Here is a 230,686-nt window from a genome sequence, read left to right on the forward strand (position 1 = left end):
AAGTGGTGGGTCGTGCAGGATTCGAACCTGCGACCAATTGATTAAAAGTCAACTGCTCTACCAACTGAGCTAACGACCCACTTTTACGCTGTTTTCACGTTGTTTGATATCCCGTGGCAACGGCGGCATATATTACTGATTTAAGAATTCTGCGCAACAAAAATTTCGATGAAGATCACTTAACTGCTTACGAATCATGCTGCACGACCAGAAATAACGCGATTTCTGGTCATGCGGTAATCATCCCATCGAATTCAGACGTTTTTGCGCCTGCTTAGCACCTTCGGTACCCGGGAATTTAGAGACCACCTGCTGATAAACCGCTTTGGCTTTCGCAGTGTCGCCTTTGTCCTGCATGATGACGCCCACTTTGTACATCGCATCAGGCGCTTTTGGCGATTTCGGGTAGTTTTTTACCACGGAGGCAAAATAAAACGCCGCATCGTCCTTTTTACCCTTGTTGTAATTCAGCTGACCGAGCCAGTAATTCGCATTTGGCTGATAAGTGGAATCGGGGTATTTCTTAACAAAGTTCTGAAACGCAGCAAGCGCGTCATCCTGACGAGATTGATCCTGCACCAGGGCAATGGCCGCGTTGTAGTCCGTATTCGCGTCACCGCTCTGTACAGGCGCACCTGTTGAAGCAGAAGCATCCGCAGCCGGAGCTGATGTCGCTGCACCGCTCTGATCGCCCGCGGCTGGCTGTGCTTGTGCTGCACTACCGCTGCTCAGGCTATCCATCTGCAGCAAAATCTGCTTCTGACGTTCCACAACCTGGTTAAGCTGATACTGGCTTTCCTGAATCTGCCCACGGAGAGCGTCAATATCATTCTGGTTATCGGAGAGCTGTTGCTGGAGTTGGGTTAAAAGCTGGCTGTGAGCGTTAGAAATACGCTCGAGTTGAGTGACCCGGTCTTCTACCGAGCCTGAGCCGACACTACTGATTGGTGCCTGAGCAAAAGCGGCCCAGGGGGCCGCTATTCCAACCAGTAACGACAGACTCAACAGATGATGTCTGAAGTTACTGCTCATGCAATTCTCTTAGTAAACCAGTACGGCACGACGGTTTTTGGAGTAAGCCGCTTCGTCGTGACCCAGTACTGCAGGTTTTTCTTTACCGTAAGAAACGATGGAGATCTGGTCAGCAGAAACGCCTTTACCCTGCAGGTACATTTTAACAGCGTTAGCACGACGTTCACCCAGGGAGATGTTGTACTCTGGAGTACCACGTTCGTCCGCGTGACCTTCTACGGTGACTTTGTAAGATGGGTTGCTACGCAGGAAGTTAGCGTGCGCATCCAGCATCGCAGCGAAGTCAGAACGGATGTCGTATTTATCCAGATCGAAGTAAACGATGTTGTTCTGCTGCAGCTGCTGCATCTGAAGACGCGCTTGCTCTTCAGAAGACATGTTGCCATTGCCGTTCGCGTCCATACCGGTGCCGGCACCCATCATGCCTTCGCCGCTCTGGTCATTGCTTGCGTTCTTGTTAGAAGAACACGCTGCGATTGCCATTACAGGCAGAGCGATCATCAGCCCCTTCAGCACTTTGTTCAGTTGCATTTCTATGATTCCTTTAGTAATCAATTAATTATTATTTACAGATACGGCGACCAGGCAGGAGATTTTACCTGTCCATCAGTTGCCGGAATACGCGCTTTGAAACGCCCATCTGTAGAAACCAGATTCAGCACAGATCCCATCCCCTGAGAAGAGCTGTAGATTACCATCGTGCCGTTAGGTGCCAGACTTGGCGTTTCATCCAGGAACGTTGACGACAGAACTTGAACGCCACCCGCTACCAGATCTTGTTTGGCAATGTGCTGCTGCCCACCGTTGGAGCTCACCATTACCATAAATTTACCGTCGCTGCTCACGTCTGAGTTCTGGTTCTGCGAACCTTCCCAGGTAATACGCTGCGGAGCACCGCCGTTGATGTTGACTTTGTAGATTTGTGGACGGCCAGCCTGATCAGAGGTAAACGCCAGGTTTTGACTGTCCGGGAACCATGAAGGTTCGGTGTTGTTGCTGCGACCGTCGGTCACCTGACGGATCTGGCCAGAGCCAATGTCCATCACGTACAGGTTCAGGCTACCAGTTTTTGACAGCGCAAACGCCAGTTTAGAACCGTCCGGAGAGAACGAAGGCGCACCGTTGTGACGTGGGAAAGATGCTACCTGACGAACAGTACCGTTTGCCAGCGTCTGGATAACCAGTGCTGAACGGCCACTTTCGAAGGTGACATAGGCCAGTTTAGAACCGTCCGGAGACCAGGCTGGAGACATCAGCGGCTGTGAAGAACGTTTCACCAGGAACTGGTTGTAGCCGTCGTAGTCAGATACGCGCAGCTCATATGGGAACTGACCACCGTTGGTCTGGACCACATAAGCAATACGGGTACGGAACGCACCTTTAATGCCGGTCAGTTTTTCGAATACCGCATCGCTGGCAGCGTGAGCCGCGTAGCGCAGGTACTGCTTAGTGACCTTGTAAGAGTTCTGAGCCAGAACGGTACCCGGTGCACCGCCGGTATCCACCAGCTGCCAGGCCACGTTGTAAGAGCCGTCCGGGTTAGGCGTAACCTGACCCACAACCACGGCATCAATACCCAGTGCAGACCATGCTGCAGGCTGTACTTCCTGCGCGCTACCCGGCTGCTGAGGCAGACGAGAACGATCTAACGGGTTGAATTTACCGCTGTTACGCAGGTCAGCCGCCACGATGCCACCGGCATCTTCAGGTGCAGCGCCAGGACCGGCCCACTGGAACGGAACAACACCGATTGGGCGTGCCGAGTCCACCCCCTGGGTGATCTCGATACGTACTTCTGCGTGCAGTACTGCTGCCCACAGCATTAAAAAACCAAATGCTACACGTAATGCCTGCTTCATCATATCTCCCTTATCCGGGTAACCTTACCCACGATAATTTAGCAGAATGTTAACAAACTCAAATAGACAAAACTACCCGAACCCTGTGACTAAACCTGGTCTATTTTTCCCCGTTTGCACGGGGAAAATGTAACTTAAGGTTTGAAGTCCAGCGGCGCATTTTTGAAGACTTCGTAAACTGCCTGAGACGGCGGTTTCGGCATCTTCGCCTGACGCGCTGCAGCCAGGGCCGCAGTACATAAAGCCGGGTCGCCACCTTCCGACTTGATATCCAGCAGCATGCCGTCCGGAGCCAGTTTTATACGCAACGTACACGTTTTACCGGTATAGGAAGACGCATCATAGAATCGGCTTTCAATAGCGGATTTAATCTGCGCGGCATAACCGTTGATTTCAGCCCCGGTCGCACCGTTACTCTTAGTGTTACCACTTCCGGTCGGCGCTGCGTTGTTTCCTTTCGCCCCACCGCCCGTTTTCGGTGCATTCTTACCGGAGCTCAAATCGCCCAGCAGATCGTCAACCCCTGCGGCAGCAGCAGCTTTTTCAGCGGCGGCAGCCTTTTTAGCAGCCGCTTTTTCAGCAGCGGCTTTCTTATCGGCAGCGGCCTTCTCAGCTGCAGCTTTTTTATCAGCAGCGGCTTTTTCCGCGGCAGCTGCTTTTTCTGCTGCCGCTTTCTCAGCAGCAGCCGCTTTCTTAGCGGCCTCGGCAGCAGCTTTCTTCTCTGCGTCCTGAGCGGCTTTCTTCGCGGCTTCCGCTTCAGCTTTCTTCTGAGCATCAGCAGCGGCTTTCTTCGCGGCTTCCGCTTCGGCTTTCTTCTGAGCATCAGCAGCCGCTTTCTTCGCGGCTTCCGCTTCAGCTTTCTTCTGAGCATCTGCAGCAGCTTTCTTCGCGGCTTCTGCTTCAGCTTTCTTCTGAGCATCAGCAGCGGCTTTCTTCGCCGCTTCTGCCGCTAATTTTGCCTGGGCATCAGCCTGTGCTTTCGCGTCCGCTGCGGCTTTTGCTGCCGCCTCTTCCGCCTGCTTTTGCTGTTCCTGTGCTTTCTTCGCGGCCTCTTCGGCTTGTTTCTGCTGTTCCGCCTGCTCTTTTGCGGCTTCCTGCGCCTGCAAACGTTCTTTCTCAAGCTGCTTCAGACGTTCCTGCTCTGCGGCCTGCTTTTCACGCAGCTCTTCCGCCTGCTGTTGCGACTGTTTTTCACGCTGCTCTTCAGCCCGTTTGGCACTCGCCTTCTGCTGTTGTTCGCGATTATAGTTCTGTACTACCGCACCGGGATCCACCATCACGGCGTCAATGGAAGAGCCTCCACCTCCGCCGGCTGATGCATCAATATGCTCGTCGAACGAACTCCAGATCAGCGCTGCAAAGAGAATAACGTGCAGCACTGCGGAGACGATTATCGCTCGCTTAAGCTTGTCGTTCTGTTCGGTTGCCTTTGACACTATCGGTTCCCAAAAACTACGCGGATGATCAAATAGGTTGGGTCATTAAGCCAACTGACTTAACACCCGCACTATGTAGCAAGTTCAGCGCTTTAATAATTTCATCGTAGGGTACGTCTTTCGCGCCACCGATTAAGAAGACCGTTTTCGGATTTGACTCCAGGCGACGCTGCGCTTCAGCAATCACCTGCTCAGGCGGCAGCTGATCCATACGATCTTTCTCTACCACGACGCTGTATTGCCCTACGCCGGAAACCTCAATGATAACCGGAGGATCGTCATTGGTGCTCACCGCCTGTGATTCTGTCGCATCCGGCAGATCCACTTCCACGCTCTGGGTAATGATTGGCGCTGTCGCCATGAAGATCAGCAGCAGTACCAACAGGACGTCCAGCAGTGGAACGATATTGATTTCGGACTTGAGCTCGCGACGACCTCGTCCACGCGATCTGGCCATGGTTTACCCCTTGTTGCTCTCGGTGCTGGTAAACGCCTGACGGTGCAGAATCGCAGTGAACTCTTCCATAAAGTTGTCGTAGTTCAGTTCCAGTTTGTTCACACGCTGGTTCAGACGGTTGTAAGCCATAACCGCCGGAATTGCCGCAAACAGACCGATAGCGGTCGCAATCAGTGCTTCAGCGATACCCGGTGCAACCATCTGCAACGTCGCCTGCTTCACCGCGCCCAGCGCGATAAAGGCGTGCATGATCCCCCACACGGTACCAAACAGGCCGATATACGGGCTGATGGAACCGACAGTGCCGAGGAATGGAATGTGCGTTTCAAGGTTTTCCAGCTCGCGGTTCATAGAGATGCGCATCGCACGCGAGGCACCTTCCACCACCGCTTCCGGCGCATGATTGTTTGCACGATGCAGACGGGCAAACTCTTTGAAACCGCTATAAAAAATTTGCTCGGAGCCTGTAAGGTTTTCACGGCGTCCCTGGCTTTCCTGATACAGACGAGAAAGCTCAATACCCGACCAGAACTTATCTTCAAACGCTTCAGCTTCACGGCCAGCGGCATTGAGAATACGCGTTCTCTGGATGATGATGGCCCAGGATGCGATTGAAAAACCAATCAAAATCAACATGATAAGTTTAACCAGAAGGCTTGCCTTCAGGAACAAATCAAGGATATTCATGTCAGTCACTGCTTAAACTCCGCGACAATAGACTTAGGAAGCGCACGAGGCTTCATTATGGTTGGATCAACACAAACAATCAGTACTTCAGCTGAGTTCAGTACGGTATTCTCTGCGTTGACTATCCGCTGCGTGAAAACCAGTGAGGTCCCGCGCATTGATGTAATTTCAGTTTGGACTTCGAGCATATCGTCGAGTCTGGCAGGCGCAAAATACTCAAGCGTCATCTTGCGAACCACGAAGGCAACTCGCTCAGCCAACAGTACCTGTTGACTAAAGTGATGATGGCGCAGCATCTCTGTGCGTGCCCGTTCATAAAAAGCAACGTAGCTGGCGTGGTAAACCACACCACCGGCATCGGTATCTTCGTAATAGACACGAACCGGCCATCGAAACAGCGTTGTATTCACTTTACATCCCGGTAATGCAACAAAAGTTAATGCTTTTAAACTTCGCTACTATACGCGCGGGAAAGAGGGTTGGGAATGGGGGAAAGTAAACGGAGAGTAAATTTTTATGGGCTCGGGTAAGCCCATAACGTTAACGGACATTTCTTATTCAGAAGAAGAAGAAAATCAAACCGGCGAGAAGCACCAGATCGGCAATCAGCGGGCAAAAAATTCCCTGCCAGTGAACGGCTTTCGGACGAAAGCCCACGCCGTGGATCACACCTGCACACACCGCCCACATAATGAGGAAGCCGTGCCAGATTTCAAGCTCGCTGGTTTTCGCTGCAAAGCGCGAAGGGTCCCAGAAGATACAACCTGCCAGCAGTAATGCCATCACTAAAGAAAGCGCCCGTAACGGGCGCTTGTCCATTACCGCGTAAAGTTTCGCGATAATATTCATCAGTGTTTTTCTTCACCCGCTTTGGTCGCTTCTACGTGCTCAAGCGCCAGGGCAGTGATGACACCAAATGCACAGGCAAGAAGCGTCCCTAAAATCCATGCGAAATACCACATATTCAGCTCCTTACTTAGTACATAGAGTGGGTGTTGCTTTCGATATGTTCTTTCGTGATGCGACCGAACATTTTCCAGTAACACCAGATGGTGTAGGCCAGAACAATCGGAACGAACACGCAAGCAACATATGTCATCAGGTTCAGCGTCATATGGCTGGACGTTGCATCCCACATGGTCAGGCTAGCATTCAGCATGGTGCTGGATGGCATGACGAATGGGAACATCGCAATACCCGATGTCAGGATGATGCACGCCAGGGTCAGTGATGAGAACACGAACGCCAGCGCGCCTTTCTCCAGACGAGACGTCAATACGGTCAGCAGCGGCAGCAATACGCCCAGAGCCGGAATAGCCCACAGCGCAGGGGTATTGTTAAAGTTCACCAGCCATGCACCTGCCTGACGCGCCACTTCTTTGGTCAGCGGATTAGACGGCGCAGTATGGTTAATCGCAGAAGTCACCACGTAGCCATCAATGCCGTACACCACCCACACACCAGCCAGTGCGAAGCAGACCAGCGTGACCAGCGCAGCGACCTGAGCCGTCGCGCGAGAACGCAGGTGCAGTTCACCAACCGTACGCATCTGCAGGTAGGTTGCGCCCTGAGTGATGATCATCGCCACGCTCACTACGCCGGCCAGCAGACCAAACGGATTCAGCAGCTGGAAGAAGTTACCGGTGTAGTAGAGACGCATGTACTCGTCCAGGTGGAACGGCACGCCCTGCAACAGGTTACCGAACGCCACGCCGATGACCAGCGGTGGAACGAAGCTACCGATGAAGATGCCCCAGTCCCACATGTTGCGCCAGCGGGTGTCTTCAATCTTGGAACGGTAGTCGAAACCGACCGGACGGAAGAATAAAGAAGCCAGCACCAGAATCATCGCCACGTAGAAGCCGGAGAACGCAGCCGCGTAGACCATCGGCCAGGCAGCGAACAGCGCGCCGCCTGCGGTGATCAGCCACACCTGGTTACCGTCCCAGTGAGGGGCGATGGAGTTGATCATGATTCGACGCTCGGTGTCATTACGACCGAGGAAACGGGTGAGCATCCCCACCCCCATGTCGAAACCATCCGTGACGGCGAAACCGATCAGCAGAACGCCGATCAACAGCCACCAGATAAAACGCAATACTTCATAATCGATCATTTGATGACTCCTGTCTTAGCGTGCCGGCTGAGTAGTCGCAGTGGACTGCTCGTAGTGATAGCGACCGGTTTTCAGGCTGCTTGGGCCAAGGCGCGCGAACTTGAACATCAGGAACAGTTCAGCCACCAGGAACAGGGTGTACAGACCACAAATCAGCAGCATGGAGAAGATCAGGTCGCCCGCTGTCAGGGAGGAGTTCGCTACCGCCGTTGGCAGTACCTCACCAATCGCCCATGGCTGACGGCCATACTCCGCGACAAACCAGCCGGATTCGATTGCGATCCACGGCAGTGGAATACCGTACAGCGCAGTGCGCAGCAGCCATTTTTTCTCGCCGATGCGGTTGCGAATCACGGACCAGAAGGACGCTGCAATGATCAGCAGCATGATGATGCCGCAGCCCACCATGATACGGAATGCGAAGTACAGAGGCGCAACGCGTGGAATCGAGTCTTTGGTTGCCATCTGGATCTGTGCTTCTGTCGCATCAGACACGTTCGGGGTATAGCGCTTCAGCAGCAGACCGTAACCCAGATCTTTCTTCACGTTATTGAACTGGTCGCGAACGGCCTGGTCGGTAGAACCGGCACGCAGCTGTTCCAGCAGCGAGTAGGCTTTCATACCGTTACGGATACGCTCTTCGTGCTGAACCATCAGCTCTTTCAGCCCCGTCACCTGCTTATCAACAGAACGGGTGGCGATGATACCCAACGCGTAAGGGATCTGAATCGCGAAGTGGTTTTGCTGCGCGTCCTGATCCGGAATACCGAACAGCGTAAAGGCCGCAGGCGCCGGTTGGGTTTCCCATTCGGCTTCGATAGCGGCCAGTTTGGTTTTCTGCACGTCACCCATTTCGTAACCGGATTCATCACCCAGAACGATAACAGAGAGGATTGCAGCCATACCGAAGCTTGCCGCGATAGCAAAGGAGCGCTTAGCAAACGCGAAGTCACGACCGCGCAGCATGTAGTAAGAACTGATACCCAGGATAAACATTGCGCCGCACACATAGCCAGAAGCGACGGTGTGAACGAATTTAACCTGCGCAACCGGGTTCAGGACCAGCTCGGCAAAGCTGACCATCTCCATACGCATGGTTTCGAAGTTGAAATCAGACGCGATCGGGTTCTGCATCCAGCCATTCGCCACCAGGATCCACAGCGCGGACAGGTTCGAACCTAATGCCACCAGCCAGGTCACCGCCATATGCTGGACTTTACCCAGACGGTCCCAACCGAAGAAGAACAGACCTACAAAGGTGGATTCGAGGAAGAATGCCATCAGACCTTCAATGGCCAGCGGCGCACCGAAGATATCCCCTACATAGTGGGAATAGTAAGACCAGTTAGTCCCGAACTGGAACTCCATAGTCAGACCGGTTGCCACGCCCAGTGCGAAGTTGATACCAAACAACTTGCCCCAGAACTTGGTCATATCTTTATAAATCTGTTTGCCGGAGAGAACGTATACCGTTTCCATGATGGCCAGCAGGAACGCCATACCGAGCGTCAGTGGCACAAACAGGAAGTGGTACATCGCGGTCAAGGCAAACTGTAAGCGCGACAGTTCGACTATATCTAACATCATGACTCCTTGCTCATCGCATGAAGACTCCGAGAGTGAACCCCGTCAGAAAGAGATCCACACGCATGCCCCAATACAAATTATTCGCATCCTTGTCGTCGTTATTACCCTGAAGGAGGATAAAAACGATGACGTGAGGTTACAAATACGTTAATAAAAAACTCAAATTGATCCCGCAAATATAATACGCTGCAAAACCCTTACAATAAACAGGTTTTTATTGAATCACATTTACGTTTTTCGACGGTGATCAATTTATAGCAAAATTACCACTTTTCGGCCATTTTGATCGCGGACAATTTAGCGCCTTTTGGTGTGTTTTTCCAAACATTAAACATTGATTTAAATCAAAAACAATCTGTTATGTTAATTGTGTTTTGATGCGGTGAACATAGTAAAGACCATGTTAAAGATATGTATATAAAATACAATTAAGGTTATCGAATCGACGGGTGAATATAAACAGAAGTGATTTTTATTAACTTAGTAGTCTGAATGCCGATTTATTCAGGACATAAATTTTAGTGGGTTTTTCGTTTTTTTCCATCTGCTCTCTTTAAGGCAAATAAATAACAATTATTTTACTTTTACATCCTCTCTAATTAACACCTGTTTGTGACTATTGCATGACGCCCGGCAGGCAATAAAAAAGGCCGCTTTACAGCGGCCAACCATGTCGAAACGGACATTTTTATACTTCAACGCTCCCCTTTCGGGGAGCAGAGAGGACTTACTTAATGATGGATTTCAGTGCTTCGCCGATATCCGCCAGGCTGCGAACGGTTTTCACGCCTGCGGCTTCCAGCGCTGCGAATTTCTCATCAGCCGTACCCTTACCACCGGCGATGATCGCGCCTGCGTGACCCATACGCTTGCCTTTCGGCGCAGTCACACCCGCGATGTAACCCACAACTGGCTTGGTCACGTGTTCTTTGATGTAAGCAGCCGCTTCTTCTTCCGCGCTACCACCGATCTCACCGATCATCACGATCGCTTCGGTCTGTGGATCTTCCTGGAACATCTTCAGGATGTCGATGAAGTTAGAGCCCGGGATCGGGTCACCGCCGATGCCCACGCAGGTGGACTGGCCGAAACCGTAGTCGGTGGTCTGCTTAACCGCTTCATAGGTCAGGGTACCGGAACGGGACACGATGCCCACTTTACCCGGCTTGTGAATGTGGCCCGGCATGATGCCGATTTTGCATTCGCCCGGGGTGATAACGCCTGGGCAGTTCGGGCCGATCATACGCACGCCAGCTTCGTCCAGCTTCACCTTCACGGTCAGCATATCCAGAGTCGGGATGCCTTCTGTGATGGTGATGATCAGTTTGATGCCTGCGTCGATCGCTTCCAGAATAGAGTCTTTGCAGAACGGAGCCGGAACGTAGATCACGGTCGCGGTTGCGCCCGTCGCTTCTACGGCTTCACGCACGGTGTTGAACACCGGCAGGCCCAGGTGGGTGGTGCCGCCTTTACCTGGCGTTACGCCGCCAACCATCTGCGTGCCGTAAGCAATCGCCTGTTCGGAGTGGAAAGTCCCCTGGCTACCGGTGAAGCCCTGGCAGATAACCTTGGTATCTTTATTAATTAAAACTGACATTATTTCCCCTCCACTGCGGCAACAACCTGCTGAGCTGCATCCGTCAGACTTTTCGCTGCAATAATATTCAGGCCGCTGTCAGCCAGTTTTTTCGCGCCGAGTTCAGCGTTGTTACCTTCCAGACGTACAACAACCGGAACGTTAACACCCACTTCTTCTACCGCACCGATGATACCGTCGGCGATCAGGTCGCAACGGACGATACCGCCGAAGATGTTAACCAGAACGGCCTTCACGTTGTCGTCGGAGAGAATGATCTTGAACGCTTCGGTTACGCGCTCTTTGGTTGCGCCACCGCCCACGTCGAGGAAGTTTGCTGGCTCACCGCCGTGCAGCTTAACGATGTCCATGGTGCCCATTGCCAGGCCCGCACCGTTAACCATGCAGCCGATATTGCCGTCCAGCGCCACGTAGTTCAGCTCCCACTGTGCAGCCTGCGCTTCACGCGGATCTTCCTGAGACTGATCGCGCATTTCGCGCAGATCCGGCTGGCGGAACAGCGCGTTGCCGTCAGCGCCCAGCTTGCCATCGAGGCAGATCAGGTCGCCCTGGGTGGTGATCACCAGCGGGTTAATCTCGATCAGCGCCAGATCGCGCTCCAGGAAGATGGTTGCCAGACCCATGAAGATCTTGGTGAACTGCTGAACCAGTTTACCTTCCAGACCCAGTTTGAACGCCAGCTCGCGACCCTGGTAAGGCATTGGGCCCGCCAGCGGATCGATAGCCACTTTGTGGATCAGGTGCGGGGTCTCTTCCGCCACTTTTTCGATTTCCACGCCGCCTTCGGTAGACGCCATGAACACCACGCGACGGGAGCTACGGTCAACAACCGCGCCCAGGTACAGTTCTTTCGCGATGTCGGTCGCCGCTTCAACCAGGATCTGGTTAACTGGCTGGCCGTTCGCGTCTGTCTGGTAGGTCACCAGACGCTTGCCGAGCCAATGTTCAGCAAACGCACGAATCTCTTCTTTACTCTTAACAACCTTCACACCGCCCGCTTTACCACGGCCACCAGCGTGAACCTGACACTTAACTACCCACGGGCCGGAACCGATTTTAGATGCAGCTTCTTCTGCTTCACGCGGGGTAGTACAGGCATAACCCACCGGAGCCGGTAAGCCATACCGGGCAAACAGCTGTTTGGCCTGATATTCATGTAAGTTCATGTGTTCTATCCATCCTTCAGGGTAATCGTTATCTTCAAACCTGTAGACCGGCGCAGTCTGTGTGCCGGATGGCGCTACGCTTATCCGGCCTACAGGGCAGGTGATGCTAAATAGTCACTAGACGTCCAGCAGCAGACGCGTTGGATCTTCCAGCAGCTCTTTAATCGCTACCAGGAAGCCCACGGACTCGCGGCCGTCGATCAGGCGGTGGTCGTAAGAGAGCGCCAGATACATCATTGGCAGGATCTCAACTTTACCGTCTACCGCCATCGGGCGATCTTTAATGGCATGCATACCCAGGATCGCGCTCTGCGGCGGGTTAATGATCGGGGTAGACATCAGCGAGCCGAATACGCCGCCGTTGGTAATGGTGAAGTTACCGCCGGTCAGATCGTCTACGGTCAGCTTGCCGTCGCGGCCTTTAACAGCCAGCTCTTTAATGTTTTTCTCGATGTCAGCCATCCCCAGGGTATCCACATCACGCAGAACCGGCGTTACCAGGCCGCGTGGGGTAGAAACCGCCATGCTGACGTCGAAATAGTTGTGGTAAACCACGTCATCGCCATCGATAGACGCGTTCACTTCCGGGTAGCGTTTCAGCGCTTCAACTACCGCTTTCACGTAGAAGGACATAAAGCCCAGACGGATACCGTGACGTTTTTCAAACGCGTCACCGTACTGCTTACGCAGGTCCATGATTGGCTTCATGTTCACTTCGTTGAAGGTGGTCAGCATCGCGGTGGAGTTTTTCGCTTCCAGCAGACGCTCGGCCACGCGCTTACGCAGGCGAGTCATCGGCACGCGTTTTTCGCTGCGTGCGCCCAGAGCAGGCTGAGCTGCTGGTGCTGCCGCAGGGGCTTTCGCTTCTGCCTGAGCAGGCGCTTTCGCCAGGTGTTTGTCGATGTCTTCGCGGGTCAGACGACCGCCCACACCGGTGCCTTTGATGGCTGCCGGGTCAAGGCTGTGTTCAGCCAGCAGGCGACGGATCGCCGGGCTGAGGGCGTCGTTAGACTGTTCTTCCAGAGAAGCCTGCTGGCGCTGAGCCGGCGTAGAGGCTTTCTCTTCAGACTTCGCGCTGGACTCTTTGCCCGCGCTGTTGCCTTCACGCAGGCGACCCAGGATCTGACGAGAGGTGACGGTGGTACCTTCATCTTCCAGCACCGCGTCCAGAACGCCATCCGCCGAAGCCGGTACTTCCAGTACCACTTTGTCAGTTTCGATTTCTACCAGCACTTCATCGCGCTTAACGGCATCGCCTGGTTTTTTGTGCCAGGTAGCGACGGTCGCATCTGCTACGGATTCAGGCAGGTCGGGAACAAGAATATCTACGCTACTCATTTTGTATCCTTTAATTAATCGACGTTCAGCGCGTCATTGACCAGATCTTGTTGCTGCTTCTGGTGAACGGACATATACCCTACCGCCGGAGAGGCGGAGGCCGGGCGACCTGCATAACGCAGGGCTGACCCAAATGGAATCACTTCACGGAAATGATGCTGGCTGCAGTACCATGCGCCCTGGTTGAGCGGCTCTTCCTGGCACCAGACAAAATCATGTACGTGAGCATATTGTTTCAGCACTTCCTGCATCGCCTGATGCGGGAACGGATAAAGCTGTTCGATACGCACGATGGCGACATCTTTCTGATCGTTCTTGCGGCGCTGTTCCAGCAGGTCGTAATAAACCTTACCAGAACACATCACCACGCGCTTCACGCCCTGCGGATCCAGCTCGTCAATTTCGCCAATGGCCGGCTGGAAGGTACCGTTCGCCAGTTCTTCCAGGCTGGACACCGCCAGCGGATGACGCAGCAGGGATTTCGGCGACATCACCACCAGCGGACGACGCATACCGCGCAGCGCCTGACGACGCAGCATGTGGTACACCTGAGCCGGGGTGGACGGCACGCAGACCTGCATGTTCTGCTCGGCGCAGAGCTGCAGATAACGTTCCAGACGCGCGGAGGAGTGCTCCGGACCCTGTCCTTCATAACCGTGCGGCAGCAGCATTACCAGGCCACACATACGGCCCCACTTCTGCTCGCCGGAGGAGATGAACTGGTCGATAACCACCTGCGCACCGTTGGCGAAGTCACCGAACTGCGCTTCCCAGATGGTCAGGGTGCGTGGTTCAGCGGTGGCGTAGCCATATTCGAAGGCCAGTACCGCTTCTTCAGACAGCACGGAGTCCCAGACCTTGAACTGGCCCTGACCGTTGTGCACGTGCTGCAGCGGGGTGTAGGTTGAACCGTTGGACTGGTTGTGAACAACCGCGTGACGGTGGAAGAAGGTCCCACGGCCCGCATCTTCACCGGACAGACGAACAGGAATGCCTTCGTCAACCAGCGTTGCGTAAGCCAGCGTTTCCGCGCCGCCCCAGTCGAACAGCTTCTCGCCTGCCGCCATGGACTGACGGTCAGCGTAGATTTTCTGCACGCGAGACTGCATCTCGATAGCGTCCGGTACGGTGCTGATGCGTTTAGCCAGCTCCTGCAGGCGCTTCATCTCAACCTTGTTCGGGTAGCTCTCATCCCACTCGTGGTTGAGGTACGGCGACCAGGTAAAGGAGTGCATGTTCATCGGACGCAGCTCTTTCACCACGCATTCACCCGCATCCAGCGCGTCGCGGTAGAGGTTGACCATTTCGGTCGCATCTTCCAGCGTCGCCACTTTGTCGCTCTCCAGCTTGTCAGCATAGATTTTGCGCGGGGTTGGGTGTTTTTTGATTTTCTGGTACATCAGCGGCTGGGTTGCACTTGGCTCATCCGCTTCATTGTGGCCGTGACGGCGGTAGCAGAAGAGGTCAATGAACACATCGCGTTTAAAGGTATTACGGAAGTCCAGCGCCAGACGGGTAACGAAAGCAACGGCTTCCGGGTCATCCGCGTTAACGTGGAAGATCGGCGCCTGCACCATCTTACCGATGTCGGTACAGTACGGGGTAGAACGCGCATCCAGCGGGTTAGAGGTGGTGAAGCCCACCTGGTTGTTGATCACGATGCGAACGGTACCGCCCACTTCGTAACCACGCGCTTTCGACATGTTCAGGGTTTCCTGAACCACGCCCTGCCCTGTTACCGCCGCATCACCGTGGATGGTGATTGGCAGCACTTTATTGCTGCTTGGCTCGTCCAGACGATCCAGACGCGCACGTACGGAACCGATAACCACCGGGCTGACGATTTCCAGGTGTGACGGGTTAAACGCCAGCGCCAGGTGAACCAGACCGCCTTCGGTTTCGATATCAGACGAGAAGCCCATGTGGTACTTCACGTCGCCGGTGCCGAGGTGTTCTTTATGTTTGCCCGCGAATTCGTCGAACAGGTCCTGTGGTTTTTTACCCAGCACGTTGACCAGTACGTTCAGACGACCGCGGTGCGCCATACCCAGTACCACTTCACGGGTACCGCTCTTGCCTGCGTGACGAATCAGCTCTTTCAGCATCGGCACCAGCGCGTCGCCGCCTTCCAGCGAGAAGCGTTTTGCGCCCGGGAATTTCGCGCCCAGATAGCGCTCAAGTCCTTCCGCTGCGGTCAGTTCGTTCAGGAAGCGTTTTTTCTCGTCAGCCGAGAAGGTCGCGTGGCCCGCTACGGATTCGATGCGCTGCTGGATCCAGCGTTTCTCTTCAGTAGAGGTAATGTGCATGTATTCCGCGCCGATGGAGCCGCAGTAGGTTTGCTTGAGCGCGTCAATCAGATCGCCCAGCTTCATCGTGTCTTTGCCGATGGCAAAGGAACCTACGTTAAAGCTTTCCTGGAAATCGGCCTCGGTCAGATCGTGATACGCCGGATCGAGATCGGCCACACGGTCTTGTTTCCACAGTCCCAGCGGATCGAGATTCGCATGCTGGTGACCGCGGAAGCGATAAGCGTTAATAAGCTGCAGGACTTTAACCTGCTTCGCATTGGTGTCAGGGTCGGAAATCGCAGAAGAGTAACGTGAGGCATCCTTCGCCAGACGACGGAAATAATCACGTGTTTTGGAATGGAATTGATCCGGTTTGACCCCTGTGCCAGGCAACTGCTGGAACATGGAACGCCAGTTTGCGTCCACTGAGTCAGGATCGGTTAAGAAGTCTTCATAGAGCTGTTCTATCCAGCTCTGGTTCGCACCAGAGAGGTAAGAAGAGTCCAGCCAGGCTTTCATTGCGCCGTTCTGCATCGTGATCCCTTAAGCATTTTTATGCTTACTTTCGCCGTAGAAACTACCACGCACACCGCGTGTACGTGCCGGGGTTCACCTGCGAGCTCTTTTCATTTGGCCCGCGAAGGAACCTTTAGAAACTGTCTGGACTTCAGGGTAGTACAGGGCAGTTTTTAAAGGTTTCTGCAATCTGTTCCCTCTCCCTTTGGGAGAGGGGCAGGGTGAGGGGAACAGCGCTCCCCTCTCACTACTTACGCACTGCGCTGCAGCAGCATCGACTTAATATGGCCGATGGCGCGCGTCGGGTTCAGCCCCTTCGGACACACACTGACGCAGTTCATGATGCTATGGCAGCGGAATACGCTGAAAGCGTCACTCAGTCCTTCCAGACGGCTGTCGGTTTCGGTGTCGCGGCTATCGATCAGGAAGCGATAGGCAGCCAGCAGACCGGCCGGGCCGATAAACTTGTCCGGGTTCCACCAGAACGACGGGCAGGACGTTGAACAGCATGCGCAGAGAATACACTCGTACAACCCATCGAGTTTTTCACGCTGCTCAGGAGACTGTAAGTGCTCGCGAGCGGGTGGATTTTGCCCATTATTCAATAAGTAAGGCTTAATCTTCTCATATTGTGCATAGAATTGCCCCATGTCTACCACCAAATCACGCACAACCGGCAGGCCTGGCAGAGGACGGATAACAATTTTCTGACCAGGACGCTGCAGCGCTGAAATTGGCGTGATGCAGGCCAGGCCATTTTTGCCGTTCATGTTCACCCCGTCAGAGCCACAAACCCCTTCACGGCAGGAGCGGCGGAACGACAGCGTTGGATCTTTTTCTTTCAGCTGGATTAACGCATCCAGCAGCATCATGTCGCGACCTTCTTCCGCTTCCAGGGTGTAGTCCTGCATGCGCGGAGCGTCATCAACATCCGGGTTATAACGATAAACTGAGAATTCGAGTTTCATTATCCTGTCTCCGCATTAGTAAGTACGAATCTTCGGCGGGAACGCCGGACGCAGTTTCGGTTCCATATTGACGCTACGACGCGTCATGGTTTCCGACTCTGGCAGATACAGGGAATGGCACAGCCAGTTTTCGTCATCACGCTCCGGGAAGTCGAAGCGGCTATGCGCGCCACGGCTTTCGGTACGGAAGTTTGCCGACATTGCCGTCGCGAACGCGGTTTCCATCAGGTTATCCAGCTCCAGGCACTCAACGCGCTGGGTGTTGAACTCGCTGGAGGTGTCGTCCAGACGGGCATTTTTGAGACGCTCGCGGATAGCTTTCAGCTGCTCAAGGCCTTTGGCCATCGCATCGCCTTCACGGAATACCGAGAAGTTGTGCTGCATGCATTCCTGCAGCGCTTTACGGATTTCCACCGGATCTTCGCCGTTACGGTTACCGTTCCAGCGGTTGAGACGCTCAAGAGAGGCATCAATTTCGTCGTCGGTTGCATCACGCAGCGCGCCCTGCTCGGCAATGGACTCCTGCAGATGCAGACCCACTGCGCGACCAAACACTACCAGGTCCAGCAGGGAGTTACCGCCCAGACGGTTTGCGCCGTGTACGGATACGCAGGCAATTTCGCCTACCGCGAACAGGCCAGGAATAACCACGTCTTCGCCCTGCTCGTTCACGGTCAGCGCCTGACCGGTCACTTTGGTCGGAATACCGCCCATCATGTAGTGGCAGGTTGGGATAACCGGAATCGGCTCTTTCACCGGGTCGACGTGTGCAAAGGTGCGGGAGAGTTCCAGGATGCCCGGCAGACGGGATTCCAGCACTTCTTTACCCAGATGGTCGAGTTTCAGCTTCGCGTGTGGACCCCATGGGCCATCACAGCCGCGGCCTTCACGGATTTCGATCATGATGGAACGCGCCACCACGTCACGACCCGCCAGGTCTTTCGCATTCGGGGCATAACGCTCCATGAAGCGCTCGCCGTGTTTGTTCAGCAGGTAACCACCTTCACCGCGGCAACCTTCTGTTACCAGAACGCCCGCACCGGCGATACCGGTTGGGTGGAACTGCCACATCTCCATATCCTGCACCGGCACGCCCGCGCGGATAGCCATACCGACACCGTCACCGGTGTTGATGTGGGCGTTAGTGGTGGACTGATAGATACGGCCTGCGCCGCCGGTCGCCAGCACGGTAGCGCGGGCTTTGAAGTAAACCACTTCACCGGTTTCGATGCACAGCGCGGTACAACCAACAATTGCGCCATCGGCGTTTTTCACCAGATCCAGCGCATACCACTCGGAGAAGATGGTGGTGTGGTTTTTCAGGTTCTGCTGATACAGGGTGTGCAGCAGTGCGTGACCGGTACGGTCAGCCGCCGCCGCGGTACGTGCCGCCTGCTCGCCGCCGAAGTTTTTCGACTGGCCGCCAAACGGACGCTGATAGATAGTGCCATTTTCCAGACGGGAGAACGGCAGACCCATATGGTCCAGCTCCAGAATCGCTTCCGGGCCGGTTTTACACATATATTCGATGGCATCCTGGTCGCCGATGTAGTCGGAACCTTTTACCGTGTCATACATGTGCCATTCCCAGTTGTCTTCATGGGAGTTACCCAGCGCAACGGTGATACCGCCCTGCGCAGACACGGTGTGGGAACGGGTCGGGAATACTTTAGAGAGCAGCGCACAGGTCTGGCCGCTCTGGGAAATTTGCAGTGCGGCACGCATACCTGCGCCACCGGCACCAATCACAACAGCATCAAATTCTCTGACTGGCAGTTTCATTACACACCCCACACCACAACGAATCCATAAATAACGTAAACCACCAGTGCAACCACAATGGCCAGCTGCAGCGGGAGGCGAATCGCCAGCGGTTTAACGTAATCGGTCAACACCTGCCACATACCAATCCAGGCATGAATAAGGATGGAGAACAGAGCCAGCAGGGTGAACACTTTGGTGAAGGCGGATCCGAAGAACCCACTCCAGATTTCCCACGTCAGCGTGCCGCTGGTCGCGAAGAAACCGATCATATAGATGATGTAAAGGGTGAGAACGATGGCGGTAGCACGGACTAGGATGAAGTCATGTACGCCGTTGCGTCCTAATGCGGAGGCGTTGCTTACCATACGAGAACTCCTGCGAGAAGTGAAAGCACGACTGTAATCACAAATGAAATGTTAGCGGAGCGTTTCCCGGCTTCGAAAGTCTCTTCCAGATAGCCAAAGTCCATCAGCATATGGCGAACACCCACGACGACGTGGTACGCCAGCGCGGTCAGAATGCCCCACATGATGAATTTCACGAAGAAGCTGTTCATGATGGCAGAGGCCTGGAGGAATCCTTCAGGGGAAGAGAGGCTGGTGCCCAGTAACCACAGCAAAATACCGACCGCCACAAACGTAATCACACCAGAAACACGGTGCAGAATGGACGCTATTGCTGTTACAGGGAACCGGATCGTTTTGAGATCCAGATTGACAGGTCTTTGTTTTTTCACATTTCTTATCATGAATAACGCCCACATGCTGTTCTTATTGTTTCCTTCCTCCGGACTGCGATGCGGGTCAAGCAGCGTTCCTTTTCTATAACTGCGCGTCATGCAAAACATTGCTTCCAGATGCTAAAACGACACGTTACAACGCTGGGTGGCTCGGGATTGCAGGGTGTTCCGGAGACCTGGCGGCAGTATAGGCCGTTCACAAAATCATTACAATTAACCTACATACAGTTTGTCGGGTTTTCTCTGGAACAGTGATCAGGGTCACGATAACAACATCTTTTTAATTTTTAATCATCTGATTTGACAAATGTTAAACAATATTGTTACAAACGTCATCAGAAAAGGCATATAATGCGCAAAAGTTATGAGGTCTCACTTTCACCTGACAAATAGTTATGTAACAGTGTGATGGTATTGACCGAAGTTATCAGGACAGTTATTAGTGATATACAGGTTTGAATAATTCGGACTGCAAAAACGCTGATTTGCTGTTGTTTCACTGATATTTCATTCGTTTACCTGCAAGGCGCCATAGCTCTGTACCCTGGTTTGTCCTCGTGAGCTGAGCGGTAAGCCAAATAACAATCTGGTAACGGTGATTTACAGCTGAAAGCAAATCCGGTGAAGCGCAGTCTTAAGCATAAGGCGCTAAGGAGACCGTAAATGGCTGATACAAAGGCAACGCTCACCCTAAATGGTGACACTGCTATTGAACTGGATGTGCTAAAAGGCACGCTCGGTCAGGATGTTATTGATATCCGTACGCTGGGTTCTAAAGGTGTGTTCACCTTTGACCCTGGATTTACCTCTACCGCATCTTGCGAATCCAAAATCACCTACATTGACGGTGACGAAGGTATCCTGCTCCATCGCGGCTTCCCCATCGATCAGTTAGCCACCGAATCCAACTATCTGGAAGTGTGCTACATCCTGCTGAACGGCGAAAAACCGACGCAGGCACAGTACGATGAATTCAAAACCACCGTGACCCGTCACACCATGATCCATGAGCAGATTACCCGTCTGTTCCATGCGTTCCGTCGTGACTCTCACCCTATGGCGGTGATGTGCGGGATTACCGGTGCGCTGGCGGCGTTCTACCACGACTCCCTTGACGTGAATAACCCGCGTCACCGTGATATCGCGGCGTTCCGCCTGCTGTCCAAAATGCCTACCATGGCGGCGATGTGCTACAAATACTCCATCGGCCAGCCGTTTGTGTATCCGCGCAACGACCTCTCCTACGCGGGTAACTTCCTGCGCATGATGTTCTCCACGCCGTGCGAAGAGTACGAAGTGAACCCGGTACTGGAACGTGCGATGGACCGTATTCTGATCCTGCACGCTGACCACGAACAGAACGCCTCTACCTCTACCGTCCGTACCGCGGGCTCTTCAGGCGCGAACCCATTCGCCTGTATCGCTGCGGGTATCGCCTCCCTGTGGGGACCGGCGCACGGCGGCGCGAACGAAGCGGCACTGAAGATGCTGGAAGAGATCAGCACCGTTGAGCACATTCCTGAGTTCGTGCGTCGTGCGAAAGACAAGAATGACTCCTTCCGCCTGATGGGCTTCGGTCACCGTGTTTACAAAAACTACGACCCGCGCGCCACCGTCATGCGTGAGACCTGCCACGAAGTGCTGAAAGAGCTGGGTACCAAAGATGACCTGCTGGAAGTGGCGATGGAGCTGGAACACATCGCGCTGAACGACCCGTACTTCATCGAGAAGAAACTCTACCCGAACGTCGATTTCTACTCTGGCATTATTCTGAAAGCGATGGGCATTCCGTCTTCCATGTTCACCGTCATCTTCGCCATGGCCCGTACCGTAGGCTGGATTGCGCACTGGAACGAAATGCACAGCGAAGGCATGAAAATCGCCCGTCCTCGTCAGCTGTATACCGGCTACGAGCAGCGTGATTTTAAGTCTGATATTAAGCGCTAAACGACGTTGGGTGCGGCCTGATGCCCTCACCCCGGCCCTCTCCCACAGGGAGAGGGAGAAAACATTAAAAACGGCAACTTTCGTTGCCGTTTTGCTTTTATTTCTGGCAGTGCGGGCACCAGTAAAAGGGTCTCGAAGAGAGCATAATCTTGTCGATAATCCCGCCGCATCGCTCGCACATTTTCCCCTCCCGATGAAACACCTTGAACCGGAACAGCGCCCCGTGATGCTTGTTCTCATCCACCACGCCGCGCGTGTTGTACGACAGCCGCGGAATATCCAGCAGCGCGTGGGATAACGCGTCCAGCTGTTCATCATTCAGCTGAGACGCTTTGTGCTGCGGCGCCAGCCCGACTTCCCAGAGGATCTCTACCCGCAGGTAGTTGCCCAGCCCGGCCAGAAAGGCCTGGTCGAGGAACAGGCCGGAAAACTGCCGGTTACGGAATGTGGGCGATAGCAGCCGGGCCTTCACATCGCTCGCCGTCAGGCGCTTGTCCAGCACGTCCGGCCCGACACGCTGCAGAAACGGGTGCGTCAGCAGCTGCTCCGGCGTTAACATTTCGATATCCGACGCGCTATAGAGCAGGATCGCCTTATCCGCCGTTTGCAGCCTGACGCGCAGCACGCGGGTGGTTTGCGGCTGCTCGTCCGCCTCCACCACGCGCCAGACGCCGTAAAGCTGGTTATGGCTATATAACGTCAGGTTATGGGAAAAATGCGTGAGCAACGCTTTGCCGCGCGTTTCAATATGGGTCACCGTCTGCCCCACCAGCTGTGATTCAAACGGTTTTAGCTGAGGAAAAGCAAACCAGACATGCGTCAACGGTTTGCCCTTTATCGCCGCCTCCAGGCTATCCGCCGCGCGGCGGATCTCCGGACCTTCTGGCATGTTATTGTCCTTTCATGATTATTCTGCGCTGACCAGAATGCCCTCTTCAGAGAACGCCGCCCGCAAGCGGCGCGCGAACTGGAGCGCATGCTCGCCGTCGCCGTGTAAACATACCGTATCAGCCTGAACGTTTGCCTGTGTGCCATCCACGGCGGTCACCCGCCCGGCGCGCACCATCTCCAGCGTCTGCGCCAGCGCTTTAGCTTCGTCGGTAATCAGCGCCCCGGCCTGTGTACGTGGAACCAGGCTGCCGTCCGGCAGGTATCCCCGGTCGGCAAACACTTCCTGACGGGTGGTCAGGCCCAGCCGCTGTCCGGCACGAATAAGCTCGCTACCCGCAAGGCCTACCAGAATCAGCTGCGGATTACAGTCCCGCACCGCGCGGGCAATCGCCTCCGCCAGCGCCGGATCTTTCGCCGCCTGGTTATAGAGCATGCCGTGCGGCTTCACGTGGCGCATGACACCGTTCTCAGCGCGTACCATCGCCTCCAGCGCGCCGATCTGGTAGAGCACCTGAGCGTAGACCGTATCCGGCGGCAGATCCATCGCCGTGCGGCCAAAGTTTTCCCGGTCAGGGAAGCTCGGATGAGCGCCAATCGCGACGCCGTTTTTGATGGCATTACGCACGCTCTCCAGCATGGTTTGCGCATCGCCCGCATGAAAGCCACAGGCGATGTTGACCGAGGTGACCAGCGTCATCAGCACCGCATCGGCGCTGCTGCCCTCGCCCAGATCGGCATTCAAATCAATCTTTACCATCAAGCCTCCACGCCAGCTGTTCGAGATAACGCTGCTGATCCTGCCGCGCCTTCAGCGCCTCTTCCAGTGAACACTGTACGAAGTGAATCGGCTGTCCGAGGGGAATTTGCGCCAGATGGTAGCGATCGGCTTCAATGATGCAGGCAATTCGCGGGTAACCGCCGGTCGTCTGCGCGTCGTTCATTAACACGATCGGCTGACCGTTGCCCGGCACCTGAATGACCCCCGGCAATAAACCGTGGGAGAGCAGTTCCCGGTCCGTCGTGCGGGTCAGCGGTTGCCCCTGAAGACGGTAGCCCATGCGGTTACTCTGCGGACTGAGCTTCCACGGCGAGCGCCAGAAGGACTCTTTGGAAGCCTCGTCAAACTCATGATATTCCGGCCCCGGTAAGGCGCGGATCTGGTTTCCCCAAAGCAGCTGTTTTACGCCCTGCGCGGTCGAGAAATGGCGTGCCGAGGGCTTGATTGCCAGCCGGTCGCCGTCGCGCAGCAAACGTCCTTCATGACCGCCGATCCCAGCTTTCTGATCGGTGCTGGATGAGCCCAGCACCTCAGGCACGTCGATGCCGCCCGCCACCGCGAGATAGCTACGCACACCGTGCAAAGGACGCTTTAAGGTCAGACGCTGTCCGGCTTTCGCCCGCAGCCGCCAGCCGGTCCAGACCGCTTTGCCATCCAGCGTCGCATCACACCCCGCGCCGGTTAAGGCAAACCAGGTCTCCTGACTAAACTCAATGACGCACTGGCCGAGCGTAATTTCGAGCGCGGCCGTATTGCCGGGGTTGCCCACCAGCACGTTAGCAATCTCCAGCGCAGGCCTGTCCAGCGCGCCACAATAGCTCACGCCAGACTGGCGCATACCAAAGCGGCCCGCATCCTGTACGGAGGTATAAAGCCCGGCGCGAATAAGCGTTAACATACCCCCTCCTTCTGCGGGATAAAGCGAAGGGTATCGCCGGGACGCAGGAGTATTGGCGTCTCCAGCCCCGGGTCAAATAACGGTGTGGCGGTATGCCCAATAAGCTGCCAGCCGCCGGGCGATGTCAGCGGATAAACGCCGGTCTGCTCGCCGCCGATAGCCACCGTCCCCGCCGGTACGCTCAGGCGCGGTTCGGCACGACGTGGCGTATGCAGCTGAGGGGCTAATCCCCCCAGATACGGGAATCCGGGCTGAAACCCCAGGAACCAGACCACGTAGTCAACCGAGCTGTGCAGCTCAACAACCTGCTTTGCTGTTAAACCACAGTGGTCTGCCACCACGTCGAGATCCGGTCCCCCCGTGCCGCCATACACGACCGGGATCTCGATGGCACGCGATTCCGGCTCCAGCGCCTCACTCTCTTCCCACCAGCGCTGCAAACGTTCGATGGCATCCAGCGCCAGCGTATGCGGGCTACGCAGCACCACTGTGATGTTATTCATCCCCGGAATGGCTTCAACCACTTCCGGCAGATCGACCAGACGCTGGGTTAGCCGCCAGATACGCTTTTGCGTGGCAAGGGTCACCGGCGGCTCGAGCTCCAGAACCACTGCCGTTTCTCCCAGAAGATAACAACGCGCTCGCTGCACTCAGGCACCTCTCATCAGGCCGGGTTAGGGATATCAATAAAGGTCACATCCAGATCGGTGTTTTCCGTCAGCCACTCGCTGAGGGCGCGAATGCCGCCGCGCTCGGTGGCATGATGGCCTGCCGCGTAAAAATGCAGCCCCTGCTCACGCGCCGAATGAATAGTCTGCTCGGACACCTCGCCGGTGATAAAAGCATCGACACCAAAACGCGCGGCGCTGTCGATAAAGCCCTGCCCGCCACCGGTACACCAGGCCACACGCTTCACCGTATCCGGGCCGGTATCACCGCTCCATAGCGGACGACGCCCCAGGCGCGCTTCAATCCACGAGGCCAGCTCCAGCCCCGGAACCGGCATCGCCAGTTCGCCCCACGGCACCAGCGGCTCAATCTCGCCCATAACGGTAATGCCCAGTAGCTGCGCCAGCTGGACGTTGTTGCCGAGCTCCGGGTGCGCATCCAGCGGCAGGTGGTAACCGTACAGGTTAATGTCATTTGCCAGCAGCGTTTTCAGGCGGTTGCGCTTCATGCCGCGAATAATCGGCGATTCGTTTTTCCAGAAGTAACCGTGATGGACAATCACCGCATCAGCGTTCTGACGGACCGCCTCGTCCAGCAGCGCCTGGCTTGCCGTGACGCCGGTGATAATTTTTTGCACCGTTTCACGTCCTTCGACCTGGAGCCCGTTCGGGCCGTAATCGCTGAAGGAGGCACTATTCAGTTTTTCGTTAATCAGGCGTTCCAGTTCGCTGTTTTTCATCATCACTCTCTTATGCTTTGCGGGCCGCTTCGTACGCAGCCAGCGTGGCGACACGCGCCTGTTTATGATCGACAATCGGACGGGGATAATTCAGTTTTACACGCTGTTTATCCGCCCATGCCCACGGTTCGTGGATCGCTTTAGCCGGTATCTCTTTAAGTTCAGGGACCCAGCGGCGGATAAACTCGCCGTCCTCATCAAATTTTTGTCCCTGAGTGGTTGGATTAAAAATCCGGAAATAGGGAGCCGCATCGGTGCCCGTTGAGGCTGCCCACTGCCAGCCGCCGTTATTCGCGGCAAGATCGCCATCGATCAGCTGAGAGATAAAATAGCGCTCTCCGATACGCCAGTCGATAAGCAGATCCTTCACCAGAAAGCTGGCGGTAATCATTCGCAGGCGGTTGTGCATCCACCCGGTCTCATTGAGCTGACGCATCGCGGCATCGACTATCGGATAGCCCGTCTGCCCTGTTTGCCAGGCCTGTAAAAGTGCCTCGTCGTGCTGCCATTTTACGTTGTCGGTCCAGGGAATGAACGGACGATGCTTACAGAGATCGGGATAATACGTCATCAGATGGCGGTAGAACTCACGCCAGATAAGTTCGTTAATCCAGACAGAACCGGCTCCCCCTTCCAGCGCCTGCGGCTGCTCCGCCAGCAGACGGTGTAAACACTGACGAGGAGAGATCGCGCCCAGCGCCAGACAGGCCGACAGGCGGCTGGTGCCCTCGATGGCGGGAAAATCCCGACGCGCGTCGTAGTTGGCCGCATCCTGTTTGCAGAACTGGCGCAGTTGGGCGATGGCCGCTTTCTCATCAGCGGGGAACAGCGCTTTATCAAACGGCTGCTGAGGATAATCGAACGTCATTTCAGGCAGGTCCTTTATGGCTTCGCCCCTCGCAGCAGGCGCAGCAACGCACTCCGGCAACGCCTCTTTCAGACGTTTGATAAAGGCATTTTTAAACGGTGTGAAAACTTTATACATCTCACGGTTGCCGGTCATCACGCTGCCCGGCGCCAGCATCACGCTGTCATCAAATCCTTCACAGACCACATCTTCCAGTATCTTCTCCAGCTGACGGTCGCGCTGCTGCTCGTTGAATTCGTACTGATAGTTGTAAAAAAGATGCGTGACGTTGTGCTGCTTACAGGTCTCCTGCACCGTCTGCAGCTGTGCGGCAAAATCACTTACCTCTTTATAAATCAGCGGTATGCCTTTTCCGGCAAGCGAATGCTGCAGATCGGTCAGATACGCCCGCAGCAAGGCCGCCTGGCGTGGCGCCATATCATGCTGCCGCCACTGCCCGGGCGTAGCCACAAACAGAGCCAGTACGTTAGCGTCTTTGGCGCGGCAGGCTGCCGCGAGGGCGATGTTGTCATGTACGCGCAGATCCGCGCGAAACCAAACCAGATGGGTGGGCATAAAACTCCAGGCAAATATCCATTATGTCCGTAAGGGCATGCCGTAAAAGGAAAAAGCATGCATTGAACTACTTTGCCATGAAGTGTAGACGGGATGAAATAAAAAAGGCCGCCCGAGGCGGCCTTAACGCTACTTGTCCTGCGAAATCGTGGTTAAAGCAACAAACCCGATCGGCTCATCACTTATTAGGATTTTATAAAGGCTTCGAGGGATTGCCATCTGCTTACAGGAGGGGATGATAAAAATCCCGGGTAGGGGCTGGAAGACCACCCAACGGACCGCGAATCCCGAGGGACAAAAAAACCGCCACATTACTGTTGGCGGTTTTTTTATTGCTGTGTGTAGTCTTAGTAGAAGTCGCAGGTCGCTTTCTCGGCCTGATCCATCCATACCGGCTTCTCGCTGGTTTTCGCCCAGACGCGGTGCAGATAGCTATAAAAACGTGCGCGATCTTTCCAGAACAGCATCACCGGCAGAGCCAGCACGCCAGCCACTACGGCGAAAGCGCGGCGCATGAACACGATATGAGCCGGAAACTCTTTATAAAGATCCATATTTTTCTCCCCTATAGTTGGCCGGAAACGTCATCCGGAAAATTCAAAATCTGTGACCTGGCTAAAATAATATCGCTTTGTTTGTAATTTTACTACTCATCTGACCACTTATTTTCGTCCGTTTAGCAAAAATTTACACTCACACCGTAATTAAGTTACAAAAAAGTTAACGATTTACTTATCAATAGTTAAATTGTGGGCTTTGCCATTTTTATACTTTTTTTACACCCGCCTTCTCCATTTTTGCGAAATCTTTGCGCCAGAAATCCTACCGTGAGTACAACAACGAAAGTCACCCGGAGGTGGATTGTGAGTGCAGGTCTTATTGCCGGCATCGTGCTGGTGTTCCTGTTATTGGGTTATCTGGTTTATGCCCTGATTAATGCGGAGGCATTCTGATGGCTGCTCAGGCGTTTTTGCTTATTGCCAGTTTCTTAGTGGTGTTGTTCGTCCTGGCAAGGCCGCTGGGCTCGGGGCTGGCACGGCTGATCAATAACGTTCCCCTGCCCGGCACGGGAAGCGTTGAAAAAGGGATCTGGCGCGTACTGGGAATAGACGATCGGGAGATGAACTGGCGTGACTATCTGATCGCCATTCTGCTGCTGAATATCGTTGGTCTCATTGCGCTTTTTGCCATGCTGATGTTGCAGGGCATTCTGCCGCTGAATCCGCAACAGTTACCGGGCTTGTCCTGGCATCTTGCGCTTAACACGGCGGTCAGTTTTGTCACCAACACCAACTGGCAGTCCTATTCCGGTGAAACCACGCTCAGCTACTTCAGCCAGATGGTCGGGTTAACCGTGCAGAACTTCCTCTCTGCCGCGAGCGGTATTGCGGTGATCTTCGCGCTGACGCGTGCGTTTGCGCGCCAGAAAGTGAGCACGCTGGGTAACGCGTGGGTGGATCTGACGCGCATTACGCTGTGGATCCTGCTGCCGATTGCGCTGCTGATCGCGCTGTTCTTCATTCAGCAGGGCACCCTGCAAAACCTGATGCCTTACACGCCTTATACCTCGCTGGAAGGCGCAAAACAGCTCCTGCCGATGGGGCCAGTGGCGTCGCAGGAAGCCATCAAAATGCTCGGGACGAACGGCGGGGGCTTCTTCAACGCCAACTCCTCGCATCCGTTTGAAAACCCTACCGCCCTGACCAATTTTGTGCAGATGCTGGCGATTTTTCTGATCCCCGCCGCGCTCTGCTTTGCCTTTGGCGACGTAGTCAACGATCGCCGTCAGGGGCGCACCCTGCTCTGGACCATGTCGCTTATCTTCGTGGTCTGTGTAGCGCTGGTGATGTGGGCCGAATGGCAGGGTAATCCGCACTTCCTGACACTGGGTGCCGACAGCGCAATCAACATGGAAGGTAAAGAGAGCCGCTTTGGCATTCTCGCCAGCAGCCTGTATGCGGTGGTCACCACGGCTGCCTCGTGCGGGGCCGTCAACGCCATGCACGATTCCTTTACGGCGCTGGGTGGCATGATCCCGATGTGGCTGATGCAGATTGGCGAGGTGGTGTTTGGCGGCGTAGGCTCTGGTCTTTACGGCATGCTGCTGTTCGTGCTGCTGGCGGTGTTTATTGCCGGTCTGATGATTGGCCGCACCCCGGAATATCTGGGTAAAAAAATCGACGTTCGCGAGATGAAATTAACCGCGCTGGCGATTCTGGTCACCCCGGCGCTTGTGCTGCTCGGCACCGCGCTGGCGCTGATGACCGAGGCCGGACGCAGCGGCATCTTTAACCCTGGCATTCACGGTTTCAGTGAAGTGCTGTATGCCGTCTCCTCTGCCGCCAACAACAACGGCAGCGCCTTTGCAGGCTTAAGCGCCAACTCACCGTTCTGGAACTGCCTGCTGGCGTTCTGCATGTTCGTGGGTCGCTTCGGGATCATTGTGCCGGTTATGGCGATTGCCGGATCGCTGGTGAACAAAAAAATCCAACCGACCACCACCGGGACGTTACCGACCCACGGCGCGCTGTTTATCGGCCTGCTGACGGGCACCGTGTTACTGGTCGGCGCCCTGACCTTTATCCCCGCCCTCGCGTTAGGCCCGGTCGCGGAATACCTCTCTTTACGCTGATTTTGCGGAGAAATTGTCATGAGTCGTAAACAACTGGCCCTGTTCGAACCGTCATTAGTTCGTCAGGCGCTCATGGATGCGGTGAAAAAGCTGAGCCCGCGCGTGCAGTGGCACAACCCGGTGATGTTTATTGTCTGGGCGGGAAGCGTCCTGACCACCGGCCTGGCGATTGCCATGGGAACGGGCCACATGCCGGGGAATGCGATGTTTACCGGCGCCATCAGCCTGTGGCTGTGGTTTACCGTGCTGTTCGCCAATTTTGCGGAAGCGCTGGCGGAAGGCCGGAGTAAAGCCCAGGCCAACAGCCTGAAAGGGGTGAAAAAAACCGCCTTCGCGCGCAAGCTACGTGAACCGAAATACGGCGCGCAGATGGACCACGTTCCGGCGGATGAACTGCGTAAAGGCGATGTGGTGCTGGTGGAAGCCGGTGACATCATCCCTTGCGACGGCGAAGTCATTGAAGGGGGAGCATCGGTGGATGAAAGCGCCATCACCGGCGAATCCGCGCCGGTGATCCGTGAGTCCGGCGGCGATTTCGCCTCCGTGACGGGCGGGACGCGCATTCTTTCCGACTGGCTGGTGATACAGTGCAGCGTTAACCCGGGTGAAACCTTCCTCGACCGGATGATCGCCATGGTGGAAGGCGCCCAGCGCCGTAAAACGCCAAACGAAATTGCCCTGACCATCCTGCTGGTGGCCCTGACCATTGTCTTCCTGCTGGCAACCGCGACGCTGTGGCCATTCTCTGCCTATGGCGGTACCGCGGTCACCGTCACGGTACTGGTGGCGCTGCTGGTTTGTCTGATCCCAACCACCATTGGCGGCCTGCTGTCGGCCATCGGCGTGGCCGGCATGAGCCGTATGCTCGGTGCCAACGTTATCGCCACCAGCGGGCGTGCGGTGGAAGCCGCCGGTGACGTGGACGTCTTGCTGCTGGATAAAACCGGGACCATCACCCTCGGTAACCGTCAGGCGTCAGATTTCTTACCCGCCCCGGGCGTGGATGAAAAAACGCTGGCAGATGCCGCACAGCTCTCTTCGCTTGCCGATGAAACCCCGGAAGGCCGCAGTATCGTGATCCTCGCCAAGCAACGCTTTAACCTGCGCCAGCGCGACGTTCAGAGCCTGCACGCCACGTTCGTGCCCTTCACGGCACAAACCCGCATGAGCGGCATTAACATTCAGGATCGCATGATCCGTAAAGGCTCGGTTGACGCCATCCGCCGCCACATCGAGGCTAACAACGGTCACTTCCCGCCGGAAGTGGACAGCCTGGTCGAAAGCGTGGCCCGTCAGGGGGCGACGCCGCTGGTGGTGGCCGAAGGGGCCCATGTGCTGGGGGTAATTGCGCTGAAGGATATCGTCAAAGGCGGCATCAAGGAGCGCTTTGCCCAGCTGCGTAAGATGGGGATCAAAACGGTAATGATCACCGGGGATAACCGTCTTACCGCCGCGGCGATTGCCGCCGAAGCGGGCGTGGATGATTTCCTTTCCGAAGCCACACCGGAAGCCAAGCTGGCACTGATTCGTCAGTATCAGGCGGAAGGCCGTCTGGTGGCGATGACGGGTGACGGTACCAACGATGCCCCTGCCCTGGCGCAGGCCGACGTGGCGGTGGCAATGAACTCCGGTACCCAGGCGGCAAAAGAGGCGGGCAATATGGTCGACCTCGACTCTAACCCGACCAAGCTGATCGAAGTGGTACACATCGGCAAGCAGATGCTGATGACGCGCGGGTCGCTGACCACGTTCAGCATCGCCAACGACGTGGCGAAGTATTTCGCCATCATTCCGGCCGCGTTTGCCGCGACCTATCCGCAGTTAAACGCCCTGAACGTGATGCACCTGCACTCTCCGGCCTCGGCCATTCTGAGCGCAGTCATCTTTAACGCCCTGATTATTGTCTTCCTGATCCCGCTGGCGCTGAAGGGCGTGAGCTACAAGCCGCTCACGGCGGCCGCCATGCTGCGCCGTAACCTGTGGATTTACGGCCTGGGCGGGCTGGTGGTGCCCTTCGTCGGTATCAAGGTTATCGACCTGCTGTTGACGCTGTTCGGCCTGGTTTAAAAGGTGAATCAAATGACCATGTTACGCCCCGCTATACTTCTGTTTATTCTGCTGTCTCTCATTACCGGCGGGCTGTACCCGCTGGTGACCACCGCGCTGGGCCAGTGGTGGTTTAAGGATCAGGCTAACGGCTCGCTGATACTGCAAAACGGTGAAAACCGCGGTTCTCGCCTGATTGGTCAGAACTTTACGGATGCCCGCTACTTCCAGGGACGCCCTTCCGCCACTGCCGAAAGCCCGTATAATCCGATGGCATCCGGCGGCAGCAACCTGGCGGGCAGCAACCCGGAGCTGGACAAAGCCGTCGCTGAGCGCGTGGCAACCCTTCGCGCCGCGAATCCACAGGCCAGCCGGGAAGTACCCGTGGAGCTGGTGACCGCCTCGGCCAGCGGGCTGGACTACAGCCTGACGCCGGCAGCCGTGGCATGGCAGATCCCGCGCGTCGTCGCCGCCCGCCAGCTAACCGTCGAACAGGTGAGCCAGCTGGTTGCAGAGCACACGCAAAAGCCGCTGGTCAGCTTCATCGGCATGCCCGTGGTAAATATTGTTGAGCTGAATCTGGCGCTGGACGCGCTAAGGAAAAACTAAATGACCGACGAGCCCATGCGCCCGGATCCGGACAGGCTGCTTGAACAGACGGCTGAAGCCCATCGTGGCAAACTGAAAATTTTCTTCGGCGCCTGCGCGGGCGTCGGGAAAACCTTCGCCATGCTGACGGAAGCCCAGCGGCTTCGGGCGCAGGGGCTCGATATTTTGATCGGCGTGGTTGAAACCCACGGACGTAAAGAGACGGCATCGCTGCTGAAGGGGCTGGCTACCCAGCCGCCCCGCCGCATCAGCCATCGCGGTCGGTTAGTCACCGAATTCGATCTCGATGCCGCCCTCGCCCGCCGTCCCGCCCTTATCCTGATGGACGAACTGGCGCACAGCAATGCGCCAGGCTCACGCCACCCAAAACGCTGGCAGGATGTTGAAGAGCTACTTGAAGCCGGTATCGATGTGTTCACCACGGTTAACGTTCAGCATCTTGAAAGCCTGAACGACGTGGTCAGCGGCGTGACCGGCATTCAGGTGCGCGAGACGGTGCCCGACCCCTTCTTTGATTCCGCGGACGAGGTGGTGCTGGTCGACCTGCCCCCCGATGATTTGCGCCAGCGCCTGCACGAAGGCAAAGTGTATATCGCCGGCCAGGCCGAGCGCGCCATCGAACATTTCTTCCGTAAAGGCAACCTGATAGCCCTGCGCGAGCTGGCCCTGCGCCGAACCGCCGACCGGGTGGACGATCAGATGCGCGCCTGGCGCGACCTGCAGGGCCAGGAACGCGTCTGGCACACGCGGGATGCCATCCTGCTGTGCGTCGGCCACGGCAGCGGTAATGAAAAGCTTGTCCGCACCGCCGCGCGCCTCGCTGCCAAATTTGGCAGCGTCTGGCATGCGGTATATGTCGAAACGCCGCAGCTCCACGCGCTGCCCGAAAACCAGCGTCGCGCGATCCTGAGTTCGCTGCGCCTGGCGCAGGAGCTGGGTGCCGAAACCGCGACGCTTTCCGATCCGCAGGAAGATAAAGCCATTCTGCGCTACGCGCGCGAGCACAACCTGGGGAAAATCGTCATTGGCCGTCGCCAGCATCGCCGCTGGTTTAGCCGCGAATCCTTTGCCGACAAGCTGGCTCGTCGTGCGCCGGATCTGGATCTGGTGATTGTGGCGCTGGATGACAAACCTACCCCCTTACCGAATCGCGCGCCGGACATCCGCACCTTCAGCGATAAATGGCGCATTCAGCTTCGCGGCTGTCTTGTCGCCGTCGTGCTCTGCGCCCTGATTACCGTCATTGCCAGCCAGTGGCTGATTGCGTTTGATGCCGCCAACCTGGTGATGATCTACCTTCTTGGCGTGGTGGTGGTGGCGCTCTTTTACGGGCGCTGGCCGTCGGTACTGGCGACGGTTGTCAACGTCATCAGCTTCGATCTGTTCTTTATTGCTCCCCGCGGGACGCTCGCCGTCTCGGACGTGCAGTACATCCTTACCTTTGCGGTGATGCTCACCGTCGGGCTGGTGATCGGGAATCTGACGGCGGGCGTACGCTACCAGGCACGCATCGCCCGCTACCGCGAACAGCGTACGCGCCATCTCTATGAGATGTCGAAATCGCTGGCGGTGGGCCGTACGCCGCTGGATATCGTGCAGACCAGCGAGCAGTTTATTCGCTCGACGTTTCATGCCAGCAACCTGATTTTACTCCCGGACGAACACGGTAAGCTGCGCCCGCTGACCTCGGCCACCGGCATGACGCCCTGGGACGAAGCCATTGCGCGCTGGAGCTTTGACAAAGGCTTACCGGCAGGCGCAGGGACCGACACCCTCCCCGGCGTGCCCTATCAAATTCTGCCGCTGCGCAGTGCCGATAAAAATCAGGGGCTGGTCATCGTAGAGCCTTCCAACCTGCGCCAACTGATGATCCCCGAACAGCAGCGTTTACTGGAGACGTTTACGCTGCTGGTTGCCAGCGCGCTGGAGCGGCTGGCTCTCACCGCCAGCGAGGAACAGGCCCGTCTGGCGAGCGAGCGTGAAAGCATTCGTAACTCGCTGCTGGCGGCGCTCTCGCACGATCTGCGTACCCCGCTCACCGTCCTGTTTGGTCAGTCAGAAATCCTGACGCTGGACCTGGCGGCGGAAGGCTCTAAACACGCCCTTCAGGCCAGCGAGATCCGCCAGCATGTGCTGAATACCACGCGCCTGGTGAATAACCTGCTCGATATGGCGCGTATCCAGTCAGGCGGTTTTAACCTCAAAAAAGAGTGGCTCACGCTGGAAGAGGTGGTGGGCAGCGCCCTGAAAATGCTCGAACCCGGCCTGGGTGGGAGACATATCGCGCTGAACATGCCCGAGCCTCTGACGTTAATTCACGTCGACGGTCCGCTGTTTGAGCGGGTGCTGATCAACCTGCTGGAGAACGCCGGCAAATATGCGGGCTCCAGCGCCCGGATTGGGGTGGATGCGACGGTGGACGATGGTACGCTTCGTCTTGACGTCTGGGATACCGGCCCCGGCATCCCTGCCGGGCAGGAGCTGGCTATTTTCGAAAAATTCGCACGCGGCAATAAGGAGTCGGCCATTCCAGGCGTCGGGCTGGGGCTGGCGATTTGCCAGGCGATCATTGACGTCCATGGCGGGACCATTTCCGCAGAGAATCGTCCGGAAGGCGGCGCGCGGTTTTGTGTTACACTTCCTCTGGAAACCCCGCCAGAACTTAATGAATTACCAGAGGATTTGTGATCAACGTTCTGATTGTTGAAGATGAGATCGCCATTAGCCGTTTTCTGCGCGCTGCGCTGGAAGGAGACGGTCTGCGCGTTCATGATGCGGGTACGCTTCAGCGGGGTTTAATTGAAGCCGCTACCCGCAAGCCGGACCTGGTGATCCTCGATCTTGGCCTACCGGACGGTGACGGCATCGATTTTATCCGGGAAGTCCGTCAGTGGAGCCAGATGCCGATCCTCGTGCTCTCCGCCCGTACTGAAGAGACGGATAAAATCGCGGCGCTGGATGCCGGGGCGGATGACTATCTGATTAAACCTTTTGGGATCGGCGAACTACAGGCCCGCCTTCGCGTGGCGCTGCGTCGCCACAGCGCAACCACGCCTGCTGACCCAACCTACACGTTTGGGGATATCCGGGTTGACCTGGCCGCGCGGCGCATTGTGCGCGGCGATGAGGAGATTCACCTCACGCCGATAGAATTTCGCCTGCTCGCCGTACTGCTCAACAACCACGGTAAGGTTCTCACCCAACGCCAGCTGTTAAGTCAGGTGTGGGGACCCAACGCTGTGGAACATAGTCATTATTTACGCATATATATGGGACATCTTCGTCAGAAACTCGAAGTCGACCCCGCTCGCCCTCGCCATCTATTAACTGAAACCGGTATCGGTTATCGGTTTATGCTTTGAATAACTATTCATTTTATTTCTAAATAAAACTCAATCCCTCAGAAAATATTTCACAAATAACCCATACGTTATTTTTACGGGTTATTTTTGCTCATTTAAAACATTGATAACACAACCCATTAACGCACCATCAACAAATCAGAATTTTGATCTGCGATATTCATCTAAAACGAATATTTATTTCTGATTTGATCGATTATCGGTGATCTACCTCACGGTTAATCGCCTTTTCCTGGATAAAATGACCATGCTTTCAATTACTGAAAGGAAAATGAATCATGGAAAACAACAATCGCTTAATGCCCCATATAAGGCGGACAACACATATCATGATGTTTGCCCACCGAAACTGCTTTGACTTTCATCTCTTTAATGCCCGGTAGTCCTTCGACTTCTGGCGCACTCGCTTACAGGCCATCCTGAAACATCTTATTTTACAGGCTTTTGCCTGTGAACCCGTGCGCTCATTCATCTTGATTCAGACTCATCCGCACCGGGCGGACTGAATTTCAATCATCAAAAAAGCAATTCACTGATTTAAATCAGCGGCCACCCTTTGCTTTTTTTTCCGGAAAATTATCGATTTCTTTCTTGCAAGAAATCGAGGGACGTTTATTACCTAAAATAAAGAGAGAAAGATGAAAAGTTTAAAAATCGCAGCCAGCCGTGCCTGTCCGGATTGCTTTACCACCCAGCGTGAACTGGTGGATGTCCGCGCTTCTGATTATATTGATGTTGCCGCCATTGTTCTGGCGGTAACGGATATTGCCAGCGGTATCCTGGACGAAATAGAAGCCACCGGTTTTGGCATTCCTGTTTTTGTCGCGACGCATAAAGAAGAGATCATTCCGGCAGACTATTTATCGCGCATTCATGGCGTATTTGAGTATTCAGACACCAGCAACGACTTTTATGGACGCCAGCTGGAAGCAGCGGCCCTGAAGTACGAAACCCAACTGCGCCCGCCGTTTTTCCGCGCACTGGTCGACTACGTGAAGCAGGGCAACAGCGCGTTTGACTGTCCTGGGCATCAGGGTGGTCAGTTCTTCCGCCGTCATCCTGCCGGTAATCAGTTTGTCGATTTCTTTGGCGAGACGCTTTTCCGCTCCGATCTGTGCAACGCCGACGTGGCAATGGGCGATCTGCTGATCCACGAAGGCGCACCGTGCATTGCCCAGCAGCATGCAGCAAAAGTCTTTAATGCCGATAAGACCTACTTCGTGCTGAACGGCACCTCGTCATCCAACAAAGTGGTACTTAACGCCCTGCTCACCCCGGGCGACCTGGTGCTGTTCGACCGTAACAACCACAAATCTAACCATCACGGTGCCCTCCTCCAGGCTGGCGCAACGCCGGTCTATCTCGAAACCGCGCGTAACCCGTACGGCTTCATTGGTGGCATTGACGCCCACTGCTTTGAAGAAAGCTATCTGCGCGAGCTGGTAGCAGAGGTGGCGCCGGGCCGTGCACGCGATGCGCGTCCGTTCCGTCTGGCGGTGATCCAGCTGGGTACCTACGATGGCACCATCTATAACGCCCGTCAGGTGGTGGATAAGATTGGGCACCTGTGTGATTACATCCTGTTTGACTCGGCCTGGGTGGGTTATGAGCAGTTTATTCCGATGATGGCCGACTGCTCGCCGCTGCTGCTGGAGCTGAACGAAAACGATCCAGGGATCCTGGTCACCCAGTCCGTGCATAAACAGCAGGCAGGCTTCTCCCAGACCTCGCAAATTCACAAGAAAGACAGCCATATCAAAGGGCAACAGCGCTATGTCCCGCATAAGCGGCTGAATAATGCCTTTATGATGCATGCCTCCACCAGCCCGTTTTATCCGCTGTTCGCTGCGCTGGACATTAACGCCCGTATGCATGAAGGCCAGAGCGGCCGCAACATGTGGATGGACTGCGTGGTGAACGGTATCGAAGCGCGCAAGCTGATCCTGGAGAACTGCCAGTATCTGCGTCCCTTCGTGCCGGAGACGGTGGATGGCCGTCCGTGGGAAAGCTGGGACACGGCGGAGATTGCAACCGATCTGCGCTTCTTCCACTTCGTGCCGGGTGAAAACTGGCACGCTTTTGAAGGCTACGCAGAGCATCAGTATTTTATCGACCCATGCAAGCTCCTGCTGACCACGCCTGGCATTAACGCCCGCACCGGGGAGTATGACGACTTCGGCGTGCCCGCCACTATCCTTGCCAACTTCCTGCGTGAAAACGGCATCGTGCCGGAAAAATGCGATCTCAACTCGATCCTGTTCCTGCTCACGCCTGCGGAAGATATGGGCAAACTGCAGCAGCTGGTGGCGCAGCTGGTGCGCTTCGAAAAACTGCTCGAGAGCGATGTTCCGCTGAAAGAGGTCCTGCCTTCTCTCTACAAACAGCATCCGGAACGTTACGCGGATTACACCCTGCGCCAGATCTGCCAGGAGATGCATGACCTGTACGCCCGCCACAACGTGAAACAGCTGCAGAAAGAGATGTTCCGCAAGTCTCACTTCCCACGCGTGATGATGAACCCGCAGGACGCGAACTACGCCTATCTGCGCGGTGAAGTTGAGCTGGTCTCCCTGCGCGACGCGGAAGGCCGCATCGCCGCCGAAGGCGCACTTCCTTATCCGCCGGGGGTACTGTGTGTTGTCCCAGGGGAAGTCTGGGGCGGTTCCGTGCTGCGCTACTTTGCCGCCCTGGAAGAAGGCATCAACCTTCTGCCAGGCTTCGCGCCGGAGCTGCAGGGTGTTTACGTCGAGGAGTGTGAGGGCCGCAAACAGGTTCGCTGCAATGTCATCAAACAACCCGTCGCTCAGCCCGCGCTGCTGAAAGGAGAGAAATTATGAGTAAGTCCAATAAGATGGGCGTGGTGCAGCTGACCATCCTCACCATGGTGAACATGATGGGCTCCGGGATTATCATGCTGCCCACCAAGCTTGCAGAGGTGGGTACCATCTCTATCATCTCCTGGCTGGTGACGGCAGTCGGTTCAATGGCGCTGGCGTGGGCGTTCGCCAAGTGCGGGATGTTCAGTCGTAAGTCAGGCGGGATGGGGGGCTATGCCGAATACGCCTTTGGCAAGTCGGGCAACTTTATGGCCAACTACACCTACGGCGTGTCGCTGCTGATCGCCAACGTGGCGATTGCCATCTCCGCCGTAGGCTACGGTACGGAGCTGTTTGGCGCGACGCTCAGCCCGGTACAAATTGGGCTGGCGACCATCGGGGTTCTGTGGATCTGCACCGTGGCTAACTTTGGCGGTGCGCGTATCACCGGACAGCTCTCCAGCGTCACCGTCTGGGGCGTGATTATCCCGGTTGTCGGCCTGTGCATCATCGGCTGGTTCTGGTTCAGCCCGACGCTGTACGCCAACTCCTGGAACCCGCACCATGTGCCGTTCTTTACCGCTGTGGGCTCTTCTATCGCTATGACGCTCTGGGCTTTCCTGGGGCTGGAATCCGCCTGCGCGAACGCGGAAGTGGTGGAGAATCCTGAAAAGAATGTGCCGATTGCGGTCCTTGGCGGAACGCTGGGCGCGGCGGTGATCTATATCGTCTCGACTAACGTGATTGCGGGTATCGTACCGAATATGGATCTGGCTAACTCCACGGCGCCGTTCGGGCTGGCCTTCGCGCAGATGTTCACGCCGGAAGTCGGGAAAGTGATCATGGGTCTGATGGTGATGTCCTGCTGCGGTTCACTCCTTGGGTGGCAGTTCACCATCGCACAGGTGTTTAAATCCTCCGCTGATGAAGGTTACTTCCCAAAAATCTTCTCCCGCGTGACCAAAGCGGATGCACCGGTGCAGGGCATGCTGGCGATTGTTATCTTCCAGAGCGGATTGTCGCTGATGACCATTAGCCCGTCGCTGAACAGCCAGTTCAACGTGCTGGTCAACCTGGCGGTCGTGACAAATATCATTCCGTATATTCTGTCGATGGCGGCGCTGGTGATTATTCAGAAAGTCGCGAAGGTGGATCCACGCAAGGCGCGTGCGGCGAATATCGTGGCGCTGATTGGCGCGATTTACAGCTTCTACGCGCTCTACTCATCCGGTGAGGAAGCGATGCTGTATGGCGCGATGGTGACCTTTATGGGCTGGACGCTGTACGGTCTGGTGTCACCTCGGTTTGAATTGAAGAACAAGCACAGTTAGGTAAAAGCAAAACGGCAACCCAAGGGTTGCCGTTTTTATTGTTTTCTCCCTCTCCCTGTGGGAGAGGGCCGGGGTGAGGGCATCAGCCCGCACCCAAACCGCACTTACGCGTTTTTCAGCACTTCGCTGACAATCTCTACCGCTTCTTTCTCAATCTGCTGACGGTGCTCAGCGCCGAGGAAGCTTTCGCAATAGATTTTATACGCATCTTCCGTACCGGATGGACGCGCGGCAAACCAGCCGTTTTCGGTCATCACTTTCAGCCCACCAATGGAGGCGCCGTTGCCCGGTGCCGCCGTCAGACGTGCGGTGATCGGATCGCCCGCCAGGGTGCTTGCGCTGACCATCTCCGGAGAGAGTTTGGACAGGGCCGCTTTCTGAGCTGACGTCGCGCTGGCCTGAATACGGTTATAGCTTGGTGCACCAAAGCGTGCCGCCAGATCATTGTAATGTTCCTGCGGGTTTTTACCGGTGACCGCGGTGATTTCCGCCGCCAGCAGGCACATGATGATGCCGTCTTTATCGGTTGACCATGGCGTGCCGTCGAAACGCAGGAAAGAGGCCCCCGCGCTCTCTTCACCACCGAAACCAAAGCTGCCGTCGTGCAGACCGTCAACGAACCATTTGAAGCCCACCGGCACTTCCACCAGCTTGCGGCCCAGCGCCTCGACCACGCGGTCGATCATCGCCGAGGAAACCAGCGTTTTACCGACGGCCACCTCTTTGCCCCACTGCGGACGGTGCTGGAACAGGTAGTTAATCGCAACCGCCAGATAGTGGTTCGGGTTCATCAGCCCGGCAGGGGTGACGATACCGTGGCGGTCGTAATCCGGGTCGTTAGCAAACGCCAGATCGAATTTATCACGCAGCGCCAGCAGGCCCGCCATTGCGCACTCGGAGGAGCAGTCCATGCGGATCGCGCCGTCTTTGTCCAGGTGCATAAAACGGAAGGTCTGATCGACGTGATCGTTCACGATGGTCAGATCCAGCTTGTAGTGCTCGGCAATACGTTTCCAGTATTCAATACCGGAGCCGCCCAGCGGATCCACGCCCAGCTTCAGGCCAGCTTTCTGAATGGCCGCCATATCGACGATATCCGCCAGCCCTTCCACGAACGGCTGAACCAGATCCTGCTCTTTCACGTGGCCGGACGCCATGGCCGCATCCAGAGAGATGCGCTTCACGCCTTTGAGACCATCGGCCAGCAAGGCGTTCGCACGATCTTCAACCACTTTGGTGACGTTGGTGTCTGCCGGGCCACCGTTAGGCGGGTTGTATTTGATGCCACCGTCTTCCGGCGGGTTGTGGGATGGCGTGATAACGATACCGTCAGCCAGCGCGCCACCTTTTTTGTTGTGTACCAGAATGGCGTTAGAGACCGCAGGCGTTGGAGTGAAGCCATTGTTCTCCTGAACAATGACATCGACGCCGTTTGCAGCCAGCACTTCCACAACAGAGATGAACGCCGGTTCAGACAGGGCATGGGTATCTTTCCCCACGTAGCACGGACCGGTAACGCCGTTTTTAGCGCGCTCTTCCGCAATGGCCTGAGCAATGGCCAGAATGTGCGGTTCGTTAAAGCTGTGGCGCGCCGCGCTGCCGCGGTGACCAGATGTACCAAACTTCACTGCGTGTTCTGCGTTGCCCACGACCGGCTTCAGCACGTAATACTGCGCGGTCAGCTGAGCGACGTTAATCAAATCGCTTTGTTGTGCAGGTTGGCCTGCACGGCTGTGATTTGCCATTACCGGGTCCTTCTGATGCAAGGGTTAAATTGTACCGCAAACCTTTTCAATCAATTCCGCCGGGAACTGCATGGACTGCATGATGTGTTCAATCATGCTGCACTTGCGGCCCGTATTGGTATTGGTGATCACCCAGTACGGGGTGCCAGGAACATGTTTGGGTTTGGTTTGATTGCCATTTTGCAGCAGCGTCTGCTCGTCGCCCGCGAAGTAGACGCGAGTACGACCGTGCAGCGACTCGGTCGCTTCAGCAAACGCTTTGTTATCCAGTGAATAAAGTGTAGACAGCACCAGCATAAAGCGGTTAACCGCCTTTTTCTGTTCCGCATATTCATCGGAGAGCAGCAGCTCGCGCATCGCGCGCACTTTATCTTTTGCCGGCGTCACGGCAGGTTTTGCTTGTGCAACAACGCTCGGCTGAGACACGACATCTTTGGTGACTGGGGTAGCAGGCTGTGAAGCGGCGGAAATTTTAAGCATGCGCCGTAAAATGTCGGACGCGCTCTCCCCGATATGCCGCGTCTGGCTGGCAATATACTGATAGAGTTCGTCATCAACTTCGATTGTTTTCATCTTAATCCAGTGCGATATCTTATCTGAATACAAGTCATTGGGATTATAAGGTCAAATCCCAACAGCGGATAGCGTCAAACCAGGTTGGCAGCAAAAGTCAGATTAAACTGGAACCTTGCAGCCGGGCGGCAGAATGGTCAACATGATACCCTAACCTGACATACGTAAAAAAAGAACTTTGCCATGAAATTGAATACCCGAGCGCAAACTGCACAATCGCCGAACAATAATTCTCCCATCGTACTGGTTCACGGGCTTTTTGGCAGCCTGGATAACCTGGGCGTGCTGGCACGCGATCTGGTTACCGACCACGATATCTTACAGGTCGATATGCGCAATCACGGTCTTTCCGGGCGTTCCGACGAGATGACCTACGCGGCGATGGCGCAGGATCTGCTGGATACGCTGGACGCACATAGCCTGCAGAAGGTAACGCTGATCGGGCATTCAATGGGTGGTAAAGCGGTGATGGCCCTGACGGCACTGGCCCCGGACCGTATTAGCGGCCTGGTGGTAATTGACGTCGCGCCCGTGGATTATGACGTCCGTCGTCACGACGAGATTTTTGCCGCCATTAATGCGGTCACAGAAGCGGGTGTCGCGACACGCCAACAGGCGGCTGCCGTCATGCGTGAGCATCTTGATGAAGAAGGCGTCGTGCAGTTCCTGCTGAAGTCGTTTGTTGACGGGCAATGGCGTTTTAACGTGCCGGTGCTCTGGGACCAGTACAACAACATCGTGGGCTGGAAAACCGTCCCCGCCTGGCCGCACCCTACCCTCTTTATTCGCGGCGGAAACTCGCCTTACGTAACCGACGCATACCGCGACACGCTGCTGGCCCAATTCCCGCAGGCTCGCGCCCACGTTATTGCCGGTGCCGGGCACTGGGTGCATGCGGAAAAACCTGACGCCGTGCTGCGCGCCATTCGCCGCTATCTTGCTGATACTGCAAATTGATTAAAAAGAAAGCGACTGGAAGGCTGCAGGCGTCCAGTCGTTGGCGTGCCGTTTTTGGTGATGTATGATGGCGCGCTTATCGCCCGGGCATTAGCAGGGCGGCGTGTTTCCCCCGAAGTCTCAGAATCATGGCCAAAGAACAAACGGACCGTACGACACTAGATCTGTTCGCGAATGAGCGTCGCCCGGGACGACCCAAGACGAATCCGCTTTCGCGCGATGAACAGCTGCGTATCAATAAACGCAACCAGCTTAAACGCGATAAAAATCGTGGACTTAAGCGTGTCGAACTGAAGCTTAACGCCGACGCCGTCGATGCGCTGAACGAGCTGGCCGACGCGCGAAATATCAGCCGCAGCGAACTCATTGAAGAGATGTTGATCGCGCAGCTTGAGACGTTACGCGGCCAGGCATAAGTCTGAAAATCCTCTTTATCACCCTTTTCATGTAGCACAGAGTGCAGTCCTGCGCGATAGCTGTTTCCGCAGGGTTGCCAGTTCTGCTATTATTGCCCTTATCCGTGGCCGAATTGCGCCACCATACTATTAAGTTTCAAGAGGTTATTTTACTCATGGCAATCATCGGCATTTTCTTTGGCAGTGATACCGGCAATACCGAAAATATCGCAAAAAACATTCAAAAACAGCTCGGTAAAGACGTTGCTGATGTGCATGACATCGCCAAGAGCAGCAAAGAAGATCTGGAAGGCTATGACATCCTGCTGCTGGGTATCCCAACCTGGTACTACGGTGAAGCCCAGTGCGACTGGGATGATTTCTTCCCGACGCTGGAAGAAGTCGACTTCAACGGTAAGCTGGTCGCCCTGTTTGGCTGTGGCGATCAGGAAGACTACGCCGAATACTTCTGTGACGCGCTGGGTACCATCCGCGACATCATTGAGCCGAATGGCGCGGTTATTGTAGGCCACTGGCCGACCGCCGGTTACCACTTCGAAGCGTCTAAAGGCCTGGCCGATGACGATCACTTCGTGGGTCTGGCCATCGACGAAGACCGTCAGCCAGAACTGACCGCCGAGCGTGTTGAGAAGTGGGTGAAGCAGATCCGTGAAGAACTGCACCTGGACGATATTCTGAACGCCTGATTTTTTCGCGGCGCAACTGCGGTTGCGCCCATGCCCCAGGTCAAACCGATTAAATTAATCGCTACAATCTTTTAACTTTTTCGCCCAGACCTGTACAATGTCTCCCTGATAAAATGTGGTTTTCCATTGAGCAAGTTTGTTGGTGATACCCCATTTTTATAAGCATATTTTGCCTGAGACTTGCAGTTTTCATTTAGCCATGGCAGTTCTATAATGAGACGCATTATCCCAGGTGCATTTTCTGTCACTTCCTACAGAAGTGAATCGTTTAGCAACAGGACAGATTCCGCATGACTGACAACAATACCGCATTAAAGAAGGCTGGCCTGAAAGTTACGCTTCCTCGGTTAAAAATCCTTGAAGTGCTTCAGGGTCCAGACAATCACCATGTCAGTGCGGAAGACCTTTATAAACGTCTTATCGACATGGGTGAAGAGATTGGGCTGGCTACCGTCTATCGCGTGCTGAACCAGTTTGATGACGCGGGCATTGTTACCCGTCATAATTTCGAAGGCGGTAAATCTGTTTTCGAACTGACCCAGCAGCAGCACCACGATCACCTGATCTGCCTCGATTGCGGCAAGGTCATTGAATTCAGCGATGATTCCATCGAATCACGCCAGCGTGAAATCGCCGCGCGTCATGGCATCCGCCTGACCAACCACAGCCTGTACCTTTACGGTCATTGTGCTGAAGGCGATTGCCGCGAAGACGACCACGCGCACGACGCGAAATAAACAAGTGTTCATACTCTGAGCCAGCCGTAAGGTTGGCTTTTTTTTGCCTAAAAAAATGCCCGGTGGCGCAGCGTCACCGGGCATGATAACAGCGAGTTACTTACTGTTATTGCTTCGAATTTCTTTCCAAATCTGGTCGCAACGCTTCGCCACTTCCTGATCGTTACCGGTTTTACGCGCCTGGATACAGGCCTGGTAATCCATTACGCGGACATTTTCCTGCGTCGCGAACTGCTCATGCGCTTTCTCTTTCTTCAGCACGTTTAGCACGCTCTGGCAGGCTTCAATTTTCTCCGGCGAACCTTCCGCAGTATTAATGCAGGCGCTATACGCCTCCTTCAGGCGGGAGTCCTCTTTTGGTGCCTGAGTCTGAGCACACCCCACCAGCCCTGTTGCCAGCAACGCGACGACTACAATTTTTTTCATCATATACAGTCTCCATACCGGCGGGACTCAGCCCGCCGGTGCGTTTATCAGAAGATGGTGAATGGGGCGATAACCATGAATTTCACGTCACGTTCATCCTGGAAGATGTTGCCGTAACCGCCCGCATAGCTCGGGATATCGGAGTGGTTGTCATACTGGGTGAAGTGCAGTTTGAACATCGTGCCTTTCGCGCGGCCATCCTGCAGGGTATAGATTGCATCCAGGCTGTAGGAAGACTCTTTCAGGCGATAGTTGGGATCGTAGTATGCGTCCGGTGTTGCCATATCGGCAGGTTTTGCGTCCCAGGCGTAAGCGTAAGAAGCGCCCACCGCCCAGCCAGGCAGGTTCCAGTTTTTCAGATCGTACATTGCACCGAAGAAGACCGCTTTCTCGCCGTCGGCGTTGAAGTCTGAGCGGTTATCCCACCAGATATCAAGACGGCCGTTGGAGGAGGCGTAGGTCGGAGTCATACGCTGCAGGAAGTAGCCCTGCTGCCCTTCCGCCTTCACCCATGTGCCTTCCAGACGCAAATCAACCTGACCAACCTTGTAGCCGAAGGTGAGTGCCTGCAGCCACGCGGTGCCGTCATAAATGTCATTGACCCCACCGTTACTGACTTTATCGCGCGTACCGTAGAACTGGTAGCTAGTACTCAGCGGGCTACCCGCGACATCAAACTTATAGCTGGCCTTAGCAAAGTACTGATCGATATAGCCTTGTGCCTGACCAAATGCCGCTTCAAGCACCAGATCGTTTTTGAAGTCGTATTTCGCGCCCAGCGAGTGCAGGTAATCGACTTTGGTTTTTTTATCGTTCTGGTAGAACTTGTCCATCTCGATGTGCCAAGGCGCTTTGTACTCGTTGGTCCACATATAGGAGAAGCTCAACGCACCCGCATCACCGTAGTCAAAGTTAGCTCCCGCTTCCGCACCCTGATAGGTACCCGGCATAAAGCTCCAGTGCGGCGCTAACAGAGTCTGGCCAGTTGGCTGAATATAACCGCCGCGCGCCCATACCGGACCGTATTTAAATTTCGCCGCGGCTTTGTAAAGGCTTATACCGCTCTTATCCCCGGACCAGTCTTCATCATAGGCTTTGTTGCTGGAGGAGAAGGCGATTTCGTTCGGGTGGCCGCTGTCGCCGTTTTCCGCCATTTCAATCGCGGTAAACGCAGCAATATCCAGACCGAACATATCCGCGGCATAGCCTGACTGGAAGTCCAGGTTGGCGTTCCAGGTGGAGTGAGAAAGGTTGGTTTTGTATTTATCTTCAGTGACGTCTTTACGGTCACGCTCACGCTGCCAGTAATAAATACCGCCCGTGAGGGTAGAATCTTCGATGAAACCCGCTGCTTTTGCCTCTGGCGCAATCACAAGTCCCGACATTGCTGTCACACCGGCAATAGCCAGCGCCAGCGCACTACGTTTGCCACTGAACGTACGCATAGATTATTCCTCTTTGACGAATTAAAACGCCTGAAACGGCGTAAATAAAAAAGACCAAATGGTCAGGGGTAGTTTTAAATACCCTCGAATTAACTACCGTCTTTAGGTTATTTTTCGCGACGCGAATTATCAATGCTTTTTAGCGGACAAAAGTCAGGATTATGACGAAGTGCACATAATTGGTAGTGCTTTGTAACATTTACGGGAAGGCGAGGAATGACGGGGAATTATCAGGTATTTCAGTGGGTAGACGTGGTATCTCTTTCCTTTTATGTAACATTTTTGATTTTCGCAATGGCACAAACTTTTTTTTAAAAAATAAGTAGCACCTCATTGACCTGATATTTTCATGACGCCTCTTTAGGCCCTGGCTTAATACCCTGATCGTTATATAAAAAAACGCCGCACAGTGCGGCGTTTGTCTCTCATTGACCAGAGCAGCAATATTATTCGCCGATCTTCGTCCAGGTATCACGCAGACCTACAGTACGGTTAAATACTGGTTTTTCCGCGGTGCTGTAACGGCTGTCCAGGCAGAAGTAACCTTCACGTTCGAACTGGAACGCTTTGCCCGCTTCAGCAGCTTTCAGAGAAGGTTCCGCATAACCCTGCTTGATCACCAGCGATTCCGGGTTGATGGTCGCCAGGAAGTCTTCCGCCGCACCCGGGTTAGGCACGCTGAACAGACGATCGTACAGACGAATTTCTACCGGCAGCGCGTGGGATGCGCTCACCCAGTGGATAACGCCCTTCACTTTACGGCCGTCAGCAGGATCTTTGCTCAGCGTTTCAGCGTCATAAGAACAGAAGATGGTGGTGATATTCCCTTCCGCATCTTTTTCAACGCGCTCGGCTTTGATGACGTAAGCATTACGCAGACGCACTTCTTTACCCAGCACCAGACGCTTGTACTGCTTGTTGGCTTCTTCGCGGAAGTCAGCGCGGTCAATCCAGATCTCGCCGCTGAACGGCACGTCACGGCTTCCCATTTCCGGTTTGTTCGGATGGTTAGGCATGGAGACCAGCTCGCTTTCACCCTGCGGATAGTTTTCGATGACCAGTTTCACCGGGTCGATAACCGCCATCGCGCGCGGGGCGTTTTCGTTGAGATCTTCACGAATGCAGGATTCCAGGGAAGCCATCTCAATGGTGTTATCCTGCTTGGTCACGCCGATACGTTTGCAGAACTCACGAATAGACGCGGCAGTGTAACCACGACGACGCAAACCAGAAATGGTAGGCATACGCGGGTCATCCCAGCCCTCAACGTGCTTGTCGGTCACCAGCAGGTTCAGCTTACGCTTGGACATCACGGTGTATTCCAGATTCAGACGAGAGAACTCGTACTGGCGCGGGTGCACAGGAATGGTGATGTTATCCAGCACCCAGTCGTACAGACGACGGTTATCCTGGAACTCCAGCGTACACAGCGAGTGAGTGATGCCTTCCAGCGCATCGCTGATGCAGTGGGTAAAGTCGTACATCGGGTAGATGCACCACTTGTTACCGGTCTGGTGGTGTTCTGCGAACTTGATGCGGTACAGCACCGGATCGCGCATCACGATGAACGGAGACGCCATGTCAATTTTGGCACGCAGGCACGCTTTGCCTTCTTCGAAGCCACCGGCACGCATTTTTTCAAACAGCGCCAGGTTCTCTTCCACGCTGCGATCGCGGAACGGGCTGTTTTTGCCCGGCGCGGTCAGCGTACCGCGGTATTCGCGGATTTCGTCAGCAGACAGCTCGTCGACATACGCCAGACCTTTGTTGATAAGCTCTACCGCATAGGCGTACAGCTGATCGAAATAGTCAGAGGAGTAGCAGATATCGCCAGACCAGTTGAAGCCCAGCCATTGGACATCGTTCTTAATGGACTCAACGTATTCGATGTCTTCTTTTACTGGGTTGGTGTCATCGAAACGCAGGTTGCACTGGCCCTGGTAGTCCTGGGCAATGCCAAAGTTCAGGCAGATAGATTTTGCATGCCCGATGTGCAGGTAGCCGTTCGGCTCCGGCGGGAAACGGGTATGGATTGTGGTGTGCTTACCACTGGCCAGATCTTCATCGATGATCTGACGAATAAAGTTACTCGGGCGGGCTTCTGCCTCACTCATCGTGGATTCCTCAAAGCGTAAACAACGTATAACGGCGTATGATCTTATAAGCCGGACGTAGTGACAACCCTTAAAACGTCTCTGAAGAAAATAATGGGGGCATTTGCTGCAAAAAAAAGCGGCGGAGGATATCCCCCGCCGCTTAAGGCATGACTCTACTCAGGAGCGATTACTTGCCTTTAATCTCATATAGCGGTGTTTGACCCGCAACAACCTGACCTTTCGCCTGGATAACCAGACCGCTGAAGTCGTCAATGTTGCTGCAAACCACCGGGCTTATCATGGAGCGTGCGTTGGCGTTCAGGAAGTCCAGATCCATTTCCAGAATCGGCTGCCCTGCCACCACTTCAGCGCCCTCTTCCACCAGGCGAGTAAAGCCCTGACCGTTCAGCGCAACGGTATCGATACCCATATGGACAACGATCTCCGCACCATTTTCGGTTTCGAGGCAGAACGCGTGGTTGGTGTTGAAGATTTTCACGATGGTGCCGGCCGCCGGAGACACAACGGTTTTTTCCGTTGGTTTCACCGCCACACCGTCACCGACCGCTTTGCTGGCGAAGGCTTCGTCAGGCACTTGCTCAATCGCAACGACTTCACCGGTTACCGGTGAAACCAGCGCGGCTACCGTTTTGGCGTTAGGTACTGCCTGCGGTTTTGCAGCCGCTGGCGCGGCGGCAGGTGCGGCAGAAGCTTCTGCTGCGGCTACCGGACCGGTGGTTTTCATGGCGTTAGCAATTTTCTCTGCCACGAAGCCAACGATAATCTGCACGCTGGTTTTGTTCAGGCGGATAACACCGGAAGCACCCAGACGTTTGGCCAGCGCTTCGTTCACCAGGGAAGAATCTTTCACGTTCAGACGCAGACGGGTGATACAGGCGTCGATACCGGTCAGGTTGTCAGAACCGCCGACAGCGGCGATGTACTGACGCGCCAGACCTGAAACGTCCTGGTCCTGAGCACCGCTCACGTTCACATCCTGACCATCCGCTTCGCTACCGGCCACGGCCAGCTCACGACCCGGGGTCATCAGGTTGAATTTGGTGATAGTGAAACGGAACACCATGTAGTAGATCGCGAAGAACACCAGACCTTGTGGAATCAGCATCCACCAGTGGGTCGCCAGCGGGTTACGGGAAGAAAGCACCATATCCACCAGACCCGCACTGAAGCCGAAACCGGCAATCCAGTGCATGCTGGCAGCGATAAACACGGAGATACCGGTCAGCACAGCGTGGATCACATACAGAACTGGCGCCACGAACATGAAGGAGAACTCCAGCGGCTCGGTGATACCGGTGAAGAAGGCCGCGAACGCCCCCGCCATCATGATACCCAGCACTTTCGCTTTGTTCTCTGGACGCGCGCAGTGGTAGATAGCCAGCGCAGCTCCCGGCAGACCAAACATCATGATCGGGAAGAAGCCAGCCTGGTAACGACCGGTGATACCGACAACCGCTTTACCTGCTTCGATGGACTGTGCGCCACCCAGGAAGTTAGGAATATCGTTAATACCGGCAACATCGAACCAGAATACAGAGTTCAGCGCGTGGTGCAGACCGACCGGGATCAGCAGACGGTTAAAGAACGCGTACACGCCCGCACCGACAGAACCCAGTTTCTGGATGTGCTCACCGAAGTTCACCAGACCGTCGAAGATCATCGGCCAGACGTACATCATGATGAACGCAACAACGATCATCACAAACGAGGTCAGGATGGGGACCAGACGGCGGCCGCTAAAGAAGGAGAGCGCTTTTGGCAGCTCTACGCTGCTGAAGCGGTTATACAGTTCAGCGGAGATGATACCCACAAGGATACCGACAAACTGGTTACTGATCTTACCAAATGCCGCCGGAACCTGGTCCGCCGGGATTTTTTGGATCATGGCCACCGCTGCCGGTGAGCAGAGAGTGGTTAACACAAGGAAACCGACAAAACCGGTCAGCGCAGCGGCGCCGTCTTTGTCTTTGGACATACCATAAGCCACACCAATAGCAAACAACACGGACATGTTGTCGATAATGGCAGAGCCCGACTTGATAAAGAACGCCGCCAGCGCGCTGGTATTACCCCAGCCGTTGGGGTCGATCCAGTAGCCGACACCCATCAGGATGGCTGCGGCAGGCAGCGTGGCGACCGGCACCATCAGTGCGCGACCAACCTTTTGTAAATAACCTAGAATACTCACTTTCTTCCCCCTATGAGACCCCGTTTAAGGCATGTTCTCAGCTCTGTTTTTTTATTGTGTCACGAACTATAGATACAGTTGATGATTCACTGGCATTGTGAGTGTGTGAAAAATTAATTCGTATCGCAAATTAAACGCGTACTTTTTGTGATTTTTGTCACCAAATATCGTTATTCACCCTCCCTTATACTGGCTAACAGCGAAAACTTATTTTATCATTCAAAAAATCAAGACGGATTGATCCGGCCTGAAAGTTTCCAGGTTACGCTTAAGTATCAGGTTCCGATAGCCATCCGCCCACTCTTCTACTTTAACTCTCGAGGTGAACAATGAGACTGATTCCCCTGGCAACTGCTGAACAAGTTGGTAAATGGGCCGCTCGCCATATCGTAAACCGCATTAACGCATTCAAGCCGACTGCCGATCGTCCTTTCGTTCTTGGACTTCCAACTGGCGGCACGCCGCTGACAGCCTATAAGGCGCTGGTTGAGATGCATAAAGCAGGCCAGGTTAGCTTCAAACATGTTGTCACCTTCAATATGGATGAATACGTTGGCTTACCGAAAGACCACCCGGAAAGCTACCATAGCTTTATGCACCGCAATTTCTTTGATCACGTTGATATTCCATCTGAAAATATTAACCTGCTGAATGGAAACGCGCCGGATATTGACGCAGAATGCCGTCAGTATGAAGAAAAAATCCGTTCTTACGGTAAGATCCACCTGTTCATGGGTGGTGTAGGTAATGATGGTCATATCGCGTTTAACGAACCGGCGTCATCTCTGGCTTCCCGCACCCGTATTAAAACGCTGACCCATGACACGCGCGTGGCAAACTCCCGCTTCTTTGACGGCGATGTTAACCAGGTTCCAAAATACGCCCTGACCGTAGGCGTAGGCACCCTGCTGGATGCCGAAGAAGTGATGATTCTGGTGCTGGGCGGCGTGAAAGCGCAGGCGCTCCAGGCTGCCGTTGAAGGCAACGTTAACCATATGTGGACCATTAGCTGCCTGCAGCTGCATCCGAAATCCGTCATCGTCTGTGACGAACCGTCCACGATGGAGCTGAAGGTAAAAACGCTGAAATACTTCAACGAGTTAGAAGCCGAGAATATCAAAGGTCTGTAATTGAATAACCGCCTCTTCATCAGGAGGCGGCCGCTTTTTTTTAACCGGGGGTCGTTATGTACGCTTTAACCCACGGTCGGATTTATACCGGCCATGAAATTCTGGATGACCATGCGATTGTTATCGCTGATGGCCTGATTGAACGTGTTTGCCCGCTGGCAGAACTGCCGCCGGAGATTGAACAGCGCTCACTCAATGGAGCAGTAATCTCCCCCGGTTTCATCGACGTTCAGCTCAACGGCTGCGGCGGTGTGCAATTCAATGATACCGCCGAGGCGGTAACGGTCGAAACGCTGGAGATCATGCAAAAAGCCAATGAGAAATCGGGCTGCACCAGCTATCTGCCAACGCTCATCACCAGCAGTGATGACCTCATGAAGCAGGGTATCCGTGTGATGCGTGAATATCTTGCCAAACATCCTAATCAGGCGCTGGGTCTGCACCTTGAAGGGCCATGGCTGAACATGGTCAAGAAAGGAACGCATAACCCGAATTACGTGCGTAAGCCTGATGCGGAGCTGGTTGACTACATGTGTGCCAACGCCGATGTGATCACCAAAGTGACGCTGGCACCTGAAATGACGGGTACGGATGTCATCAGCAAACTTGCTGCCGCCGGGATTATCGTTTCAGCCGGTCACTCAAACGCGACGCTGAAAGAAGCGAAAGCCGGTTTCCGCGCGGGCATTACCTTCGCGACGCACCTTTACAACGCCATGCCGTATATCACAGGCCGTGAACCGGGTCTGGTCGGGGCGATTCTGGATGAGCCAGACGTCTACTGCGGTATTATTGCTGACGGCTTACACGTTGATTACACCAACATTCGCAATGCTAAGCGGCTGAAAGGTGACAAGCTTTGTCTGGTGACGGATGCCACTGCACCGGCAGGTGCAAATATTGAGCAGTTCATTTTTGCCGGTAAAACAATATACTACCGCAATGGACTGTGTGTTGATGAAAACGGTACGCTGAGTGGTTCCTCTTTGACCATGATTGAAGGGGTGCGTAACCTGGTTGAGCATTGCGGGATTGCGCTTGAGGAAGTCCTGCGTATGGCAACCCTTTATCCGGCTCGCGCAATAGGCGTGGATAAACAGCTCGGCGGAATTGCACCAGGTATGGTTGCAAACCTGACGGCATTCACACACGATTATAAAATTATTAAGACCATCGTTAATGGTAACGAGGTCGTCACTGAGTAAGTAAAAGTATGACACCTGGCGGACAAGCTCAAATCGGTAATGTCGATCTCGTTAAACAACTTAACAGTGCGGCGGTATATCGCCTGATTGACCAACACGGACCCATCTCGCGAATTCAGATAGCCGAACAAAGCCAGCTTGCACCCGCCAGCGTGACAAAAATTACCCGCCAGCTTATTGAGCGCGGTCTGATCAAAGAAGTCGATCAGCAGGCCTCCACCGGAGGCCGTCGCGCCATCTCCATTATTACTGAAACCCGTAATTTTCAGGCAATTGGCGTCCGTCTGGGCCGTCATGACACCACGCTCACGCTATACGATCTGAGCAGTAAAGCCATCGCGGAAGAGCACTACCCTCTTCCGGAGCGCACCCAGGAGACGCTGGAGCATGCGCTGCTGAATACCATCGCGCAGTTTATTGAAAGCTGTCAGCGCAAGATCCGCGAACTCATCGCTATCTCCGTAATTCTGCCCGGCCTGGTCGACCCGGAAAGCGGCGTGATCCGCTATATGCCGCACATTCCGGTTGAAAACTGGGGGCTAGTCGATGCGCTGGAAAAGCGTTTTAAAGTGACCTGCTTTGTGGGCCACGATATTCGCTCGCTGGCGCTGGCGGAGCACTACTTTGGTGCGAGCCAGGACTGTGAAGACTCTATTCTGGTGCGCGTTCACCGCGGAACGGGCGCGGGCATTATCTCTAACGGCCGTATTTTTATTGGTCGCAACGGTAACGTCGGTGAGATTGGCCACATTCAGGTTGAGCCCCTTGGGGAGCGCTGCCACTGCGGCAATTTCGGCTGTCTTGAAACCATCGCCGCCAACACGGCCATCGAGCAGCGCGTCCGCCATCTGCTTGAACAGGGTTACCAAAGCCGCGTCACGCTGGAGGACTGCAAAATAGGCACCATCTGCAAAGCCGCTAATAAAGGCGACGCGCTGGCCTGTGAAGTAATCGAGCAGGTGGGGCGCCATCTGGGGAAAACTATCGCCATCGCCATTAACCTGTTTAACCCACAAAAAGTGGTAATCGCCGGTGAAATTGTGGAAGCGGAAAAGGTGCTGCTCCCCGCGATTGAAGGCTGTATTAACACCCAGGCGCTGAAAGCATTCCGCCAGAATCTTCCGGTGGTTCGTTCAAAGCTTGACCATCGCTCGGCGATTGGCGCGTTCGCGCTGGTCAAACGCGCCATGCTCAACGGAATTCTGCTGCAGCATTTGCTGGAAAGTTGATCGGACCTTATAGTAACGCCTTCTTTTTTTAATGTCGGACTGTCCATGACCATTAAGAATGTAATTTGTGATATCGACGGCGTGCTGATGCACGACAACGTTGCCGTGCCGGGTGCTGCGGAGTTTCTTCACCGCATCATCGACAAAGGAATGCCTCTGGTTCTTCTCACGAACTACCCTTCTCAGACCGGTCAGGATCTGGCAAACCGTTTTGCTACGGCAGGTGTCGATGTCCCGGACAGCGTGTTTTATACCTCGGCGATGGCCACGGCGGATTTTCTGAAGCGTCAGGAAGGGAAAAAAGCCTACGTGGTGGGTGAAGGTGCGCTGATCCATGAGCTATACAAAGCGGGCTTTACCATCACCGACGTCAACCCGGACTTTGTAATTGTTGGCGAAACGCGATCCTTTAACTGGGAGATGATGCATAAAGCTGCATACTTTGTCGCCAGCGGTGCGCGCTTTATCGCTACCAATCCGGATACCCACGGCCGCGGTTTTTATCCGGCCTGCGGCGCGCTGTGTGCCGGTATCGAAAAAATCTCTGGTCGTCAGCCGTTCGTTGTCGGGAAACCGAGCCCGTGGATCATTCGTGCCGCACTGAACAAAATGCAGGCCCACTCTGAAGAAACCGTTATTGTCGGCGACAACCTGCGCACCGATATTCTGGCCGGTTTCCAGGCGGGTCTGGAGACGATTCTGGTCCTCTCTGGCGTCTCTCAGCTTGATGACATTGATTCGATGCCGTTCCGGCCAAGCTGGATTTACCCCTCCGTCGACGAAATCGACATTATCTGATTCCGAACCACGCCTCAGGGCGTGGTTTTTTATTTTCTCGCCTGTAAAACACAACTGCATCTAACGGAAAAGCACTTTCATTGCATAATCATCAATAAAAGTGCTCACGACATACGCATTTTTCACAGATCGGCAACCGCCATTGCACTATTTCCGTTTTCACCCGTAAAACGCTTGCGCGCCCTGCCCCTTTGCGGCATTTTCATAAGCAAGCAACATTACAAAGCAACAGGGTTAACGGAGAAGGTTATGTGTTCAATTTTTGGCGTACTGGATATTAAAACTGACGCAGGCGAACTGCGTAAAAAGGCACTCGAACTGTCCCGCCTGATGCGCCATCGCGGACCGGACTGGTCAGGCGTTTACGCCAGTGACAAAGCGATTCTGGCTCACGAACGTCTGTCTATTGTTGACGTCAACGCCGGTGCACAGCCGCTGTATAACGAGAAAAAAACGCACGCGCTGGCTGTCAACGGTGAGATCTACAACCACCAGGCGCTGCGCGCCGAATACGGCGACCGCTACGCGTTCCAGACCGGTTCTGACTGTGAAGTGATCCTGGCGCTGTATCAGGAGAAAGGGCCTGAGTTCCTGGACGACCTGCAGGGTATGTTCGCCTTCGCGCTGTACGACAGCGAAAAAGACGCTTACCTGATTGGCCGCGACCATATCGGCATTATCCCGCTGTACATGGGCCACGATGAGCATGGCAACTTCTACGTTGCCTCTGAAATGAAAGCCCTGGTACCGGTCTGCCGCACTATCAAAGAGTTCCCGGCAGGCAGCTACCTGTGGAGTAAAGACGGCGAGATCCGTCAATATTATCAGCGTGACTGGTTCGATTTCGACGCGGTAAAAGACAACGTCACGGACAAAGCCGAGCTGCGTCAGGCGCTGGAAGATTCCGTGAAAAGCCACCTGATGTCAGACGTGCCTTACGGCGTGCTGCTCTCCGGCGGTCTGGACTCCTCCGTGATCTCCGCGATCACCAAGAAATTCGCGGCCCGTCGCGTGGAAGATCAGGAGCGCTCAGAAGCCTGGTGGCCACAGCTGCACTCCTTTGCCGTGGGCCTGGAAGGCGCACCTGACCTGAAAGCCGCGCAGGAAGTGGCAAACCACCTCGGCACCGTGCACCATGAAATTCACTTCACCGTGCAGGAAGGTCTGGATGCGATCCGCGATGTGATCTATCACATTGAAACCTATGACGTGACCACCATCCGCGCCTCGACCCCGATGTACCTGATGTCACGTAAGATCAAAGCGATGGGCATCAAGATGGTGCTCTCCGGTGAAGGTTCTGACGAAGTGTTTGGCGGCTACCTGTACTTCCACAAAGCGCCGAATGCCAAAGAGCTGCACGAAGAGACCGTGCGTAAACTGCAGGCGCTGCACATGTTCGACTGTGCGCGTGCCAACAAAGCGATGTCCGCCTGGGGCGTGGAAGCGCGCGTGCCGTTCCTGGATAAGAAATTCCTAGACGTGGCGATGCGCATCAACCCGCAGGACAAGATGTGCGGCAACGGCAAAATGGAAAAACATATCCTGCGTGAATGTTTTGAATCCTACCTGCCGGCGAGCGTGGCGTGGCGTCAGAAAGAGCAGTTCTCTGATGGCGTAGGTTATAGCTGGATCGACACCCTGAAAGAGGTCGCGGCGAAACAGGTTTCTGACCAACAGCTGGAAACCGCAAGCTTCCGCTTCCCGTACAACACGCCGGGTTCGAAAGAAGCATATCTCTACCGTGAAATTTTTGAAGAATTGTTCCCGGTACCGAGCGCTGCGGAGTGTGTGCCGGGTGGCCCGTCCGTCGCCTGCTCGTCTGCCAAAGCGATTGAATGGGATGAATCGTTCAAATCCATGAACGATCCGTCAGGACGTGCAGTAGGCGTTCACCAGTCAGCCTACAAATAATCGCGTATTTCATCATCAGGCCCTGCGGGGCCTGATTTTTTTTGCCCCGCTTTTGCACAGCTAAAAACGATTAATAACCAATAATTGCCGAATATTCGGTCACGCTGTTCGCAACCTAACCAAACAGTCACATTCCGGCTATTTTCGTTGAAAAAGGTGTTGACGCTGCAAGGGTCTATACGCATAATGCGCCCCGCAACGCCGATAAGGTAACGCGAAAAAAGATGGCTACGTAGCTCAGTTGGTTAGAGCACATCACTCATAATGATGGGGTCACAGGTTCGAATCCCGTCGTAGCCACCATCTTTTTTGCGGGAGTGGCGAAATTGGTAGACGCACCAGATTTAGGTTCTGGCGCCGCAAGGTGTGCGAGTTCAAGTCTCGCCTCCCGCACCATTCCCGGGTAAGCGTTGCACGGATGGGGTATCGCCAAGCGGTAAGGCACCGGTTTTTGATACCGGCATTCCCTGGTTCGAATCCAGGTACCCCAGCCATATTTCTTCGATTTTGCGGTTCTCCGCGGTATTGGGGTATCGCCAAGCGGTAAGGCACCGGTTTTTGATACCGGCATTCCCTGGTTCGAATCCAGGTACCCCAGCCATCGAAGATTGCAGTACTGGCTACGTAGCTCAGTTGGTTAGAGCACATCACTCATAATGATGGGGTCACAGGTTCGAATCCCGTCGTAGCCACCAAATTTAGATTATCGATGTTGTTCGGTAATGAAAAAAATTGTTGGGGTATCGCCAAGCGGTAAGGCACCGGATTCTGATTCCGGCATTCCGAGGTTCGAATCCTCGTACCCCAGCCAATTTAAAAAGTCGTTAAGCAGTTTGTTTAACGCAATTGGGGTGTCGCCAAGCGGTAAGGCTCTGGTTTCTGATACCAGCATTCCGGGGTTCGAATCCCTGCACCCCAGCCACTTAGTAACAAAAAAGCCCGCTCTGCGGGCTTTTTTGTTTTTGTACAGAATTGTGCGGCCTGATGCCCTCACCCTGGCCCTCTCCCACGGGGAGAGGGAAAAAAGTTTAGAGTCCGAGGGCGTACTTCAGGGCCTGACGCTTCAGACCACCGGCGCGTTCCGCTGCCATCAGGCCAATATTACGCAGAATGCGCACCGGGGCCAGGTCATTGCTGAACCCGGCATAGAACAGATCCATTCCCGACTGCATGATGAAATTGTCCGCCATACGCCGCGTCTGATAACGCTTTAGCACCTGATGGCTGGCCCAGTTTTCCGCGTGTCCGCGGGCGCTGCCCAGCACATCCAGTAAGGCATCGACGTCGCGATACCCCAGATTTACACCCTGCCCTGCCAGCGGATGAATGGTGTGAGCCGCATCGCCCACCAGCGCCAGCCCTTCACGGGCATACTGCAAAGCGTGACGGCGCGTGAGCGGGAACGCCCCTGCTGCGACCGGCGTAACGTTGCCCAGACGGCTCGGGAAGTGCAGGCGGATTTCCCGCTGCAATTGTTCCATTGAAAGCCCCTGCAGCTGGCGAATACGCGCCGGTTTGTCGTACCACACCAGTGACGCCCAGTTATCAAACAGCGGTAAAAAGGCGTGCGGGCCGTTCGGCGTAAAGTGCTGCCAGGTGCTCTCTCCCGGCGCATTCTCGCACTCGACGGTAATCAGCATGCAGGACTGCTCATACTGCCAGGCATGAACCCCGATACCCGCCATCTGTCTGACCTGCGAGTTAGCGCCGTCCGCCCCAACGACCAGCTTCACGGCCAGTTCATCGCCGCTGTCGAGCGTCAGTAGATAGCCGCTCTCGTGAGGATGCAGTGCCTTAATCGAGGCCGGAAAACGCAGCGTCACCTTCGGATGCGTCTCCAGCGCCTGCCAGAGCGCCAGCTGGAGCACGTTGTTTTCCACCATATAACCCAGGCGCGGCAGCTTCAGCTCAGCGGCATCAAACGCAACGTGGGCATTTTCCCACTCCCAGGTTTCAAGACGGCTGTAAGGATGGGCGCGCATTGCCAGCACCGCCTCCCAGACGCCCAGCCCGCGCAGCAGATCGACGGACGCCGCGCTGATCGCGGAAATGCGCACATCCGGTTTGCTGGCGGGATCGAAGGCCGGAGGTGCAGCCTGTTCAATTACCGTTACCTCAAATCCCTGCTGCGCCAGCCCCAGCGCCAGCGCGCCGCCGACCATACCGCCGCCGACAACGGCAACTTCGGTGTGTAGGAGTGTCATGGTCAATTTTCCTTATTGGAGAATCCCTTAAGTTTACCGGATTTTTGCGGTCCTGAGACACATAACCTTCATACTGGTCACAACCCCACCAAAGCATTACAATACGCGGCTTGCAATCCTGAGCTGAGCAAGTCGATGACTAAAAAACTCCATATAAAAACCTGGGGCTGTCAGATGAACGAATACGATTCATCCAAGATGGCCGATCTGCTGGATTCAACCCACGGATACCAGCTGACAGAAAATGTGAAAGAAGCGGACGTGCTGCTGCTGAACACCTGTTCGATTCGTGAAAAAGCGCAGGAAAAAGTCTTTCACGTGTTAGGCCGCTGGAAGCTTCTCAAGCGAAAAAATCCGGACCTGATCATCGGCGTGGGTGGCTGCGTTGCGTCGCAGGAAGGCAAGCTGATCCGCCAGAGAGCCCCGTATGTGGATATTGTCTTTGGTCCTCAGACTCTGCATCGCCTGCCCGAGATGATCAATCAGGTACGCGGCAACCGCAGCCCGGTCGTTGACGTCAGCTTCCCGGAAATCGAAAAGTTTGACCGTCTGCCTGAGCCGCGCGCCGATGGCCCGACCGCCTTCGTCTCCATCATGGAAGGCTGCAACAAATACTGTACTTATTGTGTGGTACCGTACACCCGTGGTGAAGAGGTCAGCCGCCCGGCAGATGACATTCTGTTTGAAATCGCACAGCTTGCCGCGCAGGGCGTTCGCGAAGTGAATCTGCTGGGCCAGAACGTTAACGCCTGGCGCGGGGAAAACTACGACGGCACCACCGGCAGCTTTGCCGAACTGCTGCGTCTGGTGGCCGCGATTGACGGTATCGACCGCATTCGCTTTACCACCAGCCATCCGATGGAATTTACCGACGACATTATTGACGTCTATCGCGATACGCCAGAGCTGGTGAGCTTCCTGCACCTGCCGATTCAGTGCGGCTCTGACCGCGTGCTGAACCTGATGGGCCGCCCGCATACGGTGCTGGAGTACAAGTCCACCATCCGCAAGCTGCGTGAAGCGCGTCCGGATATCCAGATTAGCTCCGACTTTATCGTCGGCTTCCCTGGCGAAACCGCTGATGACTTCGAGCGCACCATGAAGCTCATCGGTGAAGTGAATTTTGACGTCAGCTACAGCTTCATCTTCTCTGCGCGTCCGGGAACACCGGCGGCCGATATGGTTGACGATGTTCCGGAAGAAGAGAAGAAACAGCGTCTGTATATTCTGCAGGAGCGTATCCTTCAGCAGGCCAACGCCTGGAGCCGCCGCATGCTCGGCACCGTTCAGCGCATTCTGGTGGAAGGCACCTCACGCAAGAGCATTATGGAACTGTCCGGTCGTACCGAGAACAACCGCGTGGTGAACTTTGAAGGCACCCCGGATATGATCGGTAAATTCGTAGACGTCGAGATTGTTGAAGTGCTGACCAACTCGCTGCGCGCGAAGGTAGTCCGCACCGAGGACGAAATGGGCCTGCGCATTGCCGAGTCACCGGAATCCGTAATCTCGCGCACCCGAAAAGAAAACGATTCTGGCGTTGGGATTTACCAGCCTTAATCCTCATGGCCTGCCCTTCCGGCAGGCCTTGTATTTCCTCTCATCGTCCCCAATATCTTCCGCAACGCTTGCGCCTTTATTCTGTGGCGTGAATAATTTCGGTAATGACCGTTTTATTACGTCCTGTCGCAACGGACCGGTTAACCAATTAAAGAGGAACAGTTTGAACATAGATACGCGTGAAATTAGCCTTGAGCCAGCAGACAACGCTCGCCTGCTGAGCCTGTGCGGGCCGTTTGATGACAATATCAAACAACTGGAGCGACGTCTGGGTATCGAAATCAATCGTCGCGATAATCATTTCAAACTTACCGGACGCCCTATCTGCGTCAACGCCGCTGCGGACATTCTGCGTAGCCTGTATGTTGATACCGCCCCAATGCGCGGCGAAACGCAGGATATCGAGCCGGAACAGATCCACCTCGCCATTAAAGAGGCGCGCGTGCTTGAGCAGAGCGCGGAAAGCGTGCCGGACTACGGCAAGGCCATTAACATCAAGACCAAACGTGGCGTCATTAAGCCGCGTACGCCAAACCAGGCGCAGTACATCGCCAATATCCTCGACCACGACATCACCTTCGGGGTGGGTCCGGCGGGGACGGGTAAAACCTATCTCGCCGTTGCCGCGGCGGTCGATGCGCTGGAGCGTCAGGAAATCCGCCGTATCCTGCTGACCCGCCCTGCCGTTGAAGCGGGTGAAAAACTGGGCTTCCTGCCAGGCGATCTGAGCCAGAAGGTCGACCCGTATCTGCGTCCTTTATACGATGCGCTGTTCGAAATGCTGGGCTTTGAGAAGGTCGAGAAGCTCATTGAACGTAACGTTATCGAAGTTGCCCCGCTCGCCTACATGCGCGGCCGTACGCTAAACGATGCGTTCATCATTCTCGATGAGAGCCAGAACACCACCATTGAACAGATGAAGATGTTCCTGACGCGTATTGGCTTTAACTCGAAAGCGGTGATTACCGGCGACGTCACTCAGATTGACCTGCCGCGCAGCACTAAATCCGGTCTGCGCCACGCCATTGAGGTGCTGGCCGAGGTCGACGAAATCAGCTTCAACTTCTTCCACAGTGAAGACGTGGTACGCCACCCGGTGGTCGCGCGTATCGTTAATGCCTATGAAGCCTGGGAAGAGGCGGATCAGAAGCGTAAGGCCGAACTGGCCGCAGAACGTAAGCGCGAAGCGCAGGAGCAAGAACAGAAATGAGTCAGGTGATCCTCGATTTACAGCTGGCCTGTGAAGACAATTCCGGCATGCCAGATGAGGCACAGTTTCAGAAATGGCTGGATGCCGTTATTCCTCAGTTTCAGGAAGAATCAGAAGTTACGATTCGCCTGGTGGATGAAGCGGAAAGCCATGAGCTTAACCTGACCTATCGCGGGAAAGATAAGCCGACCAACGTGCTCTCTTTCCCGTTCGAAGCGCCGCCGGGCATCGAGATGCCGCTGCTGGGCGATCTGATCATCTGCCGTCAGGTGGTTGAGCAGGAAGCCAAAGAGCAGCAAAAGCCGCTTGAGGCCCACTGGGCGCATATGGTGGTACACGGCAGCCTGCATCTGCTCGGCTACGATCATATTGAAGACGACGAAGCGGAAGAGATGGAGTCCCTCGAGACAGAGATAATGCTTGCTCTGGGCTATGAGGATCCGTACATTGCCGAGAAAGAATAGTCCGTCACCTGACGGACTCCCCTGCCGCCACGAAAGGACATCGCGTGGCGGTAAACGTTGAACTAACAAGAGAACCCTTAACAAACGCCATGAGCGACGACAATTCACACAGTAGCGACACGACAACCAGTAAAAAGGGATTTTTCTCCCTCATTCTGAACCAGCTTTTCCACGGCGAACCGAAAAACCGTGATGAACTGCTGGAGCTGATTCGTGATTCCGGGCAGAACGACCTTATCGACGAAGATACGCGCGAAATGCTCGAAGGGGTTATGGACATCGCCGACCAGCGCGTTCGCGATATCATGATCCCCCGCTCGCAGATGATCACCCTGAAACGTAACCAGACGCTGGACGAGTGCCTCGATGTGATCATCGAATCCGCCCACTCGCGTTTCCCGGTCATCAGCGAAGACAAAGATCACATCGAAGGGATTTTGATGGCGAAAGATCTGCTGCCGTTTATGCGCAGCGATGCCGAAGCCTTCAGCATGGAAAAAGTGTTACGCCAGGCCGTGGTTGTGCCGGAAAGTAAACGTGTGGATCGGATGCTGAAAGAGTTTCGCTCTCAGCGTTACCACATGGCGATTGTTATTGATGAATTTGGTGGCGTTTCCGGTCTGGTCACGATCGAGGATATCCTTGAGCTGATCGTGGGCGAAATCGAAGACGAGTACGACGAAGAAGAAGATATCGACTTCCGTCAGCTTAGCCGCCACACCTGGACCGTGCGCGCGCTGGCCTCCATCGAAGACTTCAACGACGCCTTCGGAACCCACTTCAGCGATGAAGAGGTCGATACCATTGGCGGGCTGGTGATGCAGGCCTTTGGCCATCTCCCGGCGCGTGGAGAGACCGTTGACATCGACGGTTACCAGTTCAAAGTAGCCATGGCCGACAGCCGACGTATTATACAGGTTCACGTCAGAACGCCGGACGACTCACCGGTGCCAAAACTGGAAGATTAATGTAAATGGCATTTGCCCCATTGCTTGAACGCCAGCGCGTCCGTTTGCTGCTGGCGCTGTTACTCGGAGCCAGCGGTACGCTGGCTTTTTCTCCTTACGATATCTGGCCCGCGGCCGTTCTCTCCCTGATGGGGCTTCAGGGTCTGACCCTGAACCGTCGTCCGGTACAGGCTGCCGCTATCGGCTACTTCTGGGGGCTGGGGCTGTTTGGCTCAGGCATCAACTGGGTTTATGTCAGCATCGCCCAGTTTGGCGGTATGCCTGGCCCGGTAAACGTCTTCCTGGTGGTACTGCTCGCCGCCTATCTCTCGCTCTATACCGGTCTGTTCGCCGGCATCCTTTCTCGCCTGTGGCCCAAAACCAACTGGCTGCGCGTCGCCATTGCCGCGCCGGTGGTCTGGCAGGTAACCGAGTTCCTGCGCGGCTGGGTGCTGACCGGCTTCCCGTGGCTGCAGTTCGGCTACAGCCAGATTGACGGCCCGCTGAAAGGCCTGGCACCGGTAATGGGTGTTGAAGCTATCAACTTCCTGCTGATGGTCGTGAGCGGCCTGCTGGTATTAGCGCTGGTCACGCGCGGCTGGAAACCGCTGGCTGTGGCGCTGGTGCTGTTCGCCCTGCCCTTCCCGCTGCGCTATATCCAGTGGTTCACGCCTGAGCCCGATCGCGCCATGCGGGTTTCCATGGTGCAGGGGAATATCCCGCAGTCCATGAAGTGGGACGAAAAAGAGCTGCTGAATACGCTGAAGATCTACGCCAACGCCACCGAAGAGGTGATGGGTAAATCGCAGCTGATTATCTGGCCGGAGTCTGCCATTCCCGATCTGGAAATTAACCAGCAGCCGTTCCTCAACATGATGAACGACCTGCTGCTGGCCCGCGGCAGCACGCTTATCACCGGGATTGTCGATGCGCGTCTGAATCAGCAGAACCGCTACGACACCTACAACACCATCATTACGCTCGGCAAAGACAGCGAATACAGCTACCACTCCACTGACCGGTACAACAAGAACCACCTGGTGCCATTTGGTGAATTTGTGCCGCTGGAATCGATTCTGCGCCCGCTGGCCCCGTTCTTTGATTTGCCGATGTCCTCCTTCAGCCGCGGACCGTACGTTCAGCCTCAGCTGCACGCGCACGGCGCTGCCCTGACGCCGGCTATCTGCTACGAAATCATTCTCGGCGAGCAGGTGCGCGATAACTTCCGCCCGGATACTGACTATCTGCTGACCATCTCCAACGATGCCTGGTTTGGTAAGTCAATTGGCCCGTGGCAGCACTTCCAGATGGCACGTATGCGCTCCCTGGAGCTGGCGCGTCCGTTACTGCGCAGCACCAACAACGGCATCACCGCCGTGATTGGTCCTCAGGGTGAAATTCAGGCGATGATCCCGCAGTTTACCCGTGAGGTACTGACCGCTAACGTCACGCCAACCACGGGACTGACGCCATACGCCCGTACCGGCAACTGGTCGCTGTGGATACTGACCGTGCTGTTCGGCTTTGGCGCAGTGCTGATGAGCCTGCGTCAGCGTCGTAAATAACCTTCCCTTCTGTTGCCGGGTGGCGCTGACGCTTACCCGGTAAATCCTCCCAAACTCCCATTCTGGCACGCCTATTGCTTTGTTTATTCAGGTAAACGCAGTTTGGCTTAACGTGCAACTTTGTCGCACCAGCGTAGATCATCGGTAGCACCGAAACGGTGCAACGGGAGATATTTGCCTCTGAATGGTGCGGCGCGCTTCGCAAAAATAAACAATAACGCAGCAAAATCTTTACATTAAGCCAGACTAAATGTTAACAAGCTTGCATAACACTGCACTCGCATTGCGCGAGATATAACAACATCACAATGGGTATCAATGCGTCTCTGGCGCTGATAAAAAAGGAGTTGGGTATGCAATTACGTAAACTGGCCACAGCAATGCTGGTTATGGGAATGTCTGCTGGCGTGGTCCACGCTGAAGATGCGCCTGCAGCAGGCAGCACTCTCGACAAGATTGCCAAAAACGGCGTCATCGTGGTCGGCCACCGTGAATCATCTGTCCCGTTCTCTTACTACGACAACACGCAAAAAGTCGTGGGTTATTCACAGGATTACTCCAACGCTATCGTTGAAGCCGTGAAGAAAAAGCTGAACAAACCTGACCTGCAGGTGAAGCTGATCCCAATCACTTCACAGAACCGTATTCCACTGCTGCAAAACGGCACCTTTGATTTCGAGTGTGGCTCCACCACCAACAATCTCGAGCGTCAGAAGCAGGCTGCCTTCTCTGACACCATCTTTGTTGTAGGCACCCGCCTGCTGACGAAGAAAGGCGGCGAGATTAAAGACTTCGCTGATCTGAAAGGTAAAGCGGTTGTTGTCACCTCCGGTACCACGTCAGAAGTGCTGCTGCACAAGCTGAACGACGAGAAAAAAATGGATATGCGCATCATCAGCGCGAAAGACCATGGCGACTCCTTCCGTACCCTGGAAAGCGGTCGTGCCGTCGCGTTTATGATGGATGACGCCCTGCTGGCGGGCGAACGTGCGAAAGCGAAGAAACCTGACAACTGGGATATCGTCGGCACCGCGCAGTCGAAAGAAGCCTACGGCTGTATGCTGCGTAAAGACGATCCGCAGTTCAAAAAGCTGATCGATGACACCATCGCTCAGGTGCAGACCTCTGGCGAAGCGGAAAAATGGTTCGACAAATGGTTCAAGAACCCGATTCCACCTAAAAACCTGAACATGAATTTTGAACTGTCTGACGACATGAAAGCGCTGTTCAAATCTCCAAATGACAAGGCTCTTAACTAATTAGAACAACAGGGGCGGGATCTCCTGCCCTCTCGATTGTCGGGAAGCATGGACAGACTATACGTTGAGTGGTCGTTCCCCACTCAGCGCGAAAAATGAGCTTCTCACCAATCTTCGAGGGTAGCGCTGCTACCCTTTTTTTTCTGGAGTTTATTATGTCAATCGACTGGAACTGGGGCATATTTCTGCAACAAGCCCCGTTCGGCAACACCACCTATCTTGGCTGGCTGTGGAGCGGCTTTCAGGTCACCGTGGCATTATCGATAACGGCGTGGATCATCGCGTTTCTTGTCGGTTCTTTGTTCGGTATTCTGCGCACCGTCCCTAACCGTTTTCTTTCAACACTCGGCACCCTGTATGTGGAACTGTTCCGTAACGTTCCGCTGATCGTGCAATTCTTTACCTGGTATCTGGTTATCCCGGAACTGCTTCCGGAAAATATTGGCATGTGGTTCAAGTCGGAACTGGATCCGAACGTACAGTTCTTTGTCTCCTCCATGATGTGTCTGGGGCTGTTTACCGCTGCGCGCGTTTGCGAGCAGGTGCGTGCCGCCATTCAGTCATTGCCCCGTGGACAAAAAAATGCGGGTCTGGCGATGGGGTTAACCCTGCCACAGACCTACCGCTACGTGCTGCTGCCTAACGCCTACCGCGTCATCGTTCCGCCGATGACCTCCGAGATGATGAACCTGGTGAAAAACTCGGCCATCGCCTCGACCATTGGCCTGGTCGATATGGCTGCACAGGCGGGCAAGCTGCTGGATTACTCCGCTCACGCGTGGGAATCCTTCACCGCGATCACGCTCGCCTATGTTCTGATAAACGCTTTCATCATGCTGGTGATGAACCTGGTTGAACGCAAAATTCGCCTGCCGGGCAACATGGGGGGCAAATAATGTACGAATTTGACTGGAGTTCTATCGTTCCATCCATGCCTTACCTGCTTGATGGCCTGATGATTACCTTAAAAATCACCGTCATTGCCATCATCGTCGGTATCGTCTGGGGCACTCTGCTGGCCGTTATGCGACTGTCGAGCTTTAAGCCGCTCGCCTGGTTCGCGACCGCTTACGTTAACGTATTCCGCTCCATCCCGCTGGTGATGGTGCTGCTGTGGTTTTACCTGATCGTGCCCGGCTTCCTGCAGAACGTGCTGGGGCTGTCGCCGAAAACCGATATCCGTCTGATCTCGGCGATGGTAGCGTTCTCGATGTTTGAAGCCGCTTACTATTCAGAGATTATCCGAGCGGGCATTCAGAGTATCTCCCGCGGACAGTCCAGCGCCGCGCTGGCGCTGGGGATGACGCACTGGCAGTCCATGCAGCTCATTATTCTGCCGCAGGCGTTTCGCGCCATGGTTCCGCTCCTGCTGACCCAGGGTATCGTGCTGTTCCAGGATACCTCGCTGGTCTACGTTCTGAGCCTGGCAGACTTCTTCCGTACCGCGTCAACCATCGGTGAGCGTGATGGTACGCAGGTTGAGATGGTGCTCTTCGCGGGTGCGGTCTATTTTGTGATTAGTTTAAGCGCGTCGCTGTTGGTCAGCTGGCTGAAGAAAAGGACGGTATAATGATTTCCCTGAAAAATGTTTCTAAATGGTATGGGCACTTTCAGGTGCTGACCGACTGCTCCACCGAAGTGAAAAAAGGCGACGTGGTGGTAGTGTGCGGGCCGTCAGGTTCCGGTAAATCGACGCTGATCAAAACCGTCAACGGACTGGAGCCAGTGCAGCAGGGTGAGATCGTCGTCAACGGTACTAAAGTCAACGACAAGAAAACCAACCTCGCCCAGCTTCGCTCTCACGTTGGCATGGTATTCCAGCATTTTGAGCTGTTCCCTCACCTCTCTATTATTGAGAACCTGACGCTGGCGCAGGTAAAAGTGCTTAAGCGTGATAAAAAAGCGTCGCGCGAGAAAGGTCTGAAGCTCCTGGAACGCGTTGGGCTTTCTGCGCATGCCGATAAGTTCCCGGCACAGCTTTCTGGCGGCCAACAGCAGCGTGTGGCGATCGCCCGCGCGCTGTGCATGGATCCGGTGGCCATGCTGTTTGATGAGCCCACGTCGGCGCTCGATCCAGAGATGATCAACGAAGTGCTGGACGTGATGGTCGAGTTGGCGCACGAAGGAATGACGATGATGGTGGTGACCCACGAAATGGGCTTTGCCCGTAAAGTGGCAAACCGCGTGATCTTTATGGACGAAGGGAAAATTGTCGAAGACTCGCCGAAAGAAGAGTTCTTCGCTAACCCGAAATCCGAGCGTGCGAAAGATTTCCTCGCGAAAATCCTGCACTAATCTTCCCGGTGCGCAATCTGCGGATTGCGCACTGCTTCACGCTTTCACTCACTTCCTCTCGTCGGCGTCACATTGCAGCGTTAACCTTGTCACAAAATAACGCTACGTATGGAGAACGCTATGGCACAGCCTATTATTCTCGATTGCGATCCGGGTCATGATGACGCGATCGCGCTCGTCCTTGCACTTGCCTCCCCTGAACTCGACGTCAAAGCCGTCACCTCTTCTGCCGGAAACCAGACGCCGGATAAAACCCTGCGTAACGTTTTACGTATGCTGACGTTGCTCAAGCGCACCGATATTCCCGTCGCTGGTGGAGCCCTCAAGCCCCTGATGCGTGAATTAATTATCGCGGATAACGTGCATGGTGAAAGCGGGCTGGACGGTCCGGCGCTGCCGGAGCCGGGCTTTACGCCGCAAAACTGCACCGCCGTGGAGCTGATGGCGAAGGTGCTGCGCGAGAGCGCGGAACCCGTGACGCTGGTGGCTACCGGGCCGCAAACCAACGTCGCGCTGCTGCTGAACAGCTACCCTGAACTGCACAGCAAAATAGCCCGTATCGTCATCATGGGCGGGGCCATGGGGCTGGGTAACTGGACCCCTGCGGCGGAGTTCAACATTTTTGTCGACCCGGAAGCAGCTGAGATTGTCTTCCAGTCCGGCTTACCGATTGTAATGGCGGGACTGGACGTTACCCATCGCGCGCAGATTATGGCGGACGATATTGAGCGCTTCCGTTCCGTTGGTAATCCGGTCGCGACAACCGTGGCCGAGCTGCTCGACTTCTTTATGGAGTATCACAAAGCCGAGAAGTGGGGCTTCCACGGCGCGCCCCTGCACGACCCGTGCACCATTGCCTGGCTGTTAAAGCCTGAGATATTCACCACGGTTGACCGCTGGGTTGGCGTGGAAACGCAGGGAAAATACACCCAGGGAATGACGGTGGTGGATTATTACTCGCTGACGGGGAATAAGCCGAATACTACCGTGATGGTGGACATCGACAGGGAGGCGTTTGTGGATTTGCTGGCGGAAAGACTGGCTTACTATAGTGCGGCCTGATGCCCTCACCCCGGCCCTCTCCCACGGGGAGAGGGAGCACACACTAAAAACGGCAACCATGTTGCCGTTTTGCTTTTACCTTGTGCGGCCTGATGCCCTCACCCCGACCCTCTCCCATGGGGAGAGGGAGCAAACCTGCGCTTTTACCTAGGGCTCAAACGGACGACGCTGGAACTGATCGTGGCCGCATTTTGGGCACAGCGACAGAACCTCCGGCGTATACACCGCAATATGGTGGTGGCAATTCTCGCACACCAGATTTCCCAGCCCGACTACCTCACCACTGTGATAGACACCATGGTGGTTCAAATCCTGAAAGACCTCGCGCCACTCCAGCTGCGTTTTATCCGTAATATCGGCCAGCTCCTGCCACAGGCTCTCTTTGATCACCCGCATGAAAACGCTGTCCGTGACCTCCTCCTGGCTCTCCTGGTAGCTGCGCGCGAACTCTTCCAGATCGCGACGCACGGCGCGCGTCACCTCTTCCACTTCGGTTCGCGTTAACTCACCCGTTTGCGACACGCGGGCACGCGCCTGCTCCACCAGCGCATCGATATCGCGCTCGCCGTTACGCAGTCGTTCCGTCAGTGTCGCCACCAGTTCGCGGTAAAATTGAGCAACCTTGTTCATCATTTTGCCTCCCGGGTAAGTAACTATTTCTAATAATAGACCTTATTTCATCGCCGCTTTGTCAGGTGAAGCACAGACCCGGTAATTTCCTGCAAAGCGCATTTGTGCGAAAGGCTGTTTTGACGCGGGCGTTTGGGCTATGCTATGCGGATCTGAATGACCACATCCATTGGCTACATTTGTAGCTGTATTGAAAACAGGACCACTGGCTGCCATGCAAGAGCAATACCGCCCGGAAGAGATAGAATCAAAAGTCCAGCAACACTGGGACGAGAAGCGCACCTTTGAAGTAACCGAAGACGAGAGCAAAGAGAAGTATTACTGCCTGTCGATGCTTCCCTATCCTTCTGGTCGACTACACATGGGCCATGTGCGTAACTACACCATTGGCGATGTGATCGCACGTTACCAGCGTATGCTGGGCAAAAACGTTCTGCAGCCTATCGGCTGGGATGCGTTCGGTCTGCCTGCGGAAGGCGCGGCGGTCAAAAACAACACCGCACCGGCCCCGTGGACATACGACAACATCGCGTACATGAAAAACCAGCTCAAAATGCTGGGCTTTGGCTATGACTGGAGCCGCGAGCTGGCAACCTGTACCCCGGAATACTACCGCTGGGAGCAGAAGTTCTTCACCGAGCTGTACAAAAAAGGCCTGGTGTATAAGAAGACCTCTGCCGTTAACTGGTGTCCGAATGACCAGACCGTTCTCGCGAACGAACAGGTTATCGATGGCTGCTGCTGGCGCTGCGACACCAAAGTTGAGCGTAAAGAGATCCCACAGTGGTTTATCAAAATCACCGCTTACGCTGATGAGCTGCTGAACGATCTGGATAATCTGGACCACTGGCCAGATACCGTGAAGACCATGCAGCGCAACTGGATCGGCCGTTCTGAAGGTGTGGAGATTACCTTCAACGTTGAGAACTACGACCAGACTCTGACTGTCTACACCACCCGTCCGGACACCTTCATGGGCGCGACCTACCTGGCCGTGGCTGCAGGTCACCCGCTGGCGCAGAAAGCGGCAGAAAACAATCCGGAACTGGCTACCTTCATCGATGAGTGCCGCAACACCAAAGTGGCCGAAGCCGACATGGCGACGATGGAGAAAAAAGGCGTTGCGACAGGCTTCTATGCTAAGCATCCGCTGACTGGCGAAGCGATCCCGGTCTGGGCAGCGAACTTCGTGCTGATGGAGTACGGTACAGGTGCGGTAATGGCTGTTCCGGGCCACGATCAGCGCGACTACGAGTTTGCCACCAAATACAACCTGCCGATTAAAGCCGTTATTCTGGCCGCCGATGGTTCTGAACCAGACCTGTCCGAAAACGCGCTGACTGAAAAAGGCACCCTGTTCAACTCCGGTGAATTCAGCGGTCTGAGCTTCGAAGAAGGCTTCAACGCCATCGCCGATAAGCTGGCCTCCCTTGGCGTGGGTGAGCGTAAAGTTAACTTCCGTCTGCGCGACTGGGGCGTTTCCCGTCAGCGTTACTGGGGTGCGCCAATCCCGATGGTGACGCTGGAAGATGGCACCGTGATGCCAACGCCAGAAGATCAGCTGCCGGTGATCCTGCCGGAAGACGTCGTCATGGACGGCATCACCAGCCCGATCAAAGCCGATCCTGAGTGGGCAAAAACCACCGTCAACGGCCAGCCTGCGCTGCGTGAAACCGACACCTTTGACACCTTTATGGAGTCATCCTGGTACTATGCGCGCTACACCTGCCCGCAGTATCAGGAAGGTATGCTGGATTCCAAAGCGGCAAACTACTGGCTGCCGGTAGATATCTACATCGGTGGTATCGAACACGCCATCATGCACCTGCTCTACTTCCGCTTCTTCCACAAGCTGATGCGCGATGCTGGCATGGTGAACTCTGACGAACCTGCAAAACAGCTGCTGTGCCAGGGCATGGTGCTGGCGGATGCCTTCTATTACGTCGGTGCCAACGGCGAGCGTAACTGGGTTTCTCCGGTTGATGCGATCGTCGAGCGCGACGAGAAGGGCCGTATCGTGAAGGCAAAAGACGCCGAAGGTCATGAACTGGTCTACACCGGCATGAGCAAGATGTCCAAGTCTAAAAACAACGGTATCGATCCGCAGGTGATGGTTGAGCGTTACGGTGCGGATACCGTGCGTCTGTTCATGATGTTTGCCTCTCCGGCGGACATGACCCTGGAATGGCAGGAGTCGGGGGTTGAAGGCGCGAACCGCTTCCTGAAACGCGTCTGGAAACTGGTTTATGAACACACCGCCCTGGGCGATGCCCCGGCGCTGAATGCCGCCGCACTGACTGAAGATCAGCAGGCGCTGCGTCGCGATGTTCATAAAACGATTGCAAAAGTGACCGATGATATTGGTCGTCGTCAGACCTTCAATACCGCAATTGCGGCTATTATGGAACTGATGAACAAGCTGGCGAAGGCTTCGCAGGACGGCGAGCAGGATCGTGCTTTAATGCGTGAAGCGCTGCTGGCCGTTGTTCGCATGCTGAACCCGTTCACGCCGCACGTTAGCTTTACCCTGTGGCAGGAGCTGAAAGGCGAAGGCGATATCGACAACGCGCCGTGGCCGCAGGCTGACGAATCAGCGATGGTGGAAAACACGACGCTGGTCGTGGTCCAGGTGAACGGCAAAGTCCGCGGTAAAATTACCGTGGCGGTCGATGCAACCGAAGAACAGGTTCGCGAGCGCGCGGGCCAGGAACCTCTGGTCGCAAAATATCTTGAGGGCGTTACCGTACGTAAAGTGATCTACGTACCGGGTAAACTGCTCAATCTGGTCGTTGGCTAAGCGCGGGAGGAAACGTGCGACAACTGGCAACAATACTCTTATCACTGGCGGTGCTTGTCACCGCTGGCTGTGGCTGGCACCTGCGCAATACCACGGCGGTGCCCGCTGAGATGAAAACGATGATTTTCGACTCACCAGATCCGAATGGCCCACTCAGCCGGGCCATTCGTAATCAGCTGCGTCTCAACGGCGTAGAGATTGTCGAAAAACAAACCCTGCGCCAGGATGTACCGTCTCTGCGTGTTATAGGTGGCGGCCTGTCGAGAGATACAGCCTCTATCTTCCAGGATGGACGTACAGCTGAGTATCAGATGGTGTTGACGGTCGACGCGGCAGTCCTGATCCCCGGTAAAGACATCTACCCGATCAGCACGAAAGTATACCGTTCGTTCTTCGATAACCCGCAGACAGCGCTGGCAAAAGATGCCGAACAGCAGATTATCATCAACGAAATGTACGACAAGGCAGCGGAACAGCTGATCCGTAAACTGCCAAGTATTGCAGCGTCAACTAAACAAGGATCTGACATCGTTGAAAAACCGGTTGCTGGCACGCTTCCTGCTGCTAACTCTCTGGGTAAATGATGATCAGGCTGTATCCTGAACAACTCCGCGCGCAGCTCAATGAAGGGCTGCGCGCGGCGTATCTGCTTCTTGGAAACGATCCGTTATTACTTCAGGAAAGCCAGGATGCCGTGCGGCATGCCGCCGCCGCGCAGGGCTTCGATGAACACCACACCGTCCAATTGGACAACAACACCGACTGGAACGCCCTCTTCTCGCTTTGTCAGGCGATGAGCCTTTTCGCCTCGCGCCAGACTATTCAGATCCTGCTGCCGGAAAATGGTCCTAACGCGGCCATGAACGAGCAGCTCGCTACGCTGGTCAGCCTGTTACACAGCGATCTGCTCTTTATTGTGCGTGGCAACAAGCTTACCAAAGCCCAGGAAAACGCGGCGTGGTTTACCCAGATCGCAGCCCACGCGGTGCAGGTCACCTGTCAGACGCCTGAGCAGGCGCATCTGCCCAAATGGGTGTCAGCGAGAGCGAAGCAGAACAACCTTCAACTGGATGATGCGGCGAATCAACTGTTGTGCTACTGCTATGAAGGTAACCTGCTGGCCCTGGCGCAGGCGCTTGACAGACTCTCCCTGCTCTGGCCGGATGGCAAGCTGACCTTGCCGCGCGTCGAGCAGGCCGTTAACGACGCGGCGCACTTCACGCCGTTCCACTGGGTGGACGCGCTACTGTCGGCAAAAAGCAAACGCGCCCTGCATATTCTGCAACAGCTGCGTCTTGAAGGGAGCGAACCCGTTATTCTGCTGCGTACGCTTCAGCGCGAATTACTGCTGCTGATTACGCTCAAGCGTCAGTCTGCCCATACGCCGCTGCGTTCGCTGTTTGATAAACACCGCGTGTGGCAAAATCGCCGGGCTTTGACCACCGAGGCCGTCAACCGCCTGAGTCATGAACAGCTTCGTCAGGCTGTACAGCTTCTGATGCGCGCTGAGCTCACGTTAAAACAAGATTACGGCCAGTCAGTCTGGGCGGAGCTGGAAAGCCTTTCTCTGCTGCTCTGCCACAAGGCGCTGGCAGACGTTTTTATTGATGGATAGTATGCACTCTTTACAGGCCCTGTATGGCGGCACCTTCGACCCGGTACATTACGGGCATCTGAAGCCGGTTGAAATTCTGGCGAATTTGATCGGCCTTCAGCGCGTCACCATCATGCCCAATAATGTTCCGCCCCATCGTCCACAGCCGGAGGCGACCAGCGAGCAGCGAAAAGCGATGCTCGCCCTTGCCATCGAAGATAAACCGCTCTTCCAACTTGATGAGCGTGAGCTGCGTCGCGACACGCCCTCCTGGACGTCACAGACGCTTCAGGAGTGGCGCACAGAACAGGGTCCAGACCAGCCGCTGGCGTTTATCATCGGCCAGGATTCCCTGCTGAATTTACCCACATGGCATCAGTATGAAACCATCCTGGAGAACAGCCATCTGCTCGTCTGCCGCCGCCCTGGCTATCCTCTGACCATGCGAGAAGCGCAGTACCAGCAGTGGCTGGAAGATCATCTCACCGATAATGTTGAAGATCTTCACAATCGGCCTGCCGGGAAGATCTATCTGGCGGAAACGCCGTGGTTCGATATCTCTGCAACCCTCATACGTGAGCGTTTACAGCAGGGTTTAACCTGTGACGATCTACTGCCAGCCCCGGTGCTGGCGTATATCCATACGCACGGGTTGTATCAGAAAAGCGCAGATGAATAGCCGGAGGGCATAAAAAGCGGCTTATTGTTTATCCTGCCTTGACAGGTTAAGCCATACTGTTATTCTCCGCTGCCAGACTTTCCCGCCGATCATTGCTTTACAGAAATTGTTTTACAAAAATGGCGATGCAATCTCAGGCAGAGGGTGGGATGATACCCGCCTTCAAAAGCCCGGTCGGAGACATTTGTCCCGACACAGGCGTGAGTTCAGGTATACTGTCTGGCTACGAATTCAACGTTTTACAATCTCATTCACCCCAGGGGGAAAACTTGCAGGGTAAAGCACTCCAGGATTTTGTTATTGACAAAATTGATGACCTGAAAGGTCAGGACATCATCGCTATCGACGTTAAGGGTAAATCCAGTATTACCGACTGCATGATCATCTGCACCGGTACATCTACGCGTCATGTTGTTTCGATTGCCGATCACGTGGTTCAGGAATCGCGTGCAGCAGGACTGTTGCCACTGGGTGTTGAAGGTGAAGCAACGGCTGACTGGGTGGTTGTCGACCTCGGCGATGTGATTGTCCACGTCATGCAGGACGAGAGCCGTCGCCTGTATGAGCTGGAAAAACTCTGGGGTTAATGCGTGAAGTTGCAGCTGGTCGCCGTCGGCACCAAAATGCCGGACTGGGTACAAACCGGTTTTACTGAATATCTGCGTCGTTTTCCAAAAGACATGCCGTTCGAACTGGTGGAAATTCCCGCCGGTAAGCGCGGCAAGAACGCGGATATCAAACGTATTCTCGATAAAGAGGGCGAACTGATGCTGGCTGCCGCAGGCAAAAACCGCATCGTCACCCTCGATATTCCAGGAAAACCCTGGGATACGCCGCAGCTGGCGCACGAACTGGAGCGCTGGAAGCAGGATGGCCGTGACGTCAGTCTGTTGATTGGCGGTCCAGAAGGGTTATCCCCCGCCTGCAAAGCGGCGGCTGAACAAAGTTGGTCCCTCTCCGCGCTGACACTTCCCCACCCGCTCGTTCGGGTACTGGTGGCAGAAAGCCTGTATCGCGCGTGGAGCATTACTACCAACCACCCCTATCACCGCGAGTAATGACTGACCAGGGTAGATTAAGCAGCGGATGAAACTACAGAATTCTTTTCGCGACTATACGGCTGAGTCCGCGCTGTTTGTGCGCCGGGCGCTGGTCGCCTTTACCGGGATTTTGCTGCTTACCGGCGTGCTGATCGCCAACCTTTATAATCTGCAAATTGTCCGCTTTACCGACTACCAGACGCGCTCAAACGAAAACCGTATCAAGCTGGTGCCTATCGCTCCCAGCCGCGGCATTATTTACGATCGTAACGGCACGCCGCTGGCGTTAAACCGCACCATCTATCAAATCGAGATGATGCCGGAAAAAGTTGATAATGTTCAGGATACGCTGGAAGCGCTGAAAAGCGTTGTCGACCTTAACGATGACGATATCGCGGCCTTCAAAAAAGAGCGCTCCCGCTCTCACCGTTTCACCTCCATCCCGGTTAAAACCAACCTGACGGAAGTCCAGGTAGCCCGCTTTGCGGTAAACCAGTACCGCTTCCCCGGCGTTGAAGTGAAGGGTTACAAGCGTCGCTACTACCCCTACGGCTCCGCGCTGACGCATGTGATTGGCTACGTCTCCAAGATTAACGACAAAGACGTCGACCGCCTTGATAAAGACGGCAAGCTGGCAAACTACGCTGCAACACACGATATCGGTAAGCTGGGGATCGAACGTTACTACGAAGACGTTTTGCACGGGCAAACCGGCTATGAAGAAGTTGAGGTTAACAACCGCGGCCGCGTGATTCGCCAGCTGAAAGAAGTCCCTCCTCAGGCGGGGCATGACGTCTATCTGACCCTCGACCTTAAGCTGCAGCAGTATATCGAAACCCTGCTGGCGGGCAGCCGTGCAGCCGTTGTGGTCACCGATCCTCGTACCGGCGGCATTCTGGCAATGGTGTCTATGCCCAGCTATGACCCGAACCTGTTCGTTGACGGCATTTCCAGTAAGGACTATTCCGGTCTTCTGAATGACCCGAACACGCCGCTGGTGAACCGCGCGACGCAAGGGGTTTATCCGCCGGCATCAACGGTTAAGCCGTACGTGGCGGTTTCTGCGCTGAGTGCCGGCGTCATTAACCGTAATACCAGTCTGTTTGACCCGGGCTGGTGGCAACTGCCTGGTTCAGATAAACGCTATCGTGACTGGAAAAAATGGGGCCACGGTCATCTGAACGTCACCAAATCGCTGGAAGAATCTGCGGATACCTTCTTCTATCAGGTGGCGTATGACATGGGGATCGACCGCCTGTCAGAGTGGATGAGCAAATTCGGATACGGGCATTACACCGGCGTTGACCTTTCCGAAGAACGTTCTGGCAACATGCCAACGCGTGAATGGAAGCTGAAGCGCTTTAAAAAACCGTGGTATCAGGGTGACACCATTCCGGTGGGTATCGGCCAGGGCTACTGGACGGCAACACCGCTTCAGATGAACAAGGCCATGATGATCCTCATCAATGACGGCGTGGTAAAAGTGCCTCATCTGCTACAGAGCACGGTTGAAGACGGCAAAAAAGTGCCGTGGAACCAGCCGCATGAGGCGCCGGTGGGTGACATTCATTCCGGCTTCTGGGAAATTGCGAAAGACGGTATGTACGGCGTGGCAAACCGCCCCAACGGTACCGCGCATAAGTACTTCACCGGTACGCCGTACAAAGTGGCCGCGAAATCCGGTACTGCGCAGGTGTTCGGTCTGAAAGCCAACGAAACCTATAATGCGCACCGCATTGCTGAACGTCTGCGTGACCATAAGCTGATGACGGCGTTTGCCCCTTATGATAACCCGCAGGTCGCGGTGGCGATGATTCTGGAGAACGGCGGTGCCGGTCCAGCTGTAGGGACCATCATGCGCCAGATCCTTGACCACATTATGCTGGGTGATAACAACACCGAACTGCCGGCTGAAAACCCGGCCGCCGCTGCGGCGGAGGACCAATAATCATGACGGATAATCCAAATAAAAAATCGCTGTGGGACAAAATCCACATCGACCCAGCCATGCTGCTGATCCTGCTGGCCCTGCTGGTTTACAGCGCCCTGGTTATCTGGAGCGCGAGCGGCCAGGACATCGGCATGATGGAGCGCAAAATTGGCCAGATTGCCATGGGTCTGATCATTATGGTGGTGATGGCGCAGATCCCGCCGCGCGTCTACGAAGGCTGGGCGCCCTACCTCTACATCTTCTGTATTATTTTGCTGGTTGCGGTAGATGCGTTTGGCGCCATATCAAAAGGGGCGCAGCGCTGGCTGGATTTGGGGATTGTCCGCTTCCAGCCCTCGGAGATTGCCAAAATCGCCGTGCCACTGATGGTGGCACGCTTTATCAACCGCGATGTCTGTCCGCCGTCTCTGAAGAATACCGCTATCGCGCTGGTGCTGATTTTCCTGCCAACGCTGCTGGTTGCGGCACAGCCTGACCTGGGGACCTCAATCCTTATTGCCCTCTCCGGCCTGTTTGTCCTGTTCCTGTCGGGACTGAGCTGGCGCCTGATTGGTATCGCGGTGGTGCTGATTGCGGCGTTCATCCCTATCCTCTGGTTCTTCCTGATGCATGACTACCAGCGCCAGCGCGTCATGATGCTACTCGATCCGGAAACCGATCCGCTGGGCGCGGGCTATCATATTATTCAGTCGAAGATTGCAATTGGCTCCGGGGGCCTGCGCGGTAAAGGCTGGCTGCACGGTACGCAGTCGCAGCTGGAATTTTTACCGGAACGCCACACCGATTTTATCTTTGCCGTACTGGCGGAAGAGCTGGGGCTGGTTGGCATTCTGATACTTCTTGCGCTGTATGTCCTGCTGATCATGCGGGGATTGTGGATTGCAGCGCGTGCACAAACCACGTTTGGTCGCGTCATGGCTGGCGGGTTGATGCTGATTTTATTCGTTTATGTCTTCGTAAATATTGGTATGGTGAGTGGTATTCTGCCGGTGGTAGGCGTACCGCTGCCGCTGGTGAGTTACGGAGGCTCGGCACTGATCGTGTTGATGGCCGGGTTTGGTATCGTGATGTCGATCCATACCCACAGAAAAATGTTGTCAAAAAGCGTATAAAAATAAGGGGATCGGAATGCGTAAGCAGTGGCTGGGGATCTGCATCGCGGCAAGTTTACTTGCGGCCTGCACAAGTGATGATGGTCAGCAACAGGCAACCGTCGCGCCGCCGCAGCCTGCGGTGTGTAATGGCCCGATCGTTGAAATCAGCGGTGCCGATCCCGTTTATGAACCGCTGAATGCCAGTGCCAATCAGGATTACGAGCGCGACGGCAAAAGCTATAAAATTGTTCAGGATCCTTCCCGTTTCAGTCAGGCAGGCTTTGCCGCCATTTATGATGCCGAGCCAGGCAGTAACCTGACGGCTTCCGGGGAGGCGTTCGACCCAATGCAACTGACGGCGGCACACCCAACGCTGCCGATTCCGAGCTACGCCCGTATCACCAACCTGGCGAATGGCCGCATGATTGTCGTGCGTATCAACGATCGCGGCCCGTACGGGAATGACCGGGTGATCTCCCTCTCGCGCGCGTCTGCCGATCGCCTGAACACCTCGAACAACACCAAAGTTCGTATTGACCCGATTATCGTCGCGCAGGATGGTTCGCTCTCCGGACCGGGTACCGCGTGTACAACAGTGGCGAAACAGACCTATGCCCTTCCTGACCGCCCAAATCTTGACGGCGGAATGGGAAGCGTCTCGTCTCCGGCAGAGCCTGCTCAGCCGGGAGGAGAAATACGCCCGATCAGCAATGACACGCTGCAAAGCGAGGATGCTACCGGCGCACCGGTAAAGAGTAGCGGCTTTCTTGGCGCACCGACGACCTTAGCCGCGGGCGTGCTGGAAGGCAGTGAACCCACTCCAGCCCCTGCTCCCGTCGCTGCGCCAGCGACCCAGCCGGCTCCCGTAACGGCACCAGCGGCCACGCAAAGTGCGGCGGTGGCAGCTCCAGCAGCGGCCAGCGGAAACTATGTGGTTCAGGTAGGCGCAGTGAGCGATCAGGCCCGGGCCAAACAGTATCAACAGCGTCTGAGCCAGCAGTTTGGCGTACCAGGACGCGTTGAGCAGAACGGCACGGTCTGGCGCATTCAGATGGGGCCGTTTGCCAGCAAATCGCAGGCAGCCTCCCTACAGCAGCGTCTGCAGAATGAAGCTCAACTTCAGTCATTTATCGCTGTTGCGAAGTAATTAACCGGCGGTATCCGAATTGTCAGTTAGTGTAAAACACATTCACAAACTCATGCTTAAAGTCGGATGCCTGCCTGAATAGCATTTGCTATAGTAAGGCACTTTTTTTAATTCCATCACGGATGTCGTAGTTCTGACCATGAAGACCACTTTTTCTGCTCGTTTTGTGCAGCGCATGGCGCTGACCACGGCCCTTTGCGCGGCTGCTCTTTCTGCAGCTCACGCCGATGACCTGAATATCAAGACCATGATCCCTGGCGTTCCGCAAATCGATGCGGAATCCTACATCCTGATCGATTACAACTCTGGCAAAGTGCTGGCAGAACAGAATGCCGATGCCCGCCGTGATCCGGCCAGCCTGACCAAAATGATGACCAGCTACGTTATCGGCCAGGCGATGAAGGCAGGTAAATTCAAAGAATCGGATCTGGTCACCATCGGTAACGATGCGTGGGCAACCGGGAACCCTGTCTTCAAAGGTTCCTCTCTGATGTTCCTGAAGCCGGGTATGCAGGTTCCTGTTTCCCAGCTGATTCGTGGTATCAACCTGCAGTCGGGTAACGATGCCTGCGTGGCGATGGCCGATTTCGCCGCCGGTAGCCAGGATGCCTTCGTGGGTCTGATGAACAGCTACGTTACCGCGCTGGGTCTGAAAAACAGCCACTTCCAGACCGTACACGGCCTGGACGCAGACGGTCAGTACAGCTCCGCACGTGATATGGCCCTGATTGGTCAGGCGCTGATCCGCGATGTCCCTAACGAATACTCTATCTACAAAGAAAAAGAGTTTACCTTCAACGGTATTCGTCAGACCAACCGTAACGGCCTGCTGTGGGATAACAGCCTGAACGTTGACGGCATTAAAACTGGCCACACCGACAAAGCGGGCTACAACCTGGTGGCCTCTGCTACTGAAGGTCAGATGCGTCTGATCTCTGCCGTGATGGGCGGCCGCACCTTTAAAGGTCGTGAGACAGAAAGCAAGAAGCTGCTGACCTGGGGCTTCCGTTTCTTCGAAACCGTGAATCCACTGAAAGCAGGCAAAGAGTTTGCGTCTGAACCCGTCTGGTTCGGCGACAACGACCGTGCTTCTCTCGGCGTTGATAAAGACCTCTACCTGACCATTCCGCGCGGTCGTATGAAGGATCTGAAAGCCAGCTACGTGCTGAACAGCACCGAGCTGCACGCTCCACTGCAGAAAAACCAGGTTGTAGGCACGATCAACTTCCAGCTGGATGGAAAAACGATCGATCAGCGTCCGCTGGTTGTCCTGCAAGAAATTCCTGAAGGCAATTTCTTCGGCAAAATCATTGATTACATTAAATTGATGTTCCACCACTGGTTTGGTTAAAAATCGAACACTTGAAAGTGTGATTTTGATCCCCATATACTAAGTATCCTGATAACTCCCACCTGACGTGGGAGTTATTATTTTTTGACGTTACGCCGGAGCTGACATGAAAACCAAACTTAACGAACTGCTTGAATTCCCTACCCCATTTACCTACAAAGTAATGGGTCTGGCGAAACCTGAGCTGGTTGATCAGGTGGTTGAAGTGGTACAGCGCCATGCGCCGGGTGACTACTCTCCGTCAGTAAAACCAAGCAGCAAGGGCAACTACCACTCGGTTTCTATCACCATCACTGCGACACACATTGAGCAGGTTGAGACGCTGTACGAAGAGCTCGGCAATATCGAAATCGTTCGTATGGTACTGTAGTCCCTTTGCGGTTACCCGGTTTGCCGGGTAACCCTTCTCCCCGCTGTGATATACTCCCCCCACACCTTTTGTCCCTCGTCTTCGGAGACGCAGTTTTGTATCAGGATAAAATTCTGGTCCGTCACCTCGGGCTGCAACCTTATGAGCCTGTCTCCCAGGCCATGCATGACTTCACCGATTCACGCGATGACAGCACCCCAGATGAAATCTGGCTGGTCGAACACCTGCCGGTATTTACGCAGGGTCAGGCGGGTAAAGCAGAACATCTATTAATGACGGGAGATATCCCGGTTATTCAGAGCGATCGCGGCGGTCAGGTCACGTACCATGGGCCCGGGCAGCAGGTGATGTACGTCCTGCTCAATCTGAAGCGCAGAAAGCTGGGCGTGCGTGAACTGGTCACTTTACTGGAACAAACCGTCGTCAACACGCTGGCGGAATATGGTATTGACGCGCATCCGCGTGCCGATGCGCCGGGCGTTTACGTTGGGGAAATGAAGATCTGCTCCCTGGGGCTGCGTATTCGAAAAGGCTGCTCATTCCATGGCCTGGCATTGAATATTAATATGGATCTCGCGCCGTTCCAGCGCATAAACCCCTGCGGCTACGCCGGCATGGAAATGACGCAAATGCGCCAGTGGGTAGAAGCCGCTACGCCCGAACATATTCGTCCCGTGCTTTTGAAGAACGTGTTAGCGCTACTTAACAATCCCCCACACGAATATATCCCTGCTTAATATATCGTACAACAGGGCTCGATAATTTGACGGGCCACTGTTTATTTACCGCTTTTGCACTTTACAATAATCCACAGATTCTATATTTTCGAAGCGCCCGAATATTACCGCTACATATTATTTAGCCTCCAGAAAGCTCGGCAAACACGGCATAAGTAACGTGAGCAATTATCACACAACTGTTTGCTTTTGATAAACAAGTGATACAAAACCAACACTTTACGAATCTCTACAAGCATAATAAATAAATTCAACTATCATTCATATTGTGAATGTATACGGGGTGAAAGCGTGGAGTATAATAATTTACCAGCCAAACGACTGAATGAACCTGGTGGCGAAGACAAGCCGCAAATTTTTCGGACTTTACGTAATATTGATCTCAATTTACTGACTATTTTTGAGGCAGTATATGTCCATAAAGGTATCGTTAACGCTGCGAAAATTCTTAATCTCACGCCATCAGCAATAAGTCAGTCAATCCAAAAGCTACGCGCTATATTTCCTGACCCGTTATTTATCCGTAAGGGCCAGGGGGTAACGCCGACGGCTTACGCCACGCATCTCCACGAGTACATCAGCCAGGGGCTGGAGTCGATTCTGGGCGCACTGGATTTAACCGGGAGCTATGATAAGCAGAGAACCATCACCATCGGCTGTTCCCCTTCTGTGGGTGTGCTGGTGATGCCGGCGATCTTCCAGGCCGTGAAAGAGCATGCTCCGCAGCTCCTGCTTCGTAATGTGCCGCTCAATGAACCTGACATTCAGCTTGCCCAGTTCCAGACGGACCTGATTATTGAAAGCGGCAGCTTCAGTGCCAGAGCGCTGGGTCAAAATGTGCTCTATTCGGATAACCTGGTGCTGGTTTGCCGGCAGCAGCATCCGGTTCTCAGCGAACCGCTGACCATCGAAAACCTGCGCAACTACGACCACTCGTCTTTCATGACCGAAGGGCAGTCTAACCACGCCCTTCGTCAGCGTATTGATGAAATTTTCCCGGAACGTCAGATCAGCTTCAGCAGTTACAATATGTTTACCACCGCATCGCTGATCGGCAGCAGCGATATGCTGTGCGTTATGCCATCGCGCCTGTACAGCCTGCTACAAAAATGCTGGCCACTGGAGAGCATTCCACTCAGTCAGCTTAATGCGGAATCAATCGAGATTTCACTGCATTACAACAAGCTGAGTTTACGCGACCCGGTTCTGGAAAACGTCATCCGCATTATCCGTCAGGCCTTCTGACAGGTTTAGCCAGCACAAGACCCTGCACCAGGCAGGGCGAAAGGCACAAAACAACAACTATTTTACAAATTGGCGATCTGGCAGGCTGCTTTAACGACCGTTTCAATGATATACTGCCTGTCGTTCGTTCAAAAATAGTTGATAAATACAACATTCCCTTGAATTGAAACGCTTTCCTTCGATATTCGCAACTGGAACACGCACGCTATGAGTAAACCCATTGTGATGGAACGCGGTGTTAAATACCGCGATGCCGATAAAATGGCCCTTATCCCGGTTAAAAACGTGGCTACAGAGCGCGAGGCGCTGTTAAGAAAACCGGAATGGATGAAAATCAAACTTCCGGCCGACTCTTCGCGTATCCAGGGGATCAAAGCGGCGATGCGCAAGAATGGCCTTCACTCCGTGTGTGAAGAAGCCTCTTGTCCGAACCTTGCTGAATGTTTCAATCACGGTACCGCGACGTTTATGATTCTGGGTGCTATCTGTACCCGCCGCTGCCCGTTCTGCGATGTTGCTCATGGCCGTCCAGTCGCACCTGATGCTAACGAACCCCAGAAACTGGCGCAGACCATTGCTGACATGGCGCTGCGCTATGTGGTTATCACCTCCGTTGACCGTGACGATCTGCGTGACGGTGGTGCTCAGCACTTCGCCGACTGTATTACGGCCATTCGCGAGAAAAGCCCTAACATCAAAATCGAGACGCTGGTGCCTGACTTCCGTGGCCGTATGGACCGCGCGCTGGATATCCTGACAGCAACGCCGCCAGATGTGTTTAACCACAACCTGGAGAACGTGCCGCGTCTCTACCGTCAGGTCCGCCCGGGTGCTGACTATAACTGGTCTCTGAAACTGCTGGAGCGTTTCAAAGAAGCGCATCCGCATATTCCGACCAAGTCTGGTCTGATGGTGGGGCTGGGTGAAACCAATGAGGAAATCATTGAGGTGATGCGTGATCTTCGCCGCCACGGTGTGACCATGTTGACCCTGGGGCAGTATCTGCAGCCAAGCCGTCACCACCTGCCGGTACAGCGCTACGTTAGCCCGGACGAGTTCGATGAAATGAAAGCCGAAGCGATGGCGATGGGCTTCACCCACGCAGCCTGCGGCCCGTTCGTTCGCTCCTCATACCATGCCGATATGCAGGCAAAAGGCGAAGAAGTTAAATAATGCTGTAATATTCTTTTACAGTAATACAAAAAAACCGGCCTCATGAGCCGGTTTTTTTTCGCAAGCCCTCAGGCGTTGCTGTCACTCTTTGTGAGAAAGCTTGTCTGCCGGGACGTCATCCTCGGCGCTTTTCTTCGCCGCTGCATCATCGTCGTTCATCGCTTTCTTAAAGCCTTTGATGGCAGCCCCCAGGTCACCACCCAGCGTGCGTAACTTCTTGGTACCAAACAGCAGGACGACCAGTGCGGCAACCACCAGCAGTTTGGTAATACTAATCTCACCCATAGATACCTTCTTTACTTAAAACAGGCTGCATTCAGCGCCAAAACCTGATTGTATTAACGGTCATTTAGCGCGTGCACACAATAGCAATCTGTAACAAGGTGAATCAAGCATTGTTGAAAAAAACATCACAATAATTGCGGTGGCGCAAACCGACGATTGCGAAGAACAGGTAGTTGCTGACGTGCAAGCGTAATTCTCTCTAAGTTTAGCTCCGCCACCAGCAAATGCGGGGCTTCAGCGGCGGCGGCGATCGTCACCCCCAGCGGATCGACCACCCTGCTTTGCCCGATGTTTTTCGTGCCACATTCCCCTGCGGCAACCACATAGCAGGTTGTATCCAGCGCACGCGCCGCAAGCAGCGTTGCCCAGTGGTGCTCTTTTAACTGCCCGCGAACCCACGCGGCAGGGAGTACCAGTACGTCCGCACCCTGCAGCGCCAGATGGAGCGCCAGCTCGGGAAAACGCAGGTCATAGCAGGTCATCAACCCGATCTTAAATCCGTCAATCTCCAGAAGCGGTGGGATACTGTCTCCGGGGTCAACGCGCCGCGACTCCTGAATGCTGAACGCATCATAGAGATGCAGCTTGGCGTAGCGTGCGACAATGGCCCCGCCACGGATAGCCACAAGCGTATTGACTGCGCGACCCGGCGTTGAGGGGACATGGATCGTTAAGATCGTCGTCATCGTATTGCCCACGCTCTGGGCGAGCAGTTGCTGCAAGAATTCGCCGTCCAGCGACTGCGCGGACTTCACCGATAAATCCGGATCATTATCATCCCTGGCCAGCAGCGCTTCAGGGAGAACCAGCAGCGACGCGCCTTTCTGCCGGGCCTGCAGCATCAGGTTGACGCATGTTATCGCGTTCGCCTGCCAGTCAGGCGTGACCGCAAATTGCCCTACCGCAACATACATATTTGTCCCCTCATCATAAACGGCGTTAAACTCGCTTCTCTTACACATCAAATAGCAGGTATTTAGCGTGTTACAACTACTTTTAGCCGTTTTTATTGGTGGGGGAACGGGTAGCGTTGCGCGATGGTTTCTGAGTATGCGGTTTAATCCTCTTCATCAGGCGATTCCTATGGGGACACTGGCCGCTAACCTGATTGGTGCCTTTATCATTGGCATGGGTCTGGCCTGGTTTAACCGAATGACGCACATCGACCCGATGTGGAAAGTCCTGATTACGACGGGTTTCTGCGGCGGGTTAACCACCTTCTCGACGTTCTCCGCAGAAGTCGTGTTTCTCTTTCAGGAAGGCCGTATCGGCTGGGCACTGGCGAACATCGCGATTAACATGCTCGGCTCGTTTGCGATGACGGGGATCGCATTTTGGCTCTTTTCCTCCGCAAGCACGCATTAACCGTCGAACCGTTAATGTTGGCTTAATTTTTCTCTGTCACTCTGAATGCAGAACTGAACGAGGGTGACAGAATGAAACAGAGTCTGATGAGCGCAGGCATGGTGTTGTTAAGCGTGCTGATCGTTGCCAGCTTCCTGAAAATGTATCTGCTTGGCTGATTCAAAACGAAAAAAACCCGCTCAGGGAGCGGGTTTTGAAATTCTTGCTGACGCGTCTGAATTACAGAGCGATTACGTTAGCAGCAGAAGGGCCTTTGGCACCGTTAGTGATTTCGAACTCTACACGCTGACCTTCAGCCAGAGTTTTGAAACCATTAGACTGGATTGCAGAGAAGTGTACGAACACGTCTTTGCTGCCATCTTCAGGAGTAATGAAACCGAATCCTTTGGACTCATTAAACCACTTAACGTTACCTTTAATCTTAGACATCAAAATTACCTTTACATTAAAAAACGACACAAATGCTGTGTCGGTTACCAGTACATCAATTGTGGGACCTTTTGTCCAGCGGATCTTTGATAAAAAGTGACTAAAGTCGCGTTAATTTTCACTGGCAGATTTTTATCGTTTATGAATCAACGCCTGCGCGTTTTTTCACCGCAATGTAACGTTTTGTCAGTTAAAACTGAAAACGCATCCAGGCGAAGTAAACGTTTCCGTTGTTGTACGTACCCGGGATGTAGGTCATCTGGAACGTTGCGGGGCCATAGCCAATAGAGGCCAAAGGCAGCAGCACCGGGATCGGGATGTAGTTCCAGTTGTCACGTGCAGTGACCCCGGCGGTATAGCCCAAACCGACGTGGAAGTTCTCGTCCGCTAGCGGACGCCAGGTTTTCTCCCAACCATACCCCCCAATCGGCTCCCATTTATTAAACGAGTCTTTGAAGGCCATCAGATAGATGCCATGCCAGTTTCCCTTTTCGTCCCAGCGAGACTGACCAAAACCCGCGCCCCACGGACGCTCGTTGTATTTATCGGTTTTCTCTTTGTCATAAGCAAAACGCGCATGCCACGTTATTGCCGGAACATAGAGATCATAATGTTCAGGAGCCGTCCAGGTCTGGGAAACATTATCCGTAAAGGTGGAGAACCAGCCTTTGTCCGTCGCGTTGCCTTCTGCCTGTGCAACAGAAGAAAACGTTAACTGCCCAAAAATAAACAACAAAACAGAGAAAAATGTATTACGTACGATCACAATGCAATTACCATTCTTAGTATTCGAGGCAAAGTTTACCATAAAATAGTTGAATCAAGGCTTAACGGCATCGGCGTTATTCCTAATTATTCGGCCATTTTCCGGGAATATTCTTAAAGAAATCGGGGGATATGCTCAAATAAGCCTACAAGAGGTGTGACTTTTTCCATTTAGCGTTCGTAATCAGTGACATGCAAAACCGCACAAAACATTAACAATTTGTTATCATTATTGGGACACATTGCGCCATTTCTGATGGTCAAGACCCTCATGGTATAAATGTATGGGCCATGGCAAAAACACGCTTGTTCTGTTCTCTAGTCGTCTGTTTATTGATTTTAATCAGCAAGAACAGGCCAATTATTCGGCACATTTCCATCCTTCTTTTTTATTGATTTTTTGTGCTCCACTGCAGCAGAGATACAGGGGAAATCATGCTTACGTTATTCGAGCTCCTTATTGGAGTCGTCGTCATTGTCGGCGTCGCGCGCTACATCATTAAAGGCTACTCGGCCACGGGCGTATTATTTGTTGGCGGTTTAACGCTGTTGATTATCAGCGCACTGATGGGGCACCAGGTGTTACCTGCCAGCGCCACGAGCACCGGTTACACCGCTACAGATATTGTTGAATACATTAAAATATTGCTCATGAGCCGCGGCGGCGATCTGGGCATGATGATCATGATGCTGTGTGGTTTTGCGGCCTACATGACCCACATCGGCGCCAACGACATGGTCGTTAAACTTGCCTCCAAACCCCTGCAGTACATTAACTCGCCGTATCTGCTGATGGTCGCCGCCTATTTCCTCGCCTGCCTGATGTCGCTGGCCGTTTCGTCGGCTACCGGACTTGGCGTACTGCTGATGGCCACACTGTTCCCGGTCATGGTGAACGTCGGTATCAGCCGCGGCGCGGCAGCAGCCATTTGCGCGTCTCCGGCAGCGATTATTCTTTCCCCTACCTCCGGCGACGTCGTGCTGGCGGCAAAGGCAGCGGAGATGTCGCTCATCGACTTCGCCTTTAAAACCACGCTGCCGATCTCCATTGTTGCCATTGTCGGCATGGGTATCGCGCATTTCTTCTGGCAGCGCTATCTCGATAAGAAAGAAAACATCAGCCATGAAATGATGGACGTGAGTGAAATCACCACTACCGCTCCCGCGTTTTATGCCATTCTGCCCTTCACGCCGATTATCGGGGTGCTGATTTTTGACGGCAAATGGGGTCCGCAGCTGCACATCATCACCATTCTGGTTATCTGCATGCTGCTGGCTGCCGTGCTGGAATTTGTGCGTGGTTTTAACACGCAAAAGGTGTTCTCGGGTCTGGAAGTTGCCTATCGCGGTATGGCGGATGCCTTCGCTGGCGTGGTGATGCTGCTGGTGGCAGCGGGCGTTTTTGCCCAGGGTCTGAGCACCATCGGCTTTATCCAGAGCCTGATCTCGATCGCCACCTCGTTCGGATCGGCCAGTATTATCCTGATGCTGGTTCTGGTGGTGCTCACCATGCTGGCGGCGATGACCACGGGTTCCGGTAATGCGCCTTTCTACGCTTTCGTTGAGATGATCCCGAAACTGGCTCACTCCTCTGGTATTAACCCGGCCTATCTCTCCATACCCATGCTGCAAGCGTCAAACCTGGGCCGTACCATCTCCCCGGTATCAGGCGTGGTTGTCGCCGTTGCCGGGATGGCGAAAATCTCACCATTCGAAGTGGTAAAACGTACCTCAGTGCCCGTTATGGTTGGCCTGATTATCGTGATTATCGCCACGGAAGTGCTGGTTCCCGGCGCGGCCTAAGCTAAATTAGGGATATCCAAAAAGCGCCTGCGGGCGCTTTTTATGCTTTAATAACCCTCAGAAATTAATCACGCTCATTCGATCAGGAAATCATATGTTCAGGAAGGATATCGTCATCCCGTCTGGCGCAATGGCGCTTGCACTCTGTATCTTCTCCGCACAGGCGGAACCGCTGAAGGCAACCCAATATGGCGATTTCGATCGCTATGTGCTGGCTTTGTCCTGGCAAACCGGGTTTTGTCAGAGCATGGTTGAGCGCAACCGTAATGAACCTGACGAATGTCGCCTGCAAAAAGAGCGCGAGAATAAAGCCGATTTTCTGACCGTGCACGGGTTATGGCCCGGCCTGCCGAAATCTATTGCCGCACGCGGCGTGGATGACCGTCGATGGATGCGTTTTGGCTGCGCCACACGCCCCATTCCGAACATGCCGGAAGTGAAGGCCAGCCGCAAATGCGATGCCGCCGAAACCGGACTGTCGCTTTCCGCTGCCGCAAAGCTCAATGACGTGATGCCGGGCGCGGGCGGGAATTCCTGCCTGGAACGCTACGAATATGCCAAACATGGCGTCTGCTTTGGTTTTGACCCGGATGCCTATTTCGGCACGATGGTACGGATGAATCAGGAGGTTAAAAACAGTGCGGTCGGAAAATTCCTCGCCGATAACTACGGGAAATCCGTCAACCGTAGTGATTTTGATAGTGCCGTGGCCAAAAGCTGGGGCAACGAGAACGTCAAAGCGTTCAAGCTGACCTGCAACGGCAATCCGGCGTATCTCACCGAGATGCAGATTTCGCTGAAGGCAAACGCCATTAACAACCCGCTTTCTGCGACCTCATTTGCCCCGCAGCCACATCCGGGTAACTGCGGAAACCAATTCGTGATTGATAAAGCCGGCTACTGATCCGCGCCCGGGCGCACCATATCAAACCGGTTTTCATCGCTGATACCATAGTACGCCGTCGGCCCACCCGCACGCAGGATGGGCTGCGCTTTCGCCGTCTGGTATATCCCCTCTTCCAGCAGCGTTTCGGCAATATGGATACCGACCACCTCCCCCAACACCAGCCACGTGTCCACCGGCGTACCGTCGGCACCGGTAAGCTGAATGCACTGCGACAGTCGACACTCAAAATTCACCGGGCTTTCTGCAACGCGTGGGGCGTTAACCAGCTGGCTGGCCGCTGGCGTAAGTCCGGCAAAGCTAAATTCATCCCGGTCGTGGGGAAGCATCGCTGAGGTTTGGTTCATCGCTTGCGCGAGATCGCGCGTCGCCAGATTCCAGACAAACTCTTTTGTCTCAGTAATATTACGCACGCTGTCCTTCCAGCCGTTGCTGGAAAAGCCGATGATCGGCGGGCGATAGTTAAAGCAGTTAAAGAAGCTGTACGGCGCGAGGTTCAGCTGACCGGCCTTATCGCATGAGGAGATCCAGCCTATCGGACGTGGGCCAATAATGGCGTTCAGCGGGTCATGCGGCAGGCCGTGCCCCTGAGACGGTTGGTAGAAGTACATAGTGCTCTCTCGTTGGCGGGCAACGCCCGGATTCAGGACACTCAGCGTAACGTATTCCGCCAGGAATGAAGACTGAATAAATTTCAGCGAAAATTCATATGGACCATGAATGTGACTTTCATCACTTCAAACTTGCGCGCTCAGCCAGTATCATCGGGAGAGTTAAACCCTCGCTGCCAGACGGCGAGGGTTTTCTTTTGGATCAGTTTCTGCGTTAGACGCAGCATTAACGACATGGAGTAAAAAATGTCCAGACCTACCATTATCATCAATGAGCTCGACGCAGAACGTATCGACAGGCTGCTGGAAAAAGCGGAATTTGCCTCGCTCCCCGTGGCCGACGCCCTGAATGAAGAACTCGACCGGGCACAGATGTGCACGCCTGAGACGATGCCGCATGATGTAGTCACCATGAACAGCCAGGTGAAATTCCGCAATCTGACCACCGGTGAAGAGCTGACCCGCACGCTGGTTTACCCGGCGCAGATGACCGACAGCAGCGCACAGCTTTCTGTGCTTGCGCCTGTGGGTGCCGCACTGCTGGGACTGCGTACGGGGGATACGATCCACTGGGAATTGCCGGGCGGCGCTTCGACCCATCTGGAAGTGCTGGAGCTGCTCTACCAGCCAGAAGCCGCAGGCGATTACCTGCGTTAATCTCTTCTGAATAAGCGCCTATCCGCTTTGCACAGAGGATGCCACCGCATCCTCTTTCCGCAAATTCACACGATTTTCCTATACCGCGCAAAATGGCCTTAATCCACGCTTAATCTGTTTTGGTGCCGCGGGGACGGTCATGAGTGAGATAGGCGTTATCACACTTATCTTTCTGATTTTTGTGGCGATTATCGTCACGGCCGTGCTCTATCTTGAACGCCACTGGTAAGCGAACATTCTCAGGCCACCCCACCTGGGAAGGCATTCACCAGGCCCTTAACGGTCTGCTCTGCGGCTTCGGGGGTCTCTGCGCCCGGGACCAGAATCACCTTCCGGCACTCCTCCTCCCGTTTTTCGAAAATCTTATAGGCGCGTTCCGCATCCGCAAGGGGGAGATAATGGGTCACGATCTCTTCCGGCGTAAGCAGCCCTTTTTCGATCAGCGGTAACAGTTCACCCAGCCAGGCATGGACGTGCGTCTGACCCATCTTAAACGTCAGCCCCTTATCAAAGGCATCGCCAAACAGGAAGCCATGGATAAACCCGGCGTACACGCCGGGTACGCTAACTACCCCACCGCGCCGCACGGCAGCAATGCATTGACGCAACGCTTTGCCGCTGCTGCCTTCAATTTTAAGATTGCTGAGGATTGTTTCCGTGGTGCTGCCTTTCGCTTCAAACCCGACCGCATCAATCACGGCGTCAACGCCGCGCTGGCCCACGGTCTGCTCGATGATTTTTTCCGCGGCGTCGTTGTCATCATCAAAGTTGATGGGAATTGCGCCGTAACGGGCCTCGGCAAATCGCAACCGGTACGGGTGGTGATCGATAACAAAGATCTGCTCAGCCCCCAGCAGCCGCGCGCAGGCAATGGTCAGTAGCCCCACCGGCCCGGCGCCGAAAACGGCTACGCTTGAACCTTTTGCAATCTGCGCATTTTTTGCCGCCTGCCAGGCCGTGGGCAAAATGTCGGAAAGGAAAAGTGCTTTATCATCAGAAAGAAGCTGCGGGACTTTAAACGGTCCGACGTTCCCCTTCGGCACGCGAACGTATTCCGCCTGTCCCCCCGGCACACCGCCGTAGAGGTGGCTATAGCCAAACAGCGCAGCCGGCGCGGGGATTTGCTTTTTGTTCAGCGCGGCACCCTGCCCGGCGTTGGTATTCTCACAGGCCGCGTATTGCTGCAGACGACAGAAGAAACAGTCCCCGCAGGCGATGACAAAGGGGATCACCACGCGATCGCCTTTTTGCAAATTCTTTACCTCTGCACCGCACTCGACGATTTCCCCCATAAACTCATGGCCAAAAATATCGCCGTGCTGCACCTTCGGGATCTTTCCGCGATAGAGATGCAAATCGGAGCCGCAGATCGCCGTGGCCGTGACGCGCAGAATGATATCGTCGGGCTGTTCGATGATGGGGTCAGGGACATTCTCGACGCGAACATGGTGTGGACCGTGATACGTAAGTGCTTTCATGCGACCTCCGAAAGGTTCCAGGTAAGTCTATAAGGGTAGCTACCCATGAAGGTCTGCCCCGGAATACGGGTCTTTTGAGATTTATCCTGGCGAGATAAGAAAACTGACGGGGCGCTTACAGAAACCATTAATATTTTGTGGTTGAATAAGTACAGCGTTTATAAACAAGGAGAAACGGGTATGTATCAGAGAATCATTATGCCGGTTGATGTTTTTGAGATGGAGTTGAGCGACAAGGCCGTTCGCCACGCGGAGTTCCTGGCGCAGCAGGACGGTGTCATCCATCTGTTGCACGTGCTCCCGGGCTCCGCCAGCCTGAGCCTGCACCGCTTCGCTGCCGATGTGCGCCGCTTCGAGGAGCATTTGCAGCATGAAGCGGAAACGCGTCTGCAAACCATGGTCAGCCACTTCAGTATTGACCCTTCACGGATCAAAACGCACGTCAGATTCGGCAGCGTACGTGATGCGGTAAATGAACTGGCGAACGAGTTGAAAGCAGACGTGGTGGTCATCGGTTCGCGCAACCCTTCCATTACCACACATCTGCTGGGCTCTAACGCCTCCAGCGTGATCCGCCACACACACATACCGGTGATGGTCGTCAGATAAAAAAAGAGGCCACCTTTCGGTGGCCTCTCGCTATTGCAGGTATCGCCTTACTTTCTTTTCTTATGCTGTTTTGGTGCGAATCAGATAGTCAAACGAACTCAGCGACGCCTTCGCCCCTTCGCCCGTGGCGATGATGATCTGTTTGTACGGTACGGTAGTACAGTCACCCGCCGCAAACACGCCCTTCACGCTGGTTTCACACTTCGCATCGATGATGATTTCGCCCATGCGGTTGCGCTCAATCGCGCCTTCCAGCCAGGTGGTGTTTGGCAGCAGACCAATCTGCACGAAGATCCCTGAAAGCTGCACGCTGTGCACGTCGCCGCTCACGCGGTCGCGGTATTCCAGACCGGTCACCTTGCTGCCGTCGCCCTTCACTTCCGTGGTCTGCGCGTTAAGGACGATGTCGACGTTTTTCAGGCTGCGAACTTTGTCCTGCAGAACCTGGTCGGCCTTCATCTCTGGTGCGAACTCCAGAAGGGTGACGTGTTCAACAATCCCCGCCAGGTCGATAGCCGCTTCCACGCCGGAGTTACCGCCGCCGATCACCGCCACGCGTTTACCTTTAAACAGCGGGCCGTCGCAGTGCGGGCAGTAGGTCACGCCTTTGGTGCGATACTGATCTTCACCCGGGACGTTCATGTTGCGCCATTTCGCACCGGTGGCAATGATGATGCTGCGTGCTTTCAACACCGCGCCGGAGGCGGTTTCAATGTGGTGTAAACCACCCTCAACCGCAGCAGGTACCAGCCTGCTGGCGCTCTGGCTGTCGATCACGTCCACGTCGTAGTCGCTGACGTGCGCCTTCAGCGCCCCCGCCAGCTTCTGACCTTCGGTTTTCGGCACGGAGATATAGTTTTCAATGTCCACGGTATCCAGTACCTGGCCGCCGAAACGCTCGCCCATCAGGCCAGTGCGGATCCCTTTACGCGCGGAGTACACTGCCGCCGCCGCGCCCGCCGGACCGGAACCGACGATCAGCACGTCGTAGGCATCGCGTTTGTTCAGCGCTTCTGCGGCACGTTTTTCGGCACCGGTATCCACTTTGGCGACGATTTCCGTCAGCGTCATACGACCCTGACCGAATTCCTGACCGTTCAGATACACCGCCGGAACGCCCATCACGTTGCGATCGGTGATTTCATTCTGGAAGGTACCGCCGTCAATCGCCGTGTGCTTAATGCGCGGGTTCAGGACCGACATCAGGTTCAGCGCCTGCACCACGTCCGGACAGTTGTGGCAGGAGAGCGAGTAATAGGTTTCAAACTCGAAATCGCCGTCGATATCGCGGATCTGCTCCAGCAGCGCCTGCGCCTCTTTCGACGGATGACCACCGGTCCACAGCAGCGCCAGCACCAGCGAGGTAAATTCGTGACCCAGCGGCGAGCCGGCAAAGCGCGGCCCCAGCTCAGAGCCTGGGTTAGTAATCAGGAAAGAAGGCTTACGGACGTTAAGCGAGTTATCTTCTTTGAAGGTCACTTTTGGCGACAGTTCGGCGATCTCAGCCAGCAGTTCCTTGATCTCTGCCGATTTCGCGCTGTCGTCCAGCGTGGCAATCAGCTCAACGGGTTTGGTCAGTTTCTCAAGATAGGCCTTGAGCTGGGTTTTCATATTAGTGTCGAGCATTATTCTTCCCTCTCTTAAAACATCATCATGCAAGCTGCCTTACACAGGCGGCCTGAATGCAACTTGCATCATGGTGCTGGAATGAAATGGGCGCGGGAGCGCCCATTGATTGCCGGGTGGCACTTCGTTTACCCGGCCTACGATACTGTAGGCCTGTGCAAGCGCAGCTCCACCAGGCTTTACAGACTTAGATCTTGCCGACCAGGTCTAAGGATGGAGCGAGAGTCGCTTCGCCTTCTTTCCATTTCGCCGGGCACACTTCGCCTGGGTGAGAAGCCACGTACTGCGCTGCTTTCACTTTACGCAGCAGGTCAGACGCATCACGGCCGATACCTTCAGCGGTAACTTCGATAGCCTGGATAATACCCTGCGGGTCAACAACGAAGGTGGCGCGGTCAGCCAGGCCTTCATCTTCACGCATGTTGTCGAAGTTACGGGTCAGGGCGCCAGTCGGGTCGCCGATCATCGCGTATTTGATTTTTGCGATGGTTTCAGAGCTGCTGTGCCATGCTTTGTGGGTGAAGTGGGTATCGGTAGACACAGAGTAAACGTCTACGCCCAGCTTCTGCAGTTCGTCATAATGGTCAGCCACGTCGCCCAGTTCGGTCGGGCAAACGAAGGTGAAGTCAGCCGGATAGAAGAAGAAGACGCTCCAGCGACCTTCGGTATCTTTCTCGGTTACTTCGATGAACTCACCGTTTTTGAACGCCTGGTTTTTGAAAGGTTTAATTTTAGTGTTAATCAAAGACATCTGTACTTCCTCCGTGTTTTCGTTGAGATGTAAGGTAACCAACTTTATCCATCGGGGCTAATGCGTATGCTTTATCAAATCAATCAGCCAAACCTTACAACGTCGACAAGACAACAAGGTGAACCTTTTACAGGAAAGCCTGAAAGTAAAAGGGCCGCCTCAACGGGCGGCCCTGATACCTGAATTCCCCGCAGGTACATTCAGTGCCAGCCGAAGCTGGCGTTGCGTTGCGCTCTACAACCCTTTATATCAAGGGGTAACAGCCCTTTGATTACACCACCCGTACAGGGATTGGGCAATCCATAAGAGAGGTAATCCTGCCTATGGCTGCGATAGGTTTTGCCAAACATCATTTCAGGACGTTATAAATTTATTTTCATTATAAAAATACCTCAATATATAAATGACAATTGTTATTTAAAATGCTCACTCCAACATCTGAGATAAAATTACCTTAATATTCCTTGAAGCACTATTTCAATAATCTGGCGTCGTGATATATTAAGGTGAATTTAATTTAAATTTAAGAGGGTTAATCGAAAGGATTGTAAATGGTTAACTTCAAACTATAGTTATCAGTGATGTGATAACCACAGCAAACACAGCATCCTCAGGACGAAACATGGCAAACCTCTACGACCTTAAAAAATTCGATCTTAATCTGTTAGTCATTTTCGAGTGCATTTACCAACATCTTAGTATCAGTAAAGCCGCCGAGACGCTGTATATCACACCCTCTGCCGTGAGTCAGTCACTGCAACGCCTGCGAGGACAACTCAACGATCCTCTGTTTATCCGTTCCGGTAAAGGGATCACGCCCACGACCGTCGGCGTCAATTTGCATCATCATCTGGAACAGAACCTGAACCAGCTTGAGCAGACTATCAATATCATGCACAGCAGCGGGTTGAAGAAGAATTTTGTCATTTACTGCCCGCAGTTTATGAGCACCAAAACGATGCTTGAGCCAATGAAACTGCTCATGAACAAGTATAACTATTCGATTGAATTACATGATGTTTTTCTTGCCCCTGATTCAGCAGAAGATCTCCTGGCTTACCGAAAAGCCGACCTGATATTTTCTTTTGCCTCCTCAAGCAGTCGCTCAATTGCCTCCAGCCTTTTCCATAAGCTGCCTTTTGTGCTCGTTTGCCGGAATGATCATCCCCGCTTGAGCGGAAATCCCACGCGTGAAGAGATTCTGAATGAACAGTTCACCGCCTACCTGAGCGATGAGAACAGCGTCAAAGACTACCAGGAAAAAGCCGAGAGCCTGTTAACCGAAAGAAATATCGTTTATCGAAGCGACTCTTTTATATCCCTTCTGTCGGTGATCAGTTCATCCGACCTCATAGGGTTAGCGCCCACGCCGGCCTTTGAACAATATGGTCCAGCGCTTAACCTGCGCAAAGTAGAGACAGACATTCAATTTCCCAGCATTAATATTTACATGATGTATAATCGCTCCGCACTGAATAGCTCAGCATTCGCGAGTTTTATTGAAGAAATAACTTTACCTTGAGATGTTAGCGTGGTTTTCACACAGGATGGGAACCACCTTTTCCAGAAACATACACCATCGTTATATAAACATTCAGCATTAACTTTATACACATCATAAATTATTGACTGATATCATTCTCACTCTAGTATTGACACTAACGTCTGGTATTTATTCCTCAGGATGAGAACAAATATGTCAATTTATAAGTATCCTCTTAATCAGGATGTTCTTTCTGCGGCTCTGGAACGAATAAAATGGACTCTCGAAAATTTACCGAGGATCTGTGTCTCTTTTTCAGGAGGTAAAGACTCCACCACTATGCTGCACCTGGTTGCCCGGCAGGCGCGACAGATGAATATTAAAATAGACGTTCTCTTTATCGACTGGGAAGCGCAGTTTAGCCATACCATCACCCATGTTGAACGTATGCGCGAGTTATACAGCGATATCATCGGCCATTTCTGGTGGGTCGCGCTTCCCCTGACAACGCAAAATTCTCTGTCGCAATTTCAGCCGGAATGGCAATGCTGGGAACCCGGCACCCGATGGGTCCGCCAGCCCCCTGACGGTGCGATAACCGATCCCGCTTTTTTTCCCTTCTACCAGCCCGGCATGACGTTTGAAACTTTTGTTCGCAGCTTCTCCGACTGGTTCTCTCACAATCGCCCGGCGGCGGTGATGATTGGCATCCGCGCCGATGAATCTTACAACCGTTTTCTGGCTATCGCGTCGGCGCGTAAGCAGCGGTTTGCCGATGATAAACCCTGGACGACCGTCGCCCCTGGGGGGCATGCCTGGTATGTTTATCCCCTCTACGACTGGAAAACCGCCGATATCTGGACCTGGTTTGCCAAATCGGGATGTTGCTATAACCCACTCTATGACCTGATGTTCCAGGCTGGCGTGCCGCCCCGCTATATGCGTATTTGTGAGCCCTTTGGTCCGGAGCAGCGTCAGGGATTATGGCTCTACCATGTTGTTGAGCCCGATCGCTGGGCGGCCATGTGCGAGCGCGTGAGCGGCGTGCGCAGCGGAGGAATTTACGCCGGGCACGATAACCACTTTTATGGTCACCGGAAAATCCTGAAACCCGATCACCTCTGCTGGCGCGAATATGCCCTGCTGCTGCTCGACAGCATGCCGCAAAATACGGCTGAGCATTACCGCAATAAAATCGCCATTTATCTGCGCTGGTATCAGAAGAAGGGCATCGAGGATATTCCCGACACCCAGGACGGTGATATTGGTGCCAAAGACATTCCCTCATGGCGCCGCATTTGCAAGGTTATCCTTAATAACGACTACTGGTGCAGAGCGCTGTCGTTCAGCCCAAATAAACCCAAACATTATCAGCGCTACAGTGAAAGAGTGAAGGCGAAACGCAAGGAGTGGGGCATATTATGCGACAACGATTAATCACCGAGATCGAAACGTACCTTCAGTCTCTTCCCGAAGAGGATCGGATTAACGCCATCAATGCTTTTCGTGAAGCGATCCATCGACACAGTCCTTTTCGTGAGCAACCGATAGACTGCGTGCTTTGGATCAAACAGGACGCGATTACCGCTAACGACTACAACCCCAATAACGTCGCCCCTCCAGAAAAACGGCTGCTCAGCAAGTCGCTGGAACTCGATGGATTCACCCAACCTATTGTCGTGACAGAAAGTGAACCGCAACATTACGAAATTGTGGATGGTTTCCACCGCCATGAAATCGGCAAAACTCGGGCGGCGTTGAAGCGTCAGCTCAGGGGATATCTCCCCGTCACCTGCCTGCGCCAGGATCGACAGGAAAAGCATGACCGTATGGCCGCCACGATCCGTCACAACCGGGCGCGGGGTCGGCACCAGATTAACGCCATGTCGGATATCGTGCGCGAACTGGCACAGCTCGGCTGGAACGATGAGCGAATTGGCAAAGAGCTGGGGATGGACAGCGACGAGGTTCTGCGTCTCAAGCAAATCAACGGTCTGCTGATGCTGTTTGCAGACCGTCGCTATTCCGAAGCCTGGACGGTGAAATAATCAGAGCGTGTTCAAACGCTCTGCCGCCGCCAGCAGCGTCGATTCCTGCTTCGCAAAGCAAAGGCGGATCAGCTTATGCGGGAAGGGATCGGCGCAGAACACCGACAGCGGAATGGCGGCCACCCCCACCTCTTTTGTCAACCACTGGCAAAAGCTGACGTCGTCCAGATCGGAAATCGCGCTGTAGTCCGCGAGCAGGAAGTAGGTTCCTTCAGACGGCAAAATTTCCAGGCGGCTTTTACTTAACGCAGCCACAAACAGATCCCGACGTTCACGATAGAAGTGCGGCAGCTCGCGGTAATGCTCGGGCTCCGCGCGCAGCATATCCGCCAGCGCCAGCTGAGCCGGCGTGTTTACGGCAAACGTCAGGTACTGATGCACCTTGCGCAGCTCAGCGCTAATGGCGGCCGGTGCGACGCAGTAACCCACTTTCCAGCCGGTCATATGGTAGGTCTTACCGAACGACGAGACGGCGATAGCGCGCTCGCGAAGCTGCGGATGGGCCAGCACGCTGGCGTGTCCCTCTTCTGCAAAGCAGATGTGCTCGTAAACTTCATCGCTCAGCACGTAGATTTCACGTTCGGCAATCGCCTGCCACAGCGCGGCGAAGTCCGTTTTCTGCCACACCGTCGCCGACGGATTGTGCGGGGTATTCAGGATCACCAGCCGGGTTTTGTCGCTCAGCAGCGCAGCAAACGCCTGCCAGTCGGGGCGGAAATGCGGTGGCTGTAACGCCACGCGTTTCACCACGCCGCCGGAGAGTTCAACCGCAGGCGCATAGCTGTCGTAGCTCGGGTCAAAGCAGATGACTTCATCGCCCGCCCGCACCAGGGCGGTGATGGCCGCATACAGCGCTTCGGTCGCCCCTGCCGTCACCGTAATGTCGCTGTTCGCATCGGGCCTATGGCCATACAGCTCAGCCGTTTTATCCGCAATGGCTTCCCGCAGCGCCTGCACGCCCGTCATTGGCGCATACTGATTCGCCCCCTGCGCCACGTGGTACGCCAGACGCTCCTGCAGATAGGTCGGCCCGTCGAAATCCGGAAATCCCTGAGAAAGGTTAATGGCGTTGTGCTGCTGCGCCAGGGCGCTCATCTGCGTAAAGATGGTGGTACCGAGATTGGGAAGTTTACTTTGCGGAATCAATGCGTTAATGCTCATTGTGTTGTGCCTGCTTGTAATACTTATGTTGCTGCCACTATAACACGATGTTAGTCTTTGGCAATCAAGACGCTTAGACGTCTAAACAATATGAATATTCCTGTCCGAGAGGGTAAAAGGAAAATGACAGACAACCTGCAACTCACGCATCTGGTCGACGCCTGCCGCTGGATTGGCGCCAAAGGCTGGGCACCCGCCACCGGGGGCAATATGTCAGTGCGTCAGGACGAACGCCTCTGCTGGCTCAGCGAATCGGGCAAAGACAAAGGCAGCCTGACGACGGAGGATTTTCTCCAGGTGGAGATCGCCACCAACCGCGCGCCGTCTGGCCGCAGACCGTCGGCGGAGACCGGGCTGCACACCCTTATCTATCGTCTGTTTCCTGAGGCCAACGCAGTCCTGCACGTTCATACGGTCAACGCCACGGTGCTCTCGCGTCTGGTCAAAGAAGCCGAGCTCAACATCAGCGGCTTTGAGATGCAAAAATCCCTCACCGGGCAGAGCACGCATCTGGATACGGTGGCTATCCCGGTCTTCGATAACGACCAGGACATTGACGCCCTCGCCTCGCGAATCGCCCATTACGCGCAGGAACGCCCGCTTAATTATGGTTTTCTTCTGCGCGGCCATGGCTTAACCTGCTGGGGACGCGATGTGGCCGAAGCCCGCCGTCATCTGGAAGGACTGGAATTCCTGTTTGAATGTGAAATGCGTTTACGACAACTGGAGAGAGTATGATTCGCGCGATTGTGACGGATATTGAAGGCACCACCAGCGATATTCGTTTTGTCCATGATGTTTTGTTCCCCTACGCGCGTGAGCGGCTGGCGGCCTTCGTGACCGCGCAGCAGTACGCCGAGCCGGTCACATCCATTCTGGACAACCTGCGTGATGAAATCGGTAATCCGCACGCCAGCGTCAGCGAGCTTATCGACGCCCTGTTTGCCTTTATGGATGAAGACCGCAAATCTACTGCGCTAAAAGCGCTGCAGGGGATCATCTGGCACGACGGCTACGTCAACGGCGACTTTACCGGCCATCTCTACCCGGACGTGCTGCCCGCGCTGGAAAAATGGAAAGCGCAAGGGATTGATCTCTATGTTTATTCCTCTGGCTCCGTTGCTGCGCAGAAACTGTTATTTGGCTACAGCGACGAAGGTGATATTACTCATCTGTTCAGCGGCTATTTCGACACCCACATCGGCGCCAAGCGCGAGGTGCAGTCGTATCAGAACATTGCGGCGCAAACGGGCATCGCCCCGTCGCAGATCCTGTTCCTCTCCGATATTCATCAGGAGCTGGACGCGGCTGAACAGGCAGGTTTTCGTACCCTGCAGCTGATTCGCGGTGATGATGACGGCGCAAGCCACCACCATCAGGTCCACCAGTTTGACGAGATTAACCCGGAGCAGATCCCTTCATGAGCGCATTGACCATTTATTCCGATAAAGACGCCAGTCAACACCAGTGGCACAGTACCGACGCCGCCGAGATTGCCCAACAGCTCAACGCGAAAGGCGTGCGGTTTGAACGCTGGGCGGCGGATCGCGATTTAGGACACGATCCCGCGCCTGAAGCCGTGATCGCGGCGTATCAACATGCGATCGACAAACTGGTCGCAGAGAAGGGTTACCAGAGCTGGGACGTGATCAGCCTGCGTGCCGACAATCCGCAGAAAGAGGCGCTGCGCGCGAAGTTCCTGAACGAACACACCCACGGTGAAGACGAAGTACGCTTTTTCGTGGAAGGCGCGGGCTTGTTCTGCCTGCACATTGGCGATGAGGTGTATCAGGTACTGTGCGAGAAAAACGACCTGATTTCCGTTCCTGCGGGCACGCCGCACTGGTTTGATATGGGCTCAGAGCCGAACTTTACGGCGATTCGTATTTTCGACAATCCGGAAGGCTGGGTGGCCCAGTTTACGGGTGATGCGATCGCGGACGCGTATCCACGGCTGGCATAGGTAAAAGCAAAACGGCAGCTATAGCTGCCGTTTTTAGTGTTTGCTCCCTCTCCCTGTGGGAGAGGGTCGGGGTGAGGGCATCAGGCCGCTCGAGCTTCAACGCTTCAATCCCTTCACATACTCAACCAGCTGATCCAGCACAATCCCCCACCCTTCGTGGAAGCCCATCTGCTCGTGCTGCTCGCGGATTTCCTTCGTGGGGTGACGCGCAATCGCCGTATAGCGCGTTTTGCCCTCCCCGACATCTTCCAGCAATAAAATCGCCGTCATAAACGGCTTCTCGGCCGGTTTCCAGCCTTCGGTATAGCCGTCGGTAAAGACCAGCTTTTTCCCCGGATCGATTTCAAGGAACACACCCCGGTTATCCATCCGCTGACCGTCCACCTCAAACACGGTGTTGAACCGTCCGCCCACGCGCAGATCGAGGTCGCATTCGGTCACCTTATGGGGAGCAGGAATGAAGAAGTTTTTGATGTGTTCCGGCGTGGTCCAGCAGAGCCACAGCAGATCGCGCGGTGCGTCCACCACGCGCTCCAGTTTTAAGTCTGTTTCAGGATCGAGCGTCACGATATTGTCCTCTTAAGGGAACCCCTTAAAGGATAGCCGGACTCAGGCGAATTTCCCGTTTGCCACCGCGTCCGGCGTGACCACGCCCGTATCCAGCACCCAGCCGCTAATCAGCGAGGCAGGGGTAACGTCAAACGCCGGGTTATAAACCCGTGCATCTTCCGGCGCCCACTGCACCTCGCCAAAGCTTCCGGCTACGCCCGTCACCTCGCTGGCGGCGCGCTGCTCAATCGGGATCGCGTCGCCGTTCGGGCAGTCCGGATCGAGGGTCGTTTGCGGCGCGGCCACGTAGAACGGAATGCCGTGGAATTTCGCCAGCACCGCCAGAGAATAGGTGCCGATCTTATTCGCCACGTCGCCGTTAGCCGCAATGCGGTCTGCGCCCACCCACACGGCGTCCACCAGCCCTTTCGCCATCAGGCTGGCGGCCATGGAATCGGTAATCAGCTGATACGGCACGCCCAGCTCGCCAAGCTCCCACGCGGTCAGTCTGCCACCCTGCAGCAGCGGACGGGTTTCATCCACCCAGACGTTGCTGACCTTGCCCTCCTGATGCGCGCGAGCAATCACGCCCAGCGCCGTGCCGACACCCGCCGTTGCCAGCCCGCCGGTGTTGCAGTGGGTCAGCAGGCGGCTGCCGGGCTTCACCAGCGCGCTGCCCGCTCTCGCAATGGCGTCACAGAGTCGTTTGTCTTCGTCAATCAGGCGCAGCGCCTCCGCCACCAGCGCCGGAACATACTCTTCCTGCCACAGCGCCAGCTTCATGCGGTCAAGGTTGTTCATCAGGTTCACCGCCGTCGGGCGGGATGCGCGCAGGGTTTCCAGCGCAACCGCCAGCTCGTCACGGCTTTTGCCGTTTTCCGCCAGCAGCGCCAGCAGCAGACTTGCAGAGAGACCGATCAGCGGCGCGCCGCGCACCCGCAGGGCGTGAATATGCCCCACCAGCGCCTCTACCGTTGAGGCATCCAGCCAGCGTTTCTCCTGCGGAAGGGCCTGCTGGTCGAGAATAAAGAGCTGATTATCCGCTACCCGCAGGCTGGTCGTCTGTAATGTCTGCATGTCGTTAATTCCCTGTTGCGTTGTTGTAGCACATTGTGTCAGGATGAAATCCAGATGTATAGACGTCTACATGTCTTTATTAGCAAACCCGTGAGGAGCAGGCCATGTCGCAATACCGTACCTTTACCGCTCAGGACGCCGTGGAATATGCCAGGCAGTTTGGCGGCCTTGACGATCCTTCATCGCTGGTGGAGGCGCAGGAGGTAGGCGACGGCAACCTCAATCTGGTGTTCAAAATCTTCGACAGCGCGGGTGTGAGCCGCATCATCGTGAAGCAGGCGCTGCCCTACGTGCGCTGCGTCGGCGAGTCCTGGCCGCTGACGCTGGACCGCGCCCGTCTGGAGGCGCAAACCCTGGTCGAGCACTACCGGCACAGCCCGCAGCACACGGTGAAAATTCATCACTTCGACCCGGAACTGGCGGTGATGGTGATGGAAGATCTCTCCAGCCATCGCATCTGGCGCGGCGAGCTGATCGGCAACATCTACTACCCTCAGGCGGCGCGTCAGCTGGGTGAATACCTCGCGCACGCGCTGTTCCACACCAGCGATTTCTACCTGCACCCGCACGAGAAAAAAGCGCAGGTGGCAAAATTCATCAACCCGGCGATGTGCGAGATCACAGAAGATCTGTTCTTCAACGATCCGTACCAGATCCACGAACGCAACAGCTACCCGGCCGAGCTGGAAAATGACGTCGCCGCCCTGCGCGACGACGCCCAGCTGAAAATTGCCGTGGCCTCCCTGAAGCACCGTTTCTTTTCTCAGGCTGAAGCCCTGCTGCACGGAGACATTCACAGCGGCTCGATTTTTGTGGCCGACGGCAGCCTGAAGGCCATCGACGCCGAGTTCGGCTATTTCGGCCCGATGGGCTTTGACGTCGGCACCGCTATCGGCAACCTGCTGCTGAACTTCTGCGGCCTGCCGGGACATCTGGGCATTCGCGATGCCGCCGCCGCCCGCGAACAGCGACTGACCGATATTCAGGAACTGTGGAACACCTTCGCGGAGCGCTTCCAGGCGCTGGCACACGAGAAAACACGCGACGCCGCGCTCAGCGCGCCGGGCTATGCCTCCGCCTTCCTGAAAAAGGTCTGGCATGATGCCATCGGCTTCTGCGGCACCGAACTCATTCGCCGCAGCGTCGGGCTTTCCCACGTCGCGGATATCGACACCATTCAGGACGAGGCGATGCGCCACGAATGCCTTCGCCACGCGATAACGCTCGGCAAGGCGCTGATTGTTATTGCCGACCGTATCGACAGCGCGGAAGATCTGGTGGCGCGGGTACGGCAGTACAGCTGATTTTCTCCCTCTCCCTGTGGGAGAGGGCCGGGGTGAGGGCATCAAACCGCACTCACCCCAAATACTCAATCACCGACAGCCCGCCGTTATAGTCCGTGCTGTAAATAATTCCCTGCGCATCCACAAACACGTCACACGACTGGATCACCTGCGGGCGATTCGGGCGGGTATCCATCATTTTCGCCGGCGCGGCAGGCACCAGCGCACCCGTTTCAACCGGACGATACGGATTGGAGATGTCATACGCGCGCACGCCCGCGTTCTGATACGTCGCAAAAATCAGCGTCGAGCTGACGAAGCTCCCCGGCCTGTTCTCGTGCAGGTTGTGCGGGCCGAAATGCGCCCCTTTAGCCACATAATCGATTTCATCCGGCTGTGGGAAGGTAGAGATGCTGACCGGATTCGACGGCTCGCGGATATCAAACAGCCAGATCAGCTTCTCCCCGTCCTCCTGGTTGTCGAGCACCGCTTCATCCAGCACCACCAGCAGATCGCGGTCCGGCAGCGGCAGCGCGGTGTGCGTCCCGCCGCCAAACGGCGGACTCCAGTTACGGTGGCTAATGAGCTTAGGACGGGTACGATCCTTCACGTCCAGCAGCGTCAGGCCGCCGTCGCGCCAGCTGCCGTACGCGGTATCGCCGGCAATAATCGCATGGTGGAGCGCGTAGCGTTTCCCTTCCGGCCAGTTCGGCTGTTCACCTTCGGCCTGGTTCATTCCCGGCAGCCACCAGCGCCCTGCCACTTCAGGCTTACGCGGGTCCGCAAGATCGATGGTCAGGAAGATATAGTCGGTAAAGCCGTCGATCAGCGCCGATACGTACGCCCAGCGGCCGCCGACGTACCAGATGCGGTGGATGCCAATCCCGTTCAGCGACAGAAAGCCGATTTCGCGCGGCCTGTCCGGCGTGGAGATATCAAACACGCGCAGCCCGGCGCTCCAGCCTTTGTCCTGCACGTCGCGGACGGTCTCCCCCACCTGGCGGGTGTAGTAGACCTTCTCGTCGGCAAAGCGGGCATCGGCAAACAGATCCCGGGCGTTAATCACCAGCAGCAGGTCGTCATGCGCCTGCAGGTGCACGTTCCAGGTGCCGGGCGGCGCGGGCACGTAGCCCGCCCCTTTCGGGTTCTTCGGGTCGCGCACGTCGACAATCGAAAAGCCCTGCGACACCATATGGCCGATATAGGCGAAACCGCGGTGCACCATCAGCTGCACGCCGTCCGGGCGACCGCCCTGGTCGCTATGGCCAATCAGCCGCATATTGCGGCTGTATTCGGGAGGGGGTAAATGATTCACCGTTAGCTCCTGTTGGTTTCCCCCTCTCCCCGTGGGAGAGGGCCGGGGTGAGGGCATCAGGCCGCACCTGATGCCACCCGGCTTGGTTTTATTTATTCTTCGCTTCCAGCGTCGCAAACCACGGTGCGATAAAATCTTCCGTCTGGCCCCAGCCCGGAATGATTTTCCCCAGCGACGCCACGTTCACCGCGCCCGGCTGGGCGGTCAGCAGCGCCTGCGGAATGGCCGCGGCTTTAAAATCGTAGGTCGCAGGCGTCGCTTCCCCGGCAATCTTGTTCGCCACCAGACGCACGTTGGTCGCGCCAATCAGCTTCGGATCCACCGCCACGCTCACCTTCCACGGGCTGCCCGGCTCGCGCATCAGCTGCAGATCCTGGTTGGAGATGTCGATGCTGTAGAGCTTGATCTCGGTGCGGCCGTTCTCTTTCAGCGCTTTGTACGCGCCCTGGCTGAAGGCGTCCCAGGTGCCCCAGATGGCGTCGATCTTGCCTTTCGGGTATTTCGCCAGGATCGCACCCACTTTGTTAGCGGTGTCGCCCTGCACGTCAGAGGAGACCGCGCCGATGGACTCCAGCTCTTTGATGTCCGGATACTGCTTTTGTAGCTCTTTATAGGCCGCCTGACGACGCTCCATCGGCGGGAAGCCCGCCACCCACAGCTTGACGATATTGGCCTTGCCGTTGAAATCTTTCGCCAGCTGGCCGAAGGAGAGGTTCGTCAGGGAGGCATCGTCCTGCTGGGTGACGGTCACGCCCGGGATCTCGCCGTTAACGGCGGTATCAAAGACGGCGACCTTAATCCCGGCGTCCACCGCCTTCTTCACCAGCGCGGTGGAGTACGGATCGCGGCCCTGAGAAAGGATAATCCCGTCATATTTCTGGCTGATGGCCTGGTTCACAAAGTCCTGGAATTTGGCATCGTCCCCGTTGCTTAAAAAGGTGCTGACCTTAAAGCCAAGCTTCTTCCCTTCCTGAATGGCCCCGGCAATAAACTGCGTGGTGTTGTCGTCTGAGCCAAGGTTACGGATCACCGCGATGCGGATCGGGCCGTCATGGCTGGCAATGGCCGCCGGAAGCGGGGCGGGTGTGGCCGCGAAGCCAGGCAGAGCGGTGAATAACCCTAATGCCACCAAAGAGAGTGCAATCTTTTTCATTTTTTATCCCGTTGTGTTGTCAGCGTTTTTGTATGTACGTAATCGCCAGCGCTACCGCGAGCACCAGCCCTTTTATAATGTCCATGGCGTAATACGGCACGGAGAGCATCACCAGCCCGTTCGACAGCACGCCGAGAATAACCGCCCCGACCAGCGTCCCCAGCGCATTCGGCTTGCCGGACCCGGCCAGCGAGAAGCCAATCCACGCCGCCGCCACCGCATCCATCAGGTAACCGCCGCCCGCGTTTACCTGCGACGAGCCGATGCGCGAGGCCAGCAAAATCCCGCCCAGGCCCGCAAGCAGGGAGGCAATCACGTAGGCCGCCACCTTGTAGCGGGTGGTGCGAATACCGGAGAGACGCGCGGCTTCCGGGTTGCCGCCAATGGCGTACATCCGACGACCGTGAGTGGTGAGCGACAGCCCCAGCTGCGCCAGAACCGTCACCACCAGCATGATGATCACAATCGTCGGCACCTGCCCCAGCAGGCTGAACGCCGCCGGAATGGTGCCTTCCGCCATGTCACCGCTCGGCAGCACCATGTTCTCGGTAATCGACCCGCCGTAGCTGTAGGTCATCGCCACGCCCTGGATCACAAACAGGCTGGCCAGCGTCGCGAGCATGTCCGGAATGCGCAGGATGACGATAAGAAAGGCGTTAAACAGCCCCACCAGCGTGCAGAGCGCGAGGGTGATCAGAATCGACTCGGTGGTACCAAAGCCGTGCCAGACGAACAGGGAAATCACCAGCGCATTCGCCAGTGAGGCGGTCGATCCCACGGAGAGATCGAACCCGCCAATGGTCAATGATATCGACACGCCAACGGCAATCACCGTCACGATGGCGATTGAGCGCAGAATATTGATGATGTTGTTCGGATCGAGGAAGCTGTCCGACGCCAGGCCAAAGACGGCCACCAGCGCGACGACGGTTAACAGCATGCCCCACTTGTAGAGAAAATCGAAAATCTGCTGACGGCCAGACGCCGTCGCGTTTACTGAAAGGGCCTTGCTCACGACGCCGTTCCTCCGGTTGAATAATAAAGTAGTGTCTCTTCACGGGCCTCGGCTCCGGCGATTTCCGCCACGATGCGCCCGTCCCACAGCACGCAGATGCGGTCGCACAGCCCGACCAGCTCGGCAAACTCGCCCGAGGCGTAAATGACCCCTTTGCCCTCGCGCGCCAGGCCGTCAATCAGCTGGAACAGATCGGTTTTGGCCTTCACGTCCACGCCTTTGGTTGGCTCGTCGAAGATCAGCACGCTCGCATCATTGCGCAGCCACTTGCCGATGGCGACCTTCTGCTGGTTGCCGCCGGAGAGACGTCGCAAAACCTGCCCGGGACCGCGGGCGCGCACGCCGACGCGGGCAATCACCTCCTCCGCCCAGCGCCACGCCTGACGATGGCCAAACAGGCTCCAGCGCGAGAAGCTGTTATCGGCGCACACGGCAAGGTTCATGCTCACCGGCTCGTCGATAAAAATGCCCTCTTTGCGCCGCTCCTCCGGCACCAGCGCCAGGCCGCGCAGCACCGAATCGGCCGGGTCGCGCGGCTGCCAGGGCTGTTGATTCAACTCACCGCGCGCCACGCGGCTTTTGCTGGCGCCAAACAGCGCCTTGCAGAGTTCGGTTTTCCCCGCCCCCGCCAGCCCGGCAATCCCGAGAATTTCGCCTTTGCGCAGGTGCAGGGAGATATCTTTCAGCAGCGCGTCGTCATGCAGACCTTCCACCCGCAGCAGCGTTTCGTCGCCGTGCGGCGGCCGAGCGGGCGGGTAGATATCGCTCAGCACGTGGCCGAGCATCTTCTCGACGATCGCTTCGCCGCTAAGATCGGCCATAGGGCCGGACTCGATCAGCTTGCCGTCGCGCAGCACCGTCAGGGTGTCGCAGATGGCCTTCAGCTCGTGAATGCGGTGGGAGATAAACACCACGCCGATGCCCTGCTGCTTTAACCGTCTCACCACGCCAAACAGGCGCTCGCTCTCGTGCGCGTCCAGCGGCGCGGTGGGCTCATCAAGAATCAAAAAACGGCAGTGATGGGACAGGGCGCGCGCCAGCAAAATCTGCTGCTTTTCGGCAAGCGTGCAGCTGTCGATGGAACGGCGTACGTCCAGAGAGACATCCAGCTGCGCCAGCGCCTGTCTCGCCTGCTGGCGGATTGCACGCCAGCGGAAGCGATGCCCCGGCTGCGCCAGCTGGTCGAGCATGATGTTCTCGGCGATGCTTAATCCCGGGATCAGCGCCACGTCCACTTCCTGCTGCACGAGGTGGATCCCCAGCCGTTTGGCATCGAGCGGTTCGCGGATGCTTACCGGCTGGTTATTGATGGAGATTTCGCCTTCATAGTGGTCGTGCGTCCCGCACAGCACCGCCATCAGCGTCGATTTCCCCGCGCCGTTGGCGCCGGTCAGCGCATGTACCGATCCGCCGGTTAAGGTGAAGTTCACGCGCGACAGCGCCTGAAAGCCGGAAAAGGCCAGGCTGATACTGCGCATTTCAAGGCGACTGGAAACCATCCGCGTAAATCCTTCATTACTCTTCTGATTTATCGAATTTTTCACAGCTCCGGTTGACTGACAACGAAGGAAAAGGCATAAGTTAAAGCGAAATATTATTAGCCATCCGGATGTCCAGACATAACATCGGGTTAGCGCTTGCTAAAAAAGGACAACACCATGAGCAACACCGATATCCGCGTCGTGCCTGGCCCGGCGAACTACTTCTCCCATCCCGGAAGCCTTGCGCATCTGAATGACTTCTTTACCCCGGAACAGCTTTCCCGCGCGGTGTGGATCTACGGCGAGCGCGCTATCGACGGCGCGCGCCCTTTCCTGCCTGAGAGCTTTCACGCGCCGGGGGCGAAACACCTGCTGTTTAAAGGCCACTGCAGCGAGCGCGACGTCACCCATCTGGTGAACGAATCCGGCAGTGACGCCAGCGTGGTTATTGGCGTCGGCGGTGGTGCGGTACTGGATACCGTCAAGGCCGTGGCGCGTCGTCTGGGCGTGCCGTTCGTGGGCATCCCCACCGTTGCCGCCACCTGCGCGGCGTGGACCCCGCTCTCCGTCTGGTACAACGATGCAGGTCAGGCGCTGCATTTTGAGATCTTCGACGACGCCAACTACCTGGTGCTGGTGGAGCCGCAGATCGTCCTTAACGCCCCGGCGGAATACCTGCTGGCGGGTATCGGCGATACGCTGGCGAAGTGGTACGAAGCGGTTGTGTTGACACCTGAGCCGGAGAACCTGCCGCTGACCGTGCGGCTGGGCATCAACGGCGCGCTGGCGATCCGCGACGTGCTGCTGGAGCACAGTGAGGAAGCGCTGGCCGACCAGCAGCGCGGCGAACAGACGCAGGCGTTCCGGGACGTGGTAGATGCGATTATCGCCGGCGGCGGGATGGTCGGCGGTCTGGGCGAACGCTATACCCGCGTGGCGGCGGCGCATGCGGTGCACAATGGTTTAACCGTGCTGCCGCAGACGGAAAAATACCTCCACGGTACCAAGGTGGCCTACGGCATTCTGGTGCAGAGCGCCCTGCTCGGCCAGGACGACGTGCTGGCGCAGCTGGTGACGGCGTACCAGCGCTTTAACCTGCCGACCACGCTTCGCGAGCTGGACGTCGACATCAATAACCGGGAAGCGCTGGATAAGGTCATTGCTCACACCCTGCGCCCGGTGGAGTCGATTCACTATCTACCGGTTGCGTTAACGCCTGACGTTCTGCGCGCCGCGTTTGAGAAAGTGGAATCCTTCAGCCGTTAATCGCGCCGACAGGCTATACCTAATGATGATTCTTTCTACTCTTGCAACGAGGTCATCATGCAGATCGATTTAACAGGTAAAAAGGCGCTGGTTACCGGTGCCAGCCGCGGGTTGGGTCGGGCTATTGCACTCTCGCTGGCGCGCGCCGGTGCGGATGTGATTATTACGTATGAAAAATCGGCCGATAAAGCCCAGGCGGTCGCCGATGAGATTAAGGCGCTGGGACGACACAGCGAAGCCGTGCAGGCGGACAGCGCCAGCGCGCAGGCGATTCAGGATGCCGTCACCCATGCGGCACGTTCCCTTGGCGGGCTGGACATTCTGGTCAACAATGCCGGGATCGCGCGCGGCGGCCCGCTGGAGTCCATGACGCTGGCAGATATTGACGCCCTTATCAACGTCAACATCCGCGGCGTGGTGATCGCCATTCAGGAAGCGCTGGTGCACATGTCCGACGGCGGGCGCATCATCAACATCGGCAGCTGTCTGGCAAACCGCGTGGCGATGCCGGGCATTGCCGTTTACTCGATGACGAAGTCCGCTCTTAACTCCCTCACCCGCGGTCTGGCCCGTGATTTAGGACCGCGCGGCATTACCGTAAACCTGGTGCACCCCGGCCCCACCAACAGCGATATGAACCCGGAAGACGGCGAACAGGCGGAAGCCCAGCGCCAGATGATTGCGGTCGGTCACTACGGCCAGCCGGAAGACATCGCGGCGGCGGTCACCTTCCTCGCCAGCCCGGCTGCCGGGCAGATCTCCGGTACCGGTCTGGACGTGGACGGTGGTTTGAACGCCTGATCGCACATTTCCTGCAAGCCTCTGTCGTCCGGCAGAGGCCTTCCCGAGCACCCTCGACGGTTCACGTTTTGCCGCTTTCTCCCGGTTTTTCTCCGCTCTACAGTACCCCATTAGAAATTCGGAATTTATCTAATAGTCTTATTATTTCCTTATATTTTGTGTGGGCGTACAGTGGAGGTACGGATGAAGATTGTCTGGTCCAATGGTGCAAAGAAGGCGTTTTCAAAGATTGAAGAGCGGTATCAGCGGCGCATTGAGGTAAAGCTTACTGAGCTGGATGACCGCTCGGCTCCCCGGCCCGATATCAAAAAAATATCGGCGACAGAAGATCATTTCCGGCTACGCGTTGGCGATTACCGCATCATCTATACGCTTCGGGACGATCCCGATGACCATTGTTATGTTTTGGCCGTCAAGCGCAGAACTTCAACGACTTACCTGCATGAGGAGAGTGCCACATATGGCTGTACAGCTAATCAAGGACGATAACGGGAAAACGCAGTACGCCGTTATTCCCTATCACGAATATTTTCGTATGCTCTTACAGATGTCAGAAATTGACGACGAAACCGATGACGATCTGGAGGATATTGAGGTCGAACACGATAGTCTGGATGACGTGGAATTGCCCGGAGAAGTGTGCAGCATCATGACCTGGCAGAACGTCAGCCTGCAGGCCGCGTGGCGTATTCTGCGTGGGTTATCCCAGCAGGAGGTGGCGGAGAAACTCGGTATCAGCCAGTCCGCCGTGTCACAGCTGGAAGCGCTGGACTCCCGTCCGCAAAAACGCACCCGCGAAAAGCTGGCGGCGATCTACGGCTGTAAGCAGGAGCAGATCAGCCTCTATCTCCCGAAAGAGGGTTAACAGCACTTCGCCCCGCCCTTGCCGCCGTAGCGGGCGTCCTGACGGTCACGGAAAAATTCTTCGTAGGTCATTGGCGTCTGGTCCGGATGGTTGACGCGCATATGCTCGACGTAGTTGTCGTAGTCCGGCACGCCAATCATCATTTTGGCGGCCTGGCCCAGGTACTTACCGGCTTTGGAAAGGGTGTCGAACATGATTCTGATCTCACAGGGAATGTAGGCCGGGTAAGGCGAAGCCGCCACCCGGCACAAAGGTTAGTGCGCCCCTTTCGCCTGGGTCACAATCTCTTCCAGGTTTTCAGGCATTGGCTCGTACGGCGTCTCTTTCGCCGTTGGCTTATCGTTTTTCAACGCCGCCAGCGCGGTCTTGAGAGAATACAACGCCAGCACCACGACCACCACCATAAAGAAGATGGTCAGCCCGGCGTCCAGACGGTTGTTAAACACCAGCTGCGACAGCTGCGACTCGGTGTACTGCGCCGGGATCTTACCGCTGTCGATCATCGCCTGGAACTTGTTGGCGATCGCCAGGAAGCCCACTTTGTTGTCCGGGCTGAAGGCTTTCTGCCAGCCCGCCGTCAGGGTACAAATCAGCAGCCATGCGGTTGGCACTAATGCCACCCAGGCGTAACGCTGGCGCTTCATCTTGAACAGCACCACCGCGCAGAGCATCAGCGCCATACCTGCCAGCATCTGGTTGGCGATACCGAACAGCGGCCACAGGGTGTTAATCCCGCCCAGCGGATCGACCACACCCTGATGCAGGAAGTAGCCCCACGCCAGCACGCACAGCGCCGTCGCCAGCAGGTTAGCCGGGAGCGAATCGGTACGCTTCAGGTTCGGGGAGATCACCCCCAGCAGGTCCTGCAGCATAAAGCGCGCCGCACGGGTTCCCGCATCCACCGCCGTCAGGATAAACAGCGCCTCGAACAGAATGGCGAAGTGATACCAGAAGGAGACGTCCATCAGCCCGCCCAGCGCGCCGTGCAGGATGTAGGCCATGCCGACCGCCAGCGTTGGCGCCCCGCCCGCACGGGAGATAATCGACTGCTCGCCCACTTCACTGGCGATGCTCGTCAACGTATCAGGGGTAATCGCAAAGCCCCAGCCGCTCACTACCTGCGCGGCGGAGGCCACCACGTCAACGGTTCCGGCAGGCGCCAGGACCGCCATCGGGCTGTTCATCGCGAAGTACACGCCCGGGTCGATGATACAGGCCGAGACCAGCGCCATGATGGCGACGAAGGACTCCATCAGCATGCCGCCGTAGCCAATCAGGCAGGCCTGATTTTCATTCGCCAGCATCTTCGGCGTCGTCCCGGAGGCGATCAGCGCGTGGAAGCCGGACACCGCGCCGCAGGCAATGGTAATAAACAGGAACGGGAACAGGTTACCGGTCCAGACCGGGCCGGTGCCGTCGATAAATTTGGTTAACGCAGGCATGGTCAGGGTCGGGCGCATAATCAGAATGCCGATCGCCAGCCCAATGATGGTGCCGATTTTCAGGAAGGTAGAGAGGTAGTCACGCGGGGCCAGCAGCAGCCACACCGGCAGTACCGCCGCCACAAAGCCGTAGCCCACCAGCATCCAGGTCAGCTGTACGCCGGTAAAGTCGAAGAACGGCGCCCAGGTCGGGCTTTCCGCCACCCAGCCGCCGGAGATAATGGCGAACACCAGGAATACCAGACCAATCACCGACACTTCACCAATGCGCCCCGGGCGCAGATAGCGAATGTAGATCCCCATAAACAGCGCCAGCGGAATGGTAAAGGCTACGGTATAGGTTCCCCACGGGCTGTGGGTCAGCGCTTTCACCACTATCATCGCCAGCACCGCGAGGATGATCACCATGATCATAAAGGTCGCCACCAGCGCAATCACCCCGGCGGTGGCCCCCATCTCCTCTTTCACCAGCTCACCCAGCGAACGTCCGTCGCGGCGGGTGGAGACAAACAGCACCATAAAGTCCTGTACCGCCCCCGCCAACACCACCCCGGCGAGGATCCAGATCATCCCCGGCAGGTAACCCATTTGCGCCGCCAGCACCGGACCCACCAGCGGGCCTGCCCCGGCAATCGCCGCAAAATGGTGACCGAACAGCACTTTCTTGTCGGTCGGCACGTAGTCCAGCCCGTCGTTGTGGCGGACGGCTGGCGTCATGCGCGTCGCATCAACGCCTAACACGTTCTTTGCGATATAGCGGCCATAAAAACGGTACGCGATCAGATAAATGCAGACGGAGGCGACAACGATCCAGAGCGCGTTGATCTGCTCCCCCCGGTTGAGGGCGATATAGCCCAGGGCAAAGGCTCCCACAACGGAGAGCCCTGCCCATGTAAGGTATTTCCCTGAGTTGTTCATAGTTGTTGTCCGTTGTTGTGAAACAGTGAGATGTTACATTTTGTTTCTAGAACAACCGGAAAAATTTAACAACTTTGAAACGCAATAATGCGTGGTCAAACCAGAGATTTACACCACAGTGTTAAGCCGATCACTTTGATCTGCCTGGGCTAGCCCAACACCATCGTACTCAGCCGACAGGTGCAGCACCGCCGCCCCTGCTCGTCGAAGACCACGATCTCCCAGCTTTGGCTCGAACGCCCAAGATGCAGCGGCTGGCACACCCCGCGCACCTTACCGTGGGAGACCGCGCGATGATGCGTGGCGTTCAGCTCCGTCCCCACCACGCTCTGCCCGTCGCGGGTCATCAGAAAACCGGCCATTGAACCCAGCGTTTCCGCCAGCGCCGCCGAGGCCCCGCCGTGCAGCAGGCCAAACGGCTGGTGGGTGCGCGCATCCACCGGCATCTCCGCTTCCAGCGTGTCGTCGCCGATACGGGTATAGACAATGCCGAGATGCGCCACCAGGGTGTTCAGGCTGGTCGCGTTCAGCTCCTCGAGCGGTATATGACGTTTCCAGATCATCTTACGCCCCCAGCGTGGAGCCGCCGTCCACCACGATATCCTGCAGGGTGATATGGCTGGCGGCATCGGATGCCAGGAACAGCACCGTGCTGGCAATCTCCTGCGGACTGGCGATTTTGCCCAGCGGAATGCCGAGCTTAAACTGCTCGCCGAAGCCGCGGATGCGCTGCTGCTCCGCATCGTCGCTTTTCCACAGGGTGCGCTGCATATCGGTATCCGTTGAGCCCGGCGACACCAGATTACAGCGAACGCCGCTGCCTGCCAGCTCCAGCCCGACGGTCAGAGCCAGGCTTTTCAGCGCCGCTTTCGATGCGCCATAGGCGCTCATGCCGATGCGCGGCGTGTGTGCCGCGTCGGACGCCACGGTAACTATCGCCCCGCCCTGCTGACGGCGGAACTGGCCCATGGTCAGTTGGAACAGATTGAACGCGCCGCCGACGTTGACCGCGAAGGTCTGCTGCCAGTCCTCCTGCGAGAGCTGGTCAGTTGCCCCCATGCGCAGAATGCCCGCCGCGTTGACCAGCACGTCCAGATGCTCAAGCGTTGTCAGCACGCGCCCGCACACCTCATGCACCTGCGCGGCGTTCGCCACGTCCAGCGTTTCGGTGGCGAACGGGTAATCATCCTGCGGAAACGCCAGATCGAACCCGGTCACCTGCGCGCCGGCTTCGGCGAACGCCAGAGCCGTCGCGTAGCCAATCCCCTTCCCCGCGCCCGTCACCCAGACGGTTTTACCGGTGAAATCCCATCCCATCACTTCACCTCGCGGGAAAGCAGCGCCCACCAGGCGTCGATTGTTGGATTTTTTGCCAGCATCACGAAGTCGATATCGCCGTGTACTTTGCGCCAGCGGGCGGCCAGCGCCATCATGCGCACTGAATCCAGACCGTAGTCGATCAGGTTTTCGTCATCCATCGGCTCGTCGGACTCGTCCAGCAGCGGCAGAATCAGCTCGCGCAGTGCGGCCTTCGAGGCCGGAACGGACGGCAGCAGCTCGTCGGTCATCACCACGCGGCCCGAGCGTCCGGCTACATAGTTCAGCGACATCAGGTGCTCGTCGCGGGTGAAATCCGCCAGCGCGTCGGCAATGAAGAATGGCTTAATGTCGCGCATAAAGGCATCGGTGGCGGTGGTCATGCAGCCGATGTGGGCGTACACGCCGGTAATCAGCAGCTGGTTGCGGCCCGTCTCTTTCAGCATCTGCTCCAGCGGCGAGCGGTGAAACGCGCTGTAGCGCCACTTCACCAGCACCGTGTCCGCTTCGTCCGGTGTCAGCTCTGCGACGATGCGTTGCTGCTCCGGCGAGCGGGTCAGGCCCGGCCCCCACATGTCGTTCAGCAGGGCGCGGTCTTCATCGCTCTGCTCTTTCGGCTGGGCGGTGTAGTACACCGGAATATTGTGCGCTTTGCAGAAGGCGCGCAGTCTGGCGATATTCGCTACCACCTGCTGCATCATCGCGCTGTTTTCGCCCCAGAAGTTCAGGAAATACTCCTGCATATCGTGGATCAGCAGCGCCGCGCGCTCGGGCTCAAACGCCCAGTTCACCTTGCTGGTCGGCAGCTCTGCGGCGGTCGGCAGCGCGTAAGCGGTTAATTTTGGAATGGCCATACTCTTTTCCTCAGCCCCGGGCGCGTTCAGCAAGCCACAGGCGCAACTGTTTCTTATCGACTTTGCCGACAGGCGTCAGCGGGAGCGCATCCACGCTCTCCACTCGGTCCGGCAGCTTGAATTCGGCGACGCCCTGCTCGCGCAGGAAGCGACGCACCTCGACCGCGCGCAGGGGCTGTTTCACCACCAGATACGCGCAGCTTTTTTCGCCCAGCAGGCTGTCCTCCATGCTCACCAGCGCGGCGTGGATCACCGCCTCATGGCGCAGCAGCAGGTTCTCGATCTCTTCGGCAGCAATCTTCTCGCCGCCGCGGTTGATCTGATCCTTCTCGCGTCCCTGCACGGTGATGTAGCCCTGCTCGTCAATGGCGATCAGATCCCCGGAGCAGTAAAAGCCGTCGGCGTCGAAGGCGCTGGCGTTGTGTTCCGGGCTGTTGAAATAGCCGCGGAAGGTATACGGACCGCGCGTCATCAGACGCCCGACTTCCCCGCGCGGCAGCGGGTTGCCGTGCTCGTCCGCCACCCACACTTCGTCGTCCGGACACATCGGGCGGCCCTGGGTGTTGATGATGCGCTCCGGCGCGTCGTCGAGCGCGGTGTAGTTCACCAGCCCTTCCGCCATGCCGAACACCTGCTGAAGCTGGCAGCCGATTTCCGCCGGAATGCGCGCCGCAAGCGTGGCGAAGAGGCGTGCGCCGCCCACCTGCAGCAGCTTCAGGGAGTTAAGCTGCGCGTTCCCCGCACCGTCGGCAATCGCCTGCAGCCAGAGGCTCACCGCCGGAGGGACCAGCGAGGTGACGTTAATCTGATGCCGTTCAATCAGCGGGAAGCAGAGCGTCGCGCTCGGATCGTTCGCCAGCACCACGCAGCCGCCCGCCGTGAAGACGCCCAGAGAGCCCGGCGAACTCATGGCGTAGTTATGCGCCGCGGGGAGCGCGTTCAGATAGCGGGTGTGCGCAGTAATGCCGCAGATCTCGTTGCTGCGGCGAATGCTGTAGTCGTAATCGTTGTGCGTGCGCGGGATCAGCTTCGGCGTGCCGGTGCTGCCGCCGGAGAGCTGGAAGAAAGCCACTTCGTCGGCGGGCGTCGGGTTCGGGATGAAGTTGTCCGCCGGACGCGCAATCGCCGCTTCCAGGGCGTAGTCACCCTTATCGCCGCGCAGGAGTACGACCCGTGCCGAGCGGTGCGCATCCACAAAGGCGTTGAGGAACTCATCGTTCGCGAACAGCGCGTGGTCGCGATCGGCAATCAGCACGGCGGGTTTGATCTGCTCCGCGTAGGCGTTCAGCTCGCTGCGCTGATGGCTAAAGAGCGCGTTGACCGGCGCGACGCCGATTTGCAGCAGCGCGAAGAAGGTGATGTAAAATTCGGCCACGTTGCCAAGCTGCACCAGCGCCGTCTCGCCGCGGTGCAGCCCCTGAGCCTGAAGGGCGGACGCCAGGTTGTTCACCGCCTGATTAAACGCGCGATAGGTGATGTGCCGCTCGCCGTCGATTATCGCCACGGCATCGCTATCCGCACGCTCCGTCAGGATGTGGGTCAGCGGCAGATCCTGCCAGTAGCCTTTTTCACGGTAGCGGCGGGCAAATGCCTCAGGCCAGCGGGTAAAGGGAATGGTCATGAGTCTTCCTTAGTGCAAACCAAACACGTTGAGCATGGTGGAGAGCTTCACGCCCGTCTCGCGCCACTCGCCCACCGGGGAGGAGGCAGGCACAATGCCCGCACCGGCAAACAGGCGAACGGTATTTTCGCGAAGACGCGCGCAGCGGATGGTCACCACCCACTCGCCGTTGCCTTCTCTGTCGCACCAGCCGACGATGCCGCCGAACAGCTCGCGGTCGAACGGCTCCAGCTCGGCGATCAGGTCTTTCGCCACCTGATGCGGGAAACCGCTCAGCGCCGGCGTCGGGTGCAGCAGACAGGCCAGCGTCAGGGCGTTTTCATTTTTACGCGCCTCGCCTTCTACCGGCGTTGCCAGATGCCACAGCGTCGGCGTGGTAATCAACTGAGGCGAATCCGGCATGCTGAGATGGTGGCTGCGCGGTGCCAGAATGGCTTTCATCGCCTGGGTCACCAGGTCGTGCTCGTGACGGTCCTTTTCGGAGGCCAGCAGCTTGTTGCCTGCTTCACGATCAAGCACGTCGTCCGGCTGACGACGCGCGGAGCCTGCCAGCGGCAGCGAGCTAAAGTGCCCACCCTCTTTGCGCAGCAGCAGCTCCGGGCTGGCGCCGAGCAGTACGCCGCCGTCTTCCAGCGGCACGTGGAAGTTAAAGCTCGCCGGGTTCTGGGCGATCAGGCGCTCCATCAGCGCGCCGCTATCAATGTGCTTATCGGTCGTGATATCAATCAGGCGCGACAGCACCACCTTGTTCACCTGCGGCGTGGCAGTGAGCGACGCGGCGCGGGCAACCATCTCTTCGAACACGGGCTGCGGCGGGATCTCGGTGCGTTGTTCCACCTTCAGCGCCTGCGAGCCGGAAAAATAGCGTGAAGACTGCTGACGCGCCGGACGGGAAAAGGTCTGCCAGCGCTGTGGAATAAACAGAGAGGATGGCTTGCGGGTATCGAACGGGATAGCCCCTACCATCACCGGATGGGCGATGCCGCTGGCTTTCGCATTCCGGAAGGCCTGGGCTAATTTTTGCTGGAAGTGCCCCGCCGGATCGTCGCCGCCAACGGCGGGTTCACTGAAGCGGGCAAAGCAGCCGGACGTGGTAAAGCTGCGGTAAGGCGACATAAAGAAAAAGCGGTCTGATTCGAGCGTGGTTGCGGTGTGCTGAACTTCCTCAGCCAGGGACGTATCCATATCATCCTCCTCAAAATGATAAAAGAAGCAATAATGATTATCATTTATATTTTCGTCGGCTAACCTAATCCCACATCGCTTCGCTGTCAACCGTCGGGCAAATAACTTGTGCGACAAAAGCTTGCATCCCTTTGCGGCAACCATGAAAATGAGAAGCATTATCTTCAACAAAAACAGGATGTCGCGCTGTGAAATTCCCCACCGTATTTCGAAATACCCTGCTTTTACCTGGACTTTTTGTTTTCGGACTTGCCTCAGCCGCTGCCGCCGACTGGCCGCGTCAGGTAACCGACAGCCGCGGCGTTCACGCGCTTGAGAGCAAACCGACGCGCATTGTCTCCACCAGCGTGACCTTAACCGGCTCCCTGCTGGCGATTGACGCACCGGTCGTCGCCAGCGGCGCGACCACGCCGAATAACCGCGTGGCGGATGGACAGGGCTTCCTGCGCCAGTGGGGTGATATCGCGAAGCAGCGGAAGGTTGCGCGACTGTACATTGGCGAGCCGAGCGCTGAGGCGGTTGCCGCCCAGATGCCGGACCTGATTTTGATCAGCGCCACCGGCGGGGATTCCGCGCTGGCGCTGTACGATCAGCTCTCCGCCATCGCCCCAACGCTTATCATCAACTACGACGACAAGAGCTGGCAGGCGCTGCTGACCCAGCTGGGCACCATCACCGGACAGGAAAAGCAGGCCGCAGAGCGCATTGCCGCGTTTGATAAACAGCTCGCGCAGGTGAAACAGCAGATGAAGCTGCCACCGCAGCCGGTGAACGCCATCGTCTACACCGCCGCCGCGCACAGCGCCAACCTGTGGACCGCGGAATCCGCGCAGGGCAAGCTGCTGCACCAGCTGGGCTTTGCGCTGGCGGAGCTGCCTCCCGGATTGCAGACCTCAACTAGCCAGGGTAAGCGCCACGACATTATCCAGCTGGGCGGGGAAAATCTGGCGACGGGGCTGAACGGCGAGGGGCTGTTTGTGTTTGCCGGTGACGAGAAAGACGTGAAGGCGATTTACGGCAACCCGCTGCTCGCGCATCTGCCGTCGGTGAAGAACAAGCGCGTCTGGGCGCTGGGAACGGAGACGTTCCGCCTGGATTATTACAGCGCGATGTTGGTATTAGACAGATTGAATGCGTTGTTTAAGTAGGCATTTTCCCTCCCTCTCCCCGTGGGAGAGGGCCGGGATGAGGGCATCAGGCCGCACCGTCGTTCAACACACTCTCCTGCCTGAACCGCCGCAATTCCACCAACGCCACTAACAAAATCCCACCAACTATCGCTAACGCAAACCCACTGCTGCTCGCCGACGCCACCGGGGTCATTATCGCCCCCAGCCCGCCGAGGATCGCCGCGCCGATGGCATCGCCCGTGACGTTCTGCGCCGTCCACAGACCGTTGATGCGCCCGAGCATCCCTTCCGGCGTCTGGGTCTGGATCAGGGTGTACTGCAACAGCGAGCTGATGGCGCTCAGCCAGCCGAAAATCACCAGACACAACACGCCCAGCGCCCACACCGGCATCAGGCTAAAGAAGCCGATGGCGATAAACGAGGCCAGCGTGGCAAGCAGCATAATCAGCCCAGGACGCGCGCTCTGCGCCAGGTTGCCGCTGGTCAGCGCCCCACAGGCCGCGCCGAGCGGAATGGCGGCGTACAGCACGCCAATTTCCGAGGCGCTCATTTGCCACTCTCCCGCTAATGCCGGGTAGAGCACGCGCACGGCGCTCGCCATGGTCAGCAGGCCGCCGAGCAGCGCAATGCCGCCAATCAGCGGGTTACTGAACAGAAAACGAATAGCGGCCATCAGTGATGTCAGCGGATGCTCGCGCGGCTGCGGCGGAGGCGGCAGCAGCGGCAGGCGCAGCAGCGTCAGGGTGGTAATAAAGGTCCCCGCCGCCGCCAGCCCGTAGTTCCACGCCACGTTGCCGGTCGCCAGCAGCAGGCCGCCTACCATCGGCGAAATCACCGAGCCGAGGCGCACGGTGAGCATAGTAATCGCCCCCGCCTGCATCAGGTTCTCGCGCCCGACCAGCGCGGGCGTCGCCGCCAGCAGCGCCGTCACGCCTAAGGAGGCAAAGAAACCGTCCCACAGCCCGAGGGCATAAATGGCGATCAGCGACGGCTCCGGCAGCATCGCGTTCAGGCACAGCCCGATAAAGCCCACGCCGCAGGTACCGCGCGCCAGCAGGATCAGCTTCTTGCGCTCGTAGCGGTCCGCCAGCACGCCGCCGACCATCAGACCGATAAACATCGCCCCGCCGGTTAAGGTGACGGATAACCCCACCAGCCAGCTGGAGTGGGTCATAGTCTGGATCTGGACCGGCACGGCCACGCCGAGCAGGCCGAGGGATAAAATAGAGATAAAACGAGCGATAAAAACGGCGCGATACGCCGGGTGCGTTTTGAGCAGGCTGAGGTTGAGCAGCCAGGATTTTTGATTCATGACAAAGCCTTGAGTGTAATTCTACCCATTCCATGGGCGCACATGCTAACATAGCCAAATAAGATAGATAACGATAATCACTATCATTATCAAATCATGGATGTTGCTATGTCGTTTTCCTCTTCTTCGGTGCGCGCCGTTGCCGTGCCCGTTTTATTGCTGCTATTGAGCCTGGCGATTGCACTCAGCCTGCTGGTTGGCGCGAAGCCTCTGCCCGCGTCCGTTATCGTTGATGCGCTCTCCGGTACCTGCCAGAGCGCTGACTGCGTCATTGTGCTCGACGCCCGCTTGCCCCGCACCCTTGCCGGACTGCTGGCCGGTGGCGCGCTCGGCCTTGCCGGTGCCCTGATGCAAACCCTCACCCGTAACCCGCTAGCGGACCCCGGCATTCTCGGCGTGAACTCCGGTGCCAGCTTTGCCATCGTGCTGGGCGCGGCGCTGTTCGGGTTGACGTCGCCCTCTGAACAGCTGGTGATGGCCTTCTGCGGCGCGCTGGCCGCCTCGCTGGTCGTCGCCTTTACCGGCAGCCAGGGCGGCGGACAGCTGAGCCCGGTGCGCCTGACGCTGGCGGGCGTGGCGCTCGCGGCGGTGCTGGAAGGCTTATCCAACGGCATCGCCCTGCTCAACCCGGACGTTTACGACCAGCTGCGCTTCTGGCAGGCCGGTTCGCTGGATATCCGCACTCTTGAAACCCTGAAAGTGGTGGCGATCCCGGTGATGATTGCCGCTGCCGTGGCGCTGTTTTTAAGCCGGTCGCTCAACAGCCTGAGCCTCGGCAGCGACACCGCGACAGCCCTCGGCAACCGCGTGGCACGTACGCAGTTGATTGGTCTGTGCGCCATCACCGTGCTGTGCGGCAGCGCGACCGCCGTGGTCGGCCCGATCGCCTTTATTGGCCTGATGATGCCGCACATGGCGCGCTGGCTGGTAGGTGCGGATCACCGCTGGTCGCTGCCGGTGACGCTGCTGGCCACCCCTGCCTTGCTGCTGTTTGCCGACGTGCTGGGCCGCCTGCTGGTGCCCGGCGAGCTGCGCGTATCGGTGGTCAGCGCCTTCATCGGTGCGCCGGTGCTGATCTTCCTGGTACGCCGTAAACGCGGAGGTGGCGCATGATGGCCCCGTCCCGTCGTTTACTCACCAGCGTCTCGCTGCTGCTCATCGCCATTCTGCTGCTGGCGGTCTGGAGCCTGCGCAGCGGCGCGGTCACGCTCGATTTTGCGCAGGTGTTTAACGCCCTGCTCGGCAGCGCGCCGCGCAACGTCACCATGGTGGTGACGGAGTGGCGACTGCCGCGCGTGGCGATGGCGATTCTGGTCGGCACGGCGCTCGGCGTGAGCGGTGCGATATTCCAGTCACTGATGCGCAACCCGCTCGGTAGCCCGGACGTGATGGGCCTCAATACCGGGGCCTGGAGCGGCGTGCTGGTGGCGATGGTGCTGTTTGGTCAGCACCTGACGGCCATTACCTTTACGGCAATGGCGGGCGGCATTCTGACCTCCTTACTGATCTGGGCGCTGGCCTGGCGCAACGGTATCGATACCTTCCGGCTGATCATTATCGGTATCGGCGTACGTGCGATGCTGATGGCCTTTAATACCTGGCTGCTGCTGCAGGCCTCGCTGGAAACGGCGCTCTCCGCCGGGCTGTGGTACGCCGGTTCCCTCAACGGCCTGACGTGGGGCAAAACCTGGCCCGCCGCGCCGCTGATTGTGCTGATGTTTATCGGCGCGCTGCTGCTGGTGCGGCGTATGCGCCTGCTGGAAATGGGCGACGACAGCGCCTGCGCGCTGGGCGTGGGCGTCGAGCGCTCGCGCCTGATGCTGATGCTGGTCGCCGTACTGCTGACCGCCGCCTCCACCGCCATCGCCGGGCCGATCTCATTTATCGCCCTTGTCGCGCCGCATATCGCACGACGTCTAAGCGGGACGGCGCGCTGGGGATTAACTCAGGCGGCGCTGTGCGGCGCGTTGCTGCTGCTGGCCGCCGATCTCTGCGCCCAGCGGCTGTTTATGCCTTACCAGCTTCCGGTGGGCGTGGTGACCGTCAGCCTCGGCGGTATTTACCTTATCGTCTTGCTCGTTCAGGAGTCTCGCAAGAAATGACAGATTCAACCACCCGCTTGCGCGGCGAAAACCTCACTCTTGGCTACGGCAAAAAAATCATTGCCCGTGACTTATCCGTTGCCATTCCGGACGGCCACTTCACGGCAATTATCGGGCCGAACGGCTGCGGCAAATCAACCCTGCTGCGCACCCTGAGCCGCCTGATGACGCCAGTTACGGGGAGCGTGCTTCTCGACGGCGAGCAGATCCAGCGCTTCGCCAGCAAAGAGGTGGCCAGGCGCATCGGGCTGCTGGCGCAAAACGCCACCACGCCGGGAGACATCACGGTTCAGGAGCTGGTCTCGCGCGGGCGCTATCCGCACCAGCCGCTGTTTACCCGCTGGCGCAAGGAAGATGACGAGGCGGTGAACCGCGCGATGCGGGCGACAGGCATTACCGATCTCGCTCAGCAAAGCGTGGATACCCTTTCCGGCGGCCAGCGTCAGCGCGCGTGGATCGCGATGGTGCTGGCGCAGGAGACCTCCATCATGCTGCTGGACGAGCCGACGACCTGGCTGGATATCAGCCACCAGATCGACCTGCTGGAGCTGCTGAGCGAGCTGAACCGCACGCAGGGGTACACCCTGGCGGCGGTGCTGCACGATTTAAACCAGGCGTGCCGCTACGCTACGCATCTGATTGCCTTGCGAGACGGGGAGATTGTGGCCCAGGGCGCGCCGAAAGAGATTGTCACGCCGGAGCTGATCGCGCGGATCTACGGCATGCGCTGCATGATTATTGACGATCCGGTGGCGGGTACGCCGCTGGTGGTGCCGTTAGGAAAACGTGCGGTCTGATGCCCTCACCCCGGCCCTCTCCCACGGGGAGAGGGAGCAAACACAACACCACCCGGCGCTTTTGACGTTACCCCAAAATATTCTTCAACACTGGCCCAATTTTCTCAAACGCCTGCGGTGAAATGATATCCACGTGGGCGCAGTCCTGACTGTACACCTCCAGTTCCGCCACCCACGGCGCCCAGGCAACCTGCGGATCCATCGTTCGCGTGCGCTCGGCGACGAACAGCGTCGCTTTGCCGTCAAACCGCGCGCTGTGCGCCGTGGTGAGCAGCCGCACCGCGTCGGCGTAGTTGCCTTCGATAGCATTAAACAGCTCGCTGGAGCCCTGCCCCTGCTGGGCGGCGATAAACGCCTGACGTTCCCGCTCGATCTCTGCCAGCACCGCCGGGTCCAGGCCGTTGGCCTCTTTCTCCGCCCAGTTCTGGGTTTCCGGCGGCCAGGTGTCCAGCAGGCCGAGGAAGGCCACCTCTTCACCCAGCTCGCGCAGACGGGCGGCAATCCCTTGTGCCAGCGTACCGCCGAGGGAATAGCCGAACAGATAATACGGACCCTGCGGCTGCTGCGCCCGTAAGGTGTTCAGGTGATGGTCGATGACCCCATCCAGATCCGCACACTGCTGCATCGGCCCGTCCGGACGCGGCGACTGAACGCCGACGATTGACCAGCGCGGGCTGAGGTAGCGCGCCAGCACGCTAAACTGCCAGGCAAAGCCGGACGCCGGATGGAAGCAGAATAGCGTCGGGCCGTCGCCCTCACGCAGCGGCAGAAGCGTTTCATACCCCAGACGCTGCGCCTGCTCGTCGCTCATCTGCGAGTCCAGCAGGGCGCTAAGCTTGCTGACCGTCGAGGCGACCATAATCTGCCCCGGCGTGACCTTGCGGTTAAATGCACGGCTGAGCTGCGCCGCCAGACGCATAGCCAGCAGCGAGTGGCCGCCGAGGGCAAAGAAATCCGCCTCAATGTCGTTGATCTCGCAGCCCAGCAGCGCGGCAAACGCCTGCGCGACGGCGATTTCGGATTCGCTTTCCGGCGCACGTCCGGAGGTTTTGCTGGTCAGCTCCGGCAGCGGCAGCGCCTTGCGATCCAGCTTGCCGTTGGCGCTCAGCGGCAGCGCGCTGATTTGCAGAAGCACCACCGGCACCATATGCGGCGGCAGCTGTGCCTTGAGCGATTCGAGCAGCGCGTCGCGGTCCAGCGGTAAACCGGATTCGGAGACGACGTATCCCACCAGCTGGCGTGCATCGCCGCCCGTTGCCGCCGCCCGGTTGAACACGCAGGCGTGCGCCACGGCCTGGGCCACGTCCGGCAGCGACAGCATCGCCCGGTCGATTTCACCCAGCTCGATGCGCTGGCCGCGGATTTTGAGCTGGTCGTCGCTGCGGCCCAGATACTCCACCGCGCCGTTATCCAGCCAGCGGGCAACGTCGCCGGTGCGGTACATCCGCTCCCCCGGCGCAAACGGGTCGGCGATAAAGCGGCTGGCGGTGAGATCGGGGCGTCCCAGATACCCCTGCGCCAGCTGAATGCCGGTGAGGTAGAGATCGCCCGCCACGCCGAACGGCACCGGGCGCATCATCGCATCCAGAATGCGCAGCCCCGTGTTCCACACCGGGAAGCCGATCGGCACGCTGTTGCCTGCAACTGCCGCCAGCTCAGGCCCAAACGCCGGATACCAGCTGACGTCTACTGCCGCTTCCGTCGGGCCATAAAGATTGTGCAGCGGCACGCGGGTCAGCTGTTCCCACTCGCGACACAGCGCCGTCGGCAGCGCTTCGCCGCTGCAGAACACCTGCTTAAGCGTTTTGCAGCAGTCGACGTTTTCCGGCGTCAGCGAGGCAACAAACGCCGCCAGCATCGACGGCACGAAGTGGGTAGTGGTCACGCCATAGTGGGAGAAGAAGCTTTGCATCGCCTGCGGATCGCGGTGCGCGTCCGGCTCGGCCATCACCAGCTTCGCCCCGGCGATAAACGGCCACCAGAACTCCCACACCGACACGTCAAAGCTGCACGGCGTTTTCTGCGCCACCACGTCCGTCGCGTCCAGCGGATAATGATCCTGCATCCACTTCAGGCGGTTAACGATGGCGGTATGGCCGACCATGACCCCTTTTGGACGCCCGGTCGAGCCGGAGGTAAAGATGATGTACGCCGTCTGCTCCGGCGTCGCCAGCCGCACCGGCTCAGCATCCGCGGTCGGTAACAGTGTGTTGTAACTAAACGTCGTAATCGGCAGATCGCTAAAGCGCGGAAGCTGTTCGTCGGTAGTAATGAGCAGGGACGGCTTCGCGTCTTCAAGCATCATCCGCAGGCGGTCGTCCGGGTAGCCGGTGTCGAGCGGCAGCCACGCGGCGCCCGCCTCCACAATGCCGTGCAATGCTAACGTCAGGAATACCGAGCGCGGCAGGGCCACCGCCACGCTGTCGCCCGGCTTCACGCCGCGCGCGCGCAGCAGGTTTGCCAGCGCGATGACCTGCTCGCGCATCTGGCGATAACTGAGTTCAACGTGCGCATCCGCCAGCGCGGGCGCGTCCGGCGTTTTGCTCGCCTGCTCCGCCACCAGATCCGCGAGCGTGGTGGACGGCAGCGCCAGTCCGGTATCGTTGATGCGGGCCAGCTGAGCGTATTCCTGCTCTGAAACGGTTTCCACTTCGCCACAGCGCAGGTCCGGATTAGCCGCAAACTGCATTAGCATCGAGTTCAGACGCGCGACGTGTCGGGAAAGCGTCACTTCATCGTAGCGCTGCTTATTGGCGAGGATCTCAATGCTCAACCCGCCCTGCTCGTCCGGGAACAGCGCCAGCTCCAGATCGTTCACCGGGCCGGTCGCCAGCGTGTGGGTGATGGCCTCCACGCCGTCGATATCCAGCTGGTAGTCGAACACTTTAACGTTCAGCACCGGGCCGAACAGCGCTTCATCGCCCGCCGCTTTCCCACTGTCGCGCACGATCTGCTCGGCGTCGTAGCGCTGGTGGCGGCGCATTTTTTTCAGCTGGTTCGCCAGGCGCAGCGCCAGCGAGGGCAGGCTCTCCTGCGGATCGATATTGACCGCCAGCGGCAGGACGTTAAGCACCGGCCCGGTCGCGGTCAGCGCCGCGGAGCCCAAGCGGCGCATAAAGATAAACCCGGCGGCATAGTCCAGCCTCCCGGTCAGGCGGCCCAGCCACAGTGCCACCAGCGCAAGGGCCAGGTCGGTGCGCTGTACCTTTTCTGCCGCCTGCGCAAGCTGGCTAAAGGCGCGGCCGTCGGCGGCAACCTTTAGGCGAAGAATATCGGTCGTGGCGGCGCGTCCAGGCAGGGGCGCGGAGGAGAGCGAGACCGGAGAAGGCAGCTCCTTGCGCTGCTCTGCCCAGAACGCGCCGTCGCGCGCATACGCCTCGCTGTCGCGATAGCGCTGATACTCGTCCACCACCCCGGCAAACGGCGTAAACGGAGATGCGGGCGTAGGTTCGTCCTTTTTCCACGCGGCGTAAATCGCGGCGATCTGGCGGGTAATCGCCGGGAAACTGAAGCCATCCACCACCAGATGGTGATAGCGCTGATACCAGTACCAGTGGCTTTCACCCACCTGAATCAGCTGGTGAAACGCCAGCGGCTGACCGCTGTCGACGCGCAGGTTCTGGTCAAGATCGGATTCCATCAGCGTCATGGCGTCGTCGTGAGAGTTAACGCGAACGATGGACGGCTCAGGCAGGATCGTGGACTCGTCCATCCACTGCCACACCTCGCCGTTCTCCTCGGCAAAACGCATCCGCAGGGTATCGGCCTGCATCATGCCTTCAGCAATCGCTTTTGCCAGCAGCGGCGCGTCGATATCGCCTTTCAGCTCGGTGTAGTGCGCCACGCTCCAGGTGTTTGGCAGCGTGGACAGCTGTTCCGCCATCCAGATCCCCGGCTGGGCGGCGACGAGAGGAAGACGGATCATGCGTACTCCCCCGCAAAGTGAGACGGCTCAAGCGTTTGCCAGTGCCCGACAAGCCACTGCTGGCATGCCTCCTGAGACTGTGCTTCACACACCACGTGCCACCCCGCCGGCAATTCGCACTGCTGCGGCCACAGGCTGTACTGCCCCTGGTCGTTTTGCAAAATGGCGAACTGTCCCTGCGGATTATCGAAAGGATTGCTGAATTCCATACAGACTCCGTTAGTGAATTAGCGGCTGCCAGAGGGTCATCAGCCCCTGCGTCAGCCCACCGCGCCAGCAAAGCGCATCGTGTCCGCCGTCAACCTGACGCCAGATAACCGGTTGGTGTGTGTGTAGTTCGGCGTAAATCGCCTGATTCGCGCGGAAGATGAGCGGCTCGTTGTGCCCGGCTTCAAGAATGATGCGTAGCCCGCGAGGGGATATTTCACCGGCTTTGAGTTGTTCGATTAACAGCCCGTCCTGCTGCCCACCGCGGTGCGGCCACCAGAAGGATCCGGACTGGCTGAGCACGCAGCCAAAACGCTGCGGCCAGTTGAGGCCAGCATAAAGCGACGCGAGACCGCCAAAGCTCTGGCCAGCCACTACCGTACGGTCGGCACGGTCGCTAAACGGCGCACGTTTTTTGACAAGGGGGAGAAGTTCTTCCTGCACCGCCAGCCAGAAATCGGGATTGCACGGCAGCTCGCAGTTGCGATGCTCCATGTCGATAACATCGATTAAGACGTAGACCGCAGGCGGCAGTTTGCGCTCGCTGGTGAGCGACGCCAGCGCAGGCCAGACGGGCATGCTTTCGGCCCAGAACTGCCCGTCGAGCAGCACCGCCAGCGGGCGTTCCGGGTTATCGTCGCCGGTGGCGAAGATCCAGACGCGACGGCGGTTGTTCAGGCGCGCGCTTTCCCACTCAATGCAGACTGGCGGCTGATACGGCGTATCGGGATGATTCCACCCCGGCTGAACGGGCGCGCCCGGCATTTCCAGCGCCGAGACGGCATGACCGCGCCCGCCGCGCCAGCTCTGCGGATTCAGCGGATCAGACACCGCGTGCGGCAGCAGTTTGCGCCAGCCTTCGCGCAGCGCCATGCGGTCCGGCTGCTGGCCTTCGAATACCGCGTCGGCAAAATCGTTTTCATTCACGGAGGGGATAAAACAGTAGCTTCCGCGCCACTCGGGGCTGAACTCGCCCTGCCACTGCCAGACGTCGGTATCGGGCATGCGTTCGAGAGACTGCGGGCGGGCATTTTGATGGTGATCGGTCACGCCGGTGACGTAGAGCCAGACGCGTTTGATCGGTGACGTTCTTTGCGTTCCTGCCGGGTCACGCCACCAGAACGTGACGCGATAGTTTCCCTTTTCCGGCTTCCATTCAGGCCCGTTTTTCGACTGCCACCACGCTTCACTTCCCGTTGTTAACGCCGTCACCCTTATAACCTCATGTTTAACAGTCTTTTTTGTTTCAGAGCAAATTTTATTGATAATATTATTGATAACTATTTGCATTTGCAATAGCGTAGTGCCCGCGCTGTGGGAAGCGCTCATAAAACAACCACAAAAGCAGGACGTACAATGAATAAGAAGATTCACTCTTTGGCCTTGCTGGTCAATTTAGGGATTTACGGCGTCGCGCTGCCCGCTCTGGCAGACGACAACACCGCCTCTGCGCAGCACGAAGACACGATGGTGATCACCGCCGCCGAGCAGAATCTGCAGGCGCCGGGGGTATCGACCATCACCGCCGATGAGATCCGTAAAAACCCGCCCGCGCGGGACGTGGCTGAAATCATCCGCACCATGCCGGGCGTTAACCTGACCGGTAACTCCACCAGCGGCCAGCGCGGGAACAACCGTCAGATTGATATCCGCGGCATGGGGCCAGAAAACACCCTAATCCTGATCGACGGCAAGCCGGTCACCAGCCGAAACTCCATCCGTCTGGGCTGGCGCGGCGAGCGTGACACGCGCGGCGATACCGGCTGGGTGCCGCCGGAGATGATCGAGCGCATCGAAGTGATCCGCGGTCCGGCCGCCGCGCGCTACGGCAACGGCGCGGCTGGCGGCGTGGTCAACATCATCACTAAAAAATTCGACGACCAGTGGCACGGCTCCTGGAACACCTACCTGAATGCGCCTGAGCACAAGGATGAAGGGTCCACCAAACGCACCAACTTTAGCCTGAGCGGCCCGCTGGGCGGCGACTTCAGCTTCCGCATGTACGGCAATCTGGACAAAACCCAGGCCGACGCGTGGGACATCAACCAGGGTCACCAGTCTGACCGTACCGGTGCCTACGCCGACACGCTGCCTGCTGGCCGCGAGGGTGTAGAAAACAAAGACATTAACGGCGTGGTGCGCTGGGACTTTGCGCCGATGCAGTCTCTGGAATTTGAGGCGGGCTACAGCCGTCAGAACAACCTCTACGCCGGCGACACGCAGAACACCAACAACGACAACAGCTCCAGCGGTCTGGTGAAAAAGAACTACGGCAAGGAGACCAACCGTATCTATCGCCAGAACTTCGCGGTGACCTGGAACGGCGGCTGGGATAACGGCATTACCACCAGCAACTGGGCGCAGTACGAGCACACCCGCAACTCCCGTCTGGGCGAAGGGCTGGCAGGCGGTCTGGAAGGCCTGTTCAACAGTAATAAATTCACCGACACCGATCTCGCCGACGTGATGCTGCACAGTGAAATCAACCTGCCGATTGATTTCCTCGTTAACCAGAACCTGACGCTCGGCACCGAGTGGAACCAGCAGCGCATGAAGGACTCGACCTCCTTCACCCAAACCCAGCAGGGCGGCGCGATCCCGGGAATGAGTAACGATCGCAGCCCTTATACCTCGGCAGAGATCTTCTCCCTGTTCGCTGAAAACAACATGGAGCTGACCGACAGCACCATGCTGACCCCTGCCCTGCGCTTCGACCATCACACGATCGTCGGCAACAACTGGAGCCCGTCACTTAACCTGTCGCAGGGTCTGGGGGATAACTTCACGCTGAAGATGGGGATCGCGCGCGCCTACAAAGCACCGAGCCTGTATCAGACCAACCCGAACTACCTGCTCTACAGTAAAGGCCAGGGCTGCTACGCCAGCTCCGACGGCGTGGGCTGCTACATGATGGGTAACGACGACCTGAAGGCCGAAACCAGCATCAACAAAGAGATTGGTCTGGAGTGGAAGCGCGACGGCTGGCTGGCGGGCGTGACCTGGTTCCGCAACGACTACCGCGACAAGATTGAAGCGGGCTACGCGCCGATTGGTCACACCTCTTCCGGTAAAGTGCAGACCGACATCTACCAGTGGGAAAACGTACCTAAAGCAGTCGTCGAAGGGCTGGAAGGCTCCCTGAACGTGCCGGTCAGCGACACGATTAACTGGACCAACAACATCACCTACATGCTGCAGAGCAAGAACAAGGAGACCGGCGACCGTCTGTCGATCATTCCGGAGTACACGCTGAACTCAACCCTGAGCTGGCAGGTGCATCAGGACGTGTCGCTCCAGTCGACCTTTACCTGGTACGGCAAGCAGCAGCCGAAAAAGTACAACTACAAAGGTCAGCCGGTGACCGGGTCTGAAAAAGACGAAGTCAGTCCGTACAGCATCGTTGGCCTGAGCGCGACCTGGGACATGACCAAAAACGTCAGCCTGACCGGCGGCGTGGACAACGTCTTCGACAAACGCCAGTGGCGCGCGGGTAATGCCCAGACAACCGGAAATACCACCACCGGTGCGTATATGTACGGTGCGGGTGCGTATACGTATAATGAACCGGGTCGCACCTGGTACATGAGCGTGAATACGCGTTTCTGATACAGGCAGTAACTCCCCCTCTCCCTGTGGGAGAGGGTCGGGGTGAGGGCGAGGTGAAAGCAAAACGGCAACCCCGTTGCCGTTTTTAGTGTTTGCTCCCTCTCCCCGTGGGAGAGGGCCGGGGTGAGGGCATCAGGCCGCACAACTCTGAAGGAAAAAACCATGCACACCACCCACAGCACATTTTCTCTCGCTAACCACACCGTCCACCACGTCACCTTCGACCCAACCACCTTCACCGACACCGATCTCCTTTGGCTCCCCCACCACGCTGAGCTTTCCAACGCCGGGCGCAAACGCAAAGCCGAGCATCTGGCAGGCCGCATCGCCGCCGCGTATGCCTTACCTGACCACACCGTGCCCGGCATCGGCCCCAGCGGTGAACCTCTCTGGGCTGACGGCGTATCAGGGAGCATCACCCACTGCGGTACGCAGGCGATGGCGCTTGCCGTCCGTCATCCATATGCGCTTGTGGGTATTGATTGCGAAGCCATTCTTCCTGACCGTGAAGCCCGAGAAATCCAGGACGGCATCATTGATGCACAGGAAGCGATGTGCCTGAAGCGTTCGGGCTACCCCTTTGCGCTGGCGTTGACGTTGGCATTCAGCGCCAAAGAAAGTTTGTTTAAAGCCCTGTTCCCTACGGCAAAGCGCTACATGGGATTCGACTGTGCACGCGTCACTGCGTTGAATCAGAAAACTATCGCGTTGACGCTCAGCCATCCGGCAGGCCGTTATCAGCAGGGAAAATGCTTTAGCCTCGACTGGCAACGTGTTAATGGAGAGGTATATACCTTGATTGTCGTTCAGGAATAATGCTGCCCTGTTTATTGCTCCCGGAAATTAAACACTAAAAATAACGAAACTCTCACTTCCTACCATTTATAATAGCCACCAAAATCTTCCTGAAGCATTTAAAAGTATGCGGGCGAGTTTTTTCATAACAGAATTTGGTCATAAAACCTCGAGCCAGATCAAAAATACGAGGATAAAAAATCAATAAATACAAAATAAGTTATTTCAATTTTATATTTTCAGGAACATTATTCCTTCGCTGTTCTACCTTAACTCGATGTGACTAAGGAAACATGACGTACCCAACTAACGCCACTAACAGAACAACATGAGCCCAGCCAGAAATGAAACATTGTCTGATACCGAGAATAAAACATATCAGCAAGCAGATAATTATTAGTACCCTCGCATTTTTCGGCTGTCTCTTTTTCGTTCATGCTAACGAAAATCCCTATGAGGATGACATGGATCCTTATCATTGGATGGAAACTCACCCCCAACAGACCGCGCGCTGGTTAAATCAACGCTCAAACCAGACGGTTAACATGCTCCACGCCCTTCCCTGGCGAAACGTGCTGGCGAAAAGGTTGAGCGAGTTAGTGAATACGGCCCCCACTATTTCAGACATTTATGATGCGGGAGACAATCGTTTTTATCTCCGCTCATCGGTCGAACATCCCTACCTGCGGCTGTTTGTAAAACAAGCGGGAAAGCCTGAACGTGTGCTCATCGATCCGCCTGTGGGTTATGGGATTAACTTTTTCATTCCTTCACATGATGGTCGCTTCGTTGCCGTTGGGCGCTCACGAAATGGAACGGAAAGCACGGATATCACGGTGATCGGAGTGGCTGATAACGTGGTATTAGACACTCGCATCCCCGCCGTTCGCTACCCCAATGTTGTCTGGGCCGCAGATAATCAGTCCTTTTATTACAGCCTGAACACTACAACTCAGGATTCAGGACGGCAGACCTGCGGCAAGGTCTATCTCCACCATATAGAAAGCAACAACGATATTATGACGTTTGACTGGCGCACCATTCCAGAACTCGCACAGCAGTCCTGCGAAAACGTTAATCTTTACGCCTCCCCTGATTCTGACTACCTGATTGTTAACGTGTCAAAATCCATTAGCGGTTATGGCAGCTCTCTTTTTTCCGCTAAAAAAGACGCAGATGGCAACGGCACGCTCAACTGGATCAGGATTGTTGATCCCGATGAAAATGTTTCTGCCTTTGTTTATTCCGGGGAGTGGATTTATCTGGCGAGCTATAACGCCTCCTCAGGCTATGATATTTCACGCATCAATCTGGCGGCTCCTGCCTCCACCAAAGAACCCGTGATGAGCTGGTCGAACGGAGAGTTAACACAATTAAGCCTGAGCAGGGATTCACTTTATGTGGTTTATCATGACGCTGGCAGCAGTAAATTCATGCGTATTCCGTTTGCTGAAATCAATAAACACCAGACAATTCCGGTCCCCGCAAATGAAGACGTGAGTGCGATATTTGCCAGCAGCGATAGTCAGGACATTCTCTTCACCCGCCAGGGCTGGCTGAAGCCCCCCGTCATTTATCATTATCAACCTGCGGACAACATTATCCAGAAAACAGAGTTAATACCGCCGTTAAGCCAGCCCCTGACAGACTATGTGACGGAAGAAAAATGGGTCACTACAGCAGACAATATTCGCGTCCCACTGACCCTCATATACCGTAAAGGCATTGCGCGCGATGGTTCGGTCCCTACCTGGTTGACGGCTTATGGCGCGTACGGCGTGAGTACGTTTCCTTCATTCGATCTGACCCGTCTGCTCTGGCTGGAACAAGGCGGTATTCTCGCTATCGCGCATGTACGCGGAGGCGGTGAAATGGGCCCTGAATGGCACGAAGCAGGAAGAGCAGATAAGAAAGAAAATTCCATTACCGATTTTATCCGTTGCGCGGAATATCTTATCGACAGTCGCTACACCTCACCGTCAAAACTGGCAATCGGGGGTGAAAGCGCGGGGGGAATTATCGTGGGTATGGCGATGACCCGTCGCCCGGAACTGTTTGCCGCTGTGGCCATAGACGCAGGGATGCTCAATACCAGCCGACTGGATAACATTCCGATAGGCGTGATGAACTATGACGAACTGGGATCGCCGCTGACGCCGTCTGGCAGGCTAAACTTACTGAAAATAGATGCTTACCGGCATCTGGTACCTGAAAAACGTTATCCTCCCGTGCTGTTAACCGTGGGCCTGCATGACCAGCGCGTTTCCCCGTGGCAAACAGCAAAATTCGCCGCCCGTTTAGAGGAAATAGGCTCGCCGCGCAGCGTGCTGGTTCTGGCTTACCGTCAGGGAGGACACAGTGCGGCAACCTATGCCGAGGCCGATTCAAAATTAGTCGACACGGTAAGCTTCTTTATTTGGAAAACCGGTCTTCACGTTCAGGATAGATGATAGCGGCACCCGTTACGGGTGCCCTGTCATTCATACACGAAATGGTTCAAACATCCGGGAACATCACGCTATTCCCCGGCGCTTCCCTGTGCAGATGGATAAAGTTCAGGTGCCGTTCATACTGATCCAGAATGTCCGTAATTACCTGCTCCTTGCTGTAGTCCATCAAATCGTTCCCCTGGCTCCCTTCCAGCAGGAAGGTCTCAAGCCGGTAGTAGGTCGATTTCCCGCTGCGCGCCCGGTAGGTAAAGCCGGGGACCGAGTACTGCTGCGGCCAGATCTGGTAGACAAAGTTCTGCTCGTCGCCCATATGCACCAGCAGATCCAGGTGCCCCAGGGTCTCGCCCTCCTCCGGCGGCAGGTTTTTCAGCTCCACGTAGGCGCCACGCAGCTTCAGCTCCTGGGCTACCTCTTCCATGGCGGGGAAGCAGACCGTCTCCATCATCTGTTTGGTGTAGCGCGTGCCCGGGTAGTTCATCAGGCGCGACAGACGTTTCTTCCAGCTCAGCCTGTCCTGCGCGCCCATCGGGCGCGGCGCGGTGTCGCGGCTGGCGCTGACGCGGCGGTAATCTTCCACCTTGAGGGACTTATACAGCCCGGCCATGACAAAGAAGATGACGAAGCTGAACGGCAGCCCCATGATCACCGTGGCGTTCTGCAGCGCCGAGATGCCGTTGGTCATCAGCATGCCGAGCGTCAGCAGGCCGATGGCGACGGACCAGAAGATGCGCAGCCAGTTCGGGGCATCGCTGTTGATGTCCTTCAGCTTCGAGGTGAAGTTACCCAGCACCAGCGCGCCGGAATCCGCCGAGGTGACGTAAAACAGCAGGCCGGTAATAGTCGCCACGGAGGCGCTAAAGGTGAACGCCGGATACTGCGCCAGCAGGCTGTAGAAGCCTCGCTCCGGGTGCGCCATCGCTTCCTGCGCGAAAGTAGCATTGCCGTGGATAATCTCGTGCAGCGCGCTGTTGCCGAACACCGACAGCCACAGCAGGGTAAAGGTGAACGGGATGATCAGCGTGCCCATCACAAACTGGCGGATGGTGCGGCCACGCGAAATACGCGCCAGGAACAGGCCAACAAACGGCGACCACGCGACCCACCACGCCCAGAAGAACAGCGTCCAGTTGTTCATCCACTCTACAGGGCGGTCGAAGGCGAAGCTGTTCAGCGTCATGCCCATAAAGCGGTTCACATAGTCGCCCACGTTGAGTACTAAGGCATTGAGCAGGAACGAGGTATCGCCCATAAACAGCACGAACAGGATCAGGCCCAGCGCCAGCGCCACGTTCAGCTCGGAGAGCACGCGGATGCCCTTATCGACGCCCGACGTCACCGAAATGGTGGCGATAATGACCGAAAGCGCAATCAGCGCCGCTTTCGCCGCCATCGAATCCGGAATATCAAACAGCACGCTCAGCCCGTAGTTAAGCTGCACCACGCCAATCCCAAGCGTCGTCGCGATACCGAAGATGGTCCCGATCACCGCCGCAATGTCGACGCTGTGGCCAATCGGGCCGTTTATCTTTTTACCAAAAATCGGGTACAGCGCGGAGCGGATGGTGAGGGGCAAATTATAACGATAGCTAAAGTATCCCAGCGCCATGCCCATCAGGGCGTACATTGACCAGCCGGTCAGGCCGTAGTGGAACAGCGTCCAGACCATCGCCTGGCGCGCGGCCTCCATCGTCTGCCCTGCCCCTTCCGGCGGCTGCATATACTGCGTGACCGGTTCCGCCACGGAGAAGAACATCAGGTCGATGCCGATGCCCGCGGCAAACAGCATCGCGGCCCAGCTCAGCAGGCTGAACTCGGGCTTTGACTGCTCTGGCCCGAGCTTCACCGAACCAAAGCGCGAGCAGGCAATGCAGACCACGAAGACGATATAGAGCGTCGCCGCCAGCAGGTAGTACCAGCCGAAGGTCTTCGACACCCAGTTCAGGGTGCGCCCAATCCACTCGGCAGAAAAATCGCGAAAGAAGATCGTTGTCAGGGAAAACAACAAAATCAGCCCGGCAGACGTATAAAAAACGACCGGGTTGATTTTGTCTTTTTCTCTGTCCTGTGAAAGGTCTGTCATCCAGTATCCCCACTGTTTTTGTAACTATTAAAATCCAAATCCGCAACAATTAAGACACATTTTATATTGAACGTCCAATCAAAAACCGCTTTAATGGTTAACCAACGCTGATGAATGGAGTGGCAATAATGCCCAAAGTGGGGATGCAGCCGATCCGGCGCAGGCAGCTTATCGACGCCACGCTGGAAGCAATAAATGAAGTGGGAATGCATGACGCGACGATCGCGCAGATCGCCCGTCGGGCAGGCGTTTCCACGGGGATCATCAGTCACTATTTCAAAGACAAAAACGGTCTGCTGGAAGCAACCATGCGCGACATCACCGGCCAGCTGCGCGACGCGGTATTGAGCCGCTTACGCGCCCTGCCGAACGCCAGCGCGGAGCAGCGACTGCAGGCGATTGTCGGCGGCAATTTTGATGAAACCCAGACCAGCGGCGCGGCAATGAAGGCCTGGCTGGCCTTCTGGGCAAGCAGCATGCACCAGCCGATGCTCTACCGCCTGCAGCAGGTGAGCAGCCGCCGCCTGCTGTCGAACCTGGTGTACGAGTTCCGCCGCGAACTGCCGCGCGAACAGGCCGAAGAGGCGGGCTACGGCCTGGCGGCGCTGATCGACGGGCTGTGGCTGCGCGCCGCGCTAAGCGGCAAGCCGCTGGATAAAACCCTGGCACAATCGCTCACCAGCCACTTTATCAGCCAGCATTTACCGACCGAATAACCGAGGAGAATTTATGTCCCGAATGGCAGAACAGCAGCTTTATATCAATGGTGGTTATACATCGGCCACCAGCGGTCGCACCTTCGAGACCATCAACCCGGCCAACGGTGAAGTCCTGGCGAGCGTACAGGCCGCCGGGCGCGAAGACGTCGATCGCGCCGTAGAAAGCGCAACGCGCGGGCAAAAAGTCTGGGCGGCGATGACCGCCATGGAGCGCGCGCGCATCCTGCGTCGCGCCGTCGACATCCTGCGCGAGCGCAACGACTATCTGGCAAAGCTGGAAACCCTCGACACCGGTAAAGCGTATTCCGAAACCTCAACCGTGGATATCGTCACCGGCGCGGACGTGCTGGAGTACTACGCGGGACTGATCCCGGCGCTGGAAGGCAGTCAGATCCCATTGCGCGAGACCTCATTCGTCTACACCCGCCGCGAGCCGCTGGGCGTGGTGGCGGGCATCGGCGCGTGGAACTACCCGATCCAGATCGCCCTGTGGAAATCCGCCCCGGCGCTGGCGGCGGGCAACGCGATGATCTTCAAGCCAAGCGAAGTGACGCCGCTTACCGCTCTGAAGCTTGCCGAGATCTACACCGAAGCGGGCCTGCCGGACGGCGTGTTTAACGTCCTGCCGGGCGTGGGCGCGGAGACCGGCCAGTACCTGACCGAGCATCCAGGCATCGCCAAAGTCTCCTTTACTGGCGGCGTCGCCAGCGGCAAAAAGGTGATGGCCAACTCGGCGGCCTCGTCCCTGAAAGAGGTGACGATGGAGCTGGGCGGTAAATCCCCGCTGATTATTTTCGACGACGCCGATCTGGATCTCGCGGCGGACATAGCCATGATGGCCAACTTCTTCAGCTCCGGCCAGGTGTGCACCAACGGCACCCGCGTGTTTGTTCCAGCCAAGTTCAAAGCCGCGTTTGAGCAGAAAATCGTCGAGCGTGTGGGCCGCATCCGCGCGGGCGATCTGTTCGATGAAGCTACCAACTTTGGTCCGATGGTCAGCTTCCCGCACCGCGACAGCGTGATGCGCTACATCGCCAAAGGCAAAGAGGAAGGCGCGCGCGTGCTGTGCGGCGGCGACGCGCTGAAGGGCGAAGGTTTCGATAACGGCGCATGGGTGGCACCGACCGTGTTCACCGACTGTACCGACGAGATGACCATCGTGCGCGAAGAGATCTTCGGCCCGGTGATGTCCATCCTCACTTATGACACCGACGAAGAAGCGATTCGCCGCGCCAACGACACCGACTACGGGCTGGCGGCAGGCATCGTCACGGCCGACCTGAACCGCGCCCACGGCGCCATTCATCAGCTCGAAGCGGGCATCTGCTGGATCAACACCTGGGGTGAATCCGCCGCAGAGATGCCGGTCGGCGGCTACAAGCACTCCGGCATTGGCCGCGAGAACGGCGTGATGACGCTGCAGAGCTACACCCAGGTGAAGTCCATCCAGGTTGAGATGGGTAAATTCCAGTCCATATTTTAACCGGGAGGTTTATTTGCAATTTGACTACATCATTATCGGGGCCGGCTCTGCCGGCAACGTGCTGGCTACACGACTGACTGAAGATCCGAACACCACCGTCCTGCTGCTTGAAGCAGGCGGACCGGATTACCGCTTTGACTTCCGCACCCAGATGCCCGCCGCGCTGGCGTTCCCGCTGCAGGGCAAGCGCTACAACTGGGCGTACGAAACCGAACCAGAGCCGTACATGAACAACCGCCGCATGGAGTGCGGGCGCGGCAAAGGGCTGGGCGGCTCGTCGCTGATCAACGGCATGTGCTACATCCGCGGTAACGCGATGGACCTCGACCACTGGGCAAAAGAGCCGGGTCTGGAGCACTGGAGCTACCTCAACTGCCTGCCCTACTACCGCAAGGCAGAGACGCGCGACGTGGGGCCGAACGACTACCACGGCGGCGACGGTCCGGTGAGCGTCACCACCTCGAAGCCGGGCGTGAACCCGCTGTTTGAGGCAATGGTGGAGGCGGGCGTGCAGGCGGGTTATCCGCGCACTGACGATCTTAACGGCTATCAGCAGGAGGGCTTCGGCCCGATGGACCGCACGGTCACGCCGCAGGGCCGACGCGCCAGCACCGCGCGCGGCTATCTGGACCAGGCGAAACCGCGTCCGAACCTGACCATCCGCACCCACGCCATGACCGATCGCATTCTCTTTGAGGGCAAGCGCGCGGTGGGCGTCGAGTGGCTGGAGGGTGAAAGCACCATCCCATCCAAAGCGACGGCAAAAAAAGAAGTGCTGCTGAGCGCCGGGGCGATTGCCTCTCCGCAGATCCTCCAGCGCTCCGGCGTGGGCAACGCTGACCTGCTGAAGCAGTTCGATATCCCGCTGGTACACGATCTGCCCGGCGTGGGCGAAAACCTGCAGGATCACCTGGAGATGTACCTCCAGTACGAATGCAAAGAGCCGGTCTCCCTCTACCCTGCCCTGCAGTGGTGGAACCAGCCGAAGATTGGCGCCGAGTGGCTGTTTGGCGGCACCGGCGTGGGCGCGAGCAACCACTTCGAAGCGGGCGGGTTTATCCGCAGCCGTGAAGAGTTCGAGTGGCCAAACATTCAGTACCACTTCCTGCCGGTGGCGATTAACTACAACGGCTCGAACGCGGTGAAAGAGCACGGCTTCCAGTGCCACGTCGGCTCCATGCGCTCCCCGAGCCGTGGACACGTGCGCATCCAGTCTCGCGATCCGCACCAGCATCCGGCGATCCTGTTCAACTATATGTCCCACGAGCAGGACTGGCAGGAGTTCCGCGACGCGATCCGCATTACCCGCGAGATCATGCACCAGCCCGCGCTGGACAAGTACCGCGGCCGTGAAATCAGTCCGGGTATTGACTGCCAGACCGATGAGCAGCTGGACGAGTTCGTGCGCAACCACGCCGAAACCGCCTTCCACCCTTGCGGCACCTGCAAGATGGGTTACGACGAGATGGCGGTGGTTGACGGCGAAGGCCGCGTTCACGGACTGGAAGGCCTGCGCGTGGTGGATGCGTCGATCATGCCGCAGATCGTCACCGGCAACCTGAACGCCACCACCATTATGATCGGCGAAAAGATTGCCGACGCCATTCGTGGACGCGAGCCGCTGGCGAAGAGCACGGCCGCGTATTATGTGGCGAACGGGGCACCGGTTCGCCTCTGAGGATATTTCCCCTCACCCCATAGGGGAGAGGGGATCAACCCCCCCTTCAAAAATTTATTTTTATTTTCCTGCATCCAGTTTCCACCCGCCCCTCGTATATCAGTCTGTGAGCAACCCCTTTGCTCCCCAATCCGAGGAAAGATGATGAAAAAGCTAACCCGTGTTGCATTCGTAACCAGCGCTTTACTCTTCTGTGCAGGCGCATCAGCCGCCATGACGTCAGGCTCCGTGATGGTGGGCGGAGCGGAAATGTTCCCGAGCAAAAATATTGTTGAAAACGCCATAAACTCGAAAGATCACACCACGCTGGTGGCCGCCGTCAAAGCGGCTGGACTGGTGGATACGCTTCAGAGCAAAGGGCCATTCACCGTGTTTGCGCCGACCAATGCGGCGTTTGCGAAATTGCCTGCCGGCACGGTCGAGAACCTCGTCAAACCCGAAAACAAAGCCACGCTCACCAGCATCCTGACCTATCACGTGGTCGCCGGTAATTACGATATGAAAGCGCTGGAGCAGAAAATTAAACAGGGCGGCGGCCACGCGGAGCTGAAAACCGTTAACGGTCAGCCGCTGTGGATCATGAGCAACGGCCCGCACAATATTCAGCTTAAGGATGGTAAAGGCAATGTGGCGAACATTAGCACCTATGACGTTCATCAAAAAAACGGCGTGATCGATGTGATTGATACCGTCCTGATGCCTAAGTAGTTGTCTATACTTCGGAAGTGTGACGTTGCCTTCCGGGAAAAACATGGATAACGCGCTGGCTGAACAGCAACTGAAATTAATGCAGGCGGTCGCAAACGGCGATCGCCGTGCATTTGAACAACTTTATCGACTCACGTCGCCACACCTGTTTGCCGTCGCGCTGCGCATGCTGCGTGACCGCGCGTGGGCAGAAGAGATCCTTCACGACTGTTTTATCACCGTCTGGAGTAAAGCCGAAACCTACAACGCTGCAATGAGCTCCCCGATGACCTGGCTTACGCACATTGTGCGCAACCGCTGTATTGACTGGCTGCGCAGCGGGCAAACCCGCGCTGCCGACCGCGAGACGGCGTATAACGAAGCGATTCTGCCTTGCGAGAACGATGAGCAGAATAACTGGCACGACGATGTGCAGGCAGAACGGCTCAGGCAGTGTCTCGAACATTTGAGCAGCGAACAGCGCCAGAGCATTACGCTCGCCTACTATCAGGGAATGTCTCACAGCGACATTGCCGACTGGCTCCAACAGCCTCTGGGCTCGGTGAAAAGCTGGATACGTCGGGCAATGGACCATCTTCGGGAGTGTGTCGGGCTATGAATGATGCAGAAAAACGCGACGACATGCTGGCAGCAGAGTATGCCCTCGGCACGCTGCGGGGAGGAGCGCGGCTTCAGTTCCAGAAAAGGCTCATTCATGAACCCGCTCTGGCCGCCCGCGTGGCGTACTGGCAGGAAATGTTCAGCACGCTGGATAGTCATCTTGTGCCCGTCCCTCCACCCGAGACGGTGTGGAAGAGAATCGCCCTCGATCTGCCGCCCAAAATGCCTTTACGCAAAAGTCGGCCTTATGTCGGCTGGATGGCGGCGGCCTCCCTTGCCGCCCTGACGGTCGTTGCCTGGTATACCACCCGTGCACCGGAACTTGCTCCGCTAATGGTACTCAACGATGCCCAACAGCACGGGCTGTGGGTCGTCAGCGCGGACGCCAGCCGTCAGCACCTGAGCATTGCCCCTCTTCGACCAACGGCCGTCGCGGCGCAACACAGCCTGCAGCTTTGGCTGATCCCAGGCGGGCAGGCGCCGGTATCCATGGGGCTGCTGCATAACGATATACCCACACGCGTCACCCTCAGGAACACAACGCTCCCTCCTGACGCCACGATAGCCATAAGCCTTGAACCAGAGGGCGGATCGCCCACTGGACTCCCCACAGGCCCGGTGCTTTACAGTGGCAAATTGTAATCCTCAGGCCCTGTTCGCAGGGCCGCTATCGTTACCCCATTTCATTTATATACTATTCTCGGTTACCTATAAGAATTAAATATTAAGTCTGCAATTAATTTAATAATTAAAAAACGACATTGACAGACTCTTCCGCACTCCATTAAGTTTTAAACGAACATCATTTTATTCCCGATACACAATATATCAAAAAACCGCGTTAATGAATTTGTCATTATTCATTAACGCTTCTCTGCCTTTTATTTTTTGCATCACTCAATAGCGAGATAAGATCATGAATAATAGTGCAAACAAGGTTGTTGTCATTACCGGTGCCAGCAGCGGTATTGGTCAGGCGATTGCCCTCCATTTAGCGAATAACGCGTTTTCGCTGGTGCTGGTGGCGCGCCGTCTGGACAGAATTAATGCCCTGGTGGATCAGATTATTCAGCAAGGCGGCAAGGCTATTGCCGTTAAGGCCGATGTCACCCGTCAGGAAGAGGTTCAGCGCGCCATTGACGCTGCCGTTGCCGCCTACCAGCGCGTGGATGTGCTGATCAACAACGCGGGCTTTATGGCTATCGCCCCCCTCAGCGAGCTGAAAACCGCCGAGTGGGACAAGATGATTGATACCAATCTGAAAGGGGTGCTGTACGGCATCGCTGCCGCTTTCCCGGTGTTCCAGCGTCAGGGCAGCGGGCATTTTATAAACGTTGCCTCCGTCGCGGGTATCAAGGTGCTGGCGCCTGGCGGCGTGGTGTACAGCGCCACGAAATTCGCCGTCCGCGCGCTGAGTGAAGGCTTACGTCAGGAGGCGGGTAAAACCCTCCGCACGACGCTTATTTCGCCCGGCGCCGTTGAAAGCGAACTGCAATTCGGTAGCTCTGACGAAGAGAGCAAAAAATTTCTCCATGAGTTTTATAAGCAGGCTATTCCGGCTGAAGCAATTGCCCGCGCGGTTTTATTTGCTATTGAACAGCCTGGCGACGTTGATATTAATGAAATTGTTGTTCGTCCGACGCAGGAAGAATTTTAGCCTGGGTTAAATAATACTGAATGAGGTGTCAGTATGATTAAATCATTAACGTCCTTATCAGATCTCAATATGCGAACGGGTGCCGATATTCTCCTTGAAGTGCTGGAGAGTGAAGGCGTGGAATATATTTTTGGCAACCCCGGTACCACCGAGCTTCCGCTCATTGATGCCCTGCTTCGCCATGAAAATATTCATTATATTCTGGCGCTACAGGAGAGCACCGTGGTGGCAATTGCTGACGGCTATGCGAAAGCCTCCGGCAAAACGGGCTTTATCAATTTGCATACCGCCAGCGGTCTGGGGCACGGCATGGGGAATCTGATTAATTCGCGGATCATGAAAACCCCGCTGGTGGTCACCGTCGGACAGCAGGATACGCGGCACTACGTCCGCGACCCGCTGCTGTATGATGATATTGTTTCCATTGGCTCCCCGGTCATGAAATGGGCGCAGGAGGTCACCAGCGCCGACCAGCTCCCGGTGCTGGTGCGCCGCGCGTTTCACGCTGCCAGCTATCCTCCGGCTGGTCCGGTGCTGCTCTCTCTGCCAATGAACGTGATGGAAGAGCTCAGCGACGCCGGGATACAAACGGCCTCTAAAGTGAACTACCACACCGTGGCGGGCTCGCTGGACGAACTGGCCGAAGAACTGAGCCAGGTTACGCCCGGCAGGATCATGATTGTGGCGGGCGATGAGGTGCACTCCAGCGGCTCGACGCAGGAGATTGTCCAGCTGGCGGAAGCGCTCAGCGCCCACGTCTATGGCTCCTCCTGGCCGCTGAATTTGCCTTTTCCCACTCAGCACGCGCTCTGGCGGGGCAATATGCCCACCACCGCCAGCGAAATCGCCAGCATCATCAATGCCTACGATGCTGTATTCATCATCGGCGGCAGAAGCCTGATCACCATTTTGTACAGCGAGGGGGAGGCCATTCCGGCGACCTGCGCGGTGTATCAGCTCTCGGCGGATATGCACGAGCTTGGCCGCACCTATGCCACTCGCCTTTCGGTGATGGGGGATATCAAACTGTCCCTGCACGAACTTTTGCCAAAGCTTAAGCAGCGCCTGATCGCCAGCACGCTGGCCCACCAGCGGCTGCTGGTTGCAGCCCGTGACGAACGGGAGAAGGAGTGGCAGCAGCAGGAGGAACGTCTGGCCGCCGAGCGGCTACGCCCGGCGATCTCCCCGATGGTCGCAGCCTGGGAAGTCATCCGGTCCATTCCGGCGGGTACCACCATCGTGGATGAGGCGATAGCGACCGCCCGGCATGTCCGCCGGTTCATCTCTGACCAGCAGCACCAGCGCTACTACTTTATGCGCGGTGGCGGACTGGGCTGGGGGATGCCCGCAGCAGTAGGTCACTCGCTGGGACGCGGACGGGAGCCGGTGGTCTGCCTGATAGGTGACGGAGCCTCCCTGTACTCGCCGCAGGCGCTCTGGACGGCGGCACACGAAAATCTGCCGGTCACCTTTATCGTCATGAATAACAGGGAGTACAACATCCTGAAAAACTTTATGAAGAGCCAGGCTGACTACAGCTCAACGCGGCTGGGGCGTTTTATCGGGATGGACCTGGTGAACCCGCATATCGATTTTCAGTCGCTGGCCACCGCCATGGGCGTCCACTGCTGCCGGGTAACCGAGGCTGCAGATATCGCCGAAGCGGTAGCGCGCGGGCTACAGTCAGGAAAAACCAACCTGATAGAAATCGCGATTTCCGCGGATTAGCCGCGCGTTTACGCTGTACCCTACATAAAACCCTTATAACCGAAACGCCTCAAGGCGCCTTATCTGACGCCCGTCGTCGTCAAAATTCTCCGCCGCCAGCCAGGCGCGCAGCTCCCCGTCTCTTTGCGGCCATTCGCCGTCAATAATAGAAAGCATATCGCTGTCGCGGTTGCGCCCTTTGCGCACCAGCTTCTGGCGCAGGCGTCCTTCCCAGACAAACCCCAGCCGCTCCGCCGCCCTGCGCGACGCCACGTTCATGGAATCGCACTTCCACTCGAGGCGCCGGTAGCCGTGCTCAAACGCATTTTTCAGCAGCAGCCACACCGTTTCGGTGCCGATGCGGGAGCCTTTCATCTTGCGCGACCAGGTGACGTGCCCGATCTCCACCGACCCCAGCAGCCGCTCGTTGGCCATATAGCTCACCAGCCCCACCGCACGTTCGGTGCGTAAGTCAATGACGGCAAACGGCACCAGCTCATCGTCCATCACCTTCGCCATGACCCAGTGCGCGGTGGCTTCCACGCTCGTGGGCTGCGTGCTGGCAAGCCACGTCCAGTCGCTGTCGTCGCCCAGCGCGTAGGCCTCATAGAGATCGGCCGCGTGGCGATCGGCGTCCAGCGGCTCCAGGCGGCAATACTGGCCGAAAAGCGGCGTGCGGGTTAACACGCGCGCGCCTTTCCAGTCGGGAACGATATCGTTAACGGTTTGACCATGTTGATTGATTTCGGGCACGGCGGTGACTCCCTGAAAGGTAAGGCATTTGTTATAGCAGGTTAAAAAGCGCGCGAAAAGCAGCGTATTTTAATAGCCCGAGCGCATGCGATATTCCCGGAAGGCATAAGCAAAGCTGAATTTCGACTTTGTGGAATGTCACAGTCGACCTAACGTAGCGGAGCATAAAACAATCACAATATATTCTTCTCAGGGATCGCTATGACGAAAAAACTGTTGCCGTTACTGGTGCTGGCTGCGCTCTCAGGCGCAGCCCACGCCGCTACTCCGCCCAACACGCTGGTGGTTGCCCAGGGGCTTGATGACATCGTGAGCCTCGACCCGGCCGAAGCCAACGAGCTCTCCAGCATCCAGACCGTGCCGAGCCTGTACCAGCGTCTGGTCCAGCCGGACCGCGATAATCCGGAAAAAATCACGCCGATCCTGGCGGAAAGCTGGGAAGCGGACGCGGCAGCAAAAACCCTGACCATCAAGCTTAAACCCGATGCGAAATTCGCCTCCGGCAACCCGCTGCGCCCGGAAGACGTGATTTTCTCCTACACCCGCGCCGTAACGCTGAATAAATCCCCGGCATTCATCCTGAACGTGCTGGGCTGGGACGCGAGCAACATCGCCAGCCAGCTGAAGAAAGTGGACGATCATACCCTTCAGCTTCACTGGACGGCGGACGTCAGCCCGTCGGTGGCGCTCAATATTCTCTCCACGCCGATTGCCTCTATCGTCGATGAAAAGCAGGTCGCCGCGAACGTGAAGGATAATGACTTCGGCAACGCGTGGCTGAAAATGCACTCGGCGGGCAGCGGCGCGTTCAAAATGCGCGTCTATCAGCCGCATCAGGCCATCGTGCTGGAAGCTAACGACTCCGCGCCCGGCGGCGCGCCGAAGCTCAAAAGCATCATCATTAAAAACGTCCCCGATCCGGCATCACGCCGCCTGCTGATCCAGCAGGGTGATGCGGACGTGGCGCGCGATCTGGGGGCCGATCAGATAAGCGCGCTGGACGGCAAGCCGGGCGTGAAGGTGCTGAGCATTCCGTCCGCCGAGCAGAATTATCTGGTGTTTAACACCGGCAACAGCGCTAACCCGCTGCTGAATAACCCGGCCTTCTGGGAAGCCTCGCGCTGGCTGGTCGATTATGACGGCATCACTAAAAATCTGCTGAAAGGCCAGTATTTTGTTCACCAGAGCTTCCTGCCGGTCGGTCTGCCGGGCGCGCTGGAAGACAATCCGTTTAAATTTGACCCGGCAAAAGCGAAAGCCATTCTCGCCAAAGCGGGCATTAAGGACGCGCACTTCACGCTGGACGTAGAGAACAAGCCGCCGTTTATCACCATCGCCCAGTCGATGCAGGCGAGCTTTGCGCAGGGTGGCGTGAAGGTGGATCTGCTGCCTGCCGCCGGGAGTCAGGTCTATGCCCGCGTGCGCGCTAAGCAGCATCAGGCGGCGATTCGTCTGTGGATCCCGGACTACTTCGATGCGCACTCTAACGCCAGCGCCTTCGCGTGGAACGACGGGAAGTCCAGCACCGTGGCCGGTCTGAACGGCTGGAAAATTCCGGAGCTGAACAAGGCCACGCTGGCGGCGGTAGCTGAGCCGGATCCGGCGAAGCGTCTGGATCTGTACAAGAAGATGCAGGAACAGCTGCAGCAGAGCTCGCCATACGTATTTGTCGATCAGGGTAAAACCCAGATCGTGGTGCGCGATAACGTGAAGGGGTATCAGCAGGGGCTGAACGCGGATATGGTCTGGTACGATCGCGTTACGAAGTAGCCCTTGTCCTTCTCCCTCTCCCGTGGGAGAGGGTTGGGGTGAGGGCAACATCGCGCAGCAGAGCCGTCTGTTTCCCCTCACCCCCGCCCTCTCCCAAGGGGAGAGGGGGTCGTCCGTGCATATTTTCAGGATAATGGTTTTCCCATGCCACATCTTTCCACCCGCGTGCTCCAGGGTCTGCTGACCCTGCTGCTCACGCTCTTCGGACTGCTGCTCGTCACGTTTGCGCTGTCGGCGTTTTCACCGGTCGATCGCGTGCTGCAGATCGTCGGCGATCACGCTAGCCAGTCGACGTACGATCAGGTTCGCCACCAGCTCGGGCTGGATCGGCCCCTGCCCGTGCAGTTCTGGCACTACCTGCAAAACCTCGCCCATGGTGATTTAGGCACCGCCAGCGCCACCGGACAGCCGGTGCTGCAGGATCTGCTGCACGCCTTCCCCGCCACGCTGGAGCTGGCGACCCTTGCCTTGATCATTGGCGCCGTGCTCGGCGTGAGTGCCGGGGTGCTGTGCGCCCGCTACGCCGGTTCGCCGCTCGATCTCGCCATCAGAACCCTCACCCTGCTCGGCAACTCGGTGCCGATCTTCTGGCTCGGCCTGCTGATGCTGGCCCTGTTCTACGCGAAGCTGCAGTGGAGCGCGGGTCCCGGCAGGCTGGACGATATCTGGCAGTTCACCGTCGAGCCGCGCACCGGCTTTGCGCTGGTGGATACCTGGCTTTCCGGCGACCGCGAGGCGTTTCGCAACGCCCTCAGCCACCTGGTGCTGCCGGTGCTGCTGCTGGCCTATTACTCGCTGGCAAGCATTACCCGCCTGACGCGCTCCGCCTGCCTGAGCGAAATGAACAAAGAGTACATCCTGCTCGCCCGCGCCAAGGGAGCCGGGGAGATGACCATCCTGCTGCGCCACGTGCTGCCAAACATTCGTGGCACCCTGCTGACGGTGATCGCCCTCGCCTACACCAGCATGCTGGAAGGCGCGGTACTGACCGAAACCGTCTTCTCCTGGCCGGGGATCGGGCGCTACCTCACCACCGCCCTGTTCGCCGGAGACACCACCGCCATCATGGGCGGCACGCTGCTGATTGGCGTGAGCTTTGTGCTGATCAATAACCTTACCGACCTGCTTGTGCGGGCGACCGATCCCAGGGTGCGCTGATGCCGTTTTATCTTTTCTTACGCCGCCTGCGCCGCTACCCTGCCGCGTTTTGCGGGCTGGTGGCCATCGCGCTGCTGGTGTTTATCGCCCTGTTCGCCCCCTGGCTCGCGCCGCTTGACCCGAACTGGCAGGACGCCGCCGCGCGCTTACAGGCCCCGAACGGCCAGCACTGGCTGGGTACCGACAGCTACGGGCGCGACCTGCTCTCGCGCCTGATTTACGGCACCCGTCCGGCGCTCGGGCTGGTGGCGCTGGTTACCGTTATCACCCTGCCTGCCGGGCTGCTGGTGGGGATTTTGTCCGGCTACTACGGCGGCTGGATGGAGCGCATCCTGATGCGCTTCACCGACGTGGTGATGTCGATGCCGCGCCTGATCCTCGCCTTCGCGTTTGTGGCGATGCTCGGTCCGGGGCTGGTCAACGGCGCGCTGGCGCTGGCCTTAACCACCTGGCCTGCCTATGCGCGTCAGGCGCGGAGTGAAATTCAGCGTCTGCGCCACAGCGATTATCTGGCCGCCGCAGAGATGATGGGCATTCGCGGCCTGCGCCTGCTGGTCGGCCATATTCTGCCCCTGTGTCTGCCGTCCGCGATTGTGCGCCTGGCGCTGGATCTGGCGGGGATTATTCTGGCGGCCGCCGGTCTGGGCTTCCTCGGCCTTGGCGCACGGCCGCCCATGGCCGAATGGGGGGCGATGATTGCCGACGGCATGCAGGTCATTTTCGACCAGTGGTGGATTGCCGCCATTCCGGGCGGGGCGATTCTGTTTGCCAGTCTGGCCTTTAACCTGTTAGGCGACGGCCTGCGCGACGTACTGGAGCCACAGCATGACTGAACACCGCGTCATCGTCGATGCGCTGAATATCGACTACCCCGCCGCGCGCGTGGTCAACAACCTGAGCTTCACGCTTGGCAACGAGCGGCTGGCGCTGGTGGGGGAATCCGGCTCCGGCAAGTCGATGTCCGCCCGCGCCCTGATGGGGCTGGTGCGTAAGCCCGGCATCGTAAGCGCTAACCGGCTTAACGTGCTCGGCAACGACCTGCTGACCCTAAGCCCCCGCCGCTGGCAAGCGCTGCGCGGCAACGGGATTGCGATGGTCCTGCAGGACCCACGCTACGCCCTTAACCCCGTGAAAACCGTCGCCGCCCAGCTTGATGAGGCGCTTACGCTGCATCAGCGGCTGCCGCGTTCAGAACGCCAGGCACGCATTCACGACATCATCCGCGCCGTCGGACTCAACGAACATGTCCTCCAGCGCTACCCCGGTGAGCTTTCCGGGGGCATGGGCCAGCGGGTGATGATTGCGATTGCGCTCGTCAACAACCCGCAGGTGCTGATTGCCGACGAACCTACCTCCGCGCTGGACGCCCGCCTGCGTAGCCAGATCCTCGAACTGCTGGTGCAGCAGTGCGAAGAACGCCGGATGGCGATGCTGTTAATCAGCCACGATCTGCCGCTGGTGGCGGAGCACTGCGACCGCGTGCTGGTGATGTATCAGGGCGAAAAGGTGGATGAGATGGAGGCAAGCCAACTCCCGCAGGCAACGCATCCGTACACGCGCACCCTGTGGACCTGTCGTCCAGACGCCCATACTTATGGACAGATGCTGCCAACGCTCGACCGTTCGCAGCCGTGGAAGGAGGCCAATAATGGCGCTCGTTGAAGTAAAGGATCTCCAGGTGAGCTTCGGGGAGAAAACGGCGGTGTCCGCCGCCAGCTTTGCCATCGAGAAAGGTGAAACCTTCAGCCTGATAGGTGAATCCGGCTGCGGGAAATCGACGATTCTGCGCGTGCTGGCAGGGCTGCAGCGTGAGTGGCGCGGCAATATTGCGCTGCTGGGGGAAACGTTAACGCCTGGGCGACGTTTTGAAGGCGAGCTTCGCCGCAACGTACAGATGGTGTTTCAGGATCCGTGGGCGTCGCTGCACCCGAACCACACCATTGCGCGCACGCTGTCGGAGCCGTTAAGCATCCATGGCGAGACGCAAATCGCGGAAAAGGTGGCCAATGCACTGCACGAGGTGGGGCTTTCTGCCGACGCGGGTAAACGTTATCCGCACCAGCTTTCCGGCGGCCAGCGCCAGCGCGTGGCCATTGCCCGCGCGCTGCTGCTGCGCCCGCAGCTTCTCCTGCTGGATGAACCGACCTCGGCGCTGGATATGTCCGTGCAGGCGGAGATCCTGAACCTGCTCAACCGCCTGAAGGCCGAGCACGAGATGACCTATCTGCTGGTGAGTCACGATGCGGACGTGATTGCCCATATGTCCGACCGGGCGGCGTTTATGTCGCACGGGGAGATCCAGAAGGTGTTTGACCGTGAGACGATGTTACGGGGCGAGCACAGGATGGGTTAAGTTTTCCAGGCCGGGTAAGGCATCGCCGCCACCCGGCAAACAATCACTTCAGCAGCTTCACCGTGGCATCAATGTCGATCTCATCTTCGGTGAAGATCAGCGTCGTGTTCTGGAAGGTGGTGATTGCCAGCTTCTTCACCGTGCGCATTTCGCCCGGCTTTTTATCAGATTTCGGCTTGATGCTGTTCATCAGCAGCCCCACCGACAGCACCGCGTTCTCTTTGTCGATTTTGGTATCAACCGGCTCTTCTTCGTTAAACACCACGAAGGATTTGATGGAGGTGAGCTTCACGCGCTCGCCCGCAATAAAGAGATGTTTGCTTTCCGGGATCACCTTCACCGCGTAGGCGGAAAGGCCTTTGTTGTTGGTGGTTGGCTCGAAGGTCACCGCGGCATCTTTCTTAATCAGATCGGGGTTCGCGACCTTAATCACATGAAAATAGCGGTTATCGCCGTTTTCATCTTTGATAAATCCAAAGCCTTTATCTTTAAACCACGTTGTGATTGTACCGTTCATCGCTGTTACCGCCTGTCAGATCGTAATGACTAAAGTTTTGCAGCGCGCAGTGTAATGCACAATGGCGGAGGAGACAAAAAAAAGCCCCTGCACGGGTGCAGGGGAAAACTCATGTCAGAGCTTATTAGAATTTAGTTGAACACCATCCCACCATCAATTAAGAGCGACTGGCCGGTCATGTAGTCGGAATCCGGCCCAGCCAGGTATGAGACGCAGGCGGCGACATCTTCCGGTTCGGACAGGCGGCCAAGCGTAATGCGTTTGGCAAAGGTTTCAGTCCCGTAACCGAGCGGTTTACCCGCCGCCTCGGAGACCTGACGGTCAATCTCTGCCCACATCGGCGTTTTAACGATGCCCGGGCAGTAAGCGTTAACGGTTATCCCCAGCGGCGCGAGATCCCGTGCGGCGGTCTGGGTTAAGCCGCGCACCGCGAACTTGCTGGAACTGTAGACCGCCAGCTCCGGGTTGCCGGTGTGGCCCGCCTGGGAGCAGGCGTTGATGATCTTGCCGCCGTGCCCCTCTTTGCGGAACGCGTCAATCGCGGCCTGGATCCCCCAGATCACCCCTTTCACGTTGATGTTGTAGACCTTGTCGACAATATCCGGCGTGATGGATTCAATTGGGGTAGACGGCGCAATCCCGGCGTTATTGACGATCACGTTGAAGCCGCCCAGTGCGGTGCGGGCTTTCTCCACCGCCGCAAATACCTGTTCGCGGTCAGAAACATCCACCTTCACGGCGACGGCGTTCCCGCCGTTACGGATGATTTCATCGGCGACGGCTCTTGCCGTCTCAACGTTATAGTCGGCGATGGCGACGGCAAAACCATCTTTCACCAGGCGAAGCGCGATCGCTTTACCAATCCCCTGGCCTGAGCCTGTTACGAGAGCAACTTTTTGCATTTCTCTGTCCTTATGTTGATTCACAAAATCTGGCTGAGATGGAGCTGGCCCATCAGCAGCGGGTTATCGCTGTAGTCGACGGGAATGGCCACCACGGCCGGACCATCCACATCCATCGCCGCACGCAGCGTGGGTTCGAGCGCGTCGGCGCTCTCCACGGCAAAGCCTTTCGCGCCAAAGGCGTCGGCATAGACTTTGAAATCGACCGGGCCGAACTCGACGCCGGAAAGACGCTGGTATTTTTTCTCTTCCTGAATGGCAACCATGTTGTAACCGTTATCCACCCAGATGATGTGCAGCACGTTAGCGTTGAGGCGCACAGCGGTTTCCAGCTCCATGCTCGACTGCAGGAAGCCGCCGTCACCGGAGACCGACACCACCTTGCGGCTCGGGTTGACCAGCCACGCGCCAATGGCCCACGGCAGCGCGACGCCCATGGTCTGCTGACCGTTGGAGATCATCACCTGACGCGCCCGGAAGCTGTAGAGGTAGCGGGCGATCCAGATGTGGAAGCTGCCCATGTCGACGGTGAGCGTCACGTCGTTATTCACGATGTCCTGCATGGCGCGCACGATGCGCAGCGGATGCAGGGCAAACTGATTGAGCGAGGCGCCGCGACGATCGAGCAGATCGCGCTGATGCTGGCGATCGACCAGAATTTCGGAGGCCCGCTGGCTTAGCTCAAGCTTATGGTCGATACGGTTAGCGAGCTGATTCAGCGTTTCGGCGATGTCCCCCACCAGCTCCAGATCCGGCACGTAGTTTCGTTCTTCATAGGCAGGCAGCACATCGATGTGCACCAGCGTAGCGTCGCCGCTGTTCCACATGGACGGCTCGTATTCCACCGGGCTGTAGCCGATGCAGATAATCAGATCCGCCAGATGGAGCAGCCGGTCGCCCGCCTGGTTATTGAAGAGACCGACACGTCCGGCGAAGCGGGTGAAGTGCTCCTGGTTCACCGCCCCGGCGGCCTGATAGGTGCTGGTGACCGGAATGCGGCTTTTCTCCAGCAGCTTGCGCAGCGCCGCACTGTTGGCTGGCTGGCTCGCCATCAGCCCCAGCAGAATGACCGGGTTTTTGGCCTTCTCGATAAGTTTCGCTACGTCGTTGATGGCGGATTCCGGTGCCGGCCCCATCAGCGCGGGACCGCTGGCGGGCAAAATTGCCCCCGTGGCGGGCTGGTCGACAATATCCTGCGGCAGGCTGACGAATGCGCCCCCCGGCCTGCCATGCTCGGCGGCGCGAAACGCGTTGGAAACCACCTCAGCAATCGCGTCCGGCGCACTCACCTCCACGGCGTATTTGGTGACCGGGCTGAACATGGCGACGGTGTCCATGCTCTGGTGCACCAGCTTGGCTTTATCTGCCCGCTTCACCGCCCCGCCCAGCGCCACCACCGGGTCGCCTTCGCTGTTGGCGGTGGCGATGCCGGTGATCAGGTTGGAACAGCCCGGCCCGGAGGTCACCAGCGCCACCCCGGCCTTGCCGGTCAGACGCCCTACCGCCGCCGCCATAAACGCCGCGTTGGCTTCGTGACGCACCGGAATAATCTCGATGGAGGAATCCAGCAGGGAGTCAAAGACCTTGTCGATTTTCGCCCCCGGGATCCCGAACACCTGCTTCACGCCCTGCGCTTCCAGCTGGCCAACAACCAAATCGGCGCCGTGCGCCCACTGACGTGACTGTTTCTCACTGTTCACGGTAGTTCTCCTGTTAGTTTTCGACGGCACGGATCGCCGCATCCAGATTGCTGGGGTGAAGGTTGGCCTGTAAAAAGGCGCTGTCGGCGGGCAGATCGATCATCAGCTTGTGAATTTCACCGAAGGTGAGGACGCCGCTCTCCAGCTGGTAGTCGAGCAGATGGCCCCCGCCCTGACGGTCGTCGGTGATGAAATGCTCGTGATAGCCCGCCACGTTGATGCCCTGCATATGCTGCGGCGTGCGGAACCCGACCAGCACGCCCTCGCGCTGGTTGAAGCGGAACACCGGCTGGTCGTCCAGCACGTCGGTCATCGCGCGGTACGGCGGCTTCTGGCGCGGTACGGTGCGGGTGTGGGCGTGACGGAAGTTGCCGTCGATGCGCAGCGCGCAGAACAGGTTATCGGAGGGGATCTGCTGGTCGATGACGTCGTGGATCTGCTGACGGCTCACCGGCGCATCGAAAGTTTTGCGATACTGCGGCTGGAACCAGGTCATGACCGCGAACGGCGTTTTCTGCTCCGGCTTCGCGGCCCGGGCGCTGCCGTCGGCGCGCAGCTGGTACACCTGACTGCTGAAGGCAATCATTTCGCCGTCCAGCTCGTTGAAGGTACCCAGACCAAAATCACCGTGTGCCAGCAGATCGGCGATGGTGGTCTCTCCTTCATACACGCCGCTTAACAGGGCGCTCATTAGCGATGTCTGATAGATCACGCTGTCAGGATGCTGGGCGGAGAACCCGCGCAGGGTCTCACACAAACTGGCCTCACAGTCGCAGGCAGATGAATGCATCATCATGCTCGTCCTCTTCAACTTTATTTAGAAAGGTTAAATAAATGTTGACCCGATTCAGCAGAGAGTTCCAATATAGAAACCATGCTGGTTTGAGACGTTTTAGATATGGAACTTCGTTATCTGCGGTATTTTGTCGCGGTTGCACGCGAGCGACACTTCACCAGGGCGGCCGAAGCGCTGGGTATTTCACAGCCTCCTCTGAGTCAGCAAATCAAACGGCTCGAAGAGGAAGTGGGCACGCCGTTGTTCAGACGTCTGACGCGGGGCGTGGAGCTGACCGAAGCGGGAGAAGCCTTCTATGAGGATGCCTGCAAGATCCTGGCGCTGAGCGATGCCGCGCTGGAGAAAGCCCGCGGCATCGCGCGCGGGCTGAACGGCAACCTGTCGATTGGCATCACCAGCTCCGACGCTTTTCATCCCAAAATTTTTACCCTGATTCGCCAGTTTCAGGTGCAGAACATGGCGGTGCAGGTTCACCAGGTGGAAGCCAATATGTCGTCGCTGACGACGATGCTGGCAGAGGGTGAACTGGATATCGCCTTCGTGCGCCTGCCGTGCGAGAGCAGCAAGGCGTTCGAGTTAAAAATTCTCGACCGGGAGCCGATGGTGGTGGCGCTGCATCGCGATCATCCGCTGGCGGCGTGCGATTCGCTGGCGTTAGAGCAGCTTCGGGAAACGCCGGTGGTGTTGTTCCCGCAGGAGGTCGCGCCGGGCCTGTATGACCGGGTTCACGGCTGCTGCGAGCGGGCCGGGATTGACGTGCAGCACGCGCTGCAGTCGTCGCAGCTTTCGTCCTCCCTGAGCATGGTCTCCGCTGGCGGCGGGTTCGCGCTGGTCCCCAAATCCATGGCGGCCATTGCACCGCCGAATGTCACCTATCACACGCTGAGTTCACCGGAGCTTTATACCGATATTGCGCTCTGCTGGCGGCGTTTTGAACGTTCGCGGACGGTAAAGCGGTTTTTGACGATGCTGAGCGAGGGGTGACGGCAGTGCGGCTGTGCCCGGCGGCGCTTCGCTTGCACGGGCCTACGGTTCGTGTCTCTTTTTTTCTCTTGTAGGCCGGGTAAGGCGCAGCCGCCACCCGGCAATGCCAGCCTCTGTCGTCAAATAACGGGATCTTAGAACGGTAAAGGTCTTGTTGATGCACGCTTCGGTACTACGTTTTCCTGGTAATTGTCTGCCGCAAACCATCTGTTACTCTGGCTGTGCTCAAAGGATGACAAGGAAGAACAATGCTGAACCCCGGATTCGTTACCCGCAAAGCGCTTGCTCAGTGGCGGGATGTTCCTGCTTTTCTCCCCCAGTTCCAGTTTCATGAAAAACACCGAGCGGTCATTCATACTGCGCATCCTGAAAATATTCTGCCGTTGATTGCCAACTTTGACGTCCGGCAAGATGCCGTGATTCGTCGGCTGATGTCTTTGCGGCAATTGCCGCAAAGATTTCTGCGCAATCAGCAGGCTAACTCAATCAGCAACTTTGGGTTGCACAGCTTTACGCTTTTGAAAAGTTCAGCCTCTGAGCTCAGCTACGGCTTAAAGGGACAATTCTGGAGGACTGATTTCGGTCTGGAAAACGCACCGGATGCCATTGCTTTTCAGTCTCCAGCCGCGCCGGGCAGCGCAAAACTGTTGCTCCGCTACCAGGTAACGGAACTGGCGCCGGGTCAACATGAACTCTGTACGGAGACCTTCGTTTATTGTCCGGACAAACGTACTCACCTAAAAATGGTAGCCTACTGGCTGGCAATACGGGCCGGGAGCGGCTGGATCCGAAGAAGGACGCTGAAAGCGGTTAAGTCGAATATTGAAGGGCTGGAATGAGCGAGGAGCAGCGCTATGCTGCATAGAAAACAGTCTTACCTTTGGCCTTTATCATAATGATCATCAGATTGGTTTCGCGCATCTGATAACCCCCCTGTTCAGCTCCCCGTTGACTTATTCACTCTGTGTTTTCATCATCCGTCTCTGAGACAACGCGAACCCGTTCGGTCTGTGAAGATCGAACGTAAGTTGACAACAGCAGCGCTAACCTTAAAAAGCGGGACTATTTGCTATGAATCCAAGGGAAAATATTGTCAGTACATTCAGTGAGTTGTCTGCAGAATTACAGCGTGCTGCCGAGTTCTCTCTCCAGAATACCAATCAGCTGGTCGTGCTATCGATGCGTGCCTTCGCCAGTGAAGCCGGTGTAAAACCCGCCACGCTGCTGCGGTTAGCGCAACGATTGGGTTACAACGGCTGGGGTGAACTCAAGAACGCATTCATTGATGAACTCGGACTGCGCAATGATACATATGTATCCAAAGCCGAGAAATTGATTGCCAAAGGCACTCAGCCGCAGCTGTATGAAGAGGTGTTTCAGGCGCATCAGGTAAATTTGGCTTTCACACAGCATGAAAACCATCAGGCCATGGAGCAGGCTGTATCGCTGCTGGACGCGGCTGAGAATGTCTATATTTGCGGCTTCCGGGCCAGCTTTCCTATCGCCTGGTCGCTGTTTTATGTCTATCGACTGTTCAATCGGCAAGCATCACTCATTGATGGTCTGGCGAGCAATATCGAGGTGTTCACCCGCGAATTAACAGCACAAGATTGCCTGTTACTCACCAGTTTTGCCCCCTATTCGCGTGAGTCGCTCGATGTCCTGCACGCGGCCCGGCAGGCAGGCGCGACAATCGTCGCCATTACGGATTCTCCCGTCTCGCCATTAGCCCAGGCTGCCGATTGCACGCTGCTGTTCTCCATCGACAGCCCGTCGTTTTTTCCTTCCGTGGTGTCTGGTATGGGGCTCGCCGAGTGTTTACTGGCGATGCTGGTCGCGCGCCATGGTCGGGATGCAGTCAATAAAATCGAAAATGCTGAACGCTATCTTATCGACTCTGGCGCCTATGTGGTGCCCGGAAAATCCTGAAAAATAATTCATTTGCATCCGGCATAAGAAAATAGAATGCATTTGGATCAAAATGAAATTGACGTGATACAAATGGATCCTGCAAGATGCGCTTTATTAGCACAGCGTATTCAGGAGCAGGACCCGCATGACACATATCATTCACCGCAGTCTACGCAACACGCCCGCCGTGGCGGTACGCGCCCAGGGGGCGTACATTTTTGATGCACAGGGAAAACAGTATCTGGATGCCTGCGGTGGCGCCGCCGTTTCCTGTTTAGGCCACGCGCATCCGGACGTTCTGGCTGCGATGCATCGCCAGATCGATCAACTGGCCTATGCCCACACTAGTTTTTTTACCAGCGACACCGTTGAACAGCTTGCTGAACAGCTGACGCGCACGGCACCTGGCGATCTTAACTATGCCTATTTCGTTTCGGGCGGTTCGGAAGCGGTCGAAACTGCGCTCAAGCTGGCGCGCCAGTATTTTGTTGAGATCGGCCAGCCGTCGCGCACCAAATTTATCGCCCGTAAGCAGAGCTATCACGGCAATACCCTTGGGGCGCTCGCGGTGGGAGGCAACGAATGGCGCCGCCGCCAGTTTGCTCCCTTGCTGATCGACGTTATCCGCGTTTCGGCCTGCAACGAGTATCGCGACCGCCGCGCTGACGAAACCCAGCAGCAATACACCACGCGTCTGCTCAACGAGCTGGAGCAAGCCATTATTGAGGCCGGTCCCGACACCATTATTGGTTTCTGTGCAGAAACCGTGGTGGGAGCCACCACCGGCGCCACGCCGCCTACCCCGGGCTATCTTAAAGGTGTACGCAACCTGTGTGATAAATACGGCATCCTCTATATCGCGGATGAAGTGATGTGCGGCATGGGACGCACCGGCACATTGCATGCGTTTGAACAGGATGATGTGGTGCCGGATTTGGTGACCATCGCGAAGGGGCTGGGGGGCGGCTATCAGCCGATTGGCGCAGTATTAGCGAGCGAGAAGATTGTCTCAGCGCTGCAGGCCGGTAGCGGTCTGTTCCAGCACGGGCACACCTACATTTGTCACGCGACCGCCGCGTCCGCAGCCCTGGCCGTGCAGCAGGTGATCGCGCGCGATAATTTGCTGCAGGCGGTCAGGCAACAGGGGGCTTACCTGCACAACGCATTGCGTGAAGTGCTGGGGGAATTACCGCATGTCGGGGATACGCGTGGACGCGGCTTGTTTGCGGGCGTTGAGCTGGTACGCGATAAAACCAGCAAAACCCCCTTCGATCCTGCCCTGAAACTGCACGCAGCAATCAAAGCAAACTGTATGTCACGTGGGCTGATGGTCTATCCAATGGGTGGAACGATTGACGGGCAGTATGGCGACCATATCCTGATCGCCCCCCCGTTTATTGTCACGCCTGGCCAGCTCGACTTTGTAGTGGACACGCTGAACACCGTCATTCGCGAAGAGACCGGCAAATTATGATCAATCGTTTACCCCCACTGGCGGAGCATGAATGGGACGACCAGCAGCGTGCTTTGGCCGAAGAGATAATCAATGGGCCCCGCGGTGCGCTGCTGCCACCTTTCGAGCCGCTGCTGCGCAGTCCAGAGCTGATGGCGCATGCGCAACGCATGGGCGAATACCTGCGTTATCGCAGCGCGCTGGGACAGCGCCTGTCGGAACTGGCGATTTTGATGACCGCGCGGCACTGGTCACAGCCTGTGGAGTGGGCGATTCATGCGCCGATAGCGCGCGAGAAAGGTATTTCTGCCGCGGCAGTGCAGGCGATTAATGAAAAGCGTCTTCCAGAGGATCTGCAGCCGGATGAATGGGCGGTCTATCACTTTTGCAAGGAGTTACAGGAGCAGCAGAAGGTCAGCGATGCCACCTGGCAGCACGCTATCGCGCTGTGGGGCGAGAAAGGCGTGGTGGATCTAATCGGAATTAATGGTTATTACAGTTTTCTCTCGATGGTAATGAACGGCGCACAGACGCCGGTACCCGACACCCGGGATGAGATTATTCCCGCATAAGTATCGTTTTAATTTTGGCGCATGAAAGTGCGCCCTGCATATCAACTTTTTTATTTCCCCACCCTGCCGATATATTTCGCCGGGTGACATTCATGCACGCTACTTCACTGACGCCGAGGGTTATCATGTCTGGATTATTCACTAAATTAAAAGTTACGTTAGCACTGGTCGCTTGCTCCGCCAGTTTTGTGGCAGAAGCGCAGGATAAATTAACGGTTGGCGTTGATACCGCGTTTGTCCCCTTTGAATTTAAACAAGGCGATAAATACGTCGGCTTTGATATTGATTTGTGGGATGCTATTGCTAAAAAAATGCACGTCAGCTACGAATTACGCCCGATGGACTTCGGGGGACTGATTCCGGGTTTGCAATCACGTAATCTGGATGTCGCCATGGCGGGCATTACGATAACCGACGCGCGTAAACAGGTCGTCGATTTCAGCGACGGTTATTATGATGCTGATTTATTAATGGCGGTGAAAAGCAGCGATAATACCATTACTAAATTCAGCGATTTAGCAGGAAAGAAAGTGGGATTAAAGCAGGGAACGGCGGCGGCCAGCTTTATGAAAAGCAAATATAAGGCGAACTATGTCGAATTCCCGAATATCGATAACGCCTATCTTGATTTGCAGGCAGGTAACCTTGATGCCGTGGTGCATGATTCGCCCAACGTGCTCTATTACGTAAAAACGGCAGGTGATGGCAAAGTGAAATCGACCGGCGAGACTGACAGCATTCTGCCGCAGCACTACGGCTTTGCGATGCAGAAGAACAGCAGCCTGACGCCGAAGATCAACGCTGCGCTGCAGGCGCTACGTGCGGACGGCACTTACAGCAAGATTTACGTGAAGTGGTTTGCTAAACAGCCAAAATAATCCCGCCAGGTCGGAGCGATCCGACCTCGTTACATCTTAACGGGTAACATGATGAATTTCGACAGTAAATATATTTGGGAGTCCCTGCCGCTGTTGTTGCAAGGACTACAGCTGACGCTGATTATTTCATTATCAGGTTTATTGGGTGGTTTTGTTATTGGCCTGCTGGCGGGAACCTGCCGGGCGCTCGGAGGGAAAATATCAAAGACAGTCTCGTTAGTCTTTGTCGAGTTAATCCGCGGGACGCCTATTATGGTGCAAGTGATGTTTATTTACTTCGCACTACCCATGGTGTTACCGATTCATATCGACCCGGTAACCGCGGCCATTACGACTATTGTGATTAACTCAGGTGCTTATATTGCAGAAATCACCCGAGGGGCGATCCTCTCGATTAATAAAGGTTTTAGAGAGGCCAGCCTGGCAATGGGATTATCTCAGCGCAGCACGCTATGGCATGTCATTATGCCGCTGGCATTACGCCGTATGATCCCTGCGTTAGGTAATCAGTGGATTATCAGTATTAAAGACACCTCGCTGTTTATTGTGATTGGTGTGGCGGAATTGACTCGTCAGGGGCAAGAAATTATTGCCGGTAATTTCCGCGCGCTGGAAGTCTGGACCGCAGTGGCAATGATTTATCTGCTGGTGACGCTGTGCCTGAGTTTCCTGCTGAAGCAACTGGAGAAGAGGATCCATATTTTATGAGCATGGTTGAATTTAGCGCAGTGTCGAAAAATTTCGGTGCCACTCAGGTGCTGCACGACATCAATTTAAAAATTGACGCCGGCGAAGTCGTGGTGATCATCGGCCCTTCCGGTTCGGGCAAATCGACGCTGCTGCGCTGCATTAACAAACTGGAGGAAATTTCCTCCGGCACGCTGCTGGTAGCGGGAATGCATATTACCGATCCTCACGCTAACGAATGTGATATCCGCCGCGAAGCCGGGATGGTGTTTCAGCAGTTCCATCTGTTCCCCCATCTGACGGCGCTGGAGAATGTGATGTTTGGTCCGGTTCGCGTACGCAAACAGAGCAAAGCCGCCGCGCGGGAGCAGGCGCTGGCGCTACTGGACCGCGTTGGCTTACGCGAACGCGCCAGTCACTACCCATCAGAGCTCTCTGGCGGTCAGCAGCAACGCGTGGCCATTGCCAGAGCCCTGGCGGTGAAACCGAAAATGATGCTGTTCGATGAGCCAACCTCAGCGCTGGACCCCGAATTACGGCACGAGGTGCTGAAAGTTATGCGCTCGCTGGCCGAAGAAGGCATGACCATGGTGATTGTGACCCACGAAATCGGCTTCGCCCGGGATGTAGCATCCCGGCTCATCTTTATTGATGGCGGCACCATTGCCGAAGATGGTCCACCTGATATGCTGCTGAATAGCAGTCGCAATCCACGCCTGAAAGAATTTTTGCAACACGTATCCTGAACAGAAGTGAATGATAATACTATGAAAAAAATCGAAATTCGTGGTTCCGCTTTTGCAGTAGGTCAGGAACTTGGCGCCTTTGGCCGCGAGGCCTGGCAGGCAAAACTCACGCAAACGGCGTTGTGGCAAACCGTTACCGCCATGAAAGACGCAGAACAGACCCGAAGCATGCGCTCGCGGGTCCAGTCACACTATCCCCTGATCTGGCAGGAGCTGGAGGGATTAGCCGAGGGTCTGGATGCACCGTTTGATGAGGTGTTTGCCTGGAACTGCCGCGGCGATCTGGTGCGCTCAACCTCTGATGGCTGTACCACGGTAGCGGGAAGAACCGCAGAGGGGGAGCTGATTATCGCGCATAATGAAGACGGTTTCCCGCAGCTTCGTAATGACTGCGCCATCGTCAGCATCACCCCGGATGACGGCCTGGCGTTCACCAGTTTTGCTTATCCGGGCTCAATTTGCGGACATACCTTCGCCGTAAACGAAAAGGGCGTGGTGAATACGGTGAATAACATTCGCGCTTTGCACCGTCCACGCGGAATGCCGCGCCAGGTATTAGCCCGCGCCGCGCTGAATGCCGCCACCTTAGATGAAGCCATCACCATACTGACCACAGGGCCACGCGCCGGTGCATTTCATCATACGCTGGGACAAATGGGAGACAGCCGGCTGTTTAGCGTAGAAGCGACGGGAACAGGCTGTTCCGTCACGCCGCTGCGGGAGGTTTTCGCCCATGCTAATCACCTTATCCACCCTCAGCTTGACGCGGTTGAGCAGGTGATCACCGACAGCTCCCGGTCACGCCAGCAGCGGCTAAACGCCTGGCTGGAGACGCAATCTCACCTTGATGGTGCGGCGGCACTGGGTATTCTTTCAGACCAGCATGATCCCGCGCTCCCGATTTATCGTCTCTCGCCACACGACCCGGATGAAGAGAACACGCTGGCCACGGCCATTTTTACCCTGAGTACGTCGGAGATAAAATGGCAGATATTCACACACGATCGGCAAAAACCTGCTTTACAGTCTTACTGAGCCGCTTCCGCACGTAATGCGGCCTGCACCGCTGGACGGGCATTAATTTTATCTCTGTATTCCAGCAGCGCAGGCCAGGGGCTCAGCTCAATGGAGAAGAACTTGCACCACCCCAGCACGGTAAAAAGATAGGCATCTGCCACGCTGAAGGTCGATCCCGTCAAATAAGCGCGAGTGGAGAGCGTTTCCTCAAGAAAACTGAACCGCCTGAAGAGCTTCTCACGAAAAATGGATTTGACCTCTTCGGGCAACACGCGATTGAAAAGAGGAGCCGATCCCGCGTGTATTTCACTGGTGATAAAGTTAAGCCATTCCTGAAGCCGCACCCGCTCCCAGCTGTCTGCTCGCGGCGCCAGCCCCCTCTCCGGCTTGAGGTCAGCGAGGTACTGCAAAATCGCTGGCCCCTCGGTCAGGATATTTCCGTCATCCCGTTCAAGCGCGGCGACATAGCCTTTAGGGTTAATGGTCAGGAAGTCGCGCCCGTCAGCGGTAAGCTTGCTCCTGTTGTCCACTTTAACCAGCTCAAACTCAATCGCCAGTTCGCGAAGCACGATATGGGGTGAGAGTGAACAGGTGTCCGGGGCGTAATAGAGTTTCATAATCTCTCCGTTAAAGCTGTGAGTGATAAACATTCGGTTTGCATTCACTGTGCTTAAAACCGTTATCACTGTAAAATTAATGATTCATAAATTAACTATTAGCTGAGCTACTGATACCCATGATGAATCTGTTGCACTGGCGCCTGATGGTTGCCGTGGCGGACGCCAGTAATATTTCGCGTGCCGCTGAAGAGGTCGGCATGACGCAGTCGGGTGCCAGCCAGGCGATCGCTCAGTTAGAGGCTTCATTAGGATTTGCGGTATTTACGCGTGAGCGACGCCACGTCGGTGTTACAGCCCTGGGCGAGCGGGTTGTCAAAGAGGCAAGAAGCATGCTGGCACGGCTGGACGCCATCCGCACACTGGCGGATGAGAGCCGCGGGCTGAGTGGCGGGCGCATTCGACTTGCCAGTTTTCCGTCAGTAACGTCCACGCTTTTGCCGGGGCTGCTGCGGGACGTGAAGCGCCTGCATCCTGAAATAGAGGTGGTCGTACTGGAAGGCACGGACCAGGAGGTCGAAGAGTGGCTTGCGGCAGATACTGTTGATATCGGTGTGGTCATGAACCCTGTTCCCGGACGCGCGGATGCGATCCTGGGGCAAGATGCATGGGTCGCAGTGTTACCAGCCAACCACCGTCTGGCTCGCTATGCACGCACGCGCGGCATCACCCTTGAGGAACTGGCAGACCAGCCCTTCGTACTCGCCACAGGCGGTTGTGCCGTCAATGGAAAAAGCCTGATGGAGCAGACTGGGTTGGAACTGTCTGACGTACAGGTGACCGTCCGCGACTGGATCAGCGCCTGCCTGCTGGTACGCGAAGGCTTGGGCGTCGCACTGATACCTGAATCCGCTCTGCCGGATGAATTACGCGGTTTGTGCGTCGTGCCCGTGACGCCTTCGCTGTGCCGGGAGTTTGGGCTGGTTTGCTCCCAGGCGGGCAAATCTTCCCGCGCGACGCAGACGTTATTAGAAGGATTGATCAAAATGAAAAAGTCTGCGTAAAGAGTAACCGCGGTACAAAATGTGCCCGGCGGCTACGCCCTTCTGGAAGCCGCCTCGCAAACCTGCAAGCAACCTGATGTAATTCATGGCTATCCCTTTTTTTCCCTTCTTCGCGGTCGTAAAGTGCCTGCGTTGCGGCACATCCGTAACCGGGCGTAGGAACCCGTTAGCATAACATGACATTTTTTTGCACAACGAGGATGCTAAATGGCTACTACCCCTGAATTTTCTTACGCGCTCTCTGCGGAAAGCGCTGTTTGTCACCTCATCAACAATTCAATTTCCGATTCTGCGGATCTCTTCGAACTGGCCGATGCCTGCACCGCCTATGTAAGCGTATTGGTGGAAACTGACGACGACGTGACATACACCACGCTCTGTAAGCGGTTGCTGGCTGCGCTGAAGCGACTACGGGAGTGCTGTGATGCTGAACTCCCGCCGTATCTGGTTGAACAGCTGATTGCGGGAGAAAAGATGGCTTCCTGCGTGCCGGACTGCTGGCAAGAGACGACTCTGCAGGTGGACTATGCCGTGGCGTTAACGCTGGCGGTGATGGGCGGAACACTGCCTGCGAGCGTGGCGAAAGAGCTGACCGGGCTGCTGCATGATATGGTCTGGCTAATGGCGGAGTTTGTGAAGGAGCCGTATATCGCGGCGCACTGAGGCGTGAGATGGGAGGCCGGAAAACTGTTGAGTAAGAAGCAGGAATTTCGGCCTTACGCAAAATACAATGTTGTTTGTCGAATGTCCCTTAAGAGTGAAAGCGGACGTTATTGCGTGTATCTACAGCACGCACTTTTTCGCCAGAAACTTCATTTTTTCCATAAATAACATATAAAATAAAGGGTGTTATTGTTGCAATAAAGCGTCTTAAATATGAATCCCTATGAAGAAAAATACAGACAACTCATAGCGAATGGGGCTATAGCTTGGGCTGATAAAGGTTATTTCAGGGCAAAAGAACAGCAAGAAAAAATCTTTCAGTGGCTTGATTTTAATAATTATTTACCCCAACCTGGCGCGCCAATACTTGAAATGGGATGTGGTAATGGAGCGATGGCTGCGCAGTTTCTTGCTGAACGAGGATATTCAGTATGGGGTGTGGATTTTTCTGAAACCGCTATCAGATGGGCTGAAAGGCGTTTTCAACAAGCGGGCCTCTCCGCTCATTTTCTTGTCGGAAATGTTTGTCATATTTATCAATGCAAGGACTCAATGTTTGAGCTGGTTATTGATGGTAGTTGTTTGCATTGCCTGATAGATGATGACCGAACTCGCTTTTTCGCAGAAGCGAAAAGATTGCTCAAACCCGGCGGACGGCTTGTGATCAGCTCCATGTGTGGAAGCCCCCGTAATTCTGATGATATTAGTGTTTTTGATCCTATAAGACATCATTTACTGAAAGAAGGTCACCCCTGGCGTACCCTGAAACCTCTCCCTGCATTAACAAATGAGATACAGGAAGCACAATTTAACGTACTTGCAACAAAAGTTAATACCAACGAGTGGTGGGATCATGCCACTCTGGTATGTTCTTTGAAATAATTATCGGCTGATTGCTCGTTAAAGTTATATCCGCTTCAGTCATCGAAATTAGATGCTAGTCTGAATTCCGCTTTTAGCGAGGAGCGGAAGATGCCGACGCACATCAATTGGGCAAGAGATCGTGTGACAAACTAAAAAATGGCTACCGAAGCAGTGGTGATTCAGTCTGACATTGCATGGCGCGCTTGGGTTTGATACAACGAATAAACCATGTCGCCAAAAACACATACGAAGATGATTTCGAGTCACAACTTCCTGGTCCCGTTCCATGGCAAAACAATTCATGCTGAAAGCACATTTGGGCGCAATGGACATGTTCTGATGCTTCATGGTGGCGGCAAAGATCGAACCGTTTTCTACAAATACCGGGATATTTTGGATACCCTGGGTTTTGGAACGACGGTATTTGACTTTACAGGTCATGGTGAAACGGGGGGAGACATTCACGAATCTTCTCTTTTTAATCGTACGATGCAAGCAGAGGCGGTTATCGCTTCTCTGGGGCAGACGCTTACAGGTTGTATGGGCATCAGTATGGGAGCCTATAATGCACTTCAGCTTAGTAAAGCGATGCAATTCCGATCTCTCATCCTTATGGTTCCAGGTGTCTACTCAACACTTGCATATAAAGTTAAGTTTGGCCCTGATTTCTCTGCAATAATACGCCAACCCAGGAATTGGGAACATACAGATGCATGGAACATTGCTGCTGAGTTTAACGGGAATTTACTGATTATTGCTGCCGAAAATGATGCAATCATCCCCTCAGAAATACCAGAAAAGCTGCTGTCTTCTGCATCATGCTGTAGTCAAAAGCAACTTCTGACCATTCCCAAAGCTGGACATAATAATATTTGGGAAAATGTCATGCTCTCACCTGCGCTATACGAAAACGTAAGATCGGCCTTTAAGCATTGTTTATCTGATTAAATCAATGACCGCTCCTGGCACGCAGCAGACAAGCACCATCTATTCCTCCCGCAACGAGGCCGTAGTCTTTTTGAAATGTAAGCAAAGAAAACAGTGGCTTATTAAAAACCCAATTAAAAATCATAGTTGACATATTAAACTTTAACACCCGCCTTTTTGTTAACACGTTGACTTGAAAATGTTTTCATATTGTTAACATTGTGCATGCATTAGTTCTATTTTTATATTTTGATAACATCAATTCTGTTAAAACCATCACCAGGACAACTTTTGACTCATTAGTGGATTCTGTATCAAATTTTGTATGGAATAAATTACATAGATTAAATAACCCCATTTATGTTCCAGGGATTTTTTCTTTGAGATGTGTCGCAATATAAGCTTGTCTTCCAGAGTGAGAACTGGAAGTGAAAGGACAAGGTGTGTATAAATGAGGTGTTCTTTATATAACACTACTTGCTTATGGTGATGTAGTTGCATCTGCTGAAAAATTGATAGATGAGTAATTATAACGCCTGCTCTCAGTCGGTACTCTGGCCTTTTCATCCGGAAATTATGTTCAGGCTACCACTCTGTCTGCAAAATTACCCGGTATGTCGGCTACGATTGTCATGCCCCATGATGCTCCAGCCAAAGTATCGGCGACAAAAGTTAAGGCATCTGCCTTTTATCTAAGGAATAAGTCATGTTCAAGCCTATAAATCATCCTGTCGCGTTTGCGCTAACACTAGTATATGCCTCGCTATTTACTCATGGTTCTCAGGCTGCAACGGCCTCGCCGTCATTAACGACATATAGCCAAAAAGCGACTGAGACTCTGCCTAAATTGATGATCCTTGCTACCGGCGGTACCATTGCAGGACAGAGCACTGGTGAAGACTCCAGCTCTATCGGATACACATCCGGCGCCATCAGCCCAAGAGTATTGCTTGCAGCCGTTCCAGGATTGGATAAAAAAGCCCAGCTTAGTAGTGTCCAGGTCGCATCCATTGGTTCTCAGGACATGAATGATAAAATCTGGTTTGATCTTGCCCAGAAGATCGACGATCTGTTCAGTACAGGTGCCGCTGACGCTATTATTATTACCCATGGCACAGATACTCTTGAAGAAACAGCTTTTTTCCTCAGTCTGGTAATACATCACCCCCAACCTGTTATTATTACTGGAGCCATGCGACCGGCGACAGCAACTGGTGCAGATGGCCCTGCTAATTTGCTTGAGTCTGTGAATGCTGCTGTGGACAAACAATCGAAGGGACGGGGAGTAATGATTGTGATGAATGACACTATCCAGTCACCGATTTGGTCCACGAAATCGGATACAACCGGAGTGGCTACTTTTCAGTCACCTTACGCCGGCCCACTGGGTTATGTCGATGCGGCAGAAGTTCATTATATTACCCCGGTGCCGGCAGAATCTCGTCTGTCTCTACAATTACCTGCATCCCATAAACTTCCGCGGGTTGAGATCATTTATGCCCACAGTAATATGGACGATGTCCAAATCAACAATGCGGTGCGTGATGGTGCAAAAGGAATTATTCTCGCCGGCGTGGGAGACGGAAATACATCCGCCTCAGCGTTAGCCGCGCTCAAAGCAGCCCGGGAGCATGGACTTGTCGTGGTCCGTGCATCGCGCTCCTATACAGGAGCAGTAAAACGTAACGTCGAGGTCGATGATAACAAAGCCGGCTTTGTTGTTTCGTCGGGGCTGAATCCGGCAAAAGCACGGATCCTTACTCAGCTTCTGCTTGCAAACGGAAAGACTTCACCAGAAAACGTTCAGGCCGCATTCTGGTCAGTTACCGGCCATAAAAACTGACGTAAAAATACCCTTCGATAAGAGGCGTTTTCGATGCTTTTACAGATAATTTTTTATCTGGGGAAACGCCTGTGAAATATGGTGATCGGGCGGTATACCATAACGCATAGACATGATCCGCGCATGTTCACGTTTGACAAAATCAAAATTGACGGCAGTTTTGTTAAAGATGCCGTCGTTCGGCCGGACTGTGCCACTGTCGCTAGAGCTGTCGCTGAAGGTGTTGAAACTCAGGAGCAATTTGATCGTATCCTTGAGGAAGGTGTGCAGAGATAAAGGGTTATTTTTACGCGCCTCCCGTTCCGTGCGAAAGAGACGTTATTGCCGTGGAAAGGTTAAACAAACTCAGAGCAGGTTCCCCTGCAGCGAATACGGAACAGGGCTGCATCTGACTTCCATCCAGAGCTCAAACCCTTTCTTCTGATGACCAAACTCTCATAGAGGTACATCTAATCCCTTATCAAAGGCGATTTTTCAGGGGCGTTTGGGGTTGCAGACATTGTGAAGAGTGCGTGGGAAAAAGACGTCTCCCCAGGGGAGGAGACGTAAAGAATAAAATGCTAAACAACAACGCCATCACAGCGATAGATAATGTGTCGAAAACGGTTAAAACCAACGAAACCGTTTGCGTGGGTTATTTTCTCATAACCGCTCACCCTTAACAGCTACCAGAACGGGTAAAAACGACAGCTTGCATTTCCGTTATCCGATGAGCAGTTCTCTGTCTAACGGTTCGATCCGGTTTCTGACGTCATCAATAGTGGCGAACGTCATTCTGTGCCCCCTTAAACTGCTTCGATAGGGTCACGCTAAAGCGCAGAGCGGAACTGATAAGCTACTGAGATGAAGATCCGCTATGAGCGAGGAGCGGACACTGGGTTTACCCTTTCGGTAAAACTTAACTGGAAGATTTCGATACGACACCAGACCCGCTAAACAACATGCGGATGCCGAGGCCTATCATGACAACGCCTGTAAATCGTTCCTGCCATTTGATAAAGCCTGGGTGTTTACTTAGCCAGTTTCCAAATGTCCCTGATGCCATTGCGACTGACCCCAGGGAAATAATTCCTGCCAGCTTCTGGATACTACCCAGAACAAGCAATTGCAGCCAGACAGGACCCGCAGCGGGATCGACAAACTGAGGAAGAAAAGCGAACATGAACAGTAGAGATTTTGGGTTAGTCAGGCTGTTCAGGGCGCCTTCCTTAACGGCACTCCAGTCAGAAATTTTGGCAGTTTTTCGCAGCCGCGTATCTGTGCCTGAAGTCGCAATCATTTTTATGCCCAGCCACATCAGATAAACCGCACCAGCCCACCTTAACAGATCTAGCGCAACCGGCCAGGCATGAACAACGGCTACCAGCCCCAGGACAAGAAAAGAAACTTGCACAAAACCAGCTACAAAGACATTACCCAGTACCGTAAGCAGTGCAATACGTCTTCCCTGACCGACTCCTCTTGCGATAGTTAGCATCATGTCTGGCCCCGGAGAAATCTCCAGAAGCGTTAGCGCGAGAAGAAAAGTGAGAAACGTTTCGATGGAAGGCATCTTGGTTAAGTCCGGATAAATATTTCTGCTACGTTACATCAGTCCGATTCGAGCCGAAAGTGGAATATACTGCAGCGTCTGCTTCTGGCACAAAGCGGACATATCTTTCGCATTCACCTCATACAGTGACGTAGCAATCCTATTCGCCGTTAAACGTTGGCTCAACACATGTGCCCTCTACTCGAAATGTCCCGCCTGCATCTTTTAAAGTTCGGGTGCTAAGATAGCCATGTAGTAGCTAAAATCTTACGGTAATTGTAGCGGCACATCACTGCCATCAAACATTTCTCTTAAATACTTTTCAAGCGATTTAAAATCTTTTGCTGCAGGAATGACCACGCGATATTCGCTGATGCCAATTTTTTTTGCGGCATCATCATTAAGCACGATCACAAGTTTGCCATCTGTGAGTTGAACGGAACGAATAGAGTCTGTTAACTCATATTCCGTTGACTCACTCTGAAATCCAATGCAGTCGTTAATAGGTAATTCATCCTCATCAAATCGTCCGATAATGATAAAGTTTTTTGGATCATGAGTGTCATCTCCTATTCCGATAGTGAGAACATCATTTTCTTCAAAGCAGTTAATATACGCTGCAATAAGATTTTTAACATTACTCATCAGTTGTCCTTGTCTTGAATCGTTTTGCTCCTGACAGATTTTACCGAAAGCATGATATTCATTAACATGTTAGTATCGTAAAAGTAGTCGAAGATTGCATCCGCACAAATATTTTTAATATTGCTCCTGTTAAAGGCAAAGTATATATTTCCGGCATAGCGAAGCGGCTGATGTGCCATCGCCATGCGATTCACAACACATGGGAAACCTTGGCTCCGATGACGTACCTCGCCAAAGCTGCCGAGCTGGCCGCTTCCGCGCACTTAGCCGCATTCGTCGGTTATCACGAAATCGATTTGACTTCTTCGGGCAGCACGAGGTTGAAAAGAGCTGTAGATACAGCGTGATTTTAAGATGAATGTTGACCTTATCTGGGATCGGTATATTCATCCTTTGGTTATGCGTCTATTCACTATGTCATTCACATAATGTTCAATCGAAATATTGTGCTCCCGATTAATTTTAGAAATGAATGCGCTAAGATGCTCTTGCGATGCATGAAGGGTAGTGGCAATAAGGTTATCAAAATCGTTCTGAGTGAATCGTTTATGTCCCTTCAACGTCGAACGCTGGAGCAAAGTGTGTGCGGTCACTTCCAGGACGGCCCGCCGGTAATGATCGGACAGCAGGACGTCAAGATCGATCTGACGAATATCAAACTCAAAATGAAAACTTACAAATCCCGATTCGACAGGTAAGGAATAAATCAGTTTGTCACCTAATTGCTCAACGTAAGGTTCATATCCTTCTCCCATTACTCGCGTAGTCTGCATATAATCCCTTTCCTTTCATGCATTAGATTAATTTCTCTTGAATAAATACACCGCATTACTATTTTAAATCTTGTTTAAAACACCCGTAAAAAAGAGAACCTCACCTCGCTATAAAATAATATTTTACCGTGAGGGTTTCCTTTTAAAGAAAAAATCTATCCATAAAAATAATTATAAAATGCATTGAAGTTTTCATTACCGATAAGAGGCACAATCCTTCCCCGCAATTCATCAATAAAATCATCTTTTACTTCGTCATTATCATCTGCTATATCAAAGATATCGTATTGGCCATATACCAAATCAATAAGCTCAGCTAGAGAAAATATGAACCCAGAGAGACTACTAGCTATCTGAAACGGTTCAATTACATCACAACCTGCATAAACAGAGGAACTCCCTTCATCGATAACCGCAATTATAGGTTTACCTCCGCCTAAATCATTACCAATAACAAGATAATTATCTGGTAAGTATTCATAACCACTTTGAGCCTTCAAGAGCTCACTGGCCGAGTGAAGTTTAATTGGCGTGAAGCCTGTTTCAATCTTTAACTTTTCAGGATTATAATTTTCATATAAAAATTCCACCTCTGTCGAACGAGGTAAGTTGGACGGGAAGGCATTGTCCAGATCAGTGACGGTGCTGAAACTTCCTGACAGCGAGTGTTTATTGCAAATAACAATAAGTTGTTTTAATGCTTTTTCAATCTCATTCACAATAGTCTCAGACGCATCCATAAATATAGCCCTCAGTAATAACCAATTAATTTAGAATTACATTCTCAGTATGTACTACCTTAAAATAAGCTAAGTAAATCAATCTTTAATTAATCTCTCGCTCTTTAAATAAAAGCTCTTTGAAGTTATCGTTCTCGAGATAAAAATTTAAACCTGATATGAAATCCGCTACAGATGGTTTTTCTCTTTGGATAGAGATATTATGTAATACATCTATAAATTGATCTCCATAGAAAAACAACTCTAGAGAATTATCAACAACAAAATCAGGATATACTTCCTCATCGTTATCACTAATGACAGGATAGTTATCTAAATAACAAACAAGCTCTTCTTTAGCAAATGCTTCATATTCTTTTGTATACACACAAAAATCATCTAATGTGTTCCCACCCATGATTTTATATATTAAGCCATCTAACCCATACGCTTTTCTGTATTCTAGCCAACTCATACGCACAATCCTTGAGGGTTATCTTTTATACTTTGCAAAGCAAGTAGTTAATGATAAAATCATATATTGAATTGGAATTTAAATGTTTTTATAATCCGGGAAAATCATTCCCCGGACCATTTTAGCTAATTAAAATCATACTCACATTAATAAATAGGGTCAGCAAAATCTATTCCTTTCACATTATTCTTAGAAAGGAACTTTTTTAATTCATTTGAAATAATTACGCAAGATTTATATTCACTACATCTTGCCATACTAAAATCTTCAACAACATTTTCTTTGAAGACTATTTTACTAAACTTCCTTGGACCATTAGGTAAATAACTTAATATAGGTTGGCTTTCTGAAGCTTCCATATCGATGCATGAAACCTCTCTTAGTATATTAATTATTTTATACCCTTGATGTTGGGTTTCATTTACAGTTACAGTTGCGTCAATAAGTTGAACATCAGTCCGAAAAACATCGTGACAAGAAATTAGTGATGCTAGTCTGGGTGATATGAATATAGGCCCATCACTATAATAAAAATCATATGCAAGCAGTGCCTTCTCACTCACCTTAGATTTTAATTTAAAAAAATACCCCTCGTTACTTTCAATTGATTTACATTGAGAAAAAGCACTTCCAGATATGTCAGGGTGCTGGTATTCAAACCAATAACTATTGGGGTAATCAGAAGCAATTCGTAGCTCATACATACTTAGCACCTCGCTTTTCTAACCGAGTTTTTGTTAAGAATAGTTTTCCCACCGCGTAAATCGGCACGTTCATTTTTTATAATTTCACTAACAGCTTGTTTATACTCTGCTTGTTTCCAGCCGTTTTCCTTCCCGTATTCATATATAGCATCCATCTGGTCACCTATATTTTTTGTATAAACAGGGTGAGACCCACTATGGATTGTTCTTGTCGGATGGTAATCAGCTGACTTAGGTAAATAAATAACATTTTTAATATCATGGATATTAAAATCAGCCGCTTTTATTAAATCATGGCCTTTTAACTGTTGTGGAATAATATGATGCTTTTGGAAACCAGTAATACTCGGCATCGTGTTATAGGTCAGCAATCCAAGCGGATCAATCCACCCCAACGGGTTCGGCGCATACTGATAAAGGTTCCACCCACCATTCAACCCAATCGGATCCTGCACAATAAACCACCCGACCTGCGGGTCGTAGTAGCGGAACAGGTTATAGTGCAGTCCCGTCTCACCGTCAGCGTACTGCCCGGCATAGCGCAGCGGCTGGTGTGCCATCGCCGTGCGATTCACAACCCTTGAGAACCCTTCGCTCTGATGATGTACTTCGCCAAAGCTGCCGTACTGACCGCTCCAGCGCACCGCGCCGCGCTCGTCGGTCACTTCCAGCGGCGCGCCGTTCAGGTCGGTATTGAACCAGTAAATCTCACCGCTCTTCTGGTCACGAAGGTGATCCACCCGCGCCAGGGGGCTCCAGGCTTCATTCGGATCGTATACATAAGTGCTGCACAGCCCGCTCTCCTGCTGCACCTGCAGCAGGCGGTAGCCCTGCCACAGGAAGCGGGTGTCGGTGGTGCCGTGCGTCGTGGTGACGATTTTGCGCGTGCGGCGGCCCAGCGCGTCATAGTGATAGCGCGCCTCAAACCGCCCTTCAGGCCCGGTTCCCCGGGCGAACACCAGACGGTTCTCGGCGTCATACGCATAATGCTGTTCATACAGCCCGTTGCGGCGGCTGACCAGGTTGCCCCAGTGGTCGTATTTCATAAACAGCGCCTGCCAGTGCTGCAGGCGGTTATCCGTGACCGGTACCGGATCGTCACTGGCGGCGAGGTTATCCGCGGCGTCATAGCTGAACTGCGCGCGACTGTGCCCCTGTCGCGCCTCGTATTGCTTCAGCAGACGCCCTTCGGCGTCATGACGGTAAGCGATCTCATCGCTTTCAATACCTAGGGCAACGCCTTCGGCGGTTGGCGTGCAGCGGATGCGGGTAATCTGGCCGCTCAGATCGCGGGCGTAGCGGCTTGCATAAGACAATCATGCTACCGCCACACCCTGATAAATTAAGCCATCTGCACGATAACTATTTTAGTTTTTATACAACAGGTTAAACACTGAAACTTACCGAAACATAATGCTGTTTTATGGTCGATTAAGTAGGTATCACCCATTCCAGTCGTAACACCAAACCTCTGCAGAACATGCAATCAGACCAAACTGAACAAAATCAATGGGAGGATTTATTATCCTCCCATTCTTTATTATTTTGAAATTGTATAAGCTGTTATTGAAGAAATATCAATGAATTTTGCTTTTATTGAGAGAGAGAATATATCATCTTGAGCTAAAATGATGATAAAACCATCTTCTTTAGATATGTTAACATCTAAAGAAAAGTTAGTTTTATTCCAACCAAATAAGCTAGCCTCCGCTATATCAATAGCAGTCAATTGTAATTGTACGACATTACATTTCTGCATTATCCATTTTTTGGGTGGTTGCGAAGGATAACTTTCAATATTGAATCTTAGTGTGATTTTTGGCCCATCCCTATGGAAAACCACATCATGAAGTTCAACATTACGTAATGAAGGTTCTTCATCGGTGAAGATAGAAGAAATACTTCTTTTATCAATTAATAAATCAACCCATGAGTTCATTTTCCCTCCTTAAAATGGATAATGTTCTAGCGTTCCAGATATAGTACCATTTCGGGTATCACTGATCGGTCGAACATTTAAATGTGGCCCTTGGTTACCAGGTGTTCCTGGAGGTCCATAGATATGCCCTGGTGAATGGTCCTGGATTACAATGGATTCACCATCTGGACGCGAGAAAGTATATTCTCGTGTCTTTATAGGTAAATGATCGTCTCCTAAAATAGATTTCCCGTTTCGATCTGTTAAAGGTACTAGCTCAACTTTTGATGGTTGCTGGCTCACTGGTATTCCGGCATCTCTTTTCGCTGCCCTAAAGGTTGCATTTCTCGATTTAAATTTAGTAGTACAGCTAGCAAGACCCAGCGGATCAATCCACCCCAACGGATTCGGCGCATACTGATAAAGGTTCCACCCACCATTCAGCCCAATCGGATCTATTCAGTAAACTGAACCAACCTTAAATTATAAAAGCTAGGAAAATTTAAAAATCCACCACGACCTTTAGCTTACTGACTAATAGATACGAAAGGTCCCATTAATTGTATATGTGAACACTTCAAATTTAAAAAAATATCCGTCCCCTTTATTATAACTTCACTATGGGGAGTGTTTTTTTGTATTTCTATTTTTGCTGGCATATCCGTAGACATACCTTCTATTTTTAAGGATTTTACTCCACTGCAACTTATACCACACCTACATCTATTATAGCCTTTAACCCATTTTTGGGGAGGATTGTCAGGCAACTCATTAACAAAGTCAAAACATATTATTACCGTAGCAGTTTCGCGGTCTATTTTAATATCAAAGATGTCGATTTCATTCACTTTAACATATCTACTGAAAACCTTGTTAAACAAAATACCACCTTCGATTTCGTTCCAATACATATGACTCTTCTCAAATTTCATGATTGTCTAATGTGCCAGAAACTGAACCTACCCAAGCAATTTCGAATGTTCTTTTTAAAATAGTCTCAGAGGGACATTACCATCACCGTAAGACTCTTGCCCCGGTTTTTTATCAAATCAAAAACATTACCTAAAACGTCCTGGGAGGATGAACCTCCCATTTCAATCATTTTTTATCTGACCATGAGAAACCGAAATCAATATATCCTTCAGCACTTATCACTAGACACCATTTATTTTCTCTATCAAAAAAATAATGATGCTGAGGGATATTTTTTATTGCCATATCAAGAAATAAAAAAAACTGCTTGGGATTCAACCTGACAGAAAAATCAAGAGACGAATCATTTATATAGTAAATCTCATCACTATTTGAAATCACATCATGAACATCAGTATCATGAATGAATCTCTTTATATCTACCAACCAATCCTTATAGTCCCCATGTAGTTCTAAAGACCTATGAGCATTGGTCTTTGACCAGTCAATTTTTGAACCAGCCCAACTATAACTATCGGATAACTTATCCGCAATGTGTTCCCAGTCATCCACAATTTCTGGTTGTTCAGGAAGCAAAGATATTTCCTTCCTGATTTCATCATCGAGCGTCATTAAGAGCCTCTCCATGGTTTTGATGGTAAATTAAATAAATCTTGAATTTTTGTCACAACGGATTCAGCCGCATCAAACATGAAGTGCTCCCCTTTATCTTTACCGCTAAACACATTGATATGAGCTCCACTTCGTTCATCATACTCAACTCTAAAACCTGTTTTTCCATCAATTGTTGTCATCCCGACAGGTTGACCTTTAGTCGAACCAAATTTGCCTGTGTTAACTTTTTCGGCTTTAAATCCTCGCTCTTCTAACCATTTCAGAGCTTTATTTCTGGCCTGTTCATATGAGTCTTTGGATGAACAGGTTGACAATCCAAGCGGATCAATCCACCCCAACGGGTTCGGCGCATACTGATAAAGATTCCACCCGCCGTTCAACCCAATCGGATCCTGCACAATAAACCGCCCGACCTGCGGGTCGTAGTAGCGGAACAGGTTATAGTGCAGCCCCGTTTCACCGTCAGCGTATTGCCCGGAATAGCGAAGCGGCTGGTGCGCCATCGCCGAGCGATTCACAACCCGTGAGAACCCTTCGCTCTGATGGCGCACTTCGCCAAAGCTGCCGTACTGGCCACTCCAGCGCACCGTGCCGCGCTCGTCTGTGACCTCCAGCGGCGCCCCGTTCAGGTCGGTATTGAACCAGTAAATCTCACCGCTGCTTTGGTCACGAAGGTGATCCACCCGCGCCAGCGGGCTCCAGTCTTCATTCGGGTCGTATACATACGTGCTGTACAGCCCGCTCTCCTGCTGCTCCTGCAGCAGGCGGTAGCCCTGCCACAGGAAGCGGGTGTCGGTGGTGCCGTGCGTCGTGGTGACGATTTTGCGCGTGCGGCGACCCAGCGCGTCGTAGTGATAGCGCGCCTCAAACCGCCCTTCAGGCCCGGTTCCACGGGCGAACACCAGACGGTTCTCGGCGTCATACGCATAATGCTGTTCATACAGCCCGTTGCGGCGGCTGACCAGGTTGCCCCAGTGGTCGTATTTCATAAACAGCGCCTGCCAGTGCTGCAGGCGGTTATCCGTGACCGGTACCGCATCGTCACTGGCGGCGAGGTTATCCGCGGCGTCGTAGCTGAACTGCGCGCGGCTGTGCCCCTGGCGGGCCTCGTAGTGCTTCAGCAGACGCCCTTCGGCGTCGTAGCCGTAGTCCACCTCACCGCGCAGGGTGTCGCTGACGCCGGAAAGCTCGCCGCGCGCGGTGTAGCGATACAGGCGTTCCAGTAGCGCCTGCTCTGGCAGGGTCACGTCCGTACTCAGCTCGCTGCGCTGAAGGGTGCGTCTGCCGAGGCTGTCATACTGGCGGAGCTGCTCGCGCGCGCCCTGAGTGCGGCGCACCTCGCGGTGCAGGCGGTCGCGGGTGAACTCGGTCACCAGCTGCTGCCCGAAGCGGATGGCGCTGACGTGGCCGGAGCCGTAGTGCAGCCAGGCCAGCTTTTGCTCGCCGGGCAGCGTCAGGCCGGTCAGGTTGCTCAGGGCATCCCACTCGTAGTCCACCGCGCCGTTAATACCGGACTCGCTCAGCACGCGCCCGGCGGCGTCGTGGCGGTATGCGATCTCATCGCTTTCGATACCCAGGGCAACGCCTTCGGCCGTCGGCGTGCGGCGGATGCGGGTAATCTGGCCGCTCAGGTCGCGGAAGTAGCGGTACTCCGCGTGGCGCTGAGTGCGCCCGATCAGCAGCCCGCTGTCGTCATAGCTGAACTGCTGGACGCGACGGGCGATACCGCCGTCGGCGGCAGGCCGGCCGTTTTCTTCGAGCGCGCAGAGGAACCCTCGCGCGTCCCATTCCATATGGCGCACGGTCTCGTCCGGGCGCGTTTCGCTGAGCGGGCGGCCCACGGCGTCGTAGGTGAAGCGGTATTCCGCCCCGTTGCCGTTATCGAGCCGCAGCAGGTTGCCGCGCGGATCGTAGCGCCACTGGCGCACGCGGCCAATACGGTCAGTGAGGCTGACCGGGAGGCCGAGCGCGTTGTAGGCCCAGCTCACCTCGCTTTCCAGCGGGTCGCGCCAACCCGTGAGCTGGCCGCGTTCGTTCCACACCAGCGACTCGCGGCTGCCGTCCGGATGGATCACGACGCTCAGCAGCCCGGCACCACTCCACTCCCGGCGCGTGATATTCCCTTCCGCATCCTCGCTGGCAATCAGCTGCCCGAATCGATCGTAGGTGAAGCGGGTCACGCTGCCGGAGCAGTCGGTGCGCTGCGTCAGCAGCGCCTGGTGGTTCCAGACCAGGCGCACCACGCCACCTGTGGCGTCGGTGATGCTCTCAGGCAGGTTTTCTTCATCGTCAGGATAGCCATACGCGGTGGTGCTACCGGCCGGATCCGTTTCCGACAGCAGGCGACCGCGAAGGTCGTACATGGCCTGCGATGAGGTGCCGTCCGGGTACACCGTGCGGGTGATGCGGTCGGTCAGGCGATGCCAGTGGTACTCGGTGCGGCGGCCCGCCGGGTCCGTCTCGCTGGTCATGCGGCCGTATTTGTCCCACGTGCTGCGGCGCATTGCGCCGCCGGGCAGAATAACGTCGCAGAGCTCGCCGTCGCGGTAAACAAACGTCGTCTGGCGACCGTCGTAATCCGTGAAGCGCGCGACGTTGTTGTCGTCGTCGACCAGCCAGTGCGCCTGGGCGCCGTCATCGCGGATAGCACGGCGGATGCCATTTTCAAAATCGTATTCGAACGCCAGCTGTTCGCCGCCGCTGTGGCGGAAGCCGACCACGCGCGGCAGGCCGTCAATCTCCCGCCAGCGGTATTCGCTCAGCAGGCCGTTGGCGTCCTCATGGGCGCTCATCAGCCCGTCCTGCCAGCGGAAGCGTCGGCGCACGCTACCGCCCCGGCCGGTCACGGAGACCAGCTGGCGCTGTTCATCATAAGCGTAACTGACCAGGCAGATCTCGTCATCCAGCCATGCGCCGACGAGCCTGTCACGGTCGTATCGGCAGACCACGCGCTGGCTCGCGCTGTCGGTCAGGGCATGCAGGGTATGATCCGCATTCCACTCGAAGAGGATATCGTTGCCGCAGGGTTCAGAGATGCGCTGAAGCAGTGACGGAGCATCATCCCGCAGCGGCGCATAGTGCCAGCGCTCGCCGCTGACGTCATACACCGACCAGCTGTCGTCAGAGTGATGTTCAAGCCAGTTTTTTTCGCTTTCGCAGTAGGTGCGCATCCCTTTCGGGACCTTCGGGAAGGCGACGTAATCGCCGGACGGCGCGCGCCACACCAGGCCGTCCTGGTAAGGCTCCAGGCGGCTTTCCCAGAACAGGCTCCAGCCGCGGCCCAGCACGCTGTCGCCGGGGTTGCCGCTGCGCCAGTAGCGCTGCCAGCGCACCGGAAGGCGGGAAGGAAGGACGAAGTCCAGCTCATCATCCCCGCTGAGAAATTTTTGTCCGCTGACGATATCCACCGGGCGGGCGATGATCCCTGCGGCCGCCACGCCTGTCATCAGCGTGCCGGCGCGACAGGCGATACGGGCCAGCTTATTGATGCCGGGGATTTTGCCCAGCAGCTTAGAGAGCGCCCCGACTTTACCAGCGGCACCGCCCCACCCGCCGATAAGCCCGGCAAACAGCAGAGTAAGATCGGAGACTTTATACAGCCACTCGGGGACTTCAGACTGAATGGGGAGGGTTTGCTGCGGGTCGCCGCCGATAATGACGTTGTCCGAACCGGTCATCACCTTCGCGTCGCAGGTGGTGCGATCCCCGATGCGTGCCGCAGGCAGGCCGTTGATAGAGACCCGCGAAGAGCCTTCGGCCATCTGCTGCGAGCCATCGTCAGAGCACTTCACCGCGCTGTCCGTGGCCATGGCGGCGGGTTTACCGTTGATAAACACGTTGGGCGAGCCGGAGGTGATGACGCCTTTCTTCGTCATGCTGGATGCCCCGGCGTCCGCGATGCTGTCCCGGGCGGCGGTCGCCAGCTCCCCGGTGTAATACCCCACGGCCAGGCTGGCGCCGACGAGCAGGACGCCCACGCCAAGACAGGATGCACCAAGTCCGGCAATAAACATGGCCCCCGCCAGAATGCCCCCGGCGGCGGCAATCAGGCCGCCGACAATCGTTCCGGCAATCATCCCGGCCAGCGCACCGGAGTGGCCGATATCATCACCAACGCGTGCTGCTTCAAACATAACAACTGTCCCTGGTGTTAATGGTGGAAGCGGAAGCTCCTGAGAAGATCGCCAAACAGCGTGCTGTCAGCATCGCCCAGCGCGCGAGTGCAGGTCATGGTGAACACCAGAATGTTATTGCTGTCGACGTTAAATACGGCCTGCTGCTGCCATATGCGTTTCCCGTCGCGCAGGTAGGTAGCATGAACGGTTTCACCCTGTAAAAGATCGTCACCCAGCGTAGCGGCGCTGCGCTCACCCTGCTTCCAGCCCTTGATGTGTTTTTCCATCAGGGCGAGCTGGCGATCGATATACGCGGCAAGCGCTTCACCAGCGTTGAGAGCATCGCGGGAGATGTTGAACGCCGGTGCATCCGCAGCGGGCGGCGCAAATACGTTGACGGTACGATCCTGATATCCCTCAGGAAAAGAGATCAGTCCTTCACTGAAAAGGCACTGCGAATGTTGTTCTGACATTGAGCGGGTCCCACCACATATTTTCAGAAGCGGTAAGTTTCGCATATGTGTTTAAGGCTGACTATCCCCAGATTATCGCCCCACCGCCACGCTCGCCGACAGCCCCGCCACCAGTTCAACCCCCTCCGGCAACCTGTCGATATGAATACGCACCGGCACGCGCTGCGCCAGCCGCACCCAGCTAAAGGTAGGCTCGACGTCGGGCAGACCCAGCCCGCCCGTCTCGTCGTTGCTGTCCCCAATCCCGTGTCCGATGCTCTCCACGTGCCCCGTGATGACCGGCTCGTATCCCATCAGCACAACCTGCGCAGCATCCCCAACGCGAATATGGCGCAGCTTGGTCTCTTCAAAGTATCCCACCACCCAGAAGCTGTGGGCATCGACGATGGCGACCTTTGTCTCCCCCGCCGTCGCGTAGTCTCCGGGCCGCAGCCGCAGGTGCGTAACGTACCCCGAAACCGGCGCACGGACGGTGGCGTGCGCCAGATTAAGCTCAGCCAGATCCAGCGCGGCCAGCGCGCCGTGATAATTGGCCGCCGCGACGTTCGCCGCGCTGCCGGTTTGCTGCAAGTCCTCGCCGGAGATGGCGTTTTTAATCAGCGTGCGGCGATGGGCCGCGTCCTGGCGCATCAGCATCTCATGGCGTTTCGACTCCACATCAGCCTGCGCGCTTGCCACCGCCAGCTTGAGCCAGCGCGGATCGATGGTGTAAAGCACATCGCCCCGATTCACCCACTGGTTATCCCGAACGGCCACGCTGATGACGGGCCCGGAGACGTCCGGCGCAATCTGCACCACATCCGCACGCACGCGCCCGTCGCGGGTCCACGGCGTTTCTGCGTAGTGTTTCCACATCATAAACGCCAGAAGCGTAGCCGCCGCGACGACGCTCAACGTCAGCGCATAGCGAGCCAGTAAAGAGAGCAGTGATTTCATGACAATAACCCCAACGCGGTCAGGCCCTGCATCAGCAGGAAAAAGGTGACAATCCAGGTTGAAACATCCATCAGCGGGCGAAACGGCAAGCGCCGGTAGCCCCTGCTAAGAGAGAAAAGCGCGACGAGGCTTAGCGTGCAGACCAGCGCCGCGAGGGCGACCGTCAGCAACCCCGGGATAAAAACCCCGCCGATATTGAGATCGTTAACCATGGTCTGGCTCCCGTAATGCACAGTGCAGATCCACCAGCCTGAAGACAAACTGGCGCGTATGTTCATCTGCCGCAGGCAGATGGCGCTCGACAAGGGTGACGATGCGTTCCCGTAAGGCGTTGCGGTCTGCAGCGTTTATCCTATGAAAAAGTGCGTCAACCTCCCTGCCGGGCGGTGCGTCACTGCGGCGTAAATGCATGACCGACAGCCCCAGACGCAGCGCGTGTAACAGCCGATCGAGCGCCTGCTCTGGCGCGCGCTCGCTGCGCTGCAGTCGCGGCAGCAACAGGGCGGTTCGGTCCATCATCAGGTTGATCCAGTGCGTTTCGTCAACCCGCAGCGTGCCCTTCACGCTGCGGCGAATGTCGCGCTGGCACAGGTTCAGCAGACGCGTGATGGCACCATCCGCCTGCACGGTTTGCAGCAGGCTCATGCTGATAACGGCAAAGCCGGTCGCGGCAAATAGCGCGATGGCGGTGTTGGCCGCAACGGCGAAGTCTCCGCTGTAGTGCGCCCCCAGCTCGCACAGAATGGGCAGCGTCAGGGTGATGCCCATCGCCATAAACGTGGTCGGTGGACGCGCCTGAAGCGACCCGGCCAGCAGATACGCAGGAGCCAGCACCGCCACCAGCACCGGGAAATCGCTCACCATCGGCAGCAGCGCAAAGCTGTAGAACAGGCTAATTACCACGCCCCAGAACGAGCCAATGATGTATTTCACAATGTGGGGGGCCGGGGTGTCGAAGCTGCCAAACAGCGTGCAGCAGACCCCCAGGATAGACACCGCCGTACCGCCATCCGGCCATGCTGAGAAGATCCAGACCAGACAGCCGCTCAGGATAATAGCGAAAGCCCCCAGCGCCGTGCGGGCCGCGGTAAGAGGATCGCGGTGAAAAACGTAGCCTTTAGCCGCGCGGGTTTGCACCTCCCCAAAGACGGGTTTGGCGTGGTGGATGGCGCTGGAAAGGCGCTCGCACTGCTGCAGAAGCGCGATAGCCTCCGAGAGGTAGCGGATAAAACTGACCAGCCGCACGTCGTCAAACGTCTGCGCCTGCGCGGCATACCGATCGATGAGAAGCGCACAGCGGAGCCGCAGCGCCTCTGCCGTACTGCTGAGGCTAGCGCCTTCACCGGCCACCCAGGCCTGAACATCCTCCAGCAAGACCTGCACGTCGGCGGGCAGGGTTCCAATCGTTGGCATGCGGTCGTGTAGTTCACAGTTTACGATAACGAGCCGCGCCAGCCGGTCATGAATCGCTTTTCTGGCCTGCCGCACCGGGGCGGAGAGGGCAAAATCGTACGGAATATGGTGGCTTATGCCCTGCAGGAACTGCAGCGCCAGGGCCAGATGCAGCGGGCCGGAAGCCGCATCGGGCTTGCCCGCTAAGGTATCCGCCACCCGCTCGCGCGTGGCCCGTAGCGTCTGGGATAATTTAGCGTTGAACAGCCCTGATACCCGCGCGGGCAGCACGTAGCGGTGAATCAGCGCCGCGCAGAAAATCCCGATCGCGATCTCCTGCACGCGGACAATGGCGACGTTAAAGATGCCGCCGGGATCGGATACCGCGGGAAAACCAATCAGGCTCGCGGTGTAGCCCGCCAGCACAAAGGCATAGGCCCGGGGCGTGCGCTCCAGCAGGGAGAGCCACAGGCAGAATACGATCCAGCCCGTCAGCACCATGCTGCACAGGATCGGCGTATTCGCGAAGGTGGGCACAATCAGAACGGTCGCGCTGGCCCCGACAACCGTACCGGCCAGTCGGTAGAGGCTTCTGCTGAGCGATGCCCCGACCGACGTCTGCGACACGATGTAAACCGTAATAATCGCCCATGAGGGGCGTTCGAGGCCGATAGACAGCGCGATGTAATAAGCGAGCATCGCCGCGGCGAAACTCTTCGCGGCGTAGATCAGCGCCCCCGCGTCGTTTTGCAGCGCGGCGGGCAGGCGCACGGGATAAGAGAAGACGTTTTTCATGCCGGAATTATTACCGGCTTGCAGACCCGCTTAAATACTCTATTCTGTCAAAAAATACCTGAATATTGCCAGAATCGTGAAGCCTCAATCTGCTACTACGCTGTATGACCCCGACTCTACCGTCAGCCCGGCGGTAGCGCGTCATCTGGACTTCGTGGACTACGCCGCGGAAGTGCCGGTACATACCCACCGCAAGGGCCAGCTGATTATTGCCCGGTACGGTGCGGTCAGCTGTTACGCGGAGAATGACATCTGGATCGTGCCGCCAGACTGCGCCGTCTGGATCCCTGGGGGGATCCCGCACAGCGCCAAAGCGACCTGGAACGCGCATCTGAACTATCTGTTTATTGAGCCCGGCGCGGCGGCGCTGCCGGAGAGATGCTGCACGCTGGCGATCTCGCCGCTGATCAAGGAGCTGGTCGATCGCCTAACCCGCGAGGACGTTGATTATCCCCCCGACGGCCATGTCGCCAGGCTAATCAGGGTCACGCTTGATGAGCTTGCCAGCATGCCGCAGCAGAAGCTGAGCCTGCCGGTCTCAACCGACCCGAAAATTCGCGCCATGGCCGACGCGCTGGTCAGCCGCCCTGAGGACCGAAGCACCCTTAAGGAGTGGGCGAAACGGCTTGCCCTCAGCGAGCGTTCGTTTGCACGCCTGATGCAGCGCGAGACCGGGCTGAGCTTCGGGCGATGGCGCCAGCAGCTGCATTTGATTATTGCCCTGCGGGAGCTGGCAAGCGGCGTGCCGGTCCAGAACGTGGCGACAACGCTCGGGTACGAATCCGTGAACGCGTTTATCACCATGTTCCGAAAAGCGATGGGCAGCACGCCCGCCCATTACTTTGCCGAACGGAAAAACAGCGGCCGTTAACCCGGCCCCTCGCTCCCCGCCGCCAGCAGCGGCACCACCACGTCGCTGATGGGCACCGCAATGCCGTGCTTGCGGCCGTAACGCTGGATCACGCCGTTACGGATATCCCACTCCATCGGACGATCCGCCTGACGGTCAGCGAGAATCGACGTGCCGAGGTCCTCAGGCGCGCGCTGAAAGTTCGCCAGAATCTCCTGCGCCACGTCATCGGCCAGCTTCGCCCCTTCGGCGCGGGCGACGGCAAGCCCTTCCCGCAGGTAGGCCAGCGCAAGGTCGCTGATATCCTCGCGCCTGAACATCCCGGCGCGGCGGTTAGCGAGCACCATCAGCCCGGCGACCGCGTTTTGCAGCAGCTTGCGCCAGGCGACGGTGGCGAAATCTGCCGAGAGTTCAACTTCACAGCGCGTACCGCGAAGCGCCTCCGCCACCCGCTGCGCCTGCGGCATGTCCGGCAGCGTCAGGCGCGGCTCCGCCCGCAGCCAGACGGAGGCATCCGGCTCGCGCTGCGCCGGGAACCAGACCACCGACGGCAGCACCGTTGCGCCACTGACCAAAGGCTCAAGCTGAGCCTTCTGCTCTACGCCATTTTGCAGGGCGCAGACCACCGTATTTTCATCGCACAGCGCGCGCAGCCACCCGGCGCTGTCGGCGTTTTGCGTCGTTTTCACCGCGATAAAAACGAGGTCAACGGGACGCGCGATGGCTGTCGGATCGGTTAATACCGGACCGGGCACCACCGTTTCACCCTCATCGTGGCGCAGGCGTAACGCCGCATGTGCGGTCCGTCCGCACAGCAGCGGCGTGCGGCCAGCGTCATGCAGTACTGCGGCAATGGTGGTGCCAATCGCACCGGGTCCTATCAGCGCAATGGTTGGATAGTCAGACATGAATCACTCCCCTTTTGCTAAGCCTGCTATCAGTTATACCACCCTGAGACGAGCGCGCCACACCCGTTGTCTATACTCAACATTCACAGACAACGGAGTGCGCCATGCCTTTACCCGATTTCAAATCCTCTGAACCGTTCACCCTTGGCATCGAGCTCGAACTGCAGGTGGTTAACCCGCCGGGGTACGATCTCAGCCAGGACTCCTCCGCGCTCATCGCCGCCGTCAAAGACGACATCAAAGGCGGCGAAGTCAAACACGACATCACCGAAAGCATGCTCGAAATCGCCACCGGCGTGTGTCAGACCATCGATCAGGCGGCGGCACAATTCTCAGTGATGCAACAGAGCATCCTGCGCGCGGCGGCAGAGCAGCACATTCAGATCTGCGGCGGCGGGACGCATCCGTTCCAGAAATGGCAGCGCCAGGAGGTGTGCGACGACGAGCGCTATAACGTCACGCTGGAGCGCTTTGGCTATCTGATTTTGCAGGCGACGGTATTCGGTCAGCACGTTCACGTCGGCTGCCGGACCGGGGATGACGCGATTTACCTGCTGCACGGCCTGTCGCGCTTCGTGCCGCATTTTATCGCCCTGGCGGCCGCCTCGCCGTATATGCAGGGCACCGACACGAAGTTCTCCTCGTCGCGGCTCAACATCTTTTCAGGGTTCCCGGATAACGGCCAGATGCCGTGGGTCAACAGCTGGCAGGAGTTCGAGGGGCTGTTCCGCCGCCTGAGTTCCACCAGCATGATCGACAGCATCAAGGATCTGCACTGGGATATTCGCCCCAGCCCGCATTTTGGCACCGTGGAGGTGCGGGTGATGGATACGCCGCTGACGCTCGGCCACGCGATTAACATCGCTGGGCTGATCCAGGCGACGTCCCACTGGCTGCTGACCACGCGGCCTTATAAGCATCAGGAAAAAGATTTTCTGCTGTACCGCTTTAACCGTTTTCAGGCGTGTCGCTACGGGCTGGAGGGGATCCTGACGGACGTGCACACCGGCGAGCACAAAACCGTGGCGGAAGATATCGCCTGGCTACTGGAGCAGGTTGCGCCGTCGGCCGAGAAGCTTGGCGCGACGAGCGCAATTAATGAAATTGCCCTGCTGTTAAAGCAGGGCAAGAGCGAGGCGCAGCGCATGCGGGAGTTTATCGCCGACGGCGGCTCGCTGATTTCTCTGGTGCAGAAGCACTGCGAGCTGTGGGCGACGAGTCCGTAAGGCCGTGGCCCCACTCGCGCAGGCGCTGGAACAGCACGAACAGCGCCGGGATGAACAGGATCCCCACCACGGTCGCCACCAGCATGCCGCTGAACACCGTGGTGCCGATGATGCGGCGGCTCTGGGCACCTGCCCCGGTCGCCAGCATCATGGGCAGAACGCCGATAATGAACGACACGGCGGTCATCATCACCGCCCGGAAACGGCGCGAGGCCCCTTCCCGCGCGGCATCGACAATCGCCATTCCGTCCATACGCCGCGCGCGGGCGAACTCGACGATAAGAATCGCGTTCTTGGCCGCTAACGCGATCAGCAATACCAGACCAATCTGCACGTACACGTCGTTGGCGTATCCGGCCATCCACAGCCAGACCAGCGCCCCGCCGATGGCGAACAGCACCGAGAGCATCACGCTCGCCGGGAGCGTCCAGCTCTCGTACTGGGCGACGAGGAACAGCCACGCCATCACCACCGCCGCCAGCACGATCCAGATCGCCTGATTGCCGGTCTGCTGCTCCTGATACGACATGCCGCTCCAGGCGTAGTCGTATCCGGCCGGCAGGCTCTCCGCCAGAATCTCACCCATCACCGCCATCGCGGTGCTGCTGCTCACCCCAGCCGCTGCCGAGCCGCTCACCGACACCGACGGGAACTGGTTGTACTGCTGCAGGAACGGCGCGCCGACGGTCGGCGTGATGGTGACGAGGTTGCTCAGGCGCACCCGCTCGCCGCTGTTGCTGCGCACGAACAGCTCGCCGATCTGCTCTGCGCGCTCGCGCCACTGCATCTCGTTCTGCATCACCACGTGGTAGACGCGGTTGTTGATGCTGAAATCCCCGGTGCGCGTGCCGCCAAAGGCGGTTTGCAGGCTGCTGAAGATGCGCGATACCGGCACGTCGAGACGCGCGGCGCGCTCGCGGTCAACGGTCAGCGTCAGCTGCGGCACGTTGCTGCTCCAGGTGGTGAACACGCGGCTCAGCTGCGAATGCTGGTTAGCTTTCGCCAGCACCTCGCGGGTGACGCGCTCCAGCTCCGCCGGGCTCTGCCCCGCCTGAGCCTGGATGCGCAGGTCAAAGCCGGAGGCGTTGCCCAGCCCCGGCAGCGTCGGCGGCGCGAAGGTCATGATGGTCGCTTCCGGCAGGGCCAGCAGTTGGCGCTGCAGGGTGCCCATCACCTCCTCCAGCGGCGGACGCTCGCTCCAGTCCTTCAGCATGATGGAGATAAACCCACCGTTGGAGGCGCTGGTGCCGTTGAGGATGTTAAATCCGGAGACCTGAATGACGTCCTCCACCGCCGGATTTTGGGCGATCAGCTCCCGCGCGGTGGTCATCACCGCTTCGGTGCGCTCCAGCGAAGCCGCTTCCGGCAGCTGAACGCTGGCGAAGAAGTAGCCCTGGTCCTCCTGCGGCAGGAAACCTTTTGGCATCGACGTAAAGCTGAACAGCACGACTGCCGCCGCGCCTGCGGTGGCCAGCAGCGCCAGCCACGGACGTAGGTTTAAGACATTCACGATGCGGGTGTAGAAACCGCGCGTGGCGTCCAGCCCGCGGTTAAAGGCGCGATAAACGGCCGCTGGTTTCTCCGGGCGCGGACGCAGCAGCATTGCGCACAGGGCGGGCGTCAGGGTCAGCGCCACCAGGCTTGAGAGCGTCACGGCAGTCGAGAGCGTCACCGCAAACTGGCGGTAAAGCTCGCCGACAATCCCCGGCAGGAGCGCCACCGGCACAAACACCGCCAGCAGCACCAGCGTCGTCGCGATGACAGGCCCGGCGATCTGGCGCAGCGCCAGCGCGGTCGCCGCCGTGCGGCTCTGCCCTTCCGCCATCAGCGTTTCGACGCTCTCCACCACCACGATGGCGTCATCCACCACCATGGTCAGCGCCAGAATAATGGCGAACAGGCTCAGCGTGTTGGCGGAGTAGCCGAGCGTATAGAGCACGGCAAACGTCCCCACCAGCGACACCGGAATGGCGAGGGCGACAATCAGCGTGGCGCGCCAGCTTTGCAGGAACAGGGAAACGACCACCACAACCGCCAGCATGGTGAGCGCCAGCGAGACGCCGATCTCTTTAATGGTGGCGGCGACAAAGGAGGTGGTGTCGAATTTCACCTCGTAGACCAGGTCGTCCGGGAAGCGCGTCGAGAGGCGCTCCAGCTCCGCGCGCACCGCGTCGGCCACGCGCAGGGCGTTAGCGGACGGCGTCGGGTAGATACCGAGGTAGGCGGAATCGTGCCCGTTCAGCTGTGCGCCGGAGCTGTAGCTGCGCGAGCCGAGCTCGATGGTGGCGACGTCCTTCAGGCGCACCAGCTGGCCCATCTCCCCCGCGCGGATGATGATGTCGGCAAACTCGTCGGCCTGGCTTAAGCGCCCCAGCCCGTTGATGGTCAGGGTCTGCTGCTGGCCGTTAAACACCGGCGGCGTGCCCACCTGACCCGCCGCGCCCTGCACGTTCTGCTCGCGCAGCGCCTGCGCCACGTCGTCGGTGGTGACGTTCAGAGCGCTCATACGGTCCGGGCGCAGCCAGATGCGCATGCTGTAGTCGCGCGCGCCAAACATCTGCACCTGCCCCACGCCGGGCAGACGCGACAGCGCCTCGCGCACCTGGGTGCTGGCGTAGTTGCTGACGAACAGCGACGTGTGGGTGTTATTCGGTGAGTAAAGACTTACCCCCATCATCAGGTTGGTGGCCCGCTTGCGCACCTGCACGCCGTTTTGCTGCGCCTCGGTGGGCAGCTGCGCCACGGCCTGCGCCACGCGGTTCTGCACGTCGATGGCGGCGAGGTCCGGATCGGTGCCCGCCGCAAAGGTGATGTTCAGGCTGTACGTGCCTTCGTCCGAACTGGTGGACTCCATGTAGAGCATATGATCCACGCCGTTCAGCTGCGTCTCTAGCGGCGTGGCGATGGCCTCCGCCACGTCAGCGGAGCTGGCGCCCGGCCAACTGGCAGAGACGTTCACCACCGGCGGCGTGATCTGCGGATACTGCTCCACCGGGATAATCTTCAGCGCAATGGCCCCCAGCAGGGTGATGACCAGCGCAATCACCATCGCGAAGCGCGGGCGTTTGATGAAAAACGTCAGCATGATGGCTCCTTAATTCAGTATCTGGACGGCAGCGCCGGGCTGCACGCGCTGCGCGCCGTCAGTAATCGCTCGCTCACCGGGCTTCACGCCGGATGAAATCTGGAACTGCTGGCCAATCTGTCCGGCGACCTTAAGCGGGCGCATTTCGGCGTTGCCGTCGGCGTTAACCACCCAGGCAAAGAACCCGTCGCCGTTCTGCTGGACCGCGGCGGCAGGCAGGGTCAGCACCGGCTGCTCGCTTGCCGGTCGCAGGGTCACGTTTACGTTGCCTCCGGGCAGGAGCTGATGGCGCGGATTGGCGAACTCGGCGCGCAGCATCACGCTGGCGGTGCGCGGGTCGATGCGATTGTCCACCGACGTCAGTTCACCGCTGACGCGCTGGCCGTTGCTGTCAATTAATGCCTGCCAGGCCTGCTTCATGGCGCTGATATCCGCATGTTGTCCGGCTTTGGCCGCAAACGCCCTCTCTTCCAGCGCAAAGGCGATACGGATGGGATCGAGTTGGACCACCTCCACCAGCACGCCGCTGGCAGGGTTGACCAAGCTACCCACGTGGAAGCTGCTGTGCCCCACGCGTCCGTCAATCGGCGAGGCGATGCGGGTGTAGTTCAGGGTGACGCTGCGGGTGTCGAGGCGGGCTTTGGCCTGCTCCAGCGCGGCGCTCGCCACGTCCCGCTGCATGCGGGCATTGTCCACGTCGTGACGGCTGATGGCGTTGCTGCTGCCCAGGCTTTCAAAGCGGGAAAGCTGCTGCTGCGCCTGACGCAGCGTGGCTTCGGCGCTTCTCACTTCGGCCTGCGCCAGGCGCAGGGCGGCGCGCGGCTCGGCGTCGTCCAGCTCAAACAGCACGTCGCCCTTTTTCACGTACTGCCCGTCGCGGAAGTGGATTTGGGTAATCACGCCTTCCGTGCGGGCGCGCAGCTCAACGGTGTGGATGGCTTCGATGCGGCCCGGGATCTGGCGCTCGGCGGCATGGGCGGTCTGCTCCACGGTGGCGATGCGCACGGGGATGGCGGCGGCGAATACGGGTTGCAGGGTACTGACAAGAAGTGCAAACAGGACCGGGAATTTCATGGGAGTACCTCAGCGTTGTTTCCCCTCACCCCGGCCCTCTCCCCAAAGGGGAGAGGGAGAAAACCGAGCCCAAGGGAGAGGGTTAGGGTGAGGGGTAAGGTTTTCGTTATGCAGACTTACGGAACCTGCGGGTCAGTCGCTTCTCGATTTCGACGACGAAGAACATCACGCCTGCAACGGCCAGGGTCACAAACCAGTAGCGCAGCGGCAGGGCTTCGGTGCCGAACAGCATCTGCATAAACGGCAGGTAGATAATCGCCGCCTGGAGCAGGAACAGCACGCCCGTCACCAGCCAGATCCCTTTGTTCGCCAGCAGGCCGCGGTTGAGGGAGAACCCTTCAGTGTTGCGGCAGTTAATCATGTACACCCACTGGGCGCAGACCAGCATCTGCAGCAGCACGGTGCGGATGAACTCCGCGCTGTGACCGCGCGGGGCCAGCCAGGCTTCCAGCGCAAAGGCGGCGATGGCAATCATGGTGCCGACGAAGGCCACTCGCCAGACGGCGTAGGCGTCCATCACGTGCTGCCCGGTCTGACGCGGCGGACGGCGCATGATGTTGCGCTCGGCGGCCTCAAAGGCCAGGCCGAAGGAGAGCGTGGCGGAGGTGGCCATGTTCATCCACAGAATCAGCACCGGCGTCAGCGGAATGATGTTCCCCGCCAGCAGCGCAATCACAATCAGCAGCCCCTGCGCCAGGTTGGTCGGCATGATGAACAGGATGGTCTTCTTCAGGTTGTCGTAAACGCGACGCCCCTCTTTCACCGCGCTGGCGATGGTGGCGAAGTTATCGTCCGTCAGGACCATATCCGCCGCCTCTTTGGTCACTTCCGTACCCTTGATGCCCATCGCGATGCCCACGTCCGCCTGACGCAGGGCCGGGGCATCGTTCACGCCGTCACCGGTCATGCCAACGATTTCGCCTTTGTCCTGCAGCGCTTTCACCAGACGCAGCTTATGCTCCGGGCTGGTACGGGCGAAGATGTCATACTTCACCGCGGCGTCCGCCAGGGCGGCGTCGTCCATCTTCTCCAGCTCGTAGCCGGTAACCGCCTGCTCGCTGTTGGTGATCCCCAGCATCTGACCAATGCTCATCGCCGTTTGCGGGTGATCCCCGGTGATCATCTTCACGCGGATCCCCGCCTGCTGGCAGGCGTTAATCGCGTCAATCGCTTCCGGACGCGGCGGATCCATCATCCCTGCGATGCCAAGGAAGATCAGGCCGTGGCTCAGGTCATCGTGCGTCAGCTCCTGCTCGCCGTTCGCCGGCCTGAACGCCGCGGCGACCATGCGCAGCCCCTGACGCGCATAGCGCTCCATCTCGCTTTCCCAGTACGTGCGGTTGAAGGCTTCCGCACCGTTGCGGGTCTGCTGCTCGGCGCACAGGGTGAAAATGACGTCCGGCGCGCCGGTGATCAGGATCTGCTCCTCACCGCCAATCTGGTAGTGGGTGCTCATGTACTTATACTGCGAGTCAAACGGGATCTTGTTAACCAGCGTGGTCACGACAGGCTCGAGGTTAGCCTTCGCCGCCAGCACCTTCAGCGCGCCCTCGGTCGGCCCACCGGTGATGCCCCACAGCCCGCGATCGTCCTGAATCAGCTGGCTGTCGTTACACAGGTCGATGGTGCGCAGGTACTGCTCCAGCACGGTGCCCGGCTGGATCTGCACCGGCTCGTCGCTGCCTTCCAGGTATATGTTGCCCACCGGCTCGTAGCTGTTACCGTCCACGCGGTAGCAGGCGTCAGCGGTAATGATGGCTTTAACCGTCATCTCGTTCATGGTCAGGGTACCGGTTTTATCCGAGCAGACCACGGTCATCGCGCCCAGGGTTTCAACCGTCGGCAGCTTGCGGATAATCGCCCGCTTGCGCGCCATCGCCTGCACGCCCAGGGAGAGGATGATGGAGATAATGGCCGGCAGACCTTCCGGTACGGAGGCGACCGCCAGGCTAATCAGGGAGAGCAGCAGCTCGCCCATTGGGATCTCACGGAACGCCAGGCTGAAGACAAACAGCGCGGCCATCATCGCCAGAATAATCGCGAAGATCGCTTTCCCCAGCTTGTCCATCTGCACCAGCAGCGGCGTACGGTGCTTTTCGATACCCGCCATCATCTGGTTGATGTGGCCGAGTTCCGTATCCTGACCGGTCGCGGTGACCACGCCGATGCCGCCGCCCGCGCTGACGGTCGTCCCGGAGAAGACCATGTTGGTGCGATCGCCCAGCGGTAATTCACCGCTCAGCGGATTAACGTGTTTATCCACCACGGTGGATTCACCGGTCAGAATCGCTTCTTCCACGCGTAAATTATGCGCTTCAATTAAACGCATATCCGCCGGAATACGATCCCCCGCGCGTAATACAATAATATCGCCCGGGACTATTTCAGTTGTGGGGATTGTTTCATGGTTACCGTTACGAATAACGCGCGCCTCGCTGGCGAGCATATTACGAATACTCTTCAGGGATTTTTCCGCGTTGCTTTCCTGAATATGGCCAATTAAGGCATTGATTACCGCCACGCCTAAAATAACCAGCGTATCCACCCAGTGGCCCATTATTGCCGTTAATACGGCGGCGGCCAGCAGGACATAAATCAGCACATCATTAAAATGGGCCAGGAAACGCAGCCAGGCAGGTTTACCTTTTTTCTCCGGCAGCGCGTTCGGCCCTGTTTTTTGCAGACGCGCCTGCGCCTCCGCACGATCCAGACCGCTGGCCTGGCTCTGCGCGTGCGCAAGCACCTGCTCTGCGGTCTGCTGGTATGCCAGCCCGCCGGAAGGCGGCATGTTTGGGGACAATTTTTTTTCGGTCATCGTATTTTTCCTTCAATATCCGGTGAACTGAAGCCTGAATTCCTTTCGGGCTTAAATAAATTCATTTTAAAGTCTTGCGGGTAAAATTGATCTACCGCAATATAATGACTTCTCGGTTATTCAAAACTGATTAAAACTATTTCGATGACCTGATTTTTACAAAATATTTCTAAACCAATACTAAACGAGGGGGAACCATGTGGGGTATTTATCGCGGGCGCAGACTGGTGTTATACGTTATCGCGGCCATTGTTATTGCCACGTTAATTGGTTATAGCACCTATACATTTGTAAAATTATTTTCCTGATTCAGACGTTTATTTACATAACGCGATATTAATATAAACGCCGGGTCGTATGTTGTTATTTGTGCGCAGTAATAATGTCTTTGTTTTATTCAAAAAGGTCAGCGGGGCTGATATTGCTTTACGTTACAGAATGCCGGACAATGACATTTTTAACTGACGATTAACATTACGATGAAACACCCGCTAGAATCGCTGCTCACCGCAGGCGGCATTTTATTGCTGGCCCTGCTTTCGTGCCTGCTGCTCCCTGCGCCTTCGCTTGGGCTGGTGCTGGCGCAGAAGCTGGTTCAGACCTTTCATATGGTCGATCTTAACCAGCTCTATACCATTCTGTTCTGCGTGTGGTTTTTACTGCTCGGGGCGATTGAATTCTTCGTGCTGCGTTTCGTCTGGCGACGCTGGTTTTCACTCGCGTCCTGAGCTCACAAAAAAGCCGGGTGGCGGCTACGCCTTACCCGGCCTGCACGCGACAGGTTAATGTGTCTGGCTATGGTTCTCTTTACGGTACGCACCCGGCGGCTGGTTGAACGTACGGGTGAAGATGCGGGTAAACGTCTGCTGCGAGTCAAACCCGTAGCGCAGGCAGATATCGTACACCCGGGCGTCGGATTCTCGCAGATCGCGCGCCGCCAGCAGCAGCTTACGTTCACGGATATAACGCCCCAGGCTCTCCCCTTTGTACTGCATAAACAGCCGCTGCAGGTGCCACTTCGAGTAACCCGCGTGGCGGGCAATCTCTTCTATACGTAATGGCTGATGCAGATTGTCGTCGATCCATTCGACGATAGTGTCGATAACTTGAGCGGAAATGGTCATACTGCTGTCCCCCTCTGCTTCTCGCTTAAACATTATTCCCACCACGCACGAAAGGTTTGTGCGCTGTCGCTTACCCTGACGGGCTCGCCCAGTTCCGGCGTCAGCAGCCGATAATTTTTATCCTTGCTGGCTTTTGCCAGCTGGATCAGCGGATCGTTCCAGGCGTGTTTCGCCAGCACGAAGCGTCCGTTATGCCCGGGCACCACGGCTTTCGCGTTGAGATCCGCCGAGGCCTGCGCCGTTTCCTCCGGCAGCATGTGGATGTACTTCCAGTCCTGGTCGTACTGGCCGTTTTCCATAATGGCGACGTCCACGTCACCAAACTGCTCGCCGATGGCCTTAAAGTGCGGGCCGTAACCGGAATCCCCGCTGTAGTAAACCTTCTGCTCTGGCGTGACGAACATAAAGCTGCCCCACAAGGTGCGATCGCGTTTAATGCCGCGCCCGGAGAAGTGACGTGCTGGCAGAACATGCACCGTCAATTCATCGCTGATGCGTACCGACTGGTTCCAGTCGCGCTCGTCAATAATCTCAGGCTTCATTCCCCAGTAGCGCAGGTGGGATCCCACGCCCAGCGGCGTCACCACGCGCTTCACCTTTGGCAGTAGTGCCCTGATGGTGGCGTAATCCAGATGATCGTAGTGATCGTGCGAGATAATCAGCAGGTCGATCGCCGGCATGCGTTCAGCGCGCCACGGATACTCGCCGGCAAAGGCCTTATTGAGGAACGAGAACGGCGCGGCATAGTTGCCAAGAACCGGGTCAATCAGGATCCGTTTGCCCGCGAGCTGCAGGTACCACGAGGAGTGACCGAGCCACACCAGGGTGTCCTGCTCCAGCGGCAGGCTCGCAAGATCGGTTTTCACCAGCGGAAGCGGCCGGGCCGGGCGGGCGTTTTCGGTTTTTTTGGTCAGAAACTCCCACATTGCGACCAGCATGTTTTTGTCACCGTTATAACCCGGCGTCGGCAGCGTATTGTGGAATTTCCCCTCGCGATACTGAGGGGAGGCCTCCACTTCAGTGAGCTGCTCACCCTGCGGCGGCTGGCCGAATCCGGCATTCAGAACAAACGGTAAACTCGCGGCTGAAGCAATAATCATGATTAACACCACGCAGATGAAGAGAGGTTTTTTCATATCCTGACCCGAAAACGCGCCCCATCCGATAGCGTGCGCAGGGTAAACTTGATTATGAGTGAGTAAGCACTCATTATAGATATGATGATAAAGTCGTCAAGACGTTTTCGATCTTTGACATTCCGCGTTGCAGCGTGTCAAAGCACGTGTTTCAATCAGGGTTTTAATCATTGACAGGGGGAACAATTTAGTGGCACGTCCGAAGAGTGAAGATAAAAAACAGGCCTTACTGGAAGCCGCAACGGCGGCGTTTGCACAGTCAGGTATCGCCGCCTCAACGGCGCTCATTGCCCGTAAGGCGGGCGTCGCCGAAGGTACCCTGTTCCGCTACTTTGCTACGAAAGACGATCTGCTGAATGCCCTCTATGTGCATCTGAAGCAGGATCTCTGCCAGACCATGCTGGCGAACCTCGATCGCACCATCACGCTGCCTAAAGAACATACCCGCAATATCTGGAACAGCTATGTGGACTGGGGTATACGTAACCCCGTTTCTCATGCGGCGATCCGCCAGATTGGCGTCAGTGAAAAGCTGAGCGTCGAAACTGAACAGGCGGTGAAAGATATGTTCCCGGAACTCCATGAGCTGTGCCGCCGCTCGGTGCGCCCGGTGTTTATGTCGGATGAATTTAAAACGTTTGGCGATGCACTTTTCTTATCGCTGGCTGAAAGCACGATGGAATTTGCCACCCGCGATCCGTCCCGCGCCGTTGATTTTAAAGCGCTCGGCTTTGAGGTGATGTGGCGCGGGCTTGCGTATGAGGACGCCAATGGAGAGTAAAGCCTTACAGGAGCACGCTATGCGTGTGGCCCTGGAACTGCCGTTCACCGAACACTGCTGGCCGTTCGGGCCGGAGTTTGACGTCTTTAAAGTGGGCGGAAAAATTTTCATGATTGTGGCCGTCGCGCACGGGCGGCCGCACGTCAGCCTGAAGTCAGACCCGGAGAAATCACTGTTAAACCAGCAGATCTACCGCGGGGTAGAACCCGGCTACCATCTGAGTAAAAAGCACTGGATTTCCCTTTACGGCACTGACGACGTGACGCCGGAACTGGTTACCGACCTCATTAATGACTCCTGGCATCTGGTGGTGGATAAGCTGCCGAAAAAAGACCAGAAGTGGATTAGGCCGGTCTGATTGTTCGTCTGAGACGAACAGATTAAGCGCTCGAATTGCACTTATCTTTTGCCGCTTCGCGCGGTAATCTGCTTTCCTTTCGCGCCCGCGAGCGGGCGAATTTCATCACCAGGAGTTGTTATGGATATCATTTCTGTCGCCCTGAAACGCCACTCCACCAAGGCGTTCGACGCAACCAAAAAACTGACCGCGGAAGAAGCGGAAAAAATCAAAACCCTGCTGCAGTACAGCCCGTCCAGCACCAACTCCCAGCCGTGGCACTTCATTGTGGCCAGCACCGAGGAAGGAAAAGCGCGCGTGGCGAAATCCGCGGCAGGCACCTATGTGTTCAACGAACGCAAAATGCTGGATGCCTCTCACGTGGTGGTGTTCTGCGCGAAAATCGCGATGGACGATGCCTGGCTGGAACGCGTTGTCGATCAGGAAGAAGCCGACGGTCGCTTCAACACCCCGGAAGCCAAAGCCGCGAACCATAAGGGCCGCACCTATTTCGCCGACATGCACCGCGTGGATCTGAAAGATGACGACCAGTGGATGGCGAAGCAGGTTTACCTGAACGTCGGCAACTTCCTGCTGGGCGTGGGCGCAATGGGCCTGGACGCGGTACCGATTGAAGGTTTCGATGCCGCTATTCTCGACGAAGAGTTTGGCCTGAAAGAGAAGGGCTTCACCAGCCTGGTGGTGGTGCCGGTTGGGCATCATAGCGTGGAAGATTTCAACGCCACGCTGCCGAAATCTCGCCTGCCGCTGAGCACGATTGTGACCGAGTGCTAATCAACACGGGCCGCTCTGTGCGGCCCGTTACGCTTTACTGATGACTAACCTGCGATGTGGATGCACGTCGCGATCGTGTCCCCAGGCAAACGCAATCCAGCGCTCCTCCAGCTCGGCGTATGAACTCACCGGTGTTAAGTGCCACTCTTCACCTACCGTACCGTCCGCCACGCTTATCCGATAATTCATGCTGAACGCCCAGTCGATCATGCGTAACCAAAACCGCTGTCCGTCACCGGTTTGTTCGCTGTCAGAGACCACAATGTCGTATTCGCTTAGCACCCACTGGAAGAAAGATTGGGGTAATCCACTTATTACCCGCTGATGGACAGCGCGTGGCGTACGCCAGACCATAACCTGTGTCGCAGCCCCGTGGGGAAAGGTAATTTCTTTATGAAACGTCAACTTAACGGCATACGCCGTATAGGGTTTTCCGTCGTCGGTGGTGACGAGACGATATTCATCACCGTAGCGCGATTTTAACAGGCGATATCCCACCGGCAGCATAAATCCTGGCAGATGAAAATCCACCGTGCCCCGCGCAAGAAACGCTTCAGTATGTTCCACGTTTCGGGAGATAAGGCCTAATTTTTGGCTGAAATCTGCGGAATCAATCATCAGTGGCGACATGGTGGTTTCTCATGGCGTGAGTATAGACGACTTAACACCTCATCGAAATGATGTCGATTCAGTCGACTGGCTAAGTTAAACCCACCTTACACCTGTCTCATCCACTTAGCAGAATCGGCTCTTACTCCCTGAAAGCCCCTCGCAAAAAACTATTTCCCCTGCGCCGCCAGCCACGCCATCGCCCTCTCCCCCGCCTCATCTACCGGCAGATACACCAGCAAACGCGACCCGTTTCGCGGCGCGGAATACCAGTACATCTGCTGCAGCGTAAACTCCCCCAGCTCGGGATGGGTAAACAGCTTGAGCTGGTTCTCCACGCCGCGCACGTCGTTACGCTGGTGCCACAGGGTTTTAAACTCTTCGGACACCGCAAAGAAGCGCGCCAGTTTGGCTTCCCACAGCGGGTCGCCCCGGTGCTCGGCCATCGCCGCGCGGAAATAGGAGACAAAAATGGGCAGCACGTCGTCGCGTCTGCCGAGGCGCGCGCGCCACGCCGGATGCGTGAGGAACAGGTAAATACAGTTGCGGTCTTCCGGCGGGATTTCATTGAAATCCACACCCATCAGGTGGCCGAAGCTGTCGTTCCACGCCACGATGTCGAAATTGGGCTTCTGGATGCTGGCAGGTTTTGGCATCAGCGTATCCAGCAGGCGTCGGGTGCCTTCGCTGATGCCCTCGCAGCAGACCGCCTGCGGCGCTTCACCCGGCGGCAAACCCGCTAACACAAACAGATGCCGGGCCTCGGTCGGAGTACATTGCAGCGCTTTTGCCACGGCCGCCATCACCGCGCTGGACGGATTGACGTCCCTGCCCTGCTCAAGCCAGGTATACCAGGTTACGCCCACGTCAGCGAGCATCGCCACCTCTTCCCGGCGCAGACCGGGCGTGCGGCGGCGACCGCTGCGCGGCAGGCCTAAGCGCTGCGGATCGAGACTTTCACGCCGCGCGCGTAAAAATGCCCCCAGCTGTTTTCGGGTGTCATCCTGAAGTGAGACGACGGGTTCAGACATCAGCGCCATAAATCCCCCTGCATGGTAGTGCCAGTACCAGTATAAACAAGAACTGGTACCCGTTTATCTGATGGTAGATGCTACGACCATCTGTTGAATGACGCAATGGAGTTACCATGAATACGTCAGTTGTTTCACCGGGTCGCGCTGGCCTGATATTGCTGTTAACCGGCCAGATGCTTCCGATGATTGATACCTCAATCACCAACGTGGCGCTGGACGCCATTACCCATTCACTGCACGCTACCGCCACCGAGCTGGAGCTGATCGTCGCGCTCTACGGCGTGGCCTTTGCCGTCTGCCTCGCGCTCGGCAGCAAGCTGGGGGATAATTTTGGCCGTCGCCGTCTGTTTATGTGGGGTGTGGCGAGCTTTGGTCTGGCCTCGCTGCTGTGCGGAATGGCGGGGAACATTGAACAGCTGCTCGCCGCGCGCATCGTTCAGGGCGCGGGTGCCGCACTGATCATGCCGCAAATTCTTGCCACGCTGCACGTGACGCTGAAAGGTACGGCACATGCAAAAGCCATCAGCCTGTTCGGCGGCATCGGCGGGATTGCGTTTATCGTCGGGCAGATGGGCGGCGGCTGGCTGGTGTCGGCGGATATCGCCGGGCTGGGCTGGCGTAACGCCTTCTTTATCAACGTGCCGATCTGTCTGATGGTGCTGGCGCTGAGCCGCCGCTTCGTACCGGAAACCCGTCGCGAGACGCCGTCACGCATCGACTGGCCGGGTACCGTGTTGCTGGCCATCATGCTTTGCTGCCTGCTGTTCCCGATGGCGCTCGGCCCGCAGTGGCACTGGTCCTGGCCGCTGAAGGCGATGCTGCTCGCCCTTGTTCCGCTGGCCTGGCTGATGGCGCTGAATGCGCGCAAAAAAGAGCGTGAGAATGCCCACCCGCTGATCCCGCCGCGCCTGCTTGCGCTTCGCAGCGTGCGCTTTGGCATTCTGATTGCGATGCTCTTTTTCAGCGTCTGGTCCGGATTTATGTTCTGTATGGCCCTGACCATGCAAACCGGTCTGGGGATGGCGCCGTGGCAGTCCGGGAACAGTTTTATCGCCCTGGGCGTGACCTACTTTGTTTCGGCGTGGTTCGCGCCGCGGCTGATTGCCCGCTACAGCACCAGCACCATCCTGCTGACGGGTCTGGCGATCCAGATCACCGGCCTGCTGGCGCTGATCGCCACGTTCCGCGTTTGGGGCATAGAGAATACCGCCCTGACGCTGGCACCCGCCACCGGACTGGTGGGCTACGGGCAGGCGCTGATCGTGAACAGCTTCTACCGCATCGGGATGCGCGACATTCAGCCTGACGACGCGGGGGCCGCGAGCGCTATTTTAAGCACGCTCCAGCAGGCCGCGCTGGGTCTTGGCCCGGCCATTTTTGGCGCAATCTTGCTGCACGCGCTGCAAAACCATCACGGGGATTACACCCAGGCGGTTAACGTCTTCCTGATGGTGGAAACGGCCATGATGGTGGTGCTGGCTCTGGCGACGCTGCGCATCCGCCATAGCCTGTGCCTGCCGGTGGTAAAGGTCTGCCAGGCAGCCAAATAAGTTCGTGAATTTGCATAATAGATCCGCAGCCGCCATTATGGGGCTGCAAAAATACAGGAGACGTTATGCAGGAATTGATTGCTCAGGTTGAAGAGTTAGGCATTGAAATTAATCACACCACCTCTTTAGTAATTATCTTTGGTATTATTTTTCTTACCGCCATCATCGTTCATTTTATTCTACACAAAGGGGTGCTTCGCGCATTCGAAAAACGCGCGCAGGCCAGCAGCCATTTATGGCTGCAGATCATCACCCAGAATAAATTATTTCACCGTCTGGCCTTTACCCTGCAGGGGATAATTGTCAATGTCCAGGCGGTACTGTGGCTGCAAAAAGGCAGCGAAGCAGCGGAAATTCTCACTACCTGCGCCAGGCTGTGGGTAATGGTATATGCCCTGCTCTCCTTCTTCTCGCTGCTGGACGTGATTTTCAATCTGTCGCAGAAAATGGCCACCGCGTCACAGCTGCCGCTGAAAGGGATCTTCCAGGGCATCAAGCTGGTGAGCGCCATCCTGGTGGGGATATTGATTATCTCCCTGCTCATCGGCCAGTCCCCGGCGATTCTGATAAGCGGTCTGGGCGCCATGGCCGCCGTGCTGATGCTGGTGTTTAAAGACCCGATACTCGGACTGGTGGCAGGTATTCAGCTTTCCGCCAACGACATGCTCAAGCTCGGCGACTGGCTGGAAATGCCGAAATACGGCGCCAACGGCACGGTGACGGATATCGGCCTGACCACCGTGAAAGTACGAAATTTCGATAATACGATTACGACTATTCCGACGTGGGCCCTGGTCTCCGACGCCTTTATCAACTGGAGCGGCATGTCGGCCTCCGGCGGGCGACGTATTAAGCGCAGTCTGAATATTGATACCACCAGTATTCATTTTCTCGACGAACAGGAGCAGCAGAAACTCATTCAGGCGAAACTGCTGAAGCCTTATCTGGCCGCGCGTCATGAGGAAATTAACCTGTGGAATCAGCAGAACGGTGAAGGGGAATCGGTATTAAACCTGCGCAAGATGACCAATATCGGCACCTTCCGCGCCTACCTGAACGAATATCTGCGCAACCACCCGCGCATTCGCAAAGATATGACGCTGATGGTGCGCCAGCTAGCACCTGACGCGAATGGTTTGCCGATTGAAATATATGCCTTCACCAATACGGTGGTCTGGGCAGAATATGAGGAGATTCAGGCCGACATCTTCGACCATATTTTCGCGGTGGTGGATGAATTTGGGTTGCGTATTCACCAGTCCCCGACCGGGAACGATATTCGCGCCCTGTCGGGGGTCATTGCCAGGTAATCTGTGTAGGCACCCGGGCGTGAAGGCAAGTGCGGTCTGGTGCCCTCACCCCGGCCCTCTCCCACAGGGAGAGGGTGAAAAACGTGCTACTTTTTGCGGGAAAGCTTAAACGTCACAAACAGGAAGATCACCCACACCGGCAGCAGCATCGCCGAGAGACGCATCTCATCCATGGTGCACATCAACACCAGAATTAGCCCCAGGAAAGCGATACAGATGTAGTTCCCCGCCGGGTAAAGCAGCGCTTTGAACTGCGTTTCGCGTCCCTTGCGGCGCATCGCGGCGCGGAATCGCAGGTGCGCCAGGCAGATCATGATCCAGTTCAGCAGCAGCGTGGCGACAACCAGCGCCATCAGCAGGCCAAAGGCCTCTTTCGGCAGCAGGTAGTTGATTAGCACTACCAGCGACGTAATGGCACCGGAAAGGAACAAGGAATTCACCGGCACGCCGCGACGGCTGACGCGGGTAAGGAACTTCGGCGCGTTGCCCTGCACGGAGAGGCCAAACAGCATACGGCTGTTGGAGTAAACGCCGCTGTTATAGACCGACAGCGACGCCACCAGAATGACAAAGTTCAGCGCCGAGGCGACCACGTTGCTGTTCAGATCGTGGAAAATCATCACGAACGGGCTGCTGTCGGATTTCACTTCCACCCACGGATAGAGCGCCAGCAGCACCACCAGCGAGCCGATGTAGAACAGCAGAATACGGTATACCACCTGGTTAACCGCTTTTGGAATGCTTTTATGCGGGTCGTGCGCTTCCGCGGCGGTGATGCCAATCAACTCTAATCCGCCGAAGGAGAACATGATCACTGCCAGCGAGAGGATCAGCCCTTTCCAGCCGGTCGCCAGGAAGCCGCCGTGCTGCCAGAGGTTATCGATCGTGGCGCGCTCGCCGCCGTGGCCGGAGAACAGCAGCCACAGGCCAAAGCCGATCATGCCGATAATCGCCAGCACCTTGATCAGCGCAAACCAGAACTCGGTTTCGCCATACAGGCGGACGTTAACAAGGTTAACGGCGTTGATAATGATGAAGAAGGCCGCCGCCCAGATCCACGTCGGGACATCCGGCAGCCAGTACTGCATGTAGATGCCTGCGGCGGTCAGCTCCGCCATCCCCACCAGCACGAACATAACCCAGTAGTTCCAGCCGGACAGGAAGCCTGCAAACGGGCCCCAGTATTTATAAGCAAAGTGCGCGAAGGAGCCTGAAACCGGCTCTTCAACAACCATCTCGCCAAGCTGACGCATGATCAGGAAGGCAATAATCCCGGCGATACCATACCCCAGCAGTACCGCCGGGCCCGCCATCTGAATAGCGGGGCCGATACCAAGAAACAGCCCGGTACCGATCGCGCCGCCAAGGGCAATTAACTGAATATGTCGATTTTGCAAACCACGTTGCAGCGTCGGATTCTGATCCGACGAGGCTTCGGCGCTACCATGGCCTGAAGCGGATGACGCGTCTTTCACGTCCTACCCCTGTCTCTTTTTTAGAAGGGGCACGTTTTAACACTTCATGCTGGAGGTAGCAAGGGATTGGGGCATCCCTGCCCCGGATAACGAGATGGAACGCTTAGAATTCGTAGCCAACCGAGATCTTAAAGGTGCGCGGTTCGCCCTGCGTGATGTAAGTACCGGAATCGTCCACGCTGGCCCAGTAGTTTTCATTGGTCACGTTATCGATGCCTGCGCGCACGGTCATCTGGTTTGCATTGTGGTTCACCGCGAAGCGATAGCGCATCCCCAGATCCAGCGTGGTGTAGCTGTCCAGCTTTTTGGTGTTTGCCAGGTCAGCGTACTGCGCGCCGGAGTGGTTCACGCGGGCGGTGGCGGTCAGGCCGTCAATCGGCTTGATGTCGTACTCTGCGCCCAGCACGGCGTAAAAGTTCGGAATACCGATCGCATCGTTCCCCTGATTCACGCCATTTTTGGTTTTGGTTAGCTCAGCCTGCAGCCAGGTAGCGCTGGCATTCAGACGCATCCCCAGCAGGGGCTCGCCAAAGACGTTCAGCTCCACGCCACGGTTACGCTGCTCGGCGTCAAGGCCGTAGTGGCCGCTGTCGTCGAGGATCGCCGACGGCATTTTAATTTCGAACAGCGCAAGCGATCCGCCCACGCGGCCAAAGTCCGCCTTCACGCCCACTTCGTTCTGCTTAGAGTGCACGATACCGGTGCTCTGGCCGTAGTTGGTGGCGGTATTAGGCGCGGTTTTGCCCGGCTGCAGCGCTTCGGTGTGGTTGGCATAGAGGGAGATTTCCTCCCACGGCTTGTAGACCACGCCGTAGGTTGGCATCCAGCGGCTGCCGTCGAAGCCGTCTGCCGCGTTTTCCGCACCGGTAATTTTGTTATACCCGCGAACGACCACCTTCTGATGGCGCGCCCCGGCGGTGAACAGCAGCTTATCGTCCAGTACGCCCAGCGTATCGCTCAGCAGCCAGCCCTGAGTACGGGTGCGCCCGCTGGTCAGCGGATCGCTGTATTTCCCGCCTGAGCCGTTGAGGTTGCTGCTATCCGGCATATCCACGCCGGTATTGTGGTAGATGTTGGTCGTCGGGTTATCCTTCGTCGCCGACATTTTCCACGCGATTTTTTCGTTTTTGGTCATCGCCGAGTAGCCGACGTTGACCTTATGCGAGACGAAACCGGTATTGAAATTACCGCGAATGCCCGCCATGCCGCTGACGGAATCGCTGATGCGGTTGGTATCAAGGCGGCTGACCGTTGCCTTGCCGCTTTTATCTACCAGCTTCGGCGCGCTATAGATCCCTTCCTCATGCGCGTGCTGCGCGCCCAGGCCAGTATAGGCGGTCCAGCCGTCGGTGATGTCGTACTCGCTGCGCCACATCCCGAACTCGTTTTCAATGTTGCTGTAGGCCCACTTCTGCGAGAAGTTGCGATCGTTTTTCGGCGGCTCGGGCACGAAATCCACCGCCGAAATATTGACGCTGGTTGGGCTGCCGTGGAAGGTTTTCTTCTGATAGCCCAGATCAAGCGAGGTGCGGAAGCGGTCACCGCTGTAATCCAGGCCGGTAGAGAGCAGCGTGGTGCGGCGGCGATCGTTCGGTATGCCGGTTTCCCCTTCGCGGTGCACCAGATTCACCCGCGCGCCAAACTGGTCGTTGTCGCCGTAGCGACGGCCCGCATCCAGCGTGGTGCCAATCTGAGAATCTGAGGTGTAGTCCACGCCCACTTTCGCCTGCGGGAGTTCGCCCGTGTGTTTTGGCTCAAGGTTGATCATCCCGCCCACGCCGGAGCTCGCCGCGCCGTTCATCAGGGCGTTTGCCCCTTTGAAGATCTCAATGCGCTCAACCATCTGGGTATCCACCACCTGGCGCGGCAGCACGCCGGACAGCCCGCCAAAGGTCATGTCGTCACCGTCGAACTTCAGGCCACGAATACGGTAGGTTTCCGCGCTGTTACCGAAACCCTGAACGAACTGCACGCCCGCGTCGTTGGCGACCACGTCAGCAATGGTTTTCGCCTGCTGATCTTCCACCAGCTTTGAGGTGTAGCTGATGATGTTGAACGGTACGTCCATGGCGTTCTGCTGGCCCAGCATCCCCATCCGTCCGCCGTTTGCCACCTGTCCGTCGAGGAAGGCCGGTACCAGCCGATCGCCACCGGGTTTGAACTCGCTGGCAGGCTTAGCCTGCACGACGAAGGTATCTTCTTTTTGATCGACCGCCGCGAAGGCGGAATGTGTTACCGCGCCAACGGCGAGCGCCAGTAGCGTTTTGTGTATGTTGGTGTTGTTCATCGTTAACTCATTTGAAAGTGCGCGCAAAAATGACCCGTTGTCGGGCCTTAGAATGTATTGATAGCAATGCAAATGAGAACTATACGCATTATCTATGCGTTAGCAAGCGTAACCGCGAACAACATGAATAGATGGGGAGACAGGGTGAGGAACAACCACCCCGTTTCGGGGTGGCTGCAGTGACGTTATTTTTTCTTGTAGATATTGGCCGTACCGTGAATTTTATTGTTGGTGTTCCCTGACGTGAGCACCAGGACATCTGCGCCTTTCTTATCGGCTTTCTCAATCAGTTCTTTTTTTGCATCATCAACCGATACCTCATTCGAGGTACTTACCGTACCGATTTTTTGATACTGAGACGCAACTTTCTTGAACTCATTTTTTGTCAGCAACTGAGCAGCAAAAGCATTGGTCGTAAACAGTAACGCCGTTCCCAACAAAATAGCAGTCGTCTTTTTCATAACCTTTTTTCCTTGAGATTAATCAGCAACTACGAAAAACCTCACGCATTGTGGTGAGGTTTTATGAGCATGGTAGAGAATCTCAGGAAATGCCATACGTTCGGGAAAATTCTTTTATAACAACCCGTTGCATGAAATTACTAACGAATATTAAGAATATTCGAATACCCGCGCGGTGCCAGCAATATCAATGCGTACCGCCGTGCCCGGGTTCCATCCTGGCTGGCTGACGGTCTTCAGAATCACGGGCTGTTGCTGCCCGGCTAATCCGAGGGTGAGCGTCGATAGCTGTCCGGTGAAATCCACATCAAGAATCGAGATCGGGCTTTCATGTGAGGCACATGCCGTCACGCGTAATTGTTCAGGGCGCATCATCACCCTGCCCTGTCCTGTCGCATGCGCGTTGTCCGTCGGCACTTCACCCAGCGCGCACACGGCATACCCGGCAGCGAGTTGAGCTGGCAGGATCACGGCGTCGCCAAGAAACAGCGCCGTCTCTTCGTCAACGGGACGGGTGTAAACCTCATAAGGCGTACCGACCTGTGTGAAGCGTCCGGAGCGCATCACGGCAACCTGCGTGGCAAAGGACAACGCTTCGTTCTGATCGTGGGTGACCAGAATCGAGGCCACGCCCGCTTCGGCCAGCAGATCGGCCGTTGCCTTACGCGTCATGGCGCGCAGGCCGGTATCCAGCGCCGAGAACGGTTCATCCAGCAGCATCAGTGAAGGACGCTGGGCCAGCGCACGGGCAAGCGCCACGCGCTGCTGCTGCCCGCCGGAAATCTCGTGAGGCCAGTGCGTTGCCAGCTGCCTGTCCAGAGACACCATTTCCATCAGCGCCTCAACGCGCTGGCGTTTCTCGTGGCGGGTGCCATCCAGCCCCCAGGCAATGTTGTCTGCCACGTTGAGGTGCGGGAACAGCGCCCCCTCCTGAGGTACAAAACCGATCCCGCGCTGGTGGGCAGGGACAAAACGGTTTTCATCAAACAGCGTTCTCCCCTGCATGACAATACGCCCGGTGTCAGGCGTTTCGAAACCGGCAAGAATACGCAGCAGCGTGGTTTTCCCCGACCCGGACGGCCCGACAATCGCCGTCCTGCTCCCCGGCGCAACGCTCAGGTTCAAGCTGTCGAGCACCTGCACATCAGCAAACGATTTAGAAATGGCGGTTAATTCAAGCATGTCATAGCCCTGCAATTTTTTTCGACTGCATATAGAGAATGGCGGTCAGCGGGAGTGAAATCAGGATCATCAGCATCGCGTAAGGCGCGGCGGCCACATAGTCAATTTCACTGGTCAGCGCCCAGAATCCGGTGGAGAGCGTACGCGTGCCCAGCGGAGAGAGCAACAGCGTGGCGGTCAACTCGTTGCTGACGCCGAGGAAAACCAGCGCGGCACCCGCCGCAGCACCGGGCGCGGCCAGCCGCATCGTAACGCTCCAGAGCGCCTTCGCGGGCGTGCTGCCCAGGCTGCGCGCCACGTTTTCCAGCTCAACCGGCGCCTGCGCAATTCCCGCCCGCAGGTTGATGAGCGCTCGGGGCATAAACATCAGCAGGTAGGCCAGGAACAGGGTAATTTCCGTCTGGTAAATGGGGCGGGCGTAATGAATGGTGACGGTGACCAGCGCCAGCGCCGTGACAATGCCCGGCAGTGAACTGGTGATATAGATGCACCCTTCCAGCATCCGAAAGATACGGTGCGGATAGCGGATACCGAGCCACGCGATGGGGATCACGCACGCCGTCGTCAGGAGCGCACCGCCCACGCCGAGCATCAGCGTCTGGCGCAGGGAGTGCCAGAGATCGGGACTCATCCAGTTTTGCACGCCGCCGAGCCAAATCCAGCGACACAGGACAATCAACGGCACGCCCAGCGCCAGCACGATCAGCACGATGAAAAACAGCTGGCCCAGCGCGGCAGCCGCAGGCTTCAGCGGCCAGCGTTTTTGCTCGCGCGCGGCCCCGGCGCCAATGCGCGCGTAGCGTGCTTTTCCGCGCGTTACGCCTTCCAGCACCAGAATAGCCAGACAGCACAAGGCCAGCACGCCCGCCAGCATGTTCGCCGCCGGGCCGCTGAAGGTAGACTGGAACTGGTCATAGATTGCCGTGGTGAAGGTATCAAAGCGGATCATCACGTACAGGCCATATTCCGCCAGCAGATGCAGCGCCACCAGCAGCGCGCCGCCGCAGATAGCCAGCTTGAGCTGCGGCAGCACCACGCGGAAAAAGACCCGCCAGGGCGGCGTGCCGAGCGATGCGGCGACATCTTCAAGCGTCGGGTCAAGACGACGCAGCACCGCCGCAACCGGCATATAGATAAACGGATAGTAGGCCAGAACGGAGAGGAACACGCCCGCGGAGAGCCCATGCATGGAGGGGACAACGCTTACCCAGGCATAGCTTTGCACAAACGCGGGGATCGCCAGCGGGGCGACCGCCAGTGCAGACCAGATCCCTCGCCCGGCAAGCTGCGTGCGCTCGGTGAGCCAGGCTATCGCCACGCCCGTCACGATACACAGCGGAACCGCTAAAGCCGTCAGCCACAGCGTGTTGCTGAGTAGCTCAGCAACACGCGGGCGAAACACCAGCGCCTTAATGGTTTCCCAGCCGGTCTCAATGCCAATGGCAATGATAAAACCCAAAGGCAGAAGCGCCATTAATGAAAACAACACAGCTAACGCAACCATCGGCAGTGCAGGACGCCTGCGGGCAGGCTCCTGCACTGTGTTTTTTCCGATGTCGAGACTCAGACCAGACATAAGACGTTCACTTCACTCTCAGGATCACAGCAGACCGGCTTGCGTCATCAGCTCGATAACTTTTTTACTGTTGAGCGTTGAAGGTTCAACTTTCGGTGCATCAAGATCTTTCAGTGGGACCAGTTTCGGATTTGAGGCCGCGTTTACGCCCACAGCGTATTCAAAGGCGTTGTTGGTACGCAGACTCTCCTGACCTTCTTTGCCGGTAATGTATTTGATGAAGGCCTGCGCCTGGGCTTTGTGCTTGCTGGACGCCAGCACGCCACCGCCGGAAAGGCTCACAAACGCGCCCGGATCCTGGTGTTTGAAGTAGTAGAGCTGGGTGTTTTTGCTGTTTTCACCGGTTTTAGACTGATCGACAAAGCGGTAGTAGTGATAAATCACGCCGCCATCAATCTGGCCGGCATTGACGGCTTTCATCACCGTGCTGTTGCCTTTATAGGCAACGAAATTAGCTTTCATCGCCTTAAGCCATTCCAGAGTGGCCTTTTCGCCTTTCAGAGCCAGCATCGCGCTCACGATGGCCTGGAAATCCGCGCCTGACGGTGATGCCGCCCAGCGGCCTTTCCACTCGGGTTTCGCCAGATCCATCAGCGACTTAGGCAGCTGCTGCTCGTTCAGTTTTGCCGGGTTATAGACGAATACCGTGCTGCGGGCGGCAATGCCGATCCAGCGACCGTGCGCCGGACGATACTCTGCCGGTACCTGCTTCAGGGTGTCTGCATCCAGCGGCGCAAACAGGTTAGCGTTATCCACCAGCACCATGGACGGTGAGTTTTCCGTCAGGAATACGTCGGCCGGCGATGCGCTGCCTTCCTGAACCAGCTGGTTACCCAGCTCGCTGTCATCACCATTGCGCAAAGTCACTTTAATGCCGGTTTCTTTGGTAAAACCGTCAACCCACGACTTCACCAGGTTTTCATGCTGCGCGTTATACACAACGATACCTTCGTTGTTATCGGCGGCAACTGATTGTGTGGAAAGGAAAAGGGATGACGACAACAAGGCAAGCGAGAAGCAGGACAGCAGGCGAGAATTCATGAACATATCCTTAATAGACCAACGGGAGTAACCACTCATAGCTTTGTGGGACAGGATTAAAGCACACAACAACGCTAATGATAATTAGTATCAATCCAGTTTACGCGTAAAAGTGTAAAATTTCATTATTGCGTGGTTTGAAATGATAAAAATCCAGATGGGAAAGATAGTTCAATTCAAAATTAAGAAAACCTTAAGACTGAACGGAAGAAGAATTCATTAGCCTTCTATTTATTATTGCGACATTTAATGCACAGATGAAGAACTCTCCCGCCAGAGAAGCGGGAGAATGTAATGCAGTGTGTTATTTATCGATTAAATTAAAATCACCCTGGTTATATCTTTGCCCCTGGATATTGTCAGGCGTAAAGACATGGTCAACGAACTTAATATCAGAATCGGAAAGATTCAGGCTGACCGCCCCCGCATTATCCTGCAAATGCGCTATTTTTCGAGCCCCGGGAATAGGAACAATGTCATCTCCTTTACTCATCACCCATGCGAGGGCCAGCTGCGCGAGGGAACAGCGGTATTTATCCGCGACATCCTGTAGCTGGCCGAGCAGCTGTTGGTTTTTCTGCATCGCTGCTTTCTGGAAGCGGGGCAGGTTCCGCCGGAAATCATCCTCGCCAAAGCCGGAGCTGTCCGTGATTTTCCCGGTTAAAAATCCGCGACCCAGCGGACTGTAGGGCACAAACCCAACGCCCAGCTCGCGGCAAGCGTTGAGAATGCTTTCCTCCGGCTCGCGAGTCCAGAGCGAATATTCCGTTTGCACGGCGGTAATCGGATAAACTTTGCAGGCCCGGCGTAACGTGTCGGCTGAGACTTCTGAAAGCCCGATATGGCGAACTTTCCCTTCCTTGATTAAATCAGCCATTGTTCCCACAACGTCTTCAACAGGTACAGACGGGTCGACGCGGTGCTGATAAAGCAGATCGATAGTCTCGATATTGAGACGTTTAAGTGAACCTTCTACCGCTTCACGAATATGTTCAGGGCGGCTGTCAACACCAGCCATACGTTCAAGCCCGCGTCCGGAGGGAAGGATGCGAAAACCAAATTTAGTCGCAATCTGTACCTTGTCGCGAATGCCTTTAATCGCTTTCCCGACCAGGACTTCATTATCATAGGGGCCATAAACTTCCGCGGAATCAAGGAAGGTAACGCCCAAATCGACCGCAGCGTGAATGGTATTGATCGCCTCCGATTCTTCGGCGCCACCATAGGCAAAACTCATCCCCATACAACCCAACCCCAGCGCTGACACCTGGAATTTATCTTTTCCCAGATAACGTGATTTCATCTTATATTCCTGTTTTGATAAATGACAAGAAATATATACTTTCATTCTTAACGCATAACAATTAGTATATTTTTAATGCAGTATTTTATGAGAATTAACAATGAAAAACGCACCAGAATTACAACATATAGAAATATTACTTCTTATTGTAAAACACGGGAGTTTTCGTCAGGCCGCAAAAGAATTAAATGTTTCAGCGCCGACGTTAACTGTCGCCATAAATAATCTTGAAGAAAAACTTGGGGTTAGACTTTTGAATCGCTCCACCCGAAGCTTGTCTTTGACGGCCGTCGGTAAAGCGTTTCTTGATGACGTGACGCCCGTCCTGAATGACTACAGACGCGTCATTGATAATCTCAATGACCACAAAGAAAAGCCTGAAGGCGTCATCAAAGTCAACTTACCCCGGATCGTGGTTGATCTCTTTTTTCAAAGCCATTTCGTTACGTTCAAAAATAATTACCCGGGTATTAAATTAGAGTTGTTCACCACTGACAGAAAAATTAATATTATCGACTCAGGTTTCGATGCCGGAATACGGTATACACAAGATGTTCCTAAAGATATGGTTGCCATTCCCTTTGGTGGCAAGATGGCTCTTATTCCCGTTGCCAGCCCTGATTTTCTGAAGAAATCAGGCACGCCTGACTCACCAAAAGATCTGGTCAATTTCAGGTGTATAAATCGCTGTTTTCCTGATGGAAAGCTGTATCGCTGGGAGTTTATGGATCCACAAGGGGAAACAATGGAGGTATCTGTTAATGGCGATCTGGTTGTCGATTCAGATGCGGCAATGATCCAGGCTGCTGAATATGGGTTAGGGATTGCGTTTGTTTATGAGAATCTGGTTGAGGATAAAATTAGCGAAAACAAACTTGTCCGTTTGCTACCTGATTATACCTATCCCGCTGATAATTTTTGTGTTTACTACCCGAGCCGAAAACATCTGCCAGCACCGCTGAGAACCTTCATAGCGTGGGTGATGTCGATGAATAAAGACGTGCGTTGAGAGGAAATGGCACGCCCTGTAGGATTCGAACCTACGACCTACGGCTTAGAAGGCCGTTGCTCTATCCAACTGAGCTAAGGGCGCACTGAGAAGCGTGTGCTTCGCGGTGGTGAAACGCGAAGAATTATACGGTCAATGGCAGGTGAGTCAATGCCTTTTCCGCTTTCCTGGGCAATTACCGCTAGCCGGTTGTAAATACGGCTATTTTCTCAACATTTCTCCCTGTTTCACCGTAAAATTTAGCGCTGCGAAAAGGCCTAGTTGCATTTAAGTAACGCCTGCTGTTTTCCTGAACGTCAGCTCGTCACACTAGAGTCAGGTATCCCGGCCGCCTGGAGGCTGACAGACAACAGGACAATGGAGTGACAGCGCAAAACCTGATCGATACGCCCCCCCGGTTACAGTACCTTTCTCAGGACATCGTCGGCATTAAGCTTGAGCCTATCGTCGCCCTCACCTCCTTGCGCCAGGTTGGCGTGGAGGTCCTTAGCGTTCTGTCCGACACCCGCCACAGCGAGGACTTTTTTTGCGATCGGTCCGCTGAGTGGTCGATAACCCTGCTTGAAGCGCAGCTTGCCACGCTAAAAAATACGCCGCACGGACATAACCTTTTTATTAATCTGCCGATAACCGTCCTGACGGAGCCTGCGTCTTTTCAGCGACTTATCAGGTTACCTGGCGTGCAGCTCAATATTGAGATTGTCGACCTCGCGTCCTTTTTGGCGCTAACCGTCGCACAGAAGCAGCATGTGGTTCAGAATCTGCAGCAACTTAGCAGACAGGGACACGCTATCTGGCTGGATGACGTGGACGACGTCTTAGTGCAGTCGTTTTTATCCTGTCGACTCCCGTTAAGCGGCGTCAAAATAGATAAGGAAGCATTCTGGCGTTTACGCGACACCCCTGCGCTGAGGCAACTGGTTTCCCTTTGCTTTCAGCTGGCCGGGAAAGTGCTTATTGAAGGTATTGAGACTGAACGCGATCGTACCTGGGCACTGCAGGCAGGCGCAGACCTCGGCCAGGGATATTACTGGCCGTCCTGGACATGGCCGGAGGATTAAAACGCCATTTCCAGGAGGGAGACCATGCGAATGACAGTGCGCCGTTACCGGCGGCGGCGTACAGGAAGTGATGCACTGGGATTTACGCGCTCACCTTTTGCTCCCCCCTTTTTCGACCGACTCGAATTTTTGAGCCAGTCCATCAGCCAGCCCCGCAAAACAGACGCCCCTTTTATCCTTCTGGTGACGGAGGATCACTACCTGCGCACCGGCTTTCTCAACGGGCAGTTTCCTCTGAGCAGCTGCTGCGACTACGCCACGCTGGACGACGCCCTTATCGCTCAGACACAGTGGCCCTCCGCCCGTCTGGTCGTGGATATAGAAAGCCGGTCCACGGGGCTGCTGGAGAAACTGGATCAGTTGAGAAGGCATAGCCTGTTTCCTCCGTACCTGACGCCCTGGCTGTTAGTCCGGGCCGATAATTACGACACCCGCCTCTTCTGCAAAGCGGCAGGTCCCTTTCATGTGCTCGAACGCCAACTGAACGCCGCCGCGCTCCAGCACAGCCTGCTGGATACCCGCCCCCCGCAGGGTTCCGACAAAGACTGGTTCTCACGCAATGAATGGCCCATCCTGCAGGAGCTCTCACGGGGCAAGACGCTGCGTCAGATTGCCCTGATGCAGAATCGCCCCTATAGCCGCATTATCTATCGTCTCAGCTGCATCCTGCTGAAGCTGGGGCTGAGCCATCGCCAGGAATTGCTTCATCTTCTTAATAACCTCTCAGACTGCACGTTTTCACTCACGTCCTAACCCCTTATTTCCTAAAGCGGTTTAGGAATTTACTTACCAATTGCGTTACATAAATGTTAATCTTTAACAATAAAATCGAATTTATAACTATTCCTAATTTATGGGCGTAAACCTTGTGAAATGCCATAAATTGAATGAACGGCAGCACTTTCCTCCATCCGTTAAGCGAATGCAGATAGCGTTAACAAGATGATAATGATGTAAAAACAAGCAGCTTAGCGACAACGTCCAGGAGTAAAAAGCGAAGCGGGTAGCATGTTCTCCTGCGGACCTGGTGCCGTTATCGTGGTCAACGCAAGCACTTTCGGATGAAGGTCTGACGGCCTGCGAGGGCAATTTTTAACCTCCGCGTCGCGGGTTCGCCCCCAGAAATGATGTCTATTTTTGTTAACAATTGATCAACATACAGAGATATCTGTTATTTTTTGTTATTACATAAAGATGAAAATATGCGGTAAATGAGATAATAGGATATTTCCGCTAATTTTAAAAAAATAGTGATTCAGATCCAGAAGATAATACAAACCCATACGCGGATATTAATTTACAGGGTTTTCGGAAAAAACTTACCCTGTATAATAAGATGCGTACCAAATTTGAATAAGAAAAACCTTTTTGCCAACACCAGCCTAATGAGATGACCGCGCTGAGGCATAGTTCTTTTCATTACGTAAACAAGGATGCTTTCGCTCTTTCCAGGGAAATACTACGGTATAGGGATCTGCACATTATATCCTTCCGGCATTTCGAGAGTTTTACCAAACTCTGCATAACGCTTTTAACAATCTGAGGCATTAAAAATGAAACCGGCATCCGTTATCATTATGGACGAACATCCTATCGTCAGAATGTCGATAGAAGTCCTGCTACAGAAAAATAAGAATATCGCAGTCAAGCTCAAGTCTGGCGATAGCCATGAAGTCCTTGACTGTATCCGCAATCACCCTATCGATCTGGTGATCCTTGACATTGAACTCACGGGCACGGATGCTTTCGCTTTACTTAAGAGAATCAGAAACTTAAACAAAGAGATTAAGGTTCTGTTCCTCTCGTCTAAATCAGAGCTATTTTACGCGGGTCGCGCCATTCGCGCCGGGGCAAATGGCTTCGTCAGCAAACGGAAAGATTTGGGTGAGATCTACAACGCCGTAGAAATGATCCTGATGGGCTATTCCTTTTTCCCGTCGGAAACGCTGAACTTTATAAACCACCTGGGTTCAGGGAAAGGGATGGCAGTAGATATGCCATTATCGAATCGTGAGGTCACGGTATTACGGTATCTGGCGAATGGATTATCCAATAAGGAAATTGCTGAACAGCTACTATTAAGCAACAAAACTATTAGCGCGCATAAATCCAATATTTATTCCAAGCTGGGTGTGCAAAGCATCGTGGAATTAATTGACTACGCCAAAGCGCACGAACTGCTTTAACCTGAATTCACTCCCTGCAGCTTATCTGAGCTGCAGGGAGTGCGGTCAGAGCTAATTATAGTTAATCATAAAGGTGGCATCCGCATCGGCTCGTCCGGGCTGAGGGTTATCTGCGGTGGCAATATAATTGGCATAAAACGACAATGTCGCATTCCCCTGCGCATCAACCGACACCGGCTGGCTGGCCTGCTGGAGAGCCAGACGCGTTTTATCCGCATCCCTGATCTCTACCGCGACGTGACTTGCTGTACTGGCGTCATTGAGCGCCAGCAAACCGTTATTGCTCCCGTCAGCTTTACCCGAAAACGTAATGGACGCCGCGCCCGGCGGGCAGCCGGTCAGCTTCAGCGTAAACGGCATGGGCTGCGTGCGGCTCCCGGTGGTGCTGAGCTGTTTCGTGGGCCAGGTGCCCAGCGTGACGGTCTTGTCGCTGTCGCTGCCCTCGGCAACGCAGGTAAAATCAACGATATTGCCGTAGAGCCGAATGTTAATCTCGCCCAACGCGGTGTCCGCCTGAGCCTGTGTGCAAAGCGCAAAAAGCGCCACGGTGATAAAACGGATCCCGTTTCGCATATTGGCTCCTTAGTCGTAATCCACGCGCAAATACCCGCGCGAGGTGAAACGCCCTTCCGCTGGCTTATTGCCCGTCACGCTCACCGGCCAGACCCGGATCCCCACCTGCGCCTGCGCGCTGTCGTCAAGGCGGAACGGAATTTTGCTTGTCAGGTTGTTAGGCGTGAGCGGCGCTCCGCTCTCGTTGGCAATGATGAACCCCACATCCGGGTTATCCGACACCAGCACATTATCAGAGACTTTTTCCGCCTCGACGCGCATCGTCAGCATGGCGTTCGCCTCCACGTTGGTGCATTTGATCGCAATGGTTTTGCTTTGCGATGAGACGCCCTCCGGCTTGTTACCCACGCCCGCCTTGCTGAACAAAGAGGCGCCAATGTCACCGAAATCAAACTCCACCACGTTACCGGCATTAATGGCGCAGCTTTGCGGCACCTGAATGGTTCCGCTGTAGCTAATGGTATAGACCGGCGTGGTTAGCGGATCGGAGGAGGTAGTGGTGACGTAGACGCGGAACATGGTGGCGCGCGGGATCACCACCATGTTGATAAAACGCCGGGTCACCTTAAGGCGGAAGACAAGGCTGGAGTCCTGAACGCCAAACGGTTTGTTTTTGGAGACGTTAGGATGACTCCCCATCTGGATATAGCTTTTTGGCGGGTAAAACACGCCAGCGTAGCTGTCCGTGATTTTCATGGCCCCGTCCAGATAGTCGTTCAGCTTCAGATACTGGTAGCCATCGCTGGTCCCGGTGATTGGATAATCCGTCACATAGCTGCGCTTGGTGGTGTTCCCGGTCGTGCCCTTCGGGCAGACGGCATTCACCCCTACCCACTGCGATTTTTCGCTGAGCGTTACGACCTGTCCAATCTGGTTATTCGAGCTATTGAATTTATCCGTCAGGTCGTAATGCACCTCCGTCGGCACGCCTTTCTCATTGACGCACACGGTAGCGAATGCGTTTGTCGCGGGCAGTAACGCCAGCAGCGACAAGGCAAAGATTTGGGTTTTAATCACAGCTGATCCCCTTAAGTGTGATTGCCTGTTGCAGGCTCTTTTCAGACAAGCTGTAAGGTGCGCGACACTGGGACTGCGCCCCGTCGCCCCACTGGATCAGCAGTTCGCCTTCCAGCGGCAGCCCACTCAGGTAAATTTGCCCGTCATCCCCCACCATGCTGGTGACACCGCTTCGGGTTTCACGGACCACCGCGCCGAACGGCACGGGCTGGTTACCGCGCATCACCGTCAGTAGAGCGCGTACGCCAATGCGGGTATCAAAGCTGGCGCGCACCAGCGCGCCTTTCGTCGGCACCACGCTACTCACGTTGTTTTCGATATCGGTGTTGTTGCTCATGGTGTTGGTATCCAGCGCCACGCGGTTGTAGCGATAGACGGTGGCATACGGCATCACCGCGTAGCCTCGCCAGTCGGTTTTCACCCCGGTCTGGTTTTCAATGCTGACGCCTGATGCCCCCGGCGCTTTGATCAGCACGTTGGTGTCGCCCAGCGGCTGGCTGAAGGTCACGCCGTCGGCGTGTCCGACCACCCCGCCGGAGAGCTGCCAGTTGAGATCGTGCTGATCGTCGCTGTAGTTGTAGCCCACGCCCAATGTGCCGTAAGTCGCCTGCCAGTTGGCGCTGGCGCTTCCGCTTGCGCCGTTGGTGCTGGTGTGTCCCTGGGTCACGCTGTAGTTCAGGTTGCGGTCCTCCAGCAGCGTTCCGCTGACGCCGGTTTGCCAGCTTGTGTCGCCATCGCTGTTTCGACTGGCGGATGCCGTAGCGTAGGCGCGGTCAATCGCGCTGTCCCGGCGATAGCCCTGACGGGTAAAGAGGCTGAACGGCACGGAGACGTTAAATGACGCGATCCGATCGGTGCCGTCTATCCCAACGGATTTGTTCCACGACCACGAAACGGAGTAGTTGATTCCCTTCACGCCGCCCGCATAGCCCAACTGGTACCAGAGGTTCGTCTCATCGGTTCCCCAGTAGGTCTGCTCGCTACCGGAGATATAGACCGAGCCGTAGTCCCCCAGCGACTGAGATACGTTGAGTTGGAAGCGGCCTTTTTTATTCCACGTCAGGTTGTGATAACTCTGCACGTCTGGAACATCGTTATCGTTCTGGCTATCGGCATACTGATAGCCTTCCATTGAGCGCCAGGCGACATCGTCGAGGGTGTAAAAGCCTTTCGTGGAGTAGCGGTAGCCCAGCAGCTGGAAGTTGGTGCCGAAGCCGTTAAGGGATTTCGCATAGAGGAAGCGCAGAGACTGCCCTTCATGCTTGCTGTCGTCCGCAAGCTGGCTGCGGGCGTGGGTGATATCGAGCGAGACCGCGCCCCAGTCGCCCAGGTTTTTTCCGGCTCCGACGGCCACCGCGGTATAGCGTGACGCCAGCTGTGTCCCGCCGTAGAGCGTGTAACCGTTGGCAAGACCGGTAATCAGGGTGCCCTGGGTGAAGAACGGCGTATCCTGATCGCTGTTACCGCTGCGGTAATCCCCCGCGACGAGGTCGTACTTCCAGCGCCCTTCACGCTGCAGAAGCGGCACGGTGGAGTACGGCACGGTATAGCGCTGCTGGGTGCCGTCTTTCTCTTCGACCGTGACCTCCAGGTCACCGCTTGAGGAGGTCGGGTTAAGATCGGTAATGGCAAATGCGCCCGGCTGGACATAGCTTTGATAGATAACGTAGCCATTCTGGCGAACCACCACTTTGGCGGGCGTACGGGCGATCCCGCGCACGGTCGGCGCGTAGCCCTGCAGGCTGTCCGGGTACATGCTGTCAGACGAGAAGAGCCGCCCGCCGCGGAACCCCATGCTGTCGAAAACGTCATTCCCGGTATTGCTGTCGCCCAGCACCAGTTCGCTTTTCAGCGGGATAACGGTGCGCTGCGCCCAGGTGCCAATATTCTGCCACTCGCTGTGACGCTGCCCGTTATTCTGCGTGTACCGCCATGCGCCGTTGTTACGTAAACGCCAGGCGCCATAGTTCAACCCGCTTTGCAGGTTCAGATAATAGCTGTCGTCTTCGCTTCCCCGGTTACCGGTGAAGCTGTAGTTCACCAGCGCGGCGGGGATGCCTTCATCCCACTGTTCGGGCGGAATATAGCCCCGGGCGCTGTTCTGCAACGCCACCTGCGGCAGGCTGACGTCCAGACGCTGTGAGGCAAAGTTGAATACCGTTTCGCTGCCGGGTATGGCCGTAGCCAGCGGAACGCAGGTCTCGCCCTGCACCTTAGCCAGCTCGGGAAACGCCGCAACGTTGACGCCAAAGCGGTCAAGCATCGCGCGCGTAATGCAGGCCGATAAACCGCCCGCCACCGGTGGCGTATTCTCGGCCTGCTCAAAACGCACGTCCTGGGTACCGATAAACTCATCGTTGCGCCAGATATCCACGCGATAAACGCCGGGTGCCTGCTGGTGTCCTTGTTCAAAACGCGACAAATCCGCCACGCTGGCGGTGTCGTCGGACAAAAAGGCCGGGTTGAAATAGCTTTCGCTCCAGCCAGCCTGCGGCCAGAGCGCAGCCATCAGCGCCAGCGCAACCGGGCAGTAACGTCTCTGGTGGTTTTTCATCGCCCTGACTCTGCTCACAGGTTGACGCTACGCGCCGGGGTGATGGCACCGTAGTCATTCACGCTCTGCCAGGAAAGCGTACCGCTGGCACCGGCTGGCAGCACCTGCTGAGCCGAGCTTTTCGGCGCAACCATCAGGTTATCCAGCTGCTGCCCGCCCAGCTTCAGATTGACGAGGGTGATGTAATACGGGGACGCGTTGCTGACTTTGAGATGGCTGCCCGCGCGTTCGAACCGCAGCTGGGAAAGCGCCTCTTCCGGCTGCATCGCCAGGTTGTTCGGACGCACAAACAGCTTGATGCGCGAGAGGATCGCCAGCTGCAGCACGTTATTGTTTTCCGTTTTCGCTTTGTTCACTGACGGGATCGCCTTCACGTTCATGTAAAACAGCGATTCGCGGTCGGCAGGCAGCGCCGGCCCGGCGTAAATAATACGCAGCGTGTTTTCACTGTTCGGCTCGCTAACAAACAGGGGCGGCGTGACGGCAAAGGTTTTTTCTTTTTGCCCGTTCGCATTTTCGATCCACGCGTTAATTAAATAGCGTTCCTGTTTGTTGCTGTTGGTGATCGCCAGCGACGTTTGCTTCGCCTCTGCGGGATAAATAACACGCGTGGCCCCCAGCGCAATACCGCCGGATGCATTTGCGCAGGCAGAAACCATTATCAAAATAAACGATAAAAAAAGTCCTGGTTTAATTAGGGTATTCATCACAACCGTACCTTTAATAATGTGTTCGCAGGTGTTATGGATAAATCAACGTAAACCAGACATCCGACTGAATTTTGCCTGGCTCGAGATGTTCGGAAATAGCCCGATAGCGAGCGCTAAAATGGAACGCGAGCTCGCGGGTTTCGATCGGCAGCCAGCTGACGGCCGTGGCGTTTGGGATAATCTGACGCTGCTGTTCGTCAAAGAGCGCCAGCCCGACGCCGCTGCTGACAGGTGTTTCACCCGGCCGCGATGTCGCCAGAAAGACCTGCGGATCCTCTGCGGGTGTGACGCCCTGAAACTGGATCCCCACGGTGCGCGAAACATCAACGCTGCAGTCCAGCAGCCGCACGGTGAAAGGCACATTCACCGTGGAAAAACTGCCCACGCCGGAAAATGAATTGGTTCGGTACTGCCCCATGTCGATGCGCATATTCTGGCTATCGGGCGCCACGGCGCAGCCGCCGTTCACCAGTTCACCCCGAAGATGAACCTTGCCACCTTCGATCACCACGGTATGCGCCGATGCCGGGCAAGCCATCGCAAGGGTTAACAGCAGTAGTGTTCCAGTCCTTGTCATCCTTCGTTCCTGGCAATAGCGTATGACGGGCCTCGTCCCTGAGGCCTGAACATCCCTGTGCGGAGGAATTACTCGTATTTCATTACGAAGGTGGCGTCAGCGTTCGCCTGGCCCGGCTCGGTGGTGGCAGCCGTTGATTTATAACGCGCGGTGAACTTCAGGGTGTTGGTCCCTTCGATCAGCGTCTGCGCAGCAGAGAAGGTCGCGCCGTCTGGGGTCAGAACGCTGGATTTGCTGTCGAGGATCTCGATACCCACGCCTTTCGCGGTGTTGTCGTTGCTACCGGAAGTCACGGCCAGCAGGGTTTTGTCGGTTGGGTCGATCTGACCGGTGAACGCAACAGCTGCAGTTTTGGCAACCAGCGGATCGCAATCGTTCAGTTCAATGTTGAATGGAATATTAGAGGTGGTGTCGCCCACTTTGGTAAATTTCGCGGTGCGATACTGACCCAGATTAACGGTCTGCTCGGAAGAATCCGTATTTACTGAACAAGCGGCATTAACCAGCTCACCTTTAAAATGTACGGTACCGCCATTTACGGAAACCGGCGCAGCAGGATCTGCTGCATTTGCGGCACCCGCAACCAGGGCCAAAGTTGCAATAACAGTAGAAGCAATGTTGCTGAGTTTCATGTCTATTCCTTTAAAATGTAAATAACCCTTCCCGCGAATAATCGGGAATAAGAAATACGTTCAATTGAGTAATTGAAAGCTTATTTCGGAGGAGACAAAGTAGCTCAGGAGGCGATTTTTAAATATGTCAAAACGCTGCCATTTCGCCAGGTCACATCCTAATCCCGCCTAAGAAATTGACCATCCCTTAAGAAGGGTTTTTGCGTCTTGCTGATAAAAACGCGTAAAGGGTGACTGACAGCGAGGCTCGCTTCTGACAAAATACACGCATCCCCCCTTTCAAACGTTACAGACGGAATCTTCTCTCTGATGGCAGCAAAGATTATTGACGGTAAAACGATTGCGCAGCAGGTGCGCTCTGAGGTCGCGGAAAAAGTGAAGGCGCGTAAATCCGCCGGAAAACGCGCCCCCGGGCTGGCCGTTGTGCTGGTTGGCAGCAACCCGGCATCGCAGATTTATGTCGGCAGCAAGCGCAAAGCGTGTGAAGAGGTCGGCTTCGTCTCCCGCTCTTACGATTTGCCGGAAACCACCAGCGAAGCAGAACTGCTGGAACTTATTGACACTCTGAATGCCGATAAAGAGATCGACGGCATTCTGGTTCAGTTGCCGCTGCCAGCAGGTATCGACAACGTGAAGGTGCTGGAGCGTATCGCACCGGATAAAGACGTGGACGGTTTCCATCCGTACAACGTTGGCCGCCTGTGCCAGCGTGCGCCGCGTCTGCGCCCGTGCACGCCGCGCGGCATTGTGACGCTGCTGGAGCGTTATAACATCGACACCTACGGCCTGAACGCCGTGGTGATTGGTGCCTCTAACATCGTGGGCCGTCCGATGAGCATGGAGCTGCTGCTGGCCGGCTGCACCACCACCGTGACCCACCGCTTCACCAAGAACCTGCGTCACCACGTCGAAAATGCCGATCTGCTGATCGTCGCGGTCGGTAAGCCGGGCTTTATTCCGGGCGAGTGGATTAAAGAGGGTGCGATCGTCGTGGACGTGGGGATTAACCGTCTGGAAAACGGCAAAGTGGTTGGCGACGTGGTGTATGAAGATGCCGCCGCGCGCGCCTCTTACATTACCCCTGTACCGGGCGGCGTAGGTCCAATGACCGTCGCAACGCTGATTCAGAATACTTTGCAGGCATGCGAAGAATATCACGACGTAGAGGACGCGTAAGATGGCGACTTTTTCATTAGGGAAACATCCGCACGTTGAGCTGTGCGATCTGCTCAAGCTGGAAGGCTGGAGCGAAAGCGGCGCGCAGGCGAAAATCGTTATCGCCGACGGGCTGGTAAAAGTCGACGGCGTGGTGGAAACCCGCAAGCGCTGCAAGATTGTCGCGGGACAGACCGTGAGCTTTGAAGGACAGAGCGTAACCGTGACGGCCTGAGCCGTTTGATGCCCTCACCCTAACCCTCTCCCGCAGGGAGAGGGGATAAAAAATCCCCTCACACCCATCACGGTTATTTATCGATCAACTTCAAATAATCACTATTTCATCTGTTGAAACGTGAAAATTCAGTTGCGCGTTTTTCACTCTTTGCCCACGATAAGTAGAACGTTCTACTAAAACGTTCTACTTACAATAACAGCGCCAAAAAAAGCGCTACTCGGGGGAAATCAGCATGAGTCTGATATCAGGGTTTGTTAAATCGCTGTCTAAGTTATCGATGATTGGTCGCGCCTTAATGCTGCCAATTTCACTGCTTCCCGCTGCGGGCCTGCTGCTGGCCTTCGGCGATAAGTTCCATCTGCCGCTGATGATGAACGCAGGCGGGGTTATTTTTGATAACCTGCCGATGCTGTTTGCCATTGGCTCCGCCGTGGGTCTGGCGTCAGAATCCGGCATCGCGGCGCTGTCTGCGGCCGTTTCGGTGTTTGTCACCAATATCACCATCAGCACCGTGCTGAGCATCACGCCGGAAATGGCCTCCCAGGGCGGGAAATACGCCATGGTGGTGGGCATTCCGACGCTACAGATGGGCGTCTTTGGCGGCCTGATCTGCGGTATTCTCGCGGCCTGGTGCTATAACCGCTTCCACACCATGCAGCTTCCGGAGTTCCTGGGCTTCTTTTCCGGCAAGCGCTTCGTGGCAATTGCAACGGCGTTCCTCTCGTTCCTGATGGGGCTGCTGCTGCCGTACGTCTGGCAGCATATCCAGGCCGGTATCGACGCGCTCTCCGTGGTGGTGAACGGCGATAATCAGGCGGCGTCGACCTTTATCTTCGGTCTGGTGGAGCGCGCGCTGATCCCGCTCGGTCTGCACCATATCTGGTATCCGTCGTTCTGGTACTCGTTTGGAGATTACACCACCCAGGCAGGCCAGGTGATCCATGGCGACCAGACCATCTGGTTCAAGATGCTGGAAGAAGGGGTGAAATCTTTCAGCAGCGATACCTACCAGAACGCCGGTAAGTTCATGCAGGGTGAATTCCCGCTGATGCTGTTCGCGCTGCCCGCCGCGTGCCTGGCGATGTATCACGAAGCCCATACGAAGAATAAGAAAATCGCGGCCGGTATTCTGTTCTCCGCGGCGCTCACCTGCTTCCTGACCGGGATCACCGAACCGGTTGAGTTTACCTTTATCTTCGTGGCACCGATTCTGTACGTCTTTAACGCCATCATGGCGGGTCTGGCCTACATGACCATGTACCTGCTGCATGCGCATATTGCCAAGTCGTTCTCTGCGGGCTTTATCGACTATCTGTCATTCGGGATCCTGCCGTCGTTTAACGGCTACCAGACCCACTTCCTGAGCGCCATTATCATCGGTATTCCAATGGGCCTGATTTATTACTTCACGTTCCGCTTTGTGATCCGTCGCTTCGACGTGAAAACGCCGGGCCGCACTGAAGTGACCGCCAACGCGGATGAGAAATCGGATTCTGAACTCGCGACCGAGATCATCACCCTGCTGGGCGGGGCGCATAACATCGACTCCGTCGGCGCCTGTATCACCCGTCTTCGCCTGGAGGTAACAAAAAGCGAGGTGGTGGATAAAGACGGTCTGAACGGACTCGGCGCGCGCGGCGTGGTCTTCGTCGGCGATAACGGTATTCAGGTGATTTTCGGTGCCAGAGCACAGTTTATCGCCCAGACCATGTCCACCATGATCGGCAAATAATAAGATGCCTGAGCGACACGTCTCCTGTACGCTGGGAGACGTGTTTTATCTGGCTGATAATCGGCAAATTTCAGGGAGCGGTTTTGAAGAAAGTCAGCATTATTGATGTCGCAAAGCACGCGGGCGTGTCGGTTTCAACCGTCTCGCTGGTGCTGCGTCAGAAAGGGAAAATCTCAGAGGCAACGATCGAGAAGGTCAACGCTGCCATCAATACGCTGGGCTATGTTCATAACGTTGCCGCTGCCAACCTCCGCGCCAATACGTCCAATCTGATTGGCCTGATCCTCCGTGACTTTAGCGACAGTTTCTCCATCAAGGTGATGGCGAGCATCGTTCAGGATCTTGAAAAACAGGGGTATATGGTTTTTCTCGGCCAGCCCCAGAACGACCATGACCATCTTGAGCGCTGCCTGCTGTCGTTTAAGCAGCAGGGCGTCGCCGGGGTGATCTATCTGGCCTCGGATACCCGCACCTCTA

General features: G+C 56.0%; 214 protein-coding genes, 9 tRNA genes and 2 pseudogenes (1 of these 225 running past the window's edge). 119 read left to right on the top strand and 106 right to left on the bottom strand.

The window, feature by feature from the left end:
- Positions 1-3: 3 nt before the first annotated feature.
- From BM007_RS06515 to sdhC, 20 genes are all read right to left on the bottom strand, one after another.
- Positions 4-79, bottom strand: a tRNA-Lys gene (locus BM007_RS06515).
- Positions 80-240: 161 nt separating this feature from the next.
- Positions 241-1,032 carry a cell division protein CpoB gene (gene cpoB / locus BM007_RS06520; protein ID WP_024908792.1) on the bottom strand — a complete coding sequence of 264 codons (792 nt, stop codon included), beginning with the start codon at positions 1,030-1,032 and terminating at the stop codon, positions 241-243.
- 9 nt (positions 1,033-1,041) lie between these two features.
- Positions 1,042-1,563, bottom strand: coding sequence for a peptidoglycan-associated lipoprotein Pal (pal, locus tag BM007_RS06525; protein ID WP_003858578.1), 522 nt, complete (start codon positions 1,561-1,563; stop codon positions 1,042-1,044).
- 35 nt (positions 1,564-1,598) lie between these two features.
- The gene (gene tolB / locus BM007_RS06530; RefSeq protein ID WP_090417767.1) at positions 1,599-2,891 is read right to left on the bottom strand and encodes a Tol-Pal system beta propeller repeat protein TolB; all 1,293 of its coding nucleotides are present in this window, start codon (positions 2,889-2,891) and stop codon (positions 1,599-1,601) included.
- Positions 2,892-3,025: 134 nt separating this feature from the next.
- A complete protein-coding gene (gene tolA, locus BM007_RS06535) occupies positions 3,026-4,327 on the bottom strand; it encodes a cell envelope integrity protein TolA (RefSeq protein ID WP_048990051.1) in 1,302 nt (433 codons plus the stop codon).
- Between the two features lie 28 nt (positions 4,328-4,355).
- A complete protein-coding gene (gene tolR / locus BM007_RS06540) occupies positions 4,356-4,784 on the bottom strand; it encodes a colicin uptake protein TolR (RefSeq protein ID WP_003858589.1) in 429 nt (142 codons plus the stop codon).
- 3 nt (positions 4,785-4,787) lie between these two features.
- Entirely contained in the window at positions 4,788-5,480 is a 693-nt protein-coding gene (gene tolQ / locus BM007_RS06545) for a Tol-Pal system protein TolQ (protein ID WP_008501101.1), read from the bottom strand.
- On the bottom strand, positions 5,477-5,881 hold the full coding sequence (ybgC, locus tag BM007_RS06550; protein WP_003858593.1) for a tol-pal system-associated acyl-CoA thioesterase: 405 nt from the start codon (positions 5,879-5,881) through the stop codon (positions 5,477-5,479). Before ybgC ends, tolQ begins: the two co-directional genes overlap by 4 nt.
- Positions 5,882-6,029: 148 nt before the next feature.
- Entirely contained in the window at positions 6,030-6,320 is a 291-nt protein-coding gene (gene ybgE / locus BM007_RS06555) for a cyd operon protein YbgE (RefSeq protein WP_008501100.1), read from the bottom strand.
- Positions 6,320-6,433: a cytochrome bd-I oxidase subunit CydX gene (gene cydX / locus BM007_RS06560; protein ID WP_003858598.1), complete on the bottom strand. Its 114-nt coding sequence runs from the start codon at positions 6,431-6,433 to the stop codon at positions 6,320-6,322. The genes ybgE and cydX overlap by 1 nt, the downstream gene beginning before the upstream one ends.
- Positions 6,434-6,447: 14 nt before the next feature.
- Positions 6,448-7,587 (bottom strand): cytochrome d ubiquinol oxidase subunit II, encoded by a 1,140-nt coding sequence (gene cydB, locus BM007_RS06565; RefSeq protein WP_023334940.1) that lies wholly within the window; start codon positions 7,585-7,587, stop codon positions 6,448-6,450.
- Positions 7,588-7,602: 15 nt separating this feature from the next.
- Positions 7,603-9,171 (bottom strand): cytochrome ubiquinol oxidase subunit I, encoded by a 1,569-nt coding sequence (gene cydA, locus BM007_RS06570; protein ID WP_048990050.1) that lies wholly within the window; start codon positions 9,169-9,171, stop codon positions 7,603-7,605.
- Between the two features lie 730 nt (positions 9,172-9,901).
- A complete protein-coding gene (sucD, locus tag BM007_RS06575; protein WP_014169173.1) occupies positions 9,902-10,771 on the bottom strand; it encodes a succinate--CoA ligase subunit alpha in 870 nt (289 codons plus the stop codon).
- Positions 10,771-11,937, bottom strand: a complete 1,167-nt coding sequence (gene sucC, locus BM007_RS06580) for an ADP-forming succinate--CoA ligase subunit beta (protein WP_006809579.1) — start codon at positions 11,935-11,937, stop codon at positions 10,771-10,773. The genes sucD and sucC overlap by 1 nt, the downstream gene beginning before the upstream one ends.
- Before the next feature lie 117 nt (positions 11,938-12,054).
- Positions 12,055-13,275, bottom strand: coding sequence for a 2-oxoglutarate dehydrogenase complex dihydrolipoyllysine-residue succinyltransferase (gene odhB / locus BM007_RS06585; protein WP_008501093.1), 1,221 nt, complete (start codon positions 13,273-13,275; stop codon positions 12,055-12,057).
- A 14-nt stretch (positions 13,276-13,289) separates the two neighbouring features.
- Positions 13,290-16,097, bottom strand: a complete 2,808-nt coding sequence (gene sucA, locus BM007_RS06590; protein WP_032649515.1) for a 2-oxoglutarate dehydrogenase E1 component — start codon at positions 16,095-16,097, stop codon at positions 13,290-13,292.
- Between the two features lie 233 nt (positions 16,098-16,330).
- On the bottom strand, positions 16,331-17,047 hold the full coding sequence (sdhB, locus tag BM007_RS06595) for a succinate dehydrogenase iron-sulfur subunit SdhB (protein ID WP_008501090.1): 717 nt from the start codon (positions 17,045-17,047) through the stop codon (positions 16,331-16,333).
- Positions 17,048-17,062: 15 nt separating this feature from the next.
- The gene (gene sdhA, locus BM007_RS06600; RefSeq protein ID WP_024908800.1) at positions 17,063-18,829 is read right to left on the bottom strand and encodes a succinate dehydrogenase flavoprotein subunit; all 1,767 of its coding nucleotides are present in this window, start codon (positions 18,827-18,829) and stop codon (positions 17,063-17,065) included.
- On the bottom strand, positions 18,829-19,176 hold the full coding sequence (gene sdhD, locus BM007_RS06605; protein ID WP_008501088.1) for a succinate dehydrogenase membrane anchor subunit: 348 nt from the start codon (positions 19,174-19,176) through the stop codon (positions 18,829-18,831). The genes sdhA and sdhD overlap by 1 nt, the downstream gene beginning before the upstream one ends.
- Positions 19,170-19,574, bottom strand: coding sequence for a succinate dehydrogenase cytochrome b556 subunit (gene sdhC / locus BM007_RS06610; protein ID WP_020684965.1), 405 nt, complete (start codon positions 19,572-19,574; stop codon positions 19,170-19,172). Before sdhC ends, sdhD begins: the two co-directional genes overlap by 7 nt.
- Positions 19,575-20,213: 639 nt before the next feature.
- On the opposite strand from sdhC, the gene BM007_RS06620 reads away from it, so the two are divergent.
- Positions 20,214-21,497, top strand: a complete 1,284-nt coding sequence (locus BM007_RS06620) for a citrate synthase (protein WP_023334930.1) — start codon at positions 20,214-20,216, stop codon at positions 21,495-21,497.
- A 97-nt stretch (positions 21,498-21,594) separates the two neighbouring features.
- Here BM007_RS06620 and nei read toward each other — a convergent pair whose 3' ends face one another.
- The 7 genes from nei to BM007_RS06655 form a co-directional block, all read right to left on the bottom strand.
- A complete protein-coding gene (gene nei / locus BM007_RS06625) occupies positions 21,595-22,386 on the bottom strand; it encodes an endonuclease VIII (RefSeq protein ID WP_090417770.1) in 792 nt (263 codons plus the stop codon).
- Between the two features lie 18 nt (positions 22,387-22,404).
- Positions 22,405-23,145 carry a 5-oxoprolinase subunit PxpA gene (gene pxpA / locus BM007_RS06630; protein ID WP_048990039.1) on the bottom strand — a complete coding sequence of 247 codons (741 nt, stop codon included), beginning with the start codon at positions 23,143-23,145 and terminating at the stop codon, positions 22,405-22,407.
- Positions 23,132-24,064, bottom strand: coding sequence for a 5-oxoprolinase subunit PxpC (gene pxpC, locus BM007_RS06635; protein ID WP_024908804.1), 933 nt, complete (start codon positions 24,062-24,064; stop codon positions 23,132-23,134). Before pxpC ends, pxpA begins: the two co-directional genes overlap by 14 nt.
- Entirely contained in the window at positions 24,058-24,714 is a 657-nt protein-coding gene (gene pxpB / locus BM007_RS06640) for a 5-oxoprolinase subunit PxpB (protein WP_032649521.1), read from the bottom strand. Before pxpB ends, pxpC begins: the two co-directional genes overlap by 7 nt.
- A gap of 14 nt (positions 24,715-24,728) precedes the next feature.
- Positions 24,729-25,472, bottom strand: coding sequence for a type 2 GTP cyclohydrolase I (locus tag BM007_RS06645; protein WP_024908806.1), 744 nt, complete (start codon positions 25,470-25,472; stop codon positions 24,729-24,731).
- A gap of 10 nt (positions 25,473-25,482) precedes the next feature.
- Positions 25,483-26,895: a deoxyribodipyrimidine photo-lyase gene (gene phrB, locus BM007_RS06650; protein ID WP_090417776.1), complete on the bottom strand. Its 1,413-nt coding sequence runs from the start codon at positions 26,893-26,895 to the stop codon at positions 25,483-25,485.
- A 347-nt stretch (positions 26,896-27,242) separates the two neighbouring features.
- Positions 27,243-27,449, bottom strand: coding sequence for a YbfA family protein (locus tag BM007_RS06655; protein ID WP_008501079.1), 207 nt, complete (start codon positions 27,447-27,449; stop codon positions 27,243-27,245).
- A gap of 309 nt (positions 27,450-27,758) precedes the next feature.
- On the opposite strand from BM007_RS06655, the gene kdpF reads away from it, so the two are divergent.
- From kdpF to potE, 9 genes are all read left to right on the top strand, one after another.
- Entirely contained in the window at positions 27,759-27,848 is a 90-nt protein-coding gene (kdpF, locus tag BM007_RS06660; RefSeq protein ID WP_014069365.1) for a K(+)-transporting ATPase subunit F, read from the top strand.
- Entirely contained in the window at positions 27,848-29,527 is a 1,680-nt protein-coding gene (kdpA, locus tag BM007_RS06665) for a potassium-transporting ATPase subunit KdpA (protein WP_090417779.1), read from the top strand. Before kdpF ends, kdpA begins: the two co-directional genes overlap by 1 nt.
- 18 nt (positions 29,528-29,545) lie before the next feature.
- Positions 29,546-31,594: a potassium-transporting ATPase subunit KdpB gene (gene kdpB, locus BM007_RS06670; RefSeq protein ID WP_024908809.1), complete on the top strand. Its 2,049-nt coding sequence runs from the start codon at positions 29,546-29,548 to the stop codon at positions 31,592-31,594.
- Between the two features lie 12 nt (positions 31,595-31,606).
- A complete protein-coding gene (gene kdpC / locus BM007_RS06675) occupies positions 31,607-32,182 on the top strand; it encodes a potassium-transporting ATPase subunit KdpC (RefSeq protein WP_090417783.1) in 576 nt (191 codons plus the stop codon).
- Positions 32,183-34,870 (top strand): two-component system sensor histidine kinase KdpD, encoded by a 2,688-nt coding sequence (gene kdpD / locus BM007_RS06680; protein ID WP_090417786.1) that lies wholly within the window; start codon positions 32,183-32,185, stop codon positions 34,868-34,870. It abuts the gene before it with no gap.
- A complete protein-coding gene (gene kdpE, locus BM007_RS06685) occupies positions 34,867-35,544 on the top strand; it encodes a two-component system response regulator KdpE (protein WP_024908812.1) in 678 nt (225 codons plus the stop codon). The genes kdpD and kdpE overlap by 4 nt, the downstream gene beginning before the upstream one ends.
- 278 nt (positions 35,545-35,822) lie before the next feature.
- Positions 35,823-35,927 carry a leader peptide SpeFL gene (gene speFL / locus BM007_RS06690; protein ID WP_003858645.1) on the top strand — a complete coding sequence of 35 codons (105 nt, stop codon included), beginning with the start codon at positions 35,823-35,825 and terminating at the stop codon, positions 35,925-35,927.
- A 255-nt stretch (positions 35,928-36,182) separates the two neighbouring features.
- Positions 36,183-38,381: an ornithine decarboxylase SpeF gene (gene speF / locus BM007_RS06695; RefSeq protein ID WP_090417790.1), complete on the top strand. Its 2,199-nt coding sequence runs from the start codon at positions 36,183-36,185 to the stop codon at positions 38,379-38,381.
- Positions 38,378-39,691: a putrescine-ornithine antiporter gene (potE, locus tag BM007_RS06700; RefSeq protein ID WP_048990031.1), complete on the top strand. Its 1,314-nt coding sequence runs from the start codon at positions 38,378-38,380 to the stop codon at positions 39,689-39,691. Before speF ends, potE begins: the two co-directional genes overlap by 4 nt.
- A gap of 104 nt (positions 39,692-39,795) precedes the next feature.
- On the opposite strand, the gene pgm is transcribed toward potE, so the two are convergent.
- Both pgm and seqA read right to left on the bottom strand, forming a co-directional pair.
- The gene (gene pgm, locus BM007_RS06705; RefSeq protein ID WP_032649535.1) at positions 39,796-41,436 is read right to left on the bottom strand and encodes a phosphoglucomutase (alpha-D-glucose-1,6-bisphosphate-dependent); all 1,641 of its coding nucleotides are present in this window, start codon (positions 41,434-41,436) and stop codon (positions 39,796-39,798) included.
- Between the two features lie 24 nt (positions 41,437-41,460).
- On the bottom strand, positions 41,461-42,009 hold the full coding sequence (gene seqA / locus BM007_RS06710; RefSeq protein WP_008501070.1) for a replication initiation negative regulator SeqA: 549 nt from the start codon (positions 42,007-42,009) through the stop codon (positions 41,461-41,463).
- Positions 42,010-42,192: 183 nt separating this feature from the next.
- Here seqA and ybfF point away from each other — a divergent pair, with 183 nt between their 5' ends.
- The 4 genes from ybfF (at position 42,193) to fur (ending at position 44,805) form a co-directional block, all read left to right on the top strand.
- Positions 42,193-42,966, top strand: a complete 774-nt coding sequence (ybfF, locus tag BM007_RS06715; protein WP_024908815.1) for an esterase — start codon at positions 42,193-42,195, stop codon at positions 42,964-42,966.
- 128 nt (positions 42,967-43,094) lie between these two features.
- On the top strand, positions 43,095-43,382 hold the full coding sequence (ybfE, locus tag BM007_RS06720; protein ID WP_024908816.1) for a LexA regulated protein: 288 nt from the start codon (positions 43,095-43,097) through the stop codon (positions 43,380-43,382).
- Positions 43,383-43,537: 155 nt separating this feature from the next.
- A complete protein-coding gene (fldA, locus tag BM007_RS06725) occupies positions 43,538-44,068 on the top strand; it encodes a flavodoxin FldA (protein ID WP_008501067.1) in 531 nt (176 codons plus the stop codon).
- A 290-nt stretch (positions 44,069-44,358) separates the two neighbouring features.
- The gene (gene fur, locus BM007_RS06730; protein ID WP_023310771.1) at positions 44,359-44,805 is read left to right on the top strand and encodes a ferric iron uptake transcriptional regulator; all 447 of its coding nucleotides are present in this window, start codon (positions 44,359-44,361) and stop codon (positions 44,803-44,805) included.
- A gap of 96 nt (positions 44,806-44,901) precedes the next feature.
- On the opposite strand, the gene chiQ is transcribed toward fur, so the two are convergent.
- The 4 genes from chiQ to nagE all read right to left on the bottom strand — a co-directional run bounded on the left by chiQ (position 44,902) and on the right by nagE (position 50,981).
- Positions 44,902-45,231: a ChiQ/YbfN family lipoprotein gene (gene chiQ, locus BM007_RS06735; RefSeq protein ID WP_090418234.1), complete on the bottom strand. Its 330-nt coding sequence runs from the start codon at positions 45,229-45,231 to the stop codon at positions 44,902-44,904.
- A gap of 47 nt (positions 45,232-45,278) precedes the next feature.
- Positions 45,279-46,676, bottom strand: a complete 1,398-nt coding sequence (chiP, locus tag BM007_RS06740; RefSeq protein ID WP_032649540.1) for a chitoporin ChiP — start codon at positions 46,674-46,676, stop codon at positions 45,279-45,281.
- 446 nt (positions 46,677-47,122) lie between these two features.
- A complete protein-coding gene (gene glnS / locus BM007_RS06745; RefSeq protein ID WP_032649541.1) occupies positions 47,123-48,790 on the bottom strand; it encodes a glutamine--tRNA ligase in 1,668 nt (555 codons plus the stop codon).
- Between the two features lie 169 nt (positions 48,791-48,959).
- The gene (nagE, locus tag BM007_RS06750; protein ID WP_024907027.1) at positions 48,960-50,981 is read right to left on the bottom strand and encodes an N-acetylglucosamine-specific PTS transporter subunit IIBC; all 2,022 of its coding nucleotides are present in this window, start codon (positions 50,979-50,981) and stop codon (positions 48,960-48,962) included.
- A gap of 329 nt (positions 50,982-51,310) precedes the next feature.
- Here nagE and nagB point away from each other — a divergent pair, with 329 nt between their 5' ends.
- The 12 genes from nagB (at position 51,311) to BM007_RS06810 (ending at position 58,179) form a co-directional block, all read left to right on the top strand.
- Positions 51,311-52,111, top strand: coding sequence for a glucosamine-6-phosphate deaminase (gene nagB / locus BM007_RS06755; RefSeq protein ID WP_023310765.1), 801 nt, complete (start codon positions 51,311-51,313; stop codon positions 52,109-52,111).
- A gap of 56 nt (positions 52,112-52,167) precedes the next feature.
- Positions 52,168-53,316, top strand: coding sequence for an N-acetylglucosamine-6-phosphate deacetylase (gene nagA, locus BM007_RS06760; protein WP_090417793.1), 1,149 nt, complete (start codon positions 52,168-52,170; stop codon positions 53,314-53,316).
- An 8-nt stretch (positions 53,317-53,324) separates the two neighbouring features.
- On the top strand, positions 53,325-54,545 hold the full coding sequence (locus BM007_RS06765) for a DNA-binding transcriptional regulator NagC (protein ID WP_090417796.1): 1,221 nt from the start codon (positions 53,325-53,327) through the stop codon (positions 54,543-54,545).
- 45 nt (positions 54,546-54,590) lie between these two features.
- Positions 54,591-55,343 carry a ribonucleotide monophosphatase NagD gene (gene nagD / locus BM007_RS06770; protein ID WP_023310763.1) on the top strand — a complete coding sequence of 251 codons (753 nt, stop codon included), beginning with the start codon at positions 54,591-54,593 and terminating at the stop codon, positions 55,341-55,343.
- A 249-nt stretch (positions 55,344-55,592) separates the two neighbouring features.
- Positions 55,593-57,257, top strand: a complete 1,665-nt coding sequence (gene asnB, locus BM007_RS06775) for an asparagine synthase B (RefSeq protein WP_014069343.1) — start codon at positions 55,593-55,595, stop codon at positions 57,255-57,257.
- A gap of 226 nt (positions 57,258-57,483) precedes the next feature.
- Positions 57,484-57,560: transfer RNA gene (locus BM007_RS06780), tRNA-Met, on the top strand.
- 8 nt (positions 57,561-57,568) lie between these two features.
- Positions 57,569-57,653 (top strand) — tRNA-Leu (locus BM007_RS06785).
- Positions 57,654-57,676: 23 nt separating this feature from the next.
- Positions 57,677-57,751 (top strand) — tRNA-Gln (locus BM007_RS06790).
- Between the two features lie 32 nt (positions 57,752-57,783).
- Positions 57,784-57,858 (top strand) — tRNA-Gln (locus tag BM007_RS06795).
- A gap of 17 nt (positions 57,859-57,875) precedes the next feature.
- Positions 57,876-57,952: transfer RNA gene (locus BM007_RS06800), tRNA-Met, on the top strand.
- A 41-nt stretch (positions 57,953-57,993) separates the two neighbouring features.
- Positions 57,994-58,068, top strand: a tRNA-Gln gene (locus BM007_RS06805).
- Positions 58,069-58,104: 36 nt separating this feature from the next.
- A tRNA-Gln gene (locus BM007_RS06810) sits at positions 58,105-58,179 on the top strand.
- A 106-nt stretch (positions 58,180-58,285) separates the two neighbouring features.
- Here the strand turns inward: BM007_RS06810 and ubiF are convergent.
- The gene (gene ubiF, locus BM007_RS06815; protein WP_061715753.1) at positions 58,286-59,461 is read right to left on the bottom strand and encodes a 3-demethoxyubiquinol 3-hydroxylase; all 1,176 of its coding nucleotides are present in this window, start codon (positions 59,459-59,461) and stop codon (positions 58,286-58,288) included.
- A gap of 135 nt (positions 59,462-59,596) precedes the next feature.
- Here ubiF and miaB point away from each other — a divergent pair, with 135 nt between their 5' ends.
- The 10 genes from miaB (at position 59,597) to rihA (ending at position 69,823) form a co-directional block, all read left to right on the top strand.
- The gene (gene miaB / locus BM007_RS06820) at positions 59,597-61,021 is read left to right on the top strand and encodes a tRNA (N6-isopentenyl adenosine(37)-C2)-methylthiotransferase MiaB (RefSeq protein ID WP_024907023.1); all 1,425 of its coding nucleotides are present in this window, start codon (positions 59,597-59,599) and stop codon (positions 61,019-61,021) included.
- A gap of 163 nt (positions 61,022-61,184) precedes the next feature.
- Positions 61,185-62,231 carry a PhoH family protein gene (locus BM007_RS06825; RefSeq protein ID WP_023310759.1) on the top strand — a complete coding sequence of 349 codons (1,047 nt, stop codon included), beginning with the start codon at positions 61,185-61,187 and terminating at the stop codon, positions 62,229-62,231.
- The gene (gene ybeY, locus BM007_RS06830; RefSeq protein WP_008501052.1) at positions 62,228-62,695 is read left to right on the top strand and encodes an rRNA maturation RNase YbeY; all 468 of its coding nucleotides are present in this window, start codon (positions 62,228-62,230) and stop codon (positions 62,693-62,695) included. Before BM007_RS06825 ends, ybeY begins: the two co-directional genes overlap by 4 nt.
- 89 nt (positions 62,696-62,784) lie before the next feature.
- Positions 62,785-63,663: a CNNM family magnesium/cobalt transport protein CorC gene (gene corC / locus BM007_RS06835; RefSeq protein ID WP_021242574.1), complete on the top strand. Its 879-nt coding sequence runs from the start codon at positions 62,785-62,787 to the stop codon at positions 63,661-63,663.
- A 5-nt stretch (positions 63,664-63,668) separates the two neighbouring features.
- Positions 63,669-65,207, top strand: coding sequence for an apolipoprotein N-acyltransferase (lnt, locus tag BM007_RS06840; RefSeq protein WP_090417799.1), 1,539 nt, complete (start codon positions 63,669-63,671; stop codon positions 65,205-65,207).
- A 353-nt stretch (positions 65,208-65,560) separates the two neighbouring features.
- Positions 65,561-66,466: an amino acid ABC transporter substrate-binding protein gene (locus BM007_RS06845; RefSeq protein ID WP_008501049.1), complete on the top strand. Its 906-nt coding sequence runs from the start codon at positions 65,561-65,563 to the stop codon at positions 66,464-66,466.
- Positions 66,467-66,621: 155 nt separating this feature from the next.
- Positions 66,622-67,362, top strand: a complete 741-nt coding sequence (gene gltJ, locus BM007_RS06850) for a glutamate/aspartate ABC transporter permease GltJ (RefSeq protein WP_008501048.1) — start codon at positions 66,622-66,624, stop codon at positions 67,360-67,362.
- Positions 67,362-68,036 carry a glutamate/aspartate ABC transporter permease GltK gene (gene gltK / locus BM007_RS06855; RefSeq protein ID WP_032649550.1) on the top strand — a complete coding sequence of 225 codons (675 nt, stop codon included), beginning with the start codon at positions 67,362-67,364 and terminating at the stop codon, positions 68,034-68,036. The genes gltJ and gltK overlap by 1 nt, the downstream gene beginning before the upstream one ends.
- Positions 68,036-68,761, top strand: a complete 726-nt coding sequence (locus BM007_RS06860; RefSeq protein ID WP_014883001.1) for an amino acid ABC transporter ATP-binding protein — start codon at positions 68,036-68,038, stop codon at positions 68,759-68,761. The genes gltK and BM007_RS06860 overlap by 1 nt, the downstream gene beginning before the upstream one ends.
- A 120-nt stretch (positions 68,762-68,881) precedes the next feature.
- Positions 68,882-69,823, top strand: coding sequence for a pyrimidine-specific ribonucleoside hydrolase RihA (gene rihA, locus BM007_RS06865; RefSeq protein WP_090417802.1), 942 nt, complete (start codon positions 68,882-68,884; stop codon positions 69,821-69,823).
- Between the two features lie 147 nt (positions 69,824-69,970).
- On the opposite strand, the gene BM007_RS06870 is transcribed toward rihA, so the two are convergent.
- Complete coding sequence (locus BM007_RS06870) at positions 69,971-70,453, bottom strand: zinc ribbon-containing protein (protein ID WP_023617134.1); 483 nt, start codon at positions 70,451-70,453, stop codon at positions 69,971-69,973.
- A gap of 214 nt (positions 70,454-70,667) precedes the next feature.
- Between BM007_RS06870 and leuS the strand changes: the two genes are divergently transcribed.
- From leuS to lipA, 14 genes are all read left to right on the top strand, one after another.
- Positions 70,668-73,250, top strand: a complete 2,583-nt coding sequence (gene leuS, locus BM007_RS06875; protein WP_148769603.1) for a leucine--tRNA ligase — start codon at positions 70,668-70,670, stop codon at positions 73,248-73,250.
- Between the two features lie 14 nt (positions 73,251-73,264).
- Positions 73,265-73,834 carry an LPS assembly lipoprotein LptE gene (gene lptE, locus BM007_RS06880; protein ID WP_024907019.1) on the top strand — a complete coding sequence of 190 codons (570 nt, stop codon included), beginning with the start codon at positions 73,265-73,267 and terminating at the stop codon, positions 73,832-73,834.
- On the top strand, positions 73,834-74,865 hold the full coding sequence (holA, locus tag BM007_RS06885) for a DNA polymerase III subunit delta (RefSeq protein ID WP_024907018.1): 1,032 nt from the start codon (positions 73,834-73,836) through the stop codon (positions 74,863-74,865). The genes lptE and holA overlap by 1 nt, the downstream gene beginning before the upstream one ends.
- The gene (nadD, locus tag BM007_RS06890) at positions 74,858-75,523 is read left to right on the top strand and encodes a nicotinate-nucleotide adenylyltransferase (protein WP_024907017.1); all 666 of its coding nucleotides are present in this window, start codon (positions 74,858-74,860) and stop codon (positions 75,521-75,523) included. Before holA ends, nadD begins: the two co-directional genes overlap by 8 nt.
- 269 nt (positions 75,524-75,792) lie before the next feature.
- Positions 75,793-76,110 carry a ribosome silencing factor gene (gene rsfS, locus BM007_RS06895; protein ID WP_023334893.1) on the top strand — a complete coding sequence of 106 codons (318 nt, stop codon included), beginning with the start codon at positions 75,793-75,795 and terminating at the stop codon, positions 76,108-76,110.
- A 3-nt stretch (positions 76,111-76,113) separates the two neighbouring features.
- A complete protein-coding gene (gene rlmH / locus BM007_RS06900; RefSeq protein WP_003858701.1) occupies positions 76,114-76,581 on the top strand; it encodes a 23S rRNA (pseudouridine(1915)-N(3))-methyltransferase RlmH in 468 nt (155 codons plus the stop codon).
- A gap of 28 nt (positions 76,582-76,609) precedes the next feature.
- Entirely contained in the window at positions 76,610-78,511 is a 1,902-nt protein-coding gene (gene mrdA, locus BM007_RS06905) for a peptidoglycan DD-transpeptidase MrdA (RefSeq protein ID WP_032649564.1), read from the top strand.
- A 2-nt stretch (positions 78,512-78,513) separates the two neighbouring features.
- Positions 78,514-79,626 (top strand): peptidoglycan glycosyltransferase MrdB, encoded by a 1,113-nt coding sequence (gene mrdB, locus BM007_RS06910; RefSeq protein ID WP_008501037.1) that lies wholly within the window; start codon positions 78,514-78,516, stop codon positions 79,624-79,626.
- A gap of 16 nt (positions 79,627-79,642) precedes the next feature.
- Entirely contained in the window at positions 79,643-80,755 is a 1,113-nt protein-coding gene (gene rlpA, locus BM007_RS06915) for an endolytic peptidoglycan transglycosylase RlpA (protein WP_061715759.1), read from the top strand.
- Between the two features lie 139 nt (positions 80,756-80,894).
- On the top strand, positions 80,895-82,106 hold the full coding sequence (gene dacA, locus BM007_RS06920) for a D-alanyl-D-alanine carboxypeptidase DacA (protein WP_014069323.1): 1,212 nt from the start codon (positions 80,895-80,897) through the stop codon (positions 82,104-82,106).
- 106 nt (positions 82,107-82,212) lie between these two features.
- Positions 82,213-82,476, top strand: a complete 264-nt coding sequence (ybeD, locus tag BM007_RS06925) for a DUF493 family protein YbeD (protein WP_003858718.1) — start codon at positions 82,213-82,215, stop codon at positions 82,474-82,476.
- 95 nt (positions 82,477-82,571) lie between these two features.
- Positions 82,572-83,213, top strand: a complete 642-nt coding sequence (gene lipB, locus BM007_RS06930) for a lipoyl(octanoyl) transferase LipB (protein WP_024907014.1) — start codon at positions 82,572-82,574, stop codon at positions 83,211-83,213.
- A gap of 291 nt (positions 83,214-83,504) precedes the next feature.
- Positions 83,505-84,458: a YbeF family transcriptional regulator gene (locus tag BM007_RS06935; RefSeq protein WP_024907013.1), complete on the top strand. Its 954-nt coding sequence runs from the start codon at positions 83,505-83,507 to the stop codon at positions 84,456-84,458.
- Between the two features lie 207 nt (positions 84,459-84,665).
- On the top strand, positions 84,666-85,631 hold the full coding sequence (gene lipA / locus BM007_RS06940) for a lipoyl synthase (RefSeq protein WP_024907012.1): 966 nt from the start codon (positions 84,666-84,668) through the stop codon (positions 85,629-85,631).
- Positions 85,632-85,712: 81 nt separating this feature from the next.
- Here lipA and tatE read toward each other — a convergent pair whose 3' ends face one another.
- Together tatE and BM007_RS06950 are read right to left on the bottom strand one after the other, a co-directional pair.
- Positions 85,713-85,916 carry a twin-arginine translocase subunit TatE gene (tatE, locus tag BM007_RS06945; RefSeq protein WP_023310742.1) on the bottom strand — a complete coding sequence of 68 codons (204 nt, stop codon included), beginning with the start codon at positions 85,914-85,916 and terminating at the stop codon, positions 85,713-85,715.
- Positions 85,917-86,041: 125 nt separating this feature from the next.
- The gene (locus BM007_RS06950; RefSeq protein ID WP_061715760.1) at positions 86,042-86,830 is read right to left on the bottom strand and encodes a deaminated glutathione amidase; all 789 of its coding nucleotides are present in this window, start codon (positions 86,828-86,830) and stop codon (positions 86,042-86,044) included.
- 67 nt (positions 86,831-86,897) lie between these two features.
- On the opposite strand from BM007_RS06950, the gene crcB reads away from it, so the two are divergent.
- A complete protein-coding gene (crcB, locus tag BM007_RS06955; protein ID WP_024907010.1) occupies positions 86,898-87,281 on the top strand; it encodes a fluoride efflux transporter CrcB in 384 nt (127 codons plus the stop codon).
- Positions 87,282-87,500: 219 nt separating this feature from the next.
- Here crcB and cspE read toward each other — a convergent pair whose 3' ends face one another.
- Together cspE and pagP are read right to left on the bottom strand one after the other, a co-directional pair.
- A complete protein-coding gene (gene cspE / locus BM007_RS06960) occupies positions 87,501-87,710 on the bottom strand; it encodes a transcription antiterminator/RNA stability regulator CspE (RefSeq protein WP_002439184.1) in 210 nt (69 codons plus the stop codon).
- Between the two features lie 190 nt (positions 87,711-87,900).
- On the bottom strand, positions 87,901-88,518 hold the full coding sequence (gene pagP / locus BM007_RS06965; protein WP_080350496.1) for a lipid IV(A) palmitoyltransferase PagP: 618 nt from the start codon (positions 88,516-88,518) through the stop codon (positions 87,901-87,903).
- Between the two features lie 392 nt (positions 88,519-88,910).
- Here pagP and dcuC point away from each other — a divergent pair, with 392 nt between their 5' ends.
- Positions 88,911-90,278 carry an anaerobic C4-dicarboxylate transporter DcuC gene (gene dcuC / locus BM007_RS06970; protein ID WP_032649567.1) on the top strand — a complete coding sequence of 456 codons (1,368 nt, stop codon included), beginning with the start codon at positions 88,911-88,913 and terminating at the stop codon, positions 90,276-90,278.
- 94 nt (positions 90,279-90,372) lie between these two features.
- Positions 90,373-91,182 carry a ribonuclease I gene (gene rna / locus BM007_RS06975; protein WP_024907007.1) on the top strand — a complete coding sequence of 270 codons (810 nt, stop codon included), beginning with the start codon at positions 90,373-90,375 and terminating at the stop codon, positions 91,180-91,182.
- Here the strand turns inward: rna and BM007_RS06980 are convergent.
- Positions 91,176-91,793, bottom strand: a complete 618-nt coding sequence (locus tag BM007_RS06980; protein ID WP_023310735.1) for a flavin reductase family protein — start codon at positions 91,791-91,793, stop codon at positions 91,176-91,178. The genes rna and BM007_RS06980 overlap by 7 nt on opposite strands.
- A gap of 246 nt (positions 91,794-92,039) precedes the next feature.
- Here BM007_RS06980 and rnk point away from each other — a divergent pair, with 246 nt between their 5' ends.
- Both rnk and yldA read left to right on the top strand, forming a co-directional pair.
- Positions 92,040-92,450 carry a nucleoside diphosphate kinase regulator gene (rnk, locus tag BM007_RS06985; protein ID WP_024907006.1) on the top strand — a complete coding sequence of 137 codons (411 nt, stop codon included), beginning with the start codon at positions 92,040-92,042 and terminating at the stop codon, positions 92,448-92,450.
- A gap of 139 nt (positions 92,451-92,589) precedes the next feature.
- The gene (gene yldA, locus BM007_RS23520) at positions 92,590-92,679 is read left to right on the top strand and encodes a small membrane protein YldA (RefSeq protein ID WP_008501020.1); all 90 of its coding nucleotides are present in this window, start codon (positions 92,590-92,592) and stop codon (positions 92,677-92,679) included.
- Positions 92,680-92,689: 10 nt separating this feature from the next.
- Here yldA and BM007_RS06990 read toward each other — a convergent pair whose 3' ends face one another.
- Positions 92,690-93,928: a zinc-dependent alcohol dehydrogenase gene (locus BM007_RS06990; RefSeq protein ID WP_090417809.1), complete on the bottom strand. Its 1,239-nt coding sequence runs from the start codon at positions 93,926-93,928 to the stop codon at positions 92,690-92,692.
- Between the two features lie 180 nt (positions 93,929-94,108).
- On the opposite strand from BM007_RS06990, the gene uspG reads away from it, so the two are divergent.
- Positions 94,109-94,537, top strand: a complete 429-nt coding sequence (gene uspG / locus BM007_RS06995) for a universal stress protein UspG (RefSeq protein ID WP_023310731.1) — start codon at positions 94,109-94,111, stop codon at positions 94,535-94,537.
- A 60-nt stretch (positions 94,538-94,597) separates the two neighbouring features.
- Here uspG and ahpF read toward each other — a convergent pair whose 3' ends face one another.
- Complete coding sequence (ahpF, locus tag BM007_RS07000) at positions 94,598-96,163, bottom strand: alkyl hydroperoxide reductase subunit F (protein ID WP_090417811.1); 1,566 nt, start codon at positions 96,161-96,163, stop codon at positions 94,598-94,600.
- A gap of 187 nt (positions 96,164-96,350) precedes the next feature.
- Positions 96,351-96,914 (bottom strand): alkyl hydroperoxide reductase subunit C, encoded by a 564-nt coding sequence (gene ahpC, locus BM007_RS07005; RefSeq protein ID WP_008501015.1) that lies wholly within the window; start codon positions 96,912-96,914, stop codon positions 96,351-96,353.
- Positions 96,915-97,536: 622 nt separating this feature from the next.
- On the opposite strand from ahpC, the gene BM007_RS07010 reads away from it, so the two are divergent.
- The 3 genes from BM007_RS07010 to BM007_RS07020 all read left to right on the top strand — a co-directional run bounded on the left by BM007_RS07010 (position 97,537) and on the right by BM007_RS07020 (position 100,445).
- The gene (locus tag BM007_RS07010; protein WP_090417814.1) at positions 97,537-98,436 is read left to right on the top strand and encodes a DNA-binding transcriptional repressor CitR; all 900 of its coding nucleotides are present in this window, start codon (positions 97,537-97,539) and stop codon (positions 98,434-98,436) included.
- Positions 98,437-98,610: 174 nt separating this feature from the next.
- Positions 98,611-99,834 (top strand): phosphoadenosine phosphosulfate reductase, encoded by a 1,224-nt coding sequence (locus BM007_RS07015; protein WP_090417817.1) that lies wholly within the window; start codon positions 98,611-98,613, stop codon positions 99,832-99,834.
- Entirely contained in the window at positions 99,819-100,445 is a 627-nt protein-coding gene (locus BM007_RS07020; protein ID WP_090417820.1) for an IbrB-like domain-containing protein, read from the top strand. Before BM007_RS07015 ends, BM007_RS07020 begins: the two co-directional genes overlap by 16 nt.
- Here BM007_RS07020 and BM007_RS07025 read toward each other — a convergent pair whose 3' ends face one another.
- On the bottom strand, positions 100,446-101,606 hold the full coding sequence (locus BM007_RS07025) for a pyridoxal phosphate-dependent aminotransferase (protein WP_090417822.1): 1,161 nt from the start codon (positions 101,604-101,606) through the stop codon (positions 100,446-100,448). It abuts the gene before it with no gap.
- Between the two features lie 123 nt (positions 101,607-101,729).
- Here BM007_RS07025 and BM007_RS07030 point away from each other — a divergent pair, with 123 nt between their 5' ends.
- From BM007_RS07030 to BM007_RS07040, 3 genes are read left to right on the top strand one after another with little or no spacing between them, the layout of a single operon-like run.
- Entirely contained in the window at positions 101,730-102,344 is a 615-nt protein-coding gene (locus tag BM007_RS07030; RefSeq protein ID WP_090417825.1) for a methylthioribulose 1-phosphate dehydratase, read from the top strand.
- Positions 102,341-103,030 (top strand): acireductone synthase, encoded by a 690-nt coding sequence (gene mtnC, locus BM007_RS07035; RefSeq protein ID WP_024906997.1) that lies wholly within the window; start codon positions 102,341-102,343, stop codon positions 103,028-103,030. Before BM007_RS07030 ends, mtnC begins: the two co-directional genes overlap by 4 nt.
- Positions 103,027-103,569 carry a 1,2-dihydroxy-3-keto-5-methylthiopentene dioxygenase gene (locus BM007_RS07040; RefSeq protein WP_023315605.1) on the top strand — a complete coding sequence of 181 codons (543 nt, stop codon included), beginning with the start codon at positions 103,027-103,029 and terminating at the stop codon, positions 103,567-103,569. The genes mtnC and BM007_RS07040 overlap by 4 nt, the downstream gene beginning before the upstream one ends.
- Positions 103,570-103,665: 96 nt before the next feature.
- Here BM007_RS07040 and BM007_RS07045 read toward each other — a convergent pair whose 3' ends face one another.
- On the bottom strand, positions 103,666-104,136 hold the full coding sequence (locus tag BM007_RS07045) for an SRPBCC family protein (RefSeq protein WP_049138715.1): 471 nt from the start codon (positions 104,134-104,136) through the stop codon (positions 103,666-103,668).
- 42 nt (positions 104,137-104,178) lie between these two features.
- Entirely contained in the window at positions 104,179-105,195 is a 1,017-nt protein-coding gene (mtnA, locus tag BM007_RS07050) for an S-methyl-5-thioribose-1-phosphate isomerase (protein ID WP_090417828.1), read from the bottom strand.
- Between the two features lie 104 nt (positions 105,196-105,299).
- Here mtnA and mtnK point away from each other — a divergent pair, with 104 nt between their 5' ends.
- On the top strand, positions 105,300-106,499 hold the full coding sequence (gene mtnK, locus BM007_RS07055) for an S-methyl-5-thioribose kinase (RefSeq protein WP_090417831.1): 1,200 nt from the start codon (positions 105,300-105,302) through the stop codon (positions 106,497-106,499).
- Between the two features lie 52 nt (positions 106,500-106,551).
- Here the strand turns inward: mtnK and BM007_RS07060 are convergent, their stop codons facing one another.
- From BM007_RS07060 to BM007_RS07075, 4 genes are all read right to left on the bottom strand, one after another.
- The gene (locus BM007_RS07060) at positions 106,552-107,793 is read right to left on the bottom strand and encodes an LVIVD repeat-containing protein (protein ID WP_175557788.1); all 1,242 of its coding nucleotides are present in this window, start codon (positions 107,791-107,793) and stop codon (positions 106,552-106,554) included.
- A gap of 88 nt (positions 107,794-107,881) precedes the next feature.
- Positions 107,882-108,946 (bottom strand): sugar ABC transporter substrate-binding protein, encoded by a 1,065-nt coding sequence (locus BM007_RS07065; RefSeq protein WP_090417834.1) that lies wholly within the window; start codon positions 108,944-108,946, stop codon positions 107,882-107,884.
- Positions 108,947-108,965: 19 nt separating this feature from the next.
- On the bottom strand, positions 108,966-109,961 hold the full coding sequence (locus tag BM007_RS07070) for an ABC transporter permease (protein WP_024906992.1): 996 nt from the start codon (positions 109,959-109,961) through the stop codon (positions 108,966-108,968).
- The gene (locus BM007_RS07075) at positions 109,958-111,460 is read right to left on the bottom strand and encodes a sugar ABC transporter ATP-binding protein (RefSeq protein WP_090417837.1); all 1,503 of its coding nucleotides are present in this window, start codon (positions 111,458-111,460) and stop codon (positions 109,958-109,960) included. Before BM007_RS07075 ends, BM007_RS07070 begins: the two co-directional genes overlap by 4 nt.
- Before the next feature lie 159 nt (positions 111,461-111,619).
- Between BM007_RS07075 and BM007_RS07080 the strand changes: the two genes are divergently transcribed.
- The 4 genes from BM007_RS07080 (at position 111,620) to BM007_RS07095 (ending at position 114,374) form a co-directional block, all read left to right on the top strand.
- A complete protein-coding gene (locus BM007_RS07080; RefSeq protein ID WP_090417839.1) occupies positions 111,620-112,708 on the top strand; it encodes an oxidoreductase in 1,089 nt (362 codons plus the stop codon).
- 57 nt (positions 112,709-112,765) lie between these two features.
- On the top strand, positions 112,766-113,509 hold the full coding sequence (locus BM007_RS07085; RefSeq protein WP_024906989.1) for an SDR family NAD(P)-dependent oxidoreductase: 744 nt from the start codon (positions 112,766-112,768) through the stop codon (positions 113,507-113,509).
- A gap of 183 nt (positions 113,510-113,692) precedes the next feature.
- Positions 113,693-113,998, top strand: coding sequence for a type II toxin-antitoxin system RelE family toxin (locus tag BM007_RS07090; RefSeq protein WP_032649596.1), 306 nt, complete (start codon positions 113,693-113,695; stop codon positions 113,996-113,998).
- Entirely contained in the window at positions 113,970-114,374 is a 405-nt protein-coding gene (locus BM007_RS07095) for a helix-turn-helix domain-containing protein (protein ID WP_045909615.1), read from the top strand. The genes BM007_RS07090 and BM007_RS07095 overlap by 29 nt, the downstream gene beginning before the upstream one ends.
- Here BM007_RS07095 and BM007_RS07100 read toward each other — a convergent pair.
- The 7 genes from BM007_RS07100 to entC all read right to left on the bottom strand — a co-directional run bounded on the left by BM007_RS07100 (position 114,371) and on the right by entC (position 121,711).
- On the bottom strand, positions 114,371-114,568 hold the full coding sequence (locus BM007_RS07100) for a YbdD/YjiX family protein (protein WP_006809671.1): 198 nt from the start codon (positions 114,566-114,568) through the stop codon (positions 114,371-114,373). The two genes, BM007_RS07095 and BM007_RS07100, sit on opposite strands and share 4 nt — an antisense overlap.
- Before the next feature lie 60 nt (positions 114,569-114,628).
- Positions 114,629-116,734 carry a pyruvate/proton symporter CstA gene (cstA, locus tag BM007_RS07105; RefSeq protein WP_024906987.1) on the bottom strand — a complete coding sequence of 702 codons (2,106 nt, stop codon included), beginning with the start codon at positions 116,732-116,734 and terminating at the stop codon, positions 114,629-114,631.
- Positions 116,735-116,883: 149 nt separating this feature from the next.
- Positions 116,884-117,297 (bottom strand): proofreading thioesterase EntH, encoded by a 414-nt coding sequence (gene entH / locus BM007_RS07110; RefSeq protein ID WP_048993150.1) that lies wholly within the window; start codon positions 117,295-117,297, stop codon positions 116,884-116,886.
- 1 nt (position 117,298) lies between these two features.
- Positions 117,299-118,054 carry a 2,3-dihydro-2,3-dihydroxybenzoate dehydrogenase EntA gene (gene entA / locus BM007_RS07115; RefSeq protein ID WP_090417841.1) on the bottom strand — a complete coding sequence of 252 codons (756 nt, stop codon included), beginning with the start codon at positions 118,052-118,054 and terminating at the stop codon, positions 117,299-117,301.
- A complete protein-coding gene (locus tag BM007_RS07120; protein ID WP_061715777.1) occupies positions 118,051-118,905 on the bottom strand; it encodes an isochorismatase in 855 nt (284 codons plus the stop codon). Before BM007_RS07120 ends, entA begins: the two co-directional genes overlap by 4 nt.
- Before the next feature lie 10 nt (positions 118,906-118,915).
- Positions 118,916-120,526, bottom strand: coding sequence for a (2,3-dihydroxybenzoyl)adenylate synthase EntE (gene entE, locus BM007_RS07125; protein WP_090417844.1), 1,611 nt, complete (start codon positions 120,524-120,526; stop codon positions 118,916-118,918).
- Between the two features lie 9 nt (positions 120,527-120,535).
- The gene (entC, locus tag BM007_RS07130; RefSeq protein WP_061715779.1) at positions 120,536-121,711 is read right to left on the bottom strand and encodes an isochorismate synthase EntC; all 1,176 of its coding nucleotides are present in this window, start codon (positions 121,709-121,711) and stop codon (positions 120,536-120,538) included.
- Positions 121,712-121,899: 188 nt separating this feature from the next.
- Here entC and fepB point away from each other — a divergent pair, with 188 nt between their 5' ends.
- On the top strand, positions 121,900-122,859 hold the full coding sequence (fepB, locus tag BM007_RS07135; RefSeq protein ID WP_061715780.1) for a Fe2+-enterobactin ABC transporter substrate-binding protein: 960 nt from the start codon (positions 121,900-121,902) through the stop codon (positions 122,857-122,859).
- A gap of 46 nt (positions 122,860-122,905) precedes the next feature.
- On the opposite strand, the gene entS is transcribed toward fepB, so the two are convergent.
- Positions 122,906-124,153, bottom strand: a complete 1,248-nt coding sequence (entS, locus tag BM007_RS07140; RefSeq protein WP_061715781.1) for an enterobactin transporter EntS — start codon at positions 124,151-124,153, stop codon at positions 122,906-122,908.
- A gap of 108 nt (positions 124,154-124,261) precedes the next feature.
- Between entS and fepD the strand changes: the two genes are divergently transcribed.
- Genes fepD through fepC form a run of 3 tightly spaced genes read left to right on the top strand, consistent with a single transcriptional unit; the run spans position 124,262 to position 127,052 of the window.
- The gene (gene fepD / locus BM007_RS07145) at positions 124,262-125,266 is read left to right on the top strand and encodes a Fe(3+)-siderophore ABC transporter permease (RefSeq protein ID WP_061715782.1); all 1,005 of its coding nucleotides are present in this window, start codon (positions 124,262-124,264) and stop codon (positions 125,264-125,266) included.
- Complete coding sequence (gene fepG, locus BM007_RS07150) at positions 125,263-126,255, top strand: iron-enterobactin ABC transporter permease (protein WP_090417847.1); 993 nt, start codon at positions 125,263-125,265, stop codon at positions 126,253-126,255. The genes fepD and fepG overlap by 4 nt, the downstream gene beginning before the upstream one ends.
- A complete protein-coding gene (fepC, locus tag BM007_RS07155) occupies positions 126,252-127,052 on the top strand; it encodes an iron-enterobactin ABC transporter ATP-binding protein (RefSeq protein ID WP_090417850.1) in 801 nt (266 codons plus the stop codon). Before fepG ends, fepC begins: the two co-directional genes overlap by 4 nt.
- 67 nt (positions 127,053-127,119) lie before the next feature.
- Here fepC and entF read toward each other — a convergent pair whose 3' ends face one another.
- The 3 genes from entF to fes are packed head-to-tail and all read right to left on the bottom strand — an operon-like array spanning position 127,120 to position 132,396.
- Positions 127,120-130,977 carry an enterobactin non-ribosomal peptide synthetase EntF gene (gene entF, locus BM007_RS07160; RefSeq protein WP_090417853.1) on the bottom strand — a complete coding sequence of 1,286 codons (3,858 nt, stop codon included), beginning with the start codon at positions 130,975-130,977 and terminating at the stop codon, positions 127,120-127,122.
- On the bottom strand, positions 130,974-131,186 hold the full coding sequence (locus BM007_RS07165) for an MbtH family protein (protein ID WP_061715786.1): 213 nt from the start codon (positions 131,184-131,186) through the stop codon (positions 130,974-130,976). Before BM007_RS07165 ends, entF begins: the two co-directional genes overlap by 4 nt.
- 10 nt (positions 131,187-131,196) lie before the next feature.
- Positions 131,197-132,396: an enterochelin esterase gene (gene fes, locus BM007_RS07170; RefSeq protein ID WP_090417856.1), complete on the bottom strand. Its 1,200-nt coding sequence runs from the start codon at positions 132,394-132,396 to the stop codon at positions 131,197-131,199.
- A 144-nt stretch (positions 132,397-132,540) separates the two neighbouring features.
- On the opposite strand from fes, the gene BM007_RS07175 reads away from it, so the two are divergent.
- The 3 genes from BM007_RS07175 to BM007_RS07185 all read left to right on the top strand — a co-directional run bounded on the left by BM007_RS07175 (position 132,541) and on the right by BM007_RS07185 (position 138,035).
- Positions 132,541-134,790, top strand: coding sequence for a TonB-dependent siderophore receptor (locus BM007_RS07175; RefSeq protein WP_090417859.1), 2,250 nt, complete (start codon positions 132,541-132,543; stop codon positions 134,788-134,790).
- Between the two features lie 162 nt (positions 134,791-134,952).
- Positions 134,953-135,606: an enterobactin synthase subunit EntD gene (gene entD / locus BM007_RS07180; protein ID WP_061715789.1), complete on the top strand. Its 654-nt coding sequence runs from the start codon at positions 134,953-134,955 to the stop codon at positions 135,604-135,606.
- A 323-nt stretch (positions 135,607-135,929) separates the two neighbouring features.
- Positions 135,930-138,035, top strand: coding sequence for a prolyl oligopeptidase family serine peptidase (locus BM007_RS07185; RefSeq protein WP_090417862.1), 2,106 nt, complete (start codon positions 135,930-135,932; stop codon positions 138,033-138,035).
- A 46-nt stretch (positions 138,036-138,081) separates the two neighbouring features.
- Here the strand turns inward: BM007_RS07185 and betT are convergent, their stop codons facing one another.
- Complete coding sequence (gene betT / locus BM007_RS07190; protein ID WP_061715791.1) at positions 138,082-140,115, bottom strand: choline BCCT transporter BetT; 2,034 nt, start codon at positions 140,113-140,115, stop codon at positions 138,082-138,084.
- Between the two features lie 128 nt (positions 140,116-140,243).
- Between betT and betI the strand changes: the two genes are divergently transcribed.
- From betI to BM007_RS07235, 8 genes are all read left to right on the top strand, one after another.
- Positions 140,244-140,831: a transcriptional regulator BetI gene (gene betI, locus BM007_RS07200; protein WP_029741650.1), complete on the top strand. Its 588-nt coding sequence runs from the start codon at positions 140,244-140,246 to the stop codon at positions 140,829-140,831.
- A 13-nt stretch (positions 140,832-140,844) separates the two neighbouring features.
- Positions 140,845-142,317: a betaine-aldehyde dehydrogenase gene (betB, locus tag BM007_RS07205; protein ID WP_061715792.1), complete on the top strand. Its 1,473-nt coding sequence runs from the start codon at positions 140,845-140,847 to the stop codon at positions 142,315-142,317.
- 13 nt (positions 142,318-142,330) lie between these two features.
- Positions 142,331-143,995, top strand: a complete 1,665-nt coding sequence (gene betA, locus BM007_RS07210) for a choline dehydrogenase (protein WP_061715793.1) — start codon at positions 142,331-142,333, stop codon at positions 143,993-143,995.
- 144 nt (positions 143,996-144,139) lie between these two features.
- On the top strand, positions 144,140-144,703 hold the full coding sequence (locus BM007_RS07215) for a fasciclin domain-containing protein (protein WP_024906966.1): 564 nt from the start codon (positions 144,140-144,142) through the stop codon (positions 144,701-144,703).
- Positions 144,704-144,746: 43 nt separating this feature from the next.
- Positions 144,747-145,301, top strand: a complete 555-nt coding sequence (locus tag BM007_RS07220; RefSeq protein ID WP_024906965.1) for an RNA polymerase sigma factor — start codon at positions 144,747-144,749, stop codon at positions 145,299-145,301.
- Positions 145,298-145,945, top strand: a complete 648-nt coding sequence (locus BM007_RS07225) for an anti-sigma factor (protein WP_061715794.1) — start codon at positions 145,298-145,300, stop codon at positions 145,943-145,945. The genes BM007_RS07220 and BM007_RS07225 overlap by 4 nt, the downstream gene beginning before the upstream one ends.
- 274 nt (positions 145,946-146,219) lie before the next feature.
- On the top strand, positions 146,220-146,960 hold the full coding sequence (locus BM007_RS07230) for an SDR family oxidoreductase (protein ID WP_090417866.1): 741 nt from the start codon (positions 146,220-146,222) through the stop codon (positions 146,958-146,960).
- Between the two features lie 33 nt (positions 146,961-146,993).
- The gene (locus BM007_RS07235; protein ID WP_090417869.1) at positions 146,994-148,688 is read left to right on the top strand and encodes a thiamine pyrophosphate-binding protein; all 1,695 of its coding nucleotides are present in this window, start codon (positions 146,994-146,996) and stop codon (positions 148,686-148,688) included.
- 33 nt (positions 148,689-148,721) lie between these two features.
- On the opposite strand, the gene BM007_RS07240 is transcribed toward BM007_RS07235, so the two are convergent.
- Positions 148,722-149,420, bottom strand: coding sequence for a GNAT family N-acetyltransferase (locus BM007_RS07240; RefSeq protein WP_090417872.1), 699 nt, complete (start codon positions 149,418-149,420; stop codon positions 148,722-148,724).
- A 201-nt stretch (positions 149,421-149,621) separates the two neighbouring features.
- Between BM007_RS07240 and BM007_RS07245 the strand changes: the two genes are divergently transcribed.
- The 5 genes from BM007_RS07245 (at position 149,622) to BM007_RS07265 (ending at position 154,701) form a co-directional block, all read left to right on the top strand.
- Positions 149,622-151,190, top strand: a complete 1,569-nt coding sequence (locus BM007_RS07245; RefSeq protein ID WP_061715798.1) for an ABC transporter substrate-binding protein — start codon at positions 149,622-149,624, stop codon at positions 151,188-151,190.
- 144 nt (positions 151,191-151,334) lie between these two features.
- Positions 151,335-152,348, top strand: a complete 1,014-nt coding sequence (locus BM007_RS07250) for an ABC transporter permease (protein WP_090417875.1) — start codon at positions 151,335-151,337, stop codon at positions 152,346-152,348.
- Positions 152,348-153,181, top strand: coding sequence for an ABC transporter permease (locus BM007_RS07255; protein WP_090417878.1), 834 nt, complete (start codon positions 152,348-152,350; stop codon positions 153,179-153,181). Before BM007_RS07250 ends, BM007_RS07255 begins: the two co-directional genes overlap by 1 nt.
- Positions 153,174-154,010 (top strand): ABC transporter ATP-binding protein, encoded by an 837-nt coding sequence (locus tag BM007_RS07260; protein WP_090417881.1) that lies wholly within the window; start codon positions 153,174-153,176, stop codon positions 154,008-154,010. Before BM007_RS07255 ends, BM007_RS07260 begins: the two co-directional genes overlap by 8 nt.
- On the top strand, positions 153,997-154,701 hold the full coding sequence (locus tag BM007_RS07265; RefSeq protein ID WP_090417884.1) for an ABC transporter ATP-binding protein: 705 nt from the start codon (positions 153,997-153,999) through the stop codon (positions 154,699-154,701). The genes BM007_RS07260 and BM007_RS07265 overlap by 14 nt, the downstream gene beginning before the upstream one ends.
- 43 nt (positions 154,702-154,744) lie before the next feature.
- On the opposite strand, the gene BM007_RS07270 is transcribed toward BM007_RS07265, so the two are convergent.
- The 4 genes from BM007_RS07270 to budA all read right to left on the bottom strand — a co-directional run bounded on the left by BM007_RS07270 (position 154,745) and on the right by budA (position 158,613).
- Positions 154,745-155,218, bottom strand: coding sequence for a cold-shock protein (locus tag BM007_RS07270; RefSeq protein ID WP_024906955.1), 474 nt, complete (start codon positions 155,216-155,218; stop codon positions 154,745-154,747).
- Positions 155,219-155,349: 131 nt separating this feature from the next.
- Positions 155,350-156,120, bottom strand: a complete 771-nt coding sequence (locus tag BM007_RS07275; RefSeq protein ID WP_024906954.1) for a (S)-acetoin forming diacetyl reductase — start codon at positions 156,118-156,120, stop codon at positions 155,350-155,352.
- A 20-nt stretch (positions 156,121-156,140) separates the two neighbouring features.
- Positions 156,141-157,820: an acetolactate synthase AlsS gene (gene alsS, locus BM007_RS07280; RefSeq protein WP_024906953.1), complete on the bottom strand. Its 1,680-nt coding sequence runs from the start codon at positions 157,818-157,820 to the stop codon at positions 156,141-156,143.
- 13 nt (positions 157,821-157,833) lie between these two features.
- The gene (budA, locus tag BM007_RS07285) at positions 157,834-158,613 is read right to left on the bottom strand and encodes an acetolactate decarboxylase (protein ID WP_061098944.1); all 780 of its coding nucleotides are present in this window, start codon (positions 158,611-158,613) and stop codon (positions 157,834-157,836) included.
- Between the two features lie 105 nt (positions 158,614-158,718).
- Here budA and BM007_RS07290 point away from each other — a divergent pair, with 105 nt between their 5' ends.
- The 9 genes from BM007_RS07290 (at position 158,719) to BM007_RS07330 (ending at position 166,882) form a co-directional block, all read left to right on the top strand.
- Positions 158,719-159,600: a LysR family transcriptional regulator gene (locus BM007_RS07290; protein ID WP_090417887.1), complete on the top strand. Its 882-nt coding sequence runs from the start codon at positions 158,719-158,721 to the stop codon at positions 159,598-159,600.
- A 248-nt stretch (positions 159,601-159,848) separates the two neighbouring features.
- Entirely contained in the window at positions 159,849-160,439 is a 591-nt protein-coding gene (locus BM007_RS07295; RefSeq protein WP_024906950.1) for a hypothetical protein, read from the top strand.
- Between the two features lie 232 nt (positions 160,440-160,671).
- Positions 160,672-161,529: a MurR/RpiR family transcriptional regulator gene (locus BM007_RS07300; RefSeq protein ID WP_090417890.1), complete on the top strand. Its 858-nt coding sequence runs from the start codon at positions 160,672-160,674 to the stop codon at positions 161,527-161,529.
- A 127-nt stretch (positions 161,530-161,656) separates the two neighbouring features.
- The gene (locus tag BM007_RS07305) at positions 161,657-162,985 is read left to right on the top strand and encodes an aspartate aminotransferase family protein (protein ID WP_090417893.1); all 1,329 of its coding nucleotides are present in this window, start codon (positions 161,657-161,659) and stop codon (positions 162,983-162,985) included.
- A complete protein-coding gene (locus BM007_RS07310) occupies positions 162,982-163,536 on the top strand; it encodes a carboxymuconolactone decarboxylase family protein (protein ID WP_175557789.1) in 555 nt (184 codons plus the stop codon). The genes BM007_RS07305 and BM007_RS07310 overlap by 4 nt, the downstream gene beginning before the upstream one ends.
- 125 nt (positions 163,537-163,661) lie before the next feature.
- Positions 163,662-164,414, top strand: a complete 753-nt coding sequence (glnH, locus tag BM007_RS07315; protein WP_032649674.1) for a glutamine ABC transporter substrate-binding protein GlnH — start codon at positions 163,662-163,664, stop codon at positions 164,412-164,414.
- A 51-nt stretch (positions 164,415-164,465) separates the two neighbouring features.
- Positions 164,466-165,122 carry a glutamine ABC transporter permease GlnP gene (glnP, locus tag BM007_RS07320; RefSeq protein WP_024906945.1) on the top strand — a complete coding sequence of 219 codons (657 nt, stop codon included), beginning with the start codon at positions 164,466-164,468 and terminating at the stop codon, positions 165,120-165,122.
- A 2-nt stretch (positions 165,123-165,124) separates the two neighbouring features.
- On the top strand, positions 165,125-165,847 hold the full coding sequence (gene glnQ / locus BM007_RS07325; protein ID WP_024906944.1) for a glutamine ABC transporter ATP-binding protein GlnQ: 723 nt from the start codon (positions 165,125-165,127) through the stop codon (positions 165,845-165,847).
- Between the two features lie 21 nt (positions 165,848-165,868).
- Positions 165,869-166,882 carry an acyl-CoA--6-aminopenicillanic acid acyl-transferase gene (locus BM007_RS07330; protein WP_048993203.1) on the top strand — a complete coding sequence of 338 codons (1,014 nt, stop codon included), beginning with the start codon at positions 165,869-165,871 and terminating at the stop codon, positions 166,880-166,882.
- Here BM007_RS07330 and gstA read toward each other — a convergent pair.
- Positions 166,876-167,481 carry a glutathione transferase GstA gene (gene gstA, locus BM007_RS07335; protein WP_048993219.1) on the bottom strand — a complete coding sequence of 202 codons (606 nt, stop codon included), beginning with the start codon at positions 167,479-167,481 and terminating at the stop codon, positions 166,876-166,878. The genes BM007_RS07330 and gstA overlap by 7 nt on opposite strands.
- 119 nt (positions 167,482-167,600) lie before the next feature.
- Between gstA and BM007_RS07340 the strand changes: the two genes are divergently transcribed.
- The 7 genes and pseudogenes from BM007_RS07340 to BM007_RS23210 all read left to right on the top strand — a co-directional run bounded on the left by BM007_RS07340 (position 167,601) and on the right by BM007_RS23210 (position 173,058).
- Entirely contained in the window at positions 167,601-168,485 is an 885-nt protein-coding gene (locus BM007_RS07340; protein ID WP_090417896.1) for a LysR family transcriptional regulator, read from the top strand.
- A 207-nt stretch (positions 168,486-168,692) separates the two neighbouring features.
- A complete protein-coding gene (locus BM007_RS07345; protein WP_024906940.1) occupies positions 168,693-169,148 on the top strand; it encodes a hypothetical protein in 456 nt (151 codons plus the stop codon).
- 213 nt (positions 169,149-169,361) lie between these two features.
- Positions 169,362-170,030, top strand: a complete 669-nt coding sequence (locus BM007_RS07350; protein ID WP_071994451.1) for a class I SAM-dependent methyltransferase — start codon at positions 169,362-169,364, stop codon at positions 170,028-170,030.
- A gap of 210 nt (positions 170,031-170,240) precedes the next feature.
- Entirely contained in the window at positions 170,241-170,960 is a 720-nt protein-coding gene (locus BM007_RS07355; RefSeq protein WP_061715811.1) for an alpha/beta fold hydrolase, read from the top strand.
- 527 nt (positions 170,961-171,487) lie between these two features.
- Positions 171,488-171,610: pseudogene (locus BM007_RS23380) on the top strand (serine dehydratase); the annotation flags it as partial.
- A 35-nt stretch (positions 171,611-171,645) separates the two neighbouring features.
- Positions 171,646-172,782: an asparaginase gene (locus tag BM007_RS07360; protein WP_090417899.1), complete on the top strand. Its 1,137-nt coding sequence runs from the start codon at positions 171,646-171,648 to the stop codon at positions 172,780-172,782.
- A gap of 123 nt (positions 172,783-172,905) precedes the next feature.
- Positions 172,906-173,058 carry a hypothetical protein gene (locus BM007_RS23210; RefSeq protein ID WP_155267924.1) on the top strand — a complete coding sequence of 51 codons (153 nt, stop codon included), beginning with the start codon at positions 172,906-172,908 and terminating at the stop codon, positions 173,056-173,058.
- Between the two features lie 622 nt (positions 173,059-173,680).
- On the opposite strand, the gene BM007_RS07365 is transcribed toward BM007_RS23210, so the two are convergent.
- The 16 genes and pseudogenes from BM007_RS07365 to BM007_RS07440 all read right to left on the bottom strand — a co-directional run bounded on the left by BM007_RS07365 (position 173,681) and on the right by BM007_RS07440 (position 188,806).
- Positions 173,681-174,334: a LysE family translocator gene (locus tag BM007_RS07365; RefSeq protein WP_061715813.1), complete on the bottom strand. Its 654-nt coding sequence runs from the start codon at positions 174,332-174,334 to the stop codon at positions 173,681-173,683.
- Between the two features lie 246 nt (positions 174,335-174,580).
- Complete coding sequence (locus BM007_RS07370) at positions 174,581-174,958, bottom strand: hypothetical protein (RefSeq protein WP_048993206.1); 378 nt, start codon at positions 174,956-174,958, stop codon at positions 174,581-174,583.
- A 386-nt stretch (positions 174,959-175,344) separates the two neighbouring features.
- The gene (locus BM007_RS07380) at positions 175,345-175,731 is read right to left on the bottom strand and encodes a hypothetical protein (RefSeq protein ID WP_024906923.1); all 387 of its coding nucleotides are present in this window, start codon (positions 175,729-175,731) and stop codon (positions 175,345-175,347) included.
- 155 nt (positions 175,732-175,886) lie between these two features.
- The gene (locus tag BM007_RS07385) at positions 175,887-176,471 is read right to left on the bottom strand and encodes a hypothetical protein (protein WP_090417901.1); all 585 of its coding nucleotides are present in this window, start codon (positions 176,469-176,471) and stop codon (positions 175,887-175,889) included.
- Between the two features lie 85 nt (positions 176,472-176,556).
- The gene (locus BM007_RS07390; RefSeq protein WP_024906921.1) at positions 176,557-176,925 is read right to left on the bottom strand and encodes a DUF7716 domain-containing protein; all 369 of its coding nucleotides are present in this window, start codon (positions 176,923-176,925) and stop codon (positions 176,557-176,559) included.
- A gap of 146 nt (positions 176,926-177,071) precedes the next feature.
- Positions 177,072-177,629 carry an imm11 family protein gene (locus BM007_RS22975; protein ID WP_139210893.1) on the bottom strand — a complete coding sequence of 186 codons (558 nt, stop codon included), beginning with the start codon at positions 177,627-177,629 and terminating at the stop codon, positions 177,072-177,074.
- Between the two features lie 2 nt (positions 177,630-177,631).
- Positions 177,632-178,846: pseudogene (locus BM007_RS23255) on the bottom strand (RHS repeat-associated core domain-containing protein); the annotation flags it as partial.
- Between the two features lie 323 nt (positions 178,847-179,169).
- Complete coding sequence (locus tag BM007_RS07400; protein ID WP_024906919.1) at positions 179,170-179,568, bottom strand: Imm50 family immunity protein; 399 nt, start codon at positions 179,566-179,568, stop codon at positions 179,170-179,172.
- 9 nt (positions 179,569-179,577) lie between these two features.
- Positions 179,578-179,850 carry an HNH/endonuclease VII fold putative polymorphic toxin gene (locus BM007_RS23390; RefSeq protein WP_071994450.1) on the bottom strand — a complete coding sequence of 91 codons (273 nt, stop codon included), beginning with the start codon at positions 179,848-179,850 and terminating at the stop codon, positions 179,578-179,580.
- Between the two features lie 224 nt (positions 179,851-180,074).
- Positions 180,075-180,458, bottom strand: coding sequence for an Imm50 family immunity protein (locus BM007_RS07410; RefSeq protein ID WP_090418244.1), 384 nt, complete (start codon positions 180,456-180,458; stop codon positions 180,075-180,077).
- 187 nt (positions 180,459-180,645) lie between these two features.
- Positions 180,646-181,092 (bottom strand): hypothetical protein, encoded by a 447-nt coding sequence (locus tag BM007_RS07415; RefSeq protein ID WP_024906918.1) that lies wholly within the window; start codon positions 181,090-181,092, stop codon positions 180,646-180,648.
- Positions 181,092-185,228, bottom strand: coding sequence for an RHS repeat-associated core domain-containing protein (locus tag BM007_RS07420; RefSeq protein ID WP_254780642.1), 4,137 nt, complete (start codon positions 185,226-185,228; stop codon positions 181,092-181,094). The genes BM007_RS07415 and BM007_RS07420 overlap by 1 nt, the downstream gene beginning before the upstream one ends.
- A gap of 17 nt (positions 185,229-185,245) precedes the next feature.
- A complete protein-coding gene (locus tag BM007_RS07425; RefSeq protein ID WP_048993217.1) occupies positions 185,246-185,683 on the bottom strand; it encodes a DcrB-related protein in 438 nt (145 codons plus the stop codon).
- Positions 185,684-185,755: 72 nt separating this feature from the next.
- Positions 185,756-186,619: an efflux RND transporter periplasmic adaptor subunit gene (locus BM007_RS07430; protein WP_090417904.1), complete on the bottom strand. Its 864-nt coding sequence runs from the start codon at positions 186,617-186,619 to the stop codon at positions 185,756-185,758.
- Positions 186,616-186,831, bottom strand: a complete 216-nt coding sequence (locus tag BM007_RS07435) for a DUF1656 domain-containing protein (protein ID WP_024906912.1) — start codon at positions 186,829-186,831, stop codon at positions 186,616-186,618. Before BM007_RS07435 ends, BM007_RS07430 begins: the two co-directional genes overlap by 4 nt.
- On the bottom strand, positions 186,824-188,806 hold the full coding sequence (locus BM007_RS07440) for an FUSC family protein (RefSeq protein WP_090417907.1): 1,983 nt from the start codon (positions 188,804-188,806) through the stop codon (positions 186,824-186,826). Before BM007_RS07440 ends, BM007_RS07435 begins: the two co-directional genes overlap by 8 nt.
- 76 nt (positions 188,807-188,882) lie before the next feature.
- Between BM007_RS07440 and BM007_RS07445 the strand changes: the two genes are divergently transcribed.
- Complete coding sequence (locus BM007_RS07445; RefSeq protein WP_090417911.1) at positions 188,883-189,677, top strand: AraC family transcriptional regulator; 795 nt, start codon at positions 188,883-188,885, stop codon at positions 189,675-189,677.
- On the opposite strand, the gene BM007_RS07450 is transcribed toward BM007_RS07445, so the two are convergent.
- Entirely contained in the window at positions 189,674-190,564 is an 891-nt protein-coding gene (locus tag BM007_RS07450; RefSeq protein WP_090417914.1) for an oxidoreductase, read from the bottom strand. The genes BM007_RS07445 and BM007_RS07450 overlap by 4 nt on opposite strands.
- Before the next feature lie 104 nt (positions 190,565-190,668).
- On the opposite strand from BM007_RS07450, the gene BM007_RS07455 reads away from it, so the two are divergent.
- The gene (locus tag BM007_RS07455; protein ID WP_024906908.1) at positions 190,669-191,790 is read left to right on the top strand and encodes a YbdK family carboxylate-amine ligase; all 1,122 of its coding nucleotides are present in this window, start codon (positions 190,669-190,671) and stop codon (positions 191,788-191,790) included.
- On the opposite strand, the gene BM007_RS07460 is transcribed toward BM007_RS07455, so the two are convergent.
- The 3 genes from BM007_RS07460 to BM007_RS07470 form a co-directional block, all read right to left on the bottom strand.
- Positions 191,720-194,875, bottom strand: a complete 3,156-nt coding sequence (locus BM007_RS07460; protein WP_090417917.1) for an efflux RND transporter permease subunit — start codon at positions 194,873-194,875, stop codon at positions 191,720-191,722. The two genes, BM007_RS07455 and BM007_RS07460, sit on opposite strands and share 71 nt — an antisense overlap.
- Positions 194,876-194,884: 9 nt before the next feature.
- A complete protein-coding gene (locus tag BM007_RS07465) occupies positions 194,885-195,949 on the bottom strand; it encodes an efflux RND transporter periplasmic adaptor subunit (RefSeq protein WP_090417920.1) in 1,065 nt (354 codons plus the stop codon).
- 106 nt (positions 195,950-196,055) lie between these two features.
- Complete coding sequence (locus BM007_RS07470) at positions 196,056-198,764, bottom strand: cation-transporting P-type ATPase (RefSeq protein WP_090417923.1); 2,709 nt, start codon at positions 198,762-198,764, stop codon at positions 196,056-196,058.
- A gap of 479 nt (positions 198,765-199,243) precedes the next feature.
- On the opposite strand from BM007_RS07470, the gene BM007_RS07475 reads away from it, so the two are divergent.
- Positions 199,244-199,492: a DUF1158 domain-containing protein gene (locus BM007_RS07475; protein ID WP_013097677.1), complete on the top strand. Its 249-nt coding sequence runs from the start codon at positions 199,244-199,246 to the stop codon at positions 199,490-199,492.
- 54 nt (positions 199,493-199,546) lie between these two features.
- Here BM007_RS07475 and BM007_RS07480 read toward each other — a convergent pair whose 3' ends face one another.
- Together BM007_RS07480 and BM007_RS07485 are read right to left on the bottom strand one after the other, a co-directional pair.
- Positions 199,547-199,888, bottom strand: a complete 342-nt coding sequence (locus BM007_RS07480; protein ID WP_010428317.1) for a RamA family antibiotic efflux transcriptional regulator — start codon at positions 199,886-199,888, stop codon at positions 199,547-199,549.
- A 32-nt stretch (positions 199,889-199,920) separates the two neighbouring features.
- Positions 199,921-201,024 (bottom strand): MBL fold metallo-hydrolase, encoded by a 1,104-nt coding sequence (locus tag BM007_RS07485; protein ID WP_090417926.1) that lies wholly within the window; start codon positions 201,022-201,024, stop codon positions 199,921-199,923.
- A gap of 190 nt (positions 201,025-201,214) precedes the next feature.
- Here BM007_RS07485 and BM007_RS07490 point away from each other — a divergent pair, with 190 nt between their 5' ends.
- The 3 genes from BM007_RS07490 to nfsB all read left to right on the top strand — a co-directional run bounded on the left by BM007_RS07490 (position 201,215) and on the right by nfsB (position 202,937).
- The gene (locus BM007_RS07490) at positions 201,215-201,805 is read left to right on the top strand and encodes a TetR/AcrR family transcriptional regulator (RefSeq protein ID WP_024906903.1); all 591 of its coding nucleotides are present in this window, start codon (positions 201,215-201,217) and stop codon (positions 201,803-201,805) included.
- A complete protein-coding gene (locus BM007_RS07495; protein WP_024906902.1) occupies positions 201,795-202,163 on the top strand; it encodes an MmcQ/YjbR family DNA-binding protein in 369 nt (122 codons plus the stop codon). The genes BM007_RS07490 and BM007_RS07495 overlap by 11 nt, the downstream gene beginning before the upstream one ends.
- A 120-nt stretch (positions 202,164-202,283) precedes the next feature.
- Positions 202,284-202,937, top strand: coding sequence for an oxygen-insensitive NAD(P)H nitroreductase (gene nfsB, locus BM007_RS07500; RefSeq protein WP_090417929.1), 654 nt, complete (start codon positions 202,284-202,286; stop codon positions 202,935-202,937).
- 27 nt (positions 202,938-202,964) lie between these two features.
- Here nfsB and BM007_RS07505 read toward each other — a convergent pair whose 3' ends face one another.
- Both BM007_RS07505 and BM007_RS07510 read right to left on the bottom strand, forming a co-directional pair.
- The gene (locus tag BM007_RS07505) at positions 202,965-203,567 is read right to left on the bottom strand and encodes a hypothetical protein (RefSeq protein ID WP_090417932.1); all 603 of its coding nucleotides are present in this window, start codon (positions 203,565-203,567) and stop codon (positions 202,965-202,967) included.
- 149 nt (positions 203,568-203,716) lie between these two features.
- Positions 203,717-204,586: a helix-turn-helix transcriptional regulator gene (locus BM007_RS07510; protein WP_090417935.1), complete on the bottom strand. Its 870-nt coding sequence runs from the start codon at positions 204,584-204,586 to the stop codon at positions 203,717-203,719.
- A gap of 107 nt (positions 204,587-204,693) precedes the next feature.
- Here BM007_RS07510 and BM007_RS07515 point away from each other — a divergent pair, with 107 nt between their 5' ends.
- Together BM007_RS07515 and BM007_RS07520 are read left to right on the top strand one after the other, a co-directional pair.
- Entirely contained in the window at positions 204,694-206,130 is a 1,437-nt protein-coding gene (locus tag BM007_RS07515) for an MFS transporter (RefSeq protein ID WP_090417938.1), read from the top strand.
- Between the two features lie 65 nt (positions 206,131-206,195).
- Entirely contained in the window at positions 206,196-207,440 is a 1,245-nt protein-coding gene (locus BM007_RS07520; protein ID WP_024906897.1) for a mechanosensitive ion channel family protein, read from the top strand.
- Positions 207,441-207,526: 86 nt separating this feature from the next.
- Here BM007_RS07520 and pheP read toward each other — a convergent pair whose 3' ends face one another.
- The 7 genes from pheP to BM007_RS07555 form a co-directional block, all read right to left on the bottom strand.
- Positions 207,527-208,915, bottom strand: coding sequence for a phenylalanine transporter (pheP, locus tag BM007_RS07525; protein WP_048991439.1), 1,389 nt, complete (start codon positions 208,913-208,915; stop codon positions 207,527-207,529).
- A 103-nt stretch (positions 208,916-209,018) separates the two neighbouring features.
- Positions 209,019-211,202 (bottom strand): TonB-dependent receptor, encoded by a 2,184-nt coding sequence (locus BM007_RS07530; RefSeq protein WP_090417941.1) that lies wholly within the window; start codon positions 211,200-211,202, stop codon positions 209,019-209,021.
- 185 nt (positions 211,203-211,387) lie between these two features.
- Positions 211,388-211,663 (bottom strand): DUF1471 family periplasmic protein YahO, encoded by a 276-nt coding sequence (gene yahO / locus BM007_RS07535; RefSeq protein ID WP_024906894.1) that lies wholly within the window; start codon positions 211,661-211,663, stop codon positions 211,388-211,390.
- 150 nt (positions 211,664-211,813) lie between these two features.
- Positions 211,814-212,845 (bottom strand): ABC transporter ATP-binding protein, encoded by a 1,032-nt coding sequence (locus BM007_RS07540; RefSeq protein WP_090417944.1) that lies wholly within the window; start codon positions 212,843-212,845, stop codon positions 211,814-211,816.
- Position 212,846: 1 nt separating this feature from the next.
- Positions 212,847-214,421: an ABC transporter permease gene (locus tag BM007_RS07545; RefSeq protein ID WP_175557790.1), complete on the bottom strand. Its 1,575-nt coding sequence runs from the start codon at positions 214,419-214,421 to the stop codon at positions 212,847-212,849.
- Positions 214,422-214,445: 24 nt separating this feature from the next.
- Positions 214,446-215,462: an iron ABC transporter substrate-binding protein gene (locus BM007_RS07550; protein WP_024906891.1), complete on the bottom strand. Its 1,017-nt coding sequence runs from the start codon at positions 215,460-215,462 to the stop codon at positions 214,446-214,448.
- Between the two features lie 304 nt (positions 215,463-215,766).
- A complete protein-coding gene (locus BM007_RS07555; protein ID WP_090417950.1) occupies positions 215,767-216,765 on the bottom strand; it encodes an aldo/keto reductase in 999 nt (332 codons plus the stop codon).
- Between the two features lie 100 nt (positions 216,766-216,865).
- Here BM007_RS07555 and BM007_RS07560 point away from each other — a divergent pair, with 100 nt between their 5' ends.
- Complete coding sequence (locus BM007_RS07560; protein WP_090417954.1) at positions 216,866-217,774, top strand: LysR family transcriptional regulator; 909 nt, start codon at positions 216,866-216,868, stop codon at positions 217,772-217,774.
- A 7-nt stretch (positions 217,775-217,781) separates the two neighbouring features.
- Here BM007_RS07560 and BM007_RS07565 read toward each other — a convergent pair.
- A tRNA-Arg gene (locus BM007_RS07565) sits at positions 217,782-217,858 on the bottom strand.
- Positions 217,859-218,136: 278 nt separating this feature from the next.
- On the opposite strand from BM007_RS07565, the gene BM007_RS07570 reads away from it, so the two are divergent.
- From BM007_RS07570 to fimZ, 3 genes are all read left to right on the top strand, one after another.
- On the top strand, positions 218,137-218,835 hold the full coding sequence (locus tag BM007_RS07570) for an EAL domain-containing protein (protein ID WP_048991446.1): 699 nt from the start codon (positions 218,137-218,139) through the stop codon (positions 218,833-218,835).
- Between the two features lie 24 nt (positions 218,836-218,859).
- Entirely contained in the window at positions 218,860-219,588 is a 729-nt protein-coding gene (locus tag BM007_RS07575) for a helix-turn-helix transcriptional regulator (RefSeq protein WP_048991448.1), read from the top strand.
- Positions 219,589-220,388: 800 nt separating this feature from the next.
- Complete coding sequence (gene fimZ / locus BM007_RS07580) at positions 220,389-221,021, top strand: fimbria biosynthesis transcriptional regulator FimZ (RefSeq protein WP_024906886.1); 633 nt, start codon at positions 220,389-220,391, stop codon at positions 221,019-221,021.
- Positions 221,022-221,072: 51 nt separating this feature from the next.
- Here the strand turns inward: fimZ and sfmF are convergent, their stop codons facing one another.
- From sfmF to fimA, 6 genes are all read right to left on the bottom strand, one after another.
- Positions 221,073-221,594, bottom strand: coding sequence for a fimbria assembly protein (sfmF, locus tag BM007_RS23395; RefSeq protein WP_032646212.1), 522 nt, complete (start codon positions 221,592-221,594; stop codon positions 221,073-221,075).
- Between the two features lie 9 nt (positions 221,595-221,603).
- Entirely contained in the window at positions 221,604-222,611 is a 1,008-nt protein-coding gene (gene fimH, locus BM007_RS07590) for a type 1 fimbria D-mannose specific adhesin FimH (RefSeq protein WP_024906884.1), read from the bottom strand.
- Complete coding sequence (locus BM007_RS07595) at positions 222,604-225,165, bottom strand: fimbrial biogenesis usher protein (protein ID WP_090417957.1); 2,562 nt, start codon at positions 225,163-225,165, stop codon at positions 222,604-222,606. The genes fimH and BM007_RS07595 overlap by 8 nt, the downstream gene beginning before the upstream one ends.
- Positions 225,166-225,179: 14 nt before the next feature.
- Positions 225,180-225,872 carry a type 1 fimbria chaperone FimC gene (gene fimC / locus BM007_RS07600; protein ID WP_090417960.1) on the bottom strand — a complete coding sequence of 231 codons (693 nt, stop codon included), beginning with the start codon at positions 225,870-225,872 and terminating at the stop codon, positions 225,180-225,182.
- 34 nt (positions 225,873-225,906) lie between these two features.
- Positions 225,907-226,452, bottom strand: coding sequence for a type 1 fimbrial protein subunit FimI (gene fimI, locus BM007_RS07605; RefSeq protein WP_024906881.1), 546 nt, complete (start codon positions 226,450-226,452; stop codon positions 225,907-225,909).
- A gap of 68 nt (positions 226,453-226,520) precedes the next feature.
- Complete coding sequence (fimA, locus tag BM007_RS07610; RefSeq protein ID WP_008499333.1) at positions 226,521-227,084, bottom strand: type 1 fimbrial major subunit FimA; 564 nt, start codon at positions 227,082-227,084, stop codon at positions 226,521-226,523.
- Positions 227,085-227,393: 309 nt separating this feature from the next.
- On the opposite strand from fimA, the gene folD reads away from it, so the two are divergent.
- The 4 genes from folD to malI form a co-directional block, all read left to right on the top strand.
- The gene (gene folD / locus BM007_RS07615; protein WP_090417963.1) at positions 227,394-228,260 is read left to right on the top strand and encodes a bifunctional methylenetetrahydrofolate dehydrogenase/methenyltetrahydrofolate cyclohydrolase FolD; all 867 of its coding nucleotides are present in this window, start codon (positions 227,394-227,396) and stop codon (positions 228,258-228,260) included.
- A gap of 1 nt (position 228,261) precedes the next feature.
- Positions 228,262-228,474 carry a ribosome-associated protein YbcJ gene (gene ybcJ, locus BM007_RS07620; protein WP_023334767.1) on the top strand — a complete coding sequence of 71 codons (213 nt, stop codon included), beginning with the start codon at positions 228,262-228,264 and terminating at the stop codon, positions 228,472-228,474.
- 235 nt (positions 228,475-228,709) lie between these two features.
- A complete protein-coding gene (locus tag BM007_RS07625) occupies positions 228,710-230,209 on the top strand; it encodes a PTS transporter subunit EIIC (RefSeq protein WP_024906880.1) in 1,500 nt (499 codons plus the stop codon).
- 83 nt (positions 230,210-230,292) lie between these two features.
- Positions 230,293-230,686, top strand: the start of a protein-coding gene (gene malI, locus BM007_RS07630; protein ID WP_090417966.1) for a Mal regulon transcriptional regulator MalI. The gene runs 623 nt beyond the window's last position; 394 of the gene's 1,017 nt are visible here — the first part of the coding sequence; the start codon lies at positions 230,293-230,295; its stop codon lies off the right edge, out of view.

Source organism: Enterobacter sp. NFIX59, from assembly GCF_900113755.1.
GTDB classification, from domain to species: domain Bacteria; phylum Pseudomonadota; class Gammaproteobacteria; order Enterobacterales; family Enterobacteriaceae; genus Enterobacter; species Enterobacter pseudoroggenkampii.

Coding starts and splice junctions, on each gene's coding strand:
- cpoB (WP_024908792.1), bottom strand. CDS start 1,032: ATGAGCAGTAACTTCAGACATCATCTGTTGAGTCTGTCGTTACTGGTT.
- pal (WP_003858578.1), bottom strand. CDS start 1,563: ATGCAACTGAACAAAGTGCTGAAGGGGCTGATGATCGCTCTGCCTGTA.
- tolB (WP_090417767.1), bottom strand. CDS start 2,891: ATGAAGCAGGCATTACGTGTAGCATTTGGTTTTTTAATGCTGTGGGCA.
- tolR (WP_003858589.1), bottom strand. CDS start 4,784: ATGGCCAGATCGCGTGGACGAGGTCGTCGCGAGCTCAAGTCCGAAATC.
- ybgE (WP_008501100.1), bottom strand. CDS start 6,320: ATGAATATTATCGCGAAACTTTACGCGGTAATGGACAAGCGCCCGTTA.
- cydX (WP_003858598.1), bottom strand. CDS start 6,433: ATGTGGTATTTCGCATGGATTTTAGGGACGCTTCTTGCCTGTGCATTT.
- cydB (WP_023334940.1), bottom strand. CDS start 7,587: ATGATCGATTATGAAGTATTGCGTTTTATCTGGTGGCTGTTGATCGGC.
- cydA (WP_048990050.1), bottom strand. CDS start 9,171: ATGTTAGATATAGTCGAACTGTCGCGCTTACAGTTTGCCTTGACCGCG.
- sucD (WP_014169173.1), bottom strand. CDS start 10,771: ATGTCAGTTTTAATTAATAAAGATACCAAGGTTATCTGCCAGGGCTTC.
- sucC (WP_006809579.1), bottom strand. CDS start 11,937: ATGAACTTACATGAATATCAGGCCAAACAGCTGTTTGCCCGGTATGGC.
- odhB (WP_008501093.1), bottom strand. CDS start 13,275: ATGAGTAGCGTAGATATTCTTGTTCCCGACCTGCCTGAATCCGTAGCA.
- sucA (WP_032649515.1), bottom strand. CDS start 16,097: ATGCAGAACGGCGCAATGAAAGCCTGGCTGGACTCTTCTTACCTCTCT.
- sdhB (WP_008501090.1), bottom strand. CDS start 17,047: ATGAAACTCGAATTCTCAGTTTATCGTTATAACCCGGATGTTGATGAC.
- sdhA (WP_024908800.1), bottom strand. CDS start 18,829: ATGAAACTGCCAGTCAGAGAATTTGATGCTGTTGTGATTGGTGCCGGT.
- sdhD (WP_008501088.1), bottom strand. CDS start 19,176: ATGGTAAGCAACGCCTCCGCATTAGGACGCAACGGCGTACATGACTTC.
- sdhC (WP_020684965.1), bottom strand. CDS start 19,574: ATGTGGGCGTTATTCATGATAAGAAATGTGAAAAAACAAAGACCTGTC.
- BM007_RS06620 (WP_023334930.1), top strand. CDS start 20,214: ATGGCTGATACAAAGGCAACGCTCACCCTAAATGGTGACACTGCTATT.
- nei (WP_090417770.1), bottom strand. CDS start 22,386: ATGCCAGAAGGTCCGGAGATCCGCCGCGCGGCGGATAGCCTGGAGGCG.
- pxpA (WP_048990039.1), bottom strand. CDS start 23,145: ATGGTAAAGATTGATTTGAATGCCGATCTGGGCGAGGGCAGCAGCGCC.
- pxpC (WP_024908804.1), bottom strand. CDS start 24,064: ATGTTAACGCTTATTCGCGCCGGGCTTTATACCTCCGTACAGGATGCG.
- BM007_RS06645 (WP_024908806.1), bottom strand. CDS start 25,472: ATGAAAAACAGCGAACTGGAACGCCTGATTAACGAAAAACTGAATAGT.
- phrB (WP_090417776.1), bottom strand. CDS start 26,895: ATGCCCACCCATCTGGTTTGGTTTCGCGCGGATCTGCGCGTACATGAC.
- BM007_RS06655 (WP_008501079.1), bottom strand. CDS start 27,449: ATGGATCTTTATAAAGAGTTTCCGGCTCATATCGTGTTCATGCGCCGC.
- kdpA (WP_090417779.1), top strand. CDS start 27,848: ATGGCTGCTCAGGCGTTTTTGCTTATTGCCAGTTTCTTAGTGGTGTTG.
- kdpB (WP_024908809.1), top strand. CDS start 29,546: ATGAGTCGTAAACAACTGGCCCTGTTCGAACCGTCATTAGTTCGTCAG.
- kdpC (WP_090417783.1), top strand. CDS start 31,607: ATGACCATGTTACGCCCCGCTATACTTCTGTTTATTCTGCTGTCTCTC.
- kdpD (WP_090417786.1), top strand. CDS start 32,183: ATGACCGACGAGCCCATGCGCCCGGATCCGGACAGGCTGCTTGAACAG.
- speFL (WP_003858645.1), top strand. CDS start 35,823: ATGGAAAACAACAATCGCTTAATGCCCCATATAAGGCGGACAACACAT.
- speF (WP_090417790.1), top strand. CDS start 36,183: ATGAAAAGTTTAAAAATCGCAGCCAGCCGTGCCTGTCCGGATTGCTTT.
- potE (WP_048990031.1), top strand. CDS start 38,378: ATGAGTAAGTCCAATAAGATGGGCGTGGTGCAGCTGACCATCCTCACC.
- pgm (WP_032649535.1), bottom strand. CDS start 41,436: ATGGCAAATCACAGCCGTGCAGGCCAACCTGCACAACAAAGCGATTTG.
- seqA (WP_008501070.1), bottom strand. CDS start 42,009: ATGAAAACAATCGAAGTTGATGACGAACTCTATCAGTATATTGCCAGC.
- ybfF (WP_024908815.1), top strand. CDS start 42,193: ATGAAATTGAATACCCGAGCGCAAACTGCACAATCGCCGAACAATAAT.
- ybfE (WP_024908816.1), top strand. CDS start 43,095: ATGGCCAAAGAACAAACGGACCGTACGACACTAGATCTGTTCGCGAAT.
- fldA (WP_008501067.1), top strand. CDS start 43,538: ATGGCAATCATCGGCATTTTCTTTGGCAGTGATACCGGCAATACCGAA.
- fur (WP_023310771.1), top strand. CDS start 44,359: ATGACTGACAACAATACCGCATTAAAGAAGGCTGGCCTGAAAGTTACG.
- chiQ (WP_090418234.1), bottom strand. CDS start 45,231: ATGAAAAAAATTGTAGTCGTCGCGTTGCTGGCAACAGGGCTGGTGGGG.
- chiP (WP_032649540.1), bottom strand. CDS start 46,676: ATGCGTACGTTCAGTGGCAAACGTAGTGCGCTGGCGCTGGCTATTGCC.
- glnS (WP_032649541.1), bottom strand. CDS start 48,790: ATGAGTGAGGCAGAAGCCCGCCCGAGTAACTTTATTCGTCAGATCATC.
- nagB (WP_023310765.1), top strand. CDS start 51,311: ATGAGACTGATTCCCCTGGCAACTGCTGAACAAGTTGGTAAATGGGCC.
- nagA (WP_090417793.1), top strand. CDS start 52,168: ATGTACGCTTTAACCCACGGTCGGATTTATACCGGCCATGAAATTCTG.
- BM007_RS06765 (WP_090417796.1), top strand. CDS start 53,325: ATGACACCTGGCGGACAAGCTCAAATCGGTAATGTCGATCTCGTTAAA.
- nagD (WP_023310763.1), top strand. CDS start 54,591: ATGACCATTAAGAATGTAATTTGTGATATCGACGGCGTGCTGATGCAC.
- asnB (WP_014069343.1), top strand. CDS start 55,593: ATGTGTTCAATTTTTGGCGTACTGGATATTAAAACTGACGCAGGCGAA.
- ubiF (WP_061715753.1), bottom strand. CDS start 59,461: ATGACACTCCTACACACCGAAGTTGCCGTTGTCGGCGGCGGTATGGTC.
- miaB (WP_024907023.1), top strand. CDS start 59,597: ATGACTAAAAAACTCCATATAAAAACCTGGGGCTGTCAGATGAACGAA.
- ybeY (WP_008501052.1), top strand. CDS start 62,228: ATGAGTCAGGTGATCCTCGATTTACAGCTGGCCTGTGAAGACAATTCC.
- corC (WP_021242574.1), top strand. CDS start 62,785: ATGAGCGACGACAATTCACACAGTAGCGACACGACAACCAGTAAAAAG.
- lnt (WP_090417799.1), top strand. CDS start 63,669: ATGGCATTTGCCCCATTGCTTGAACGCCAGCGCGTCCGTTTGCTGCTG.
- BM007_RS06845 (WP_008501049.1), top strand. CDS start 65,561: ATGCAATTACGTAAACTGGCCACAGCAATGCTGGTTATGGGAATGTCT.
- gltJ (WP_008501048.1), top strand. CDS start 66,622: ATGTCAATCGACTGGAACTGGGGCATATTTCTGCAACAAGCCCCGTTC.
- gltK (WP_032649550.1), top strand. CDS start 67,362: ATGTACGAATTTGACTGGAGTTCTATCGTTCCATCCATGCCTTACCTG.
- BM007_RS06860 (WP_014883001.1), top strand. CDS start 68,036: ATGATTTCCCTGAAAAATGTTTCTAAATGGTATGGGCACTTTCAGGTG.
- rihA (WP_090417802.1), top strand. CDS start 68,882: ATGGCACAGCCTATTATTCTCGATTGCGATCCGGGTCATGATGACGCG.
- BM007_RS06870 (WP_023617134.1), bottom strand. CDS start 70,453: ATGAACAAGGTTGCTCAATTTTACCGCGAACTGGTGGCGACACTGACG.
- leuS (WP_148769603.1), top strand. CDS start 70,668: ATGCAAGAGCAATACCGCCCGGAAGAGATAGAATCAAAAGTCCAGCAA.
- holA (WP_024907018.1), top strand. CDS start 73,834: ATGATCAGGCTGTATCCTGAACAACTCCGCGCGCAGCTCAATGAAGGG.
- nadD (WP_024907017.1), top strand. CDS start 74,858: ATGGATAGTATGCACTCTTTACAGGCCCTGTATGGCGGCACCTTCGAC.
- mrdA (WP_032649564.1), top strand. CDS start 76,610: ATGAAACTACAGAATTCTTTTCGCGACTATACGGCTGAGTCCGCGCTG.
- mrdB (WP_008501037.1), top strand. CDS start 78,514: ATGACGGATAATCCAAATAAAAAATCGCTGTGGGACAAAATCCACATC.
- rlpA (WP_061715759.1), top strand. CDS start 79,643: ATGCGTAAGCAGTGGCTGGGGATCTGCATCGCGGCAAGTTTACTTGCG.
- dacA (WP_014069323.1), top strand. CDS start 80,895: ATGAAGACCACTTTTTCTGCTCGTTTTGTGCAGCGCATGGCGCTGACC.
- ybeD (WP_003858718.1), top strand. CDS start 82,213: ATGAAAACCAAACTTAACGAACTGCTTGAATTCCCTACCCCATTTACC.
- lipA (WP_024907012.1), top strand. CDS start 84,666: ATGAGTAAACCCATTGTGATGGAACGCGGTGTTAAATACCGCGATGCC.
- tatE (WP_023310742.1), bottom strand. CDS start 85,916: ATGGGTGAGATTAGTATTACCAAACTGCTGGTGGTTGCCGCACTGGTC.
- BM007_RS06950 (WP_061715760.1), bottom strand. CDS start 86,830: ATGTATGTTGCGGTAGGGCAATTTGCGGTCACGCCTGACTGGCAGGCG.
- cspE (WP_002439184.1), bottom strand. CDS start 87,710: ATGTCTAAGATTAAAGGTAACGTTAAGTGGTTTAATGAGTCCAAAGGA.
- pagP (WP_080350496.1), bottom strand. CDS start 88,518: ATGGTAAACTTTGCCTCGAATACTAAGAATGGTAATTGCATTGTGATC.
- dcuC (WP_032649567.1), top strand. CDS start 88,911: ATGCTTACGTTATTCGAGCTCCTTATTGGAGTCGTCGTCATTGTCGGC.
- rna (WP_024907007.1), top strand. CDS start 90,373: ATGTTCAGGAAGGATATCGTCATCCCGTCTGGCGCAATGGCGCTTGCA.
- BM007_RS06980 (WP_023310735.1), bottom strand. CDS start 91,793: ATGTACTTCTACCAACCGTCTCAGGGGCACGGCCTGCCGCATGACCCG.
- rnk (WP_024907006.1), top strand. CDS start 92,040: ATGTCCAGACCTACCATTATCATCAATGAGCTCGACGCAGAACGTATC.
- yldA (WP_008501020.1), top strand. CDS start 92,590: ATGAGTGAGATAGGCGTTATCACACTTATCTTTCTGATTTTTGTGGCG.
- BM007_RS06990 (WP_090417809.1), bottom strand. CDS start 93,928: ATGAAAGCACTTACGTATCACGGTCCACACCATGTTCGCGTCGAGAAT.
- uspG (WP_023310731.1), top strand. CDS start 94,109: ATGTATCAGAGAATCATTATGCCGGTTGATGTTTTTGAGATGGAGTTG.
- ahpF (WP_090417811.1), bottom strand. CDS start 96,163: ATGCTCGACACTAATATGAAAACCCAGCTCAAGGCCTATCTTGAGAAA.
- ahpC (WP_008501015.1), bottom strand. CDS start 96,914: ATGTCTTTGATTAACACTAAAATTAAACCTTTCAAAAACCAGGCGTTC.
- BM007_RS07010 (WP_090417814.1), top strand. CDS start 97,537: ATGGCAAACCTCTACGACCTTAAAAAATTCGATCTTAATCTGTTAGTC.
- BM007_RS07015 (WP_090417817.1), top strand. CDS start 98,611: ATGTCAATTTATAAGTATCCTCTTAATCAGGATGTTCTTTCTGCGGCT.
- BM007_RS07020 (WP_090417820.1), top strand. CDS start 99,819: ATGCGACAACGATTAATCACCGAGATCGAAACGTACCTTCAGTCTCTT.
- BM007_RS07025 (WP_090417822.1), bottom strand. CDS start 101,606: ATGAGCATTAACGCATTGATTCCGCAAAGTAAACTTCCCAATCTCGGT.
- BM007_RS07030 (WP_090417825.1), top strand. CDS start 101,730: ATGACAGACAACCTGCAACTCACGCATCTGGTCGACGCCTGCCGCTGG.
- mtnC (WP_024906997.1), top strand. CDS start 102,341: ATGATTCGCGCGATTGTGACGGATATTGAAGGCACCACCAGCGATATT.
- BM007_RS07040 (WP_023315605.1), top strand. CDS start 103,027: ATGAGCGCATTGACCATTTATTCCGATAAAGACGCCAGTCAACACCAG.
- mtnA (WP_090417828.1), bottom strand. CDS start 105,195: ATGCAGACATTACAGACGACCAGCCTGCGGGTAGCGGATAATCAGCTC.
- mtnK (WP_090417831.1), top strand. CDS start 105,300: ATGTCGCAATACCGTACCTTTACCGCTCAGGACGCCGTGGAATATGCC.
- BM007_RS07065 (WP_090417834.1), bottom strand. CDS start 108,946: ATGAAAAAGATTGCACTCTCTTTGGTGGCATTAGGGTTATTCACCGCT.
- BM007_RS07075 (WP_090417837.1), bottom strand. CDS start 111,460: ATGGTTTCCAGTCGCCTTGAAATGCGCAGTATCAGCCTGGCCTTTTCC.
- BM007_RS07080 (WP_090417839.1), top strand. CDS start 111,620: ATGAGCAACACCGATATCCGCGTCGTGCCTGGCCCGGCGAACTACTTC.
- BM007_RS07085 (WP_024906989.1), top strand. CDS start 112,766: ATGCAGATCGATTTAACAGGTAAAAAGGCGCTGGTTACCGGTGCCAGC.
- BM007_RS07090 (WP_032649596.1), top strand. CDS start 113,693: ATGAAGATTGTCTGGTCCAATGGTGCAAAGAAGGCGTTTTCAAAGATT.
- BM007_RS07095 (WP_045909615.1), top strand. CDS start 113,970: ATGGCTGTACAGCTAATCAAGGACGATAACGGGAAAACGCAGTACGCC.
- BM007_RS07100 (WP_006809671.1), bottom strand. CDS start 114,568: ATGTTCGACACCCTTTCCAAAGCCGGTAAGTACCTGGGCCAGGCCGCC.
- cstA (WP_024906987.1), bottom strand. CDS start 116,734: ATGAACAACTCAGGGAAATACCTTACATGGGCAGGGCTCTCCGTTGTG.
- entH (WP_048993150.1), bottom strand. CDS start 117,297: ATGATCTGGAAACGTCATATACCGCTCGAGGAGCTGAACGCGACCAGC.
- BM007_RS07120 (WP_061715777.1), bottom strand. CDS start 118,905: ATGGCCATTCCAAAATTAACCGCTTACGCGCTGCCGACCGCCGCAGAG.
- entE (WP_090417844.1), bottom strand. CDS start 120,526: ATGACCATTCCCTTTACCCGCTGGCCTGAGGCATTTGCCCGCCGCTAC.
- entC (WP_061715779.1), bottom strand. CDS start 121,711: ATGGATACGTCCCTGGCTGAGGAAGTTCAGCACACCGCAACCACGCTC.
- entS (WP_061715781.1), bottom strand. CDS start 124,153: ATGAATCAAAAATCCTGGCTGCTCAACCTCAGCCTGCTCAAAACGCAC.
- fepD (WP_061715782.1), top strand. CDS start 124,262: ATGTCGTTTTCCTCTTCTTCGGTGCGCGCCGTTGCCGTGCCCGTTTTA.
- fepG (WP_090417847.1), top strand. CDS start 125,263: ATGATGGCCCCGTCCCGTCGTTTACTCACCAGCGTCTCGCTGCTGCTC.
- fepC (WP_090417850.1), top strand. CDS start 126,252: ATGACAGATTCAACCACCCGCTTGCGCGGCGAAAACCTCACTCTTGGC.
- entF (WP_090417853.1), bottom strand. CDS start 130,977: ATGATCCGTCTTCCTCTCGTCGCCGCCCAGCCGGGGATCTGGATGGCG.
- BM007_RS07165 (WP_061715786.1), bottom strand. CDS start 131,186: ATGGAATTCAGCAATCCTTTCGATAATCCGCAGGGACAGTTCGCCATT.
- BM007_RS07175 (WP_090417859.1), top strand. CDS start 132,541: ATGAATAAGAAGATTCACTCTTTGGCCTTGCTGGTCAATTTAGGGATT.
- entD (WP_061715789.1), top strand. CDS start 134,953: ATGCACACCACCCACAGCACATTTTCTCTCGCTAACCACACCGTCCAC.
- BM007_RS07185 (WP_090417862.1), top strand. CDS start 135,930: ATGAAACATTGTCTGATACCGAGAATAAAACATATCAGCAAGCAGATA.
- betT (WP_061715791.1), bottom strand. CDS start 140,115: ATGACAGACCTTTCACAGGACAGAGAAAAAGACAAAATCAACCCGGTC.
- betI (WP_029741650.1), top strand. CDS start 140,244: ATGCCCAAAGTGGGGATGCAGCCGATCCGGCGCAGGCAGCTTATCGAC.
- betB (WP_061715792.1), top strand. CDS start 140,845: ATGTCCCGAATGGCAGAACAGCAGCTTTATATCAATGGTGGTTATACA.
- BM007_RS07215 (WP_024906966.1), top strand. CDS start 144,140: ATGAAAAAGCTAACCCGTGTTGCATTCGTAACCAGCGCTTTACTCTTC.
- BM007_RS07220 (WP_024906965.1), top strand. CDS start 144,747: ATGGATAACGCGCTGGCTGAACAGCAACTGAAATTAATGCAGGCGGTC.
- BM007_RS07225 (WP_061715794.1), top strand. CDS start 145,298: ATGAATGATGCAGAAAAACGCGACGACATGCTGGCAGCAGAGTATGCC.
- BM007_RS07230 (WP_090417866.1), top strand. CDS start 146,220: ATGAATAATAGTGCAAACAAGGTTGTTGTCATTACCGGTGCCAGCAGC.
- BM007_RS07235 (WP_090417869.1), top strand. CDS start 146,994: ATGATTAAATCATTAACGTCCTTATCAGATCTCAATATGCGAACGGGT.
- BM007_RS07245 (WP_061715798.1), top strand. CDS start 149,622: ATGACGAAAAAACTGTTGCCGTTACTGGTGCTGGCTGCGCTCTCAGGC.
- BM007_RS07250 (WP_090417875.1), top strand. CDS start 151,335: ATGCCACATCTTTCCACCCGCGTGCTCCAGGGTCTGCTGACCCTGCTG.
- BM007_RS07255 (WP_090417878.1), top strand. CDS start 152,348: ATGCCGTTTTATCTTTTCTTACGCCGCCTGCGCCGCTACCCTGCCGCG.
- BM007_RS07260 (WP_090417881.1), top strand. CDS start 153,174: ATGACTGAACACCGCGTCATCGTCGATGCGCTGAATATCGACTACCCC.
- BM007_RS07265 (WP_090417884.1), top strand. CDS start 153,997: ATGGCGCTCGTTGAAGTAAAGGATCTCCAGGTGAGCTTCGGGGAGAAA.
- BM007_RS07270 (WP_024906955.1), bottom strand. CDS start 155,218: ATGAACGGTACAATCACAACGTGGTTTAAAGATAAAGGCTTTGGATTT.
- BM007_RS07275 (WP_024906954.1), bottom strand. CDS start 156,120: ATGCAAAAAGTTGCTCTCGTAACAGGCTCAGGCCAGGGGATTGGTAAA.
- budA (WP_061098944.1), bottom strand. CDS start 158,613: ATGATGCATTCATCTGCCTGCGACTGTGAGGCCAGTTTGTGTGAGACC.
- BM007_RS07290 (WP_090417887.1), top strand. CDS start 158,719: ATGGAACTTCGTTATCTGCGGTATTTTGTCGCGGTTGCACGCGAGCGA.
- BM007_RS07295 (WP_024906950.1), top strand. CDS start 159,849: ATGCTGAACCCCGGATTCGTTACCCGCAAAGCGCTTGCTCAGTGGCGG.
- BM007_RS07300 (WP_090417890.1), top strand. CDS start 160,672: ATGAATCCAAGGGAAAATATTGTCAGTACATTCAGTGAGTTGTCTGCA.
- BM007_RS07305 (WP_090417893.1), top strand. CDS start 161,657: ATGACACATATCATTCACCGCAGTCTACGCAACACGCCCGCCGTGGCG.
- BM007_RS07310 (WP_175557789.1), top strand. CDS start 162,982: ATGATCAATCGTTTACCCCCACTGGCGGAGCATGAATGGGACGACCAG.
- glnH (WP_032649674.1), top strand. CDS start 163,662: ATGTCTGGATTATTCACTAAATTAAAAGTTACGTTAGCACTGGTCGCT.
- glnP (WP_024906945.1), top strand. CDS start 164,466: ATGAATTTCGACAGTAAATATATTTGGGAGTCCCTGCCGCTGTTGTTG.
- glnQ (WP_024906944.1), top strand. CDS start 165,125: ATGGTTGAATTTAGCGCAGTGTCGAAAAATTTCGGTGCCACTCAGGTG.
- BM007_RS07330 (WP_048993203.1), top strand. CDS start 165,869: ATGAAAAAAATCGAAATTCGTGGTTCCGCTTTTGCAGTAGGTCAGGAA.
- gstA (WP_048993219.1), bottom strand. CDS start 167,481: ATGAAACTCTATTACGCCCCGGACACCTGTTCACTCTCACCCCATATC.
- BM007_RS07340 (WP_090417896.1), top strand. CDS start 167,601: ATGATGAATCTGTTGCACTGGCGCCTGATGGTTGCCGTGGCGGACGCC.
- BM007_RS07345 (WP_024906940.1), top strand. CDS start 168,693: ATGGCTACTACCCCTGAATTTTCTTACGCGCTCTCTGCGGAAAGCGCT.
- BM007_RS07350 (WP_071994451.1), top strand. CDS start 169,362: ATGAATCCCTATGAAGAAAAATACAGACAACTCATAGCGAATGGGGCT.
- BM007_RS07355 (WP_061715811.1), top strand. CDS start 170,241: ATGTCGCCAAAAACACATACGAAGATGATTTCGAGTCACAACTTCCTG.
- BM007_RS07360 (WP_090417899.1), top strand. CDS start 171,646: ATGTTCAAGCCTATAAATCATCCTGTCGCGTTTGCGCTAACACTAGTA.
- BM007_RS23210 (WP_155267924.1), top strand. CDS start 172,906: ATGTTCACGTTTGACAAAATCAAAATTGACGGCAGTTTTGTTAAAGAT.
- BM007_RS07365 (WP_061715813.1), bottom strand. CDS start 174,334: ATGCCTTCCATCGAAACGTTTCTCACTTTTCTTCTCGCGCTAACGCTT.
- BM007_RS07370 (WP_048993206.1), bottom strand. CDS start 174,958: ATGAGTAATGTTAAAAATCTTATTGCAGCGTATATTAACTGCTTTGAA.
- BM007_RS07380 (WP_024906923.1), bottom strand. CDS start 175,731: ATGCAGACTACGCGAGTAATGGGAGAAGGATATGAACCTTACGTTGAG.
- BM007_RS07385 (WP_090417901.1), bottom strand. CDS start 176,471: ATGGATGCGTCTGAGACTATTGTGAATGAGATTGAAAAAGCATTAAAA.
- BM007_RS07390 (WP_024906921.1), bottom strand. CDS start 176,925: ATGAGTTGGCTAGAATACAGAAAAGCGTATGGGTTAGATGGCTTAATA.
- BM007_RS22975 (WP_139210893.1), bottom strand. CDS start 177,629: ATGTATGAGCTACGAATTGCTTCTGATTACCCCAATAGTTATTGGTTT.
- BM007_RS07400 (WP_024906919.1), bottom strand. CDS start 179,568: ATGAACTCATGGGTTGATTTATTAATTGATAAAAGAAGTATTTCTTCT.
- BM007_RS07410 (WP_090418244.1), bottom strand. CDS start 180,458: ATGTATTGGAACGAAATCGAAGGTGGTATTTTGTTTAACAAGGTTTTC.
- BM007_RS07415 (WP_024906918.1), bottom strand. CDS start 181,092: ATGACGCTCGATGATGAAATCAGGAAGGAAATATCTTTGCTTCCTGAA.
- BM007_RS07420 (WP_254780642.1), bottom strand. CDS start 185,228: ATGTTTGAAGCAGCACGCGTTGGTGATGATATCGGCCACTCCGGTGCG.
- BM007_RS07425 (WP_048993217.1), bottom strand. CDS start 185,683: ATGTCAGAACAACATTCGCAGTGCCTTTTCAGTGAAGGACTGATCTCT.
- BM007_RS07430 (WP_090417904.1), bottom strand. CDS start 186,619: ATGAAATCACTGCTCTCTTTACTGGCTCGCTATGCGCTGACGTTGAGC.
- BM007_RS07435 (WP_024906912.1), bottom strand. CDS start 186,831: ATGGTTAACGATCTCAATATCGGCGGGGTTTTTATCCCGGGGTTGCTG.
- BM007_RS07440 (WP_090417907.1), bottom strand. CDS start 188,806: ATGAAAAACGTCTTCTCTTATCCCGTGCGCCTGCCCGCCGCGCTGCAA.
- BM007_RS07450 (WP_090417914.1), bottom strand. CDS start 190,564: ATGTCTGACTATCCAACCATTGCGCTGATAGGACCCGGTGCGATTGGC.
- BM007_RS07455 (WP_024906908.1), top strand. CDS start 190,669: ATGCCTTTACCCGATTTCAAATCCTCTGAACCGTTCACCCTTGGCATC.
- BM007_RS07460 (WP_090417917.1), bottom strand. CDS start 194,875: ATGCTGACGTTTTTCATCAAACGCCCGCGCTTCGCGATGGTGATTGCG.
- BM007_RS07465 (WP_090417920.1), bottom strand. CDS start 195,949: ATGAAATTCCCGGTCCTGTTTGCACTTCTTGTCAGTACCCTGCAACCC.
- BM007_RS07470 (WP_090417923.1), bottom strand. CDS start 198,764: ATGACCGAAAAAAAATTGTCCCCAAACATGCCGCCTTCCGGCGGGCTG.
- BM007_RS07475 (WP_013097677.1), top strand. CDS start 199,244: ATGAAACACCCGCTAGAATCGCTGCTCACCGCAGGCGGCATTTTATTG.
- BM007_RS07480 (WP_010428317.1), bottom strand. CDS start 199,888: ATGACCATTTCCGCTCAAGTTATCGACACTATCGTCGAATGGATCGAC.
- BM007_RS07485 (WP_090417926.1), bottom strand. CDS start 201,024: ATGAAAAAACCTCTCTTCATCTGCGTGGTGTTAATCATGATTATTGCT.
- BM007_RS07495 (WP_024906902.1), top strand. CDS start 201,795: ATGGAGAGTAAAGCCTTACAGGAGCACGCTATGCGTGTGGCCCTGGAA.
- nfsB (WP_090417929.1), top strand. CDS start 202,284: ATGGATATCATTTCTGTCGCCCTGAAACGCCACTCCACCAAGGCGTTC.
- BM007_RS07505 (WP_090417932.1), bottom strand. CDS start 203,567: ATGTCGCCACTGATGATTGATTCCGCAGATTTCAGCCAAAAATTAGGC.
- BM007_RS07510 (WP_090417935.1), bottom strand. CDS start 204,586: ATGGCGCTGATGTCTGAACCCGTCGTCTCACTTCAGGATGACACCCGA.
- BM007_RS07515 (WP_090417938.1), top strand. CDS start 204,694: ATGAATACGTCAGTTGTTTCACCGGGTCGCGCTGGCCTGATATTGCTG.
- BM007_RS07520 (WP_024906897.1), top strand. CDS start 206,196: ATGCAGGAATTGATTGCTCAGGTTGAAGAGTTAGGCATTGAAATTAAT.
- BM007_RS07530 (WP_090417941.1), bottom strand. CDS start 211,202: ATGAACAACACCAACATACACAAAACGCTACTGGCGCTCGCCGTTGGC.
- yahO (WP_024906894.1), bottom strand. CDS start 211,663: ATGAAAAAGACGACTGCTATTTTGTTGGGAACGGCGTTACTGTTTACG.
- BM007_RS07540 (WP_090417944.1), bottom strand. CDS start 212,845: ATGCTTGAATTAACCGCCATTTCTAAATCGTTTGCTGATGTGCAGGTG.
- BM007_RS07545 (WP_175557790.1), bottom strand. CDS start 214,421: ATGTCTGGTCTGAGTCTCGACATCGGAAAAAACACAGTGCAGGAGCCT.
- BM007_RS07550 (WP_024906891.1), bottom strand. CDS start 215,462: ATGAATTCTCGCCTGCTGTCCTGCTTCTCGCTTGCCTTGTTGTCGTCA.
- BM007_RS07555 (WP_090417950.1), bottom strand. CDS start 216,765: ATGAAATCACGTTATCTGGGAAAAGATAAATTCCAGGTGTCAGCGCTG.
- BM007_RS07560 (WP_090417954.1), top strand. CDS start 216,866: ATGAAAAACGCACCAGAATTACAACATATAGAAATATTACTTCTTATT.
- BM007_RS07575 (WP_048991448.1), top strand. CDS start 218,860: ATGCGAATGACAGTGCGCCGTTACCGGCGGCGGCGTACAGGAAGTGAT.
- fimZ (WP_024906886.1), top strand. CDS start 220,389: ATGAAACCGGCATCCGTTATCATTATGGACGAACATCCTATCGTCAGA.
- sfmF (WP_032646212.1), bottom strand. CDS start 221,594: ATGCGAAACGGGATCCGTTTTATCACCGTGGCGCTTTTTGCGCTTTGC.
- BM007_RS07595 (WP_090417957.1), bottom strand. CDS start 225,165: ATGAAAAACCACCAGAGACGTTACTGCCCGGTTGCGCTGGCGCTGATG.
- fimC (WP_090417960.1), bottom strand. CDS start 225,872: ATGAATACCCTAATTAAACCAGGACTTTTTTTATCGTTTATTTTGATA.
- fimI (WP_024906881.1), bottom strand. CDS start 226,452: ATGACAAGGACTGGAACACTACTGCTGTTAACCCTTGCGATGGCTTGC.
- fimA (WP_008499333.1), bottom strand. CDS start 227,084: ATGAAACTCAGCAACATTGCTTCTACTGTTATTGCAACTTTGGCCCTG.
- folD (WP_090417963.1), top strand. CDS start 227,394: ATGGCAGCAAAGATTATTGACGGTAAAACGATTGCGCAGCAGGTGCGC.
- ybcJ (WP_023334767.1), top strand. CDS start 228,262: ATGGCGACTTTTTCATTAGGGAAACATCCGCACGTTGAGCTGTGCGAT.
- BM007_RS07625 (WP_024906880.1), top strand. CDS start 228,710: ATGAGTCTGATATCAGGGTTTGTTAAATCGCTGTCTAAGTTATCGATG.